Source organism: Sphingomonas insulae (assembly GCF_010450875.1).
In the GTDB taxonomy this organism is placed as follows: Bacteria; Pseudomonadota; Alphaproteobacteria; order Sphingomonadales; family Sphingomonadaceae; genus Sphingomonas; species Sphingomonas insulae.
In genome coordinates this window covers 1,566,712-1,792,597 of the sequence record NZ_CP048422.1, presented here as the reverse complement: position 1 = coordinate 1,792,597, position 225,886 = coordinate 1,566,712, and the positions used below count along the sequence as shown (strand labels likewise).

The 225,886-nt window shown below is 66.3% G+C and carries 221 protein-coding genes, 6 tRNA genes, 1 other RNA gene and 4 pseudogenes (2 of these 232 running past the window's edge); 99 read left to right on the top strand and 133 right to left on the bottom strand.

From position 1 onward, the window contains the following. Positions 1–347, top strand: partial view of a DUF6481 family protein gene (locus GTH33_RS10055; RefSeq protein ID WP_163959883.1) — the 3' portion only. The gene continues 4 nt to the left of window position 1, outside the view; 347 of the gene's 351 nt are visible here — the last part of the coding sequence; the start codon falls outside the window, past its left edge; it ends in the stop codon at positions 345–347. Between the two features lie 81 nt (positions 348–428). Here the strand turns inward: GTH33_RS10055 and GTH33_RS10050 are convergent, their stop codons facing one another. The 3 genes from GTH33_RS10050 to GTH33_RS10040 all read right to left on the bottom strand — a co-directional run bounded on the left by GTH33_RS10050 (position 429) and on the right by GTH33_RS10040 (position 6,912). Beyond that, positions 429–4,547 carry a translocation/assembly module TamB domain-containing protein gene (locus GTH33_RS10050; RefSeq protein ID WP_243848291.1) on the bottom strand — a complete coding sequence of 1,373 codons (4,119 nt, stop codon included), beginning with the start codon at positions 4,545–4,547 and terminating at the stop codon, positions 429–431. Then, the gene (locus tag GTH33_RS10045; protein WP_243848290.1) at positions 4,544–6,487 is read right to left on the bottom strand and encodes an autotransporter assembly complex protein TamA; all 1,944 of its coding nucleotides are present in this window, start codon (positions 6,485–6,487) and stop codon (positions 4,544–4,546) included. Before GTH33_RS10045 ends, GTH33_RS10050 begins: the two co-directional genes overlap by 4 nt. A 215-nt stretch (positions 6,488–6,702) precedes the next feature. Beyond that, on the bottom strand, positions 6,703–6,912 hold the full coding sequence (locus GTH33_RS10040) for a hypothetical protein (protein WP_163958282.1): 210 nt from the start codon (positions 6,910–6,912) through the stop codon (positions 6,703–6,705). A gap of 171 nt (positions 6,913–7,083) precedes the next feature. Between GTH33_RS10040 and GTH33_RS17880 the strand changes: the two genes are divergently transcribed. After that, on the top strand, positions 7,084–7,254 hold the full coding sequence (locus tag GTH33_RS17880) for a hypothetical protein (protein ID WP_166753126.1): 171 nt from the start codon (positions 7,084–7,086) through the stop codon (positions 7,252–7,254). A gap of 62 nt (positions 7,255–7,316) precedes the next feature. On the opposite strand, the gene GTH33_RS10035 is transcribed toward GTH33_RS17880, so the two are convergent. Further along, positions 7,317–7,934 carry a S24 family peptidase gene (locus GTH33_RS10035; protein ID WP_163958281.1) on the bottom strand — a complete coding sequence of 206 codons (618 nt, stop codon included), beginning with the start codon at positions 7,932–7,934 and terminating at the stop codon, positions 7,317–7,319. Between the two features lie 91 nt (positions 7,935–8,025). Between GTH33_RS10035 and GTH33_RS17875 the strand changes: the two genes are divergently transcribed. The 3 genes from GTH33_RS17875 to GTH33_RS10025 are packed head-to-tail and all read left to right on the top strand — an operon-like array spanning position 8,026 to position 9,260. Further along, positions 8,026–8,202 carry a hypothetical protein gene (locus GTH33_RS17875; protein ID WP_166753125.1) on the top strand — a complete coding sequence of 59 codons (177 nt, stop codon included), beginning with the start codon at positions 8,026–8,028 and terminating at the stop codon, positions 8,200–8,202. Further along, complete coding sequence (locus GTH33_RS10030) at positions 8,199–8,468, top strand: hypothetical protein (RefSeq protein ID WP_243848289.1); 270 nt, start codon at positions 8,199–8,201, stop codon at positions 8,466–8,468. Before GTH33_RS17875 ends, GTH33_RS10030 begins: the two co-directional genes overlap by 4 nt. A gap of 9 nt (positions 8,469–8,477) precedes the next feature. Continuing rightward, the gene (locus tag GTH33_RS10025; protein ID WP_163958280.1) at positions 8,478–9,260 is read left to right on the top strand and encodes a tryptophan 2,3-dioxygenase; all 783 of its coding nucleotides are present in this window, start codon (positions 8,478–8,480) and stop codon (positions 9,258–9,260) included. Between the two features lie 254 nt (positions 9,261–9,514). Here GTH33_RS10025 and GTH33_RS10020 read toward each other — a convergent pair whose 3' ends face one another. From GTH33_RS10020 to GTH33_RS10010, 3 genes are all read right to left on the bottom strand, one after another. Then, positions 9,515–10,396, bottom strand: coding sequence for an AraC family transcriptional regulator (locus GTH33_RS10020; protein ID WP_163958279.1), 882 nt, complete (start codon positions 10,394–10,396; stop codon positions 9,515–9,517). Between the two features lie 70 nt (positions 10,397–10,466). Further along, positions 10,467–10,922: a GNAT family N-acetyltransferase gene (locus GTH33_RS10015; RefSeq protein ID WP_249055082.1), complete on the bottom strand. Its 456-nt coding sequence runs from the start codon at positions 10,920–10,922 to the stop codon at positions 10,467–10,469. Positions 10,923–11,288: 366 nt separating this feature from the next. Further along, on the bottom strand, positions 11,289–11,618 hold the full coding sequence (locus GTH33_RS10010; protein WP_163958277.1) for a VOC family protein: 330 nt from the start codon (positions 11,616–11,618) through the stop codon (positions 11,289–11,291). Between the two features lie 322 nt (positions 11,619–11,940). Between GTH33_RS10010 and GTH33_RS10005 the strand changes: the two genes are divergently transcribed. The 4 genes from GTH33_RS10005 to GTH33_RS09990 all read left to right on the top strand — a co-directional run bounded on the left by GTH33_RS10005 (position 11,941) and on the right by GTH33_RS09990 (position 18,033). After that, a complete protein-coding gene (locus tag GTH33_RS10005; RefSeq protein WP_163958276.1) occupies positions 11,941–14,085 on the top strand; it encodes a TonB-dependent receptor in 2,145 nt (714 codons plus the stop codon). A 115-nt stretch (positions 14,086–14,200) separates the two neighbouring features. Further along, positions 14,201–15,385, top strand: coding sequence for an acyl-CoA dehydrogenase (locus GTH33_RS10000; protein ID WP_163958275.1), 1,185 nt, complete (start codon positions 14,201–14,203; stop codon positions 15,383–15,385). A gap of 133 nt (positions 15,386–15,518) precedes the next feature. Then, positions 15,519–16,631, top strand: coding sequence for a CaiB/BaiF CoA transferase family protein (locus GTH33_RS09995; RefSeq protein ID WP_163958274.1), 1,113 nt, complete (start codon positions 15,519–15,521; stop codon positions 16,629–16,631). Between the two features lie 283 nt (positions 16,632–16,914). Beyond that, complete coding sequence (locus GTH33_RS09990) at positions 16,915–18,033, top strand: CaiB/BaiF CoA transferase family protein (RefSeq protein WP_163958273.1); 1,119 nt, start codon at positions 16,915–16,917, stop codon at positions 18,031–18,033. A 5-nt stretch (positions 18,034–18,038) separates the two neighbouring features. Here GTH33_RS09990 and GTH33_RS09985 read toward each other — a convergent pair whose 3' ends face one another. Next, the gene (locus GTH33_RS09985; protein WP_163958272.1) at positions 18,039–19,343 is read right to left on the bottom strand and encodes a sugar MFS transporter; all 1,305 of its coding nucleotides are present in this window, start codon (positions 19,341–19,343) and stop codon (positions 18,039–18,041) included. 67 nt (positions 19,344–19,410) lie between these two features. Further along, positions 19,411–20,211, bottom strand: a complete 801-nt coding sequence (locus tag GTH33_RS09980; RefSeq protein WP_163958271.1) for a DODA-type extradiol aromatic ring-opening family dioxygenase — start codon at positions 20,209–20,211, stop codon at positions 19,411–19,413. A gap of 140 nt (positions 20,212–20,351) precedes the next feature. On the opposite strand from GTH33_RS09980, the gene GTH33_RS09975 reads away from it, so the two are divergent. The 3 genes from GTH33_RS09975 (at position 20,352) to GTH33_RS09965 (ending at position 22,670) form a co-directional block, all read left to right on the top strand. Beyond that, positions 20,352–20,918 (top strand): (2Fe-2S)-binding protein, encoded by a 567-nt coding sequence (locus GTH33_RS09975; RefSeq protein ID WP_163958270.1) that lies wholly within the window; start codon positions 20,352–20,354, stop codon positions 20,916–20,918. Positions 20,919–21,027: 109 nt separating this feature from the next. Then, positions 21,028–21,903, top strand: coding sequence for an RcnB family protein (locus GTH33_RS09970; protein WP_163958269.1), 876 nt, complete (start codon positions 21,028–21,030; stop codon positions 21,901–21,903). Positions 21,904–21,992: 89 nt separating this feature from the next. Then, positions 21,993–22,670, top strand: coding sequence for a 2OG-Fe(II) oxygenase (locus tag GTH33_RS09965; protein WP_163958268.1), 678 nt, complete (start codon positions 21,993–21,995; stop codon positions 22,668–22,670). Positions 22,671–22,775: 105 nt separating this feature from the next. Here the strand turns inward: GTH33_RS09965 and ffs are convergent. The 6 genes from ffs to GTH33_RS09935 all read right to left on the bottom strand — a co-directional run bounded on the left by ffs (position 22,776) and on the right by GTH33_RS09935 (position 25,991). Then, an RNA gene (gene ffs, locus GTH33_RS09960) (signal recognition particle sRNA small type) lies at positions 22,776–22,869 on the bottom strand. Between the two features lie 40 nt (positions 22,870–22,909). After that, entirely contained in the window at positions 22,910–23,158 is a 249-nt protein-coding gene (locus tag GTH33_RS09955; protein ID WP_163958267.1) for a hypothetical protein, read from the bottom strand. Between the two features lie 22 nt (positions 23,159–23,180). Continuing rightward, positions 23,181–23,486 carry a hypothetical protein gene (locus tag GTH33_RS09950; RefSeq protein ID WP_163958266.1) on the bottom strand — a complete coding sequence of 102 codons (306 nt, stop codon included), beginning with the start codon at positions 23,484–23,486 and terminating at the stop codon, positions 23,181–23,183. A gap of 107 nt (positions 23,487–23,593) precedes the next feature. After that, a complete protein-coding gene (locus tag GTH33_RS09945; protein WP_163958265.1) occupies positions 23,594–23,902 on the bottom strand; it encodes a 2Fe-2S iron-sulfur cluster-binding protein in 309 nt (102 codons plus the stop codon). Continuing rightward, positions 23,899–24,978 carry a cysteine desulfurase family protein gene (locus GTH33_RS09940; RefSeq protein ID WP_163959877.1) on the bottom strand — a complete coding sequence of 360 codons (1,080 nt, stop codon included), beginning with the start codon at positions 24,976–24,978 and terminating at the stop codon, positions 23,899–23,901. Before GTH33_RS09940 ends, GTH33_RS09945 begins: the two co-directional genes overlap by 4 nt. After that, positions 24,975–25,991 (bottom strand): cysteine desulfurase family protein, encoded by a 1,017-nt coding sequence (locus tag GTH33_RS09935; RefSeq protein ID WP_243848288.1) that lies wholly within the window; start codon positions 25,989–25,991, stop codon positions 24,975–24,977. The genes GTH33_RS09940 and GTH33_RS09935 overlap by 4 nt, the downstream gene beginning before the upstream one ends. Positions 25,992–26,125: 134 nt before the next feature. On the opposite strand from GTH33_RS09935, the gene GTH33_RS09930 reads away from it, so the two are divergent. After that, a complete protein-coding gene (locus GTH33_RS09930) occupies positions 26,126–26,782 on the top strand; it encodes an alpha/beta hydrolase (RefSeq protein WP_163958263.1) in 657 nt (218 codons plus the stop codon). Positions 26,783–27,065: 283 nt separating this feature from the next. Here GTH33_RS09930 and GTH33_RS09925 read toward each other — a convergent pair whose 3' ends face one another. Together GTH33_RS09925 and GTH33_RS09920 are read right to left on the bottom strand one after the other, a co-directional pair. After that, positions 27,066–27,245: a hypothetical protein gene (locus GTH33_RS09925; protein ID WP_163958262.1), complete on the bottom strand. Its 180-nt coding sequence runs from the start codon at positions 27,243–27,245 to the stop codon at positions 27,066–27,068. A gap of 224 nt (positions 27,246–27,469) precedes the next feature. Continuing rightward, positions 27,470–28,429 carry a threonine ammonia-lyase gene (locus GTH33_RS09920; protein ID WP_249054848.1) on the bottom strand — a complete coding sequence of 320 codons (960 nt, stop codon included), beginning with the start codon at positions 28,427–28,429 and terminating at the stop codon, positions 27,470–27,472. Positions 28,430–28,568: 139 nt separating this feature from the next. Between GTH33_RS09920 and GTH33_RS09915 the strand changes: the two genes are divergently transcribed. From GTH33_RS09915 to GTH33_RS09900, 4 genes are all read left to right on the top strand, one after another. After that, on the top strand, positions 28,569–29,810 hold the full coding sequence (locus tag GTH33_RS09915; protein WP_249054847.1) for a type III PLP-dependent enzyme: 1,242 nt from the start codon (positions 28,569–28,571) through the stop codon (positions 29,808–29,810). Positions 29,811–29,929: 119 nt separating this feature from the next. Further along, positions 29,930–31,012: a 1,9-bis(guanidino)-5-aza-nonane synthase gene (locus GTH33_RS09910; protein WP_163958260.1), complete on the top strand. Its 1,083-nt coding sequence runs from the start codon at positions 29,930–29,932 to the stop codon at positions 31,010–31,012. Between the two features lie 182 nt (positions 31,013–31,194). Continuing rightward, positions 31,195–31,620 (top strand): MAPEG family protein, encoded by a 426-nt coding sequence (locus GTH33_RS09905; protein WP_163958259.1) that lies wholly within the window; start codon positions 31,195–31,197, stop codon positions 31,618–31,620. Further along, positions 31,620–31,805 (top strand): hypothetical protein, encoded by a 186-nt coding sequence (locus GTH33_RS09900; RefSeq protein WP_163958258.1) that lies wholly within the window; start codon positions 31,620–31,622, stop codon positions 31,803–31,805. Before GTH33_RS09905 ends, GTH33_RS09900 begins: the two co-directional genes overlap by 1 nt. Before the next feature lie 7 nt (positions 31,806–31,812). Here GTH33_RS09900 and GTH33_RS09895 read toward each other — a convergent pair whose 3' ends face one another. The 12 genes from GTH33_RS09895 to GTH33_RS09845 all read right to left on the bottom strand — a co-directional run bounded on the left by GTH33_RS09895 (position 31,813) and on the right by GTH33_RS09845 (position 45,872). Further along, the gene (locus tag GTH33_RS09895) at positions 31,813–33,015 is read right to left on the bottom strand and encodes a methyl-accepting chemotaxis protein (RefSeq protein ID WP_249055081.1); all 1,203 of its coding nucleotides are present in this window, start codon (positions 33,013–33,015) and stop codon (positions 31,813–31,815) included. Then, complete coding sequence (locus tag GTH33_RS18180; protein ID WP_249054845.1) at positions 32,940–33,119, bottom strand: hypothetical protein; 180 nt, start codon at positions 33,117–33,119, stop codon at positions 32,940–32,942. The genes GTH33_RS09895 and GTH33_RS18180 overlap by 76 nt, the downstream gene beginning before the upstream one ends. Before the next feature lie 86 nt (positions 33,120–33,205). Further along, positions 33,206–35,092 carry an XrtA/PEP-CTERM system amidotransferase gene (locus tag GTH33_RS09890; protein ID WP_163958257.1) on the bottom strand — a complete coding sequence of 629 codons (1,887 nt, stop codon included), beginning with the start codon at positions 35,090–35,092 and terminating at the stop codon, positions 33,206–33,208. Continuing rightward, on the bottom strand, positions 35,092–36,597 hold the full coding sequence (gene xrtA / locus GTH33_RS09885) for an exosortase A (RefSeq protein ID WP_163958256.1): 1,506 nt from the start codon (positions 36,595–36,597) through the stop codon (positions 35,092–35,094). The genes GTH33_RS09890 and xrtA overlap by 1 nt, the downstream gene beginning before the upstream one ends. After that, positions 36,594–37,802, bottom strand: a complete 1,209-nt coding sequence (locus tag GTH33_RS09880) for a TIGR03087 family PEP-CTERM/XrtA system glycosyltransferase (RefSeq protein ID WP_163958255.1) — start codon at positions 37,800–37,802, stop codon at positions 36,594–36,596. Before GTH33_RS09880 ends, xrtA begins: the two co-directional genes overlap by 4 nt. Beyond that, positions 37,802–38,842, bottom strand: a complete 1,041-nt coding sequence (locus tag GTH33_RS09875) for a FemAB family XrtA/PEP-CTERM system-associated protein (RefSeq protein ID WP_243848325.1) — start codon at positions 38,840–38,842, stop codon at positions 37,802–37,804. Before GTH33_RS09875 ends, GTH33_RS09880 begins: the two co-directional genes overlap by 1 nt. A 2-nt stretch (positions 38,843–38,844) precedes the next feature. Beyond that, positions 38,845–39,696, bottom strand: a complete 852-nt coding sequence (locus tag GTH33_RS09870; RefSeq protein ID WP_163958254.1) for an XrtA system polysaccharide deacetylase — start codon at positions 39,694–39,696, stop codon at positions 38,845–38,847. Further along, positions 39,686–41,023 carry an ExeA family protein gene (locus tag GTH33_RS09865; protein WP_163958253.1) on the bottom strand — a complete coding sequence of 446 codons (1,338 nt, stop codon included), beginning with the start codon at positions 41,021–41,023 and terminating at the stop codon, positions 39,686–39,688. The genes GTH33_RS09870 and GTH33_RS09865 overlap by 11 nt, the downstream gene beginning before the upstream one ends. 10 nt (positions 41,024–41,033) lie before the next feature. Continuing rightward, positions 41,034–42,638, bottom strand: coding sequence for a hypothetical protein (locus GTH33_RS09860; protein ID WP_249054844.1), 1,605 nt, complete (start codon positions 42,636–42,638; stop codon positions 41,034–41,036). Then, positions 42,635–43,687, bottom strand: a complete 1,053-nt coding sequence (locus GTH33_RS09855) for an AAA family ATPase (RefSeq protein ID WP_163958252.1) — start codon at positions 43,685–43,687, stop codon at positions 42,635–42,637. The genes GTH33_RS09860 and GTH33_RS09855 overlap by 4 nt, the downstream gene beginning before the upstream one ends. A 17-nt stretch (positions 43,688–43,704) precedes the next feature. Beyond that, positions 43,705–45,216 carry an XrtA system polysaccharide chain length determinant gene (locus GTH33_RS09850; RefSeq protein WP_163958251.1) on the bottom strand — a complete coding sequence of 504 codons (1,512 nt, stop codon included), beginning with the start codon at positions 45,214–45,216 and terminating at the stop codon, positions 43,705–43,707. A gap of 11 nt (positions 45,217–45,227) precedes the next feature. Then, entirely contained in the window at positions 45,228–45,872 is a 645-nt protein-coding gene (locus GTH33_RS09845; protein WP_163958250.1) for an XrtA/PEP-CTERM system exopolysaccharide export protein, read from the bottom strand. A 154-nt stretch (positions 45,873–46,026) separates the two neighbouring features. Here GTH33_RS09845 and GTH33_RS09840 point away from each other — a divergent pair, with 154 nt between their 5' ends. Continuing rightward, entirely contained in the window at positions 46,027–46,482 is a 456-nt protein-coding gene (locus tag GTH33_RS09840; protein WP_163958249.1) for a DUF4879 domain-containing protein, read from the top strand. On the opposite strand, the gene GTH33_RS09835 is transcribed toward GTH33_RS09840, so the two are convergent. Then, complete coding sequence (locus tag GTH33_RS09835) at positions 46,483–47,697, bottom strand: pyridoxal-dependent decarboxylase, exosortase A system-associated (RefSeq protein ID WP_163958248.1); 1,215 nt, start codon at positions 47,695–47,697, stop codon at positions 46,483–46,485. It lies immediately after the preceding gene. Next, entirely contained in the window at positions 47,694–49,190 is a 1,497-nt protein-coding gene (locus GTH33_RS09830) for an AMP-binding protein (RefSeq protein ID WP_163958247.1), read from the bottom strand. The genes GTH33_RS09835 and GTH33_RS09830 overlap by 4 nt, the downstream gene beginning before the upstream one ends. Positions 49,191–49,274: 84 nt before the next feature. Between GTH33_RS09830 and GTH33_RS09825 the strand changes: the two genes are divergently transcribed. From GTH33_RS09825 to GTH33_RS09815, 3 genes are read left to right on the top strand one after another with little or no spacing between them, the layout of a single operon-like run. Next, entirely contained in the window at positions 49,275–49,547 is a 273-nt protein-coding gene (locus tag GTH33_RS09825) for an acyl carrier protein (RefSeq protein WP_163959870.1), read from the top strand. Positions 49,548–49,560: 13 nt separating this feature from the next. Next, the gene (locus GTH33_RS09820) at positions 49,561–50,253 is read left to right on the top strand and encodes a hypothetical protein (protein ID WP_163958246.1); all 693 of its coding nucleotides are present in this window, start codon (positions 49,561–49,563) and stop codon (positions 50,251–50,253) included. Next, complete coding sequence (locus GTH33_RS09815) at positions 50,241–51,014, top strand: hydrolase 1, exosortase A system-associated (protein ID WP_163958245.1); 774 nt, start codon at positions 50,241–50,243, stop codon at positions 51,012–51,014. Before GTH33_RS09820 ends, GTH33_RS09815 begins: the two co-directional genes overlap by 13 nt. A 347-nt stretch (positions 51,015–51,361) precedes the next feature. Here GTH33_RS09815 and trxB read toward each other — a convergent pair whose 3' ends face one another. Together trxB and GTH33_RS09805 are read right to left on the bottom strand one after the other, a co-directional pair. Continuing rightward, positions 51,362–52,330, bottom strand: a complete 969-nt coding sequence (gene trxB, locus GTH33_RS09810) for a thioredoxin-disulfide reductase (protein WP_163958244.1) — start codon at positions 52,328–52,330, stop codon at positions 51,362–51,364. 122 nt (positions 52,331–52,452) lie between these two features. Then, positions 52,453–55,518 carry a TonB-dependent receptor domain-containing protein gene (locus GTH33_RS09805; RefSeq protein WP_249054842.1) on the bottom strand — a complete coding sequence of 1,022 codons (3,066 nt, stop codon included), beginning with the start codon at positions 55,516–55,518 and terminating at the stop codon, positions 52,453–52,455. A 404-nt stretch (positions 55,519–55,922) separates the two neighbouring features. Here GTH33_RS09805 and GTH33_RS09800 point away from each other — a divergent pair, with 404 nt between their 5' ends. Genes GTH33_RS09800 through fdhD form a run of 3 tightly spaced genes read left to right on the top strand, consistent with a single transcriptional unit; the run spans position 55,923 to position 59,433 of the window. Beyond that, the gene (locus tag GTH33_RS09800; protein WP_208404076.1) at positions 55,923–58,148 is read left to right on the top strand and encodes an FdhF/YdeP family oxidoreductase; all 2,226 of its coding nucleotides are present in this window, start codon (positions 55,923–55,925) and stop codon (positions 58,146–58,148) included. Then, complete coding sequence (gene mobA, locus GTH33_RS09795; RefSeq protein ID WP_163958242.1) at positions 58,055–58,648, top strand: molybdenum cofactor guanylyltransferase; 594 nt, start codon at positions 58,055–58,057, stop codon at positions 58,646–58,648. The genes GTH33_RS09800 and mobA overlap by 94 nt, the downstream gene beginning before the upstream one ends. Next, complete coding sequence (gene fdhD / locus GTH33_RS09790; RefSeq protein WP_163958241.1) at positions 58,645–59,433, top strand: formate dehydrogenase accessory sulfurtransferase FdhD; 789 nt, start codon at positions 58,645–58,647, stop codon at positions 59,431–59,433. Before mobA ends, fdhD begins: the two co-directional genes overlap by 4 nt. A gap of 185 nt (positions 59,434–59,618) precedes the next feature. Here fdhD and GTH33_RS09785 read toward each other — a convergent pair whose 3' ends face one another. The 5 genes from GTH33_RS09785 to GTH33_RS09765 form a co-directional block, all read right to left on the bottom strand. Continuing rightward, entirely contained in the window at positions 59,619–59,924 is a 306-nt protein-coding gene (locus GTH33_RS09785; protein WP_243848285.1) for a hypothetical protein, read from the bottom strand. 93 nt (positions 59,925–60,017) lie between these two features. Beyond that, a tRNA-Met gene (locus GTH33_RS09780) sits at positions 60,018–60,094 on the bottom strand. A 44-nt stretch (positions 60,095–60,138) separates the two neighbouring features. Further along, entirely contained in the window at positions 60,139–60,657 is a 519-nt protein-coding gene (locus GTH33_RS09775) for a 2'-5' RNA ligase family protein (RefSeq protein ID WP_163958240.1), read from the bottom strand. Beyond that, a complete protein-coding gene (locus tag GTH33_RS09770; protein ID WP_163958239.1) occupies positions 60,654–62,576 on the bottom strand; it encodes a potassium transporter Kup in 1,923 nt (640 codons plus the stop codon). Before GTH33_RS09770 ends, GTH33_RS09775 begins: the two co-directional genes overlap by 4 nt. A 122-nt stretch (positions 62,577–62,698) precedes the next feature. Then, positions 62,699–63,145 carry an Lrp/AsnC family transcriptional regulator gene (locus GTH33_RS09765; RefSeq protein WP_425543044.1) on the bottom strand — a complete coding sequence of 149 codons (447 nt, stop codon included), beginning with the start codon at positions 63,143–63,145 and terminating at the stop codon, positions 62,699–62,701. A gap of 119 nt (positions 63,146–63,264) precedes the next feature. Here GTH33_RS09765 and ald point away from each other — a divergent pair, with 119 nt between their 5' ends. Next, positions 63,265–64,371, top strand: a complete 1,107-nt coding sequence (gene ald, locus GTH33_RS09760) for an alanine dehydrogenase (protein WP_163958238.1) — start codon at positions 63,265–63,267, stop codon at positions 64,369–64,371. A gap of 58 nt (positions 64,372–64,429) precedes the next feature. Then, positions 64,430–64,648 (top strand): DUF3072 domain-containing protein, encoded by a 219-nt coding sequence (locus GTH33_RS09755; protein ID WP_163958237.1) that lies wholly within the window; start codon positions 64,430–64,432, stop codon positions 64,646–64,648. A 107-nt stretch (positions 64,649–64,755) separates the two neighbouring features. On the opposite strand, the gene GTH33_RS09750 is transcribed toward GTH33_RS09755, so the two are convergent. From GTH33_RS09750 to GTH33_RS09655, 20 genes are all read right to left on the bottom strand, one after another. Further along, positions 64,756–65,382, bottom strand: a complete 627-nt coding sequence (locus GTH33_RS09750; RefSeq protein WP_163958236.1) for a tetratricopeptide repeat protein — start codon at positions 65,380–65,382, stop codon at positions 64,756–64,758. Then, positions 65,382–65,789 (bottom strand): cytochrome c-type biogenesis protein, encoded by a 408-nt coding sequence (locus tag GTH33_RS09745; RefSeq protein WP_163958235.1) that lies wholly within the window; start codon positions 65,787–65,789, stop codon positions 65,382–65,384. Before GTH33_RS09745 ends, GTH33_RS09750 begins: the two co-directional genes overlap by 1 nt. Next, on the bottom strand, positions 65,786–66,313 hold the full coding sequence (locus tag GTH33_RS09740; protein WP_163958234.1) for a redoxin family protein: 528 nt from the start codon (positions 66,311–66,313) through the stop codon (positions 65,786–65,788). The genes GTH33_RS09745 and GTH33_RS09740 overlap by 4 nt, the downstream gene beginning before the upstream one ends. Next, a complete protein-coding gene (locus GTH33_RS09735; RefSeq protein ID WP_163958233.1) occupies positions 66,310–68,226 on the bottom strand; it encodes a heme lyase CcmF/NrfE family subunit in 1,917 nt (638 codons plus the stop codon). Before GTH33_RS09735 ends, GTH33_RS09740 begins: the two co-directional genes overlap by 4 nt. Beyond that, the gene (gene ccmE / locus GTH33_RS09730; RefSeq protein ID WP_163958232.1) at positions 68,223–68,672 is read right to left on the bottom strand and encodes a cytochrome c maturation protein CcmE; all 450 of its coding nucleotides are present in this window, start codon (positions 68,670–68,672) and stop codon (positions 68,223–68,225) included. The genes GTH33_RS09735 and ccmE overlap by 4 nt, the downstream gene beginning before the upstream one ends. A 97-nt stretch (positions 68,673–68,769) precedes the next feature. After that, positions 68,770–69,510 carry a heme ABC transporter permease CcmC gene (gene ccmC / locus GTH33_RS09725; RefSeq protein ID WP_208404051.1) on the bottom strand — a complete coding sequence of 247 codons (741 nt, stop codon included), beginning with the start codon at positions 69,508–69,510 and terminating at the stop codon, positions 68,770–68,772. Positions 69,511–69,910: 400 nt separating this feature from the next. Beyond that, entirely contained in the window at positions 69,911–70,963 is a 1,053-nt protein-coding gene (locus GTH33_RS09720; protein WP_163958231.1) for a Glu/Leu/Phe/Val dehydrogenase family protein, read from the bottom strand. Between the two features lie 115 nt (positions 70,964–71,078). Beyond that, positions 71,079–71,155, bottom strand: a tRNA-His gene (locus GTH33_RS09715). A 354-nt stretch (positions 71,156–71,509) separates the two neighbouring features. Continuing rightward, a complete protein-coding gene (gene gspN / locus GTH33_RS09710; protein WP_163958230.1) occupies positions 71,510–72,223 on the bottom strand; it encodes a type II secretion system protein N in 714 nt (237 codons plus the stop codon). After that, positions 72,220–72,690, bottom strand: a complete 471-nt coding sequence (gene gspM / locus GTH33_RS09705) for a type II secretion system protein GspM (RefSeq protein ID WP_163958229.1) — start codon at positions 72,688–72,690, stop codon at positions 72,220–72,222. Before gspM ends, gspN begins: the two co-directional genes overlap by 4 nt. Further along, a complete protein-coding gene (gspL, locus tag GTH33_RS09700) occupies positions 72,687–73,763 on the bottom strand; it encodes a type II secretion system protein GspL (protein WP_163958228.1) in 1,077 nt (358 codons plus the stop codon). The genes gspM and gspL overlap by 4 nt, the downstream gene beginning before the upstream one ends. Then, positions 73,760–74,740 (bottom strand): type II secretion system minor pseudopilin GspK, encoded by a 981-nt coding sequence (gene gspK / locus GTH33_RS09695; protein ID WP_163958227.1) that lies wholly within the window; start codon positions 74,738–74,740, stop codon positions 73,760–73,762. The genes gspL and gspK overlap by 4 nt, the downstream gene beginning before the upstream one ends. Continuing rightward, complete coding sequence (gene gspJ, locus GTH33_RS09690) at positions 74,730–75,380, bottom strand: type II secretion system minor pseudopilin GspJ (protein ID WP_243848284.1); 651 nt, start codon at positions 75,378–75,380, stop codon at positions 74,730–74,732. The genes gspK and gspJ overlap by 11 nt, the downstream gene beginning before the upstream one ends. Before the next feature lie 173 nt (positions 75,381–75,553). Then, positions 75,554–75,955 (bottom strand): type II secretion system minor pseudopilin GspI, encoded by a 402-nt coding sequence (gene gspI, locus GTH33_RS09685; RefSeq protein ID WP_276508908.1) that lies wholly within the window; start codon positions 75,953–75,955, stop codon positions 75,554–75,556. An 83-nt stretch (positions 75,956–76,038) separates the two neighbouring features. Then, positions 76,039–76,626, bottom strand: a complete 588-nt coding sequence (locus GTH33_RS09680) for a GspH/FimT family pseudopilin (protein WP_249054839.1) — start codon at positions 76,624–76,626, stop codon at positions 76,039–76,041. Continuing rightward, the gene (gene gspG, locus GTH33_RS09675; protein WP_163958224.1) at positions 76,623–77,129 is read right to left on the bottom strand and encodes a type II secretion system major pseudopilin GspG; all 507 of its coding nucleotides are present in this window, start codon (positions 77,127–77,129) and stop codon (positions 76,623–76,625) included. Before gspG ends, GTH33_RS09680 begins: the two co-directional genes overlap by 4 nt. A gap of 8 nt (positions 77,130–77,137) precedes the next feature. Continuing rightward, on the bottom strand, positions 77,138–78,361 hold the full coding sequence (gene gspF, locus GTH33_RS09670) for a type II secretion system inner membrane protein GspF (RefSeq protein WP_163958223.1): 1,224 nt from the start codon (positions 78,359–78,361) through the stop codon (positions 77,138–77,140). A gap of 176 nt (positions 78,362–78,537) precedes the next feature. Next, the gene (locus GTH33_RS09665) at positions 78,538–80,118 is read right to left on the bottom strand and encodes a GspE/PulE family protein (RefSeq protein ID WP_166753123.1); all 1,581 of its coding nucleotides are present in this window, start codon (positions 80,116–80,118) and stop codon (positions 78,538–78,540) included. 331 nt (positions 80,119–80,449) lie between these two features. Next, complete coding sequence (gene gspD, locus GTH33_RS09660) at positions 80,450–82,663, bottom strand: type II secretion system secretin GspD (RefSeq protein WP_163958222.1); 2,214 nt, start codon at positions 82,661–82,663, stop codon at positions 80,450–80,452. After that, positions 82,660–83,493, bottom strand: coding sequence for a type II secretion system protein N (locus GTH33_RS09655; protein ID WP_163958221.1), 834 nt, complete (start codon positions 83,491–83,493; stop codon positions 82,660–82,662). The genes gspD and GTH33_RS09655 overlap by 4 nt, the downstream gene beginning before the upstream one ends. Positions 83,494–83,613: 120 nt before the next feature. Between GTH33_RS09655 and GTH33_RS09650 the strand changes: the two genes are divergently transcribed. Beyond that, the gene (locus tag GTH33_RS09650) at positions 83,614–84,279 is read left to right on the top strand and encodes a prolyl hydroxylase family protein (RefSeq protein WP_163958220.1); all 666 of its coding nucleotides are present in this window, start codon (positions 83,614–83,616) and stop codon (positions 84,277–84,279) included. 105 nt (positions 84,280–84,384) lie between these two features. Here GTH33_RS09650 and GTH33_RS09645 read toward each other — a convergent pair whose 3' ends face one another. The 6 genes from GTH33_RS09645 to lon all read right to left on the bottom strand — a co-directional run bounded on the left by GTH33_RS09645 (position 84,385) and on the right by lon (position 92,772). Beyond that, a complete protein-coding gene (locus tag GTH33_RS09645; protein WP_163958219.1) occupies positions 84,385–87,234 on the bottom strand; it encodes a TonB-dependent receptor domain-containing protein in 2,850 nt (949 codons plus the stop codon). Positions 87,235–87,335: 101 nt separating this feature from the next. Beyond that, a complete protein-coding gene (locus GTH33_RS09640; RefSeq protein WP_163958218.1) occupies positions 87,336–88,970 on the bottom strand; it encodes a hypothetical protein in 1,635 nt (544 codons plus the stop codon). A 268-nt stretch (positions 88,971–89,238) separates the two neighbouring features. Beyond that, complete coding sequence (locus GTH33_RS09635) at positions 89,239–89,571, bottom strand: hypothetical protein (protein WP_163958217.1); 333 nt, start codon at positions 89,569–89,571, stop codon at positions 89,239–89,241. A 228-nt stretch (positions 89,572–89,799) separates the two neighbouring features. Beyond that, positions 89,800–89,874: transfer RNA gene (locus GTH33_RS09630), tRNA-Val, on the bottom strand. 76 nt (positions 89,875–89,950) lie between these two features. After that, entirely contained in the window at positions 89,951–90,223 is a 273-nt protein-coding gene (locus GTH33_RS09625; protein ID WP_163958216.1) for an HU family DNA-binding protein, read from the bottom strand. 155 nt (positions 90,224–90,378) lie between these two features. Continuing rightward, complete coding sequence (lon, locus tag GTH33_RS09620; RefSeq protein WP_163958215.1) at positions 90,379–92,772, bottom strand: endopeptidase La; 2,394 nt, start codon at positions 92,770–92,772, stop codon at positions 90,379–90,381. A 150-nt stretch (positions 92,773–92,922) separates the two neighbouring features. Here lon and GTH33_RS09615 point away from each other — a divergent pair, with 150 nt between their 5' ends. The 3 genes from GTH33_RS09615 (at position 92,923) to GTH33_RS09605 (ending at position 95,544) form a co-directional block, all read left to right on the top strand. Next, positions 92,923–94,626, top strand: coding sequence for a M1 family metallopeptidase (locus tag GTH33_RS09615; RefSeq protein WP_163958214.1), 1,704 nt, complete (start codon positions 92,923–92,925; stop codon positions 94,624–94,626). A gap of 109 nt (positions 94,627–94,735) precedes the next feature. Then, positions 94,736–94,966, top strand: a complete 231-nt coding sequence (locus GTH33_RS09610) for a hypothetical protein (protein ID WP_163958213.1) — start codon at positions 94,736–94,738, stop codon at positions 94,964–94,966. Further along, on the top strand, positions 94,963–95,544 hold the full coding sequence (locus GTH33_RS09605) for a methyltransferase family protein (protein ID WP_163958212.1): 582 nt from the start codon (positions 94,963–94,965) through the stop codon (positions 95,542–95,544). The genes GTH33_RS09610 and GTH33_RS09605 overlap by 4 nt, the downstream gene beginning before the upstream one ends. A 67-nt stretch (positions 95,545–95,611) precedes the next feature. On the opposite strand, the gene GTH33_RS09600 is transcribed toward GTH33_RS09605, so the two are convergent. The 8 genes from GTH33_RS09600 to GTH33_RS09565 all read right to left on the bottom strand — a co-directional run bounded on the left by GTH33_RS09600 (position 95,612) and on the right by GTH33_RS09565 (position 103,490). Beyond that, positions 95,612–96,760: a calcium:cation antiporter gene (locus tag GTH33_RS09600; RefSeq protein WP_243848283.1), complete on the bottom strand. Its 1,149-nt coding sequence runs from the start codon at positions 96,758–96,760 to the stop codon at positions 95,612–95,614. 130 nt (positions 96,761–96,890) lie between these two features. Then, the gene (locus tag GTH33_RS09595) at positions 96,891–97,529 is read right to left on the bottom strand and encodes a LysE family translocator (RefSeq protein ID WP_163958210.1); all 639 of its coding nucleotides are present in this window, start codon (positions 97,527–97,529) and stop codon (positions 96,891–96,893) included. Between the two features lie 67 nt (positions 97,530–97,596). Beyond that, positions 97,597–98,133, bottom strand: coding sequence for a hypothetical protein (locus GTH33_RS09590; protein ID WP_163958209.1), 537 nt, complete (start codon positions 98,131–98,133; stop codon positions 97,597–97,599). Positions 98,134–98,395: 262 nt separating this feature from the next. Further along, positions 98,396–99,667, bottom strand: coding sequence for an ATP-dependent Clp protease ATP-binding subunit ClpX (gene clpX, locus GTH33_RS09585; protein ID WP_163958208.1), 1,272 nt, complete (start codon positions 99,665–99,667; stop codon positions 98,396–98,398). Positions 99,668–99,787: 120 nt separating this feature from the next. After that, on the bottom strand, positions 99,788–100,477 hold the full coding sequence (locus GTH33_RS09580; RefSeq protein WP_163958207.1) for an ATP-dependent Clp protease proteolytic subunit: 690 nt from the start codon (positions 100,475–100,477) through the stop codon (positions 99,788–99,790). A gap of 55 nt (positions 100,478–100,532) precedes the next feature. Beyond that, entirely contained in the window at positions 100,533–101,465 is a 933-nt protein-coding gene (locus GTH33_RS09575) for a glycosyltransferase family 2 protein (protein WP_212592666.1), read from the bottom strand. Positions 101,466–101,652: 187 nt separating this feature from the next. Then, a complete protein-coding gene (gene tig / locus GTH33_RS09570; RefSeq protein WP_163958206.1) occupies positions 101,653–103,332 on the bottom strand; it encodes a trigger factor in 1,680 nt (559 codons plus the stop codon). 73 nt (positions 103,333–103,405) lie between these two features. Beyond that, a tRNA-Leu gene (locus GTH33_RS09565) sits at positions 103,406–103,490 on the bottom strand. Positions 103,491–103,601: 111 nt separating this feature from the next. On the opposite strand from GTH33_RS09565, the gene GTH33_RS17870 reads away from it, so the two are divergent. Together GTH33_RS17870 and GTH33_RS09560 are read left to right on the top strand one after the other, a co-directional pair. Further along, complete coding sequence (locus GTH33_RS17870) at positions 103,602–103,763, top strand: hypothetical protein (protein WP_166753122.1); 162 nt, start codon at positions 103,602–103,604, stop codon at positions 103,761–103,763. Positions 103,764–103,765: 2 nt separating this feature from the next. Then, on the top strand, positions 103,766–104,002 hold the full coding sequence (locus GTH33_RS09560; RefSeq protein WP_163958205.1) for a hypothetical protein: 237 nt from the start codon (positions 103,766–103,768) through the stop codon (positions 104,000–104,002). A 137-nt stretch (positions 104,003–104,139) separates the two neighbouring features. Here GTH33_RS09560 and GTH33_RS09555 read toward each other — a convergent pair whose 3' ends face one another. From GTH33_RS09555 to gatC, 5 genes and pseudogenes are all read right to left on the bottom strand, one after another. After that, positions 104,140–104,721 (bottom strand): peptidylprolyl isomerase, encoded by a 582-nt coding sequence (locus tag GTH33_RS09555; protein ID WP_163959853.1) that lies wholly within the window; start codon positions 104,719–104,721, stop codon positions 104,140–104,142. A 190-nt stretch (positions 104,722–104,911) separates the two neighbouring features. After that, entirely contained in the window at positions 104,912–105,310 is a 399-nt protein-coding gene (locus tag GTH33_RS09550) for a GFA family protein (protein ID WP_163958204.1), read from the bottom strand. Then, on the bottom strand, positions 105,310–106,776 hold the full coding sequence (gene gatB / locus GTH33_RS09545) for an Asp-tRNA(Asn)/Glu-tRNA(Gln) amidotransferase subunit GatB (protein WP_163958203.1): 1,467 nt from the start codon (positions 106,774–106,776) through the stop codon (positions 105,310–105,312). The genes GTH33_RS09550 and gatB overlap by 1 nt, the downstream gene beginning before the upstream one ends. A gap of 1 nt (position 106,777) precedes the next feature. Further along, positions 106,778–108,273: pseudogene (gene gatA / locus GTH33_RS09540) on the bottom strand (Asp-tRNA(Asn)/Glu-tRNA(Gln) amidotransferase subunit GatA). Further along, a complete protein-coding gene (gene gatC, locus GTH33_RS09535) occupies positions 108,273–108,575 on the bottom strand; it encodes an Asp-tRNA(Asn)/Glu-tRNA(Gln) amidotransferase subunit GatC (protein WP_163958202.1) in 303 nt (100 codons plus the stop codon). Before gatC ends, gatA begins: the two are co-directional and overlap by 1 nt. 108 nt (positions 108,576–108,683) lie before the next feature. On the opposite strand from gatC, the gene GTH33_RS09530 reads away from it, so the two are divergent. Next, the gene (locus tag GTH33_RS09530) at positions 108,684–109,793 is read left to right on the top strand and encodes a DUF3089 domain-containing protein (protein WP_163958201.1); all 1,110 of its coding nucleotides are present in this window, start codon (positions 108,684–108,686) and stop codon (positions 109,791–109,793) included. Further along, positions 109,790–110,251 (top strand): Holliday junction resolvase RuvX, encoded by a 462-nt coding sequence (ruvX, locus tag GTH33_RS09525; RefSeq protein ID WP_163958200.1) that lies wholly within the window; start codon positions 109,790–109,792, stop codon positions 110,249–110,251. The genes GTH33_RS09530 and ruvX overlap by 4 nt, the downstream gene beginning before the upstream one ends. Positions 110,252–110,603: 352 nt before the next feature. Here ruvX and GTH33_RS09520 read toward each other — a convergent pair whose 3' ends face one another. Continuing rightward, positions 110,604–111,287 (bottom strand): hypothetical protein, encoded by a 684-nt coding sequence (locus GTH33_RS09520; RefSeq protein WP_163958199.1) that lies wholly within the window; start codon positions 111,285–111,287, stop codon positions 110,604–110,606. A gap of 354 nt (positions 111,288–111,641) precedes the next feature. Continuing rightward, positions 111,642–112,166 carry a hypothetical protein gene (locus GTH33_RS09515; RefSeq protein WP_163958198.1) on the bottom strand — a complete coding sequence of 175 codons (525 nt, stop codon included), beginning with the start codon at positions 112,164–112,166 and terminating at the stop codon, positions 111,642–111,644. Positions 112,167–112,989: 823 nt separating this feature from the next. Here GTH33_RS09515 and GTH33_RS09510 point away from each other — a divergent pair. Both GTH33_RS09510 and GTH33_RS09505 read left to right on the top strand, forming a co-directional pair. Beyond that, positions 112,990–113,973, top strand: a complete 984-nt coding sequence (locus GTH33_RS09510) for an aspartate carbamoyltransferase catalytic subunit (protein ID WP_163958197.1) — start codon at positions 112,990–112,992, stop codon at positions 113,971–113,973. Continuing rightward, the gene (locus GTH33_RS09505; protein WP_163958196.1) at positions 113,970–115,193 is read left to right on the top strand and encodes an amidohydrolase family protein; all 1,224 of its coding nucleotides are present in this window, start codon (positions 113,970–113,972) and stop codon (positions 115,191–115,193) included. Before GTH33_RS09510 ends, GTH33_RS09505 begins: the two co-directional genes overlap by 4 nt. Before the next feature lie 5 nt (positions 115,194–115,198). Here the strand turns inward: GTH33_RS09505 and GTH33_RS09500 are convergent, their stop codons facing one another. From GTH33_RS09500 to GTH33_RS09490, 3 genes are read right to left on the bottom strand one after another with little or no spacing between them, the layout of a single operon-like run. Next, the gene (locus tag GTH33_RS09500) at positions 115,199–116,533 is read right to left on the bottom strand and encodes a tetratricopeptide repeat protein (RefSeq protein WP_163958195.1); all 1,335 of its coding nucleotides are present in this window, start codon (positions 116,531–116,533) and stop codon (positions 115,199–115,201) included. A gap of 25 nt (positions 116,534–116,558) precedes the next feature. Further along, positions 116,559–117,083, bottom strand: coding sequence for a hypothetical protein (locus tag GTH33_RS09495; RefSeq protein ID WP_243848281.1), 525 nt, complete (start codon positions 117,081–117,083; stop codon positions 116,559–116,561). Between the two features lie 2 nt (positions 117,084–117,085). Next, positions 117,086–117,808, bottom strand: coding sequence for a ParA family protein (locus tag GTH33_RS09490; protein ID WP_163958194.1), 723 nt, complete (start codon positions 117,806–117,808; stop codon positions 117,086–117,088). A 150-nt stretch (positions 117,809–117,958) separates the two neighbouring features. Between GTH33_RS09490 and GTH33_RS09485 the strand changes: the two genes are divergently transcribed. Continuing rightward, positions 117,959–119,041: an SPOR domain-containing protein gene (locus tag GTH33_RS09485; protein ID WP_163958193.1), complete on the top strand. Its 1,083-nt coding sequence runs from the start codon at positions 117,959–117,961 to the stop codon at positions 119,039–119,041. Between the two features lie 110 nt (positions 119,042–119,151). Here GTH33_RS09485 and serB read toward each other — a convergent pair whose 3' ends face one another. After that, positions 119,152–120,027 (bottom strand): phosphoserine phosphatase SerB, encoded by an 876-nt coding sequence (gene serB / locus GTH33_RS09480; protein ID WP_163958192.1) that lies wholly within the window; start codon positions 120,025–120,027, stop codon positions 119,152–119,154. Between serB and miaA the strand changes: the two genes are divergently transcribed. The 5 genes from miaA (at position 120,008) to GTH33_RS09455 (ending at position 125,341) form a co-directional block, all read left to right on the top strand. After that, the gene (miaA, locus tag GTH33_RS09475; RefSeq protein WP_166753119.1) at positions 120,008–120,961 is read left to right on the top strand and encodes a tRNA (adenosine(37)-N6)-dimethylallyltransferase MiaA; all 954 of its coding nucleotides are present in this window, start codon (positions 120,008–120,010) and stop codon (positions 120,959–120,961) included. The genes serB and miaA overlap by 20 nt on opposite strands. A 66-nt stretch (positions 120,962–121,027) precedes the next feature. Further along, complete coding sequence (locus tag GTH33_RS09470; protein ID WP_163958191.1) at positions 121,028–122,773, top strand: acetolactate synthase 3 large subunit; 1,746 nt, start codon at positions 121,028–121,030, stop codon at positions 122,771–122,773. A gap of 148 nt (positions 122,774–122,921) precedes the next feature. After that, the gene (ilvN, locus tag GTH33_RS09465) at positions 122,922–123,437 is read left to right on the top strand and encodes an acetolactate synthase small subunit (protein WP_163958190.1); all 516 of its coding nucleotides are present in this window, start codon (positions 122,922–122,924) and stop codon (positions 123,435–123,437) included. A 107-nt stretch (positions 123,438–123,544) separates the two neighbouring features. Next, entirely contained in the window at positions 123,545–124,564 is a 1,020-nt protein-coding gene (gene ilvC, locus GTH33_RS09460; RefSeq protein WP_163958189.1) for a ketol-acid reductoisomerase, read from the top strand. 174 nt (positions 124,565–124,738) lie between these two features. Then, entirely contained in the window at positions 124,739–125,341 is a 603-nt protein-coding gene (locus GTH33_RS09455) for a YceI family protein (RefSeq protein ID WP_163958188.1), read from the top strand. Between the two features lie 22 nt (positions 125,342–125,363). Here the strand turns inward: GTH33_RS09455 and GTH33_RS09450 are convergent, their stop codons facing one another. Then, complete coding sequence (locus GTH33_RS09450; protein ID WP_163958187.1) at positions 125,364–125,759, bottom strand: BLUF domain-containing protein; 396 nt, start codon at positions 125,757–125,759, stop codon at positions 125,364–125,366. Positions 125,760–126,055: 296 nt separating this feature from the next. On the opposite strand from GTH33_RS09450, the gene leuA reads away from it, so the two are divergent. Then, positions 126,056–127,711 (top strand): 2-isopropylmalate synthase, encoded by a 1,656-nt coding sequence (gene leuA, locus GTH33_RS09445; protein WP_163958186.1) that lies wholly within the window; start codon positions 126,056–126,058, stop codon positions 127,709–127,711. A 106-nt stretch (positions 127,712–127,817) separates the two neighbouring features. Here the strand turns inward: leuA and GTH33_RS09440 are convergent, their stop codons facing one another. Then, the gene (locus GTH33_RS09440; RefSeq protein WP_163958185.1) at positions 127,818–128,219 is read right to left on the bottom strand and encodes a VOC family protein; all 402 of its coding nucleotides are present in this window, start codon (positions 128,217–128,219) and stop codon (positions 127,818–127,820) included. A gap of 88 nt (positions 128,220–128,307) precedes the next feature. Between GTH33_RS09440 and GTH33_RS09435 the strand changes: the two genes are divergently transcribed. The 3 genes and pseudogenes from GTH33_RS09435 to GTH33_RS09425 all read left to right on the top strand — a co-directional run bounded on the left by GTH33_RS09435 (position 128,308) and on the right by GTH33_RS09425 (position 129,598). Continuing rightward, positions 128,308–128,772 carry a VOC family protein gene (locus tag GTH33_RS09435; protein WP_163958184.1) on the top strand — a complete coding sequence of 155 codons (465 nt, stop codon included), beginning with the start codon at positions 128,308–128,310 and terminating at the stop codon, positions 128,770–128,772. 51 nt (positions 128,773–128,823) lie between these two features. Next, a pseudogene (locus tag GTH33_RS09430) lies at positions 128,824–128,970 on the top strand (alpha-isopropylmalate synthase regulatory domain-containing protein); the annotation flags it as partial. Positions 128,971–129,073: 103 nt separating this feature from the next. Further along, positions 129,074–129,598: a hypothetical protein gene (locus GTH33_RS09425; RefSeq protein ID WP_243848280.1), complete on the top strand. Its 525-nt coding sequence runs from the start codon at positions 129,074–129,076 to the stop codon at positions 129,596–129,598. Positions 129,599–129,684: 86 nt separating this feature from the next. Here GTH33_RS09425 and GTH33_RS09420 read toward each other — a convergent pair whose 3' ends face one another. From GTH33_RS09420 to folE, 3 genes are read right to left on the bottom strand one after another with little or no spacing between them, the layout of a single operon-like run. Beyond that, positions 129,685–130,047, bottom strand: a complete 363-nt coding sequence (locus GTH33_RS09420; protein WP_163958183.1) for a dihydroneopterin aldolase — start codon at positions 130,045–130,047, stop codon at positions 129,685–129,687. Next, a complete protein-coding gene (locus GTH33_RS09415) occupies positions 130,040–130,801 on the bottom strand; it encodes an SDR family oxidoreductase (RefSeq protein ID WP_163958182.1) in 762 nt (253 codons plus the stop codon). The genes GTH33_RS09420 and GTH33_RS09415 overlap by 8 nt, the downstream gene beginning before the upstream one ends. After that, positions 130,795–131,415, bottom strand: a complete 621-nt coding sequence (folE, locus tag GTH33_RS09410) for a GTP cyclohydrolase I FolE (RefSeq protein ID WP_163958181.1) — start codon at positions 131,413–131,415, stop codon at positions 130,795–130,797. The genes GTH33_RS09415 and folE overlap by 7 nt, the downstream gene beginning before the upstream one ends. 223 nt (positions 131,416–131,638) lie before the next feature. Between folE and GTH33_RS09405 the strand changes: the two genes are divergently transcribed. The 3 genes from GTH33_RS09405 (at position 131,639) to GTH33_RS09395 (ending at position 135,166) form a co-directional block, all read left to right on the top strand. After that, on the top strand, positions 131,639–134,575 hold the full coding sequence (locus GTH33_RS09405; protein ID WP_163958180.1) for a TonB-dependent receptor: 2,937 nt from the start codon (positions 131,639–131,641) through the stop codon (positions 134,573–134,575). 76 nt (positions 134,576–134,651) lie between these two features. After that, positions 134,652–134,855 (top strand): hypervirulence associated TUDOR domain-containing protein, encoded by a 204-nt coding sequence (locus GTH33_RS09400; RefSeq protein ID WP_163958179.1) that lies wholly within the window; start codon positions 134,652–134,654, stop codon positions 134,853–134,855. Positions 134,856–134,902: 47 nt separating this feature from the next. Further along, positions 134,903–135,166: an SWIB/MDM2 domain-containing protein gene (locus GTH33_RS09395; RefSeq protein ID WP_163958178.1), complete on the top strand. Its 264-nt coding sequence runs from the start codon at positions 134,903–134,905 to the stop codon at positions 135,164–135,166. Between the two features lie 138 nt (positions 135,167–135,304). Here the strand turns inward: GTH33_RS09395 and GTH33_RS09390 are convergent, their stop codons facing one another. From GTH33_RS09390 to GTH33_RS09365, 6 genes are all read right to left on the bottom strand, one after another. Then, positions 135,305–135,508: a hypothetical protein gene (locus tag GTH33_RS09390; RefSeq protein ID WP_163956798.1), complete on the bottom strand. Its 204-nt coding sequence runs from the start codon at positions 135,506–135,508 to the stop codon at positions 135,305–135,307. Between the two features lie 741 nt (positions 135,509–136,249). Then, a tRNA-Arg gene (locus GTH33_RS09385) sits at positions 136,250–136,326 on the bottom strand. Between the two features lie 55 nt (positions 136,327–136,381). Then, positions 136,382–136,813: a DUF1178 family protein gene (locus tag GTH33_RS09380; protein WP_163958177.1), complete on the bottom strand. Its 432-nt coding sequence runs from the start codon at positions 136,811–136,813 to the stop codon at positions 136,382–136,384. Continuing rightward, positions 136,810–137,631: a carbon-nitrogen hydrolase family protein gene (locus tag GTH33_RS09375; RefSeq protein WP_163958176.1), complete on the bottom strand. Its 822-nt coding sequence runs from the start codon at positions 137,629–137,631 to the stop codon at positions 136,810–136,812. Before GTH33_RS09375 ends, GTH33_RS09380 begins: the two co-directional genes overlap by 4 nt. Positions 137,632–137,638: 7 nt before the next feature. Continuing rightward, positions 137,639–137,896, bottom strand: a complete 258-nt coding sequence (gene grxC / locus GTH33_RS09370; protein ID WP_163958175.1) for a glutaredoxin 3 — start codon at positions 137,894–137,896, stop codon at positions 137,639–137,641. 31 nt (positions 137,897–137,927) lie between these two features. After that, positions 137,928–138,707: a ComF family protein gene (locus GTH33_RS09365; protein WP_420853539.1), complete on the bottom strand. Its 780-nt coding sequence runs from the start codon at positions 138,705–138,707 to the stop codon at positions 137,928–137,930. 59 nt (positions 138,708–138,766) lie between these two features. Between GTH33_RS09365 and GTH33_RS09360 the strand changes: the two genes are divergently transcribed. Then, positions 138,767–139,621 (top strand): class I SAM-dependent methyltransferase, encoded by an 855-nt coding sequence (locus tag GTH33_RS09360; protein WP_249055062.1) that lies wholly within the window; start codon positions 138,767–138,769, stop codon positions 139,619–139,621. 18 nt (positions 139,622–139,639) lie between these two features. Here the strand turns inward: GTH33_RS09360 and GTH33_RS09355 are convergent, their stop codons facing one another. The 10 genes from GTH33_RS09355 to GTH33_RS09310 form a co-directional block, all read right to left on the bottom strand. Further along, positions 139,640–140,029, bottom strand: coding sequence for a response regulator (locus GTH33_RS09355; RefSeq protein ID WP_163958173.1), 390 nt, complete (start codon positions 140,027–140,029; stop codon positions 139,640–139,642). Positions 140,030–140,087: 58 nt separating this feature from the next. Further along, positions 140,088–142,526: an ATP-binding protein gene (locus tag GTH33_RS09350; protein WP_166753118.1), complete on the bottom strand. Its 2,439-nt coding sequence runs from the start codon at positions 142,524–142,526 to the stop codon at positions 140,088–140,090. A 29-nt stretch (positions 142,527–142,555) separates the two neighbouring features. Beyond that, on the bottom strand, positions 142,556–143,869 hold the full coding sequence (locus GTH33_RS09345; RefSeq protein WP_208404049.1) for an EAL domain-containing protein: 1,314 nt from the start codon (positions 143,867–143,869) through the stop codon (positions 142,556–142,558). 400 nt (positions 143,870–144,269) lie between these two features. Continuing rightward, the gene (locus GTH33_RS09340) at positions 144,270–145,766 is read right to left on the bottom strand and encodes a flavin-containing monooxygenase (protein WP_163958172.1); all 1,497 of its coding nucleotides are present in this window, start codon (positions 145,764–145,766) and stop codon (positions 144,270–144,272) included. Positions 145,767–145,824: 58 nt separating this feature from the next. Next, positions 145,825–150,069 (bottom strand): translocation/assembly module TamB domain-containing protein, encoded by a 4,245-nt coding sequence (locus tag GTH33_RS09335; protein WP_163958171.1) that lies wholly within the window; start codon positions 150,067–150,069, stop codon positions 145,825–145,827. After that, complete coding sequence (locus GTH33_RS09330) at positions 150,069–152,138, bottom strand: autotransporter assembly complex protein TamA (protein WP_249055060.1); 2,070 nt, start codon at positions 152,136–152,138, stop codon at positions 150,069–150,071. Before GTH33_RS09330 ends, GTH33_RS09335 begins: the two co-directional genes overlap by 1 nt. A gap of 348 nt (positions 152,139–152,486) precedes the next feature. Further along, positions 152,487–153,914 carry a coniferyl aldehyde dehydrogenase gene (locus GTH33_RS09325; protein WP_163958169.1) on the bottom strand — a complete coding sequence of 476 codons (1,428 nt, stop codon included), beginning with the start codon at positions 153,912–153,914 and terminating at the stop codon, positions 152,487–152,489. Beyond that, the gene (locus tag GTH33_RS09320) at positions 153,911–154,339 is read right to left on the bottom strand and encodes a hypothetical protein (RefSeq protein WP_163958168.1); all 429 of its coding nucleotides are present in this window, start codon (positions 154,337–154,339) and stop codon (positions 153,911–153,913) included. The genes GTH33_RS09325 and GTH33_RS09320 overlap by 4 nt, the downstream gene beginning before the upstream one ends. After that, positions 154,336–155,091 carry a prepilin peptidase gene (locus GTH33_RS09315; protein WP_249055058.1) on the bottom strand — a complete coding sequence of 252 codons (756 nt, stop codon included), beginning with the start codon at positions 155,089–155,091 and terminating at the stop codon, positions 154,336–154,338. Before GTH33_RS09315 ends, GTH33_RS09320 begins: the two co-directional genes overlap by 4 nt. A 1-nt stretch (position 155,092) precedes the next feature. Further along, a complete protein-coding gene (locus GTH33_RS09310; protein WP_243848278.1) occupies positions 155,093–155,353 on the bottom strand; it encodes a hypothetical protein in 261 nt (86 codons plus the stop codon). 135 nt (positions 155,354–155,488) lie between these two features. Between GTH33_RS09310 and GTH33_RS09305 the strand changes: the two genes are divergently transcribed. After that, complete coding sequence (locus GTH33_RS09305; protein WP_163959833.1) at positions 155,489–156,673, top strand: acetyl-CoA C-acyltransferase; 1,185 nt, start codon at positions 155,489–155,491, stop codon at positions 156,671–156,673. Positions 156,674–156,677: 4 nt separating this feature from the next. On the opposite strand, the gene GTH33_RS09300 is transcribed toward GTH33_RS09305, so the two are convergent. After that, positions 156,678–157,142, bottom strand: a complete 465-nt coding sequence (locus GTH33_RS09300; RefSeq protein ID WP_163958167.1) for a hypothetical protein — start codon at positions 157,140–157,142, stop codon at positions 156,678–156,680. A gap of 73 nt (positions 157,143–157,215) precedes the next feature. Further along, complete coding sequence (locus GTH33_RS09295; protein WP_163958166.1) at positions 157,216–157,731, bottom strand: SH3 domain-containing protein; 516 nt, start codon at positions 157,729–157,731, stop codon at positions 157,216–157,218. A gap of 100 nt (positions 157,732–157,831) precedes the next feature. Here GTH33_RS09295 and GTH33_RS09290 point away from each other — a divergent pair, with 100 nt between their 5' ends. After that, the gene (locus tag GTH33_RS09290) at positions 157,832–158,824 is read left to right on the top strand and encodes a 2-hydroxyacid dehydrogenase (RefSeq protein ID WP_163958165.1); all 993 of its coding nucleotides are present in this window, start codon (positions 157,832–157,834) and stop codon (positions 158,822–158,824) included. Positions 158,825–158,940: 116 nt separating this feature from the next. Beyond that, a complete protein-coding gene (locus GTH33_RS09285) occupies positions 158,941–159,138 on the top strand; it encodes a hypothetical protein (RefSeq protein ID WP_163958164.1) in 198 nt (65 codons plus the stop codon). A gap of 43 nt (positions 159,139–159,181) precedes the next feature. Here GTH33_RS09285 and GTH33_RS09280 read toward each other — a convergent pair whose 3' ends face one another. From GTH33_RS09280 to GTH33_RS09270, 3 genes are read right to left on the bottom strand one after another with little or no spacing between them, the layout of a single operon-like run. Continuing rightward, on the bottom strand, positions 159,182–159,631 hold the full coding sequence (locus GTH33_RS09280; protein ID WP_243848277.1) for a hypothetical protein: 450 nt from the start codon (positions 159,629–159,631) through the stop codon (positions 159,182–159,184). Between the two features lie 52 nt (positions 159,632–159,683). After that, positions 159,684–159,926, bottom strand: coding sequence for a putative quinol monooxygenase (locus GTH33_RS09275; protein WP_249055056.1), 243 nt, complete (start codon positions 159,924–159,926; stop codon positions 159,684–159,686). Between the two features lies 1 nt (position 159,927). Next, positions 159,928–161,331 (bottom strand): NAD(P)H-dependent flavin oxidoreductase, encoded by a 1,404-nt coding sequence (locus GTH33_RS09270; protein ID WP_163959828.1) that lies wholly within the window; start codon positions 161,329–161,331, stop codon positions 159,928–159,930. A 194-nt stretch (positions 161,332–161,525) separates the two neighbouring features. On the opposite strand from GTH33_RS09270, the gene GTH33_RS09265 reads away from it, so the two are divergent. From GTH33_RS09265 to GTH33_RS09240, 6 genes are all read left to right on the top strand, one after another. Continuing rightward, on the top strand, positions 161,526–161,987 hold the full coding sequence (locus tag GTH33_RS09265) for a hypothetical protein (protein ID WP_243848276.1): 462 nt from the start codon (positions 161,526–161,528) through the stop codon (positions 161,985–161,987). 91 nt (positions 161,988–162,078) lie between these two features. Continuing rightward, positions 162,079–163,059 (top strand): cytochrome c oxidase subunit II, encoded by a 981-nt coding sequence (gene coxB, locus GTH33_RS09260; protein ID WP_163958163.1) that lies wholly within the window; start codon positions 162,079–162,081, stop codon positions 163,057–163,059. Beyond that, complete coding sequence (gene ctaD / locus GTH33_RS09255; RefSeq protein ID WP_163958162.1) at positions 163,056–165,566, top strand: cytochrome c oxidase subunit I; 2,511 nt, start codon at positions 163,056–163,058, stop codon at positions 165,564–165,566. The genes coxB and ctaD overlap by 4 nt, the downstream gene beginning before the upstream one ends. Beyond that, the gene (locus GTH33_RS09250) at positions 165,563–165,940 is read left to right on the top strand and encodes a hypothetical protein (protein ID WP_163958161.1); all 378 of its coding nucleotides are present in this window, start codon (positions 165,563–165,565) and stop codon (positions 165,938–165,940) included. The genes ctaD and GTH33_RS09250 overlap by 4 nt, the downstream gene beginning before the upstream one ends. Further along, on the top strand, positions 165,937–166,533 hold the full coding sequence (locus tag GTH33_RS09245) for a cytochrome c oxidase assembly protein (RefSeq protein ID WP_163958160.1): 597 nt from the start codon (positions 165,937–165,939) through the stop codon (positions 166,531–166,533). The genes GTH33_RS09250 and GTH33_RS09245 overlap by 4 nt, the downstream gene beginning before the upstream one ends. Further along, positions 166,530–167,567, top strand: a complete 1,038-nt coding sequence (locus tag GTH33_RS09240) for a c-type cytochrome (RefSeq protein WP_163958159.1) — start codon at positions 166,530–166,532, stop codon at positions 167,565–167,567. Before GTH33_RS09245 ends, GTH33_RS09240 begins: the two co-directional genes overlap by 4 nt. Positions 167,568–167,797: 230 nt before the next feature. Here GTH33_RS09240 and GTH33_RS09235 read toward each other — a convergent pair whose 3' ends face one another. The 4 genes from GTH33_RS09235 to GTH33_RS09220 all read right to left on the bottom strand — a co-directional run bounded on the left by GTH33_RS09235 (position 167,798) and on the right by GTH33_RS09220 (position 170,627). Beyond that, complete coding sequence (locus GTH33_RS09235) at positions 167,798–168,403, bottom strand: catalase family protein (protein WP_338054412.1); 606 nt, start codon at positions 168,401–168,403, stop codon at positions 167,798–167,800. A gap of 32 nt (positions 168,404–168,435) precedes the next feature. Continuing rightward, a protein-coding gene (locus GTH33_RS09230) for an IS3 family transposase (protein WP_163957038.1) occupies positions 168,436–169,601 on the bottom strand; the annotation gives its coding sequence in 2 pieces (ribosomal slippage) (positions 168,436–169,340 and positions 169,340–169,601; 1,167 coding nt in all). A 28-nt stretch (positions 169,602–169,629) separates the two neighbouring features. Then, on the bottom strand, positions 169,630–169,995 hold the full coding sequence (locus GTH33_RS09225; protein ID WP_163958158.1) for a hypothetical protein: 366 nt from the start codon (positions 169,993–169,995) through the stop codon (positions 169,630–169,632). Then, positions 169,992–170,627, bottom strand: a complete 636-nt coding sequence (locus GTH33_RS09220; RefSeq protein ID WP_163958157.1) for a hypothetical protein — start codon at positions 170,625–170,627, stop codon at positions 169,992–169,994. Before GTH33_RS09220 ends, GTH33_RS09225 begins: the two co-directional genes overlap by 4 nt. A gap of 982 nt (positions 170,628–171,609) precedes the next feature. Between GTH33_RS09220 and GTH33_RS09215 the strand changes: the two genes are divergently transcribed. Together GTH33_RS09215 and GTH33_RS09210 are read left to right on the top strand one after the other, a co-directional pair. Then, the gene (locus tag GTH33_RS09215) at positions 171,610–172,446 is read left to right on the top strand and encodes a HamA C-terminal domain-containing protein (RefSeq protein WP_163958156.1); all 837 of its coding nucleotides are present in this window, start codon (positions 171,610–171,612) and stop codon (positions 172,444–172,446) included. Continuing rightward, positions 172,443–175,013 (top strand): DEAD/DEAH box helicase, encoded by a 2,571-nt coding sequence (locus tag GTH33_RS09210; protein ID WP_163958155.1) that lies wholly within the window; start codon positions 172,443–172,445, stop codon positions 175,011–175,013. The genes GTH33_RS09215 and GTH33_RS09210 overlap by 4 nt, the downstream gene beginning before the upstream one ends. A 5-nt stretch (positions 175,014–175,018) precedes the next feature. Here the strand turns inward: GTH33_RS09210 and GTH33_RS09205 are convergent, their stop codons facing one another. Then, complete coding sequence (locus tag GTH33_RS09205) at positions 175,019–176,005, bottom strand: nucleotide kinase domain-containing protein (protein ID WP_163958154.1); 987 nt, start codon at positions 176,003–176,005, stop codon at positions 175,019–175,021. A gap of 200 nt (positions 176,006–176,205) precedes the next feature. On the opposite strand from GTH33_RS09205, the gene GTH33_RS09200 reads away from it, so the two are divergent. The 11 genes and pseudogenes from GTH33_RS09200 (at position 176,206) to GTH33_RS18005 (ending at position 187,613) form a co-directional block, all read left to right on the top strand. Continuing rightward, on the top strand, positions 176,206–176,976 hold the full coding sequence (locus GTH33_RS09200) for a dCTP deaminase domain-containing protein (protein ID WP_163958153.1): 771 nt from the start codon (positions 176,206–176,208) through the stop codon (positions 176,974–176,976). Continuing rightward, complete coding sequence (locus GTH33_RS09195; protein ID WP_163958152.1) at positions 176,973–177,560, top strand: hypothetical protein; 588 nt, start codon at positions 176,973–176,975, stop codon at positions 177,558–177,560. Before GTH33_RS09200 ends, GTH33_RS09195 begins: the two co-directional genes overlap by 4 nt. 43 nt (positions 177,561–177,603) lie before the next feature. Beyond that, entirely contained in the window at positions 177,604–178,749 is a 1,146-nt protein-coding gene (locus GTH33_RS09190) for a pyrophosphatase (protein ID WP_163958151.1), read from the top strand. A gap of 961 nt (positions 178,750–179,710) precedes the next feature. After that, complete coding sequence (locus GTH33_RS09185) at positions 179,711–180,304, top strand: RNA polymerase sigma factor (protein ID WP_163958150.1); 594 nt, start codon at positions 179,711–179,713, stop codon at positions 180,302–180,304. Next, positions 180,292–181,236 (top strand): FecR family protein, encoded by a 945-nt coding sequence (locus GTH33_RS09180; RefSeq protein ID WP_163958149.1) that lies wholly within the window; start codon positions 180,292–180,294, stop codon positions 181,234–181,236. Before GTH33_RS09185 ends, GTH33_RS09180 begins: the two co-directional genes overlap by 13 nt. An 87-nt stretch (positions 181,237–181,323) precedes the next feature. Next, positions 181,324–184,305: a TonB-dependent receptor gene (locus GTH33_RS09175; RefSeq protein WP_163958148.1), complete on the top strand. Its 2,982-nt coding sequence runs from the start codon at positions 181,324–181,326 to the stop codon at positions 184,303–184,305. Positions 184,306–184,374: 69 nt separating this feature from the next. Next, positions 184,375–185,340, top strand: a complete 966-nt coding sequence (locus GTH33_RS09170) for an alpha/beta hydrolase (RefSeq protein WP_163958147.1) — start codon at positions 184,375–184,377, stop codon at positions 185,338–185,340. Beyond that, positions 185,337–186,455, top strand: coding sequence for a pectinesterase family protein (locus GTH33_RS09165; RefSeq protein WP_243848430.1), 1,119 nt, complete (start codon positions 185,337–185,339; stop codon positions 186,453–186,455). Before GTH33_RS09170 ends, GTH33_RS09165 begins: the two co-directional genes overlap by 4 nt. After that, positions 186,455–186,640: pseudogene (locus GTH33_RS18420) on the top strand (LacI family DNA-binding transcriptional regulator); the annotation flags it as partial. The gene GTH33_RS09165 and the pseudogene GTH33_RS18420, both read left to right, overlap by 1 nt. A gap of 21 nt (positions 186,641–186,661) precedes the next feature. Further along, positions 186,662–187,012: a helix-turn-helix transcriptional regulator gene (locus GTH33_RS18010; RefSeq protein ID WP_249055054.1), complete on the top strand. Its 351-nt coding sequence runs from the start codon at positions 186,662–186,664 to the stop codon at positions 187,010–187,012. Further along, on the top strand, positions 186,957–187,613 hold the full coding sequence (locus GTH33_RS18005) for a substrate-binding domain-containing protein (protein ID WP_208404186.1): 657 nt from the start codon (positions 186,957–186,959) through the stop codon (positions 187,611–187,613). The genes GTH33_RS18010 and GTH33_RS18005 overlap by 56 nt, the downstream gene beginning before the upstream one ends. Before the next feature lie 580 nt (positions 187,614–188,193). Here GTH33_RS18005 and GTH33_RS09155 read toward each other — a convergent pair. Continuing rightward, complete coding sequence (locus GTH33_RS09155; RefSeq protein WP_208404187.1) at positions 188,194–188,427, bottom strand: YozE family protein; 234 nt, start codon at positions 188,425–188,427, stop codon at positions 188,194–188,196. 135 nt (positions 188,428–188,562) lie between these two features. On the opposite strand from GTH33_RS09155, the gene GTH33_RS09150 reads away from it, so the two are divergent. The 3 genes from GTH33_RS09150 (at position 188,563) to GTH33_RS09140 (ending at position 189,941) form a co-directional block, all read left to right on the top strand. Continuing rightward, positions 188,563–189,381: a putative antibiotic biosynthesis monooxygenase gene (locus GTH33_RS09150; protein ID WP_163956797.1), complete on the top strand. Its 819-nt coding sequence runs from the start codon at positions 188,563–188,565 to the stop codon at positions 189,379–189,381. A gap of 67 nt (positions 189,382–189,448) precedes the next feature. Then, positions 189,449–189,691, top strand: a complete 243-nt coding sequence (locus GTH33_RS09145) for a hypothetical protein (RefSeq protein ID WP_163958146.1) — start codon at positions 189,449–189,451, stop codon at positions 189,689–189,691. Positions 189,692–189,761: 70 nt separating this feature from the next. Further along, positions 189,762–189,941 (top strand): hypothetical protein, encoded by a 180-nt coding sequence (locus GTH33_RS09140; protein ID WP_163958145.1) that lies wholly within the window; start codon positions 189,762–189,764, stop codon positions 189,939–189,941. 12 nt (positions 189,942–189,953) lie between these two features. On the opposite strand, the gene GTH33_RS09135 is transcribed toward GTH33_RS09140, so the two are convergent. Further along, a complete protein-coding gene (locus GTH33_RS09135) occupies positions 189,954–190,733 on the bottom strand; it encodes an EAL domain-containing protein (RefSeq protein ID WP_476749624.1) in 780 nt (259 codons plus the stop codon). A 539-nt stretch (positions 190,734–191,272) separates the two neighbouring features. Between GTH33_RS09135 and GTH33_RS09130 the strand changes: the two genes are divergently transcribed. Together GTH33_RS09130 and GTH33_RS09125 are read left to right on the top strand one after the other, a co-directional pair. Next, positions 191,273–191,560: a hypothetical protein gene (locus tag GTH33_RS09130; protein WP_163958144.1), complete on the top strand. Its 288-nt coding sequence runs from the start codon at positions 191,273–191,275 to the stop codon at positions 191,558–191,560. Between the two features lie 260 nt (positions 191,561–191,820). After that, complete coding sequence (locus GTH33_RS09125; RefSeq protein ID WP_163958143.1) at positions 191,821–192,216, top strand: hypothetical protein; 396 nt, start codon at positions 191,821–191,823, stop codon at positions 192,214–192,216. A 1-nt stretch (position 192,217) separates the two neighbouring features. Here the strand turns inward: GTH33_RS09125 and GTH33_RS09120 are convergent, their stop codons facing one another. The 5 genes from GTH33_RS09120 to GTH33_RS09100 form a co-directional block, all read right to left on the bottom strand. Further along, entirely contained in the window at positions 192,218–192,844 is a 627-nt protein-coding gene (locus tag GTH33_RS09120) for an SOS response-associated peptidase family protein (RefSeq protein ID WP_163958142.1), read from the bottom strand. 109 nt (positions 192,845–192,953) lie between these two features. Continuing rightward, positions 192,954–193,535, bottom strand: coding sequence for a hypothetical protein (locus GTH33_RS09115; protein WP_163958141.1), 582 nt, complete (start codon positions 193,533–193,535; stop codon positions 192,954–192,956). 91 nt (positions 193,536–193,626) lie between these two features. Then, a complete protein-coding gene (locus GTH33_RS09110) occupies positions 193,627–195,699 on the bottom strand; it encodes a S8 family serine peptidase (protein WP_249055053.1) in 2,073 nt (690 codons plus the stop codon). A gap of 520 nt (positions 195,700–196,219) precedes the next feature. After that, positions 196,220–197,488 (bottom strand): Y-family DNA polymerase, encoded by a 1,269-nt coding sequence (locus GTH33_RS09105; protein ID WP_163958140.1) that lies wholly within the window; start codon positions 197,486–197,488, stop codon positions 196,220–196,222. Then, on the bottom strand, positions 197,485–197,910 hold the full coding sequence (locus tag GTH33_RS09100; RefSeq protein WP_163958139.1) for a LexA family protein: 426 nt from the start codon (positions 197,908–197,910) through the stop codon (positions 197,485–197,487). Before GTH33_RS09100 ends, GTH33_RS09105 begins: the two co-directional genes overlap by 4 nt. A 425-nt stretch (positions 197,911–198,335) precedes the next feature. Here GTH33_RS09100 and GTH33_RS09095 point away from each other — a divergent pair, with 425 nt between their 5' ends. After that, the gene (locus tag GTH33_RS09095) at positions 198,336–198,536 is read left to right on the top strand and encodes a hypothetical protein (RefSeq protein ID WP_338054411.1); all 201 of its coding nucleotides are present in this window, start codon (positions 198,336–198,338) and stop codon (positions 198,534–198,536) included. A gap of 55 nt (positions 198,537–198,591) precedes the next feature. On the opposite strand, the gene GTH33_RS09090 is transcribed toward GTH33_RS09095, so the two are convergent. Next, on the bottom strand, positions 198,592–198,837 hold the full coding sequence (locus GTH33_RS09090; protein WP_163958138.1) for a hypothetical protein: 246 nt from the start codon (positions 198,835–198,837) through the stop codon (positions 198,592–198,594). Between the two features lie 51 nt (positions 198,838–198,888). Between GTH33_RS09090 and GTH33_RS18370 the strand changes: the two are divergent. Beyond that, a pseudogene (locus GTH33_RS18370) lies at positions 198,889–199,029 on the top strand (HIRAN domain-containing protein); the annotation flags it as partial. Between the two features lie 319 nt (positions 199,030–199,348). Here the strand turns inward: GTH33_RS18370 and GTH33_RS09085 are convergent. Together GTH33_RS09085 and GTH33_RS09080 are read right to left on the bottom strand one after the other, a co-directional pair. Next, positions 199,349–199,540, bottom strand: a complete 192-nt coding sequence (locus GTH33_RS09085; RefSeq protein WP_163958137.1) for a DUF6961 family protein — start codon at positions 199,538–199,540, stop codon at positions 199,349–199,351. 19 nt (positions 199,541–199,559) lie between these two features. Beyond that, positions 199,560–199,778 carry a hypothetical protein gene (locus GTH33_RS09080; RefSeq protein ID WP_163958136.1) on the bottom strand — a complete coding sequence of 73 codons (219 nt, stop codon included), beginning with the start codon at positions 199,776–199,778 and terminating at the stop codon, positions 199,560–199,562. A gap of 419 nt (positions 199,779–200,197) precedes the next feature. Between GTH33_RS09080 and GTH33_RS09075 the strand changes: the two genes are divergently transcribed. The 4 genes from GTH33_RS09075 to GTH33_RS09060 all read left to right on the top strand — a co-directional run bounded on the left by GTH33_RS09075 (position 200,198) and on the right by GTH33_RS09060 (position 202,401). After that, positions 200,198–200,461, top strand: coding sequence for a hypothetical protein (locus GTH33_RS09075; protein WP_163958135.1), 264 nt, complete (start codon positions 200,198–200,200; stop codon positions 200,459–200,461). After that, positions 200,458–201,141, top strand: coding sequence for a hypothetical protein (locus GTH33_RS09070; RefSeq protein WP_163958134.1), 684 nt, complete (start codon positions 200,458–200,460; stop codon positions 201,139–201,141). Before GTH33_RS09075 ends, GTH33_RS09070 begins: the two co-directional genes overlap by 4 nt. Before the next feature lie 265 nt (positions 201,142–201,406). Continuing rightward, positions 201,407–201,985 carry a tyrosine-type recombinase/integrase gene (locus GTH33_RS09065; RefSeq protein WP_163958133.1) on the top strand — a complete coding sequence of 193 codons (579 nt, stop codon included), beginning with the start codon at positions 201,407–201,409 and terminating at the stop codon, positions 201,983–201,985. A 41-nt stretch (positions 201,986–202,026) separates the two neighbouring features. Continuing rightward, positions 202,027–202,401 carry a DUF3768 domain-containing protein gene (locus GTH33_RS09060; protein WP_163958132.1) on the top strand — a complete coding sequence of 125 codons (375 nt, stop codon included), beginning with the start codon at positions 202,027–202,029 and terminating at the stop codon, positions 202,399–202,401. Between the two features lie 167 nt (positions 202,402–202,568). Here GTH33_RS09060 and GTH33_RS09055 read toward each other — a convergent pair. Then, a tRNA-Ser gene (locus tag GTH33_RS09055) sits at positions 202,569–202,658 on the bottom strand. Positions 202,659–202,786: 128 nt separating this feature from the next. On the opposite strand from GTH33_RS09055, the gene hspQ reads away from it, so the two are divergent. The 5 genes from hspQ (at position 202,787) to GTH33_RS09030 (ending at position 204,911) form a co-directional block, all read left to right on the top strand. Then, positions 202,787–203,167, top strand: a complete 381-nt coding sequence (gene hspQ / locus GTH33_RS09050) for a heat shock protein HspQ (protein ID WP_163958131.1) — start codon at positions 202,787–202,789, stop codon at positions 203,165–203,167. A gap of 137 nt (positions 203,168–203,304) precedes the next feature. Then, positions 203,305–203,601 carry a 50S ribosomal protein L21 gene (rplU, locus tag GTH33_RS09045; RefSeq protein WP_017979337.1) on the top strand — a complete coding sequence of 99 codons (297 nt, stop codon included), beginning with the start codon at positions 203,305–203,307 and terminating at the stop codon, positions 203,599–203,601. Positions 203,602–203,631: 30 nt separating this feature from the next. Next, positions 203,632–203,901 carry a 50S ribosomal protein L27 gene (gene rpmA, locus GTH33_RS09040; protein ID WP_037534549.1) on the top strand — a complete coding sequence of 90 codons (270 nt, stop codon included), beginning with the start codon at positions 203,632–203,634 and terminating at the stop codon, positions 203,899–203,901. Positions 203,902–204,073: 172 nt separating this feature from the next. Beyond that, positions 204,074–204,622, top strand: a complete 549-nt coding sequence (locus GTH33_RS09035; RefSeq protein WP_243848432.1) for a GNAT family N-acetyltransferase — start codon at positions 204,074–204,076, stop codon at positions 204,620–204,622. Positions 204,623–204,722: 100 nt separating this feature from the next. Next, the gene (locus GTH33_RS09030) at positions 204,723–204,911 is read left to right on the top strand and encodes a hypothetical protein (RefSeq protein WP_163958130.1); all 189 of its coding nucleotides are present in this window, start codon (positions 204,723–204,725) and stop codon (positions 204,909–204,911) included. Between the two features lie 1,349 nt (positions 204,912–206,260). On the opposite strand, the gene GTH33_RS09025 is transcribed toward GTH33_RS09030, so the two are convergent. Next, positions 206,261–207,118, bottom strand: a complete 858-nt coding sequence (locus GTH33_RS09025) for a metal-dependent hydrolase (protein ID WP_163958129.1) — start codon at positions 207,116–207,118, stop codon at positions 206,261–206,263. Between the two features lie 62 nt (positions 207,119–207,180). Here GTH33_RS09025 and GTH33_RS09020 point away from each other — a divergent pair, with 62 nt between their 5' ends. Beyond that, entirely contained in the window at positions 207,181–207,798 is a 618-nt protein-coding gene (locus GTH33_RS09020) for a TetR/AcrR family transcriptional regulator (protein WP_163959809.1), read from the top strand. Positions 207,799–208,194: 396 nt separating this feature from the next. Here the strand turns inward: GTH33_RS09020 and GTH33_RS18365 are convergent, their stop codons facing one another. Continuing rightward, complete coding sequence (locus tag GTH33_RS18365; RefSeq protein ID WP_420853554.1) at positions 208,195–209,202, bottom strand: helix-turn-helix domain-containing protein; 1,008 nt, start codon at positions 209,200–209,202, stop codon at positions 208,195–208,197. A 113-nt stretch (positions 209,203–209,315) separates the two neighbouring features. On the opposite strand from GTH33_RS18365, the gene obgE reads away from it, so the two are divergent. The 9 genes from obgE to GTH33_RS08970 all read left to right on the top strand — a co-directional run bounded on the left by obgE (position 209,316) and on the right by GTH33_RS08970 (position 218,886). Continuing rightward, positions 209,316–210,362, top strand: coding sequence for a GTPase ObgE (obgE, locus tag GTH33_RS09010; protein WP_163958127.1), 1,047 nt, complete (start codon positions 209,316–209,318; stop codon positions 210,360–210,362). Continuing rightward, positions 210,362–211,465: a glutamate 5-kinase gene (gene proB, locus GTH33_RS09005; protein WP_163958126.1), complete on the top strand. Its 1,104-nt coding sequence runs from the start codon at positions 210,362–210,364 to the stop codon at positions 211,463–211,465. Before obgE ends, proB begins: the two co-directional genes overlap by 1 nt. Positions 211,466–211,505: 40 nt before the next feature. Further along, the gene (locus tag GTH33_RS09000; protein ID WP_163958125.1) at positions 211,506–212,408 is read left to right on the top strand and encodes an NAD-dependent epimerase/dehydratase family protein; all 903 of its coding nucleotides are present in this window, start codon (positions 211,506–211,508) and stop codon (positions 212,406–212,408) included. 43 nt (positions 212,409–212,451) lie between these two features. Continuing rightward, positions 212,452–212,694: an acyl carrier protein gene (locus GTH33_RS08995; protein WP_163958124.1), complete on the top strand. Its 243-nt coding sequence runs from the start codon at positions 212,452–212,454 to the stop codon at positions 212,692–212,694. A gap of 1 nt (position 212,695) precedes the next feature. Beyond that, on the top strand, positions 212,696–213,958 hold the full coding sequence (gene spt / locus GTH33_RS08990; RefSeq protein WP_163958123.1) for a serine palmitoyltransferase: 1,263 nt from the start codon (positions 212,696–212,698) through the stop codon (positions 213,956–213,958). A gap of 113 nt (positions 213,959–214,071) precedes the next feature. Beyond that, positions 214,072–215,970 (top strand): ATP-binding protein, encoded by a 1,899-nt coding sequence (locus tag GTH33_RS08985; RefSeq protein WP_163958122.1) that lies wholly within the window; start codon positions 214,072–214,074, stop codon positions 215,968–215,970. A 106-nt stretch (positions 215,971–216,076) separates the two neighbouring features. Then, a complete protein-coding gene (gene lptF / locus GTH33_RS08980; RefSeq protein ID WP_208404188.1) occupies positions 216,077–217,273 on the top strand; it encodes an LPS export ABC transporter permease LptF in 1,197 nt (398 codons plus the stop codon). After that, positions 217,270–218,361: an LPS export ABC transporter permease LptG gene (lptG, locus tag GTH33_RS08975; protein WP_163958121.1), complete on the top strand. Its 1,092-nt coding sequence runs from the start codon at positions 217,270–217,272 to the stop codon at positions 218,359–218,361. The genes lptF and lptG overlap by 4 nt, the downstream gene beginning before the upstream one ends. 93 nt (positions 218,362–218,454) lie before the next feature. Next, positions 218,455–218,886, top strand: a complete 432-nt coding sequence (locus GTH33_RS08970) for a hypothetical protein (RefSeq protein ID WP_163958120.1) — start codon at positions 218,455–218,457, stop codon at positions 218,884–218,886. 50 nt (positions 218,887–218,936) lie between these two features. Here the strand turns inward: GTH33_RS08970 and GTH33_RS08965 are convergent, their stop codons facing one another. Then, positions 218,937–220,028 (bottom strand): fatty acid desaturase family protein, encoded by a 1,092-nt coding sequence (locus GTH33_RS08965; protein ID WP_163959804.1) that lies wholly within the window; start codon positions 220,026–220,028, stop codon positions 218,937–218,939. Between the two features lie 142 nt (positions 220,029–220,170). On the opposite strand from GTH33_RS08965, the gene GTH33_RS08960 reads away from it, so the two are divergent. Then, positions 220,171–221,325 (top strand): N-acetyltransferase, encoded by a 1,155-nt coding sequence (locus GTH33_RS08960; RefSeq protein ID WP_163959802.1) that lies wholly within the window; start codon positions 220,171–220,173, stop codon positions 221,323–221,325. A 99-nt stretch (positions 221,326–221,424) separates the two neighbouring features. On the opposite strand, the gene GTH33_RS08955 is transcribed toward GTH33_RS08960, so the two are convergent. The 5 genes from GTH33_RS08955 to sufC all read right to left on the bottom strand — a co-directional run. Beyond that, positions 221,425–221,778, bottom strand: a complete 354-nt coding sequence (locus tag GTH33_RS08955; protein WP_163958119.1) for a HesB/IscA family protein — start codon at positions 221,776–221,778, stop codon at positions 221,425–221,427. After that, a complete protein-coding gene (locus GTH33_RS08950) occupies positions 221,778–222,335 on the bottom strand; it encodes an SUF system Fe-S cluster assembly protein (RefSeq protein WP_163958118.1) in 558 nt (185 codons plus the stop codon). Before GTH33_RS08950 ends, GTH33_RS08955 begins: the two co-directional genes overlap by 1 nt. After that, positions 222,332–223,540, bottom strand: a complete 1,209-nt coding sequence (locus GTH33_RS08945; RefSeq protein ID WP_163958117.1) for a cysteine desulfurase — start codon at positions 223,538–223,540, stop codon at positions 222,332–222,334. Before GTH33_RS08945 ends, GTH33_RS08950 begins: the two co-directional genes overlap by 4 nt. A 262-nt stretch (positions 223,541–223,802) precedes the next feature. Further along, complete coding sequence (locus tag GTH33_RS08940; RefSeq protein ID WP_163958116.1) at positions 223,803–224,861, bottom strand: SufD family Fe-S cluster assembly protein; 1,059 nt, start codon at positions 224,859–224,861, stop codon at positions 223,803–223,805. Between the two features lie 280 nt (positions 224,862–225,141). Beyond that, on the bottom strand, positions 225,142–225,886 hold the 3' portion of the coding sequence (sufC, locus tag GTH33_RS08935) for a Fe-S cluster assembly ATPase SufC (protein ID WP_163958115.1). It continues 14 nt past the right edge of the window; the window shows 745 of its 759 coding nt (coding positions 15–759); its start codon lies off the right edge, out of view — the gene reads right to left on this strand; its stop codon occupies positions 225,142–225,144.

Genomic DNA, 225,886 nt, shown 5'->3' with positions numbered 1-225,886 from the left:
CAGCCTACAAGCCCCAGACGTTCCAGGAGCGCGCCGCCCTTTCCGCCCAGGCCAAGCAGGCCGCGCTCGATAAACTGCGCGCCAAGCCGCCGCTCGACCCGGCGATCGTCGCCGAGCGCAAGGCCGCGGCGGAGGCCAAGGAAGCCGCGCTGGCCGAAAAGCGTGCCGAGAAACAGGCCGCGCGCGAGCGTGAGATCGCCGAAAAGAAGGCCGCTGCCGAAGCCGCAGCCCTCGCCGCTGCCGAAGCTGCCGCCAAGGCCAAGCCGAAGATCCCGACCGAGGCCGAGATGAAGGCCGCGCGCGACGCGCGCTATGCCGCTCGCAAGCAGCGCGTTGGCAAGCGCTGATCGGTACCGCACCCATGCAATGACCCGTCACCCGGCTCGCGCCGGCGTGACGGGGCTGGTGGCAGCACATCCCGTCGCCGTTCAATAATCTTTCGACACCCGCACGTTTGCGCTCTGCCGCCCCAACGTCGAGATGCTCGACAGCAGCGACAGCCAGCGCGTCACTTGGAACTCGACCTGCGTCGCGGAATAGCCCTGACCGTCGGTCACGATCTCGGCGTACAGGCGACGCGTCACATATTTGCCCGCCGCGATCGACGTCCCCTGCCCGGTCTGCGGATCGGCAGGCAGGATGCGCAACCGGTCAAGCCCCGCCGCCCGCCGGACTGCGTTGATCGGATTGAGCCCATTCCCGCCATTCTGCAACGCCGCCACCGCCGATGCCAGTTGTAGCGCCTCGGGCGCCGACAGGCTGGTGATGGACGTGCCGAACAACAGGCGCGACAGCAATTCGTCCTGCGGCAGCGCCGGTACGCTGGAAAAGCCGATCTCCGGCTTCAACGCGGTTCCGGTCACCCGGATCGCCGCACTCAGGCCGGTGCTGTCCGCATTCGCCTCGATATCCAGCGCCGGATTCGCCGGCACCTCGCCGGCGAAGCGGATGATCCCGCGGTTGAGCTCGAACTTGCGGCCGGCGAATTCATAGTCGCCGCGCACCAGCGTTGCGGCACCGGTGATCGCCGGATTGGCCGGTTCGCCCGCTATGGCGAGGTCCGCCGACCATTCGCTCGACAGGCCCAGCCCGCTGACGATCACCTTGTCTGCCGCCTTCGCCTTGATCGCCAGCGTCCATGGCGCGATCGGGGCCTCGTCTTCCTCGCCGCCGTCGGGCAGGTTGATCTCGCGGATGTTGAGGCGCGGCACCGCAGTGGCCGCCGTCGCCTGTCCCAGCCGATAGCGACTCCGGTTCAGCACCACATCGCCTGCGATCCGGCCGCCCGTGCCATCGGACGTGAAGGTCAGCGGCCCCGTCACCGTGGCTCCGATATCGTCGCGATTGATCATCACCGCATGATCCGCCGCCAGCCGGATATCGATGCCGATGCCACCGTTCGCGGCAAAGTCGAACCCGCCGCTGCCGGTCACCCGCCCGCCCTTGCCTGCATCCGCGGCGAAGCGGTCGATCTGCAACCGCGATCCGCCGAACCGGCCGGTCGCGGCGACGTTGGTCAGCACGGTGCCGGTGTTCGCACTCTCGATCCGCGCGCCCGACGCCTGCAACACGCCGCGGATCACCGGCGCATCGATCCGCCCACTGACATCCGCACCGATCGCCACCGGCCCCGACAGGTCGAACAGTTCGACGCCGGTCAACCGCCACAGCGTATCGGCCGGCCCCTGGTACCGCAATTGCGCGAACAGTGGCGCGGCGGCGATCCGGCTGGCGAGGTCACCCGTGCCCAGCGGCCGCAGCAGCGCCTGTCCGCGGCCGATCGTCTTGCCGCCCGACGCCATCACCGCGCGCACCCCCAGCCGGTCGACCGACAGCGCCGCCGCCAGCCCGACGTCGATCGGCCGAGACGACAGCACCAGCCCGGCACGGCTCAGGCCCCGGACGGTGACGTTGGCCTTGCCGGTCGGCGCCTGTCCGTCGACGGCATCGTAGCTGAACGTGCCAGAGGCGGTGCCGCTCAGCCCCAACCGCGGAAAACCGATGTCGAGGATCGCCAGCGGCATCCGCGTCAGCGATGCATCCACCGCAAGGCCTCCTGCCCCGAACCGCCCGCTCACCGCGCCTTCGCCTCCGGCAAAGGCGAGCCTGGTGGACGACAGCCGCCATCCATCGCCATCGCGCACGATCTCCGCCGGGGTCAGCAGCTTCAGCGACCGGCGATCCAGCGTACCCTCAGCCGCCACGACGTACCGGTCGGGCGACACCTGCGTCACCGTCTGGATATCGAACGCGCGCCCGCGCGATCCGGCGATCGACGCCCGAACCTCACCCACGCCGCCGCGCAGCCGGGCGTTGCCGGCAAAGCGGGCGAGGCTCAGCCGCCCCTGTCGCAGACCTAGCCCGGTCGCGGTGGCATCGATCGACGTGCCTGCCGGATCGAGCAGCATCGTTGCATCCAGCCGTCCGCGCCGCAGCAGCGCGGTCGATAGCCGCGCATTCGCCGCCGCCAGATGCATCTCGATCCGCTGCACGGTCCCCACCGGGCGGAGCAACAATTCCCCCGACAGCCCGCCGCCCGCCACGTTCAGCGTGCCGGTGAACCCGCCGCTGACAATCGCCAGCCGCCCGGAGGCGACCGTGCCGCTCACCGCCAGCCGGTCGACCTGGATGATGTCGTCCACCCCCGGTGGCAGCAGCAGGATCGACCCCGTCGCCGCGAACGGCCCCAGTCGCGATCCCCCCTCGGCGCGCCAGTCGAACCCCTGCGCCGTCGGATCCAGGTGCGCACGCACCTGCGACAGGCCCAGGGTGTCGTTCGGCCGCGCAAATATCAGGTCCAGCGTCGGCCGGTCGATCTTGCCGTCCAGCCTCATCGTCACCGGGCCATATTGGCCGTGCCGCCCGACCGCCTCGATATGGAACGTCTCGTCGCGCCGCCGCAGCCCGTTGCCGCGCAGGGTGAGCAGCGGCGACGTCAGCACCATGTCGGTGAAATGCAGCACGCCGTCCGGCGTCCGCTCCAGCCCGGTGACGATCCGCGGCAATCCGCCGGTCAATCCGCGCAGGAAGCCGTTGTCCAGCCGTATCACCTGCACCGCGCCGCGTCCGACGATCCGCGTGCCGCGTCCGCCCGCCCCCGGCACCACCCGCAGGTCGCTGCGCAGGTCGACGACCCCCAACCCCTTGATATACAGGCGATTGAGCGTGCCGTTCAGCCCCATTTCGTAGCGGCCGGTGGCGAAATCCACCGCCAGCATGATCCGTCCCGCCAGCTTGTCCGACCGCAGGCGCAGCGCGTCCCCGGTCAGCAGCGATCCCTTCAGCACCAGCGGCCCGTCCAGGCTCAGGTTGCGCAGGATACCGCCCGCGACATTGCCGACGCCGGTCACCTCGGCGGCGGCGAAGCGCACCGGCATCGTCGTCGCCCGCTGTCCCAGCCGTCCGCTGCCAGCCAGCCGTACCGCGCGCATCCCCGTCCGGTCGACACCCAGTCGATCGGCACGCAGCCGAAAATCGAACCGCGCGGCGTCGAACCCGCCGTCCAGTACCGCACGCAATTCGACCCCCCTGCCGCTCATCGTCGCGATCACCGCCGCCGGGCGAAGCAGCCGCGTCCTGACGCGCACGTTGCGGAAGGCACTCGCGCCCAGGTCGATCAGCCCGGTCACCTCGGTCGCGATCGCCGGGCTGCGCAACGACAGCGCGCCATCCAGCCGACGTTCGGCGAATGTGGCGCTGCCGTTGACCAGCATGCGCGGCCGCGCCAGCCGCTCTGCCAGTGCGCCGAACATCCCGCCGGGCGCGACATTGCCCGACAGCGTGTAGCGTCCCGCATCCGCCGCCAGCGCCAGATCGACGGCCCGAACCGTCCCCGCCCGACCGACCGCGCGGCCGCGCCAGCGCGACCAGCTGCCGTCACCGCCGATGTCGAGCGTCAGCGCGCGGCGGATACCGATACCGCGCGCCAGCACGCCGCCCGCCGCGCCCGATGCGCGCACGTCCACGTCGAACCGGTCGCGATCCGGTTCGGCATCGATCCGCAGCGCCAGCCGGTCCGATCCCGCCACGTCCGCATCCAGCCGCACCAGCGCACGTCCCCGGCGGATGTCGGCCCGCCCGACGACCCGCCCGATCCGCTCCGTCCCCAGCACGGGCTTCGCCAGCACCAGTCGATCGATCGCCAGCCGTCCGATACGAATGTCGAAATCCGGCAGGATCGGGCCGCGTTTGGCCGATTTGCGGGTATGCGGGGCATGGAACAGCGTCGCCTGCGGAATTGCCAGCGCCGCGATGTCCAGCCGGTTGCGAAACCACAGCCACGGTTTCCAGTCGAGCGTCACCACCGGCGCCTGTACCAGCAACCCGTCGAGGTCCTGGACCCGAACGTCCTTCAACCGTGCCTGTCCGTACAGCGACCCGTCGATCCGCCCGACGGTGAAACGCAGCCCGTTGGCGGTGCGGATCGCGCCGATCCGCTCGGCGACCCAGCGATGGCCCACATCCGTGTCGACGATGGCCAGCGCGGCGGCGAACACCGCCACCAGCGCGGCGACCGCCAGCGCGATGCGCCGCAGCCAGCAGTTCAAAACGCCTGCCCCAGCGACACGTATACGGCGACGCGGCTGTCGCCCGGCTGCGGGTTCAAGGGCGTGCCAACGTCGAGGCGGATCGGGCCAAAGTTCGAATAATAGCGCACGCCGACGCCCGCACCATATTGGAAATCGCTCAGTCGCGGCAGCGCGCTGGTATAGATCGTGCCGCCATCCAGGAACGGCACGATGCCGAAATTGCCGAACGTCTTCACCCGCGCCTCGATTGAGAATTCGGCCAGACTGCGGCCGCCAATCGGGTCGTTGTTGACGTCCCGCGGTCCGATCGCCTGATAGCCGTAACCGCGCACCGACGCACCGCCGCCGGCATAGAACCGCCGTGACGGCGCGATGCTGTCGCGCGACGCGCCGAGGATCGACCCCAGCCGCACCCGTTCCGCCAGCACCAGCCCGCGCTTCAGCGGTTGATAGGCGCTGCCGTCTACCTGCGTCCGCACATAGCCGAACGCCGCACCCTGCAACGAAAATTCGGGGCTGATCCGCCCGCCCAGCCGGAAACCGCGGGTCGGATCCAGCAGGTCGTCGGTGCCGTCATAATTGAGGCTGGTCGGCGCCGCCGCGATATAGAAGGTCCGTCGCCGCGGTGCGCCGGTCGCGGCGATCACGTCGCGCTCGTCCGACGTCACCAGCTCGCCGCCCAGCGACCAGGTCCAGGCTTTCTGAAAGAAGATCGTCGTTTGCCGTTCCAGCGTCGCCGACAGCGAAAAGGTCTTCGCCTCATATGCATCGCGCTGCACGTGTGCCGCGGCGACCTGCGCGGTCAGCACCCGGTCGCGCCCCTCGAAGTTGTTGCGCCGGAATACCAGGCTACCCAGCTGCTCGCGCGTGCCGGCGACGCCGCGAACGGTCACTGCTCCTTCGGGCGGGAACAGGTTGCGGTGCGTCCAGCTCAGCTCGGCCCGCGCGCCCTCGCCGGTGCCGTACCCGACTTCGCCGGCGATGGTGCGGGGCGGCGCCGGTTCCAGCTTCACGCCGATATCGACGGTGCCGGGCGTTGTCCCCTCGACGGGCTTCAGCGTGACCGCCGAGACGAGGCTGGTCTGGATCAAGGCCCGGCGCAGATCGTCGAGCGACGAGGCATCATAGGTCTCGCCCGGGGTGAAGCGCGCGATTTCCTGGACGTGATGCGCATCGAACACGCGGTTGCCGGGCAGCGCCACCACCTGTCCGAACCGCCGCTCCGCCCCCGGCGCCACCGCCAGGTCCAGCGTCGCCGTCTTCGTGGCGTGGTCGACGACGATCTGCGGTTCGCCGACGTCGGCGAACGGAAAGCCCTCCTGCCCGATCCGCGTCTTCAGCCGCGCCTCGCCCGCAACGATCGCGTCGGCGTTGACCGCATCCTGCGTCTTCACGCCAAAGGCATCGCGCAACGTCGTCGCCTTGCCCTCCGTCGCGGCGATCCCGCCCAACGTCACGCCGTTGAAGCGGTACAGCGTCCCCGCCTCCGCCTGCAGGACGACCAGTGGCTTCGGCCCCGGTTCGACCCGCGTCGTCACGCGTGCATCGTAATAGCCCTCGCCGCGCAGCAGCGTCTGGAGCAGGTCGGCGTCCTCGCGTGCCCGCCGGTCCAGCTGTGCGGCATTCGCGTCTCTGCCGTCGTTGGCGTTCAGCGTCGACAGATCGTCGAACCGCTGGCGCAGCAGCGGCGTCGCGGCGCTGTCCAGCCCGTCGATCCGCCATCCGTAGCGTGTCTCTGCGGCACCGTCGGTCGCCTGCGTCGCCGTGGTCGCCCCCGCGTCCGCGCCCAGGTCGGGCCAGGCGACGCCAATATCCGGCAGGGAAGCCAGCGGCGCATTGGGGTCGAGCGGGGCGCTTGGATCGAGCGGGACTTTGGGATCGAGCGAACGATCGGGGTCGAGCGGCATCGTCGCCGCGGGCATGGTCTGCGCCGCGGCCGGTCCGGAGAGAAGAAGCATGGCAGTCGCGCCAAGCCCGAACCACCCCACATGCGCCACCATCCGGCGGTCCTAGCGTGCGCCGACCCGCCGCGACAGTCCCATGTCAGGCCCTTTTCCGACCAACCGGGCGCGGTGACGGTCGGACGGCATGGATGCAGCCCCGCCTGAGCGCCGCGCCGGCAGGCATCGCCCGACCGTTCGGCCCCGCGCGCATGCCGCCGGTCGACGCCGGATCAATGCACCGTGCCGACCGCCTCGTCCGAAGACATCACCGCGATCAACCGCTCGGTCTGGCGCCAGCGGCAGAAGTGCACGTAATTCCCGATGTCGCGCATCCGTCCCGCGCGGATCGCCGCCTCGACCGGCGCCTCGTCGCCGAAGGTCGCGATGAGGTCCGCCGCCTCGATCACCTGCTGTGCGTCGGCGAGATAAAGGGCGGCCATGCGATACTCCTGGACGATACGGTTGGCCGCCCACCTACAATCGCCGTGCCAGTCCTATGGCATCGCCCCGGTCCGGCGGCTGGCGATGGTAAACACCGCCCCGCGCGCCTGTGCCACCTGTCCCGCTCCGGTACGCTGGCGTCCCGCAGCGGGACGTGGCAGGGGCATGCCATGGCCGACACTCCCCCTTCCGCCGCCGGCGGCATCCTGATCGCGATCTGCACCATCGGCGGCACTATCGTGGGCCTGACCCAGGGTCAGGTAACGATCGGCTTTGTGGCGGGACTGGTCATCGGCAGCCTGGGCGCGGTGGCGATCTGGCTGCGGGACCGCCGCCGCTAGGCCAGCGTGACGGGCGCCGGGCCGCCCGATGACGATCTGACTGCCGGCATTTCGACGCGCGGTCAGCGCGGCTCGCGCATCAGCCATACCACGCGGCCGATCACCTCCACCGCCCCCTCCGGCACCGCCGCCGCTGCAGGATTGTCACTCGTCACCATCGGTTTGCCCCGCCCGCGGCGGACGCGCTTGACCATCACCGCATCGTCGATCCGCACCACGAACACCGCACCGCGCGCATCGGGAGTCCGGCGGGCGCGGTCGACCACGATCAGGTCGCCATCGACCAGTCCCGGCTCCATCGAATCGCCGCGCACCCGCACGATCGCCGCCTGTCCGTCGCGCAACCCCAGCCGGCTTGCCAGCGCCGGGTCGATCGCCGCCGCGCCCAGCACGATTTCCCCGTCGACGAACGCGCCCGGTCCCGCCGACGCCGCGATATCGAGTCGCGGCAGCACGAATGGCCGGCGCCCCGGCTCCGCGCCCAGTTCGACCTCGTCGACCCCGAAATAATCGGCCAGCCGCCGGCGGTCGTCGTCCGCCAACCGCCGCGGCGACCCGCGCGTTACGAACTGCTGCAGATAGGCCGGGTTGCGCCCGATCATCGCCGACAATGCCGCCAGGCTGTCGCCACGCGCCGCCGCCAATGCCGTCAGCCGGCTTCTGGGATCAACCGTCTCCACCTTGGATGCGATAGCGTAGGAAATTTTCCTAGACAAGTTGGATCGATCGGAACAGATCGAGAACATAGCCAATGGACTCGTGAGGGAATCGATGTGCCTGCTGATCAAGATCGACCGCTATCTCCGCCGCACCGGCATGTCGCGCAGCCAGTTCGGGCGGCTCGCGATCAACGATCCGCGCCTCGTCACCGACATGATGCGCGGCCGGGTGATCGGGCCGGAGAATGCCGCCCGGATCGAACACTTCATGGCCGGGCGGCCGGCATGATCGCACGCGCCCTCGCCGCCAGCGCCGCACGCCATGGCGTGGCGATCGCCCTGCGCCACGTCGCGGAACGCCCATGGTCCAGCGCCACCTTCACCGGCGCCCGCCTGACCCTCGCGCTCGACCTCGACGGCGGCGATCCCGCCGGATGGCTCGCCGCGCTGCCCGAAGAGGACCTGCCCGTTCCCGGGCACCTGGTCGCCGATCTCGTCGTCGTCGCCGCGTCCGCCGATCGCGCGACGCTGGAGGTCCTGCTGCTCGATGGTTAAGGATGCGGCATGACGATCACCTATCGCAGCTACCTGCGCCTGCCCGAACTGCTCGCCGTCCAGACGCCGCTCAGCGATGTCCACGACGAACTGCTGTTCGTGACGATCCATCAGGCGTCGGAGCTGTGGATGAAGCTGTGCCTCCACGAACTGGGCGAGGCGCGTCGCCGGATCGCCGCCGACGATCTGCCTCCCGCGCTGAAGATGATGGCGCGGGTCAGCCGCATCCAGGCGCAACTGATCCAGTCGTGGGAGGTGCTGGCGACGATGACCCCCGCCGACTATGCCGCGATGCGCGGCAGTCTCGGCAAAAGCTCGGGGTTCCAGTCCGACCAGTATCGCCAGCTCGAATTCGTCATGGGCAATCGCAACCCCGCGATGATCGACGTCTTCGACGAACCGGATGTACGCGCCCGCCTGTCCGGCGAACTCGCGACGCCCAGCCTGTACGACCAGGCGTTGCGCCTGCTCGCCCGCCGCGGCCTGCCCGTCCCCGCCGACCGCCTCGATCGCGACTTCGCCACCATCGCGCCGCCCTCTCCCGCCGTCGAGGCGTGCTGGGCCACCGTCTACGGCAATCCCTCCGCTTATTGGGACCTGTACGAACTCGCCGAGAAACTGGTCGACCTCGAATATCACGTCCAGCTCTGGCGTTTCGGGCATCTCAAGACGGTCGAACGCGCCATCGGCTTCAAGACCGGCACCGGCGGCACCGCCGGCGTGCCGTATCTCGCCAAGGTCGTCGAACAGCGTTTCTTCCCCGAACTGCTCGACGTCCGCACCAGCCTGTGACCGCCTGCATCCGGTCCACCTGATCACCGCGCCATCCGCGGATGACAACCTCCGCCAAGTCGGCCGTCGACCTTTTGCACCGCTCGCTGATTCAACTCCATGTTTTGCAGGCCTTCGGCCTTCCGTCCCGTCGCATCGTCAATCCCGATCGTCGTCAAAGCGCGGGGATCGCCGAGCATGACGGACAAAAGTGCTCGGGTGGGGCGGCCCTTCGGTTCCAGGACTAGGGGATCCTCGAGCCGCCCTCGGGCAGATTATGCTAGCGGCAGGAACAGGTCTGCGACCGCCTCATGCTCCGGCACTTCGGGGAAGAAGGCGATGCGCTGGCAATAGAGGGGGAAATCGCGCGTATCCTCGCCACTGCCGGGCAGCCAATCGCGGTACAGGTACAGCGCAGCGGCCTCCAGATTGTCGGTGTTGCCGACGACGCGCAGCACCGCACACCGCCCGCCGGGGATGGTGCCGGCCTCGATCCGCTCGTCCCGGGCTTCGACCGGGCGATCGGTGCCGAAGCACAGGTCCATGCGGTATGCCGCCGAAGGCGTAGTGCGCGGATCGGTGTGGAAGATGTTGAAGGTCGGGCTGGCGCTCGGCGACAGCCCGATTGCCTTGCGCCAGGCGATGAACCGCTGGATCGTCGCGCCGATCGTCGCCGGGTCGCCGCGATGCTCCATGATCGCCACGGGCGTCGGGGTTACGTCTCGGATCGTCACGTCGTCGGGGGTGTAGATGGTCTGCATCAGCTTGCTCCTCGCATTGTCGAGAGGCCCGAAGGCCGCGAGCCACGGCTCCCAATCAGGCGCCTTCCGGAACGACGACGGCGATTGCCCGAACCGTTGCCGAAAGGCGCGAGCGAAGGCATCCGGGGCGTCGTAACCGGCATCCATCGCTATGTCGGTGACGCGGTGCGCGTCCCGATAGGCCAGCCGGTAGGATGCCCGCTTCATGCGGGCGAGCTGGACGTAGCGATGCACGGACAGCCCGAAGGTCGCCGTGAACTGCCGGTGGAAATGGTATTTCGAGAAGGCGGCGACGCCGCTCACCGCATCCAGGTCCAGATCGTCGTCCAGATGCCGGTCGATGTGATCCAGCACCCGCTGCATCCGGGCATGGTAGTTGTGGAGCGCCGCCTTCATCTCGTCCTATCCTTCGTGGCGACGCCAGCTAGGCGCTAGCGGATATGACGCGCTCGACCGATCTTGCGGTTCAACGATCGATCGCCGCCTGGGTCAGGGGGATGCCATAGACGCAGAATATGGTGTCCCGCGTCCAGCCGGCACGCTCGTACAGGGATTGGGCGTTCGTGTTGGTGACGGCGGTGGAGAGTGATAGCCGGGCGGCTCCCACGGCGCGGCCATAATCGCATGCCGCGTCCAGCAAGGCCCGGCCGGCACCCGTGCCGCGAGCGGCGGGCGCGACGAACAGGTCGTTGAGGATGAACGTCCGGGCAAGCCGCGCGGAGGAAAAGGTCGGAAAGAGCTGCACGAAACCGACCGGCTGGATGTCGTCACACGCGAGCAGGATGACCGATTGCTGATGCTCGAACCGATCCCCCAGGAAGCGTCGCGCCCCGATCGGGTCAGCCGGCTGCTCGTAGAACTGACGGTAGGCGTCGAACAACGGCACCAGCGTGTCCAGGTCGGCGATGGTCGCTTGGCGCACGATCAACGATCATAATCCCTGAGAAGCCCCCCCCCCCCCCGCTCCGCAGCGTCGAGGAGAGGTGTAACGGCCCCTGATAATCGCCATCGACCAGCCATGGCCAGCGTTCCCATGGCGGGAAGAACACGGTACGCGCCAAACCGGTCGCGTTGTTGGAGCGCGATCCCCGCTGCATCGCCTGTTCGCAGGGCGGGACGGACGAGTCTCGGCTATTCGTCAAAGCGATGGTGTTCGTCATGATCGCGATACCGTGCGAGATCCGCCAACGCCGGTCGCCGATCGCGCGATCGCCACGTCCATCCCGTGACCGCCGGCGCGCGCCCCGCTACCGACCCGGTCCGCCATCGCTGGCGCTACACGCGGCGGTCAGGGCTGGCGTGTGTCGGCAAGTCGTTCGCCGATATCGATCCGGTTGCCGTCGGGGTCGGCAAAGACGAAGGCGCGCTGGCCATAGTCCTTGTCCGTCAGCCGTTTGATGATCCGGACGCCTTGGGTTTGGCAGATCGCATAGAGAGCGGCGGCGTCGCTCACGAACATGTGCATCACGTTGACGCTCGAGGCCTTGTGGTCCGGCTTCCGGCTCAGATGGATCTCCGCCCGATCCTTCCTCAACACCATGAACCCGACCGGGTCGCCGTTCTCGAACACCGTCTCGAAGCCCAGGATACGGGTGTAGAATTCGTGTGCGACGTGCATGTCGCGTACGCATATGCCCGGCGCGGTGCGGCCGAAAGCGACTTCGGATAGGGATGACGACACGATCGTCTGGTCCTTGTCGAGCAGGGGCGGCGGTGCGCATGCCGGGTCTGGAACGGTGTCCGTCCTGCCGTTCGTGGAGAACCCGCGGTGGCTTGTCAACGCATGCGACGCCGCCGCTCCGACGGGCCGCCCCGATGGAAACCGCGGTGCCGGTCATGATCCGGCGGCCGGCTCACATGACGCAAAATTCATTTTGATATAACGTAACATCGCCGGTAAGGGCAGCGCGTTCGCACCATTGCCTGTTCCCGGAGTACCGATGCTCAAATCCACCCTGCTCGCCGGCGCCGCCCTGTTCGCCAGCCCCGCTGTCGCGCAAACCGTCGATCAGCCCGCAACCGCACCAGTCCCCGCGCCAGCCGCCGCCGCCGCTCCGCAGGGCAAGGACATCATCGTCACCGCCGCCCTCCCGCAGAGCGAACGCGATGTCCTGCAAGGCACCTCGGTCATCTCCGGTGAGGAACTCACCCGCAATCTGCGCCCGACGATCGGCGAAACCCTCGCGCGCCAGCCCGGCGTCTCCGCCACCTCGTTCGGCCCCAGCGCCTCGCGCCCGATCCTGCGCGGCTTTCAGGGCGACCGCATTCGCGTGCTGACCGATGGCATCGGCTCGATCGACGTCAGCAACACCAGCGTCGACCATGCGGTCATCATCGACCCGCTGCTCGCCGAACGGATCGAGGTGCTGCGCGGCCCGTCGGCACTGTTGTTCGGATCGTCCGCGGTCGGCGGCGTCGTCAACGTCATCGACACCCGCATCCCGCGCACCGTTCCTGAAAACGGCTATCGCCTCAACGGCATCGCCAACTACGGGTCCGCCGCCAGCGAACGCTCGGCCGGTGCGGCGGGTGATGTCGCCGTCGGCGAACACCTCGTCCTCCATGCCGACGGATCGTATCTGAAGGCGGACGACCTGCGCACCGGCAAGGGCTATCTGCTCTCCCCCGCCGCGCGTGCCGCCGCGCTCAGCCAGGTCGGCCAGCCCCAGCTCGGCACCGACGAACCGATCGACTTCGCCGCCTCCGCCGCGCTGCGCGACCGGCTGCCCAATTCCGCTGCGAAGACGTGGACGGCCGGCGCCGGCGCGTCGATCATCACCGACACCGGCAACCTCGGCGTGTCCTACAGCCATTACGACAGCCTCTACGGCGTCCCCATCCGCTACGCGACCGCGGTGGGACAGGAACAGGAAGCGCCCCGCCTGTCCGTCGTCCAGAACCGCGTCGACCTGCGCGGCGAGGTCAACACTGGCGGCGGCTTCCTCGACAAGATCCGTATCCGCGCCGGCCAGGCGACCTATCGCCACTTCGAACTGGAAGAGGACGGCAGCGTCGGCACTGCCTTCTACAACAACGGTCTCGAAGGGCGGCTTGAGGTCGTGCAGGCGAACCGCGGCGGCTGGCAGGGCGCGTCCGGCGTCCAGTATTTCAACCGCATCTTCAACGTCGTCGGCGACGAGGCCTTCCTGCCGAAGAACGAAACCAACCAGACCGGCTTCTTCACCCTCCAGCAATATAGCGCCGGGCCGTTCCGGGCCGAGGGCGGCCTGCGCTACGAACTGACCGACGTGTCGGGGCGCGTCCCCGACGGCAACGATCGCTTTTTCGGCGGGACGCGGCGTTTCGACGCCCTGTCGGGCTCGATCGGCGCCTCCTACGCGCTGGGCGATGGTATCCGCATCGGCCTCAACGGGTCGCGCACCGAACGGGCGCCATCCGCGGAGGAGCTACTGGCGAACGGCCCGCACGCCGGCACCCAGGCCTATGAACTCGGCAACCCCGACTTCGGCGTCGAGAAATCCTGGGGCCTAGAGGCGACGCTGCACGCGCATGGCGACGGCTACAGCTTCGATGCCTCGGCCTATTACAACTGGTTCTCCAACTACATCTCCGAAAACCGCGTCGACCAGGCGGTGTGCGAGGCGCGCTCGGACGAGGTCGACCTCCCGTGCTTCCAGTACCAGCAGGGCGACGCCCGCTACTACGGCTTCGAAGCGGACGCCTCCGTCCGCCTCGCGCGCATCGGCGGCTACACGATCAACGCCGACCTGCTCGGCGACTACGTCCGTGCCAACATCGTCGACGTCAGCCCGGTGCCGCGCATCCCGCCCGCGCGCGTCCTCGGCGGCATCGAGGCGCAGGGTGATAGCATCGGCGGCCGTGTCGAGGTGGAGCACGTCTTTCCGCAGAACCGCCTCGCCGCGTTCGAAACCCGCACCGACGATTATACGATGGTCAACGCCAGCGCCTCGTTCAGCCCGTTCGGCAAGGACAGCAAGACCAGCCTGCTGCTGTCGGCGAACAACCTGTTCGACGTCGTCGCCCGCCGCCACTCCAGCTTCCTCAAGGACTTCGCCCCCCTCGCCGGCCGCGACATCCGCGTGACGCTGCGCTTCGGCCTCTGACGTTTCGCCCACCGCATGCCATCAGCCCGGACCACCTCCGGGATGACGGCATGATGGCCAGGCCACTTGCCCACTGCCCATTCCTCCCGTACCGCATCTTCAAAAGGAGATGACGATGGCCGGCATGGGCAAGTTCGACTGGGCCGATCCCTTCCTGCTCGACGATCAGTTGACCGAGGACGAGCGGATGATCCGCGACACCGCGCAAAGCTATGCGCAGGACAAGCTCGCGCCGCGCATCGTCCATGCGTTCCAGCACGAACATACCGACCCCGACATCTTCCGCGAAATGGGGGAACTCGGCCTGCTCGGCCCGACGGTGCCGGAGGAATATGGCGGCGTCGGCGCGGGTTATGTCGCGTACGGGCTGGTGGCGCGGGAAGTCGAACGGATCGACAGCGGCTACCGCTCGATGATGAGCGTCCAGTCCAGCCTCGTCATGTATCCGATCCACGCCTACGGATCCGAAGAGCAGAAGCGCACCTTCCTGCCCCGGCTCGCGTCGGGGGAATATATCGGCTGCTTCGGCCTTACCGAACCTGATGCCGGCTCCGACCCCGGCGGCATGACCACCCGCGCGAGGCGGGTCGATGGCGGCTACGTCATCTCCGGCGCCAAGACCTGGATTTCGAACAGCCCGATCGCCGACGTTTTCGTCGTCTGGGCCAAGTCCGATGCGCACGGCGGTGCGATCCGTGGCTTCATCCTCACCAAGGGCATGAAGGGCCTCTCCGCCCCCAAGATCGAGGGCAAGCTCTCGCTGCGCGCGTCGATCACCGGCGGCATCGTCATGGAGGATGTCGAGGTCGGCGACGATGCGCTGCTGCCCGATGTCGAGGGGCTGAAGGGGCCGTTCGGCTGCCTCAACCGCGCCCGCTACGGCATCAGCTGGGGCGCGCTTGGCGCCGCCGAATTCTGCTTCCACGCCGCCCGCCAATACGGCCTCGATCGCAAGCAGTTCGGCACCCCGCTCGCCGGCCGCCAGCTCTACCAGAAGAAGCTCGCCGACATGGAGACGGAGATCGCGCTCGGCCTGCAAGCCTCCCTGCGCGTCGGGCGGTTGATGGACGATGGCCGGTTCGCGCCGGAAATGGTCTCGATCGTCAAGCGCAACAACGTCGGCAAGGCGCTCGACATCGCCCGGATGGCGCGCGACATGCACGGCGGCAACGGCATCTCCGGCGAATATCAGGTCATGCGCCACGCCATGAACCTCGAAACCGTCAACACCTATGAAGGCGCGCACGACGTCCACGCGCTGATCCTCGGTCGCGCCATCACCGGCATCGCCGCGTTTTGAGCAGGGGCGGTCCAACCATCCGTCATCCCCGCGCGGGCGGGAATCCAGACGCGCAACGCACCGCAAGAGGCGCAACGTCGGCGTTTATGGATTGCCGCCTGTGCGGGAATGACGGCTGTCGCGGGCATAGCGCTTGAACCACCCCCTCGCCGGCCTCAGGGTCCTCGAACTCGCCCGTATCCTCGCCGGCCCCTGGGCGGGACAGGTCCTCGCCGATCTCGGCGCGACCGTGACGAAGATCGAATCCCCCGCCGGCGACGACACCCGCACCTGGGGCCCTCCCTTCGTCACCTACGACGACGGCACGCAGGACGCGGCCTATTTCCACGCCTGCAACCGCGGCAAGACCAGCCACGTCATCGACTTCACCACCGCCGAAGGCCAGGCGACGGTCCGCGCCCTTGCCGCCGAATCCGACGTCCTGATCGAAAACTTCAAGGTCGGCGGCCTCGCCAAATATGGCCTCGACTACGGCACCTTGTCCGCGCTCAACCCTGCCCTCGTCTATTGCTCGATCACCGGTTTCGGTCAGGATGGTCCCTATGCGGCCCGCGCCGGCTACGATTTCATCGTCCAAGGCATGAGCGGGATGATGGACCTCACCGGCGAGCCCAACGGCGCGCCGCAGAAGATCGGCGTCGCGATGGCCGACATGACCACCGGCCTGTACGCGGTCATCGCCATCCAGGCCGCGCTGGCGATGCGGGCCCGTACCGGCCGCGGCCAGCATATCGACATGGCGCTGCTCGACACGATGACCGGCGTGCTCGCGAACCAGGCCGCCAATTATTTCGCCAGCGGCATAACCCCGCCACGGGTCGGCAACGCCCACCTCAACGTCTGCCCCTATGCGGTGTTCGAGACCGCCGACGGCTGGTTCATCCTGGCGGTAGGCAACGATAGCCAATTTCGCCGGTTCTGCGCGATCGTCGGCATGGACGCCGAGGACCCCCGCTACGCCACCAACGCGCTCCGGCTCGAACATCGCGCACCGCTGTTCGACGCCATCACCGTGGCGACGAAGCGCTTCGACCGCGACGACCTGCTTGCCCGGCTCGAAACCGCCGGCGTTCCCGCCGGCCCGATCAACACCGTCGAACAGGCGCTGACCGATCCCCAGATCGTCGCCCGCGGCATGGTGCTCGATACCGCTCCGATCAAAGGGCTGCGTACGCCCATCCGGTTCTCCGATGCGGATCTCGCGACGGGCAGGCCGGCGCCACGCTTGGGCTCCGCCGATCGATAGGCCCATCCGGCATCCCCGGACGTCCGCCGCCGACCGATAGGACGCCGGCCGGCGCATCCCCCTGAGATATCAGCGTAATCACGACACGCTGTCCTACATGGCCAGCGTGCGCTACGGTGCCGGCAATCTCCTTCGCTCCCAGATCATCGCAATTTTGGAAATGATCGATCGCACGTGTTTCCCCACGAGTGCCCCACTTGTTCATGTTGCCCCACTTCCCGCCATAACATTTGTTGTGCTGGCACACGGTCCGACCTAACCTTTCCGAAACAGGGAGAGAGATATGGCCCCGCCGCCCCTCGCCGGCCTGCGGATCGTCGAACTTGCCGGCATCGGCCCCGGCCCGTTCTGCGGCATGATGCTCGCCGACCATGGCGCAGAGGTGATCCGTATCGACCGCGGCGTACAGCCCGGCTTCAGCGATCCCGCGAAGGACCCGCTGCTCCGCTCCCGCCGCTCGGTGTCGCTCGACCTCAAGACGCCGCAGGGCATAGCCGCCGTCCGCCGCATCGCGGCGAGCGCCGATGGCCTGATCGAGGGCTTCCGACCCGGCGTGATGGAGCGGCTCGGCCTTGGTCCCGACGTGCTGCTCGCCGACAATCCGCGCCTCGTCTACGGCCGGATGACGGGCTGGGGGCAGGACGGGCCGATGGCGCAGCAGCCGGGCCACGACATCAATTATATCGCGCTGTCCGGCACCCTCCACGCGCTCGGCCAGGCCGGCGGCAAGCCGATGCCACCCATCAACATGGTCGGCGATTTCGGCGGTGGCGGCATGCTGCTCGCCTTCGGCATGCTCGCCGCCCTGCTCCACGCGCAACGCACCGGCAAGGGGCAGGTGGTGGATGCCGCGATGACCGATGGGTCGGCGCTGTTGATGAGCATGATCTGGGGCTTTCGCGCGATGGGCCGGTGGAGCGATGCGCGCGGCACCAACCTGCTCGACGGCGGCGCGCCCTTCTACGATACCTATGCGACCGGCGACGGCCGCTGGATCGCGGTCGGCGCGATCGAACCCGCCTTCTACGCCGCGCTTCGCCGCGTGCTGGGCCTCGACGGGCCGCTCTGGGATCGCCAGTTCGATGCCAGCGCCTGGCCCGCCATGCGCGCGGCATTGACCGCCTGCTTCCTCACCCGACCGCGGGACGCCTGGGTCGCGGCGTTCGACGGGACGGAGGCGTGCGTCACCCCCGTGCTGGACTATGACGAGGCTGCCGCGCACCCGCACAACGTCGACCGTGCGACGCTGGCCGGCACGGCGGGCGTCCTGCAACCGGCGCCCGCGCCGCGTTATTCCGCTAGCACGACCGTACCGCCGGCCATGGCGACGACGCGAACCGATGCGACGCTGTTGGCGGAACTGGGCTTTTCGGCCGGGGACATCGCTGCCCTCGGCCATTGACGCCGTCAGGCCGCGCGCTCGACCTCGACCACCGGCTTTCGCGCGTACAGGCCATAGGCCAGAATGATCGCATAGCAGACCGCCGGCAGCAGCAGCGAGAACTGCATCGATCCGGTGATGTCGGCCACCACGCCGGTCAACGGCGGCACGATCGCACCGCCGACGATCGCCGTCGCAATGACCCCCGATCCCTCCGCCGCACGCTTGCCCAGTCCTTCGCTCGCCAGCGTGAAGATTGTCGGGAACATGATCGAATTCATCAGGCCGATCGCCAGCAGCGCATAGCCCGACAGCGTACCGGTAGTGTTGGCGGAAATCAGGATGAGCGTGATCGCGCCGGTTGCCACCGTCGCCAGCACCTTGCCCGGCGCGATGCGGGTCAGCACGTACGATCCGATGAAGCGGCCGACCAGCGCACCGCCCCAGTAATAGGCGACGTAATTGCCCGCCGCCTGGTCGCTGATCCCGAATACCGACGATTGCATCAGGTAGAGGACGATGACCGATCCGATCGCCACCTCCGCACCGACGTACAGGAAGATGCAGGCGGCGCCCATCGCGAAGCGGGGCCGCTTCAGCAGGCTGAAGGCGTGGAAGATGCTGCCGGTCTGGTCCTGCTCCTCGTTCAGGCGGTTGCGGCGGGTCCACACGACCGCGGCGATCACCGCAAGGGCGACCGCAAGGCCCAGATAGGTGTGGACGATCGCCTGCGACGCCTCCTGGCGATAGCTGATCAATGCCGCACCGCTCAACGACGCCGCGCTGACGCTGGCGAGCCCGCCGAGGATCAGCGACGACCCGACCCGCGGGAAGATCGTCGTGCCGAGCGAGTTGAACGCCTGCGCGAAGGTCAGCCGGCTCGATGCCGTTTCGGGCTTGCCGAGCAGCGAGATCAGCGGGTTCGCCACCACCTGGACGATCGTGATCCCTGCGCCCAGCACGAACAGCGCGAGCAGGAACATGCCGAACGTCGCGCTCTGCGCCGCCGGGATGAACAGCAGGCAGCCGACCATCATCGTGACGAGGCCGATCGAGGCGGTGCGCATGTAGCCCGCCCGCCGCACGATCGCCGCCGCCGGCAGCGAGAACAGCGCATAGGCGAGGAAGAAGGCGGACTGGACCAGCATCGAGGCGGCATGACTGAGCGTGAACAGCTCCTTCAGCTTCGGGATGATGATGTCGTTCAGGCTCGTGATGCCGCCGAAGATGAAGAACAGCGCGATGACGAAGACGCGCAGGTCGGGGGCATCATAGCCGTGGCTCGCGTCCCCCGACGCGCCGGTGGAATTGGTGTCGATATGCATGGCCATGGAAGGGGCAGCCTCTCGGGATCGTTCGGCCCGGCATAGGCGGCACCGCCCGCGGCTGGCAAGACGTTCAGCCGAAACGGAAAGCGGACACCGCCCACCCCATCACCACGTCGCGGTAATCGCGGGTCGCTGCCCCGTCGCCGCCCGCGCCCAGCGCGACCATCAGCGGCAGCAGATGCTCCGCCTCGGGATGTGCGAAGCGCGCATGGGGCAGCAATTCCCAATCCGCCACCCGCGCCGCGCGCCGCGCCGGGTCGGCGTCGGTCACCGCCGCCGCCAGCGCCTCATCCCATTCGGCCGCGACCGGCGTCACCTGTGCACCGCGCGCGCGCAGATTGTGAAAGCTCATGCCCGAACCGACGATCAACACCCGCTCGTCGCGCAACGGCGCCAGCGCCCGGCCGATCGCGATATGCGCCGCCGGGTCCAGGTCGGCGCGCAGTGACATCTGCACCAGCGGGATAGCGGCATCGGGGTCGGCGACCATCATCGGGATGAAGACGCCGTGGTCCCAGCCGCGCGCATCCTCCTCGGCCACCACATGCCCCGCCGCCTGTAGCAATGCCGCGGCCCGCCGCGCAATCACCGGCGCCCCCGGCGCATCCCAGCGCAAGCGATAGGTGTGCTCGGGAAAGCCGTAATAATCGAACAGCAGCCGCGGCCGCGCGCCGACATGCACCGTCACCGCCGGCGCCTCCCAATGGCCCGACACCATCAGGATGGCGCGAGGCCGTTCGGGCAGCGATGCGATCAGTCCGGCCAGATAGGCCTGCATCGGTCGCCACATCGGGTCGGGCGGGCCGCCCATCGGGTCCATGAAGAAGCAGGGGCCGCCGCCATGCGGCACGAACATCGTGGGAAGGGTCATGCGGGCAAAGGTCGGCGCGATGCCCCGCCGCCGCAATCGTCCGGATCGAAACGCCGCGTTTCACGCCAGCGCATGGTTCGGCCCGCACCGCATCGCGATTGCCTCTTCCGTCAACGCGCCAACAGTCCCTAAGACGGGTCATGTCGCGTCTCACCGTCAACAACCAGCCGGTCGAATATCGTCTCGACCCTGCGACGCCGTTGCTGTGGGCGCTGCGCGACGCATCCAACCTCACCGGCACCAAATATGGTTGCGGCACCGGCCATTGCGGTGCCTGCACCGTCGATGTCGACGGCCGGGCGGTGCGATCCTGCCAGGTACCGATCGGCGGTATCGAGGGGACGTACGTCACCACGATCGAGGGGCTGTCGCGCGAACGCAATCACCCGCTGCAACTGGCCTTCATCGCCGCGGAGGTGCCGCAATGCGGCTTTTGCATCCCCGGCATCATCATGACGGCATCGGTACTGCTGAAGCACGACGCCGATCCGGGCGAGGCGGCGATCCGCGGCGCGATCCGCAACATCTGCCGCTGCGGTGTCTACCCGCGACTGATCGAGGCGATCCAGCGCGCCGCCCGCGCGGCGCGGGGCGAGGAGACGATCCCCGCCGGCGCCCGCCCCGGCATCGACCCCGCCGACGCTGCGCGCGTCGTGCCGGCGCTGGTCGCACCCATGCACGATTCCGGCTCGTCGCCAGCCGATTAGCTTTCGGAACGCTGACGAACCAATTCAGCTTCGGCACACCGCGACACGGCTACATCCCTGTCATCATCGGAGCCGGATCGTGCGCCGGCGGATTGAGGACGGGATCGTCATGAAACGCGTAATCAAGGCTTTGCTGGCGGCATCGATGCTGATGCCGATCGCCGCGCAGGCACAGGAACAGGACGGCCGCGGTTCTGGCCAGGGGCGCCGCGGCGAATGGGGCCAGCGCGGCGACCGTCCGGAACGGTCGGCCGAGGTTGGTATCGATGCGCAGGTGCGTGCCGAACGCCCACGCCGGGCCGACGTTCAGGCCGACCGCCGGCAGGCTCCGGCACCGCAGCCCGATCGCGGCGATCGCGACGCGCGCGGCTGGAACCGCCCGGACGGAAACCGCCAGAACGGCGACCGGCCCGATCGCCAGCGTGACGACCGCCAGCCGGGCGGTGATTGGAACCGCCGCGATCCTGCGCAGGCCGGCAACGGCTGGCGTCAGCCCGACCGCGGCGACCGACGCGACGACCGTCCAGACAACCGCGATGGCCGCGATTGGCGCGATGGCCGCGATGGCCGCCGTCCCGGCTTCGTCCGCAACGACGATCGCAGCGGTGGCGGCTGGCGCGGCGACGACGGGCGCGGCTGGAACGATGGTCGCCGCTACGACAATCGCGGCGGGGCCTGGAACCGCGGCTGGCGCAACGACACGCGCTACGACTGGAACCGCTATCGCCAGGCGAACCGCGGCGCCTATCGCCTGCCACGCTATTACGCGCCGTCGGGCTGGGGCCAGGGCTATCGCCGCTACTCGGTCGGCGTGTCGCTGTCCTCGATCCTGTTCAACCGCAACTATTGGATCGAGGATCCCTACAGCTATCGCCTGCCCGAGGCGTACGGCCCGTATCGCTGGGTACGTTACTACGACGATGCGCTGCTGGTCGACATCCGCAGCGGCCAGGTGGTCGATTCGGTCTACGGCATCTTCTATTGAGGCGAAGGGGAGGCCCGGCATCGCCGCCGGGCCTCCCCATCCCCAGCGCCCCCTTGTGTTCGGGGCGATGCGGCGGCATCTCTCGCGCCATGTTCTCCCGCAGGAAAGCGCCCGCCACCTCCACGCTTCGGCAGCAGATCGGCGCACGCGTCGCGGCCCGGCTCGATGCCGATCCCGCCGTCGTCCGGGCGGAGGTGACCGGGGCACAGGTCTATTACCGCCTCGACTTCCTCGATGCGGCGCAATGCGACACGCTGATCGCGATGATCGACGCGAACCGCCGGCCGTCCTCGCTGCTCTCCGACCGCAACGATCCCGGTTTTCGTACCAGCGACAGCTGCGACATGAACCGCTACGCGCCCGAAGTGCAGCCGATCGACGAGGCGATCGCCGCCCTGCTCGGCATGGCGCCCGACTATGGCGAGACGTTGCAGGGCCAGCGCTATGCCCCCGGCCAGCATTTTCGGGCGCATCACGATTATTTCCACGATACCGAAAGCTATTGGCAGCAGATGCAGGCGTCGGGCGGGCAGCGCACCTGGACGACGATGATCTACCTCAACGACGTCGCTGACGGCGGCGCGACCTGGTTCCCGCAGGCCGGCTTCAAGGTCGCGCCACGCCGCGGATTGCTGCTCGCCTGGAACAACATGAACCCTGACGGCAGCCCCAACGAACTGACGCTGCACGAAGGCACGGCGGTGGTCGAAGGGACGAAGTACATCGTCACCAAATGGTTTCGCGAGCGCTCCTGGCTCAAGCGATAACCTCGTCAGCCGGGAATGATCGTTCGCCGGCGGATCGCGTGATGGCGCCGCGACGACATAAGCCGGTGCCTCGCGGCGTGACCGCATCCGATCGTCGATGCTGCGCGGTGGGAGCCGGGACGACCCGCGGCGAAATCGTTGCGGCTGCTTCCTTCCGGACCTGACCGGGTTGGCGACGACCACGTCCGCCCGACTCCCGCGCGCCATATGGCGGGGTCGGGCGGCGGGATCAAGTCAGATCAGCGATACACCGTGCGGCACACGCGCACGCGGTGATGATTGCGATACTTCCAGGTGCAGACCTGCCGCGAATGGTGGGCGCGATGGCGATAATGATGCGCACGGTGGCGATAGCGCGGGCGGTCGTGGCGCACGACGGTACGCTCGTGCACGACGGTGCGGACATGGTGCTGCGCGGCGGCGGGCGCGATCGGCGCCAGGCCGGTCAGCGCTACGGCGCCGGCGGCCAGAATGGTCAGCATCTTCATCGAACGTCTCCCTCGGACTGGCTTAGCGATATACGCGGAAACAGCGGCGGACCGGCCCGTAATAGCCGCGCTGGACACGGCAGACCACGCGGCTGCGGCCATATCCGCGGCCATAGCCATAGCCGTAGCGCCGACCGCGATCGTAGCCGCGATAATGGCGCGACGGGCCGCGATGGTAACCACGGTCCCAGCCACGATCGTAGCCGCGATGATGGCCCCGGTCATAGCCGCCCCGGTCATAGCCATGGCGCTGCGCCTCGGCGGGGGTCGCGGCAACCAATGTTCCCGTGGCGAGCGCGACGGCGCCGAACAATGCAACGAGCTTCATGATGATACTCCTCTCACACGCCCGACCAGGCGGGCATGGCGTACCATCGCGCAACCGCCCTGCATCGTTCCTGAATTCGTCGTTGTGCTAACGTCAGGATTGCTGCCTCAGTCGGGAATGCGCACCGTCAGCCCGTCCAGCGCCGCGGTCAGCCGCACCTGGCAGGCAAGTCGGCTGGTGCGCGTCGCGGCAGCCACCAGGTCGAGCAGGTCCTCCTCTTCCTCCCGCGCCGGCGGCAGGCGGGCGAAATCCTCCGCCGCGATCACCACGTGGCAGGTCGCGCAGGCCATGTCACCGTCGCATGTCCCCTCCAGCGGCTGGCCGTCCGCCTGCGCCACGTCCAGCAGCCGCGCGCCCTCGTCCCCCGCCGCCTCGCGCACGGCGCCGTCCGTCCCGACGAACTGCACCCGGATCATAGACGCTGCCGATCCGCCGCCGCGACGATCGCCGCCAGCCCGTCGCGCAATTCAGCCTCCGTCGTGTAGCGCCCGTACCCCAGGCGAATGCTGGCGCGGGCCTGCGCCTCGGCAAGTCCGATTCCGCGCAGCACATGGCTCGACCGACCCGACCCGCTCGCGCATGCCGACCCGGCCGAAAAGGCGATGTCGCGGCACTCGGACATCAGCCGCGCGACATCCAGCCCGTCGCGACGCACGTTGAGATTGCCGCGGTAACGCTCGTCCACGCCGCCATTCACGTCCCACCCGGCCAGGGTCTCCACCGCCATCGCCCACAGGCGCGCGACGTGCGTGGCATCCGCATCGCGCCGCTCCGCCATCAGCCGCGCGGCCACGCCGAAGCCGGCGCACAAGGCCGGCGACAGCGTGCCCGACCGTCCGCCCTCCTGATCGCCGCCATGCAGCAGCGGCTGGAGCGTCACGCCGTCGCGTATCCACAAGGCCCCGATCCCCTTCGGCCCATGGATCTTGTGCGCGGACAGCGCGACCAGATCGACGCCGCCGGGAATATCGACCCGTCCGAACCCCTGCACGGCATCGCACAGGAACAGCGCGCCGGCGTCATGGGCGGCTTTCGCCAGTGCCGCGATCGGCTGGATGACGCCGATCTCGTTGTTTACCAGCATCGCCGCGACCAGTCCGGTACCGGGACACGCCGCGGCCGTCACTTGCTGCACGTCGGCCTGGCCTTGCGCATCGACCGGCAGGATGGTGACGCTGCGCCCGGTCGTGGAGACCTGTCGCACCGTGTCGAGCACCGCCGCATGTTCCGTCGCCAGCGTGACGATTGATCCGGCCGCCCCCTTGATCGCCCAGTTCAACGCTTCGGTCGCGCCGCTGGTGAAGATCACGCGGCCACCCGGCGGTAACAGTGCGGCGACCTGCTCGCGCGCCACCTCCACCGCCGCCCGTGCCGCCCGCCCCGGCCGATGTGCGGAATGCGGATTGGCATGCTGGGTCTCGAACCACGGCAGCATCGCCGCCAGCGCCTCGGGCGCGAGCGGCGTCGTCGCCTGGTAATCGAGGTAGATCATGCCGCCCGCCGCGTCGTCCGCGCCATCTGGCGCCACGCCGCCACGAACGCGTCGACCTCCGCCGCGCCGGTGGTGCGGCCGAAACTCACCCGGATCACCTCGCGTCCGGCGCCCTCGTCCCAGCCCATCGCGCCCAGTACGTGGCTCGGCTTCATGCTGCCGCTGGAACAGGCGCTTCCCGCCGATACCGCGAAACCGGCGCTGTCGAGCAGGATCAATTGCGCCGCAGCCGCAGACCCGCGCAACCGGTACGATCCGATGGCCGGATGACGCGGGCTGTCCGCCGCGACGATCTCGCCTCCCGACCGCTGGATTGCATCGTCCAGTCGCGCGCGCAACGCGGCATGGTCCGGCTCCGGCTCCGCCAGCGCCGCCGCATAGCCGAGCGCCCCCAGTAGATTCTCCGTCCCCGGGCGATAGCCGCGCTCCTGCCCGCCGCTGGGATGCAACAGCGCCAGGTCGCGCACCAGCAGCGCGCCGATCCCCGGCGGGCCGCCACGCTTGTGCGCCGACACCGCGACCATGTCGGCGATCCCGGCCAGCTCCGGCGTGGCCGGCATCTGCGCCGCATCGACCAGCAGCGTGCCGCCCGCGCCATGCACCACGTCGGCGATGGTCGCGATCGGCTGGCGTACGCCGGTCTCGCTGTTCGCCCATTGCACGCACACCATGGCCGGCCCGTCGCCCAGCATCGCCGCCAGCGCCTGCACGTCGACGATACCGTCCGCGGTCACCGGGATCACCCGCGCATCGCCCGCCGCCCGCATCACCGCGTCATGCTCGACGGCGGTGATCAGCCGCCGCGGCGCCGTCGTCCGGCCCAGCGCGATGGCGAGCGATTCGCTGGCGCCGCTGGTCAGGATCGTCTCGCCCCGCCAGCCATAGGCATCGGCGATGGCGCGCCGCGCGCCCTCCAGCGCCGCCCGCGCCGCGCGCCCCTCGGCATGCGGCGATGACGGATTGGCCCACAGCCCGTGGCCGCGCGCCACCGCGTCGATTGCGGCCGCCGTCATCGGCGTGGTCGCGGCATGATCCAGATAGACACGGTTGGGCAGGATTCGTTCCAATTGCGCAAAAGGGCTTCACGCCTATATAGCGCGCAACATTCTGCGCTCCACCGGCGCGCCCCTTTTACGTGGCGAGACCCATGCCCGAAGTCATCTTCCCCGGCCCTGAAGGCCGCCTCGAAGGGCGTTTCGCCCCCGCTCCCCGTCCGCGCGCACCCGTCGCGATGATCCTCCATCCGCATCCGTCCGCGGGCGGCACGATGAACAATCGGCTGGTGCAGGAACTGTACAAGACCTTCCAGCGCCGCGGTTTCGCCACGCTGCGCTTCAATTTCCGCGGCGTCGGCAAGAGCCAGGGGACGTTCGACAACGGCGTCGGCGAACTGTCCGACGCGGCGAGCGCGCTCGACTGGGTGCAAAGCTTCCATCCGGAGGCGTCGACCACCTGGATCGCCGGCGTCAGCTTCGGCGCATGGATCGGCATGCAGTTGCTGATGCGCCGCCCGGAAATTCGCGGCTTCATCTCGGTCGCGCCGCCTGCGAACATGTACGACTTCAGCTTCCTCGCCCCCTGCCCGTCGTCGGGCATCATCATCCAGGGCGAAGCCGACGAGGTCGCGACGCCGGGCGCGACGCAGAAGCTGGTCGACAAGCTGCGCACGCAAAAGCACATCACCATCCATCACGACACGATCCCGAAGGCGAACCACTTCTTCGAGAACGAGACGCCGGAGCTGATGCGCTCAGTCGACAAATACCTCGACATGCGCCTCGATCCGAATTCGTCCATTCGCTAGGCTGGCCATGCGGATCGGCCCAGCCGATCCGCATCACGGTACGAGCCCGGCAGCGGTACAAGCGCCGACTGACGGCATGGATGTCGCCCATGCCCGACGCTCGCCGAAGCCAGCGTCACACTCCCCACCTACGCCACTGCAGGCGTAGCGAAGCAATCGAGAGGCGGATCAGACGCCCCGGATTGCGCGGCTGCGCCCGCAATAACGAATCGGTGTCAGGCCATCTGCCTACACGGCCGCTCGGGCATCCGTCATACGAGACCGTCCTCGCCCCGGCACATGCCTACAGCTGCCAGATCACCACATTGCCCAGCAGCACCGCCGCCATCACCAGCAGCAACACGCCCTTGCGGCGGTCGCCGCCGCGCGCGATCAGCGCGCCACCACCGATCAGGCAGGCGAAACACCCCAGCATGGCGATGGCGGGTGCGGCATTGGCGATCGTTCCCAGCGGTCCGTTCATGCCGCCAGACTGCCGCGTCCGTAGCCGGAAGTCGAGGGTGCGTCAGCACCCGACCCGCGCGCAAATCGGCGCTGTCCTATTTGGAAAAGGTGTGAAACACCCGGTGTGGCCCCGATCCGGCGCCACGCTGTTTCTCAACCCCGACGGGGGCCTCCGACCCCTTCACGAGTGAGACTTTCGTGACTTTCGGCCTTCGGGTGCTGCCTTGGGGGGCTTGTCGCGAATCAGCCGATCGCCCTTGCATAGGCATGGATGTCGACGTTCCCTCCGGACAACACCACCAGCAAGCCCGGCTCCACGGCGACCTTGCCCGCAAGCACCGCGGCCAGCGCGACCGCGCCGCCCGGCTCCACCACCAGCCGCAGGTGCTCTGCGGCCCACCGCTGTGCCGCTGCCGTTTCCGCCTCGCTCACGGCGACGCCCATGGCATCGCGCCGCGACAGCACATCGAACGTCAGTGGCGATACTCGCATCGTCTGCAGCGCATCGCAGGCGGTCGGCGGCGGATTGTCACCCACCGGCTCGATCCACGACGCCTCCAGCGACCGGCGCATATCGTCCCAGCCCTCGGGCTCGACCACGGTGATCGCGGCATCCTTCAGCGCCAGTGCGATCCCAGCGGACAGGCCGCCGCCGCCACACGGCACCACCGCCCGTGCGACCGGCGCCAGCCCCAGCACCGCCATCTGCGCCTCCGCCTCGACACCGGCAGTGCCTTGCCCCTCGATGATCCACGGATCATCGAAGCTCGGCACCAGCGTCGCGCCCCTCGCCTCGGCCAGCCGCCCGGCGATCGCCTCGCGACTTTCGGTCGCCCGGTCGTAACGCACCACCTCGGCGCCCAGCGCCAGCGTGCCGTCCAGCTTGGCGCGCGGTGCATCGGCCGGCATCACGATCGTCGCGGCCATACCGAGTCGCTTCGCCGCCCAAGCGACACCCTGTGCGTGATTGCCCGATGAAAAGGCGACGACCCCGCGGCGGCGCGCCGCCTCGTCCAGCGCGGTTAGCCGATGCCACGCCCCGCGAATCTTGAACGCCCCGACCGGTTGCAGCGATTCTGCCTTGAAAGCGACATCTATCCCCTTGATTTCGCAAACATAAAGCGGGGTCGGCGGCAGGATGCGGGCGATCTTTTCGGCGGCATCCCGCACCCCTGCGCGTGTCGGCTGTCGCAAAATCGTCACTATCTGTCCTTTCGTGGTCCAAGCCACTTTACACGGGGGTCGGACGACCATAGATCGCGCTTCCGCTGCCCCATGGGACTTCCAACCGCAAGGCAGCTTTTGTCACCGTATGCCGAAAGGCAATTGGAGGTCCCTTGAATTGGCCAAGCACGATAGCGCGCTGGGGTTAGCGCCCCTCTCGACCGCCCGTACCGCATCTGTTCGCGGGGGCATCGACATCGCCAGAACGCGCCCGGTTGACCCGGTCACGCTCGTTCGTCCGCACGCCGCCGCGCGTGCGGCTCGGTTCTTCGTCGAGAAGTTCCCGGGCCGCTCGATGTATGCGGTGAAGGCGAACCCCAGCCCGGACCTGCTCCGCGTGCTCTGGGACAATGGCATCACGCATTACGACACCGCATCGATCGCCGAAGTCCGGCTGGTCAAGGCGACGCTGCCGGCGGCGACCTGCTGTTTCATGCACCCGGTCAAGTCGGAAGAGGCGATCGCCGAGGCGTATTTCCGCCACGGCGTGAAGACCTTCTCGCTCGACAGCATGGAAGAGCTGGACAAGATCGTGGCGGCCACCCGCGGCGCGACCGACCTGACGCTCTGCGTCCGGCTGCGCGTCTCGTCGGAATATGCCAAGCTCAGCCTCGGCTCGAAGTTCGGCGTCGGCCCCGGCGAGACGAAGGAACTGCTGATGGCGACCCGCCAGGTGGCGGACGCGCTCGGCATCTGCTTCCACGTCGGCAGCCAGACGATGTCGCCCGACGCCTATACCAACGCGATGGAGCGCGCCCGCGCGGCCATCGTGGAGGCAGCGGTGACGGTCGACGTCATCGACGTCGGCGGCGGCTTCCCTTCGGCCTATCCGGGCATGACCCCGCCGCCGCTTGAGCGTTTCTTCGAAACGATCCATCGCGCGTTCGAAAGCCTGCCGATCAGCTATTCGGCCGAATTGTGGGCGGAGCCGGGCCGGTCGCTGTGCGCCGAATATGCCTCGGTCGTGGTTCGCGTCGAACGTCGCCGCGGCACGGAACTGTACATCAACGACGGCGCCTATGGCACGCTGTTCGATGCCGCGCACATCGGCTGGAAGTATCCGGTGCAGTTGCTCCGCGAACCGGACAGCGAGGCGCGCGACATGGATTTCGCGTTCTGGGGTCCGACCTGCGACGACCTCGATTACATGGCCGGCCCGTTCCCGCTGCCCGCGGACACGAACACCGGCGATTATTTCGAGATCGGCATGCTCGGTGCCTATGGCTCGGCAATGCGCACGCAGTTCAACGGCTTCGGCGCCAGCGAGAATGTCGTCGTAGCCGACGAGCCGATGCTCTCGGTCTATATCGAGGACGACCGGCAGGTCGATCGCCGCGCGACGAACGTCGTCAAGCTGTAACGCCGGCGCTATAGCCGATCATCTTCTCCCCTCCCGCTTGCCGGCGGGAGGGGCGGTTTCTGGGTTTCCGCGTCCCCAACACTGAATGACGACGGGTTCTGGATAGCCAAAGGCGAACCATGACCGACACCCTCACCAAAACCGCCGGCGCCAACGCGCCGATCAACGACACCCGTAAGGCCGAACTGCTGTCGAAGCAGGTCAAGCATATCGACATCAAGAGCTTCGACGCGCGCCCGATCGTCGATGCGATGGCGGACATGAGCTTCACCAGCCGCGACCTCGGCCGCGCGACCAACATCTACAACCAGATGCTGGCCGACAAGGATTGCTCGATCTTCCTCGTCATCGCCGGGTCGACCTCGGCCGGCGGCTGCATGGACCTGTATGCCGAGCTGGTGCGCAACAACATGGTCGACGGTATCGTCGCGACCGGCGCGACCATCGTCGACATGGATTTCTTCGAAGGGCTCGGCCACAAGCATTATCAGGCGCTGGAGATCCCCGACGACGACACGCTGCGCTCGCTCTACATCGACCGCATCTACGACACGTACATCGACGAGGAAGCGCTCCAGAACGTCGACCACACGATCTTCGAGATCGCCGAATCGCTCGAGCCGCGCGCCTATTCGTCGCGCGCCTTCATCCGCGAGATGGGCAAGTACCTGGTCGAGCACGGCAAGAAGGACAACAGCCTCGTCAAGCTCGCCTATGAGCATGACGTGCCAATCTTCTGCCCGGCGTTCGTCGACTCGTCGGCAGGCTTCGGCCTCGTCAAGCATCAGGTCGATGCCGCCAAGGAAGGCCGCCCCTACCTGATGATCGACGCGGTCGCCGACTTCCGCGAACTCACGCAGATCAAGATCGAGGCCGGCGTCACCGGCCTGCTGATGATCGGCGGCGGCGTGCCGAAGAACTTCATCCAGGACACCGTGGTCTGCGCCGAGATCCTCGGCCACGATGACGTGCAGGTCCACAAATATGCGGTGCAGATCACCGTCGCCGACGTTCGCGACGGCGCCTGCTCGTCCTCGACGCTTCAAGAAGCGGCGAGCTGGGGCAAGGTCAACACCGGCATCGAACAGATGGTCTTCGCCGAGGCCGGCTCGGTGATGCCGCTGCTGGCGTCGGACGCCTATCACCGCGGCCTGTGGAAGGACCGCCCGGTCCATCGCTGGGGCAAGCTGTTCGACAAGTAAGCATATAACCTCCCCGGCGGGGGGAGCGATGATGGATGGGCAGCCAGCCTGGCCGACGCCCGAAGGCGCCCCTCCACCCTTCGCTACGCAATCGGTCCCCTTCCCCGTTCCAGGGGGAAGAATGATTTGCCTGCCGCGCGTTACTCGGGCAGCCTTTTGGAAAAGGCGGGGAGTCGACGATCATGCATAACGACATCCTGCGGCCGATGGTGGCGCTGATCGCCTGGACGCTGGTGATGCTGGTCTGGATGCTGGCCACCCGGCTGCCGGCGATGAAGGCTGCGGGCGCCAACCTCGGCACATTGGTCGGCAGCAAGGCCGCCGACGCCGACCGCGCCCTGCCGCCCCAGGTCCAGTGGAAGGCCCACAATTACAATCACCTGATGGAACAGCCGACGCTGTTCTACGCCATCTGCACCGTCATCGCGCTCTCGGGTACCGGTGACGGCATCAATGCTGCCATCGCCTGGGTATATGTCGGCCTGCGCGTCGCACATTCGCTGGTGCAAGCTACGGTGAACCGGGTAGGACCTCGCTTCATGTTATTCATGGCTTCCACCGTCGCGCTCGCCGCGCTCACCCTCCATGCCTCGATGGCGGTGTTCTAATGGCGAAAGGCGAGAATTTCGAACGCCATCGTCAGGCGTGGACGCAGGACGAGATTCAAAAGCTCCACACGCTGGCGAAGAAGGGCATGGCGCTGAAGGCAATCGCCAAGGCGCTGACCCGCAGCGAGGAATCGACCAAGGACCGGACGAAGGCCGACGGCCTGTCCATCGCCAAGCTGCGCTGACCCTCGATCAGGCGCTGCCGGCCAGCGTCACGAAAGCCTGCGCCCGCGTGCGCATGCGCGCGGTCGTGATGGCGAGCCCGCGCGACACCTCCGCCAGCGCCGCGGCGTCTGTGCCCAGCGCGGCGGCCTGCCCGCTGATCGCCTCGGTCCGCGTACCGATATCACCGCCCGCCTCGACCGACTGTTCGACGTTCACGGCGATCTGGCGCGTTGCACCGCTCTGGCGCGCCAGCGCGGCCTCGATCGATAGCCCCGTGTCCGAAATGGTCGCCATTGCCCGGTCCAGCACGCGATGGCCGCCCACCACCTCTTCCAGCAGATGATGCATCTCGGCGACCCGCGCCGCCACGTCCTTGGCGGCGGTACCGGTTTGGCTCGCCAGCGTCTTCACCTCGTTCGCCACCACGGCAAATCCGCGCCCGACCTCGCCCGCCCGCGCCGCCTCGATGCTGGCGTTCAGCGCGAGCAGGTTGGTCTGCGCCGCAATCCCCTGGATCAATCGCAGCATGTCGTCCGCTGCGGTCGCGCTTTCGACCAGCCGTGCCACCCTCTCGCCCGCCACCTGCATGGCACCGCGGGCGTTGCGCCGTACGCCGTCGGCCTCCGCCGTGTCCTCGGCGATCGCATCCAGCGTCGCCGCCAGCGATCGTCCCAGACCGGCGATCGCGTCGAGGGCGGTCACCATCTGGCCGCTCGCCCCGGCGACCGACGCGGCATCGTCGCGGGAGGCACCAGCGCGGTCGACCAGCAACAACGCCATCGATCCGATCCGTTCCGCCGCGTCCGCCAGTTCGCCTGCCAGTACCGCGACGTCGGCCGTGAAGGCCTGCCCCGCGGCATCGATCCGCGCTGCCCGGCCCTCGCGCTCGGCCGCCATCTGCGTCTGTCGTTCGGCCGCCAGCCGTTCGAATTCCATCGCATCCATCACCGAATGGAATGCGTCGCCCTGGGTCAGCACCAGGCCTTCGCTACGCGCCCGCAAATAGGCGGCGAGCAAGGCATCGGTCGACAGGCCGATGTCCGCCATGCCGCAGGGGCGGATCACGGCATCCAGCGATCCGCCGATGCTCGGGTTCTGCATCAGCGCATGGCCGTACGGATTGAACAGGATGCTACGAACGTCATTCTCACGGATCACACCGACCGGCCGCTGGTCATCGTCGACGATCGCCAGCAACCTGAGGTCGGGCGAGCCACGAAAGAGATCGATGGCCGCTGCCAGCGTTGCGTCGCGTGGCAGGCATCGGCCACCCCGCGCGGCCGCGCCGCTACCGATACAGAGCCTTCTCGCAGCAGGTCGAGATCGAAGAACATGGTTCGGCAGCTAGAGGTCGCTGGTAAACCTCAGGTTAGGGTTTGGTGACACCGCGATGACAGACGGAAATATTCACCACGCCGCCTCAGCCGAACAGCCGCTTCGCGCTGCGCTCCAGCATCAGCAATTGCCACAGGGTGCGGCCATGATCCATGCGTCCGGCCCGGTGATCCTCCGCCAGCCGAGCCACCGTCTTCATGTCGAACCACCCGCTCTCGACCAGCGTCCTGGATCGTGCGAGCCCCTCGGCCTCGGCGGCGAGCGGTCCCCGGAACCATGCGCTGATCGGGGTAACGAACCCCATCTTGGGCCGGTACAGGATGTCGCGGGGCAGATACCGTTCCAGACTGCGCTTCATCAGCCACTTGCCGATTCCCCGGTGCAACCGCATTCCGACCGGCAGGGTGGCGCAATATTCCACCAGCCGATGATCGAGCAGAGGCTCCCGTGCTTCCAGCCCCACCGCCATGCTGGTACGATCGACCTTGGTCAGAATATCGCCGGGCAGCCAGATCTTGACGTCCGCATATTGCGCCCGGTCGAGCGCATCGCGGGCCGGCGCCGCGCGCATCGCGGCGATGTAGCGATCCTCGGCGCGGTGGCCCTGCAATCCGGCTCGCGCTTCCGGGCTGAGCAGCCGGGCGCGCAGGTCGGGCGCAGTCACCCCCACGGCACGCGCATAGGCTTCGTCGCCGTCGGTTCCGAGTGCCAGCAGCGTTGCCTTGGCGCGGAGCGGGCGCGGCGCCCAGTCGGCCTTGGGATAATAGCGTCCCAGCGTCCCGAACGCCGCGGTCCGCCATCGGTCGGGCAGCAAACCACGCACCCGTTCCTCCGCTGCCTGGAAGCGATAGCGGCGATATCCCGCCAGCGCCTCGTCCGCGCCATCACCCGATAGCGCTACGGTAACGCTCTGCCGCGCCAGCGCCGCGACCTGATAGGTCGCGAGCGCGCTGCCGTCAGCGAACGGCTCGTCAAAATGATGCACCAGCGTGTCGATCAGGCCGAAGTCTTCCGACCGCACCACCCTCACGTGATGGTCGGTCGCGAACCGCTGCGCGACGACGGCGGCGTGCGCACGTTCGTCATGTCCCGCCTCATCGAAGCCGATCGTGCAGGTCTTGACCGCCGCCTTGCTCGCCTCCGCCATCAGGGCGACGACCGCGGAACTGTCGACGCCGCCCGACAGGAACGCGCCTAGCGGCACGTCCGCGACCATCCGACTGCGTACCCCATCGCGCATCCGCGACAGCAGTTCCTCGCCCAGCGCCTTCGCCGATCCCGCCGAACGGTCGGCGAAGCTGACGTCCCACCAGCGCCTGGGTCGCGGCACGCCCTGCCAGCGCTGGACGTGCAGGAACGTCCCCGCCGGCAGCTTCTTCACGCCTGCGACTATGCACGTATCGTCGGGGATGTAGGCGTAGGTGAGGTAGTCTTCGATTGCGGTCACGTCCGGCACGCGGCGGAGCAAGGGATGCGCGAGCAGGCCCTTCAGTTCGGAGGCGAACGCCAGGCTGCCGTCGGACAGTTCGACATAGTGCAGCGGCTTCACCCCCATGCGATCGCGCGCCAGGAACAGCGTCCCCGCGTCCGCATCGTGAAGGCCGAAGGCGAACATGCCGTTCAACCGGTCGAGCATCGCCGGACCCCAGGCGCGCCAGCCGTGCAGCAGCACCTCGGTATCGCCGCCGGTGACGAAGCGCGCGCCCTTCAATTCCAGTTCGGCGCGCAGTTCGGCGAAGTTGTAGATTTCGCCATTGTAGGTGACCGTGAGGGCGCCCGCCTGCATCGGCTGGGGCGAGCCGGCGAGGTCGATGATCGACAGGCGGCGATGGCCCAGCCCGACGCCCGGCGCGGTCCAGATGCCCTCGCCATCGGGGCCGCGATGCGCCTGCGCGGCGATCATCGCGGCGATACGGGCGGGATCCACGGGCTTGGGCGTTCCGGGATGGAATATACCCGCGATGCCGCACATCAGCGCAGCCCGGCGGCGCGGTCGCCCAGCGCGGGGATCGGACCGAGCGCGGCGGCGAAGGCGGCGATGTCCGCACGCGGATCGCGGCCGGGCGTCGCCTCCGCCGACAGATGCACCGCCACCGCGCGTTGCGGACCGCCGAGCAGCCTTGCCTTCATCGTCTCGATCTTCACCACGCGTTCGTCCGCCGTTACCGTATCGCCGACGACGTACCATGTCGCGACGATGCGCTCCACCGGATGTCCTGCAGGTCCCGGTGCGGTCATCCGCAGCGCCGATCCGCCGGCGATCGGCGCGGCATCCGCGATGCGGACCCAGCGATCCTCCTCGCGGATCACCCCGGTGCCGAATGCGCCGAGCTTGTGCCCCTCGCCCTGACTGCCGAACACCGCGATAGCGAGGTCGACCGCCGCGCCGCCGCGGACGTAGCGACCGAACAGGACATGGTCGGCGCCGGGATGATAGGGCTGCCACGGGGCGGCACGGCTGAGCGGCGCGCGATCCCAGCCGGCGACCTGAGGCAGGTCGATATGCGCGGGCAACGGGGTCGCGCGATGGGCGATGGCAATGCTCCACACCGGCCAGAGGCCCGCTACGCCGACGGCCAGCACCGCCGCGAGCGGCAAGGCCAGCAGGCCGCGGCGCGGCGGTGCCAGCGCCGCCGGATCGAACACCGGCGCATCCGGCGCCCGGTCGAACCAACGCCAGCCGATGCCGAGGACCGCGGCCATCACCAGTCCGAAGAACAGCCAGCCGTAGACGACGTGGTCGAAGCCGGTCGCCGATTCGACGCTGGTCAGGTGCGCGGCGTAGATCGTGCCGAACGCGCGCAGGCCGTTGGCGATCACCGGCACCACGATCGCCGCCACCATGAACCAGGCGCGCCGCCGCCACGAGACGAAACAGACGTTGGCCACCAGCACGCCGAACGCCAGCATCGCGATGACGAACTTGGCGCCCGAACACGCCTCCGCCACCTCGAAATAATAACGGCCGGCGTGGATCAGCACGCCGTTGGATTCGGCGGGCACGCCGACCAGATGCAGCAACGGCATGACGATGTGCACCGTCACCGCCTGTAGCGGCGCTTCCAGTTCCTCCCCGAACGGCACCAGGAACACGGCGTAGCACAAGGGGAACATCAGCCCGCGCGCGACCTGTGGTCCCAGCAGCGTCACCACCACGCCCTGCAGCATGACGATCACGCCGAACTGGCGCGCGAAGCTGACCGAGCCCGCATCGCCCATCAGCCAGCCGATACCGCCCGCCCCGACCAGCGCCAATCCCGGCCACCATGCGACCGGGGTCAGCGCGGCAAGCTCGCGCCGCCGCTGCCATACCAGCCAGCCGATCACCGGGCCGATGAACAGGCAATGCCCGAAGGTCGTGCTGGTCCACCAGATCGATACCAGCCGGACGACGTCGTCGCGGAACAGCAGCAGGACCGCGGCGACGACGATCGCCAGCGCGATACCATGCCGTCGCCACGCCTGTGCAGGGGTCATGCCTCCAGCCCCAGCAGCGCATCCAGTGGCGCCAACCGCGCATCCCAGTCGTAGCGCGCCAGCACGCGCGCACGCGCAGCCGCGCCGAGGGCCGCTGCCGCAATCGGATCGTCCAGCAGGGCGAGGATGTGCGCGGCGTGGTCGGCGGCATCGCGCGCGACCCGCAGGGTGCCGCCATGATCGATGCCCTCCGCCGCGGGGCCCGACGCCACCACCGGCCGCGCCATCGCCATCGCCTCCAGCACCTTGTTCTGGATGCCGCGCGCCAGCTGGAGCGGCGCGACGCACACGGCCGCGGCCGCGAGCCAGGGACGCACGTCGTCGACCTCACCGGTGACGATCACGCTGTCGCCGGCCAACGCTTGCACGGCCGGGGTCGGCGCGCGACCGACGATCGCAAAGCGCAGGTGCGGCCGGACCGCGTGGAGACGCGGCAACACGTCGGCGACAAACCGGGTCACCGCCTCGACATTCGGGCGATAATCCATCTGTCCGGTGAAGACGATGAGGGGGGACCCGCCCTTCCCGCCCGCCATCCCGGACCGGCGGTCGGACGCCTGCGACGGGAAGGACGTGACGGGCGCGACGGACGTGGGGTCGAATGCGGACGCGTCTATACCGTTCTCGACCGTCACCACCCTGCCGGTGCCACCACCGGCACGGAACAGCGCCGCCTCCGCATCGCTGACGAACACGCTTGCGCCGACCCTGGCCGATACGCGGCCCTCGAATGCGCCGAGCAGCCGCGCCTCGCGCCGCATCATCCAGCGTAGCGGCCATGACCCCTGGTCCGCAAAGCAGGCGAACTTGGCGGAATCGACGTCGACGAAATCCATGACCGTCGGTCCGTCAAAGGTCAGATATTGCGCCATCTGGCCGGAAAAGCAGTAGACCGCATCGGCGCGCACCGCCGCCACCGCAGCGCGCATCGCCGGCGATCCGAAGGCGGTCAGCGACACCGGCGATCCACGGGCGAGCGCTTCCAGTGCCGCCACAGGCTGAGGCTTGCCGCGCCTAACGATCGCAACGCTCGCCAGCCGTTCCGCGATGGCGGGCGGCACGTCGAAATCCGCCGCCCGTTCGCCGAACGCGACCAGATGCACCCGTGCCCGCGCGCTGAGATAACGCAGCACGTGATAGCTGCGGATCTTGTCGCCGCGGTCGGGCGGAAACGGGGCGCGGTGGGCGAGGAACAGGAGGTCCATCACCCCAGCCCGCGCGATATCCACGGCCCCAGCAGGTTTGCGACCGGTAGCGGCAGCCGCTGCCATGTCCGCACCATCAATGCGTATTTCGGGTTGAGCGGATTGACCTGCCGCGGTGCGCCGGCTGAGCGCGTCGCGTAGCTGCGCGGACATGGCGTAAAGCCCCAGTTCTTCTTGAACGCCGCCGCGCCGGTGCCCGTTTTCGACCGGCCGAAATCGAACCGCTTGCAGCCGCGGCCGCGCGCATGGTTCATCAGTGCGTAGTACATGCGGTCGTTGGCCCGCAGCGCCCGCGCGGCCGCGGTCCCGCCGCCCCAATAGGGATAGACAATGCCCTGGAAATACAGGCTGAGCACGCTCGCCACCGCGCGCCCCCGATGGCGGACGGTCAGCACGTCGGCGTCCATCGCGCCCGCGACGCTGCGGAACAGCGCCGCCGGGAATACCGGCGTGCCGAGGTTGCGCACCGATTCGGCATAGACGCGATAATGTTCGGCGAGCAGCGCCTCGCCCCCGGTAACCACTTCCAGATCGAAACCGAGGGATCGCCGCACCTCCGCGCGCTGTTTGCGCGGGATGGCCAGCAGCTCGCCCTCTTCGGTCGTGGCAAGATCGCGTACGAAGCCCAGATAGGCGGTATCGTCCGTTTCCCAACCCGACGGTGCCGGTCCACCCCGCAACTCGACGCCGGGGCATCCGATCCGCTGTGCCAATTCCCACGCGCCGGACGCCAGTGCGTCCACGCCATCGCCCAGCACACCGCCATCGACCCCGAAACCGGTCGACACCAGCGCCTTGCCGAACAGCGGCGATCGCATCTCGGTCAGCGGCAGCACGCCGACGATCCGCCCGTCGCCGCGCTCGGCGATCAGATACCGCGCGCGCTGGCCGCAACTACGCTGGATGGCGCGACTCCACGCCGTCAGGTGAAACGGCGTCGCACCGTCTTGCGCCCGGACGAAGGCGTCGACCGCGCCGCTTTCGGCAACGTCCGACAGCGTCGCTTCGCGAACGCCGAGCGGCATCGCCAGCAGCGGCATCGTCACGACAGCAGGGCCGCTTCGCGCGCCACTACCGCATCGACCCGGCCCCAGTCGTGCCGCGCGATGAGCCCGCGTAACTTGCCGGCCATCGCGCCCAGCCGCGAATAATGCCGCACCCGGGACCGCAATGGCGCGTCGGCGACGCGAGGCTGGTCGGGATCGACCTCCCACGGGTGGAAATAGAAGACGCCGCCATGGCCCTCGCTGTTCACCTGTCGCATCGCGAAGTCGGTCAGCGCCGAAGGTAGCAGCCGGAAGAAGCCGCCGCCCGTCGCCAGATGCCTGTCACCGATCTTCGCCACCGTCACGGGCAGTTCGATCAGCGCGGCATCCTTCAACGGGCGGAATGCGTAGCGCGGCGCATCCCGCCAGCCGTAATGATCGTGGCGCACCGGCGCGACGCTGGACGAATAGGCATAGCCTTCTTCGGCAAGCACCTCGAACGCCCACAGGTTGCGGGTGTCGATCGAAAAGCTCGGCGCGCGATAGCCGGTGACCGCCTGCCCGCCCGCATCCTCCAGCGCTGTCCGCGCGCGGCGCAGGTCGGCGCGGAACGCCGCCGGGTCCATCGTGAACACGCGCTGATGGTCATAGCCGTGGCTCGCCACCTCGTGCCCGGCGTCGGCGATCCGGCGCACCAGTTGCGGGTGGCGCTCCGCGACGCAGCCGAGGGTGAAGAACGTCGCCTTCACACCGGTTTCCGCAAACAGGTCGAGCACGACGCCGGTATTCGCCTGGACGCGGCTGGCATGAGTATCCCAGTCCGCCCTGGCGATCACGCGTTCGAAGGCGCCGACCTGAAACCATTCCTCGACATCGACCGACAGGCCGTTGAGCGGATTACGCGGCATGGTCCCACGCCGCCGGAGCGCGGATGGGAACGTGATCCGGGTTGATCTCGGCAGCGCCGGCCACCATCGCGGAGGCCGCCGCGGCAACTTCGCCGCGATCCGCCTCGACCCAGTCGACCAGCAGCGTCAGCACGCGGCGCAATGCCGCCTCCTGCTCCGCGATCCGCTCTTCCAGCGCTGCGATACGTTCCTCGGTCACCGACATCGACGCCGGTTCTGGTGCGGGATCGGCAGGCGCCGGGTCGGCGTCCCCTGTCTCGATCCCCTCTTCGGCCGCTTCCGGTTCGTCGATGGGCTCGAGCCACTGGACGGTGCGCGGCACGAAACGGCGGACCGTCGTTTCTTCCACGATCGGCCTGATTTCCCGTTCCGGCTCAGCCGCCGCAACGGATTGCGGCAGGGGTTCAGGCGCTGCTGCGGATTGCGGCAGGGGTTCAGGCGCCACAACGGGTTGCGGCAGGGGTTCCGCCGCCTCGGGCTCCGCGGCCGGCGGTGCATCGACGGCCAGCATCGGCAAATCGGCGTGGAGATCGCGCAGCACGCCGCGCACCACCCGCCCGTCGATCATCTCCAGCCCCTCGATCGCGGCATGCAGCATCACCCGCCCGGCGAGCTGATTAAGCCGCCGCGGTACCCCGCCCGACCCGTGATACATCGCCTCGAAGGCATCGTCGGCGAAATCCGGACGCCCCTGCCAGCCAACGACCGACAGTCGGTGGGCGATATAGTCGGACACCTCGTTCGGCTCCATCGCTTCCAGATGATGGATCGCGATGACGCGCTGACGCAGCTGTTCCAGCCGGTCGGAGCCATGCAGACGCTCACGGAATTCGGGCTGGCCGAGCAGCAGGATCTGCAACAAGGCATGGCCGCCCGCCTGGAAATTGGACAGCATGCGCAATTCTTCCAGCGCATCGACCGGCAATGCCTGCGCCTCATCGACGATCAGCAGCGTACGCCGCCCGGTGCGCGCCACCGCGTGCAGGCCGCGTTCGATCGCGGTCAGCAGCTGCGCCTTGGCGAGGCCGGACGGGTCGACGCCCAATCCGGTCGCGACGATGCGGAGCAGGTCGTCGGCGGGGATCGCGGTCGACACGATGGTGATGACGTTGAGCGCCGCGGGGTCGAGCATGCCGGTCAGATGCCCGACCAACGTCGTCTTGCCCGCGCCGATATCGCCGGTGACGACGACGAAGCCCTCGCCCTGTGCGAGGCCATAGCCAAGGTACGCCATCGCCTTGCGGTGCGTCGCGGTTTCGTACCAGAACCGCGCATCCGGCGTCAGCTGGAACGGCCGGCCGGTCAGGCCAAAATGCTCGTCGTACATCCTGAGACCCTTAGAACGAGTAGCGCGCGGCAAGCAAAGCCTGCGCCGACCATGTGGTATCCACGTCACCGGTATCGAAGGCGTAAACGCCTGCGCTCGCGGTCGTCGTCAGGCGACCGAAGCTGTGTCCGTAGCTGGCGGTGCCGCCATACGACCAGACGCCGAGCGACTGCGCCAGGCCCGATTCGTAGTAATTGACGAACAGGTTGGCATCGACCGTCGAGACGGGTGTCAGCGTGCGGTTGAAGAACAGCTGGCCGTAATAGCTTTCGTCCTCGATCCCGTAGAGCGTCACGCCGGCGACGCTCTGGCGGTTGAACAGCTTGCGATTGGCATAGCCGACGCCGCCGCCGTAGATCGAGCGGCCGCGCGTCACCGACAGCACCGCATCCGCGCCGCGGGCACGATAGCTGGCGGTGGAGATCGACTGGAACACGTCGTTCAGGCAGCCGCCGGGCGTCGATCCGCTGGTCGAGAAGACGCAGCCGTTGAACTGCTGCGTGAACGCATCGCGCGTCGAGATGAAATTGGTCGGCAGGTTGGACAGGCCGGTGCGCAGCTGACGGCCGAAGGTGGTGACGCTGTCGTACACGTCGGCGGCGAAACCGACATGCTCGGATGCCTGATACGTCAGCAGGCCGGTATAGCTGAGCGATCCGTAGCGCTTGCCGACATGCGCTTCCGCCGACGTGCGCCGGTTGGGACGCCATACCACGCCGGCATCGTAATAGACGCCATCGGTGCGATAGGCGATCTGGCGCGGCGAGGCATCGTTGGTGACGAAGCGGCCGTCGCGATCGACGACCGGTGCTCCGGCGGCGTCGGTCAGGGCAGAGCGGCTGCTCGTCTCGATCCGTTCGTAGCCAACGCCGCCGGTCAGCGCGACATAGGGAGAGATCGGCGCAAGGACGTCACCGCGCGCGCGCCAGCCCTCGTACCGGCCATCGAGCTGGCCCGAATCCTCGCGCTCCCAACCACCGCTGGCGGTCAGGCCGACGGGCAGGATCTGTCCCGGCTGCACGCCCGCGCTGATCCCGGCGACCTGCCCGAACGAATCGTCGTAATAGTCGAGGCGCGGCTGCCCTGGCGGGACGGCGGTGAAGCTGGGGCTCTCGACCTTGGTATAGCCGGCCTGATAGCTCGCGTTGACGGCCACCGGCCCGACACGCGTCGCGTAGCTCGGGCCGGCGTAGACCGCATAGACCTGGCTGATGTTGTCGACGTTGCCGACCAGCACGCCCGGCGCGGCGCCGCGGATGTCGGATCGGGTCCGCGTCGCGATGCCACCCGCCTCCAGCGTCAGCCCCCGCGCGACGTGCGCCGAGACGCGGGCGAGGCCGGTGTGGATGTCATCGTCGCCGATGTCGTCGTCCCACGATATCCGGCGCTCGTAGCGGTACGACAGCTGCCCGGTGACGCGCGCGGTGCTGGCAGCGACGTCGATGCCGGCCGCGATGGTCGAATAGGTGAGGACGTCGCCGTTGTTCAGATCGGCGTCGAGCACCTGCCCGACCTCGATATAGGGCGTCACCTGTACCCTGCGGCTCTGCGCCTGCGCGGTCGTGCCGGCGATCAGCGCGCCCAGCGCGACGCCGACGGATAGAAGCCGGATCACTTGCCTGTCTCCTGCCCGTAATAGGTGCCGTAGCGATGCCCCCCCGGCACGAACGATACGGCGTTCAACACCAACGCGATCTCGTCGCAGCCATCGAGGCGCTGCACCGCTTCGCGCAATTCGGTTTCCGGCGTGCGATCGGCGCGCACGACGAGGATCACCTGCCCCACCAGCATCGCGAGCACCGCCGCCGGCGATGCCGCCAGCGCCGGCGGCGAATCGAAGATCACGATGCGGCGCGGATTGGCTTCGAGCAGGCGAGCCAGCACGGTGCGGGTCCGCGCGGATGCGAGCAATTCCGTGTCGGTTGCCGTCTTGGTCCCCGCAGGCAGGATCGACAGACCGCCCACATCGGTACGGATCACCAGGCTTTCGACATCGATGCGGCTGTCCGCCAGCGCGTCGAGCAATCCGGGCTGTTCCGCCATGCCGAGTTGCGCCAGCACATCCGGCTTGGCAAAATCGGCATCGACCAGCAGGACTTCGGTGTCGCGTTCGGCCGCCATCGAGAGTGCCAGGTTGACGGCGCAGAACGTCTTGCCGTCGCCCGGCCGCGCCGAACACACCAATGCCGTGCGCGCCTTGTCCGCCTGCCCGGAACCGTTCGCGGCCTGCGCCACGCGTTCGCGGGTAATGAGCAGCTGCCGCTTGATAAGCCGGAATTCCTCCGCCAGCGGCCCGACCGGCGCGCCCGGCACGATCATCCCCGCCTCGGCCAGCATGCCGCGGTCGATCCCCGCGATATCGGTGAGTTCGGGGGTATCGTAGAAGGAGTCCGGAAGCTCGTGTCCGACCGGTGCGCGCAATTCCGGCGGGATCGCAAAAAAGGTGGCGTCCATCTCCGGCGCATCGGGCGTATCGACCGGTGGCGCCGCGGCGATTGGCACGACCGGCGCGATGACCGGGCGGGCTTCCGGCACGTCCGCCACGTCCGCCACGTCCGGCACCGGCGCATGCTGCGGCGCCCGGGCGCGCAGCTGTGCACCGAAATCATAGGTCCTGGCAGCGCGTTCGAGCAGCGAGTCACGGCGGATGGGTTCGTGCATCATGTCGTCTTTCCCCGCGGTCACGCCGCCATGCCGCGCTGAAGCACCTCGACGCCGAGCAACAGCACGTAAGCCGCCGCCAGCCCCGCGGCCCCGCCCATGAACAGCTTCAGCCGCCTGGCACGTTGATCTGCCTGCACCCGCGTCACCACTTCGCCGATCGACCCGATCACCGGCATGCCGGTGGCCTTTTCAAGGCGTGGCCCCGTCGCGAACGTCGCCCGCAACTGCCCCAGGGCAAAGGCGGCGCCGACACCCGCCGCCAGCCCCGCGATCAGCACGCCGGTCAGCAGCAGCATCCGGTTGGGCGCGGTCGGTGCCCGCGGCATCGTCGGCGGATCGATGACGGAAAACTTGACGTTGTCGGTCTGCGTCTGCGCCTGGCCGCGCAACGCGATCTGCTGGCGCTGGGTCAGCAGCTGGTCATACTGGTCTTTCAGCACCTGATAGTCGCGATCGATCTGGCCCTGTTCGGCAGCGACTTCCGGATCCCCCGACAGCTTGGCGTTGAGCTGATCGAGGTCGCCCTGCAACTGGGCCTTGCGCATGCGCAGCGCCGCAACCGCGGACTGCTTGTCCGCGAGCATCGATTGCAGCGACAGGTACAGCGGATTGGGCGTGCCCGCGGTGCCGCCGCCCAACGGCTCGCCCCTGGCCGCCGCCTGCGCCGCGGACAATTGCCGCTTCAGAGCGATGACGTCGGGGTGCTGATCCGTGTAGCCACGCGCCCGCGCATCGGCGAGCTGGCCCTGGATGGCGTTCAGGGCGGCGCGTGCCGGCCCGGCGGCAGCCCCGCCCATGCCGGGAATCGTCTGCGCCGTGCCGGCCATCTGGCCCTGCACCGCGGCGAGACTGGACTGTGCCGCGGCAAGGTCGCCGTCGACCTGCGCCATCTGGCTGCGCGAGGCGCCGATGCGATCGCTGACGCTGCCGGTACCCGGCAGCGATCCGAGATAGCGCGTCTGGAAATCGGACCTCTTGGCGTCCGCGTCCGACAATTGCTTCTGCAACTGGTCGAGTTGCTTGTTGAGGAAGTCGAGGCTCTGCGTGGTCTGGCTGCGGTCGCGGCCCAGATTCTGCTCCACGAAGATGTCGATCAGCTTCTGCGTGATCGCGCGGGCGAGCTTGGGGCTGCTTGCCGTCGTCGTGATCTGGAACAGATTGTCCTGCTGGCTCTCGACCTTGATCGCGGTGGCGAGGCCGGCGACGCGATCGGCGACGTCGCGATCGCTCGACACCGTCTGGGCGAGGTCGGTGCCGCGCACCACCTTCTCCAGATTGACCGCGCTGATCAGCGTCTGGCGGATCGTGTCGACATCCTTCTGCTGCGTCTGCGCCGGGGCATCCATCGACGCCGGCAGGATCGATTGCATCTGCACGAAGACGCGCGCGCGCGATTCGTAGCGGCTGGGCATCTGGCTGACGACGAACCAGCCGGCCACGCACACGCCCCAGGCGACCGCAAGCGCCAGCCAGCGCCGCGTCCAGATCGCATGCAGCGCCAGCCGCACTTCGTCGTAGATGCCGTTCATCCGCTACGCTCTCAGAACATGGATTCGGGGATGATGATGACGTCGCCCGGCTGAAGGCTGACGTTGGCGCTCGAATCACCCTTTTTCAGGAGGTCCGAGATCTTCAGCTGATACTCGCTCTGCTTGCCGGTATCGCGATCGTGGCGGACCAGCTTTGCCTTGTTGCCCGCGGCATATTGGTTCAGCCCGCCGACCGCGATCATCGCGTCGAGCAGCGTCATATTGGCGCGATACGGGATCGAAGCCGGCTTTTCGGTCGCGCCGATGATGCGGACCTGCTGGCTGTAGGTGCCGGAGAAATTCTCGACGATGACGGAGACGATCGGGTCCTTCACATATTGACCCAGTGCCTGCTTCATGTCGGCGGCCAGCATCGAGGGCGTCTTGCCGACCGCGGGCATGTCGTTGATCAGCGGCGTGGTGATGCGACCGTCGGGGCGCACCTGGATCTTCGCCGACAGTTCCGGATTGCGCCAGACGAACACGTTGAGCTGATCGAGCGGACCGATGACATATTCCTCGCCCGGCTGTTCCTTGCTCGCGACATAGGACGCCGGCGGCAGTTCCGGATGGCCGCTGCCGCTCGAACAGCCGGACAGCGCCGATGCGGCGGCACCGACGGCAAGCAGGACACGGACGGGAACACCGGAACGCATAGTCTTCTCCTGGCGGCCCACCACACCGGAGCGCAGCACGGGCTTCCAGAACGCTATGCGGTGGGAGAGGTGAATATAGCGTTAGGAACGCCTGGTCACCACGGGCTCCATACCGCCCCTTCCCCCGTCACCGCAATGGATTAGAACCAGAGGCATGATCCGCACCCTGCCCACCACCCTTGCCGCCCTCGCCACCCTCGTCGGCCTCGGCGTCGTTGCAGCTCCTGCCGTCGGCCAGTCGGCACCGCCGCTGACCGAATTGCAGATCGTCGCCGTGACCTCGGCCAGCCAGGCGGAGCGGATCGCCCCCGACCAGCGCGAAACGGCGCGGCATCATGCCGGGCCGGTCACCGTCGTCGTGCGCGGCAAGGGCATCGGCCGCGCCCGGCTGATCCGGCTGAACGGCGCCGTCGCGATGCCGCCGTCCACCACCCGCGCGCTGTGCGGACCGGCCGTCACCGCCGGGGCGTGCAAGCCCGGCGAGACGACGACGGGGGTGGAGACGACCTATCACCTGGGCGTGCTGCCACGCGGCACGTCGGTGATGGTCCAGGACACGTCGGCCAACCTGCCTGCGGTGACGCTGACCAGCGAGATCACGATCGACTGACTAGCCGGCGACGACCTCTCGCGCAGGCGGATGGCCGAGGAAGCCCGCCGGGCTGGCCGTGGCGCCATAGGCTCCCGCCAGGAACACCGCGATCAGATCGCCCGGGTCGGCATGCGGCAGGCCGATCCGATCGCCGAGCCGGTCGAGCGGCGTGCACAGCGGCCCGACCACCGACACCGCCTCAATCGGCGTACCACCAACGTCGCGGGCGAGTGCCAGCGGATAGTTGCGGCGTACGACGGTGCCGAAATTGCCCGATGCGGCCAGCTGATGGTTGAGGCCGCCATCGGTCACCAGGAAGGTTTCGCCCTGGCTCTCCTTCCGATCGACGATGCGGGTCAGGTAGACGCCCGCCTCCCCGACCAGCCAGCGGCCGAGTTCGATCGCATAACCCGTGCCCGCCGCGGTCAATGCGCTGTCCGCCACCGCCGCGGTCAGCGCGGTGCCGACCCGTTCGATGTCCAGCGGCACGTCGCCGGCGAAATAGGGGATGCCGAAGCCGCCGCCCAGATTGACCAGCGGCGGGCGGTGCCCCGCCTCGTCCGCCAGTCGCTCGGCCAGAGCGAGCGTCGCTGCCTGTGTGTCAATAATCGCGCCGGCATCCAACGCCTGGCTGCCGGCGTAGATGTGGAAGCCGCGCCAGTCCGCGCCGCCCGCGACGATCCGCCGCACCAGCGCGGCGGCGCGCACCGCGTCGACACCGAAGGGGGACGGCCGGCCGCCCATCTTCATCCCCGATCCGCGCAATTCCACGTCCGGATTGACGCGTACCGCCAGCCGCGGCGCGACGCCCAGTTCGTCGCCCAGCCGCAGCGCCCGCTCCGCCTCCCCTTCCGATTCGACGTTGAGCGTCGCCCCCGCCCGGATCGCGCCGATCAGTTCGCCATCGCGCTTGCCGGGGCCGGCGAAGCTGATCGCCGTCGCCGGCTTCACCGCCAGCGCCAGTTCCAGTTCGCCCCCCGATGCGACATCGAGGCCATCGACCAGCGGCGCGACCCGTTCCAGCAACGCCGGCAGCGGATTGGCCTTGATCGCATAATGCAGGTCGATGCCGGCGAAGGCGGCACGGAACCGGGCGACGCGCGCAGCGACGATGGCGGCGTCGTAGACGAAGACCGGCGTGTCCGCCGCCCAATCGGTTGCGGCCACGCCGGCGATGGTCAGCGGCCCCGACTGACCGGCGAATTCGGGCGGCAGCGGCCCCATCGGTTTCATGCGGTCACCGCCGCGCGGATCGCCGCACGGTCCAGCTTGCCGTTGGCGTTGCGCAGCAAGGCGTCGCGCCATTCGTAACGGGTCGGCTGCATGAAGCTGGGCAGCAGCGCCCGCAGGCGTGTGCGCAGCGCCGCTTCGTCGGCCGCGTCGCCTGCCACGACGACGACGATCGCCTGTCCCAGCCGCGGGTCGGCGACGCCCACCGCCACCGCCTCGCGCGCTTCCTCGCCTGCCAGCACCGCTTCCTCCACTTCGAGCGGGCTGATCCGGTTGCCCGCGCTCTTGATCATCTCATCGTCGCGGCCGACGAAGCGGAACAGGCCGTCATCCGCTTCGATGACGGTATCGCCCGACCAGACCGCGATGCCGCCGCTCCTTGCCCAGGCCGGCGCCGGCCGGAACCGTGCCGCGGTCCGTTCCGCATCGCGCCAATAGCCCTGTGCGACCAGCGGCCCGGCATGGACCAGTTCGCCCGGTTCGCCCAGCGCGCGCGATCCGTCGGCCTTGACCGCCATCACCTCGGCAAAGGGGATCGCCCGGCCCATCGCGTCGGGATGCGTATCGATCAGCGCCGGATCGAGCCAGGTCGACCGAAACGCTTCGGTCAGTCCGTACATCGCCACCACGTCCGCCTGCGGAAAGCGCGCGCGCAGGCCGTGCACCAATCGCCCGGTCAGCGCGCCGCCCGAATTGGTCAGCCGGCGGAGCCGCGCCGCCGTCGCCGCCGGCCATTCCGCATCGAGCAATTGCACCCATAGCGGCGGCACCCCGGCAAGGGTCGTCGCATCGACCCGCTCCACCGCCTTCACCACGTCGCGCGCGGTCAGATAATCGAGCGGGGCGACCGCGGCACCGGCATACCAGGACGACAGCAGCTGGTTCTGGCCATAATCGAACGACAGCGGCAGCACGCCGAGCACGCGATCCTCCCGAGACAATCGCAGGTAATGCGCGACCGACACGGCGCCCAGCCAGAGGTTGGCGTGGGACAGCATCACCCCCTTGGGACGACCGGTGGATCCGGAGGTGTACAGGATCGCCGCCAGCGCCTGCGGATCGCCCTGCGACGGGCCGGGGCCGCCGCCCGTCAGCGGCACGGCCGCGTCCTCGACCAGCCGGCATCCGTCGGGCCGGTCGCCAGGTTCCAGCGTCGTGGCGCGGGCGCCCTGCGTGACCAGCAGGGCCGCGCCGCTGTCGGCGAGGATATGCGCGACCTGGGCGCGGCGCAGCGCCGGGTTGACGGGTACGTGCACCAGCCCCGCCCGCGCCGCCGCCAGCGGCATGACACAGGCGAGTGCGGTCTTGGGCAACCATGTCGCGATACGGTCGCCGGCGCCTAGGCCCTGCGCCGCCAGCCATGCGGCCGCGCTTCCCACCGCGGCCTCCAGTTCCACGTAGCTCCACGTGCGCGCGCGTTCGATCAGCGCCGGGTCGTCCGCGCGGCCGCGCAGGACGTGATCGATCGGTCGGGGCATTGGGTCGAGCGGCACCATGCCCCCCTCATAGCGCCACCCCGTTGCCGAATGCAGCCCCAGCCTCTAACGGATCGCGACACGCAACCGATCAGGGCCGCCGCATTGCTCCCCGAAGGCTATCAGAACGTCGAAACGACCGTCCGTGCCGTGCTGGCCGACGTGCTGGGACTGAGCGCGGAGCGCGTCGCCGCCTTTGATGCGACGACGCCGCTGTTCGGCGCACTGCCCGAGCTCGATTCGATGGCGGTCGCGGGTGTCCTCACCGAGATCGAGGACCGGCTCGGCATCCTGATCGAGGACGACGAGGTGGATGGCGACATGCTCGAAACCTTTGGCGCACTGACCGCATTTGCCGCCGACAAGGCGCTCGTCTAGCCTGCCGCCCGGCATGGCTCCGCGCATCGATCATTACACATGGGCCGGCGGCCGCGAGGCGCTGTTGCGCTTCGGTCCCGATACCGGGCCTGCGGTCGTCGCCGCCTTGCCGCTGTTCGAGGAGGCGAACCGGACGCGGACCTTCGTCGTCGCGCTGCTGCGCGCGCTGGCGGCACGCGGGATCGCCGGCCTGCTGCCCGACGTGCCGGGCCAGAACGAGAGCGTGGCGCCGATCGAGCGCATGACGCTCGCCGACATGCAGGTGGCGCTGGCCGCGGTGGCGCCGGCGCGCCCAACCTATGCGATCGGGATCCGCAGCGGGGCGCTGCTCGACCGCCGCGCCGGGCATCGGGGCCGGTGGTATCTCAGCCCGCAGACCGGGGATGCGCTGCTCCGCGACCTGCACCGCACCTGGCGCGCCGCCGGCAACAGCGGCGGTATCGACGCCATGACGGCGGAGGACCCGGTGGAGATCGCCGGCAACCGCCTGTCCGGCCGGCTGCTGTCGTTCCTGTCCGCCGCCGCGCCCTGCGCTGCCACCGATCGGCCGGTCAGGGTCGTCCGCCTCGCCAGCGATCCTGCCGAGGCCGACCGCAAAGTGGATGCCGCGCCATTGTGGCGGCGGTCCGAGCCCGGCGACGATCCCGCCCTCGTGGCCATGCTCGCCGACGACATCGCCGCCTGGATCGCCGCATGCGAAGCCTGATCGCCTTTCCGTGCGCGGGCGAGACGCTGGTCGGGACGCTGGATGTAGCGCCCGGTACGACCGGCCTGCTGATCGTGTCGGGCGGCAACGAAATCCGGTGCGGCGCGCATCGCGGCATGGCGCTGCTGGCGGCGGACGTGGCGGCGGCGGGTCATCCGGTGTTCCGCTACGACCGTCGCGGCATCGGCGATTCGACCGGCACCAATGGCGGGTTCCTGTCTGCGCGCGACGACCTGCTCGCCGCAGCCGATGCCTTTCGCGCAGCCGTGCCCGGGGTCGAGCGGATCGTCGGTTTCGGCAATTGCGACGCGGCCAGCACGCTCGCGCTGTTCGGCCGCGAGGCGGGACTCGGTTCGTTGGTGCTCGCCAACCCGTGGACGGTCGAGGAGACCGACAACCTGCCCGCCGCCGCCGCCATTCGCGCGACCTATCGCCAGCGGCTGACCGATCCGCGCGCCTGGACGAGGCTGCTTACCGGCCGCATCGATCTTCCCAGGGCAATCCGGGGGTTGCGGAAGGCATCGACCACGCCGCCGCAGGCGCTCGCCGATCGGGTGGTGGCGGGAATCGAGGGCTGGGGTGACCGGGCGACGGTGATCCTCGCCACTGGCGACGCGACGGCGCAAGCCTATCGCGCCGTCGCCCGCCATCTGCCGGCGCTGCGGATGGACACCGCGTCGCACAGCTTCGCACGGGATGAGGATCAGCGCGCGCTGCGGGGCGTGGTGTTGGGCGCACTCGCCGATGGACTGAGCGATTGATCGAGGGCGGATCGACATTCCCTATTTCCGTCGTTTCCGCGCAGGCGGGAACCCCCAGACGCACCGCATTCAGCTGGATTTCGTGCGTTGGCGCGTATGGATCCCCGCCTGCGCGGGGATGACGAGGGTTGCGCGGGCCCATGAACCCGTTTGAGGCTTGCATGTCGACCGGGCGTAGCGAAGGCGTGAAGAATGATGTTCACGCGGAGGCGCGGAGGCGAGGAGTAGTTGCGCCTCGCGGCATGCCCGGTCCATTTCCGTCGACGTCGGGGAGTGGGCGATAGCCTGCGGCAGCGGGTCTCCGCGCCTCCGCGTGAATCGCTCTGCTTTATACCGCGCCAAGGCCCCTATTCGGCCGCCTCGGCCAGTTCCTCGAACTCGGCCGCCGCGAGGAAGCGTTCGGCGTCGAGCGCCGCCATGCAGCCGGTGCCGGCCGCCGTCACCGCCTGGCGATAGACCTTGTCGGCGACGTCGCCGCAGGCGAACACGCCCGGCACGCTCGTGCGGGTCGATCCCGTCTCCACCGCGATATAGCCGTCGTCGTCAAGCGCCAGATGACCGCGGAACAGTTCGGTCGCGGGATGGTGGCCGATCGCGACGAAGCCGCCCTCGACGTCCAGCCGCGACGTTTCGCCGGTCTGCGTGTCCTCCAGCGCCAGCGCGACCAGCCCGGCATTGCCGCCGCCGTCGACGAATTCGCGGACTTCCTTGTTCCACAACACCGTGATGTTGGGATGCGCATGGAGCCGCTCCTGCAGGATGCGTTCGGCCCGCAGGGTGTCGCGGCGATGGATCAGCGTCACGTCGTCGGAATGGTTGGTGAGGTACAGCGCCTCTTCGACCGCCGTATTGCCGCCACCGATCACCGCGACCTTCTTGCCGCGATAGAAAAAGCCGTCGCACGTCGCGCAGGCGCTGACGCCCTTGCCCTTCATCGCCTCTTCGCTCTCGATGCCGAGCCACTTGGCCTGTGCCCCCGTAGCGATGACCAGCACGTCGCCTTCGTAGACATCGCCGCCATCGCCGACCAGCCGGAAGGGCCGGCCGGACAGGTCGACCTCGACGATCGTGTCCCACATCAGCCGCGTGCCGACGTGTTCGGCCTGCTTCTGCATCTGCTCCATCAGCCAGGGGCCCTGGATGACGTCGGCGAAGCCCGGATAATTCTCGACGTCCGTGGTCGTCGTCAGCTGGCCACCCGGCTGGATGCCCTGCACGACGATCGGCGCCATCCCTGCGCGCGCGCCGTAGATCGCGGCCGACAGCCCGGCCGGTCCGGAACCGAGGATCAGCATGCGCGTGGTATGAGTCGTCATGAAACGGGTGCCTGTCGGAAAAAGATTCGAGCCCTGATCTAGGCGATCGGAGCCCGAATTTGAACCACAGCAATCATCCGTCATGCTCCGGCCTGCTTTCGAGCCGGCCGGAGCCGTCCTCGTCAGAAGCGAACGGATGCACCCGCCACGATCTGCCGACCTAACAGGTCGTAGTTGTACATCGTATTGTTCCGCAGCAATCCCAGCAGGTTGCGGGAATCCGGTATCACCGGCGGATCGCGATCGAACAGATTGTTGACCGAAATGCGGAGCGTGAAGCTCTTGGCGATATCGAAGCTCGTCGACAGATCGATGTAGTCATACGCATCGACGCCGGTGAAGAATCGGCGACGCTGCGGTGCGTCGATCGGTATGCCGGTGCTGGCATCGGCATTGTAGGCGATCGTCATCGGAGCGATGTGCCGCCAGTTGACCGAGAGGTTGATCACCTTGTCAGGCGAAGTCCAGGTGGTGCGCAGGCCATGCTTCCATTTCGGCAGGCTCTCCCCGCAACCGGGCCCGTAATAGCCGACACAGTTGCGCGGCACGGCGTCCGGTGAATCCTGACCGCCCGCCAGCGTCATCAGCGAACCGTTGAAGCTCAGATCCAGCGATCCCGCACCACCGAGCCCAAGGGTATATTGACCCTGGAAATCCCAACCGTGCGACTTCGATCGATAGCCGTTGCTGGTCCCTTGCGCGATATAGCCGGTCGTCGGATTGCCGGCCGGTGGACTGGATAGCGTGAAACTGCCCGGATTCCGCACGACGCCCCGGCAATAATAGTCCAGGCCCGTCGTCAGACATCCGTTCAGGAAGTCGTTGGCGCTGAAATAGCCGATGGAGTCGTTGAGGTTGATCAGGAAACGATCGACCGAGATGGTCAGCCCCTTCAGGAAACGCGGCCGCAGGACGACGCCGAACGTCGTGGTGTATGCGGTCTCCGGCGTCAGGCCGAAGCCACCGTTGCGGATCGTGCAGAGTTGGTCCGGGCAACTGATCGCGGCAGTGTTGTAGAAGCTGTCCGGCAGTCCGGTCAGACGACATTGCTGCAACGATGCCGTCGCCGGCAGCCGCACGTTAGGGTTGGCCGAGTTGGGATCGGGGCGCGAGGCGCACGGATCGTTGCGCGATCCGTTCGTCACATAGTTGATATTGCTCGCCTGCACCGCCTCGATCACCGTCGGTGCGCGCTGGGCCTTGTTGTAGGAACCGCGGAAGGTGACGTCGGCGATCGGCGCCCACAGCCCCTCGACCTTCCACGTGTTGAACGTTCCATCGAGCCGATTATACTTCGAGACGCGGTAGCCGCCGTTGACCTGGAGCAGTTCGGTAAATCGCCGCTTTTCGATCAGCGGCACCTGCACTTCGGCGTTCACTTCGAAAACGTTCTGGCGGTACGTCGCGTCGGTGCCGCCGTTGGTCTGGCGGAATTGTTGGTCCGCCGTGCTGGTGAAACGTTCGGCACGGAATTCGGAACCGAACGCCACCGCCACGCCCTGATCGGCCAAGGGGGAGGTGATGCCGTATTTGCCGAGGTTGCCGCTCAGCACCGCCAGCACCTGCCAGAGCTGGGATACATTGCCCTCCGTCCCGTCGACATCGGTGAACAGATAGTTGTTGACCGCGGCACTGTTGTTGTTGGGGATGAACGCGTTGAACGGAACACAGGCTGGATCGGTCGCGCGTGCGACACAAGCCGGCGTGCCGTTGACGTTCACCACGTTAAGCGAGCGGTTGACGCGAGCGAAATCCGGGAAGCCCGGATAATTGGTGGTGCCCTTGTTGCGCGAGAAGACGCCCGCGACGTCATAGCTCCACGCGTCGTCGAGCACGCGTCCCCGCAGGCCGCCGGAAATTCGCACACCCTGATTTTCGTAGCGGGTTTCGACCGGGGGCAAGCCGTCGAACCGGTACCGCACATCAAGCGGAACCGTCCCGGTCGTCTGCGCACCGCACAACGTCGTACGCTGGCTGCTGGAAAGGAATGGATTGTCGCAATTCACCTGAAACGGCGTCGATCCATAGGCGGTGAACGAGAACACCCGGTTCGGCAGCGTGTTGAACGACCTGTCGCGATAGAACAGCGCGGTCGAATATAGTTCGATATCATCCGACAGACGTGCGCTGAGGAAGCCGCCGGCGTTGATCCGCTTGAACGAGCGCTGGAACGGCAGGTTGTCGAAGGGATCGGTGGCCGTGCCGGGGCCGGAATTAAAGTTGACGAAGGTGCCTGAGCCATCCGGGTTGTTGACCAGCGTCCGCCCGGCATTGGCGCCCGATTGGGGCACGATCGTACCCGCCTGCGTATAGGTGCTTCTGGTGCAGTTCAGTACGCCGGTCGCGACGACCTGAGACACCTCGCATGCCGATGTCGTACGGTCGTCCAGCGACACCTGATCCGACTGGCGGTAGTTGACGAAGCCGCTGACGTTGACGTCGCCGTTGAACAGCGACTTGCCCGCGGTCAACGATACGTCGACACGCCCGCCGTCGTTCGCCATCCCGGTCCGCACCGGGAAGAAGGCGCGGCCGGCCGCCTCGGTCACCGCATTCTGCCGATTATCGTGGTTGAAAAAGCTGTAATTGCCGGTGAGGCTGATCCCGTCGTAATTCTTCTTGAGGATGAAATTGACGACGCCCGAGATCGCGTCCGAACCATAGACGGACGATGCGCCGCCGTTGAGCACGTCGATCCGCTCGATCAGCGCGGTCGGGATGACACCGACGTCGAGGCCGTTCTGGAGCCCGAGGCGCAGGCCGTCGAGCAGCGTCAGCGTCCGCTCATATCCCAGGTTGCGCAGCTTGATGCGCTGGCGCCCGTCGGATTCGGCGTAATTCTGTTCGGAATTGGCCTGCACCTGCGGCAACCGGTTCATCACGTCCTCGACCGTCACCGCACCCTGGGCGGCGATATCGGCGGTCGTGACCGTGGTGATCGGCGCGGCGGACTGGGTGTTCGGCCGGACGATGCGCGTTCCAGTGACGATGATCTCGTCGCGGTCGGCCGGGGCATCGATGCGAGCGCGGTCCGCCGCCAGCTTGGCCGACGCGACGGGGTCGCCGATCGCGGCCTCGTCCTGATCCTGCCCGGCCGCCGGTGTCGTGGTCCGCGCCTGTGCCGGCGCTGCCAGCAAAGCCGCCAGACAGCAGGTCGTCGCAAGTAATTCCTTGAAAGCCATCGTCATTTCCCCCGTTATCATTCGATGCGTCTAGACATCCCGGCACGATGGTGAAGCACCCATCGTTTATCCGGAACACAATGGACGCAGCATATCTTCCGATGAACCGACAGGTCATCGTCACATGTCAGCGTATCTAACCTTTTATCCCGCCGATTCGATCGTCGACTATGGTAATGTCGATAATGGTCTCATGAGGAAACGATCAAAACAATACCAATTTTGCACTGGTGGTATTTTAGTTGCGTTCCGCACCGATGGCGGTGACAGTTCGCCACATCGCCGGCATGAAATGCGTGCATCCAACCCGTCCTGCACGCGTTTCCATAACCGCAGCGGAAGGTAACCCAGTGAGCGAAGAGCCGATCGATACCAAGCCCTATACCGGTCCGTCAGGAGGCTGGGGATCGATGAAATCGGTCGCCGAGATCAACCTGCGTGAAAAGGTCCGCCCGGAAACCGCGCGCGAGTTGACGCGGCAGAACAAGCCCGGCGGTTTCATGTGCGTGTCCTGCGCATGGGGGAAGCCCGCGCATCCGCATATCGCCGAATTCTGCGAAAACGGTGCCAAGGCGACCGCGTGGGAACTGACGACCTATCGCACCACCCCGGAATTCTTTGCCTCGCACACCGTCAGCGAACTGCGCGGCTGGAAGGACTATGACCTCGAACAGGCCGGGCGGCTGACCCACCCGATGAAATACGACACGGCGACCGATCGATACGTCGCCGTCAGCTGGGCGGAGGCGTTCACGGACATCGGCAGCCGGCTGAAGGGGTTTGATCCGACCAAGGTCATCTTCTACGCATCGGGTCGTGCCAGCCTGGAAACCAGTTACATGTGGGCGCTGATGACGCGCATGTACGGCAGCCAGAACCTGCCGGATTCGTCGAACATGTGCCATGAGACGACGTCGGTCGGGCTGAAATCGGCGATCGGATCGCCGGTCGGCACCATCCACCTGTCCGATTACGACACCTGCGACGCCATCTTCTACTTCGGCCAGAACCCCGGGGTGAACAGTCCCCGCTTCCTCCACCCCTTGCGCGCCTGCGCCAAGCGCGGGGTGGAGATCGTCGTCTTCAACCCGTTGAAGGAACGTGGCCTCGAACGGTTCACCGATCCGCAGAACCCGATCGAGATGGTGACCGGCAAATCGACGCCGATCGCGAGCCAATACCATCAGGTGAAGGCGGGGGGTGACATCGCCGCGCTGATGGGCATCTGCAAATACGTCATCGAGGCCGACGACCAGTGCCGGCGCATCAATGCGCCCACGATCCTCGACCATGCCTTCATCGCCGAACATACGACGGGGTTCGAGGCATTCGCGGCAAAGGCCCGCGCCACCGACTGGGCGACGATCGAGCACGAGAGCGGGCTGACGCGTCAGGATCTGGAAGCCGCCGGTGCGGTCTATGCACGGTCCGAGCGGGTGATCTGCGTCTATGGCATGGGCCTGACGCAGCACGTCCACGGCATCGACAACCTGCACACGCTGGTGAACCTGATGCTGCTGCGCGGCAACGTCGGCAAGCCGGGTGCCGGTTTCGGCCCGGTCCGGGGGCATAGCAACGTGCAGGGCCAGCGCACGGTCGGCATCACGGAAAAGCCCGAACTGGCGCCGCTCGATCGACTGAAGGAATTGTACGACTTCGAACCGCCGCGGGAAAAGGGCTGGGATACCGTCGCGGCGTGCGAACATATCATCGACGGCACCGCGCAGGCTTTCCTGGGCCTCGGCGGCAATCTGGCGCGCGCGGTGCCCGATACCGCGACGATCGAGCCCGCGTGGCAACAGCTCGACCTCACGGTCAGCATCGCGACCAAGCTCAACCGGACTCACCTGCTGCCCGGCAAGACCTGTTACCTGCTCCCCTGCCTCGGCCGGATCGAGACGGACGAACAGGCGGGCGGCGCGCAGGCGGTGACGATGGAGGACAGCTTCAGCCGCATCTATGGATCGCGCGGCCGGGCGACCCCGGCGGCGGACACTTTGCTGTCGGAACCCGCGATCGTCGCGGGTATCGCCAAGGCGACGCTGGCGCCCAATCCGAAGGTCGACTGGGATGGCTGGGTCGGTGACTACGGGCTGGTGCGCGACGCGATCGAGGCGACCTATCCCGACAAGTTCGACCGGTTCAACGAACGGATGTGGACGCCGGGCGGCTTCTGGAAGGGGGTGCCAGCGGCGCATCGCCAATGGCTGACCGAAAGCGGTCGTGCCGAATTCAACGTGCCGACCGCCCTGAACGCCACGGGCTTCGACGAGGCGCCGGGGCGGTTCCGGCTGATGACCCTGCGATCGAACGATCAGTTCAACACCACGGTCTATGGCTATCACGACCGGTTCCGCGGGATCAAAGGCACGCGCGACGTCGTGCTGATGAACCGCGCCGACATGGCGGAGATGGGCGTCGCCGAGCATGATTATGTCGATATGGTCGGTGATGCGGGGTCGAACGGCGACCGGCGCGTCCCCCGGTTGCTGGTCGTCCCCTATGACATTCCGCGCGGCTGCATCGGCGGCTATTATCCGGAATGCAACGTGCTCATCCCGGTGACGCACAAGGCCGAGCAGAGCCACGTGCCGGCGGGCAAATCGGTACCGGTGCGGCTGGAGAAGGCAGCCTGATCCTCGGTGCGATCCTCGCGGGCGGGCGCTCCAGCCGCTTCGGCAGCGACAAGGCGGCCGCCCTCCTGAACGGGAGGGCGTTGCTGGCGCACGTGCGGGGCATGGTGAGCACCTATGTCGACGAGGTGGTCGTCGTCGGGCGGGCCGGCGGCATAGCCGACCTGCCCGCACCCGGCCTCGGCCCGCTGGGCGGCATCGCCGGCGCGCTCGACCATGCAGCCCGCACGGGTTACGCCAGCGTGCTCACCGTCGGATGCGACATGCCGCGCCTGCCCGACGACCTGCTGGCGGCATTGCTGAGGCGACCGCCGAGCTATTGCAACGATGCGCCGGTCCTTGGCCATTGGCCGGCGTCCCTGTCGTCGCAGTTGCTGGCGCACATCGCGGCGTGCGACCGGCGATCGGTGCAAGGCTGGGCGCGCCAGATCGGCGCGCTGCCCATCGCGGCTCCCGAGCCGCTGGCCAACGTCAACACGCCGGACGATCTGATGGCGTTATGACGGCGTCCCGCTGCGAGCCGACCCTCATCCTCCGCCCCGATGGCACCGCGGACGCCGGCACCCGTGCGATCGCCATCGAAGCGCCGGTCGCGATCGAGGTCGATGGCCTGGGCTATGCGGTGATGATGATGACCCCGGCGGATCTGGAGGTGTTCGCGCTGGGCTTCATGTTGACCGAACGGCTGGCGGACACGCCGGCCGACGTGGTCGACGTCGACGCCTTTGCGGCACCGGCGGGGTGGATCGTGCGCATCACGCTCGCCGACCATTGTCGCGGCCGTATCCAGGATCGCGTCCGTCATCGCACCAGCGACACGAGCTGCGGCCTGTGCGGTATCGCCAGCCTGGAGCAGCTGGTCCGGCCGGTCACCCGTCGCCCGCCCCGCCCCGCGGTCACTGCCGGCGCCATATTCGCAGCGCTCGGCAGCCTGCGCGATCACCAGCGGTTGAACGTGGCGACCGGGGCCGTCCACGCCGCCGCCGCCGCATCGGCTGCGGGCGGGATCGTCGCGGCGTTCGAAGACGTCGGCCGGCACAATGCGCTCGACAAGCTGATCGGGCATCAGGCGACGACCGCGCCGGCCGCGTTCACGCTGGTCACATCGCGGATCAGTTTCGAGATGGTCGACAAGGCGCTGGTATCGGGAACGCCGCTGCTGGTCGGTATTTCGGCGCCGACCAGCCTGGCGATCGAACATGCCCGCGATCATGGGCTGACGTTGATCGCGCTGGCGCGTGCGGATGCCATGCTGGTGCTGAACGATCCCTGGCAGCTGTTCGGCTAAAGCGGTTTTCGATCAGGCTGGATCACCGGCACGGCGGCGATTTCGGTCCGGGGCGAGGCGCGAGGAGGAAGCGATGCCAAAGCATCGCGACCGACGAGCAACGCTGCCCCGGATCGAAAGCGCCCCGCCGCGCCAGCGATCGCCCGCAGGGCGATGACGGTGGTTCAATCTGGTCGAAAACCGCTCTAGTGGCCCCAGTCCCACAGATGGGCCGACCATTCCCGTATCCCGGCGGCCCGATCGGCGAACCAGCCGATCAGCATGTGCCGGTATCCCCCGTCCAGAAACACGCTGTCGGCCAGAATGACCGTCATGACGACGGCGGTCCACAGCACGCCGCGGTGCATCGGTTCGGGTGGGCAGACCAGCTTCACCTCGGTCGCGCGCCGCTGCGCCAACCGCCGTTCCGGACCTGCATAGGCCGCCGACGACGGCGCAACGCGCCGCTCTATGCGCCGACGATCGTTGGGGAAGTGATACGGCACCATCATGCCTCGAGCGAAACGAGCGCGGCTTGTCGCACGGGAACGGTTTACAAATCGTTCGTTCGGGACGTTGCGATCACGACGGCGGCACTACCGGATTGGTAGCGGAGGAGGGACTTGAACCCCCGACCCCAGGATTATGATTCCCGTGCTCTAACCAGCTGAGCTACTCCGCCCCGCCGTGTGAGGGCGCGCCTATAAGTGGGCGATGGCGCGTCCGTCAAGCGAACATGTGCCGCGAAAGTGCCTCCCACGGTCCGCCGCGATACCACCATGTCGCGAGACCCACGATTTCCACGTCCTGCGGTTTGAATTCGCGGGTCAGCGCGGTGAGCAGCAGCTTGGCGATGTTCGGCTGCACCTTGTTCTGGATGGTCACGTGCGGGCGCCAGCCGCCGGCATCCTGCGGCGTCAGCAGACCGGTGAATGCCTCGGCAAGGTCGCGGCGGATCGCGACCAGTTCCGGCGATTCGATGCGATAGGCGACGCCGCGGCCAAGCGACATGAGGCCGCCCACCCGTGCCTGCGGCGCCCGCTGGCCACGGGTCTGTTCGGACAGGCGATGCTTTAGTTCGGCTTCCGCCGACGGGGGCAAATGGTGGAACAACGTCAGGTGTGCCGCCAGCTGGTTGCGTTCGGGCGGGAAGTGCGCGGCACGTTGCGCATCGAACCACCCCTGGTCGCGGCGGCCGAACAGCGCGGTGACGATGATCGGCGCGGGAGGCGAACCGGCGCTCAAATCTCGACCTGACTGCCGAGTTCGACGACGCGGTTGGTGGGCAGGCGAAAGAATTCCATCGCGCTTTCGGCGTTGCGCAGCATCCAGGCGAACAGCTTTTCGCGCCATAGCATCATGCCCGGCCGTTCGGAGGGGAGCAGCGTCTGCCGGGACAGGAAGAAGCTGGTGTCCATCATCTTGAAGTCGGCGCCGCATTCGTGGACCCGCTTCAACGCCGCCGGCACGTCGACCTCTTCCATAAAGCCGTAGCGCAGGACGAGGCGGTAGAAGCCCTCGCCCATCGCGTCGTTCATCGCCCGCTCCGCCTCCGGCCAATAGGGCTGTGCGACGATCTTGACGGTCAGCAGGATGACGCGCTCGTGCAGCACCTTATTGTGCTTGAGGTTGTGGAGCAGCGCGTGCGGCACGCCGTCGGCCGACGAGGTCATGAACACCGCCGTCCCCGGCACGCGGCTGGCGGAATTGGCGGCGGAGGTGATGAACACCTTGATCGGCATCGCCGCCTCGTGCAGCCGCTCCATCATCAGCTTGCGCCCCTTCGACCAAGTGGTCAGGAAGGTGAAGACGATGAAGCCGACCATCAGCGGGAACCAGCCGCCGTCCGGCACCTTGGTGAGGTTCGCGGAGAAATAGGCACCGTCCACGAGGAAGAACACCGCCAGCAGCGGCGCGGCGGCATAGAGCGGCCAGTTCCACAATCGGGTGAGCGCGACGCCGAGCAGGCAGGTGTCGATGAACATCGCCCCGGTCACCGCGATGCCGTACGCCGAGGTAAGGTTCGACGAGGTGCGGAAGAACAGCACCAGCAGGATCACCATCACCATCAGCATCCAGTTGACGAGCGGGATGTAGATCTGGCCGGCGGTCGCGGCACTGGTATGTTCGATGCGCAGGCGCGGCATGAACCCGAGCTGGATCGCCTGTTGCGTCACCGAAAACGCGCCGGAGATCACCGCCTGGCTGGCGATGATCGCGGCCATCGTCGCCAGGATCACCAGCGGCAACTGCAGGCTGTCCGGCGCCAGCATGTAGAACGGGCTGCGCAGCGCCTCCTGCCCCTCGCGGAACAGCAATGCGCCCTGCCCCAGATAGTTGCACATGAGCGCGGGGAGGACGAACACCAACCACGACAGGCCGATGGGCTTGCGGCCGAAATGCCCCATGTCGGCATACAGCGCCTCGGCCCCGGTCACCGCCAGCACCACCGACCCCAGCGCCAGAAAGGCGCGGACCGGATCGAGCAGGAAGAATTCGACGGCATGGTGCGGCGAGAAGGCCCAGAGCACCTCGGGCGTCTGGACGACGCTGATGAGGCCGAGCACGGCGATCACCGCAAAATAGACCAGCATGATCGGCCCGAATACCAGCCCGATCCGCGCGGTGCCGCTCTTCTGCACCCAGAACAGGGCGATCAGGATGGCGATCACGATCGGCAGGACCAATCCGCCGAACGCCGGTGCCGCGACGGCGAGGCCCTCGACGGCGCTGAGCACGGTGACAGCGGGGGTGATCATCGAATCGCCGTAGAACAGCGAGGTCGCGAACACGCCGAGCAGAATGATGCCGGTCGACCACCGCCTGCTCTTCGTCCGCCCGGACACCAGCGCCAGCAGTGCGAGGCTGCCGCCCTCGCCCTTGTTGTCGGCGCGCATGATGATGGCGACGTATTTGATCGTGACGACGATCATCATCGACCAGAACATCAGGCTGAGCACACCCATGATGTGCAACGGATCGAGCGCCAGCTGGTGATGGCCGGCGAAGGTTTCCCGAAAGGCGTAGAGCGGGCTGGTGCCGATATCGCCGAAGACGATGCCGATCGCCCCCACCGCCAGCTTGATCATGCCATCGGCGTGATGGCCGTGATCCTCGCCCTCGCTGCGTGCGGCGGGAAGCGCGGCCGGTACGGGAGCGCTCACGAGTGGCTCGACCGATCCGACATCATGCGAAGACCGGTGCTGTTCCCAACCTGTTCCATAACGTCGCGCCTTAGCATGGGCTGAACGAAGGGAGCAACGCCCCCGCCGTCGATCCGTACCCGCTAGGGACGGCGGAAGACCTCGCGAATCACGAAATGCGATGCGAGGCGGGTGACGCCGGGCAGGCGGGACAGCGTTTCGCGGTGGATCCGTTCGAACGTGTCGTCGCGGCGGACCTCGACGTGCAGCATATAATCCGCCTCGCCGCTCATCAGGAAACAGTCGCGTACCTCGGGTATCTCGACGATGTCGCGCTCGAACGCCGCCATGGTCTCCTCGCGCTGGTCGCGGAGCGTGACGTTGACCAGCACGACGCTGGGGTTGCCGCGCGCCGCCTTGCTGAGCACCGCGCGGAAGCCGGCGATGAGGCCGCGATCCTTGAGCGCACCGACGCGGCGATGCGCGGCACTGGGCGACAGGCCGACCGCCTCGCCCAGTTCGGCGCTGGTGAGGTCGGAATTGGCGAGCAGCTGGGCGAGGATCTTGCGGTCGAGACTGTCGAGCATCATGCAGCGTCATACCGAACAAACGTGCAAAAATATCCCGCCAAGGCGACCGCGACCGGATCAGATTGCGACCTTCTCCAGCGCATCCTCCTGTATTGCGGGCGTTGGAAGAGGAGAATGAGATGCGCATCGGCGTTCCCAAGGAAATCAAGAATCACGAATATCGCGTCGGCCTGACCCCGCCGTCGGTCGCCGAACTGGTCGCAGCTGGCCATGAGGTCGTCGTCGAGACCAAGGCCGGTAGCGGCATCGATTTCGAGGACCAGGACTATATCGACGCCGGTGCGACGATCCTGCCCGATCCCGCCGCGGTGTTCGCCGCCGCCGACATGATCGTGAAGGTCAAGGAGCCGCAGGCGAGCGAGATCGCCCTGCTGGAACCGCGCCACGTGCTGTTCACCTATCTCCACCTCGCCGCGGACAAGCCGCAGGCGGAGGGACTGATGAAGTCGGGCGCGACCTGCATCGCCTATGAGACGGTCACAGCGACGCGCGGCGGCCTGCCGCTGCTGAAGCCGATGAGCGAGGTCGCGGGCCGCATGTCGGTGCAGGTCGGCGCGCATTACCTGGAGAAGGAACAGGGTGGCCGCGGCGTGCTGCTGGGCGGCGTACCGGGCGTGGCGCCGGCGAAGGTCGCGATCCTCGGCGGCGGCGTGTCGGGCGTCAACGCGGCGCAGATGGCGGTCGGCATGCGCGCCGACGTCACCATCTACGACATCTCGAACGATCGGCTGGCGGAACTCGACATGTTCTTTTCCAGCCAGATCAAGACCGCCTATGCCAGCAAGGCGGCGATCGCCGCGGCGGTGAAGAACGCGCATCTGGTCATCGGCGCGGTGCTGGTGCCGGGAGCGGCGGCGCCGAAGCTGGTGACGCGCGAGATGGTCAAGACGATGAAGCGGGGCGCGGTGCTGGTCGATATTGCGATCGACCAGGGGGGCTGTTTCGAAACCAGCCACGCCACGACGCACGAGGACCCGGTGTTCGAGGTGGACGGCGTGATCCATTATTGCGTCGCCAACATGCCGGGTGCGGTCGCGCGCACGTCGGCATTCGCGCTGAACAACGCGACGCTGCCGTTCGCCCTGAAGCTCGCCAACCTGGGCGCGGAAGCGGCGATGCAGGCCGATCCGCACCTCGCCAACGGCCTCAACGTCTACAAGGGCAAGATCGCGTTCAAGGCGGTCGCCGACGATCTGTCGCTGCCCTATGAGGCGTGGCAGGGCTGATCCGGAACGGATACGGAACACGATGGTTGAAGCCTTCGAACCAAGGAAGGCTTCAACCATGTCCGAACCCGAAAACCCGAAGACCCACCCGACGTCCAACGCCGAGAAGAACCCGGACGACTGGACGACCGGCGACGAGGCGATGACCGGTGCGCAGGCGAGCTATCTGAAGACGCTGAGCGAGGAAGCCGGCGAGCCGTTCGACGATACCCTGACCAAGGCCGATGCGTCGAAGCGGATCGATGCCCTGCAGGAGAAGACCGGCAGGGGCCAGTGAGGTAGCGTTCCAGCCAGCCCTATTATTCTCTTCCCCCTCCTCTCTTCCCGCGGAAGAGGACGAGGGGGCAGTCACTCCCGATCCTGATGACGAGATCGAACCGCCCTTCAGCGGCCCTGTTCGGCGAGCAGGCGATCGATGAGCATCAGGCGAACCGCGATATCGCGGCGGTAGGATGCTCCCCTGGGCGACAGCGCCAGCGCCCTGGCCCATTCCGCCCGCGCGGCGGCATAATCGTTGGCCCGGACCCGAGCCAGACCCAGGAAGAAGTGCGGCGCCGGGTGCAGCGGCGCGACCCGGATCGCCTGATCGAAGGCGAACACCGCCGGCGGCGATGGCTGATTGCCGTCGTGCGCGGCGAGCGCGGTACCCAGCGCGGTCCACAACATGACGCTGCGCGGATAGCGGTTCAGACCGCCGAGGATCGCGCGGACGGCCGAACGCTGGTCACCGGCCCGCGCCATCGCATCCGAGGCAGTCAGATAGGCGGCGTCGGCCGTGAACCGCCCCAGCATCCGTTCGCGCAGATCGACCAGCGCGGGATCGTCCGCCAGGCGTATCGCATCGGGCCGCGCGCCACTTGCCGGCAACATCGGCGAGCCTTGCCAGGCATACCCCGCCGCGCCGAGCATCAGCGCCGCACCGACCATCGACCGCAGGACGCGGTTCACCCGCAGCAGGATCAAAGCGGCGGCGATTTCCACCGCGATCAGGATCAGGATCAACCAGCCCATCAGCGCGCCCGGCGCCGGAAGCTGGACCGGGCGATCAGCGCGCCGACCACCAGCAACGCGATCGGCGCGAGCCACAGCGGCCAGGTCGCAGCGCCGAACGGCGGATCGTAGGTGACGTAATCGCCATAGCGTTCGACCAGCCAGGCCCGGATCGCATCGGGCTTTTCGCCCGCGGCGATGCGGCTGCGGACCAGCGCGCGCATGTCGCCGGCCATGCTGGCGTCGCTATCGGCGATCGATTGGCCCTGGCAGACCACACAGCGCAGCGTTGCCATCAGATCGCGGGCCTGCGCCTCCTGCGCCGGGTCGCGCAATTGGGTATAGGCGAGCGCGGCCGGCGGCGTCGACGGATCGGCCGTCGCAGGGGCGGCGGCGACGAGCATGGCGAGGAACAGCGCCCGTTTCATCGCGCGTCCCGGATCGCGGCGGCAATGGTCGCCACGTCGTCGGCACGGATGTCGCCGACGTGCTGCAACACGATGCGTCCGCGGCCGTCGACGACGAAGCTTTCGGGCACGCCCGACGAACCGAGTGCGAGCTGCACCGCGCTTTGCCGGTCATCGCCGATCCGGTCGTAGGGGTCGCCGTTGCGGCGGAGGAAGTCGCGCAGGGCGGGTGCGGTGTCGCGGATGGCGATGGCGTCGATGGGAACGCCCATCGCCTTCAGCCGGAGCAGCTGCGGCGATTCGGCGGCACAGGGAATGCACCAGCTGGCAAAGATGTTGAGCAGGCGCGGCTGGCCGTTGCGAAACGCGGCGGCGGACAGGCCGGGCTTGTCCGCGGCGATGGCCGGCAGCGCGAAGTCGGGCAGCGGCTTGCCGACCAGCGCGGAGCGGACGACGCGGTCGGCGGGCTTGAACAGGCCGCCAGCGACGATCGCGAAGAGCAGGGCGAACGCCACGAACGGCGTCCAGATCAGCCAGCGCCTCATGCACAGCCCTCCCGCACCGCAGTGCGGCGTTCGCGGCGCCAGCGACCGACCAGCGACAGCGCGCCGCCGAGCGCGATCAGGACGCCGCCCAGCCAGATCAGCGTCACGAATGGCTTCCACCACAGTCGCAGCTGCCAGCGCCCCTGCCCGTCCGCCTGGCCGAGCACCGTATAGAGCTGGCCATCCCATTGGGTGGCGATGGCGCTTTCGCTGGTCGTGGTGACGGGATCGGAAAAATAGCGCGACTGCGGGCGCAGCACGATGGTGTCGCCGTCGCGCGTGGCGCTGAGCCGCGCCTCCAGCGCCGACCAGTTCTGGCCGACGACCGGCTTGATGCCGTCCAGCTTTACCACATAGGGGCCGACGCGGACGGGCTGGCCGACGGTGGCGGCGACCAGCGTCTCGGCGGTGTAGGCGCTGTCGCACGCCATGCCGGCGAGGCTGACCGCGATGCCGAGGTGCGCGACGACCATGCCCCAGGTGAACAGGGGCGTGCGCAGCAGGTTGCGGCCGACCAGCGGCAGCACGCTTGCCACCGCCAGCCCGGCGGCGAGGGCGATGCCGAACAGCGGCAGGATGCCGGGCGGTGCCAGCACGACCAGCGCCGCGCCAACGAACCCGGCCGCGGCGATCGGCCAGATCAGCCGGTCGAGCAATGCCGAGGCATCGTCGCGGCGCCAGCGCAGCAGCGGCCCGATCGCCATCGCCACCACCAGCGCCAGCGCGATCGGCCCCGCCGCCTTGTTGAAGAACGGCGGCCCGACCGACAGTTGCACGCCGAAGCTCGCCGCGATGAGCGGGTAGAGCGTGCCGATCAGGACGATGCCGAGGATGACGGACAGCAGCAGGTTGTTGATGACCAGCCCGCCCTCGCGGCTGACGAACGAGAAGGTCGTGCCGGCGCGGACGGTGCCGATGCGGGCGGCGAACAGCGCGAGCGCGCCGCCGATGTACAACGCAAGCAACACGAGGATGAAGGCGCCGCGTTCGGGATCGACGGCGAAGGCGTGCACGCTGGTGAGGATGCCGGAGCGGACGAGGAAGGTGCCGATCATCGACATCGAGAAGGCGACGACCGCCAACATCACCGTCCAGGCGCGCAGACCGTCCCGCGTGGCGAGCACGGTGACCGAATGCAGCAGCGCGGTCGCCGCCAGCCACGGCATCAGAGAGGCGTTCTCGACCGGGTCCCAGAACCACCAGCCGCCCCAGCCCAGTTCGTAATAGGCCCAATAGCTGCCGGCGGTGATGCCGAGCGTCAGGAATATCCACGCCCCCAGCACCCAGGGGCGCATGGCGCGGGCGAAGGCGGGGCCGACGTCGCGCGTCACCAGCGCGCCGACCGCGAAGGAAAAGGCCACCGAGATGCCGACGTAGCCGATGTAGAGCGTGGGCGGATGGAATGCCAGGCCGGGATCCTGCAGCAACGGGTTGAGACCGAGGCCGTTGGCGGGTGCCGGGTTCAACCGGGCAAACGGGTTCGATGCGAAGAGGAGGAAGGCGTAGAAGCCGAGCGCGATACCCGCCTGCGCGCCCAGGGTGGCGATCAGCGTGCGTTCGGGCAGCCGGCGTTCGCAGATCGCGACTGCCCCCCCGGCAAGGCCGAGGATCGTCACCCAGAGCAGCATCGACCCTTCGTGATTGCCCCAGGCGCCGGCGAACTTGTAGATCCACGGCTTGGCCGCATGGCTGTTCTCGACCACCAGCTTCACCGACATGTCGCTGGCGAGGAACAGCGCGATCAGCGCCGCCATCGCCGCGACCGCCAGCGCGCCCTGGACGATCGCCACCGGCCGCACCGCCGCGATCGGTTGCGGCTGGCCGCGGGCAAGGCCGAGTGCCGCCAACGCCAGTTGCAGCGCGGCGAGCGCGGCGGCGAACCACAAGGCGGCAAGGCCGGCTTCGGCGATCATGGTTCCAGCGTCTTGGTTTCGTGCATCTTGCCCGCCAGTTCGGGCGGCATGTACTTTTCGTCGTGCTTCGCGAGCAGGTTGGTCGCGGTGAAGCTGCCGTCGCGGTTGAATCGCCCTTCCGCGACCACGCCCGATCGTTCGCGGAACAGGTCGGGGGTGATCCCGGCGAAGGTGACCGGTGTGGTGGCGATGCCGTCGCCGACGACGAAGTGGACGGTGACGCCATCGGGGGCGCGGCGGATCGAGCCGGCCTGCACCATGCCGCCCAAGCGGACGGCGCGGTCGAGCGGCAGGCCCTGTTTCCGCACGTCGGAGGGGGCGTAGAAGAACGAGGCCTGATCCTTCAGCGCCGACATGGCGAGCAGCGCCGCGGCGACCAATGCGGCCACCCCGAGCAGCGCCAGCGTCAGCCGCTGGTGCTTGGCCTGCCACCCGGGCGCCGTCATTTCTCGGCGCGCCGCATCGCGACATAGCTGAGCGCGGTCAGCGCGGCGGCGGCGCCGATGGTGATCGCATAGGCGGCGCCGATGAACGGCCAGGCGTTCATACGCGCGCCATCCGGCGCATCCGCGCCTCCGCCTTGGTACGGGCGATCGCGGTGCGCATGCGCATCAGCACGATCGCGGCAAAGATCAGGGTGAAGCCGGCCATGGTGAAGCCCAGCGGCCACAGGATGCTGCCGGCGATGCTGGACCGGGTCAGGCCGATCGAAGGCCCCTGATGCAGCGTGTTCCACCAGATCACCGAATAGCGGATGATCGGCAGCAAAGCGGTACCGGCGATGCCGTAGAGCGCCGGGATACGACCGTCGCCACCGCGTTCCGCATCGGCCCGCGCGAGCGCCATATAGCCGCAATAGACGAAGAACAGCAGCAGCATCGAAGTCAGCCGGCCGTCCCATTGCCACCACGTCCCCCAGGTCGGCCGGCCCCAGATCGAGCCGGTGACGAGGCAGACCGCGGCGAATACCGCGCCGGGCAGCGCGATGGCGCGCGCGGCGAGGTGGCTGAGCGGATGCCGCCAGACGAGGAAGGCGATGCTGCTGATCGCCAGGCCGCTCCACCCGCCCATGCCCAGCCAGGCGGCGGGGACGTGGATGTAGAGGATGCGGACGCTTTCGCCCTGCAGATAGTCGGGCGGCGTCTGCGTCAGTCCGGCCCAGCAGCCGACCGCCAGCAGCAGCCACCCGGCGACCAGCAGCGCCGGCGTCAACGGACGGGCGAGCTTGAGGAAACGCGCAGGGTTGGCGAGGGCATGAAAGGTCGGCACGGCTGGTCCCGCCATACGAAGCTTTGCAGGCGACGTCACCCGTTAGTATCCGGCGGGCCATCGTATCGCGGGTCGCGCCCGGCGAAGCTGGACAACATGAACAACATGGGCACTCGTACGGAAACTCGCGGGGGTGACCGTTTCCGTTTCGGCGATGATCCGCGCCGGGACCGAGCGGTGGGTGATCCTTCGCCGGGCCTAGCGCGAGAACGGCATGTAGGACAGGGGGACCGGAATTACCTGTCGTTACAAAGCGTTTCCCGCGTTATCGTCCAACAGGTATCGCGAGCTTGCCCTGCGGCATCGCCGGATGCGCTGCGTCTCCCGCTCTTACGGTGCATTCCGGCACGAAGCGGGGCGCCGGAACGGGGCGGCGCAGAATGGGACCTGCCGCCCTGCCCCGCCCCCCTTTCGGTCAGCCGCGGCCGATGAGGCGTTGCGCGATCGTGTCGGCGACTTCGGCGGCGGGGCGACCGGTACGCTCGCTCTCGTCCCACACCTCGTCGAGGCGGGCGGGAATCTTGGCGATGCGCGCCATGACCTCGGCCTCGTCGCCCTGACCGAGATATTCGAGGCCGACGTTGATGATGCCACCGGCGTTGATAACGTAATCGGGCGCATAGAGGATGCCGCGATCGTGGAGACGATCGTAATCCTCGCGCGTCGCCAGCTGGTTGTTGGCACCACCCGCGACGACCCTGGCGACCAGCGTCGGGATCGTCGCCTCGGTCAGGATCGCGCCCAGGGCGTTGGGGCTGAAGATATCCGCCTCGACGCCGAGGATCGCGCCCGCGGCGACGGTGTCGGCGCCAAGCTCCGCGGCCAGCGCCCGGGCGCGGTCGGCATCGACGTCGGCGAGGGTGAGGCGGGCGCCGTCCCTGGCCAACAGCCGGGCAAGGCCGCCACCGACCGAGCCGACGCCCTGGATGGCGACGTGCACGCCCTGCATGTCGTCGGTACCAAGACCACGCTTCGCCGCCGCCTTGACGCCGAGATAGACGCCGTGCGCGGTGTACGGGCCGGGATCGCCGCCGGCGGCGCCGCTTTCGACCGGCAGGCCGCTGACGTATTTCGTCTCGCCCGCAATCACCTTCATCCGCGCTTCGGACATGCCGACATCCTCGGCGGTGACGTATTGGCCGCCGAGCGATTCGACGGCACGGCCGAATGCCTTCAGCCGATCCTCGCCGATCACCGCGCCGGGCTGGTCGGCAAGGATGACGCCCTTGCCGCCGCCAAGCGCCAGCCCGGCCATCGCGTTCTTGAAGCTCATGCCGCGCGACAGGCGCAGCGCGTCGGTCACCGCCTGATCGCCGGACGCATAATGCCAGAAGCGCGCGCCGCCGGCCGCCGGGCCGAGGTGGGTGGAATGGACCGCGATGATCGCGCGCAGGCCCGATTGCCGGTCGGTGAAGGTATGGACGCCTTCATGGCTGTCGAAATCGGGAAGATCCCACACCGAGGTCATGGCCTGCTCCGCTTGGCTGAATATTGCGAACGACGGCAATATTGTTTCGTGGATGCTTTGGCTAGCCCCGATGGCGCGCCGCGCTGCATCGGGCGAAAAAATGCGGGTGTGATAATGGGGCGACCGACGGGACTTGAACCCGCAACTTCCGGCATCACAAGCCGACGCTCTAACCAATTGAACTACGGTCGCCGCGAAGGCTGCGCCCCTAGCGGGGGTGGGTGCGGTGCGTCAAGACTGAAGGCGGGCTTTTTGCCGAAGGGGAGTTGCAGGGCGGGGGCACGCGGGAGTCATGAGACAGAATGCACCGGCATGGCCACCCTCATCCGCACTCACACCTTCCGCGGCTGTGCCGCTCCCCTCCCTCCCCCGATGGGAGAGGGAACAGGTGCCGAAGGCGGCGCCGCGTGAGGAAGGGGTGCGACGTCGCATCGAGAATCGAATGCTCGTCGTTGCGAGCAGAGCGAAGCAATCCAGAGACGGACCAGGACGCCCTGGATTACTTCGCTCCGCTCGCAATGACGGATCAGTTGATGTCAGCCCGCTCTAAAATCGCCCCTCGATCGACAGGCGGTAGCCGTTCTGGCTGGCGGTGAAGCCGGTCGCGGCAAGGCGTTGCGCGGCGGCGGGATCGGTGGGGGTGATGCGCAGCGCGGCGGTGTAGCGGCCCGCGCCGGTCAGCCGCAATTCGATGCTCTCGGTCCCGGCCTGGCTGGCGAGCGGGAGCAGCAGGGCGGCACCGTCGCAGCGAGCGATGCCGGACAGTTCGGACGGCAGCGCGACGCCGGCCGCTTCGCCGACCAGCCGGGCGCGGACCCGCCCCTCCGCCTTGTCGCATAGATCGTCGACGAAATGCACGGTGACGTTTTCGAGCGCCAATTGGGTCACCGGCAACGGCGCGAAGGCCCGGCCGGTGGGCAGCGTGGCGGTCATGTCGTCGACGCCCTGGCCATGCCGGCTGAGCGTGATCGCGCCGTGCACCACGCCGGGATCGCCATCCAGCGCGATACGGGCGCGGCCGATCAGCAACGCGAACGGCGAGACGCTGGCATCGAGCGACCCCAAGGCGAGGTCGCCGAACCGCGCCTCGTTCAGGCGGCCGTCCCAGATGCTGCCCGACACCGTGCGGGCGCTGAAGCCCTGATCGCCGAGCCCGGCCCAGCCGAGGACCAGTCGCATCGGCAGGAAGACGAGCAAGGCGACCAGCATCAACCCGCCGAACAGCGCGGCCGGGCCGGTGGCGAGCCGGATGCGCCTCATGATTCGCGCGCCCGGACGACGAAGTCGGCGGCGACGCTGCCGTCCGCATTGTCGCGCCATGCCGCCGATTCGACGAGGATGCCGTTCGCCTCCAGCCCGGCGAACCAGCGGCCGAGCGCGGCGGGCCGGCCGGCGGCGATGGTCGCATGGACACGGCCACCGGCGCTGTCCTCGACGCTGGCGAGGGCGAAGCCGGCGGCCTCTGCGCGCAGGCGCAGCGTGTCGGCGAGGCTGCCGGTCAGCGGCACGCGGCGGCCGGCGGCGCGGATCAGATCGACCTCGCTCTGCGTCGCGCCCAATCGGACGACCGCATCGGCATGGCGTTCGCGGGCGCTCGACAGACCGTCGCGGACGGGCAGGATGATGCCGCCCCAGACGATCGTCACGGCCAGCAACGCGAGCATGACGAGGATCAGGCGGCGTTCGCGCAAGGCGCGGCCGGCGAACCAGGCGCGGATGCCGCTCATGGCCGTTGCACCGTCATCTCGCCCGTCACCCTTCCGTTCGCCGATTGGAACGTCCCTGCGGTGACGGTGAAGCCCGCCGCCTCCAGCGTCCGCTTGAGATCCGTCGGCAGCGATTCACGCGCCGCACCGACGCCGATCCGCAAGGTCCCGTTCGACTGGAAATCCAGCGATGTCAGTTCCGTACCCGGCGTCGCTCGCACCGCGGCATAGACCGCGGCGACGGTGGTGCTGAAGCCGAGGCCGGGACCGCGCACGCCGGACAGGCGCTCGTCCAGCTGGCGGTCGACGTCGGTCACCGTTTCCCCCCGGGCAAGGCCGGTGCGGCCGAGCGCATCCGCCCGCACCTCCAGCGCGTCCGCGCCGAAGCTGTATTTGGCGATCCGGACGAGATCGATGGCGAGCGTCACCGCGAGGATGGCGGCGCCCAGCAGTGCGAGCCGCCGCACCAGCCCCCAGTCGATGCCGATACGGCGACGGCGCGCGAACGGTCCCTGCCGCAGGTCAAGCGGCGGCGTCGCGGTGGCATCGGCGATGGCATCGTCGAGCGTCGCGCGATCCAGCGTCTCGACCGGCGCATCGCCGACGATGACATCGGTCAGCCGCGCCTCGTCGGCGAAACCGGTCGTGCGGCTGCGCACCAGCGCCTGCCCGGCGACGATACCGCGGACATAGCCGTCGTCCGGGCGGGGCAGCAGTAGCGCGGCGGGCAGGATCGCGGCGGGATCGATCCCGTGCCCGGCGAGGTCGGTGAGCCATCCCGCCATCGCGCCCATGCCGACGACGGCGATCGGGCGTTCGCCCTCCCCCTCCGTGCCGACCGCGACGTGCAGTTCGGCGATCGGCGTCGCGCTCGCCTCTGCGACCAGCAGGCGGGCGGCGGCGACGGCTTGCGCCGGGGAGCGCGCGGGCAGGTCCGCCCAGTGGAGCGTCGCCGATTCGGCCGGGGCGACGGCGACGACGCGCTCGTCGGCGAGCGCGGGGACGCCCTCGCCTTCGGTCACGGCGCCGTCATCGCCGATGCGGCGCCATCGATAGCCCTGGGTCGCGGAGGGAAGGAACAGGAGCGTCGTCATGATTCATCGCCCCATTGCCGCGCCACGAGCCGCGCGGGAAGCCGGCTTGCGTCGATCAGCGCTCTTTCCTGCAATCTGGCGGTGCCGCTGGTGACATCGATTTCCAGCGCGAACCATGTCGAGGTCACCGCAAGGCCCGCGCCGCCCTCTGGCGTCGCACCGTTGCCGGCGGCGTTGAGGAAGGTGGTGGTGCTCTTGTAGCCCTGCGGCGGGCGACGCAGGATCAGCCCGCGCGCGGTGTCGACCGACAGCGTATCGGCGAATAGCATGGCGACCAGCGGCGCCTGTTCGGGCATCACCGTATTGATGTTGATCGACGACGTCGCGGCTACCGGCAGCGTGCAGATCCACGGGCGCAGCCGCGCGTAGATATCGGGCGTGACACCGTCGACCGCGCGCAGTTCGCTGGGATCGGCCATCAGCGTGCCGGCGGTGCGGTAGGGGATCGCTTTGGCGAGATAGGTCGGGTCTTCGGCGCCGCCCCCCTGCTGGTCCTGATCGGTGTCGATCCAGTCGGCGGTGGCGGGGGCGATACGCTCCGCGGCCTGCGCCGGGACGCCGACCAGGCGCATCAGGCGCACGAACTGCAGCCGCTGCGTAAAGCTTTGCGTCGACGTGTAGACATCGGGGCCCTGGCGGCTGACCAGGCTGTTGAGGTTGAAGCAATTGCCGCCATCGGTGACGCGCGCGACGGCGAGGCCGCCGCCGGGCAGCGGCAGGCCGTACGGCCGATTGCTCCAGCCGCTGGCCAGTGTGACCTGATCCCGGCTGGATCCCAGCATGTCGGAGACCTTGGATGTCGCCAGCGCCTCGGCCGCGCGGGCATAGCCGCGCGCCTGTTCGCCGCCCAGGGCGTTGGCGGCGAGCCGCGTGGTGAGCCGCAGGCGTTCGAGCGCGGTGCCGGCAAGGACGGCGATCATCGCGACCAGCAACAGGACGGTGAGCAGCGCGGCGCCGCGTTCGCGCTCAGGGACCATTGGGCGTCGGCGATGACGTGGGTTGCGGACCGGGCTGCTGGCCCGGCGCCGGCATGGCGCGATAGCCCGAGCCGACGAGCAGCATCAGGCGATAGGTGCTGCCATCGGTGCGGCGGAGGACGATCTCGGCCGCCTGCGGCAGCGCGGCGCCCTGCGTGCCGTCCCATCGATCGCTCCATGCACCCTTGTAGCGATAGCGGGCGGCGATGCCCGCGACCTTGTCGAGCAGCGTCACCGGCGGCAGCGGCGCGGCGCCGTCGATCATCGGATAGGCGATGCGAACCAGCGCGGCGTCCTGGATGGCATAGGCGACCTTCTGCGCGCTGGCACGCGGCGCCGCATCCACATTGGCCCAGCCGGTGCGGACGAAGCGGATCTGGCCATCGGGTTCGCCGACGAAGGCGGGCAGCCTGGTGCCGCCCTCGTCGCGTGTGGAGCGGTCGATCGCCTGGCCGAGGTCGCCGGACAGCAGCGCCGTGGTGCGGTTGAGCGCGGCGATATCGTCGAACCGCTTGCCCGTCGCGGTCTGCGCGCGGACACTGAAGGTGAGGATTGCGACCCCGGCGGCGGCGAGCATGCCGAAGATCATGAGCGCGATCATGACTTCGACGAGCGTGAAGCCGTGCTCGGCGGAACGCATTGAGTGCGTGAAGCCGCGTTCGGCGGAACGCGTTGCGGACGTGAAGCCGTGTCCGGCGGAACGCGATGAGGGCGTGAAGCCGTGTTCGGCGGAACGCGTTGAGTGCGCGAAGCCGCGTTCGGGCGCGTACCCGGGACCCGTGAAGCCGTGTGCGGCGGCGCACCCCTGCGTCATCACAGCGGGGTGTCTGCGGGGCGGATCGCGGTCGTCTGACCGACGACCTGACCGGTGCGGTTGGTCACCGCGACATCGATGCGGACAATGCTGGCGTTGCCGGTGCCGCGGACGTTGCGGACCCAGTTCCATGTCCGCCCGCCGTTGACCTCGGTGCCGGCGGTGCGGCCGGCAGTGGGGGGCTGGGCTTCGGTGACCGCGTCGTTGGCGACGTTGCGGGCAACGAGCCCGGCGATCAGGCTGTCATCGAGCGTGCCGGCGCCGCGGATGGTGGCGGTTTCGAGGCGGAGCAGCGCGAGCACCGCGAGGCTGAACACCGCGAGCGCGACCATGATCTCGATGAGGGTGAAGCCATGGTCGCGACGACGCCGGTCGTCCCTCGCCCGAAGGCGGGTATGCACAGACCCGATCGTCGTACCCGAAGGCACTGCGCCGGCGCGTCCGGTTCGTCCCCTCCACTGGGGCGAGGGTGAGGAGAAGGTCATCAGCTCGCCACCCGGACGGTCCCGTCGGCGGCCATGTCGATTACCGCGCGGGCGCCGCTGCGGGTCAAGGTCACTTGCGCCGGACGATCGGCGAGGCCGGTGGGATCGAAGACGATGCGCAGGCGACCGCTCGCCTCGCCGGTGGCGGCCTGCGTGCCGTCGGTCCAGCGTTCGACGCGCAGCGGCTTGTCCGCCATCGCCGTCCATTGGCCCGCCGCGCGTCGATCGAAGCCATAGCCACCGGCGGTCACCCAGATGCTCACCGGGCGCGCCTCGACGATCGCGGCATCGTGCGCGGCGCGGGCGCGCAGGGCGAAGCGGGCGGCCTCGTCCGCCACCCGCCCGCGCGGATCGGGCATGTTCCACACCGCCACCGCCGCCGCGAGGCCGATGATGGTCACGACCACCATCAGCTCGACCAGCGTGAAGCCGTGTTCGGCGTAACGCCGAACGGGCGTGAAGCCGTGTTCGGCGTAACGCCGAACGGGCGTGAAGCCGTCTTCGGCACAGCGCCGAACGGGCGTCGATCCGCGTCCGGCACAAGGCCGACCGGGCGACGATTTGCGTTCGGTGCGACGGCCCGTCACTGCCAGCTGGTGATATCGGCGTTGACGCCCTCGCCGCCGTCCTTGCCGTCGGCGCCGAGGCTCCAGACGTCGGCTTCGCCGTGTTGGCCGGGCGAGGCGTAGAGATACGGCCGGCCCCAGGGATCGGGCGGCAGCTTCTTGATGTAACCGCCACGCTGATATTCGGCGGCATTGACCCCGGCGGGCGCGGTGACCAGCGCCTGGAGCCCCTGCGACGTGGTCGGATAGCTGTTCATCTGGAGGCGGTACATCTCCAGCGCGCCTTCGATGGTGCTGATGTCCGATTTCGCCTTGGTGATCTTGCCCTTGTCGCCGGCGGGCAGGACGTTGAACGTGACGATCGCGGCGAGCAGGCCGATGATGACGATGACCACCATCAGTTCGACGAGCGTGAAGCCGTGCTCGGCGGAACGCCGCGGGAGCGTGAAGCCGTGTTCGGCGGAACGCGGTGGGGGCGTGAAGCCCTCCTCGTCGCGGCGGCGTGGTGTTTCCGGGTTACGCATGACATGCCTCATTGTCCGGCCAGCGTGTTGAGCTGGAGGATGGGGAGCAGGATCGATAGCACGATGGTGGCGACGATGCCGCCCATCACGACGATGATCGCGGGTTCGAGCAGCGACAGCGCCGTCGCGGTGAAACGGTCGAATTCGCGTTCGAGGTAATCGGCGGCGCGTTCGAGCATCTCGTCGAGCCGCCCGGCCGCCTCGCCCGATGCGGCGAGATAGGTGAGCAACGGCGGGAACACGCCGGTGCGACGCATTGCGGCGGACAGGCTGCCGCCGCCGCGGATCGCATCGACGATCTCGTCGGACGCGGCACGCAGGCGGCGGTTGTGGATCGTGCTGGCGGTGAGCGCGAGGCCTTCGAGCAGCGGCAGGCGGCTGGCGACCATCGTACCGAGCGTACGCGACATCCGCGCGGCGTGCAGGTCGCGCAGCAGGCGGCCGAGCAGCGGCAGGCGCAGCACCGCCGTGTCGAACGCCAGCCGCAACGCAGGATCGCGCAACGCGTACCATCCCGCCGTCGCCGCCACCGCGACGACCAGCGCCATCACCCACCAATAGCCGACGAGCAGGTCGGACAGGCCGATGACGACACGGGTGAGCAGCGGCAGTTCCTGCCCGACGGTATCGAATTGCTGCACGACCTGCGGCACGACGAACATCATGAGCGCGGTGACGACGCCCAGCGCGACGACCGCGAGGATCGTTGGATAGGCGAGCGCGGTGATGAGCTTGCCGCGGATTTCCGCCTGCCGTTCGAGCAGCGCGGCGAGGCGGTCGAGGATGGTCGGCAGGCTGCCCGAGCTTTCGCCGGCCGACACCATCGCGCGATAGAGCGGCGGGAAGCTCTTTTGTTCGCGCGCCATCGAATCGGCGAGGCGGCGGCCCTCGACGACGCCGGCGTGCACCTGCGCGACGATCGTGCGGACGCCCTCCTGCTCGGTCTGGCGGGTGATGGTGCGGAGCGATTCCTCGAGAGGCGAGACGCGGTTGAGCGTCGCCAGCTGGCGGGTGAAGAGGGTGAGCTGCTTGTTGCTCATCTTCGCGCGGCCGAGCTTGATGCCGAACAGCGGGCGGCTGGTCGCCGCGGGCGGTGCGCCGGGATCGATGCGGACGACGTAGAGCTTGCGCTTGTCCAGCGTCGCACGCGCGGCATCGATGGTCGCGGCGGCGACGTGGCCGCGCTGTTCCTGGCCGCGGGTGTCGATCGCGAGATAGTCGAAATCAGCCATGGGGGCTCCGGCGAACCACCACGGCGATTTGCATCGGAAAGGCTAATCTAATGCCCCCCGTCACCCCGGACGTGTTCCGGGGTCCACCCCGCGGCTGGATGCAGCGGCTGTAGGTTCTTGCTTTTCCTTCGCGGAAGGGTGGACCCCGGAACACGTCCGGGGTGACGGAATGGATTTCACGCATTCGCGACATCATCCACCACCGGATCGGTCGCATCGCGGCGGCTGACGCGGATCGCTTCCTCGGGCGTCGTCAGCCCCTTGCGGACCAGCGTTTCCGCCGCCTGGGCGAGGTTGGGGTTGCGGGCGAAGGCATGCGCGGCGATCGCCGTTTCATCGGCGCCGTCGTTGATGAAGCGGCGGATGGTGTCGTCCACCCGCACCGCCTCGAACACGCCGATCCGCCCCTTGAAACCGGTGTGGTTGCATTCGGCGCATCCGACCGCTTCATAGACCGCGACGCCGGGTTCGATGCCGAGCAACCCGGCGACGCCGCTTTCCGATGGCACCGCACGGCGGCAGGTCTGGCAGAGCCGCCGCACCAGCCGCTGCGCGATCACCGCCCGCAACGTCGAGGCGAGCAGGAACGGCTCCACCTTCATGTCGCGCATGCGGGTGATCGCGCCGATCGCGTCGTTGGTGTGGACCGTCGACAGCACGAGGTGGCCGGTCAGCGATGCCTGCACCGCGATCTCCGCCGTCTCGCGATCGCGGATCTCGCCGACCATGACGACGTCGGGGTCCTGGCGCAGGATCGCGCGCAGGCCGGCGGCGAAGGTGAGCCCGACCTTCGGATTGACTTGCGTCTGCCCCACCCCCTCCACGGCATATTCGACCGGGTCCTCGACGGTCAGGATGTTGCGGCTGCCGTCGTTGAGCAGGCGCAGCGCCCCGTAGAGCGAGGTGGTCTTGCCCGATCCGGTCGGGCCGGTGACGAGCAGGATGCCGTTCGGTTCGGCGAGCGCGCCGCGCAGCAGCGCGTACATGCCGGCATCCATGCCCAGCGCATCGAGATCGATGCCGGCATTGTCCTTGTCGAGGATGCGCAACACGACGCGTTCGCCGGCGCGGCTCGGCAGCGTCGAGACGCGCACGTCGAGCAGCTTGCCGCCCAGCGTCAGCCCCATGCGACCATCCTGCGGCACGCGCCGCTCGGCGATGTCGAGCCGCGCCATGACCTTGATGCGGCTGACGACGACCGGGGCGACGTGCGGCGGCATGCGCAGCGTTTCGCGGAGCACGCCGTCGATACGCATGCGGACGATCAGGCCGGTCTCGTACGGCTCGATATGGATGTCGGACACGCCGTTGCGCGCGGCATCGGCGATGATGCCGTTGATGAGGCGGATCGCGGGCGCATCGTCGGCGGTGTCGAGCAGGTCCTCGGCCGTCGGCAGCCCTTCGGCGAGGCTGTCGAGCTCGTCACCCATGCCGACCGCGGCGAGCGCGTTCGCCTGCCCGTCCATCGCGTAATTGTCGGACAGCAGGCGGTCGAATGCCGGTGCCTCGACCAACGTGATGTCGAACGGGCGGGCGAGATAGCGGCGGATCTCCAGCAACGCCTTGGGGTCCGCGCCGGCGCGTATCGCGACCGTCAGGTGGGTGTCGGTGTCGGTATGCTGCACCACCACGCCATATTTGCGCGCGAAGGCATAGGGGATGGCGAGCATCGGCAACGGTTCTGGGGCGACCGGGGTGACCGGCACGTCAACCAGTAGAGTTTCGGTGTCGTTGTCGGAACCTTGACGGATGATCATCGTCCTGCCCCTCCAATGCCCGTTATTGCCGTGGCCCGCCGTGGATGTGCCCGGCGATGATCCCACGAATGCGCGCCCTCACCTTCCGTCATTCCCGCGCAGGCGGGAATCCATACGCGCAGGTGTTGCGATGCAGCCGGGACGTTCGCTCGTCTGGATCCCCGCCTGCGCGGGGATGACGATGTTCGAGAAACGTGGACGCACACCGCCTTCGTCATCCCGGCGAACGCCGGGACCCATGGTTGCGGGACGCAGGGGAAACGCGCCGACGCCGACATCGCCGAGTCCATGGGTCCCGGCGTGCGCCGGGATGACGGGGCGAGGCGCGCTATCACCGGTCCCTCGGGCGAATGACCTTCGTCGTGTTGGTCTGGATCGGCACGCCGACGCGCGGGTCCTCGATGTTGCCGGGGATCGGTGCGGACGGGATCGGCGGGGCGGCGCCCATATAGTCGCGGACCAGCTGGTCGATCGACGGTTCCTCGTTGGGCGATTGCAGCCCCTGTTGCAGGCGGAGGTAGCCGTAGCGCTGCTCCGCCAGCTTGCGGCTGTCGTCGGCGCTGCGCAGGATCGTCGGCCGGATGAAGATCATCAGATTGGTCTTGTTACGCGATTTCGCCTTCGACTTGAACAGGTTGCCGAGCAACGGAATGTCGCCGAGCAGCGGGATCTTCTCGATCGTGCGGCGTTCCTCGTCGCTCAGCAGGCCGCCCATCACCGCGATCTGGCCTTCATCGACGGTCAACGTCGTCTCGATCTCGCGCTTGTTGAGGATGAGGTCGCTGTTGTCGCTCGACACCGGCCCGGCGATCGAGCTGACCTCGAGGCGCAGGTTGAGCTTCACGGTGCCGGACGAATTGACCTGCGGCCGTGCGGTCAGCTCGATGCCGACATTCTCGCGCTGGGTGGTGCGGAAGGTGTTGTTGAAGTCGTTCGACAGTGCCTGTCCGGTGGTGATCGGGATTTCCTGCCCGACCAGGCTGTGCGCCTCCTGATTGTCGAGCGTCACCAGATGCGGGACCTGGAGCAGGTTGGACGTCGTGTCGCTCTTCACCGCGTTGATGATCGCGCCGAAGATGACGTCGCCGATCTTGCCGCCGAACCCGCCGAACCCGCCCGACGAGCCGATGATCGAGCTGATTGCCGACTGGGTCAGCTGGTCGGAGGCATTGTTGGTGGTGACCGTGGTGGTGACGCCGTTGGCGATCGTCGTCGTGGTGTTGCGGCCGAGTTCGCGCGCACCGATGGCGCCGGCGATCTGCAGGATGTTGGGCGCACTGTTCGAGAAGGTCGACGCCGCAAAGGCGCCGCCCGACGGATTGGCGAGGATGAACTGCGCGCCGAGGCGGTTGACGGTCGCGTCGGAGACTTCGGCGACGATCCCCTCGATCAGCACCTGTTCGCGGCGGGTGTCGAGCTGGCGGACGACGTCGGACAATTGCCGCTGGATATCGGCGGGCGCGGCGATGACGATCGCGTTCGCGCCCTGGAAGCGGGTGACGACCGCGGCGGTGCGCCCGCCCTGCGTGGTGATCGCGGGCTGGCCGCTGCCGTTGCTGCCGGCGGCGCTCGCGACGGGCGCCTGCGTCACGGTGCGTTGCTGGACCGCGCTGTTGGTGTTGTTGCCGCTGCTGCCACCGAAACCGCTCTGCGAACGCGACAATTGCGTTTCCTGCACCGCGTCCGGCTGTTGCCCGACCAGCTGCTGGAGCACGGGCAGCAATTGCGCCGCGTCGGCGTTCTCGAGGAAGACGACGCGGATTTCGGTGCCGTTCTTCGCCTTCTGGTCGAGATCCTGCGCGACCGCGACGAGGCGTGCGACGCCGCTGGCATCGCCGCGGATGATGACCGAATTGCTGCTGTCCACCGCCGTGACGGTGGTGCCGACGCCGCCCGCGGCGCCGCCGCCCTGCCCGCCCGGCGCGCCGGTGGAGAGGCCTTGCAACGCCGCCGCGATCTCCTTGGCGCTGGCGTTCTTCAGCGCGACGACGCGGGTCGCGGCATTGTCGCTGTCGACGCGGCGCAGGACTTCGCGGATGCGGCGGATGTTGTCGGCGAAATCGACGATGACGAGCGCGTTGGAACCGCGATTGGCGCTGACCGACCCTTGCGCGCTGACCAGCGGGCGCACCGTCTCGATCGCCTGCGTCGCGTCGATCGCGCGCAGGCGGACGATTTCGGTGACGAAGCTGTTGCGGCTGGCGCCCGCCGCGCCGATGCGGCTCGGCTGCGAGGCGGCATTGTCGATCGGCTGGATGCGGAAGGCACCGTTGCCGGTGGGCACCGCGACCAGGCCGTTGGCGCGCATCGTCGACAGGAACGCCTCGAAATATTCGCTGCGGCTGAGCGGCCGGTCGGTGACCACGGTCACCTTCCCCTGCACGCGCGAATCGATGATGAAGGTGCGGCCCGTCACCCGCGCGGCATCGGCAATGAAGGCGCGGATGTCGGCGTCGCGGACGTTAAGCGTGGTCTGCGCGATGGCCTGCGCCGGCAGCAGGAGTGCCGCGGTCGAGAGCAGCAGGGCGGAGGCAAGCGTCTTCATGGTTGGGCTGCGATCGTGATGGCGAGCGCCAGCGTCTGCGTGCCGCGCTCTACGGTGATGGGAATGCTGCCGCCGCCGGCGAAATCGGCGGTGACGCGGTCGAGGTCCTGTGGGCCGGTGACGGGACGGCCACCGATCGCGGTGACGACGTCGCCTTCGCGCAGGCCGGCGGTGCGGAACAGGTTGCCGGACCCCTGCGGGCGGACGACGAGGCCGGAAACCCGGCCGCCGTCGATACGCGGGATGAAGCCGATTTCATTGCGGATCTGATTGGCGGCGATCGGTGCCGGCGCGGGCTGGCCAGCAACGGGCGGCGCGCCCGGGGCGGGTACCGGCGCCTGTCCCGCGGCCGGCGCGTCCGATTGTACGAGGAACAGGTCCTCGGCGGTGCCGCCGCGGTCGATGGTGATATGGTCGAAGGCGACCGCCTTCAGCCGGACGCCGGGCTGGATCTCTTCGCCGACCGCGACGCTTTTCTGCACATTGTCCGCGCCTGCGACGATGGCGGAACCGCGACCCGATGCCTCGTCGACGCGGATGCCGAACAGCGTCAGTTGCAGCGAGGTCACCGTCGCCGGCCCCTGTTGCACGCCGCCGAGGCGGAAGAACGGATCGAACCCGGCAAGCACGTCATAGGGCCGGCCCGGCACGCCGACCTCCGCCGGGCGCCAGTCGCCGAGCGGAGACACCGGGGTGACGAGCGTCCACAACAGGCGCGCCGATTGCGTCGCCAACCCTGCGATCAGGATCAGTTCGGCCAGCGAATAGACGTTCACGACGGGCAGGCGGCGCAGGATACGCCGCGTGCGCGCGTCGATGTTCAAGCGCATGTATCAGTCCCGTCCCGCACCTTCGCGCCTACGCATGCCATGTTACGCCTTTGCGTCAAAGTGCAGAGATGAACTTACTCATGGCGCACATCTTCCCTTCCCCGACACGGCGGCGGTAGGATGGCGGCCATGGATACACCCCCTTCCCCCGGCAGCGGCCTGGAGGCCGGACCGATCGTCGCCCATCTGCTGGCGCAACCCGGCGTACAGAAGGTGCCGAGCCCGAAGCTCGACCTGTTCCTGGCGCGCGGCTTCATCGGGCCGGAGCTGTGCGCGGCCCTGATCGAGCGGATCGATGCGGTGCGACGCCCCTCGACGATCGCCGATCCCAATGGCGATGCCGCGTTTCGGACCAGCGAGACGGGCGACCTGTTCGCGGGCGACCCGGTGGTGCAGGCGGTGGAGCGCCGCCTGGCGATGTTCACCGGCCTCGACCCCGTGCATGGCGAACCGTTGCAGGGCCAGCGTTACGCGGTCGGCCAGGAGTTCAAGGGCCACACCGACTATTTCGAACCGCAGGGGGCGGACTATGCGAAATATTGTTCTGTGGCGGGTAACCGGACGTGGACCGTCATGGTCTATCTCAACGAACCCCAGGCCGGCGGCGCGACGCGGTTCAAGGCGATCGACAAGATCGTCCAGCCCGAAACGGGCAAGATGGTCGCGTGGAACAACCGGCGTGCCGATGGATCGCCGAACCCGGCGACGCTGCATCAGGGGATGAAGGTGCGCGCCGGCACGAAGTACGTCATCACGAAATGGTACCGCGAGCTGCCCTGGGGCTGATCCTGCCCAACGTGAAAGGGGGTTTCCACCCGCGATACAGGCGTGCCCCCCCCTTTCGTTACCACTGACGCGGAGCCCCGCCCCGCACCGGGGGGGGCATGACGCCTAGAAGGTCGCGCTGACGCCCAGGCTGAAGACCCGGCCGAGGTTGTACTTGTTGATGAACACCTCGTTCCCGTTCGGGAAGGTTTGGCTCTCGCGATACTTCGTGCGCGTCAGGTTGCGCGCCTCGGCCTTGATCTCGAACTTGCCCCCCATCAGCTCGACGCCCTGCCGCGCGACGAAATCAACGCGGATGCCGGGATGTTCGATGATGTCCGGCTGGAAGCCGACGCCCGACAGGTTGGCAGGCCCGCGATTGGTGATGCGATCGCTGGCATAGTTGAACAGGAAGGTCATCTGCGACAGTGTTGCGCTGTCCTCCAGACCGACCTGCACGTTGACCAGATGATCCGACTGGCCGGTCAGCGGCGCGCCGTCACGGAACTGGAAGCTGGCCGGACCGAAGCCCGCGTCGCATCGGCCGAGCTTCTGGCCGAGGACGTTGGGTACGCACGACCCGTCCGCGGTGATCGAGGATTTGGTGTAGGTATAGTTGGTGATCAACACCGCCCGCCGCGTCGCGAAGAAGTCGCCGCCGAACACGTCCGCAAGCGGGAAATACTTCTGCAATTCGACTTCGCCGCCGTACAACGTCGCTTTGGGCAAATAGCTGAAACCGGTCTGCAACCGGTCGTCCGACCCGGTGTAGAAGCCGACCTGTTCGATCGGATGGTCGATCCGCTTGTAGAAGCCCGCCAGCGTAAAGCGCTGGTCCCGCTTGAAGAACCATTCGTACCGCGCCTCGAGATTGTACAGTTCGGAATCGCGGAGATTGGGGTTGCCGTAGAACAGGCGGTCCGAATCGGGATCGCGGAACAGCTGCGGCGCGAGCTCGCGAAACTGCGGGCGCGAGATCGTCTTGGCGGCGCTGGCGCGCAATTGCATGTCCGCCGCGAAATTCCAGGTCAGCGTCGCCGCCGGCAGGAAATAATCGTTCTTGAGGCGGGTCGTCGCGGTCAATGCCGGGGTGACGCGCTCGTCGCCGGTTTCGTAGCGGACGCCGATGACCGCGCGCAGGCCGTCGAACGCCTCCGCCTCGGCCTGGACGTAGCCCGCATGAACGTCGAGGGACGCATCATAGGCATAGGCGCCGAGCTGCGTGCTGAACTGCAGCTGCAACGTACAGGGGTTGAGGTTCGCCGTTTGCGGGCAGGCGTTGTTGATGACATCCGGGCTCAGCAGATAGTCCGGGCGATAGAGATTGTAGGGAAATTGCGGGGCGGTGCCGCCGCCGTTCGACGTCTGGTAATTGAACTGCAGACGCTGCGACGTGCGATCGGTGCCCTGGTAGAAATAGCCCGCCGACAGCGTGATCGGTCGATCGCCATCGATCCTGTACGAGGTATCGGCCTGTCCGGTCCACAGATCCTCGTTGAGCTCGCTGAAGATGATTGAGGCGAACGGCGAGAAGCGCTGCGTCACCTGATAGGCGCCATTGCACTGGAAGCCGTCAGCCTGGTTGCCGCCGTCGTTGACGATCGGAAGACCGTTGGTGGTCTGCGTCGCGCAAAGATAGTCGAACTGGCGTTCGTACGGGGCGTTGCGCTTGGAATTGGCGTAGGCTCCGCGCACGTCGAGCTTCAGGGCGTCGGTCACTTTGAACTCGCCGACCAGCTGGCTCTCGAACAGCTGACGTTCGAACCAGTTGGTGTTCTGCTGGAAGCGCAGGCCGCTGGCGTTGTTGTACAATGTCGCCGCGGACCCGCGGGCCTGCTTCAGCGTGTCGTGGATGTAGACGTTGGTCCAGCGGACGGTGTTCTCGCCGAACTCCAGCCCGAGGCCGATCAGCGCATTGGCGACGATGCGATTGTCGGTCAGCAGCGTGCGGAAGTCGTTGCGCAGCGTGCCGTCGGTCGACACCGTATCCTGTTGCGTCGACAAGCGGGTCCGGAACGTGTTGCTCACGCTGACCGAGGAGATCACTCCGAGCCGGGACGAACCGATGTCGTAGACCGAACCGCCGCTGATCTCGGCCGACCAGTTCGCCGGCAATTGATTGTTGCGCTGCATGAGCGTGGTCGAGGCGTTCGACAGCTGGGCGACCTGCGCCGCCGGGATGATGCCCGATCCCGTCACCGCGTTTTTGATGAACGCCGGCACCTTGCGCGTGCCGTCGTCGAAGCCGAGCCAGTCGGCATCGCCGCCATGATAGGTATAACCCAATTCGCTGGTCGTCGCATCGTCGGCCGCGATGCTGCCGCCGATCGAGACGAAATTCTTGTCGGGAATCGCCTTGGTCGTCAGGTTGATGACGCCGCCGCCGAATTCGCCGGGATAGTTCACCGAATAGGTCTTCTGGACCAGCGCCGATCCGACGATCGTGGTTGGGAAGATGTCGAGCGGCACCGAACGGCGCAGCGGTTCGGGCGACGGCAGCGGCGACCCGTTGAGCAGCGACGACGAATAGCGATCGCCGAGGCCGCGGACGTAGACGAAGCCGCCGCCGACCACCGACAGGCCGGTGACGCGGGTCAGCGCACCGGCGATGTCGCCCTCGCCGGTGCGGGCGATATCGGCGCTCGACAGCACCGAGACGATCTGTGCGGTGGCACGTACGGTGTTGGGGATGTTGCGGCCGACGACGACGATATCCTGTCCGGTGTCGGTCGCGCCGGGCGCGGACACTTCGACCGGCTCGTCGACGGGTGCCTGCTGGTCGGTCGCGGTCGGTACGCTCGCTTGCGGATCGGCGGTGCCGCTGGGGCTCGACGTCGCGGGAGTGGAGGTCTGCGCGGGCGGCGGCGTCGCCGCGCCCGGCGAACCAGTGCCGCCGGAGGTCTGGGCGAGCACGCCCGGCGCCACCAGCATGGAGGATATCAACAAGAGGGTAGCGAAGGCGGGCCGCTGCTGCATGACCGTGTTCCCGGATCAGAAGGCTTTATACAGGTGACCGGGGCGGCGCTGCCGCCGCCCCGGAACCGATGCTGTGAGAGGGGGCTGGCCGCCCCCCGTCATCAGCGGCCCTGGCAGGCGAAGTAGACCGAGTTGAACGACGGCGGTCCGAATTCCTGCGGACCGCCATTGATGGTCGGACCGGCGCCGGCAGGGCGGATGGTCGAGCGGCCACCGTCGTCGACGCCGGCGACGAGGTTGATGCAGGCGACGCCCGCCGGCGTCTTCACCACCCCGTTGACGAAGCGCATGTCGGAACCGCCGCGCTGGCGGATCGCCGCGGGGGCGTTCGCTGTCTGGATGAAGGTGAAGTTGGCGAAGGTCGAGAAGGTGCGCGGCAGCAGATCCTCGGCGTTGTTCGAGTCGATCTCGGTAGAGAAGGAGTCGTTGGTCGCCCCGCCGGCCTTTTGCGCGGCGATGATGAACTGCATGAAGCCGCGATAGCCGTTGTCGATGTCGAAGCCGTCGTCGTCTGCCCCGGTGACCGCGAAATACCTGATGTTGGTGGTGCCGCCAAAGATCTCGATGCCGTCGTCGGCCGAATTGTGGCTCTGGACGTGATCAATCGTCGTTCCCGACCCGGTGCCGCCCAGCGTCAGGCCCTGCAGTTCGTTGCCGTCGGCCAGCGCCACGCCGGTGTAGCGGATCTGGGCGTAGGACAAGGTGCCGCTGTTGTCGGCGGCGCTGGGGCCGCCATAGGGGCGCGCGTTGTTGGTCCCTTCGATGTTGAGCTGGCAGGTCGTGCTGGTGCCGCCGGCGTTGTTCGGGCCGGTGTTGGGCGCGCAGACCGCGGTGGGCGCGCGACCGAGGATGATAAGGCCGCCCCACTGGCCCTGCGTCGCGTCACCGACATTGCCGGAGGTGAGGTTCTGCTGCGAGGTGAAGATGATCGGCTCGTTCACGTTGCCGACTGCATTGATGCGCGAGCCGCGGTTGATGATGATGAGGTCGGTCGTCGCTTCCGAACTGTCGGCGGCAAGCGTGACACCGGCCGCGATCGTCAGGGTGACACCCGAATCCGCGCCGGTCGTGCCGACGTCGTTGCCGACCACGGTTTCGCCCCGGAAACGGTAGACGACACCCTGGATCCGCGGCAGCGTCAGGCTGGACGTGATGAGCTGCGGCAGGCGGCACACGCGGAAGGTCTGGACGAGGCCGTCGTCGGTCGTGCCGGTCGGGCAGGCCGCGGTCGCACCGCCGTTGCCGATCGCGGGCACCGCGGCGCAGGCGAGCGAGGCGCCGCCGAAGTTCGCCGAGGTGGAATTGCACGTCCAGCCCTGGAAGGCATTGTCGTTCGGCCCGTTCAGCGCACCGACGTAGTTCGTGGGGGTGAAAAAGGTATTGATCGACGCCGGATTGCTGGCCGTCGTCAGCGACGCGGCTGCGACCGGATAGACGCCGTTGAGCGTCGCGCCGGTGCCGCTGACATTGTTGTTGGTGCCGGCGTTGACAATCGCGAGCTGTTCGTCGGCGGTGATCGAGATGTTGTTGACGCTGGTGACGGCGGCGAACTGCGCGGCGGTGATCGCGCTCGGCGTCGGCGTCGGCGCGGTCGGCGTCGGGGTGGCGATCGGCTGCACGATGGTGACGCTGCCGGCGCCTGGCGAAGCGACGTTGTCGGCGCCGCCGCAACCGCTCAGCGCGAGGCAAGCCGTTGAGGCCATGAGGATTGTGCCGATGCGCATGTTGCTCGCCATGTCGAAAGCTCCCGGTCGAATAATCATTGTTGACGTCGGGCATCGCTACCCGCGACCGGCCAAGGCTCCCCCTCTGCCGATCCCTGACGTCGCCGTTAGGAGCGCCGCATGACTCCTGCGTGAGGATTTCGAGACGGTATCGTTACGTGCATGAGGCGATTTTGTGACACGCCCGCCGGATGCGCGGCATGCTGGGTGCGCCAGGCACGAAAAAGGGCGCCTCCCCGACGGGAAGCGCCCTCACCTGTGGCCAGCAAGCCTGCGGCGATTACTTTTCGCCGTTGTCCTTTACGCCAACGACCGGAACCGACACCGTTTCCTTTTCGGTCTTCACCTTGGGGACTTCCACGGTGGTGTCCTTGGTTCCGACGACGACCTTCTTGGAATCGAGATCGACCTTGGGCAGCTCGCCGCCCTTGGCGCTGATGTCCACGTCGGGCAGCGCGCCCTTCTTGACATCGGCGCTCCAGAAGCCGGTGAGGAACAGCAGCGCGACGATGACGACGGCGATGATCGCCACGATGCCGAGGATGCGGCCGGCACCGCCGCGGCGTTCGACGATCACGCGGTCGCCGTTCCGATCGGTCGTATATTCCACCATGTCACTCTCCCTGCATGCGTTTCGTGACAGGTTCAATTCCGCTGGCAACCGATTGTTCCCGTTGCGAAACGACCAATGCGGACATGAACACGGACCACCCGCGCCGGCGTCATCGTCGGCGACGGACTGTCCCGGGCGGGTGACGGGGTGGAACGCCATCCTGCCGCGGCAACAGCTAGGGTCCAAGAACCAGAAAGCCCGCCGGTCATGCGACCTGGCGGGCTGTCATGGTGGGCGCGACAGGGATTGAACCTGTGACCCCACCCGTGTGAAGGGTGTGCTCTACCGCTGAGCTACGCGCCCCCGAACCGTGGCCGAAACCGTCGGGAAGCGGGCCTTTACGGGGCCGCGCTTCGCCTGTCCAGCCCGGATGCGGGTGTTAGTTCACCGAATCCTTCAGGCCCTTGCCGGCCTTGAATTTCGGCTGGGACGATGCCTTGATCGTCATCGGCTCGCCGGTGCGCGGGTTGCGACCGGTCGATGCCTTGCGCTTCGATACCGAAAAGGTGCCGAACCCGACCAGGCGGACCTCGTCGCCCTTCTTCAGGCTGGCTGAGATCGCGTCGAACACCGCCTCCACCGCCTTGATCGCATCGCCCTTGGCGAGACCCGAGGTGTCTGCGACAGTCGCGATAAGCTCTTGCTTGTTCATGGAATTACTGCCCCCTTCGTATACTTTAGAAGAATCGTTACCAAGCCAGAACGGCGAGTAAGGCTGTCCTGACCGGCGGAGTCAATGGATACCGCCGCGCCATCGCAGGCACGGCGGTTCCAAATCGTTAACGGTGCGATCCTAAAGTCGGTCGATCAGTGATGCAACTCGCCACCGGCCGGGGCGACGCCCGCGGGCGGCAGGGCGGCGAGTTCGTCGGCATCGGTCCAGTCGATCGCCTCCAGCGGTTCGGTCAGCGCCAGCCTCAGCACCTCGTCGACATGAGAGACCGGGATGATCGCCAGCCCGTCCTTGATGTTCTGCGGGATGTCGGCGAGGTCCTTCTCGTTCTCCTGCGGGATCAGCACGGTGGTGATGCCGCCACGCAGCGCCGCCAGCAGCTTTTCCTTCAGGCCGCCGATCGGCAGCACGCGGCCGCGCAGCGTCACCTCGCCGGTCATCGCAACGTCCTTCTTCACCGACACGCCGGTCAGCGTCGACACGATCGAGACGACCAGGCCGATTCCCGCCGACGGACCATCCTTCGGCACCGCGCCCTCGGGCAGATGGATGTGGATGTCCTTACGGTGGAACAGCGACGGCTTGATGCCGTAGCTGGGCGAGCGCGCCTGCACGAAGCTGAAGGCGGCCTGCACCGATTCCTTCATCACGTCGCCCAGCTTGCCGGTGGTCTTCACCGCGCCCTTGCCCGGCACCGTCACGCTCTCGATCGTCAGCAATTCGCCGCCGACCTCGGTCCAGGCAAGGCCGGTGACCGCGCCGATCTGATGCTCGGTTTCGCCCAGGCCGTGGCGATACTTCTGCACGCCTGCGAATTCGTGGAGGTTGTCCGGCGTGATCGTCACGCTCGTCACCTTGCCCTCCAGGATCTGGCGCAGCGACTTGCGGGCCAGCTTGGCGATCTCGCGCTCCAGCGTGCGCACGCCCGCCTCGCGCGTGTACTTCTGGATCAGCGCGCGCAGGCCCTCGTCGGTCAGCGTGAACTCACCGGCCTTGAGGCCATGCGCCTCGATCTGCTTCTCGATCAGGTGGCCCTTGGCGATCTCGACCTTCTCGTCCTCGGTATAGCCCTCGAGCCGGATGATCTCCATCCGGTCGAGCAGCGGCTGCGGCAGGTTCAGCGTGTTGGCGGTGCAGACGAACATCACGTCGCTGAGGTCGATGTCGATCTCGAGGTAATGGTCGTTGAACTTGCCGTTCTGTTCGGGGTCGAGGACCTCGAGCAGCGCCGAGGCCGGGTCACCGCGGAAATCCTGGCCGAGCTTGTCGATCTCGTCGAGCAGGAACAGCGGGTTGCTGGTTCCCGCCTTCTTGAGGTTGGTGACGATCTTGCCCGGCAGCGAGCCGATATAGGTGCGGCGGTGGCCGCGGATCTCGGCCTCGTCGCGCACGCCGCCCAGCGACTGGCGGATGAATTCGCGCCCCGTCGCCTTGGCGATGCTCTTGCCCAGCGAGGTCTTGCCGACGCCGGGCGGGCCGACGAGGCACAGGATCGGGCCCTTGAGCTTGTTGGTGCGCGCCTGCACGCCGAGATATTCGACGATCCGGTCCTTCACCTTTTCCAGCGCGTAATGATCCTCGTCCAGCACCGCCTGCGCTGCGGCGATGTCCTTCTTGATTTTGGACTTCTTGCCCCATGGCAGGCCGAGCAGCACGTCGAGATAGTTGCGCACCACCGTCGCCTCGGCGCTCATCGGCGCCATCGTCTTCAGCTTCTTCAGCTCCGACGTCGCCTTGGTCCGCGCCTCCTTGCTGAGCTTCAGCGTGGCGATCTTCTGCGTCAGCTCGGCGATCTCGTCGCCATCGCTCTCGTCGTCGCTGTTGCCCAGCTCACGCTGGATCGCTTTCAGCTGCTCGTTGAGGTAATATTCGCGCTGCGTCTTCTCCATCTGGCGCTTGACGCGGCTCTTGATCTTCTTCTCGACGTGCAGGACGCCGAGTTCGCCCTCCATCAGCGCATAGGCCATCTCGAGCCGCTTGACGGGATCGGGCTCGACCAGCAGCGCCTGCTTGTCGGCGACCTTCACCTGGACGTTCGCCATGATCGCATCGGACAGCTTGGCGGCGTCGACCAGTTCGGACAGCTGCACCGCGGTTTCCGCCGGCAGCTTCTTGTTGAGCTTGGCATAGGCCTCGAACTGCTCGACGGTCGAACGCATCAGCGCCTCGACCTCGATCCCCTCGGCCTCGCGCTCCTCCATCATCTCGACGGTGGACTGCAGATAATCGCCGCCCTCGGTCAATTCACCCAGCCGGCCGCGCGCCTTGCCCTCGACCAGCACGCGCACGGTGCCGTCGGGCAGCTTGAGCAGCTGGAGCACGGCGGCGGTGACACCGACCTCGTAAAGGTCCTCGCGGCTGGGATCGTCCTCGGCAGGGTCGAGCTGCGCGACCAGGAATATCTCCTTGTCGGCGCCCATCGCCGCTTCCAGCGCGGCGACCGATTTGTCGCGTCCGACGAACAGCGGCACGATCATGTGCGGGAAGACGACGATATCGCGCAGCGGCAGAACGGGGAAAATGGTCATGGATACTCCGGTGCCGCTTCGAACGGGGCGGCTTTGGTACACTATATGGGGATCGGCCGGCATCCATCAATCGTCACGGCTGCGGTACGGCGGGTCTTGTCATCGGCGGGGCGAGCGTCGAAACCCCCTTCGTCCAACCGGGAGTACAGAATGTCGCTTCGCCTGCCGTTCGCCGCCTTGCTGCTGCTGTCGACGAGCGCCATCGCCGCCGAACCGGGCAAGCCGCCGCTCAGCGCGCAGACCGCGGCATCGGGCGGCCCGCTCGACCCGGCGCAGAAGCGGCTGACGTTCGACACCGCCGACCTGCAGATCGAGGTGGATGCCGAGCGGGAGGTCATCAACGCCACCGCCACGCTTGCCTTCACGGTGCTGGAAAAGACCGACAGGATCGTCGTCGATCTCGACAGGAACTATACCGTGACCGCGGTGACGGTCGATGGCGTCGATCCGGCGAGCTTCGCCAACCCGGAAGGCCGGATGACGATCAAACTGCTGAAAAAGCTGCCGAAGGACGCCAAGCCCGTCGTCAAGATCACCTATGGCGGGCGCCCGCACACCGCGGTGCGAGCGCCATGGGACGGCGGCTTCGTCTGGGCGAAGACGCCGGAGGGCCAGCCCTGGATCGCGACCGCGGTACAGAATGAGGGTTGCGACCTGTTCTGGCCGTGCATCGACTATCCGACCTACGAACCGCAGAAGGTGACGCTGCACATCACCGTGCCGAAGGGGCTGAAGGCGCCGTCGAACGGCAAGCTGCTGGGCGTCGACCAGATCGACGACGGCCGGACGACGTGGAACTGGGAAGTCGCGCATCCCAACCCTTATTCGATCGCCCTCAACGTCGGGCCGTACGAAGAGCTGAACGGCAGCTACAAGAGCAAGTACGGCAACGACATACCGATGTTCTATTGGTACCTGCCCGGCGAGAAACCCAAGGCGGAAAAGCTGTTCGCCGAATTCGCCCCGGTACTCGACTTCTACGAAAGCACCGTCGGCCCCTACCCCTTCGCCAGCGAGAAGGTCGGCGTGGTCGAGACCCCGCACCTGGGCATGGAGCACCAGACGATCAACGCCTATGGCAACAAATACGCCAAGGCGCCGGAGGGGTTCGACTGGCTGTTCCAGCACGAATTCGGCCACGAATGGTTCGCCAACCAGATGACCGCGCCCAATTGGGACGATTTCTGGCTGCACGAGGGATTCACCGAATATATGCAGCCGCTCTACGGCCGCTGGCGTGAGGGCGATGCCCGCTACGCGGCGATGATGCTGGATATGCGGACCAAGATCGTCGCCCAGTCGGCGCTGGTCACCGGCAAGCCGCAGACCGCCGACGAGGTGTACAAGAAGTCGCCGGGGCGCGGCGGCGATATCTATTACAAGGGCGCCTGGGTCCTCCACACGCTGCGCAACGCGATCGGCGATGCAGCCTTTCGCGACATCCTGCGGCTGACCGTCTACGGCCGTACCGATCCCGCACCGGGTAATTTCCAGCCGCTGTTCCGCACCACGCCCGAATTCATCGCCTATGTGAAGCAGGTGACGGGGCAGGACTGGCAGTGGTTCTTCGACGTCTATCTCTACCAGGCGGCGCTGCCCAGGCTGGTGGTCAACCGCAACGCGACCCAGCTGACGCTGAAATGGGTGACGCCGACGCCAAAGCCCTTTCCGCTGCCGGTCGAGGTGGCGGTGGACGATGTCGTGCAGAAGGTCGCGATGACCGGCGGCATCGCCACGATCACCGTGCCGGAGGGCGCGCATATCGTGGTCGATCCGATGGCGCGCATCTTGAAGCAGGACGACGCGGTTGATGCCTTCCAGGCGTGGAAGGCCGAACAGAAGCCGGCGAAATGACGGGCGGGCATAGCCACAACGCCACCCCAGCCGCCCCCGTCACCCCGGAACCAGTCCGGGGTGACGAACGCATCGGAATGACGACACCACTCTGGAGGAGCGTGACCGCATGACCCCCTGGTTCGCCCGCGGCGCCGAGATGGCGGCGATCTTCATGGTCGGCGATGGGCTGATCGGCCTCGCCCAGCCACGCCGGCACGTCGACCTGTGGAAACGCGATGCGCTCGGCACCGAGGCGGTGGTGGCGCCGTTCGTGGATCGGCCGGGACGGCGGCGGCTATATGCGGTGGCGCAGATCGCCGCCGGACTGTGGCTCGCCAGCCGGCAGCGGGCGCGATGAGCGGGGCCGCCGGCCTGCCGGGCATCGCGGCACTCGCCACCGGTCTGCTGCTGTTCGCCATCGCCCTGGTCGCGGCACGCTGGCGCCGCCCGCGTGAGGTCGCCGCCAGGCGCGATGCGATGTCGACGAACGGGATCGCGCTGCAAGGAGCGGCGGTCTTCACGGTGATGTGGGGACAGGTCCGGGTGACGCTCGATCCGCTCGGCACCGCGGCGATCGGCGCAGCGATCGTCACCGCCCTGCTGTTTGCCGTCGCGCTGGCGCTGTTCCTCTGGTCTACCGCAGCGATGGGGCACAACTGGAGCCTCGTCGCACGGGTCCGCAGCGACCATCAGCTGGTGACGCGCGGACCGTTCGCGCACATCCGGCACCCGATCTACACCGCACTGGCGCTGGTGGTCGTCGCCGCCGCCGTGGCGACCGGGCGGCTGCCGCGGCTGCTGATCGCGCTGCCCCTCTACGGGCTGGGAACGTGGCTGCGCGTGCGCATCGAAGAGCGACTGCTGCACGCGGCGTTCGGCGTGGCGTACGAGGATTATGCCGGACGGGTGAAACGCTTTCTGCCCAGCGTGTTTTGACCGGTCGTCACGATCCCGACCGCTGACGTCCTTCCCCGAAGGATGCGCCGACGAACCGGCCGCACGCTCACGGAATGACCGTGGTGAACAGATATGCGGCGAATATCACCAGGTGGACGACACCTTGCAGCACCGTCGTCCGCCCGGTGCCGAGCGAGATCGTCGTGACGAACAACGACAGCGCGAGCAGGGTCATGCCCTTCGCCCCGATCCCCAGCGCCAGCGGCAGGCCGAGCATCAGGCTGACGATCGCCACCGCCGGAATGGTCAGTCCGATCGTCGCCAGTGCCGATCCGAGCGCGAGGTTGAGGCTGGTCTGCAATCGGTCGCGCCGCGCCGCGTTATAGGCCGCGAGGCTTTCGGGTGCGAGCACGAGCGCGGCGATCACCACACCGACGATCGCCAGCGGCAGGCCGGCGGCGAGGATCGCCTCCTCGACCCGGACCGACAGGCCCTTGGCGAGCATCACGACGACGACCAGCGCGACGAGCAGGATGCCGAACGATGTCCACGCGGTCCGGTCGCTCGGCGGGGCGGCATGCGCTTCCGGCTCGACGTCGCCCGCCGGCAGGAAGTAATCGCGGTGACGCACCGTCTGCACCAGCACGAACGTGCCGTAGAGGACGAGGCTGACGACCGCGACGAAGATCAGCTGTGATGGCGCATAGGTCGACCCCGCCCCGCTGGTCGTGTAATTGGGCAGGATCAGCGCCAGCACGACCAGCGCCGCCAACGTCGCCAGCGCGGCGCTGATCCCGCGCAACGTGAAACGCTGTTCGCCGTGCTTCAGCCCGCCGGTCAGCAGGCACACGCCGATGATAAAGTTGAGGATGATCATGATCGCGGCGAACACGGTGTCGCGCGCCAGCGCCGCGACGTCGCCCGATCCGGACAGCATCAGCGAGACGATCAGCGACACCTCGATCACCGTCACCGCGACGGCCAGCACCAGCGTCCCGAACGGTTCGCCGACACGGTGCGCGACGACCTCCGCGTGATGGACGGCGGCGACGACCGATCCAATCAGGATCAGCGCGGCGACGATCGTCCCGATCGTCCCCATCGCATAGACCGACAGCAACACCGCAGGGATCCCCAGCGCCGGGAACAGAATCGTCCACGGCGGCAGGCCGAACCAGCCCTTTGCCGGTCGATCGGCGGTCATGTCGTCGTGCGCGGCTGCGGCCATGTCGGTCCCCCGGATGTCGTTACGCAAGGCCAATGCTTGCGTCGGCGGAAAGGTCCGCGGCGGGCGGGACCTGGCCCCCGCGGTTTACCTTTCGTCACATAGCGGCGCGTGATCGCAACGGCTCGCAAGGCCCGATCGATCGCGATGAAAGGCCGGCTCAGGCCGGCTTTATCCGCAGCAACGCCAGACCGAACACGATGAAGATGCCGCCCGTGATGCGATCGAACGTACGCCGCAGCGTCGGCCGGACGAGATATCGGGACAGCGACCGGCCGCCGATGGCGTAGATCGCATACCAGATGCTCTCGACGACCGCGAACGTCGCGACCAGGATCGCGAACTGCGGGGCCTGCGGCATGTCGCGATCGACGAATTGCGGCAGGAACGCCGCGGCGAACAGGATCAGCTTGGGGTTGCTGACGCTGATCAGGAAACCGCTGCGGAACAATTGCGCCGGCGTCAGTGCGGCAAAGCGGCTCGGCGCCGGCATCTCGCCGCCATCGACCGCGGCGCCGCCATGGCGCCAGGCCTTGATCCCGAGGTACAGCAGGTACGCCACCCCGCCATAGCGCAGGACGTCGAAGGCGCCGGGCACCGCCAGCAGCACGGTGGTCAGCCCCGCGGCGGATGCGGTCAGCACCAGGACCAGCGCCGACAGGCATCCCGCCATCGCCGCCACGCTCCGCCGCACGCCGAAATCGACGCTGCGCGACAGGACGTGGAGCATGTTCGGCCCCGGCGTGCCGCACAGCAGGAAGATCGCGGCGACGAACAGCCACCAGCTATGCATGGACATCACGACACTCCCGGCGCGAACGACGACGGCACCATGCCGCGGCAATGTGGCGGTGACATGGTGCGGCTCAGCCGCGCAGGACGATCAGCAGCGCCGGGAACAGGTTCTGCAGCACGTGGACGGCGATGACGATACCGACCGCCTTCCAGAAGCCATGCGGCCGCCAGGTGACGTACAGGGTCGAGAAGATCAGGAACGGCCACCAGATCACCGCGCCCCACCACGGCGAGGCGAGGCTGTGCAATACGCCCCAGATCGCCGCGCTGGCAATCACCGCCTGCCATCCGGCGAGCAGGCGCAGCAGGATCGCGAGGATGGCGGCCATGATGAGCGTCTCGACCACCGGGCTGAAGCCTGCGATCAGGAACAGCTTCACCGGCGCCGAGGTATCGCCCAGCTCGGGACCGGCGTTGTCGGGCGCCAGCCACGCGATGACATAGCTGAGCATGGTGCTCCCGACGATCGTCAACACCCAGCCGAGCAGGATCGCCAACCAGGGTCGCGTGTCGCGGAACAGCGGGAGCGGCAGGATGGCGAGCGGTCCCCTGCCCCCTTGCCATCCCGAACTAATTACCGGTGCCGGTTCGATCCTCGTCGCTGCCATCGTCGTCCTGTCGGTTGTCGGCCGGTCCTGGCCCGGCCGGTATTAACGTCGGGTGAGACAAACGGGTGGCCGCTTCGATACCGCCGCATCCCGTCATCTTCCGCGACCCTCGCGACCCGGGGACATGCGCGGGGCGGGATGACCGCGTCCCGGCGATCGATCCCTTGCCTCGTCGCTGCGACGGAACGGAGGGGCAGCAGCGCACACCAAAAAGGGCGCCGCTCGCGCGACGCCCCCTGGTGTTTCATATCGACCCGGCCGGTCAGGCGGCAGCGCCCGCGCCGTCCTTCTTCTTCTCGGCATAGACGCGGATCGGTTCCTTCCGGCCTTCGATCACATCCTTGTCGATCATCACCTCGTCGACGCCGTCCATGCCCGGCAGGTCGAACATGGTGTCGAGCAGGATCGCCTCCAGAATCGAGCGGAGGCCGCGCGCGCCCGTCTTGCGCTCGATGCCCTTCTTGGCGACCGCGACCAACGCCTCGTCGGTGAAGCCAAGGTCGACCGATTCCATCTCGAACAGCTTCTGGTATTGCTTCACCAGCGCGTTCTTCGGCTCCTTCAAGATCTTCACCAGCGCATCGATGTCGAGGTCTTCGAGCGTCGCGATCACCGGCAGACGTCCGACGAATTCGGGGATCAGGCCGAACTTCAACAGATCTTCCGGCTCGGTCTGGCGCAGCATCTCGCCGGTCCGACGCTCTTCGGGCGCCGCCACATAGGCGCCGAAGCCGATCGACTTGCCCTGCAAGCGGTCGCCGATGATCTTTTCGAGACCCGAGAACGCACCGCCGCAGATGAACAGGATGTTCGTCGTGTCGACCTGCAGGAATTCCTGCTGCGGATGCTTGCGCCCGCCCTGCGGCGGCACGCTGGCGGTGGTGCCTTCCATCAGCTTGAGCAGCGCCTGCTGCACGCCCTCGCCCGACACGTCGCGGGTGATCGACGGGTTTTCGGCCTTGCGGCTGATCTTGTCGATCTCGTCGATGTAGACGATGCCGCGCTGCGCTCGCTCGACATTATAATCGGACGCCTGAAGCAGCTTCAGGATGATGTTCTCGACATCCTCGCCGACATAGCCCGCTTCAGTCAGCGTCGTCGCATCGGCCATGGTGAACGGCACGTCGAGGATACGCGCCAGCGTCTGCGCCAACAGCGTCTTGCCGCAGCCCGTCGGACCGACGAGCAGGATGTTCGACTTGGCAAGCTCGACGTCGGCACCCTTGGCGCCATGGTTCAACCGCTTGTAATGGTTGTGCACCGCCACCGACAGCACGCGCTTGGCCTGCTTCTGGCCGATGACGTAATCGTCGAGCACGTCGCAGATTTCCTGCGGGGTCGGCACGCCGCCGTCCTTCTTGCTGACCAGCGCCGACTTCGTCTCCTCGCGGATGATGTCGTTGCACAGCTCGACGCACTCGTCGCAGATGAACACGGTCGGTCCTGCGATGAGCTTGCGCACCTCGTGCTGCGACTTGCCGCAGAACGAGCAGTAGAGGGTGCTCTTCGAGTCGCCACCGCTCAATTTCGTCATTCACACTTCCTTGTCGCGGGATCGGACCCGCTGGTGAGGCCGGGTATGGTAGCCCGGCCATTACGCAAACCACAACGCCCAAACGTCCCTAATGGAACGATCCGGCGCGTCTCCGCGCCCTTACGCCGCCCTGGCGACGTCCTCGGTCGGTGCGGGACGCTTGTCGAACACCTCGTCGACCAGGCCGAAGTCCTTGGCCTCGTTGGCTTCCAGGAACGTATCGCGGTCCATGCGACGCTCGATCTCCTCGATCGGCTGTCCGGTGTACTGCGCATACAGCTGGTTCATCCGCGCCCGGATGCGCAGGATTTCCTTCGCCTGGATCTCGATGTCGGACGCCATGCCCTGCGCGCCGCCCGACGGCTGGTGGATCATGATCCGTGCGTTGGTCAGCGCCACGCGCATGCCCGGCTCGCCCGATGCCAGCAGAAAGCTGCCCATCGATGCCGCCTGGCCGATGCACACCGTGCCGACGCGCGGCCGGATGTACTGCATGGTGTCGTGGATCGCCATGCCCGCCGTGACGACGCCGCCCGGCGAGTTGATGTACATGAAGATGTCCTTCTTCGGGTTCTCGGACTCGAGGAAGAGCAGCTGCGCGGTGATGAGGCTGGCCATGCCGTCCTCCACCCCGCCGGTGACGAAGATGATGCGCTCGCGCAGCAGGCGGCTGAAGATGTCGAAGGAACGCTCGCCGCGGTTCGACTGTTCGATGACGATCGGCACCAGACCCGCTTGCGTCTGCTGCAAGCCAAGGCCGGCGTGGGCGATCGGGCTCATGAAGTCGCCGGTCTCGAACGGATTGTGCATGGAAATCTCTCTTATGCCCTCAGAGCCGCCAACATCGGCGCTCTCGTGAGCGACTTCAAGCCCCGCTGGCCGGTGCCGGATGCGCCAGATAGGCCAGCCGCCGCACTTCGCGCCGCCCCCGCACCACGGTATCGAGGATCAGCCCGGCAAAGACGCACAGCGCGGCGATGATCATCAGGCCGGTGATGAGGATGGCGGTGGGGAAGCGCGGCACCAGATGCGTCTGCATATAGGTGAGCGCCAGCGGCACGCCGAGCACGACCCCCAGCGCGGCGAACAGCACGCCGATCGCGCCGAAGAACAGCAGCGGCCGTTCGATCCGATACAGCGTCAGGATCGTGCCGAGGATGCGAAAGCCGTCGCCATAAGTGCTGAGCTTCGATGCGGACCCCTCCGGCCGCGCATAATAGGGCGTTTCCACCTCGGCGCAGGGCATCTTCAGTTCGAGCGCGTGGACGCTGATCTCGGTCTCGATCTCGAACCCCGACGACAGCGACGGGAAGCTCTTGACGAAGCGGCGGGAAAAGACGCGATAGCCGGACAGGATATCGGTGAAGCTGCGCCCGAACAGCCGCGCCAGCATGCCGGTCAGTACCGCATTGCCGAACCGGTGGCCGCGGCGATAGCTTTCCTGCACCTGGCTGACCCGGCTGCCGACGATCATGTCGCATTGCTCGCCCAGCAGCCGCGCGACCAGGGCGGGGGCGGATGCGGCATCATAGGTCGCATCGCCGTCCGCCATCACATAAACGTCGGCATCGATGTCCGCGAACATCCGGCGCACGACATTGCCCTTGCCCTGGATGCGCTCGCTGCGGACCACGGCGCCGGCGTCGCGCGCGACGGCGATCGTCGCATCGGTCGAATTGTTGTCGTAGACATAGATGGTCGCATCCGGCAGCGCGGCGCGAAAGCCCGCCACGGTCTGCGCGATCGCCGCGGCTTCGTTGTAGCAGGGTAGCAGGACGGCGATGGTCGGCTGCGTCACTGTCTCTAGCGCCTTCCCTTGGCTGCGACAGACACGCCGCCCTATCCCGGATACGTCATCCCCGCGCAGGCGGGGATCCATAAACGCTACCGTCCCGATACTTCGGGAAACCCGCGCGTCTGGATCCCCGCCTGCGCGGGGATGACGGCTATGGGGGAAGGGTATCGAACCCCTCCCCCGATCACATTCAGCCTTCGGTCTTCGCCGCCGCCTTCTTCGCGCGCGGCTTCTTCGCGGGCGCGTCGGCGGCTTCGGTGCCCTCGGCCGCCTCGGCCGCGACCGGCGACGATTCGGTCACCTGCGTCTCTGCCTCGACCGGCGCAGCGGCCTTCTTGGCGCGCGGCTTCTTGGCGGGCGCCTCGTCGGCCGGAGCTTCCGCCGGCTCGACCTCGGCACCGGCATTGTCGTCCTGCGCGACCGGCTTCTTGGCCGCAGCCTTCTTGGGCTTGGCCTCGCCAGCGGCACCCTCGGCCTTCGCCTTCTTGGCGCGCGGCTTGTGGTTGTCGTGGTCGTGGCTGTGCGTGCCGGTCGCGAAACCGTCCTCGCTCTCGATCGCGGCTTCCAGCTCCTCGCGGGTCGCGTCGCGATCGGTCACGTCGGCCTTCTCGAACAGGAAGTCGACGACCTTGTCCTCGTACAGCGGCGCGCGCAGCTGGGCGGCCGCCATCGGCTCCTGCTGGACGTACTGGATGAAGCGCTGCTGGTCCTCGCCGCGATACTGCTGCGCGGCCTGCGCGATCAGGCGGTTCATTTCCTGCTGGCTGACCTCGACGCCGTTGGCCTGACCGATCTCGGACAGCAGGAGGCCCAGGCGCACGCGGCGCTCGGCGATCTTGCGGTAATCGTCGCGCTCCGATTCCATCTCGGCCAGCGCCGCGGCGGGATCTTCCTCGTGGGTCGCCTCATGCTCCAGCTGCTGCCAGATCTGCGCGAATTCCGCCTCCACCATCGACGGCGGCACTTCGAAATCATGCCCCTCGGCCAGCTGGTCGAGCAGCTTGCGCTTCATATGGGTGCGCGTCAGGCCGTTATGCTCCTGCTCGATCTGCCCCTTGATGAGGCCGCGCAGCTGCTCCAGGCTTTCGAGGCCCAGGTTCTTGGCCAGATCCTCGTCGATCGCGCTTTCGCCGGCGACCTGGATCTTCTTGACGGTGATGTCGAACGTCGCGGGCTGCCCGGCGAGGTCCTTGGCGCCGTAATCCTCGGGGAAGGTGACGTTCAGCGTCTTCTCCTCGCCGGTCTTCACGCCGACGAGCTGGTCTTCGAACCCCGGGATCAGCCGGCCCGAGCCGAGCTCGACGCCCATATCGGTCCCGGTGCCGCCATCGAAGGCGACGCCATCGCTGGTCTTGCCGACGAAATCGACGGTGACGAGGTCGCCCATCTCGGCGGCCTTGTCGTCGGCGTCGTTCCACTTCTTCGACTGGTCGGCGAACTTCTGCAGCTGCTCGTCGACCAGCGCGTCGGCGACCGGCACCGTCAGGCGCTCCAGCTTCAGCGCGTCGATCGCCGGGGCTGGCACGGTCGGCAGCACTTCCAGCTCGACGGTGACGACCGCATCCTTGCCCGGTGCGTAATCATCGTTCAGCGCGACCGAAGGCTGCATCGCGGGACGCAGGGCATGGTCGGCGAGCAGCTGCTGGACGCCCTGCTGGATCGCGGTGTTGAGCGCGTCGGCGGCAAGCGATTCACCGTGCATCTTGCGCACCAGGTTCGCCGGCACCTTGCCGGGGCGGAAGCCGGGCATCTTCACCTGCGGCGCGACGCGCTTCACTTCGGCATCGACCTTGGCATCGACATCCTTGGCGGTGATGGTCAGCGTGTAGGCGCGCTTCAGGCCCTCGTTCAACGTCTCGACAGTCTGCATATCCGGCCTTCAATCTTGAGAAATCTGACGTAAATTCTTTAAGGCTGCCGCCCCGCCATGGAACCGGCGGGACTGGTGCGGGCGAAGGGACTCGAACCCCCACATCTTGCGATGGCAGGACCTAAACCTGCTGCGTCTACCAATTCCGCCACGCCCGCACGAAGGACCCGCCGTTGGGCGCGCGTCTATACCAGCGTGGCGCCGTCTAGCAAGCAAAGAGGCAACCGCGGTGGATTCGAGGCGTTGAGCGCCATGAAGGAGAGTCCATCATGGCCACGCAACCCCCGCCCGAAACACCCGCCCCCACGCCCCAGCCGGTGCAGCCCGACAGCCCGCCGCCCGAGGTGACGACGCCGGCCCCCGACATCGACGTGCCCTCGCCCGGCATGCCCGCCGGCGACCCCGGCACCGCGCAGCCGGCGGAGATCTGACGATGGCCGACACCGATCCCAACGTCGATGCGATCCCGGACGACGCGCCGGACGCCGCTCCCGACGCGGTGCGTGACGACGAACGCCCCGACATCCAGCAGGCCGTAGAGGCCCGTGCCGACGCCGTCGCCCGCGGCGAAGGCGGCAGCGAACCGGTACGCTTCACCGATACCGGCGAATTCGACGGCAACAGCGGCACCGGCGGCGAGGTGAAGAACCAGGACCTGACCCAGCAATAGGGCAGCGATGATTCGTGTAATGAGGGCGGTCCCGCAAGGGGCCGCCCTTGTCATTGCGGAACGATTGCCAGCCGGAATCTGCCCCCGACACGGCGATGCGCTTCCCCGCTACGATCGCAGACGTCGCGCGCGCGGCGCTATTGCACGACCACCCGCCGCGCCGTCAGCACCTTCACCGCCGTCACCGGCACCTCGCCCTTGAACGATCCCCGCACCGTCGCCGTCGGCGATACCGGCGCATCGAGGATGGTGACGATCGCATCCATCCCCTCCACCACGCGCCCGAACGCTGCATAGCCCGCATTGTCGCCCGGCTTCGCAGGATCGGCGTCAAGCGCCGGGCTCTGATCGCCGACGCTGATCGTAAAATCGCCGGTCGCCGTTCCCGGCGCAAACCGCGCCACCGAAATGACGCCATCGGTATGGTGCAGGCCCGTCTGCGTCGTCGGCTCGTGCCGGATCGGCGGCAGCGCCCGCTTCGGATCGCCATTGGTCCCGAATTGCACGAAGCCGAACCGGTCCGCGACCTTCACCGCGCGATAGAAGACGACGCCGTCCAGCCGCTTGCCATCGACATATTTCAGGAAATTGCCCGCGGTGATCGGGGCGTGCAGCGTATCCGCCTCGATCACGATCCGCCCGGCGGTCGTGTCCAGCGCCACGCGGGGAAGCGGGGCCGTGGGCGCGACCTGCGCCGCCGCCGGACCCGCCGTCAACATCAACGCAAAAAACCAGGCCGCCTTCATCGTGAGTCTCTCCACGCCAAACCCATGCGCTTCGTCACCCCGGACTTGTTCCGGGGTCCACGGAGCCGCGAACTCACCGGCGACAGGGTATGCGCCGCGGTGGACCCCGGAACAAGTCCGGGGTGACGACGAGATCGGGCGTGCGCATCGGCAAGAACCCGGGTCAATCGATATGGCCGATCCCGTCGCCTACAATCGCTAGCCACGGCTGCTTTCGGCCCTCGAAGATCGAAGCGGTAGGACGTGGAAGGTCATCGTCGGCAAAGGCACCTATCGGAATAGCGATGAAATCGTCCGCGCCCTCGTTCGCGTAGGCCACCGTCGCGCCGCACTCTGGACACCAGCGATACCAGGCACACCGTCCGCTGTCGGCGATACGCTCCCATACGCGATACTCGCCGCTTACGACGACATCGCCGGCAGGAAACCGCGCCTGTGCCGAGAAGGGGCCGCCGGTACGCCGCTGGCACGATCGGCAGTGGCACACCGATACGCGCACCGGATCGCCCTTGCAGGTGGCGGACAATTGCCCGCACCGGCACCGGGCGATCCGTTCGCGCATCAGTCGGCCAGCGCCTTCTTCAGCAGTTCGTTGACCACCGCCGGATTCGCCTTGCCGCCCATCGCCTTCATCGTCTGGCCGACGAAGAAGCCGAACAGCGTTTCCTTGCCGCCGCGATATTGCGCCAGCTGGTTGGGGTTCTTGTCCAGCACCTCTGCGATCACCGCCTCGATCGCACCGGTATCGCTGGTCTGCTTCAGCCCGCGATCCTCGACGATCTTCGCCGGCGCATCGCCCGTTTCCAGCATCACCTCGAACACCTGCTTGGCGAGGCTGCCCGACAGCGTGCCGTCCGCGACCAGCGCCAGCAATTCCGCCGCCTGCGTCGGCGACACCGGCGATGTGGCGATGTCGCGACCGGTGCGGTTGAGCGCCCCGAACAGCTCCGACGTCGTCCAGTTCGCCGCCGCGACCGGCTTCGCGCCCGCCTCCAGCAGGGTATCGAACCAGCGCGCCGCCTCGACCTCCGCGGTCAGCACGTCCGCCTGATAGGCGGAAATGCCGAGACTCTCGTAGCGCTTGCGCTTGGCGTCCGGCAATTCGGGCAGGCTCGCACGGCAATCCTCGAGGAAGGCATCCTCCAGCTCCAGCGGCAGCAGGTCGGGGTCCGGGAAGTAGCGGTAATCGTGCGCGTCTTCCTTCGACCGCATCGATCGCGTCGTGCCGCTCTCGACGTTGAACAGCCGCGTTTCCTGGACGATGCGGCCACCGTCCTCCAGCACCTCGACCTGTCGCTTCGCCTCATATTCGATCGCCGCCATCACGAAACGGACGGAATTGACGTTCTTCGTCTCGGTCCGGGTGCCCAGCTCGTCGCCGGGCTTGCGCACGCTGACGTTGACGTCGGCACGCATCGATCCCTCTTCCATGTTGCCGTCGCACGACCCGACATAGCGCAGGATCGCGCGCAGCTTGCGCAGATAGGCCCCTGCCTCCGCGGGCGAGCGCATGTCCGGCCGGCTGACGATCTCCATCAGCGCGACGCCCGACCGGTTGAGGTCGACATAGGAGCGCGTCGGATGCTGGTCGTGCATCAGCTTGCCCGCATCCTGCTCGACATGGATGCGCTCGACCCCGATCGTCTTGGTCGCGTCGGGGTTCTTGTCGTCGGGGCTGATCTCGATCGCCCCTTCACCGACCAGCGGATGGTACAGCTGGCTGATCTGATAGCCCTGCGGCAGATCGGCATAGAAATAATTCTTGCGGTCGAACCGCGACCAGCGGTTGATCTGCGCGTCGATCGCCATGCCGGTGCGCACCGCCTGGCGGATGCATTCCATGTTCGGCACCGGCAGCATCCCCGGCATCGCCGCATCGACCAGGCTGACCTGCGTGTTCGGCTCCGCCCCGAATGCGGTCGCCGCGCCGGAGAAGAGCTTGGCGTTCGACGTCACCTGGGCATGCACTTCGAGGCCGATCACGACCTCCCACTCGCCGGTGGCACCCTGGATACGATAGTCGCTCATATTACCACCACGCCTGCGGACGGGCGACGAAGCCCGCGCGTTCTTCGATCGCCAGGCCCGCGTTCAGCACGCCCTGTTCGTCCAGCGCCTTGCCGATGATCTGCAACCCCAGCGGCAGCCCGTCCTTGTCGAGCCCGCCCGGCACGCTCATCGCCGGCAGGCCCGCGAGGCTCGATGGCACGGTGAACACGTCGTTGAGGTACATCGCCAGCGGATCGGCCGACTTGCTGCCCAGCGCGAACGCCGCCGACGGAGCCGTCGGGGTCAGCAGCACGTCGCACGCCCGGAACGCCAGCTCGAAATCGCGCGCGATCAGCGCCCGGACTTTCTGCGCCTGCGTATAATAAGCGTCGTAGAAGCCCGCCGACAGCACATAGGTGCCGATCATGATCCGGCGCTTCACCTCCGCCCCGAAACCGTCGGCACGGGTCGCGGCATACATCTCCTGCAACCCCGCGCCCCCCCGGATTCCTTGGCGGGCAGGTCGCGCAGGCCGTAGCGCACGCCGTCATACCGCGCGAGGTTGGACGACGCTTCCGCCGGCGCGATAATGTAATAGGCCGGCAGCGCGTATCGCGTGTGCGGCAGCGACACCTCGACGATCTCGGCGCCCGCATCCTTCATCCAGTCGATGCCGGCCTGCCACAGCGCCTCGATCTCCTCGGGCATGCCGTCGACGCGATATTCCCGGGGTATGCCGACGCGCTTGCCCGCAAGGCTCGGCGACAGCCCATGCTCCCAGCGCGGCACGTCGAGCTTCAGCGACGTCGCGTCCTTCGCATCGAAGCCCGCCATCGCCTCCAGCATGATCGCGCAGTCGCGCACGTCGCGCGCCATCGGCCCCGCCTGGTCCAGCGACGAGGCGAAGGCGATCGTCCCCCAGCGCGAACAGCGGCCATAGGTCGGCTTGATCCCGCTGATCCCGGTAAAGGCGGCCGGCTGGCGGATCGAACCGCCGGTATCGGTGCCGGTCGCGCCTGGGCACAGCCCCGCGGCGACCGCAGACGAGCTGCCGCCCGACGATCCACCGGGGGCCAGCGGCGCGTCGCTGCCCGGCTTGCGCCATGGCGACACGACGTTGCCGAACGCGCTCGTCTCGTTCGACGATCCCATCGCGAACTGGTCCATGTTGAGCTTGCCCAGCATGCCCGCGCCGGCGTTCCACAGGTTCTGCGACACGCTCGATTCGTACGTCGGCACGAACCCTTCCAGGATGTGGCTCGCGGCGGTCGTCGCCACCCCCTTGGTGCAGAACAGGTCCTTCATCCCGATCGGCACGCCGGCGAGCGGCTTCAGCGTCTCGCCCGCCGCGCGTGCGGCATCGGCGGCGCGCGCCGCGGCCAGCGCATGATCGGGCGTCTCCACCAGAAAGGCGTTGAGCGGCTTGGCCTTGGCCACCTTCACCACGAAGGCGTCGGCGACCTCGACCGCGGAAAAGGACCCGGCGCGCACGCCGTCGCGGATGCCGGCGATGCCCAGATCGGTCAGGTCGGCCATTATTCGATCACCTTGGGAACGGTAAAGAAGCCATGTTCGGCCTCGGGTGCATTGGCCATCAGCGCGTCGCGGATGCCGCCGCCGGTCAGCGGATCGGCGTTCACCACGTCGTCGCGCAGCCGCAACTGGTTGGGGATGACCGCGGTCATCGGCTCGACACCGGCGGTGTCCACCTCGCCCAGTTGCTCGATCCAGCCGAGGATGTTGCTGAGTTCGGGGGCGAGGCGCGCGGCGTCCTCGTCGGTGATCGCGATGCGGGCGAGCGCGGCGACCTTCTTCACGGTGGCGGTGTCTACGGACATGATGCCGCGGCTAGCAGAGGCGGCTCCCCCAGTGCAACCGCGTGTTGCCAGTTCGACGCCCCTCGTCCATCAGGGCCGCTCTCCTGCCCGCTTCGGAAACTGGACGCCTTGGCCCGCAAATTCCTCTACGTGTTCGCGTTCCTGATCGCGCTCGTGATCGCCGGCGCCCTCGCCTATCGGTTGTACGGCGTCGAAATCCTGCGCATGGCGCTGGTCCCGTCGGAAACGTTCCGGGCACAGGCCCGCGTCGATCCCCGGATCTATGCCGACAAGGCGATGTGGATCGCCCGTCCCGACATTCCCGCCAACCCCGCGCTCTGGACCCCCGCCGGCTATGCGCCGGAGGCTAAGCCGAAAGCCGCCGTCTTCTTCATCCACCCGACCTCGTACATCGGCCGCGATCACTGGAACGCGGCGCTGGACGATGCCGAGACCAACGCCCGCGCCGCCATCTTCCTGCGCGGCCAGGCGAGCGCGTTCAACGCCGCGGGCGACGTCTGGGCGCCGCGCTATCGCCAGGCGACCTTCGGTGCGTTCCTGACCAGCGTCGCCGACGCCAACCGCGCGCTCGATCTGGCCTATGGCGACGTCGCCGCCGCCTTCGCCGCCTTCGTGCAACAGGTCGATCCCCGGCGTCCGATCATCCTTGCGGGGCACAGCCAGGGCGCGCTCCATCTCACCCGCCTGCTGCGCGAACAGGTCGCCGGCAAGCCGATCGCCCGGCGCGTCGTCGCCGCCTATGTCGTCGGCTGGCCGGTATCGGCGACCACCGACCTTGCCGCACTCGGCCTGCCGCAATGCGCGCGCCCCGATCAGCCACGCTGCCTGCTGTCGTGGGAAAGCTTCGCCGAGCCTGCCGACACCAGCATGATCACCGACCTCTACGACCGGACGCAGGGGTTCGACGGCCGCAGCCGCCGGGACACCCCGATGGTCTGCACCAATCCGCTGACCGGCACGCCGGGCGCCGCCGCCCCCGCCAGCGCCAACCAGGGTACGCTCTATCCGTCCGCGGACCTGTCCACCGCCACCATCGCACCGGGCAAGGTACCGGCCCGCTGCGGCGATCGCGGCTTCCTGCTAATCGGCGAAGCGCCCGACGTCGGCAGCTACGTGCTGCCGGGCAACAATTACCACGTCTACGATTACAGCCTGTTCTGGGCCAACGTCCGCGCTGACGCGCTCCGCCGGCTGGCAGCCTATGGGGCGGCCAGGTGATCACCCTCGACCGCGCCGTCTTCCGCGACGCCCTGCCCGCCGGCGGCCGCCTGCTCGGCCTCGATCTCGGCAGCAAGACGATCGGCACCGCATTGTGCGACGCCGGGTGGAGCTTCGCCAGCCCGGCCGCCTTGATCCGCCGCAGCAAGTTCACACAGGACAAGGCGGCACTGGTCGCCCTGACGACCGCGCAACACGTCCGCGGCTGGGTCCTCGGCCTGCCGCTCAACCTCGACGGCAGCGAAAGCCCGCGCAGCCAGTCCACCCGCGCCTTCGCCAGGAACTGTCAGGACATCGGCCTCCCCATCCTGCTGTGGGACGAACGCTGGTCCACCGTCGCGGTCGAACGCACGATGATCGAACAGGACATGAGCCGCGCCAAACGCGCGGAACGGATCGACAATCTCGCCGCGGCGCACATCCTGCAGGCCGCGATCGACGCACTGGTGATGGTGTAGGGCGCATCGTATATCGAAGCGCCTGGCTTCGAACTGTTTACCCGCCCCCACGATCTTGGCGTCCAGCACCTCGTGCGTTCGCGCCGGCAACATCGGAATTCGACCGGGCCGATGCGATGCAGACCCTCACACTCCCGGCAACTGACGCGCCCTGATCGCGACATCGTAGCAGGCCATGAGGCCGGATCGACATTCAACAGCGAGATGGCATTTGAATGAGCTTGCTTCCCCGGCGAAGGCCGGGGCCCAGCTGGGATGGCCGCTGTGACGCCGGGATGCGCCTCATCACCAGACCGCCCCAACTGCGCCCCGCCCTCCGCCGGAGAGGTAGAAGGCTGAATGTCGATCCGCGCTAGTTTTTCTCGTTCGAAGGCGACCGCCCCACCTCGGCCTTTGTAGGGGTCTCTCGCTGGTAATATGTGACGAAGGCCTCGTTCCCGTCACGACCTTTGGCATAGCCTTCGCCCATGTTGCGATAGCCTTTCGCCCACATATCGGCGGCCAGCTCCGGTTTCGAAAGATTGCTACGAAACGCGTCGCCCTCGCCGCGCTTACCATCTATGGCGCCTGAAACTTCGCACAACGTGGTGCCGCAGCTGACGGAGGCAATTCTACCGGCCTTTCCATTAAGCGACACATCGTCATAGACCTTGCCTATCATGTCTTCCGACGGCTTGGCCCATGCATCGTCGCGACCCTGACCTATCAACTTCGCGTGCAGACTTCTCAGATTAGGCGAATTTCTGAGAATCGGCTCGATGTCGTCAGCGACCAGATCGCGGTCGCTTTTCGGTTGCGAGCCCATCGCACCGGCTTCGGAAGAATGAGTTGCGGCGGGCAACCCCGACAGCATCTGCTGCGATCCAACGCTCCTCGCCATAGACCCGCTAACGACCGGTATCGCCGTCCCGGACGACGAGGAGTTCGTTTCTCGCACCAGAAGGATCGCTCCAATAGCGATGGCACCTAAAATACATATGACGGCAATTTGGAAAGCAGGACTTTTCAAGATCGATACTCCCGCATTATACGCCATACGCCTTGCTCTGAGCTATCCGAAGTGCATTCTTGCAAGAATTTGACATATTTACATAAATATAATTGGATTTCATGTTTTTGCTGTAGCGCATTCCACAGCTAATAAACCCAATACAGTCTCTACTGATGTAGCCATACCGATCCTGCGTCACGGGCCCATTTTCACAATATTTGTAAGGACCGGAACGCTGATACGATCTGCTCTGCCGCCACTGCTCACACCCAAAATAATATCCAGATGTAGGCTGTCGCGCGCAATATTTACAGTCGTCGTCATATATCTGGGCGTGAGCGCCAGCCGATGACATGATCAGCAGGAAATACATTACCGCCTTCATACAGAATATCCTTTTCAGATAAATCCGGAATCCATTGGTATTAAATAGCCTAACGTTGACAATCTTCCTTTCGATCCATTGCCACCGACAATTGCTGCAGCTTGACAGCGACTTGTCGGACACGAAGCTTGCACACCTTTATTGATCGCATCCAAAGCCTGATTGCGCTGATTACCGGATAAACGAGCGCTGAATATCATGACATATTCGCAAAGTTCCATGCGGCATGATATGCGAAGGTGATCTAATGTAATCCGATCTAGTCCCGACACCATGAACGCGCGACGGATCGAGCGCTCTTTTGCGAGGTCCGACGGTTTGGACTTCCTCGCGCCGATCGCCTGATGAAGTTCGCTGAACACCGGGATACGCCACTGTCCCACTTTTCGCCGCTCGGAAAACGGTGAAATTTTCTCCGCCCATAATTCCTGGTAATGCGCTTCCTGATCCTTCGCATTGCTCCCCGCTGGATAAGGCGCTCCCGGGACAGCAAACAAAATTGCTAACGCTATCATGGCTGGCATGCGCTCAATCTCCATATTTGCCTCACACTATCATATCAAGTTATAACTTGAGTCAATATTGGTTTTATTATTTCTTGTAGGCTCGATACGCGCGCGATTTGCTCCAGGTTGTTGGATTCATTATTTATCTTATCACGCTCAACAAATTCGTATCCGATTCTGCGCAATTGAGGTCTAGTACAAACTTTGAGCGCACCATTATCCGCCAGATTTTGAAATCGGCGCCTGACCGAAATCGATTCAGACCTTGCGCCGGATAACGATCCTGGCTTTTCAAATTTGAAGCAAATTTTGTGATTTACTAAATTCCCCCTGATTCCAGAGATATGGATTGGAGGGATGCACAGATAGATTGTTTGTCACTTCAGTGTTCGACTACCCTCCTGATCCTGCCGACGGGCGTTCGGGGTATCCGTGTCCCGAAAGCCGTTGCTGATCGCCCCTTCGCGAAATGCCCCCGAAACTGGAGACAGCGAGATGATCGCACTCGGCGAATGGCTGCCCTCGAGTCCGCAGGGCGTCTAGCCGAGCATCCGGCAACAGGCGCGACCAGCCGAGCCGGCCCAACCGCCGCCCCGTCGGGACCACGGGTTAAGGCTCGTCCGGCAAAGATCCGCTGTCCTACACGCCCAGCATCTGCCATCGCCGCCGCATGCGCATCCACGCCGCCCGCTCGCTCCCCGCCCGCGACGGTTCGGTGCGGAAGGGGATTCCGGACGGGACGTACCGTCAACTTCGGCAACTTCCGCCCCCCCGACTCGGGTCCCGACTCGCCCCCTGCCCCACACGGCGCCGCCAGCTTGCCCCGGTTCCCCCGCGGCGCTACTCCCCGCGCCTGATGCAGCCTTCAGATCACCGCCCCGCCACCCTGATCCAGGGTGGCGCCGTCTTCCCGCACCGGCACCTCACCGGGATCGACGGGCTCCAGCCGCACGAGATCGCGTTCCTGCTCGACGAGGCGGAGGCGTGGGTCGACGCCAATCGCAGCCACGCCGCGCCCGACAAGCGCCTCGCCGGCCTGACACAGATCAACGCCTTCTTCGAAAACAGCACGCGCACGCTGCTGAGCTTCGAGATCGCGGGAAAACGGCTCGGCGCCGACGTCGTCAACATGCATGCCGCCACGTCCAGCGTGAAGAAGGGCGAGACGCTGATCGACACCGCGCAGACGTTGAACGCGATGCGCGCCGACGTGATCGTCATCCGCCACATGGCCAGCGGCGCGGTGCGGCTGATCGCCGACAAGGTCGACTGCCCGGTGCTGAACGCGGGCGATGGTCGCCACGAACATCCGACGCAGGCGCTGCTCGACGCGCTGACCATCCGCCGGCGCAAGGGGTCGATCGCGGGGCAACGCGTGGTGATCTGCGGCGACGTGCTGCACAGCCGCGTCGCCCGGTCGAACATCCTCGCGCTCACCGCCCTTGCCGCAGAGGTGCGGGTGTGCGCCCCCGGCACGCTGATGCCCGCCGCGATCGAGCGGATGGGGGTGACCCCGTTCAGCGATTTCGACCAGGCGTTGGTCGGCGCCGACGTGGTAATGATGCTGCGCGTGCAGAACGAACGGATGGCGGGCGGCTATATCCCCTCCAGCCGCGAATACCGGATGCGCTACGGCCTGACGCCGGAACGCCTCGCCAAGCTGCCGGATGCGCTGGTGATGCACCCCGGCCCGATGAACCGCGGGGTCGAAATCGATTCGAGCGTCGCCGACGGGCCGCAGTCGGCGATCACCGAACAGGTGGAGATGGGCGTGGCGGTGCGCATGGCGTGCCTGGACGTGCTGACCCGGCGGGCGCGCGGCGTGGAGGGCTGGGCATGAGCGTCGTCGCCTTCCGCAACGCCCGCCTCGCCTGCCCGGCCGGCGGCGTGACGTCCGGCGATCTGCTCGTCCGCGACGGCGTGATCGTCGCGTCCGGCATCGTCGATATCCCGCCCGACGCCGCGACGATCGATTGCGCCGGCAGGACGCTGGCACCGGCGATCGTCGATCTCGGCGTGTTCAGGATCGATCGTGCCGCCTTCCGCGCCGGCGGCATCGTCCGCGTCGCACTGATGCCCGATGGCGCGCGCGTGCTCGACGACCCCGGCATGGTCCAGCGCGCCGCGCTGATCGGCAAGCCCGACCTGTGGATCCATCCGATCGCCGCCGCCACCCGCGGGCTGGCGGGGCAGGACATGGCCGAAATGGCGATCTGCGCGTCCGCCGGGGCAAAGGCGGTCGGCACCGGGCGGCACTGGATCGCCGACAGCGGCGTCATGCTGCGCGTGCTCGCCTACGCCCGCGACCTCGACATCGCCGTCATCGCCCATGCCGAGGATGGCGGGCTCACCGCCGGCGCAGTGACCACGGATGGCGAGACGGCGACCCGCCTCGGCCTTCCCGGTGCGCCCGCCGTCGCCGAGGCTCTCGCGGTGGCGCGCGACCTGATGCTGGCCGAGGAAACCGGCGCGCGGCTGCATATCCGCCAGGCAACCACCGCCGCCGCCTTCGACCTGATCCGGGCCGCCAGGCGCCGCGGCGTCCGCGTCACCTGCGGCATCACGCCCGCGCACCTGCACCTGTCCGATATCGCGATGAGCGATTTTCGCACCTATGCCCACCTCTCGCCGCCGCTACGCGGCGAAGGCGACCGGCAGGCGGCATTGGCGGCGGTGAAGGACGGCACGATCGACGTGTTGCATTCCGGCCACGACCCGCATGGCCCCGAGGAAAAGCGCCTGCCGTTCGTCGATTCGGCGGCGGGTATGGCGGGCGCGGAAACGCTGCTGCCGCTCGGCCTGATGCTGGTCCGCGACGGCGTGCTGCCGCTGGAGCGGCTGCTCGCCATGCTGTCCGTCAACCCGGCGCGGGTGCTCGGCCTCGACACCGGCACGCTGGAACCCGGCCGGCCGGCGGACCTGATGCTGTTCGATGCCGATACGCCATGGCAGATCGACGGCACGGCATTCGTCGGGTCGGAAGGTAACACCCCCTTCGACGGCCTGCCCGTTCAGGGCCGCGTTCTGCGGCTATGGAAGGGGGGGCGCGAAGTCGTGTGAACCGCTCAGCGCGACGCCATCTGCACCGGCGTGCGCAGCCATTGCGCCATCCGGTCACCCGCCTCGCGGCGCACGAAACACGCGCCGCCCTTGGCGCGGTAGGCCCGGCACATCTGGTCCGCCTGGTCGCGGCTGAAGCCCCCGACCGACAGGCGATACAGCGACTTCTGCGCGACGGCGACCATGGTGCCCGTCGGCTGGTGGCCGGACAAAGCGGCGAAACGCCGCGTCGCGCTGTTCCACCCCGATTTGGCGACCGCGACGTTGCTGAACGCGCCGATCTGGACGTACCAGTCGCCGCCGGTGGTCCGCACGAACGGCTTGGCGGCAGGCACCGCCTGCACGACATGCCCTGCCGCAGGCCGGGCGAGGGCGAGCTTGGTCGGCGTCGCGTCGGCACGGATCAATACCGCCGGCAGCGGCTGCACCACCGCGTTGCGCGGTCCGAACGTCACCTTGGACAGTTCCGCCTTGGCCAGTTCCACCTTGGCGAACTGCGCCTCCGGTGTCTCGACCGGGGTCGGCGCCGCGACCGCCTCGGCGGCGGCCGTCCGGACGGGGGCCTCCTGCACCGGCGTCACCGGCACCGCGGCGTTGAGCGCCAGCGCCACCGGGCGTCCGCCATCGGCGACCGGCGTCACGCCGAGCAGCGAGGCGACCTGATCGGACGCCGCCTTGGGCTGCGCGAACGCCGCCCATTGCTCCAGCCGCGCGTCGAGGTCGGCGGCCGACATGTCCGCCGCCGCCGCGACCCGCGCCATGCTCCACTGCCCCGCCAGCGCATAGCTCAGCGCCAGGTTCTGCCGCACCTTGGCGGTCGCACCGGGCGCCCGCGCCGCGGCGTTGAGCATGTCGATCGCCTTGGCGGGATTGCCGGCAAGCGCGGTGGCGAGCCCCAGGTCGCCGACCGGGATCGCCGCCGCATTGGCGTTCAGCGTCGTCTGCGCGGCCGACCAGTCGCCGGTGGCGATCTGGGTCAGCGCCAGGTTCAGCGCGGCCTTGCCGTTGGCGGGGTACAATTGCAGCACGTCGGCGAACGTGTCGCGCGCCGAGGTGAAGCGCCCCGCCTGCAGATAGCTCTGCCCCAGCAGCATGCGATAGCCCGCATCGCGCGGCGCCAGCGCCACGGCGCCCTCCGCCATGCGCACCGCCGTGGGCAGGTCGCGCTTGGCGAGCGCCCGCGCCGCCTTGTCGGCATCGCGGGCGGCGGCCTTGTCGGATTGCGCCGCGCTGCGATCGCTTGCCGAGGCGATGCGGTCGGCAGTCCCGGTGCAGCCCACAACGGTGCCGCCAAGCACCAGCGCGGACATGCCGAAGGTCAGGATCAAGCGTGGTGTCATCGGGTCGTCCCCCAGGTTCGGTCGGTCACCGGCCGGCCTTGGCGGGCGGCAGTTGCGCGACGAGCGCCTCCACCTCCGGCACGGCGCCGAGCAGCGCATCGAGCGCTTCGGTGACGAGGTCCTGTGCGGACCGGTTGGTGATGGCGGATGCCAGGCGCAACCGCAGGTGACGGTCGGCATCGACCCGCAAGGTAAAGGCTGCCTTGCCGGCATGCTGCGTCTCGCGACGAATGCGCGTCGCGGTGGCGACCGACACGGATTTTGTCGCCTCGGGCGATTCGATCTGCGCGGCGAGCAATTCGCGCTGCACCAGCACGGTCGGCACCGGACCGCTGTGGACGACCGGTTCCGCCGGCGCGACCGGCGCGGCGGCGGCCGGCTCGGCCGGTGCCGCGCTCGTCCCCATGTCGTTCCAGCCGAGGTCGTCGGCGCCTTGCGTGCCATGGCCGAAGCCACCGAATCCCTGGCTGCGCATCGCCGGCCGCGCCTGTCCCTTGCGGGCGAGCAGGCCCGACGACAGCGACGCCATCGGCTTGGACGATCCGAACATGTTCACCCCCCCACCACGCGGCGGCCGAAGCCGCTCGCCGCCGGCCGCTGGCCGAAGCCGGGCCCGCCGGAGACAGTCGGCACGCTGAAGACGGTGCGTCGAAAGTTCTTTTCGAGCCGGTCGGCGATATACGTCCACAATTGCGCGACCTCGCCGGCCGACTTGCTGTTGGGGTCGACCTCCATCACCGTCCGCCCGTCGATCATCGACGCGGCGAAATCGGTGCGCTGGTGGATGGTGATCGGCGCGACCGTGCCATGCTGCGATAGCGCGACGGCCGCATCGCTGGTGATCCGCGCCTTTGGCGTCGCCGCGTTGACGACGAAGATCAGCGGCTTGCCGGCGCGATCGCACAGGTCGACGGTGGCGCCGACCGCGCGCAGATCGTGCGGCGACGGCCGCGTCGGCACGACGACGAGCTCGGAGACGTTGATGACGCTCTGGATCGCCATGGTGATGGCGGGGGGCGTATCGATCATCGCCAGCTTGAAGCCCTGCTGGCGCAGCACCTCCAGGTCCGCCTGCAACCGCGCGACGGTGGTCTGGGCGAAGGCGGGATATTCCGCCGTGCGCTCGTTCCACCATTCCGACAGCGACCCTTGCGGATCGATGTCGATCAGCACCACCGGCCCATGCCCCGCCAGTTGTGCCTGCACGGCCAGATGCCCGGACAAGGTCGTCTTGCCCGATCCACCCTTTTGCGATGCCATCGCGAGAACGCGCATAGGCCCCCTTAAAAAATTGCCGCTATTCCTGCAGCAGACCTGCCAGACCTGCGCTAAGAAGCGGTTAATGGTGCCGCACATGCGATGGAGCTTTGCCTCGGTCGCGCTCCGGGGCATGATGCGGCCGGAACGGTTAAGAGGGTGACAGGCATGCGTAACACCGGTTGGATCGCGGGCGCGATGCTCGCGGCGAGCCTTGCGGGGGCCGCGCCGGCGGCGGCGCAGAACGTCAAGGCGGGCGTCGATGCCTGGGGTCGCGGCGACTTCAATGCAGCGGTCGCGCAATGGCGCGGTCCGGCGGTCGCGGGCGACGCCGATGCGCAATTCAACCTGGGTCAGGCGTACAAGCTCGGCCGCGGCGTGCCGCTCGATCCGGCGCTGGCGGAAAGCTGGTTTCGCAAGGCGGCACTGCAGGGCCATCAACAGGCCGTGGACAATTACGGCCTCGCGCTGTTCCAGGCCGGTCGCAAGGCCGAAGCCGCCCCCTGGCTGGAAAAATCGGTGCAGCACGGCGAACCGCGCGGCCAGTTGGTCCTCGGCACGATGCTGTTCAACGGCGATGGCGTGCCGCGCGATTATCCCCGCGCCTATGCGCTGATGACGCTGGCATCGCAGGCCGGCCTGAAGTCGGCGTCCGAAACGCTGGCGCAGATGGACCAGTACATCACCCCTGCGGATCGGGAGCGCGGCACGGCATTGGCGCAGCGTTACGCGACCGACCTGCGCAGCAGCCCCGCCCAGGGCAGCCGCGGCGGCATGATGGCGATCGATTCCGGCGGTCCGCGTCGGGCGGGGACGAGCGAGGGCGCAGTCCCACCGTCGCGCACCCCTGCCGAGCAACAGCGACCGACCCGGCTGCCCCCGGCCACCGGGTCCGCGACGAAGCCGCCGCGTGGCGGCCCGGAGCGCGTACCGGCGCCCTCGCCCGATCGCCCGGTCAACGATCGTATCGCAGCGCATGACTCGCGGCCGACACCGCCCCGCCCCGCCCCGGCCGGCCCGACCCCCGTCGTTGCGGGCGGGACGTGGAAGATCCAGCTTGGCGCCTTCAGCACGCAGGCGAATGCCCAGACCCAATGGTCGCGGGTGCGTGCCAAACTCGGGAATGCTCAGCCGGTCTACGCAAAGGCCGGCAACGTCATTCGCTTGCAGGCGGGCGGTTTCGCCAGCAAGGTGGCGGCGCAAAAGGCGTGCAGCGCCTCGGGCGTATCCTGCGTGGTGGTGGCGCCCTGAACTCACGCGCCGCCGCTCGATCGCTTCGCCGACCGCACCCTTCTCCCCCGTCGTTCGACGAGGGGGGGAGGATGCGGCAGCGTGAGGTCAGCCGATGGTCATCGTTGCGCTCAGTCCGCCCACTCGCCGCGCCGGTATCCCTGGGCATACAGCAACACCGACAGATCGCCATGATCCACCCGCGCACCCGCAGCCGCGGCGACGATCGGCTTGGCGTGATACGCCACGCCCAGTCCCGCCCGCTCGATCATCGCGAGATCGTTTGCGCCGTCACCGACCGCCAGCGACAGCGCCGGATCGATTCCGCGCGTTGCGATCGCCGCCAGCAGCGTTTCCTGCTTGGTCGCCGATCCGACGATCGGCTTGGCGACCTTTCCCGTCAGCCGGCCGTCCGCGATCAGCAGTACATTGGCGATCGCGCGATCGAAGCCGATGTCCGCCGCCACCGGCTCGGCGAAGCGCGTGAAGCCGCCCGACACCAGTACCGCTTCCGCGCCATGCGCCCGCATCGTGCGCACCAGCGACTTTGCCCCCGGCATGATCCGCACCCGCTCGGCAAGGCATTGCGCGATAACGCTGGCGCTCAGCCCGGCGAGCAGCGCCACGCGCGCATCCAGCGCCCCTTCGAAATCCAGTTCGCCGCGCATCGCCGCTTCTGTCACCGCCGCAACCTCCGCCTTGATCCCGGCGTAATCCGCCAACTCGTCGATGCACTCGACGGTAATCATCGTCGAATCCATATCGGCGACGATCAGCGCCTTGCGCCGCGTCGCGGTCGGCTGCACGACGACGTCGACGCCGGCAAGGCTGTGCTCCAGCGCCTGCCGCGCCGCCGCCGGATCGGTAGCGAACGGCAGGTCGGCGGCAATGCCCTCCTCCAGCCAGACGCTCTCACCCGGCCGACAGCCGGCGGCGGCCAGCCGGTCGATGGCGGCCGTCATGTCGCCTGCGGCCAGTAAATCGCCTATGAGCGTCGCCGTGAACATCGATGCCTCCCACCCGAAACCAAGGGTCGCGCTCATCGCAGGGCCGACCGCCAGCGGCAAGTCCGCCGCCGCGGTCGCCTTGGCACAGACGCATGACGGCGTGATCGTCAACGCCGACGCCAGCCAGGTCTATGCCGACCTGCGCATCCTCACCGCCCGTCCCGACGACGCGGAAGAGGCGCTGGCGCCGCACCGCCTGTTCGGTCACGTCGATGCGGCCGATGCCGGCTATTCCGCGGCACGCTGGGCCGAAGAGGCCCGCGCGGTCATCGCAGCGATTCACGCCGACGGACGTCTGCCCATCCTGGTCGGCGGTACCGGACTGTATATGCGCACCTTGCTGAACGGCATCGCTCCGGTACCCGCCATCGATCCTGAGGTACGCGCCGCCGTCCGCGCCCTGCCCGTGGCGGCGGCGCATCTGGCGCTGGCGGGCGAAGACCCCGCCGCCGCCGCCCGACTCGCACCGGCGGACACGACCCGTGTCGCACGCGCGCTGGAGGTGGTGCGATCGACTGGCCGCCCGCTCGCGCAATGGCAGCAGAGGTCGGTCGGCGGGATCGGCGACCGGATCACGCTCTCCGCCGCGGTCCTGCTGCCGGATCGCGACCAGCTCTTCGCGCGGATCGACAGGCGCTGCGAAACCATGTTCGCCACCGGTGCGATTGACGAAGTGGCGGCCCTGCTTGTGCGCCAGGACGTTCCCGATGATGCCCCGATCCGTCGGGCGATCGGCGTAGCGCCGCTCACGGCGTATCTGACGGCCGGCATCAGCCGGGACGAGGCGCTGGCGCAGGTGCAGCGCGACACCCGGCAATATGCCAAGCGCCAGTACACATGGTTCCGCAACCAACCTCCGGATGACTGGGGCGTTGCGACAGAATCAATCTCAATGATCGACCATATAGCATCTTTGTTGCGCGATCAGGGTTGACCCCCCGCTTTACCGCGTCTAACCGCCGCTGCCATCAACCCCGTGACATATGAGTGGAGACGAACCGTGGGCGAAAAGAGCGGAGCAGACATCCTGGTCGAGGCGCTGTGCGATCTCGGCGTGGAGGTCGTGTTCGGCTACCCCGGTGGGGCGGTCTTGCCGATCTACGACGCCATGTTTCGATCCGGGCGTCTGAAGCATATCCTCGTCCGCCACGAACAGGCGGCGACGCATGCGGCGGAGGGCTATGCCCGCTCGACCGGCAAGCCCGGCGTCGTGCTCGTCACCTCCGGCCCCGGCGCGACCAATGCGGTCACCGGCATCACCGACGCGCTGATGGATTCGATCCCGATGGTCGTCATCACCGGGCAGGTCCCGACCGCGCTGATCGGCACCGACGCATTTCAGGAAGCCGATACGGTCGGCATCACGCGCCACTGTTCCAAGCACAATTATCTGGTGAAGGACCCGGCGAAGCTGGGTGCGACGATCCACGAGGCGTTCCATATTGCCACGTCCGGCCGCCCCGGGCCTGTCGTCGTCGATATCCCCAAGGACGTGCAGGTCGCCACCGCGCGCTACGTCAAGCCCGGCCCGATCGTGCACAAGACCTATCGTCCGCAGGTCAAGGCGATCCAGTCGGAGATCGAGCAGGTCGTCGACATGCTCGCCGCGGCCGAACGCCCCATCCTGTACACCGGCGGCGGCATCATCAATGCCGGTCCCGCGGCGTCGCAATTGCTGCGCGAACTGGCGCGGATCACCGGTGCGCCGGTGACCTCGACGCTGATGGGCCTCGGCTGCTTCCCCGCCTCGTCCGACCAGTTCCTCGGCATGCTCGGCATGCACGGGACGTATGAGGCGAACATGGCGATGAACCAGGCCGATCTGGTGGTCGCGATTGGCAGCCGCTTCGACGACCGCGTCACCGGGCGCCTCGACGCATTCAGCCCGAACAGCCGCAAGGTCCATATCGATATCGACCGGTCGAGCGTGAACAAGAACGTCCGCGTCGATCTCGCGATCATCGCCGATGCGGGCCACGCGATGGAGGACATGGTCCGCATCTGGAAATCACGCCAGCATCCAAAGCCCGACACCCGCGAGTGGTGGAACCGGATCGCGGAATGGCGCGCCCGCAAAAGCCTCGACTTCCCCGAGGCGGGCGAGGCGATCATGCCGCAGCGCGCCGTCCGCGCGCTGTGGGAGGCGACCCGCGCCCGCGATCCGATTATCACGACCGAGGTCGGCCAGCACCAGATGTGGGCCGCGCAGCATTTCGGCTTCGAAAAGCCGAACAAGTGGCTGACCAGCGGCGGCCTCGGCACGATGGGCTATGGCCTGCCCGCCGCGATCGGTGCGCAGCTCGGCAATCCGAAGGCCCTGGTCATCGACATTGCCGGCGAAGCCAGCATCCAGATGAACATCCAGGAACTGGCGACCGCGACGCAATACCGGTTGCCGGTCAAGATCTTCATCCTCAACAACGAATACATGGGGATGGTCCGCCAGTGGCAGGAACTGACCTACGAAAGCCGCTACGCCGAAAGCTATTCGGACTCGCTGCCCGACTTCGTGAAGCTCGGCGAAGCCTATGGCTGGAAGGGTATCCGCATCGATACCCGCGGCGAACTGGACGACGGCATCCAGGCGATGCTCGATCATGATGGCCCGGCGATCGTCGACTGCCGCGTCGCCAAGCTGGCGAACTGCTTCCCGATGATCCCGAGCGGGGCGGCCCACACCGACATGATCCTCCAGGCCAACGAAGTGTCCGGCACGATGGACGACGAGGCCAAGGCGCTGGTTTGAACCAATCTGCTCCCCTCCCTGCATGGGAGGGGCTGGGGGTGGGTGGAGTGCTCGCGATACGGCGCAACGTCGCGCCCCGCTCTCCGTACACCGCCAGGACGCCACCCACCCCGACCCCTCCTGCAAGGGAGGGGAGCGAGAGACGAAAATGCACATCAAGACGGAAACCACCGAACGCCACACGCTGGCGGTCATCGTCGACAACGAACCGGGCATCCTCGCCCGGATCGCCGGCCTGTTCACCGCGCGCGGCTACAATATCGAAAGCCTGACCGTGTCGGAAATCACCGCCGACAAATCGGTCAGCCGGATCACCATCGTCACCAGCGCATCGCCGGCGACGATGGAACAGATCATGGCGCAGCTCGATCGCCTCGTGCCGGTGCACAAGGTCACCGATCTCACCGCGCAGGGCGCGCACGTCGAGCGCGAGCTGGCACTCATCAAGGTGCGCGGCACCGGCGATCACAGGATCGAGGCGCTGCGCCTCGCCGACGTCTATCGCGCCCGCGTGGTCGACGCGACGACCAGCAGCTTCGTGTTCGAGGTGACCGGGTCGATCGAAAAGATCGACAAGTTCGTCGAACTGATGGGCGAGGTCGGCCTGATCGAGGTCGCCCGTACCGGCATCGTCGCCATCAGCCGCGGCAAAGAGGCGGCTTAGCCCCATCACTGTCTTCGTCATCCCCGCGGAGGCGGGGATCCATAATCACTGACCGCAGCGGGTATGGATCCCCGCCTCCGCGGGGATGACAAAAGGGAATTTGAACCATGAAAGTCTATTACGATCGCGACGCCGATCTGAACCTCATCACCGACAAGAAGATCGCCATCGTCGGCTATGGTTCGCAGGGCCATGCCCATGCGCAGAACCTGCGCGACAGCGGCGTCAAGGACGTCGCGATCGCGCTGCGCGAAGGCTCGGCGACCGCGAAGAAGGCGATCGACGCCGGCTTCAAGGTGCTGTCGAACAAGGAAGCGGCGCAATGGGCGGACATCGTCATGATCCTCGCCCCCGACGAACATCAGGCGGCGATCTGGGACGCGGATCTCAAGGGTAACATGAAGCCCGGCGCGGCGCTCGCCTTCGCGCACGGCCTCAACGTGCACTTCGGCCTGATCGAGCCGCCGCAGGACATCGACGTCATCATGATCGCGCCCAAGGGCCCGGGCCACACCGTGCGCAGCGAATACGTTCGCGGCGGCGGCGTCCCCTGCCTGATCGCGATCCATCAGGATGCCAGCGGCAACGCGCATGACGTCGCGCTCGCTTATGCATCGGGCGTCGGCGGCGGCCGTTCTGGGATCATCGAAACGAACTTCCGCGAGGAATGCGAAACCGACCTGTTCGGCGAACAGGCCGTGCTCTGCGGCGGCATCACCCATCTGATCCAGGCGGGGTTCGAAACGCTGACCGAGGCGGGCTACGCGCCGGAAATGGCCTATTTCGAATGCCTGCATGAAACTAAGCTGATCGTCGACCTGCTGTACGAGGGCGGCATCGCCAACATGCGCTACTCGATCAGCAACACCGCGGAATATGGTGACATCGTCACCGGCCCGCGGATCATCACCGACGAGACCAAGGCCGAGATGAAGCGCGTGCTTGCCGACATCCAGTCCGGCCGTTTCGTCAAGAACTTCGTCCTCGACAACCGCGCCGGCCAGCCCGAGCTGAAGGCCAGCCGCAAGCAGGCCGCCGCGCATCCGATCGAAAAGGTCGGTACCGAGCTGCGCGCCATGATGCCCTGGATCGGCGCGAACAAGCTGGTCGACAAGGACAAGAACTAAACCGTCCGCGTGTCGCCTCCCCACGGGGGGCGACACCGCGCGCCCGATCCCGCCGGGCGCCTGCCCGTCCGGGCGCGTCCGGCCGCCGCCACGAACGCTCCGTTTCGGCATTGGCGCTTCCGCAAACCGCAAAGCCATGATTAAACCTCCGAAACAATCTACGGAGCTTCCATCATGCGTCTCATCCTCGCCGCCCTCATCGCCACCGCAACGATGCCGGCCGTCGCCCAGACCGGCCTGCCCGGCACCGCCAGCAAGGCGCCGATCACCGCCGGCACCTATAACGTTGATCCCGCCCATACGCAGGTGACTTGGACGCTCAACCACATGGGCTTCAGCATGCTGTCGGGCCAGTTCGGCGCGCAGGGCGGTACGCTCACCATCGATCCCGCCAAGCCTGCCGCTGCAAAGCTCGACGTCACCTTCGCGATCGACCAGCTTTCGGTCACCGCCGCGCCGTTCGCCAACCACCTGAAGACGAAGGACTTCTTCGACGCCGCCACCTACCCGACGGCGCGCTTCGTCTCGACCGGCGTCGTGGCCAGCGGCAACACCGCCAAAATCACCGGCAACCTGACGATCAAGGATCAGACCCGGCCGGTGACGATCGACGCCACCTTCGTCGGCGCTGGCACCAACCCGATGAGCAAGAAGGTGAACTTCGGTTTCCGCGGCACCACCACGATCAAGCGCAGCGATTTCGGCCTGGGCTATGCCACGCCCGTGGTCGCCGATGCGGTGAAGCTCGACATCAACGCCGCCTTTACCGCGCAATAACAATCCGGTCGGCGCGTGGCGGTCACGCCGCGCGCCGCACCCTGGCGAAGCTTTCGAACGTCGCGCGGACGGTCGCGTCCGCCCCTGCCACCAGCCGTTCGATCCGCTCCAGCGCCGCCGCATGGTCGTCGCCCGGCGCATGATAGGCCATCGCCCATTCGCCGAACTCGCGCGCGCCGATGGTCCGGTCCGACAGGATCACGAGGGCATGATGACGCGCATCCTGCTGGATCCGCGCGAAGGTCGCATCCACCTGCGCATCGTCGCCCTCCAGCGCCTGCAGGAAGCGCTTGCCATCGAAGAACAGCAGTCCGGTGATGCGCGCCCGCGCATTGTTGCGGCGCGATTGCGCGAGCACGGTCGCGGGATCAATCGTCGCATCGCGCTTGATACTGGAGATATAGACGAGCTGCCGCATCGTAAGTCGTTCCCAAAACATGTTAAAGGGGTCGAACGCCCATCCCTCCGTCGATACCCCGCGGTGGTTAACGGGTTGTCACCATTCCCCAACGGGACGACGTCGGCGTGGGTGGACAAGCGCGTCCCGCTCGGCCATGACCATCGCCAGCATGCACCGCAGCCAGAACCTTCTTCGACTTATCCGCCCTTAGGGCGGCGATTGCTCGTGCACGCTCCCCTAAGGGCAGGATAACGCTTCAGCGCCACCCCCGCCGCGTGCGACCCGATGGTCCGCGGCCAAGACGGGACCGACCCATGCTCCGCGATCCTTCGACCAAATACCGCCCCTTCCCCACCATCGATTTGCCCGACCGGCAATGGCCCTCGAACGTCATCACCCGCGCGCCACGCTGGCTGTCGACCGATCTGCGCGACGGTAACCAGGCGCTGATCGATCCGATGGATGCCGAAAAGAAGACCCGCTTCTTCGACCTGCTCGTCCGCACCGGGCTGAAGGAGATCGAAGTCGGCTTCCCATCCGCCGGCGCGACCGAATTCGATTTCATCAGCGGCCTGGTGAAGACCGGCCGCATCCCGGACGACGTCTTCGTCCAAGTGCTCACCCAGTCGCGCCGCGACCTGATCGAAACCACCTTCGCATCGCTGGACGGCGCGAAGCAGGGCATCGTCCACCTCTACAATGCCGTCTCGCCGGCATGGCGCAAGATCGTGTTCGGCATGACCCGCGACGAGGTGAAGCGCATCGCGGTGGAAGGCGCCAAGGTCCTGCGCGACGAGGCCGCCAGGCGCCCCGACACCGAATGGCATTTCGAATACAGCCCGGAAACCTTTTCCACCGCCGAACTCGATTTCTCGGTGGAAGTATGCGCCGCGGTGATGGACGTCCTGCGACCGACGCCGGACAAGCCGATCATCTTCAACCTGCCCGCCACGGTCGAATGCGCGACGCCCAACGTCTATGCCGACCAGATCGAATGGTTCGGCCGCAACATCCCCAACCGCGACAGCGTCGTCATCTCGCTGCACACCCATAACGACCGCGGCACCGGGGTCGCCGCCGCGGAACTCGGCCTGATGGCGGGCGCCGACCGGGTCGAGGGATGCTTGCTCGGCAATGGCGAACGGACCGGCAATTGCGATCTCGTGACGGTCGCGCTCAACATGTACACGCAAGGCGTGTCGCCGAACCTCGACCTGTCGGACATCGACGCGATCGTGAAGACCGTCGACTATTGCACGAACATCCCCGTCCATCCGCGCACGCCCTATGCGGGCGACCTGGTGTTCACCGCCTTTTCCGGCAGCCATCAGGATGCGATCAAGAAGGGCTTCGCCGCACAGGCGGCGCGCAACGATGCGCTGTGGGAGGTACCGTATCTCCCGATCGACCCGGCCGATCTCGGCCGCAGTTACGAAGCGGTGATCCGCGTCAATTCGCAGTCCGGCAAGGGCGGCGTCGCCTGGGTGATCGAACAGGACAAGGGCCTGAAGCTGCCCAAGCGCCTCCAGGCCGATTTCAGCCGCCACGTCCAGGCACTCGCCGACGAAACCAGCCGCGAACTCGGCGCCGCCGACATCTGGGGCCGGTTCGAAGCGACCTATCTGCCCCAGTCCGCCGACCGTTTCGTCCTGCGCGATTACGAGGAGACCGGCAGCGCCGGTGCCCGCCTGTTCGTCGGCCGGGTCGCGGTGGACGGCGTCGAACGCTCGATCTCGGGCCGCGGCAACGGCCTGATCTCGGGCGTCATCGCCGCGCTGGGCGAAACCGGTCCCGACCTCGACGTGGTCGATTACAGCGAACATGCGATCGGCCACGGCGCCGACGCGCAGGCCGCCGCCTATGTCGAATGCCGCACCGCGGACGGCCGCACGGTGTTCGGCGTCGGCCTCGACACCGACATCGCCACGGCGAGCGTGCGTGCGGTGCTGAGCGCGGCGAACCGGACGTGATGCCCGGGGGACGAGGGTAGCCGCCGGGGCTGCCCTCGTCCCCCCACCCAAGACGCCCGGTGCGCAATTCGCACGTCAGCAGAAGGGCTTTCGCTCCGGAACGCCCTTACGTGTAGGAAGACACCTCGATCAGATTGCCATCGGGGTCGCGGACATACACCGAGCAGATGGGGCCGCGAGCGCCCTTCTTCGTGACGGGCCCTGCCTCGATGTCCACGTCACAATTCCTGAAATGCGCCGCGACCGCATCTGGTGAAAGGCTGGTTAGAAAGCAGAGGTCTTGCCCCCCGGCGGACGGCGCCCGACCTGTGAACCAACGCTCCTGTGAGGCGTCGATCGGGCGCAGGTTGATCTTGTTTTGCCCGAAAGTCATGCTGGTGCGCGGCTCCCCCCGATCCGATCGGACATCGGTGCGGTTCATGCCGAGAACAGCTTCGTACCATCGCGCCGAGGTTTCGACGTCACGAACGTTGAAGACGATGTGATCGATAGCGTTGATGGTCAGCATGTGATCCTCTGCCGATGACGTCACCGCTGCCGCTTGTCGCCGGGGCGCGGCTTCCTACGTCCCGTGGCCGTCGAAAGGCAAAGCAGCAGTGACTGATGACGCAACCGTAACCGCCGTGGATCACATCGGTTTCGCCGTCTCCTCGTTAGGCGAATCTATCCTGTTCTGGACGGAGGCGCTCGGCTTCATGCTCCAACGGCAGTCGGAAATGGGCGGCGACTTTTTGTACCGGGTTACGGGTGTCGATGATCCGAACGTACGGACAGCGATCGTCAAATCTCCGGACGGGTTCGTCGTCGAACTGCTCGAATACTCCCGAGGGCGCCAGAATGGCGCCACGCCGGACAGTGCGGGTGCGATCGGCGCCGCGCATCTGGCGCTTGTGGTAAAGGATATCCATGCCGCTATCATCCGTGTCGAGGCCGCCGGATGGAAGGCTAAAGGAAGCCCGCAACCGATCCCGGCTGGCCCGCGACAGGGAACGCTGACCGCTTACGTCTCGGGACCCGACAACATCACGATAGAGTTCATGCAACCGCCAGTTCATCGGTGAACGACGAATCGGCTATCCCTCTTTGCACCGGGGAATATCGCCGCCTCACCATACAGCGAACATGCGATCGGTCACGGCGCCGACGCGCAGGCCGCCGCCTGTGTCGAATGCCGGACTGCGGACGGCCGCACGGTGTTCGGCATCAGCCTCGCCACCGACATCGCGACGGCGAGCGTGCGTGCGGGGCTGACGCGGTGAACCGGACGTGATGCCCGCGGGACGAGGGTAGCCGGAGCGATACGGGAATGCTTCCGTCTATGTAGAAAGGACGCGTTTACGCCTTCAGCCGTAATGTCCGTACATGATGCATGGCCCAACCGACCTGTGGAACGACGATAATGCCATTTACGACGATGGCGAATGGATCACGTGGGACGAGATTAACTCGCACCTCGAACGTCTTGAATTCGAAGCCTGCTTTCCCAATCTAGACGCCGATCTCGTACCGATTTTCAAATCCCTCCTCGCGGTTGCGATGGACTATCATGACCTGACGGGCAGTCACCTACAGGTCTATGGCGATCTCGGCGAGCTCTATGGCGCGATCACGCACGGGATCAAACTTCATCGCAATTATGCGCAGGGCTCCGATGGCAAGTTGGGGAATCATTTTGTAGAAGTGAAGACGATAACCCCGTTCAAAAATTCCGATCAGGTCACACTCAATCTCAAGCGTAATTTCAGCAAGGTCTTGATCGTGAAGATCGATGCCGGCTTTGAGGTGCGGAGCCAGTTGATTGATCGAAAGACCCTGCCCAAGGTAAAAGGCGACAAACTCACGCTGCGCTGGTCGGATATCCAACCGAAAGATTCGAAAGCGCCCTGAAACTGACATGAAGCGTGTCAGGTCGTTGGCGCCCACATCTCATTGACGCGTTTCGCCAGATACAGGCGTTTCAACCGCAATGCCCGTCACCGCATCGCCTGTCGCTGCCGCACGATCTCGCATCCGACGCTCGCGTCCGGATAGATGTCGGGCTTGACCGAACGTACCCGCACCACGCGTACACGAGGGTCGGCGAGGCAAAGGGCAGCGACCGCCTCGACCAGCGTTTCCTGCAGCGCAAAGCCCGGACCATCCGCCAGCGCATGCACGCCGGCACGCACGAAGTCGTAATCGAGCACCTCCTCGATCGCATCGGCGCTCGGCGGTATCGCATAGTCGACCGTCATCCACACCGACAGGCGCACGCGTTGCGGTGCCTCCTCATGGGGATGGATACCCAGCCGCATCGCAACCTCCAGCCCTTCCAGGATGGTCGTGAATTCAGCCATCGCGCCCCTCGAACATCACGTCCCCGTCTCGCCGGACGAACCGCTGCCCGCAATCGACGTACACGGTCTGGCCGGTGACGCTGCGGGCGCCAAGCAGGTATGCGACCGCCTCTGCGACATTCTCCGCGCCGACCGGACGGCGAAGCAGGTTGTCGGCGGCGACCCGGGCGAACTCCGCCTCGCTCTGATCGCCGCTCGGCAGTGTGATGCCGGGCGCGACGGCGTTCACGCGCACTTTCGGACCGAGCGCCTGCGCCAGCATCTCGGTCGCCCCGGCGAGTGCATATTTGCTCAGCGAATAACTGAAGAAATCCGGATTGGGATTGGCCAGCTTCTGGTCGAGCAGGTTGACGACCGCGCCATCGTCGATGTCGTCCTGCGCCGCCAGCGCCGCCGCCAGCATCGCTGGCGTGACGGCATTCACGATATGCAGCCTGGCGGCGAGCGCGCCGTCGATCGCCTCGGGCCGATCATACTCGAAACTCGAAGCGCTGTTGACCAGTGCCGCGATCGGCCCGCCGGCCGCCGCACGCGCCCGCGCGAACAGGGCGGTCGCGCCGGCGGCATCGGCCAGATCGCCCTGTATCGCCACCCCGTCCAGTGCCGCAGCGAGGGTCCGCGCCTCGTCCGCCGAACGGCCGTAATGAATGACGACGCGCCAGCCGTCGGCCGCCAGCGCGCGGGCGATCGACGCGCCCAGCCGCCTGGCGCCGCCGGTCACCAGCACGTGTCGGCGTGTGGACGGCGTCAACATCCCATCAAGGCCAGCACTTCCTTGCGGCTGCGCTCGTCGTCGCGGAACACGCCCATCATCCGGCTGGTGACCATGCCGACCCCCGGCGTGCGGACTCCGCGCGCGGTCATGCAGGCGTGGCTCGCCTCGATCACCACGGCGACGCCCTGGGGTTTCAGGTTGTCCCAGATGCAATCGGCGACCTCGGCCGTCAGCCGCTCCTGCACCTGCAACCGGCGTGCGAAGCCGTGCAATACGCGCGCCAGCTTGCTGATCCCGACGACATGATCCTTGGGCAGGTAGGCGATATGCGCCTTGCCGATGATCGGCGCCATGTGATGTTCGCAATGCGACTGGAAGGGGATGTCCTTCAACAGCACGATCTCGTCATAGCCGCCGACTTCCTCGAACACCCGCTCCAGATGGCGCGCAGGGTCGTCCTCGTAACCGGCGCAATATTCCTTCCAGGCCTTGGCGACGCGGCGCGGCGTGTCGACCAGCCCCTCGCGCATCGGATCATCGCCGGCCCAGCGGATCAGCGTGCGGATCGCATCCGTCACGTCCTGCGGCACTGCGGCCGGGGCCATTGGCTCGATCAGGTCGCCATCGTCGGGCGAGCCGTGCTGATCCGTCATCTATCTAACCCTTTCCGAACACTCATCGATGCGCATCCCACCCAACCATAGGTTCGATTCTGCAACTGGTCCAATGTCGTCGACTTCGCAAAACACCGCAATTTTCCGGCAGAAATCGATTGACGCGGGAAATTTCCGGTCGTTAATTTCGCCATACCTGAAACAGGAACTTTTCGTATCGTCGACATCAGATCGCGCGGACGGACAGGGAGAGGATGCCACCATGAAGAAGTTCGAACTGCTCGCGGCATCGGCGATCGTCATGCTGGCAGCGATTCCCGCCGCTGCGCAGACCGCCGATACCACGTCGTCCCAGACGACGGCACCCACCAACGGTCCCGGCCAGGAGGCGCCGTCGGCGACGGACAGCAACGTCGGCGACATCGTCATCACCGCACAGCGCCAGTCGCAGCGGTTGCAGGACGTGCCGATCGCGGTCAGCGCCTTTACCGCGCAGAATCTGGAAAAGCAGCAGATCGTCAATCCGATCGCGTTGCAGCAGACCCTGCCCAACGTCACCTTCACCAAGACCGGGTTCACCTCGTCCAGTTTCACCATCCGCGGTATCGGCGACCTGTGCGTCGGCGCGACGTGCGACCAGGCGACGGCGATCCACGTCAACGACATGCCGCTCACCAGCACCCGCCTGTTCGAAAGCGAATTCTTCGACCTGGAACGCGTCGAGGTTCTGCGCGGTCCGCAAGGGACCCTGTTCGGCCGCAACGCCACGTCTGGCGTGGTCAACTTCATCAGCGCCAAGCCGGATCTCAGCGGCGTCCATGCCGCCGGGGAATTCGAATATGGCAATTTCGATTCGAAGCGCGCGCGCGGCATGTTCAACCTGCCGATCGGCGACACGCTGGGCATCCGCGTCGCCGGCACGTACCTGAAACGCGACGGCTATACCTTCAACACCTATGACAACAGCCGCATCGACGGCCGCGACCTGTATTCGCTCCGCGGCACGCTGTCGTGGGAGCCGAACGCCGACACGCGCATCGACCTGATCGGTTACTATTTCCATGAAAAGGACAATCGCAGCCGTATCCAGAAGCAATTGTGCCACCGCGATCCCACCGGCGTGCTCGGCTGTCTGCCTGACACCAAGGGGTTCGAGACGACCAACGGCCTCTCGACGCTCGCCGCGGTCCTGACCTCGACCGAATTCTTCCGCGTCAACAACGCCGCGCTCGCGCCCTTCGCCCTGCAAAGCCTGTACGGCACCGATCCCTACGCGGGCGTGGTCAACCCGACCGACGTGCGTACCGTCCGCATCGACTACAACCCGACCTATTTCGCCGACGAAGAGCAATATACCGCCAAGATCTTCCATGATTTCGGTCCGGTCAGCTTCAACTTCACCGGCGGCTATGCGCGCAACTCGGTCGACAGCACGGTCGACTATAATCTGGCGGTCGAAGGCTCGCTGGCCACCAACGCTGGACTGGCCGCCCTCAACGCATTCGGGCGAACCGGTGGTGCGGCACCGTTCCTCAACGGGGTTCGCCAGACGCTGATCCCCAATGGTCCGGCCGGCGGCGTGTGCCAATCGGCGGCGGATCCGGCCAACGTCGGCGTCTATGGCGGCAACAGCATCGGGTGCTTCGGCCAGAGCCTGGATTTCGATCGATCGCGGATCCAGAATCGCCAGTTCTCGGCGGAAGCGCACATCGACAGCAGCTTCGATGGCCCCTTCAACTTCCTGCTCGGCGGCATCTATCTGGACAGCCTCAGCCGTAACAACGATTATTTCGTCAACGCCTTCGGTCTGGACTATGCCTCCGGCATCCTCGGCGCCGCCTCGTCCGCCGCGATCCCCGGTGTCGGCGGCAACGCATTTCTCGGGTCGCCCTTCTATCGAAACGACACCAAACGCTTCCGTTTGAAATCCTACGGCCTCTTCGGCGAAACTTACTTCACCCTCAACAACCGCACCAAATTAACGCTTGGCCTGCGCTACAATCACGATCAAAAGACCGTGCAGGCCCGCAACCTGACCCTGAACGTCCTGACTCCCTATGCTGCCGGCGGGATCGAGAACGGCCTGAATTACAGCGCGATCGATTTCGATCCGACTACCCCAGGCGTACAGGACTATGCCCGGCGCGCGGTGTCGTTCGGCCGCCTGACCGGCCGTGCGGTGTTCGATTACAAGATCGACGACGACAAGTTGCTCTACGCATCCTATTCGCGCGGTTACAAGTCGGGCGGCATCAATCCGCCGGTCGCCGCCAGCTTCTCGGTCCCGACGACGTTCGCGCCGGAAAAAGTGGATGCCTTCGAAATCGGATCGAAGAACACGTTCGGCAACGGCACATTGCGCCTCAACCTCACCGGGTTCTATTACAAGTACAAAGGGCTGCAACTGAGCCGCATCGTCGCGAGGACGGCGGTGAACGACAATGTCGATGCCAACATCTACGGCGTCGAGGCGGAGGCGGTAATTTCGCCCGTCGCGCGCTTCGTCGTCAACATGAACGCCAGCTACCTGAAGACGGAAATTACCGGCAACCGAGCCCTCATCAACCCGCGCCTGCCATCGGGCGGACGCAGCGATACCGTCATCATCAAGGATATCACCAACGCCTCTAACTGCGTCGTCGCGCCCACCACGGGCGGCAGCGCGGCGCTCGCGAACGGCTTCGTCTCCACCGTCAACACTGCGATCGGATTGCGCGGCCCGACTGCGATCGCGGGTACCGGCACGACGGGCGCCTACGGCATCTGCTCGGTGTTGCAGTCCAGCGCCGCGGCGGCCGCGCTGCCCCTGACCGTCACCGATGGCATACCGGTCGGCCTGGACGGCAACAAGCTGCCCCAGGCGCCGACCTACAAATGGGCGATCGGCGCGCAATACACCATCGACTTCGCCGACGGCTGGTCGGTCGTGCCGCGCGCCGACCTCAACTATACCGGTAATTTCTCGGCAAGCGTCTTCAACCTCAACATCGATCGCGTGCCGGGGTACGAAGTGGTCAATGCGCAGATCCAGGTCAACGCGCCCGACGACCGTTTCTACCTGCGCGCATTCGTCCAGAACCTGACGGACAATGACGCGATCACGGGTCAGGCGGTCGCCGACCAATCGTCCGGCCTCTACACCAACATCTTCACCATCGAACCGCGCCGTTATGGCGCGGCGGTCGGGTTCAAGTTCTGAGCCGATGCCGCCCCCGGCTGCAACCCTTTGCCAACCCCGTGCGATTCCGTCGTGCGGGGGTAGCAGGAGACGGACGATGGCAAACGTGAAGACCGGCGATGAAGTGACATGGAAAAGCCATGGTGGCACCGCCCACGGGACAGTCGAAAAGAAGCAGACGAGCGATACGACGATCAAGGGTCACACCGTGCGTGCGTCCAAGGACGACCCGCAATATATCGTAAAGAGTGACAACGGTGGAAAGGCGGCGCACAAGGCGAGCGCGCTCAAGAAGGCGTAACTCTCAGCGCACCCGGGCTGGACCGGGTGCAAACAGGAAGGAATGCGATGGCTACGACACCACCCAAGACCGGCGGCATCCACGCTCCCGTGCAGCCCTCGCCCGAACTCGGGGCGATCGTCGGCAACGAGAAGCTGCCACGTAGCCAGGTGATCAGCAAGGTGTGGGAATATATCAAGTCCAACGACCTGCAGAACCCTGAGAACAAGCGCGAGATTCTGGCAGACGACAAGCTGCAGAAGGTGTTCGGCAGGGACAAGGTGACCATGTTCGAGATGAATAAGTACATCTCGCAGCACGTGAAAGCCTGATCCGCCCCCCTTTCATCGGGAGCATCGCGCCGCAACCGGCCGTCGGTGCTCCCGAGTGGAAGACTGCATCGTATCGTTTGAACACAGCGTCTGACCGGACGCACGAATGTGCTGTCTGGCGGCCGCGCTGATGCGCCATCAGCGGGATCTCGACACAATGAACGGCAATGCGATGGCCGAAACGATGATCATCGCCACGCCGGCGGCGACATAGAGCCAGAAGCTGATAGGCCTGACGGTCATGCGAGGACGTCCGGTATCGTACGATGCGATACACACGAGTTGGAGACCCGATCGGACCGGATCCTCATCGATAGCGTCGATATCGGCAAAGCGCCGCATGTCATGGCGATCATCCCGTCAATGCCAGTCGATCGTAACAGCCAAATGTTGCGGCGATTTTGCAGTGGCACGGCGGGAACAGCGGGGGAAGCCCGGACCGCCGTGCTGCATTGGATATGGACCGCACGTCTCGGCTCGGCAAGTTGCAATATTGCCGTAATGTTAACCGGTTGTGCCGCAACGGGACCGCGCACTCGCACGAGATCATAGATCCGAGCACGCCACCCCCGCCATCCGCCGATCGCGGGTCGGTGGGTAGATGCGCGTGCCGATACACGGAACGAATGATCCCGCGACGGCGCGAAGAGCGATGTTCACGCGGAGGCGCGGAGCGATTGCGCCTCGCCAACGGGAGCGGCCGTTTCACTTCGATCTTAAGGGGAGCGATAGCCTGCGACGCCACATACCCGCCTCCGCGTGCATTCACTCTTCTTTCATTGCTCCACGGCTCAGCGCGATCTGCTGTTGAGCCGCCTCAGCCAATTATCGGAATTGCGCCGTAGCCAAGAAGCGTTCGGCGTCGAGCGACGGCTATTCAGCCAATGCCGGCCGTCGTCACCACCTAGCGATAGACTTGGTCGGCGCCGTCGCCGCAGGCGAACGCCTTGGCACTACCTTCACGCTCGAGCCCGTCTCCAGCGCGATAACACTGTCGTCGTCCAATCGCGCGGTGCGCCCGCAGTGCGTATCCGCCAGCGGCAGCACAACCAGACAACGACGCACCCGGTGCGTGCGTCTCAATGGTGACCCCGGCGCGATTCGAACGCGCGACCTACAGATTAGGAATCTGGCGCTCTATCCTGCTGAGCTACGGGGCCATCGGCGTCATGATACCGGCGGCTGCTGAGCGGGTCTAGCCACGTCGCGCGCGCCCTAGTTGATCTTTTCCGGCGGCACGACCGGCAGCGGCAACGGTGCGACGGCTACTCCATCGTCGACCAGCGACTTGACGTCGGCAAGGCTCGCGAGCCCGTGGATCGGCTTATGATCTTCCTCGCCCTGATGCATCGCGCGTGCGCGGGTGGCGAAGGTGTCGCCGACCCATTGCGATCCAGCCAGCGCCTTGGTCTGCGCCGCAGCCAGTTGCTGCAGCGCGTGCTTGACGAGCGCCGGCAACGGGGTTTCGCCGCGCCGGTTGCCCTTGGCGGCAATGCTAGGCGCCATCACCGCCTTCGCAACCGCGGTGTCGCCGCAGAACGGACAGGGCACCTGCCCCGCCCCGACCTGATCGGCATAGGCGGTGCTGGAGGCGAACCATGCTTCGAACACATGGCCCGCCCTACAGCGCAGGTCGAACAGGATCATGACCGGGTAATCGGCGGAATAAGACGACGATGCGCCAGGACCGGGATGCGGCCACGTACGGCGGCGACCTGCACCGCATCGATCTCTGCGAAGCCGAGCCCGCGCGCCTCGCCCATGTCGAGCAGCACAGCACCCCATGGGTCGACGACCAGCGAATGACCGTAGGTGCTCCGACCATCCTCATGCGCGCTGGTCTGTGCGGCTGCGACTACGTAGGAGTTGTTTTCGATTGCCCGTGCCCGCACCAGCGTATGCCAGTGCGCCGCCCCGGTTGGACGGGTAAAAGCGGCAGGGATGGCCAGCAGGTCTGCCCCCGCCTCGGCCAGTGCCGCGTAGAGCGCCGGAAAGCGCAGGTCGTAGCAGATCGACAGGCCGAGCGGGCCAGCGGGCGTATCCGCCACCACCGCATGATCGCCGGGAGCATAGGCGGCGGATTCGCGCCAGCTTTCCCCGTTGGGCAGGTCGACGTCGAACAGGTGCAGCTTGTCGTAGCGCGCCCGGATCGCGCCTGCGGCGTCGATGACGAACCCGCGATTGGCCAGCCGCCCGTCGTCGCGCCGCACCGCCAGGGAGCCGAGGTGTACCCAGATTCCCGCCGACGCCGCCGCATCGCGCACCGCCGCCAGCACCGGATCGTCGGCCTCCGCGTGGATCGACGTCGCCGCGCGTGCGCGATCGCGGTCGATCAGGCCCGCCATCTCCGGCGCGAACAGCATGCCTGCCCCGTTGGCGGCCGCCGCGGCGATGCCATGCCGCAGGTCGGCGGCATTGACGGCGGGATCGATCCCGCTCGTCATCTGGAGCAGTGCGATCCTCATGCCGGCGTCACGCCGCGAGCAGCGGGTCGAGTCCCCCACGGGCATCCAGCGCGGCGAGGTCGTCGGAACCACCGATATGCCGGCCGTCGATGAAGACCTGCGGCACGGTCGTGCGGCCGTCGGCGCGCTGGATCATCTCCTGCCGCCGGGGCCCGCCCATCGTGATGTCATGTTCCTGCGGCGTCACGCCCTTGGCGGTCAGCAGCCGCATCGCGCGCGTGCAATAAGGGCAGAATGCCTTAGTGTAGATTTCGACGTTTGCCATGGAGACGAGGTGTGGTGTGCAGGGTGTCTTGTCAATCGGCGTAGTCCGGCCGATCGTCGTCGTCGATCACCCGCGCCCAGCACAGGATGGTGACCGATGCCGCCCCCGCCGCCAGCAGCGTCCGGGTACAGGCGGTGGCCGTCGCGCCGCTGGTGAAGACGTCGTCCACCAGCCCGACCGCTTTGCCCCGCACCCGCTGCCGGTCGACGACGGCAAATGCGCCCGCCACCGCCTTGCGGCGATCACCCCGGCCCATTCCCTTCAGCGCGACGGTCTGACGACGCCGGATCAGTACGAACGGATCGTGGACGACGCCGCTGCGCCGGTGCAGCGCCGCGGCGATCAGCGCCGCCTGATTGTAGCCGCGCGACCACAGCCGCCACCGGTGCAGCGGCACCGGGACCAGCAGGTCGAGCCCACCGGGCACGCCCGGCATCATCCGCTCCGCCATCGTGGCCGCAATGCCGATACGGCGGCCGTATTTCAGTTTCAGCGCCAACTGGCGCGCGACGGGACCGTAAGCGACGGCGGCCCGCACCCCCTGATGACGCGGCGGATCGGCAAGGCACTGCCCGCAGCGCGCGCCGTCGCCGCGGTCGAATGCGAAGGGCCGGTTGCATCCGGCGCACCACGGCGGGGCGAGCAGTCGCAATCCGCTCCAGCACGCAGCGCAGAAACGGTGATCGGCGGCCACCGGCGTGGCGCAGCCGGGGCAGCGCGGCGGCAACGCCCAGGCGACGACATTGCCGACAACGCCGGTGGTGGCGCGGGCCACGGCCCGTCCCGCATCGATCGTCGTTCGTCGGATCACGCCGCCCCCATCCTCATGCCCGCTTGTCGCGTACGGTCGCAGCAGGCACAAGCCGTCCCGTGAACGCTCTTCCGACACCGACCGACATCTTCGACCGGGCGACCCGCCGCCTGCGCCGCGATCGCGCCGCCGCCGCCGGCTATCCCGCCCACGCCTTCCTGCGCGACGTCATGGTCGAAGGCCTGCTGGAACGGCTCGACGCGGTGAAGCGCGGGTTCGACGACGTGCTCGATATCGGTACGCCCGATGCCGCCATCACCGTGCCCGGCGCGCGGATTGCGCGGATCGATCCGGGCTATCGCTTCGCCCGCTCCGTCGACGGCGTTCAGGGCGACGAGGATCGGCTACCGTTCGCCGATGCCAGCTTCGATGGCGTGCTGAGCGCCGGCGTCCTCGATCAGGTCAACGACCTGCCGGGTGCGCTGACGCTGATCCGGCGCGTGTTACGGCCGGACGGCGTGTTTCTGGGCGCCTTCCTGGGCGGTGGCAGTCTGCCGGCGTTGCGGGCCGCGCTGCGCATCGCGGAGGGCGATCGCCCCGCCGCGCGATTGCATCCCCAGATCGACGTGCGGTCCGCCGGCGACCTCCTCATGCGCGCCGGCTTCGCCCTGCCGGTCGCCGATGTCGAGACGTTCGATGTGCGCTACGCGCATCTCGGCCGGCTGCTGGACGATCTGCGCGGGATGGCGGCGAGCAACATCCTCGTCGGGCGATCCGGCATGAGCCGCGGAACGCTGGCTCGTACCGCCGCCGCCTTTGCGGACGCGGCCGGACCCGATGGGCGTACCACCGAACGATTCTCGATCGTGTTCGTGACCGGCTGGGCACCCGATAGTTCCCAGCCCAAGCCCGCCCGCCGTGGCAGCGCCACCGCCTCGCTCGCAGCTGCGTTGCAAGTGCCGCCGCCGCAATAGAGCCGGCGACGTTGCGGATCAGACGATCATGCCGTCCTGCGCGTCGCGCGCCAGGATGCGTCCCATCGCCTCGAACAGGGCGTCCATCGCCACGGGCTTGAACAACACCTCGTCCGCCCCCGCCGCGATGCACCGTTCGCGCAGGTCCAGCGCCGTGTCGGCGGTGATGACGATGATCGGAACCGTCGCCTTAGCATCGTTTCGCGCCCTGATGTGTTCGATCGCGGTGATACCGTCCATGCCCGGCATGCGCAGGTCGATCAGCAGCATGTCGAACGTCTGCGCATCCAGGGCGGCCAGGCCCTCTTCCGCGCTTTCCGCCTCCATCATGCTCGCACCGGCGACGTCGAGCATGTCCCGAACGACGCGCCGGTTCATCCGGTCGTCTTCGATAAACAGGACGTTCATCGTCCAGACAGCTGCATGAAGGGCAATCGCGTCGGAAGCATGGTCTTGCGTCTACGCTTCATGCCGCCCGCGACACAAGGGCGAGATCATCTGGCGGATACACCGATGCGACGAGTGAAGCCCCGCTGACCGGCTTGATAACATTCGTAAAACAGGGCTTCATTGCGATACCGTCACGATCGGGGTCGCTGTCGGCGGGCCACAGGACGACGATCCGCGCGGCCCCCGCCGCCTGCACCAGCCTGTTTGCCGCGGTCGCGACATCGCCGGTGGCGGACAGCACGGCGGCATCGACCAGCAGCCGTTCGACACCGCCACGCTCCAGGATCGGCAACGCCTCGTCCAGCGACGCCGCCACTGCGACCTCCCCCGCATGCGGCAGGAGCAGCGTTTTCAGCATGCTGCGCGTGATCGGACTGCGCTCCACGATCAGCAGGCCGGGCGCCGCGCCCGCGCCCGCGCCCGCTCCCGCGGCGTCGATGGAGGGCGCGCGCACCAGCGGCAGGTCGACGGTGAAGCGCGATCCCGCGCCGGGCGTGCTCGCCACGGTCACGTCGCCGCCCATCGCACGGGCGAGGTTGCGACAGATCGACAGCCCCAGGCCGGTACCGCCGAACTGGCGTGTCGTACTGGTGTCGGCCTGGCGGAACGATTCGAAAATCTCGTCGCACTTGTCGGGTGCGATGCCGACGCCTGTGTCCTCGATCATGATTTGCAGCCGGTCGTCGCCGGCCGTTGCCACGCGCAACGATACGCCGCCGGTGGCCGTGAATTTCAGCGCGTTCGACATCAGGTTGAAGACGATCTGGCGCAGGCGGACTGCATCGCCGACGATCATGCCCGGACATGTCGCCAGGTCCCGCGTGAAGGTCAGGCCCTTGGCGCGCGCCTGATCGTCCCACAGGCGTGTCGAATCGCGCAGCATCGCATCGAGGTCGAACGGCGCCGCCTCGATCACCAGATTGCCGGTTTCCATCTTGGCGACGTCGAGGATGTCGTCCACCAGCGCGCGCATCGTGATGCCAGCGCTGTGCACGACGGTAAGCCGGTCGCGCGTCGCCCCCGCAACGCCGCGGTCGGCGAGCATCACCTGCGTCATGCCCAGGATACCGTTGAGCGGCGTGCGGATTTCGTGGCTGGTGGTTGCGAGGAATTCGGTCTTGGCGGCCAGCGCCTTGCCCAGCGCGGTGTTGGTGACCGCAAGGTCGGCGTTGGCGGCGCGAACCTTGTTGCGGCTGCGACGCAGGGCGACGATGCCGAAGGCCAGCAATGCCACGATCAGCGCCGCCGCCGCCGCGACGCCCAGGAAGATGTTGCGCTGTGTGCGGGTACGCGCCTGTTCGAACGCCACGTTCCGGCGCGCTTCGTCGCGTTGCAGGTTGGCGATCTTCAATTCCTGATTGGCGAAATCGAAGCGGGCGGCCATCAGCGCCGCGCCCGTCGACCGCGCCAGCGTCGTCGCCTCGTCGTCCAGTCGCTTCAGCGTCACCAGGTGCTGCAACGCCAGGTCGTGCGCGCCGGTGCGACTATAGATCATATAGGCCGTGCGATGCGCCTCGCGATCGTTGAGCGTGGACTTGGCGAAATCCTCGCCCGCAAATCGCTGGTCGATCAGCTGCGTCGCCGCGGGCAGGTCGCCGCGCTGGAATGCCGCCTGCGCCGCCAGTGCGACCAGCATGTGCCGATATTCGACCGCCTCGCCGCCGCTCGACAGGCGCAGGCCCTCGTCGATCGCGCGCTGCGCCCCGGCCACATCGTGATCCAGCAACCGCGCTTCGGCGATGTTGCCCAGCACCAGCACGCGCAGCATCGGGCTACCGATCGTCTCCGTCAGCGCCAGCGCCTGGCGAAACTGCGCTTCGGCCTCGTGGAAACGATCCAGGCCATTCAACGCGTTGCCCCGATTGTTGTACAGGGTCAGCGCGAGCATCGGATCGGATTTGTATACCGACAGCGCCTGATCGAAATAGCGCAACGCGTTCGTGTTGTCGTTCGCGTCGACATAGAGCGAACCGATCGCCTGCAACGCCTTTGCCTGGCTGCGCGTCTCGCCGAGTGCCTGGAATATCGCGTGGGCGCGCTGATAATCGCCCAGTGCCGCAGCGACCCGGGCCTGGACCGTATTGATCCATCCCCTGGACAGCAGCGCATCGCCGTTCAGCTTCGATCCCGGCGCCTGCGATGCCGCGACCCGCACGGCGCCGTCGATCAGCGGTTTCGCATTCCGCGCGTCGCCCAGCCGCATCAACGCCTCGCCGTGCAGCCACATCGCGGTCGCCCCCATCAGCGATCGCGCCGTCGACGGCGGTTGCCTGGCGGCGAACGCCTCCGCCTCGCGCGCCTTGTCCACGGAGCGGTGCGGATCGACCAGCATGGTCGCCTTCGCATCCGCGACCAGCGCGTCGAAACGGTCCGGGCCGACGCCCTGTGCCACGGCCGGCACCGCCAGCGATGCGGCGGCGAACGCCAGCATCGGCATCGTCATGCGGGTCGCCATGGGTCTGCGCCCCGTCACCGGCGCACGCCTCAAGCGAGCCGGCGGTGCGCGGCGAAACCGCCGAACGCGGCAAGCGGATCGGGCGCCGGTGCCCGATGTCGTCCATCCTCGAGATATTGCACGAGCGAATCGAATACGACCGGACGGCTGATCAGGAATCCCTGCACCATGTCGCAGCCCATCACCGTCAACAGCGCGAGTGCCGCATGGGTTTCGACGCCCTCGGCAACGACTTCCATCTCCAGCGCGTGGGCCAGGTCGATGGTGGATCGCACGATCAGCGGATCGCGGTTGGAACTGGTCAATTGCGTGACGAACAGCTTGTCGATCTTCAGTTCGCGCGCGGGCAGTTGCTTCAGATAGGCCAGTGACGACAGACCGGCACCATAATCGTCGATGGCGATGGTTATGCCGAAATCCGCGAAAATCTGAAGGTTCGCGATGGCACTGGCGGGGTCGCGAATGACCGAGGTTTCGGTGATCTCGAAACCCAGTTTGGCGTCGCTGCCGCCGACCAGATCGCAAGCCTCCCGCACGAACGCCGTGTCGGCGAGCAATTGACCGGCGATGTTGATGAACAGCCGCAGATCATGTCCGCGAGTCGCGAGCGCACGCTGGTCGGCGATGGCGCGACGGATGGTCCACAGCGTCATGCGATCGATCAGCTGGCATTCCTCTGCGACGGGAATGAAGTCGTTGGGCATGACCAGACCGCGCGTGGGATGCCGCCAGCGCACCAGCGCCTCGGCGCTCGTGATCTCCTGTCGCCGCACATGCACCTTCGGCTGATAGTGCAGGACGAGTTCTTCCCGATCGATCGCCGCATCCAGTTCGCGCGCCAACTGGATGGTATCCAATCGCGTGCGGGGTGGAACCGTGTGGGTCACGACCCGATATTCGACGCGCGCCTCAGCCAGGGCGGATTCGGCCTGCTCGATGATCTCGACGTCGTCGACATGGGCGGCGGGCGCGCTGGCGCCGCCGTAGGTCAATTCGATCGTGACCAGTTGATCGTCCAGCGCGAACGGCTGCCCGATCGCCTTGTCGATCGCCGCGATGCGTCGATCGATGGCCTGAACGCCGACATCCCGGAACGAACAGGCGATCTGCGTTCTGCCGATGATGGCGACGCTGCCGTTGGCGATGACCCGCCCGACTCGCTCGCTGACGAGCCCTGCAAGAAGCTCCGACCGCTCGCAGCCGATCGCGCGGCGCAGGTGCTGGAAATTCGCAATCTCGATCAGCAGATGGAATCGGTAGATCTCGCCGGAGATGTGCTCGACCGGGTCGCCTGCCGCAGCGGACGACGCTTCCGATGAATCTGTGCGAGCCGCAGCGGTCATGACCCCAACGGCCTAGGGCACAGACCTGAAGATATCTTTAACCGCAGCGCCCCCGGCGGACGCCCCGTAATCCGCGTTGAAACGTGCTTAATTTTACGTTAAGATTAACGTGCATCTAACGATGCCACGATAAGGGAGATTAGCATGTACGCATTTTTTGCAGAGCTGCTGGCGGCCATTCACGTTAACATTCCGCCCTGGTAAAGACGTTGCGGCTCGAGTGACCGGTTGACGGGCGATCCGTCCGATGAACGGGCCCTCGAGCCGCTTTTGATGGCGCATATTTATGGCTGCGAACCAGGGCATCCTGGTCCGCGCTGCGCAGTAAGCTAGACATGTCACGATAGCCGCGAGCGCACGTGACCATCTGCTTCTGAAAAACGAGCCTGTTCAGGCGTCTTCACATGGCGCCGACGGACCGTAGCGCGGCATTGTGTCCACGCCCGTTGGCGGGATTGCCGAACTCCATATCGTCGTCGACGGAACCCAGACGTAGCGCGAGGATGTCGAGCGCGTAGTTCTGGTTGAGCTTCCACGGCTTGCGTGCGCCCTGCTTTGGCAGTTTGTGCTCGGCGCGCTGGATGTAGCCTGAACTGAAATCGACGAACGGTTCCGTCGCCATGCTCGCATCGCTGTTATGCGGGGTCGCCTGGCGCAGCCCGCGCTTCTTCATCGTGTTCAGCAGGCGACAGACATAGGTCGCCACCAGATCCGCCTTCAACGTCCACGAGGCATTGGTATACCCGAACGTATAGGCGAGATTCGGGACGTCCGAGAACATCATCCCTTTATATTGGAGTGCTTTCGACAGATCGATCGGCGCACCGTCCTTGCTGAAGCGGACGTCGCTGAGCAACTGGAGTTCCAGTCCGGTTGCCGTGACGACGATATCGGCGGGCAGGTCTTCGCCCGAAGACAGGTGGATGCCGGTTTCCGTGAACCCGTCGATCGTGCCGGTCATCACGGCGGCATCGCCGCGCTTGATGCTTTCGAACAGATCGGCATCGGGAACCAGGCATAACCGCTGGTCCCAGGGATTGTAGCGGGGCGTGAAGTGGGTATCGACGTCATAGTCGGGACCCAGATGGTCGCGCACCATATTGATCAGGCGCTGCTTGAACTTCTCGGGCTGTTTCTTGGCGATGCGATAGAAGACCATGCTGGTCAGCACGTTCTTCCAGCGGGTCACGCCATAGGCGGCCTTGGCGGGAAGCTTGCCGCGTAGCCAGTTGGCGACTTTGTCCTCCGCCGGCCGGGAGACGACGTAGGTGGGCGACCGCTGCAACATCGTGACATGCGCCGCCGTCCTGGCCATTTCGGGCACCAGCGTCACCGCCGTCGCGCCACTGCCGATCACGACCACGCGCTTGCCGGCGTAATCGAGGTCTTCCGGCCACAATTGCGGATGGACGATCCGCCCGCCGAAGCGTTCGGCTCCGGCGAATTCGGGCGTGTAGCCCTTGGCGTAATTGTAATAGCCTGAACACATGCACAGGAAGTTGCATGTGAACACCAGTGGCTGCCCTTCGGGGCCGGTGACCGCAACGGTCCAGCGCGCATCCTCGGTCGACCATGCGGCACTGGTGACGTGGTGGCGGAAGCGGATATGCCGATCAATGCCGTAGCAGCGGGCAGTTTCCTCAACATAGCTGCGGATCGACGGGCCGTCCGCGATCGACTTGGCGTTCGTCCACGGGTGGAACGAGAAGCCCAGTGTGTGCATGTCGCTGTCGGAACGGATACCCGGATAGCGAAACAGGTCCCAGGTGCCACCGATCGCGGACCGCCCTTCGAGGATCACATAGCTGCGATCCGGGCAGCGCGTCTGCAAGTGATAGCCCTGCCCGATCCCGGATATACCGGCACCCACCACGACTACGTCGACATGCTCGACCATCAACCTCTCCACCATACCCGTTATTCGGTTTTCGTGGAGAGGCCTATCGCAATCGGCCTCAATAGTCTTTCGAATATTTCAGTCGGGCATCCGATCCGCCGGCCGATCCGGTGGAGGTGAGCAGGCTCAAAGCCCGCGTCAGTGCGATCTCCAGCTGCGTGGCGGTGAAGCCGCGGGCATCGGTCACGATCTCGACGTAGATGTCGTCGGTCAGGTACTTGCCCGCCGCCAGGCTGGTGCCGCGACCGCTCGCCTCGTCGGCGCCCAGCACACGCAGGCGATCGAATCCCGTCGCCGAGCGTAGCTTGCCGAGCGGGTTGAGCCCGCCCCCGCCCGACCCGCGCAGCGAGTTGAGCGCACTGGCCAGCTGGATCGCCTCGGTCGCCGACAGGTTTTCGGGGTTGGTACCGAACAACAGGCGGCTGAGCACCTCGTCCTGCGGCAGCGCCGGGGTGGAGGTGAAGGCGATCTGTGGACGCTGGCCGGTGCCGGTGATCGCGATGACCGCGGTGATCCCGTTGACGGTGGTCGACGCCTGGATGTTGATGTCCGGGTCGGTCAGCTGACCACCCCGGAAGCGGATGGTGCCGCGCGTCACCTCGAAGCGCTTGCCCGCGAACGAATAGGTCCCGCGCACCAGATCGAGGCCGCCGGCAATCACCGGCGCCGCGGAGGTGCCGCCCACCTTCAGGTTCATCTCCCACTCGGATTCGAGGCCCATGCCGGACACGAACAGCTGGTTGGCAGCACGTACCGTCAGATCGAGTTTGATGACGCTGATCGGCGCCGGTTTCGGCCGGTCGGTGGGCCGCACGGTGACCAATTGGCTCTTGCGCCGAATGCCCGTGAGTTCAGGGACCTCTGCCGAACCCTGCCGGATGATCTGATAGCGGGCCTCGGGAATGTTCAGGTTGCCCTGCAACAGCCCGCCGTCACGGCCATAGGTGAACAGGATATCACCCGACGTCGTCGCCGCCAGCGCGTCACTCTTGGCAAGCTGCGCATTGTCCAGCTTGGCGCGCAGGTCGATCGGGAAGCCGCTATCCGCCGCCAGGCCAACGCTGCCCTGGGCCTGCACGGTGCCGCTGCCGGCGCGCGCGGACAGGTTGGTCAGTTCGAGCCGATCGTTGGAGAACCGGGCCGCGATCTTCATCTGCGACAAGCGGGTACCGAAGGTCTCGTTGTCGTAGGTGAGGTTGTCGGCACGGATCAGGCCGTTCAGCTGCGGTGCGGATACCCGGCCCGAAAAGTCAGCAGCGACCGCGATCGGCCCGGACAATTGCTGCTGCGGCAGTGCGGCGAGGCTGAACAGCACTGCCGACGGGCCGTTGTAGCGGATACCGCCGGACAGCGGCGCCTGCATCAGGCGCATCGTCCAGGATCCGGCACCCGGCGGCAACGGACGAAGCGTCGCGAGCAGGCGACCGATGGTATTCGGCCCGCGTTTGATCAGCGCCCGCGCTTCGCCGCCATCGGGGACGAGACGGCCGACGAACTGCACATCGACCGGCTCGGACACCGCGGCGAGCCCGGTGCGCTGGAACCCGCTGATCGCCAATCGTGCGTCGGCGGCCGGTATCGCGCTGCCCTGCTGGCGATAGTCCAGGCTGCCGGTAACGGCACCGGACAAGCCCAGATCGGGCACGAATGCCGACAGCATCGACAGGTTGAGCCGATCGAGGCGGGCCTGCGCCGCGGTGATGCCGCCGCCGAACGAACCGGCGATACGCGCCGATCCGGCCGTCGGCCCCTGGCCGAAGTCGATCCGCGTCGCCGCAAGGCGATAGGCGCTTGCCACCGACGTGATGCGCGCCGGATTGACCGTATGGAACGGGATGTTGTTCGCCTGACCCTGCGCGGCGACTAGATAATTGCCCGGCGACAATTGCGCGTTGACGGCGACCCGCAACGGCACACCGCTCGACCCGGTGAGCAGCGCCTGCGCGGTGCCGCGACCGCCGACATAGTTCACCTTGGCGCGCATCGCCTGGATGACGAAGGCATTGTAGCGGGTGTCAGCGACCTGGACGTCGGCGATCACCTGCGGCGCCTTGGGGAACATCACGACGTTGCCGGTGACGATCGCACGGCCGATGGTGAAGTCCGCGACGCCGGGAATGCTGGCGTTATAGGCACGTGCGGCGACATCGGCGCGCTGATAACCGCCCTGGTTGCCCAGCTTCACGCTACCACTCACACCGCGCCCCGCGAACTGCAGCGATCCGGCGAACGGCCCCGCTGCGGTCGCGGCGATGCGTCCATGCGCGGCGATGCCGCCCAGCACGACGCGGTTGACGTCGACGGTGAGCTGCGGGCTCGGCCGGACCAGCACGTCGGCGGTGAACGGGCCATAATCGGTCCCACCGCTGGCGGTGACGGCATACGCCCCGTTACGCCCGACAACGCGCGCATTGAGGTTGACCAGCCCGATGCCGACGCCCGGTCGGGCCGCGCGCAGCACCACGACGGGCGCGGTGGCGCTGCCGGTGACGCGGGCGGACAATGGCCCGTATTGCGCCGAATAGGCTTCGGCGTTGACCAGCACGCTGCCGTTCGCCGGATCGAACCGGCCCTCGCCGCGGGTGATCCGGAATCCTGGCGCGCTCATCCGCAGGTTGCGGAAGGTGACGATACCTTCCGGGCTGTAGCCGATGTCGCTGCGTACGATCGCATTGCCGCCGAGGAAGTCGCGCACGCCACTGTTGAACAGCTGCTTGGTCTGCGCGACGACGCGGCCGGTGATCCCGAACCCGCCATTGGCGCCCGGCACCAGTTTGGCGTCGGTCGACAGGTTGAGAATGCCGATGCTGTCGAGCCGGTAGTTGTTGACCCGCCCCTTCAGCGCGCCGGTGTAGCGGCCCGTTTGGGTGTTGGCGACGATCACTGCGGTCGCGTCGATATTGTCCGACCGGATACGCAGATTGTCCGACAGGATGTTCGGCATCGCGATCGCAAAGTCGCCCTGGATGCGGACGTTGTTCGCCAGCCCGCCAATGGCGGCATTCAATCCGGTGACCCGGCGCGCACGGGCGTTGACCGGCACCAGAATGCGGTCCGCGTTCACCCGCGCCAGGCCTTCGGCATAGACATTCTCGACCGTGGTCGTGCCGAAGCCGATCGCGGCGGCCTTCACCTTATAGTCGACCGTCGGCGTCGCGAATGCACCGTCGAGGACGACACGCGCGGTCACGTCGCGCCCGCGCAGGTTGGGGGCGATCGCGCCCGGCGTCAGCAGCTTGGCATCCACCGCGAAATTGCCGAAGCGGCTGTTGGCGAGGTCGAGCAGACCGCCCGCATCGACCGCCAGCGCGTCCGACTTCAGCGTCAGCCGCGTATCCGCCTTGCGGTCATTGAGCGTAGTGTCCAGCGCCAGGTCCAGCCGCGGCACGGTCAGACGTTCGACCGGCCCCTGCAGGTACAGACCGGGCGTGGTGAAGCCGCGGACCTGGATGTGGCCATCGCGCGCACTGACGTCGAGGTTCGCGAGCTGCCCGCCGCCCAGCGTGGCGAGTGCCTTGCCCTGCCACGCCTTCCAGCTGCCACGCCCATCGACCGTCGCGGTCAACGGCGCTTTCAGCGAACCCATGGTCGCGACGACGCCGCCGACCGGGGCGTTCAGTTTCATGTCGATGTCGAGCTTGTTCTGCTCGGGCACCGCATCCAGCTTGAGGTGCAACGTATCGCCGCCGGCGACGCCAGCGCCCTTCAGGGCGGCCGCATCGGTGACGAGTTGCGCACGACGGTCGGCGATGTGCACCGCGCCGTCGATGCGGACCATGTGCGTCTGGCCGGTCACCGGCTTTGCCAGCACCAGCCGGCCGACGTGCAGCCGGTTCACGTCGATGTCGAGATCGGGCAGCAGCGGCGCATTCGGGTCGCTGGGCGTCTGCTTCAGTTCCGGACGGCGCGCGAGCGTCACCAGATCGGTCGACAGCGTGCGCACGTCGACATGGTTGTCGACGAACGCGAACGGCCGCCAGTCGACGCTCAGCCGGGGGCTGGTCAGGAACACGCCCTTGGGGTCGGCGACCCGCACGTCGGACAGGACCATCTGGCCGTACAGCGACCCGTCGATGCGCCCGACCTTGATGTTGAGCCCCGACGCCGTGGTATAGCCGCCGATGCGGTTGGCGACGAAGCGGCGACCGGGATCGGTGTTGATGCCCAGCACCACCGCCCCGACCAATATGACGAGGCCGAGCACGACGAACAGGATCCATTTGAGGATACGCTGCCACAGCGGACGCTTGGTCGCGACGACCGTATCGCCGGTCGGTTCGGTCACGGGACTATCCTGCGCCATCAGAATGCCTGCCCGATCGAGATGTAGAGGGCGACCTTGCCGTCGCCCGGACGCGGATTGAGCGGGGTCGCCACGTCGATCCGCATCGGCCCGAAGTTGGTGTAGAAGCGGCCACCGATACCGGCGCCGAATTTCAGCTCGGAGCCCTTGGGCAAGCTCGATTCATAGCTGTTGCCGGCATCGACGAACGGGACGATGCCGAAATTGCCGAACCGGTAGCGCGCCTCCAGCGCGAATTCGTTCAGCGACCGGCCGCCGACCGGATCGCCGTTGGGATCGAACGGCCCAAGCCGTTGATAGCCATAGCCGCGGACAGAGCCGCCGCCGCCGCCATAATAGCGCCGCGATGGGGCGAGATCGTCGCGGGCGATACCCTGGATCGATGCCGCGCGTGCACGGCCGGCGATCACCAGGCTGGTCGACACCGGATAATAATAGGTCGCCTCGATCTGCGTGCGGACATAGGGTTTGAACCCGCCGCTCACCGATCCTTCGGGGCTGACGTTCAGGCGCAAGCGATAGCCCCGCGTCGGATTGAGCAGGCTGTCCGACGTGTCCCATTCCACCTGGCCGGGCAAAGCCGCGATGCCATAGGTGCGGCGGACGTTGCGGCCTTGGGTGAAGTCGTAGACGCTCTCGTTCGTCCCGACCAGTTCGCCGCCATAGTAATAGGTGAATCTCTTCTGCCAGATGGGGGTCGAGACATAGCTCCACCGTGCCGACAGGGTGCCGGTAAAGGCATCGAACGCATCGTAATTCTGGTGCACGGCGCTGGCGATGGCGGTGAACGTCTTGTCGCGTTTGCCGGCATTGGATCGGCGGAACGTGCCCGACGCACCCTGTTCCTGGGTACCGGCGACGATCGTGCCGATCAGCGCGCCCTCTGGCGGGAACAGGTTGCGGTGCGTCCAGCTGCCCTCGGCCTTGATGCCCTGCCCTGTCGAGTAACCGGCGCTGCCCGCCAGGGTTCGCGCGGGCCCCTTGGTCTGGCGCACGAGCAGGTCCACCGCTTCGGTGCCGTCCGGATTGGTCCGCGCCGTTCGCTGCGGTTCGACCGCGACGCTGGAAAACAGGCCTGTCGCGACCAGCGCATCGCGCAGGTCGTCGGTCTTGCGACTGTCGTACAGATCGCCGTCCTTGAAACGCGGAAAAACGTTGAGATGCTTCAGGTCGAATACCGGATCGCCGGCGGGGACCAGATTGCCGAAGCTCGACCGCGGGCCGGTATCGACCGGCAGGGTATAGGCGCCGGTCGCCTTTTCCGACTGATCGTCGAGCAGGATGTCGCGATCGCCGACCTTGACGAAGGGATAGCCCTGTTGCGGCAGCGTCAGACTGACGTTCGCCTCCGCGCCCTGGATGCGCGCCGCCTCGATCGGGTCGCCGACCTTGAGCGGCAGGTTGCGACGCAGCAGGTCCGGCGGGGTCACCGGTTGCGCCTCGATGTCCACGGACGACAGAGTATAGAGCCGCCCCGGGGTCGCCGTGACGATGGCCCGCAGCCGGGCGGGCTTGGTGGCATCGGTGGCATCGGGCACCGTCTCGACCAGAGATGTCGCGGTGCCGTCGTAATAACCCAGCGACTTCATCAGCCGCACGGCCAGCGCCTCGTCCTCGCGCGCGCGGGCTGCGACCTGCGTCGCGTTGGCGGCCTTTCCGCCGCCTTCGCGCAATGCCGACAGTGCCTTGAACTGTCCGGCAAGGTCGAGCTTCTCCAAGCCCTTCAGCTCCGTATCGTAACGGATCTGCGGTGCATCGGCGTCCTTGGTGTCGGCCGCGGTCTGCAACGGCGCGGTGTTGAACGTGGATAGCGGCTGCAGCGGCTGCGCCAGTTCGGGGTTCTCCGCCGCGGCGGCCGGCAGCGATCCGTCCGGGTTCACCAGCGGCGGCTGCACGACCGGCGTATTGGCGGGAGCGGCTGCCGTACCCGCTTTAGCCGGCTGCTGTACCGCGGGCATCGGCTCGAGCGGCGCGTTGATGTCGCCGCTGAGCGGCGGCAGGGCGGCATTGAACTCGCTATCGGGGACGATCGGCGCATTGCCATTCGGGTCGGTGACGCCGGTTTGCACGCTATCTGCGGACGTAGCCGTGTCGGCCTTGGGGGCATCGGGGCCGCGCGCAGGGGCAACGCCCTGCTGCCGATTGATCTGTCCATAAGCAGGGGCCGCGGCGGCCAAGGCAATGGCAAGCCAGTAATGTCGTCCGGTCGATACTCGCACGCGTGTTCGTTCCCCTTTGCGAGAGCGTTCGCGTTCGAATCCACCCCCAAGCCATCCGACAACGCCATACCGTCATGTTGGTTGCATCGCAGCGAAGGCTTTTTCCGGGTTGCGACGAGATTACAGTTTCATCGCAACGGCTTAGCCCGCGCTTTTGCCGCAATGAAGATGGCACCCCCGACATGCCCGCCGCGCCGGCTAAACCTTCATCTGCCGTTTGACCGACCGGGCGAGCGCCGTGCCATAGGGAGGCTTCAGACCGGCAAGTTTTGCGACATCGAAGCGCGTCTGCCGGAATACGGCCTTGGCATGGCTGAAGGTGCGAAACCCGTCGACGCCATGGTAACTGCCCATCCCTGACGGGCCGACGCCGCCGAATGGCAGATCCTCCATCGAAACGTGCAGCACGACATCGTCCAGCGTCACGCCGCCCGAGATCGTCCGGTCGAGTACGGTACGACGCTCGGCGGCATTCCGGCCGAAATGATAGAGGCCGAGGGGGCGTGGTCCGCGGTTCACCCGCGCGATGGCATCGTCGATGGCATCGTCGATGGCATCGTAACGGACGACCGGCAGGATCGGCCCGAAGATTTCCTCCTGCATCAGCACCATATCGTCGGTGACGTCGGTGACGATATGCAACGGCATCTTGCGGCTGTTCGATGCGGCGAAATCCTCGTTCGCCGGATTGACCGTCTCGACGCGGGCGCCCTTGGCGCGGGCGTCGTCCAGCCAGTCGGTCAGCCGCTGATGATGCGCATCGTTGATGATCGCCGTGTAGTCCGGGTTCGCGAGCAGCGTCGGGTACATCGCCGTCGCCGCCGTCTTCAGCCCGTCGACCACCGCCCGCTCCTGCGCCGCGGGTGCCAGTACGTAATCGGGGGCGAGGCAGATCTGGCCGGCGTTCAGCATCTTGCCCATCGCGATCCGTTCGGTCGCGCGGGCCAGGTCGGCGTCGGCGCCGATGATCGCCGGGCTCTTGCCGCCCAGTTCCAGCGTCACCGGCGTCAGATTGTCCGCCGCGGCATGCAGAATATGGCGGCCGATCCCGGTCGCGCCGGTGAACAGCAGATGGTCGAAGGGTAACGCGGCGAACGCCTTGCCGACGTCGGGCCCGCCCGACACGAAGGCGAGTTCGTCCGGGGCGAAATAGCTGCCCACCACCTCTTCGAACAACGCGGCGGTGGCAGGCGTGAACTCGCTCGTCTTGACCATCACGCGATTGCCCGCGGCGAATGCACCGGCGACCGGTCCCATCACCAGGTTGACCGGGAAATTCCATGGCGCGATCACGCCGACGACGCCTTTCGGCTGATATTCCACCCAGGCACGGGCGCCGAGCAGGCCAAGCGGAAATTGCACGGCGCGCCTTTCCGGTTTGGCCCAGCCGTCCAGCTTCCGTAGCGCATGCGCGATCGGCGCGATCGATCCGCCGATGTCGGTCAGCATCGACTGATCGCGGCTGCGATGACCGAAATCCTCGCTCAAAGCGTCGCAGAAGCGGGCGGCGTGGTCGCGGATCATCGCGGCCGCCCGACGCAGCCGATCCTTGCGCGTCGCCAGCGTCACCGGCAGTTCGGTCGTGAAGGCGGCGCGCTGCCCCGCCAGCAGCGCGTCCAGCTTCATGCGCGACAGCCGATCAGGCCGGCGACGGGAACGACGATGCCGTCTTGTCCCGTCCGGTCGATCTGCAGCGATCCCGTGGGCACTTTCGCACCGGCGGTCAGGCCGTCCTGCTGGACGACTTCCATCGTCAGGCGTGCGGTGATGTCGTCGCGACGGTATTCGATGGCGTCCGAAAAGCCGAGCTTCCCCGGTCCCGCGCCGCCGCTGCGCGACAGGTCCACCGTCTTGCCGCCGATGGCGATGCGGATCGTCGCCGGATCGGCCGTCGCCATCGCGACCAACTGGCGGTCGGCGGCGCTCCACAGATATGCCGCACACCCTTTTTCCGGCAATTGCTGTCGGCCGATCGGCCCCAGCGCCGGCGCGGCGGACGGCGGGTTGGCGGGAGCGGCTTGAGCCGCGACGGCGAGCAACAGCGCGATCATGGCCCAACGACTATCATGGCCATCCACGCGGGGTAAGCCGCCACGGCGAGCAGCGCACCGAACGGCAGCGCGGTGTCGCGCGTCATGTCGCGGCGCGTCAGGTGCGCGAACAGCGCGACACCCAGCCCGATCAGGCTTGCGACCACCAACACCGCCGGCAACATGCGCCACCCCAGCCATAGGCCGATCGCGCCGAACAGCTTCGGATCGCCGCCGCCCATACCGTCGCGATGGCGCAGCGCCTTGTATGCCCATGCGATCGCGGCAAGGCTCGCGTAGCCGCCGATGCCGCCGATCACGCGGTCGGCAAGCAACGGGTCCAGCCCTGCCGCGCCGGCGATCAGGCCACACGCCGCCAGCGCGCCCGTCAGCCGGTCCGGCAACCAGAATGCGGTCATGTCGAGCGCTGCGAGCGCCAGCAGGAGCAAGCCGAAGATAGCGCCGGCAACGCCATCCGCGCCGGGCGCAACCACGCCGGCCACCACCCCGATCGCCAGCCCCGCCAATTCGGTCCGGACATGCCGCCGGTCGATGGCGGTGCCGCAGCCCCGGCATCGACCACGCTGCACGACATGGCTCAACAGCGGAACCAGTTCTGCCGCCCGAAGGGGCCGCTCGCACGTATCGCAGGCGGAACGGCCGTGCATCACCGATCGACCCTGGGGCCACCGGATGACCAGCGCCGCGATGAAGCTGCCGAAGATCGTCCCGAGTGCCCCCAAAAGGATCGGCCACAACAGGGCCGTACTCACGTCAGGCCTCGCCGGGCTCCGGGTCGCGGATCAGGTAGCGATAGACGCCGAGCAGATCGATGCCGAGCAACACGATGTTCTGCGATCCCAGCGCCCAGTCGCGCATCAGCACCGCACCGGTGATCCACGCCAATGCCGACAAACAAAACAGGGCCATCGCCCAGCCGGTGTCCCGCCGCCCCCAGTCCAGTGCGACGACGGTGGCGGCGATCATCCCGCTGATCGACGCAAACCACCGTACCGGCTCGATAAAATCGTTCATCCTCGCCCAGCGCTTGGCACGCCGAATTGATCCGGCCGGATTTAGCGTGTGCAGGACAGGCGGGGGTGGACACGCTCATTGCCCCGCCCTGCCCCGCATCCTAGATGGCTGGCAACTCAAAACACCGGAGAGCCCATGTCCACCGATCCCGTCGTCATCCTCGGCTATGCCCGCACGCCGATGGGCTCGTTCCAGGGCACGCTGTCGGGTGCCTCCGCGACCGAACTCGGCGCGGCGGCGGTGAAGGGCGCGGTGGAGCGCTCAAGTGCGTCGGCCGCGGCGATCGAGCGCATCTATATGGGCTGCGTGTTGCCCGCCGGCCTGGGCCAGGCGCCGGCACGCCAGGCCGCGATCGGCGCCGGCCTCGGCACGCATGTCGAGGCGACGACGGTCAACAAGATGTGCGGTTCGGGCATGCAGGCGGCGATCATGGCCGCGGATGCGCTCGCCGCGGGATCGGTGGATATGCTGGTCGCGGGCGGCATGGAGAGCATGACCAACGCGCCGTATCTCTCGAAAAAGCATCGCGCCGGCGCCCGCATCGGCCACGACACGATGTACGACCACATGTATCTCGATGGGCTCGAGGATGCGTACGAACCCGGAAAACTGATGGGGAATTTCGCCGAGGACACCGCAGCCGAATACCAGTTCACGCGGAAGGCGATGGACGATTATGCGATTGAATCGCTCAATCGCGCGCAAAAGGCGCAAAATACGGGCGCGTTCGACCGCGAGATCGTCGCCGCTGAGGTGAAGGGCCGCAAGGGTATTTCGACAGTCAGCCTCGACGAACAGCCTGCCAAGGGAGACGTCGCCAAGATCCCGACGCTGAAGCCCGCGTTCTCGCGTGACGGCACGATCACCGCCGCCAACGCCTCCTCGATCTCCGACGGCGCCGCCGCACTGGTGATGACCCGCGCCAGTGTCGCCGAACGGCTCGGTCTGAACCCGATCGCCCGTATCGTCTCGCATGCGGCACACGCGCACGATCCTGCGAAATTCACCACCGCACCCGTTTTTGCGATGCGCAAGGCGATGGAGCGCGCCGGCTGGACTCGCGACGACGTCGACCTGTTCGAGGTGAACGAAGCCTTTGCCGTGGTGGCGATGATTGCGATCCACGATCTTGGCCTCGATCCGGCACGGCTCAACATCCATGGCGGTGCCTGTGCCCTTGGTCATCCGATCGGTGCGAGCGGTGCCCGCATTCTTGCGACACTGCTGTCGGCGTTGCAGACCAACGGGCAAAAGCGCGGGCTGGCTTCGCTCTGCATCGGCGGGGGCGAGGCGACGGCAATGGCCGTGGAACTGATGTGAGAGCTCAGCGGCCGTAAAGGTGCGTCACGTCCGACTTGCAGCCATGCAGGCGGACGACCCGCCCACCGTCGCACACGGGTGCGGCGATCAACCGCAGCCAGCGCAATGGTGCTGCGTCATGGGGAAAGATCGCGACGTCCAGCGTGAAACCACGGCGATGGCGGATGGCGTGCGCTCGCAGCCGCTCCATCGCGGCGCGAGACGCCTCGGCGTATAGCGATACCGTCGCGATGCGCGCCGGAACGGCTGTGTCGTCCATGCCGAACAGGCGAAACACTTCCCGCGACCAGTGCAGCCGATTGTCGGCCAGATCGCACGCCCAAAGGCCGGGCGTCGTTTCCATCGGCCGTGCTGACGAGGTATCGCCAGCCCCCCTTGGATCATCCAGCAGCCGCCCCAGGTCGAACCGCTCGTCGGCATCCATCAACGGCCAGCTATGATGCAGCGGCAATGGTTCGGTAGGCGTCATGATCGGGCCTTTTGCCGGCGAAGCATGATCGCTACCGCGGCGGCCCTAACATACGGTTATGCCGGTCGGTCTGTCAGGGTAGCCGTTCGCCGCCTTCGACTCCCCACAGGGTGTCGACGCTAACGAAACCCGCCTGTCCCCTGACGTCGAGCCGGCACCAGCCGCCGCCGCACTCCGACAGTCGCCCGACCACACCGGGCGCCGCCCGCCAGGACAGTTTCGCTCCGGCCGAGGGGCGCTCCAGCATGTCGGCGGGCTGCACCCCCCGGACGATCGCCGTGCGGCGCTCGCTCAGCAGCGCCGCAAGCATCCAGCCCTGCGTACCGTCCGGGTCCTCGACCTTGCGCCATTGCTTGAACGTCGCGATCACCCGCACCGGCAGATCGGCACGCTGATACAGCCAACTCGCCGGATAGGTCTTATCCGGGCCGGTCCGCATCCGCGCGCGCCCCGCGCTGATCGAGGCGTAATATGGCAGCGTCTTCTTGGCCTCCGCCGCCCGGGCGCTGCCATCCACCGCCAGCATCGCCAGCCCGGCGATGGCACATGTACCCAGAGCCCCAAGCCGCCCCAAAGGCCAAAGCCGCATCGTTCCCGTCCTTTTCCCTGTGCCCCCTCTCTAGCGCGCCCGTCGCCAACGGCAACGATCCGTTGACGCCCGCCCCGCGGTTCGCCAAGTCGATCCGGCCATGCCAGATTCTCGCCGCACCCCCAAGGTCGTCGTGACCCGCGAACTCGCCGATACGGTCATGGGCCGGCTGGAGGCGCTGTTCGATACGGTCAACAATCGCGGCGATGCACCAATGAGCCGAGACCAACTGTCAGCGGCGATGGCGGACTGCGACGTGCTGGTGCCCACGGTGACCGACGATATCGATGCCGACCTGATCGCCGGGGCCGGCGACCGGCTCCGCCTGATCGCCAATTACGGTGCGGGCGTGAACCATATCGCGCTGAAAGCCGCACGCGCGCGCGGTATCATCGTCACCAACACGCCCGGCGTGCTCACCGAAGACACCGCCGACATGGCGATGGCGCTGATTGTCTCGGTGCCACGCCGGCTGGCCGAGGGCGAAAAGCTTGTCCGCTCCGGCGAATGGCACGGCTGGAGCCCCGGCGGCATGCTCGGCCACCGTATCGGCGGCAAGTCGTTGGGGATCGTCGGCATGGGACGCATCGGTCAGGCCGTCGCCCGCCGCGCCCGCGCCTTCGGCCTGTCGATCCACTACCATAATCGCCATCGCTTGCCCGCGGTGATCGAGGCCGAACTGGGCGCCACCTACCACGCCGACCTCGATGCGATGCTGGCCGCGTCGGACATCGTCAGCATCCACACGCCGCTGAATGCCGACAGCCGCGACCTGATCGACCGGCGGCGCATCGGCTTGTTGCGCAGCCACGTCTACCTGATCAACACGTCGCGCGGGGGCATCGTCGATGAGAGTGCGCTGGTCGATGCGCTGGAGGATGGCCGCCTGGCCGGGGCAGGCCTGGACGTCTGGGAACACGAACCCCGGATCGATCCGCGCCTGCTTGCACTGCACAATGTGGTGATGACGCCGCACATGGGGAGCGCCACTTTCGAGGGGCGGCAGGCGTCCGGCGAGCGTGTCATCCAGAACATCCGCATGTGGGCGGATGGCCATCGCCCCCCCGATCAGGTGCTGGAAGGTTGGGCGTGACCTGCCGCTTCCTCTTTCCTCACCCCGGCGGTCCGACCTTGTAAAATTTGATTGCCGACAGAAACCTTTGCTGCGCCGCGACATTATTCGCCCATCCCCAGCAAAGGACGTTCATAATGAAGATCAAGTCGCTCGCCGTCTCCGCCTTCCTCATCGGGTCTGCCGTCAGCATGTCGGCATGCTCGACGCTCAAGGGCGCAGGCATCGGTGCGGCTGGCGGGGCGGGTGTCGCGGCCGCGACCGGCGGTAGCGTCGAAAAGGGCGCTGCGATCGGCGGAACCGGTGGTGCGGTCGTCGGCACCGTCGCCGACTGACGAGGTTCGGGAGCGCCGAGCCTCAACCCGGCGCTCCCGCACATTACAACGCGGCGAGCAAACGCCTGCGTTCTAGGTCCTTGGCCCGGCCGAACCGGGACAGGATTTGCATCAGGTCTGCGCGGTCTGGGACGTACACACCACCAAGGATGACACGGGTGGTCGGAATGACGGTTTGCCAGATACCGCGCTCGTCGATCGCGAGGCCCCCCATGATCTCGACGATGCGATCGGCCCGCGGCCATTGCGCGAAAATCCGGGATCGGAACAGCGGATGGGGATCGCGCTGATCCACTGCCAAGCCCAGTCGCGTCACCACATCCATCGCATCGGCCGCGCTAGCGAGCAGGTCAATATCGGCAACGTCGGTGACGACTCCATGCAGAGCGACCGCAGCGCTGCCGATCACCCACCACGGATCACGCGCACCACGCATGACGGTAGCAACGGCGGACAACGCCGTGGTCACCCGGTCATCAGCAATGGCCATCATATCGGCTCGTCGTGTACCACCTCGAACAGCGTCAATCGCCGCTCGCCAACCCCTAACGTCGTCCAGCAGGCACGCCACGCCGCCAGATGAGGCATCGCGAAAGCCGCTCCAGCGCCGCCCGGTCCTGCCAGCGCTCGATCACATGGATCAGCCCCGGCTCGATCACATCCTCAGCGTAGCTATATTCCATGCACCCGGCTTCGGCCCGGCTGGCCTCGACCATCGCCCGCATCGCGGGACGCGCCGCCGCCGCCCGTTCGACTGGCAGTCGGATCGCCCCAGCGATCAGCAGCACCTCAATCGCCCGTCAGGATGCGGTCGACCAGTTGCTTCACGCTCGGCACGAAGCCGTTGGAATAAAACGGGTCGCGCTTGAAGTTATAGGCGGCGTGACCGGCGAACATGAGGTTCTGATCGACGTCGCCACCGTGCGCGATGTCCTGCAACGTCTTCTGGATGCAGAAGCTGCGCGGATCGGCGAGCCGGCCGGTCGAATTCGTCTCCGTATCCGCCCAGCTCGAGAACGAGCATTGCGACAGGCACCCCATGCAATCGGCCTGGTCCTTGCGGATGATGCCCTTCTCGGTCGGCGACACGAACACCAACGTATTGTCCGGCGTCTTCAGCGCGTCGGTATAACCCTCGCCGAACCATTGGCGCGCGCGCAGCAGGTCGTTGCGGGTCACCCAGAAGTTCTTGCCCTTCACACCGACATCGAGCTGGAAGACGTGATCGCCGGCCTCCTGCGTCGAAAACGCGATCTGACGTTCGCTGCGCGCCTCCAGGTTGCGCAGGAACGGGTTGCGCACTGCCGACGAATAGAAACCGGTCGGGGAAAAGCGATGCAGCAGAACCTCGCCTTCCTCGATATGGGTCAGCCGGTCCTTCCAGTCCTGCGGGATCGGGCTTTCCTGCGTCAGCAGCGGACGCGTACCGTATTGAAAGGCGATCGTGCCGAGTTCCGGATTGTCGATCCAGTCGTTCCAGTCGCGTAGAAACCAGACGCCGCCCGCCATCACGATCGGCGTGCTGTCGGGAATGCCACCCTCGCGCATCACAGCGCGCAGTTCGGCGACGCGTGGAAACGGGTCCTGCGGCTTCAAGGGATCCTCGGCATTGGACAGGCCATTGTGCCCGCCGGCCAGCCACGGGTCCTCGTAGACGACTGCCGCGAGCCATTCCGCCGCCTTCGAATAGGCGCGCTTCCACAAGGCGCGGAACGCCCGACCCGACGAGACGATCGGCAGGTAGGACACGCCGTAGGATGCGGTGATCTCGGACAGCTTGTACGGCATGCCAGCGCCGCAGGTGACGCCGGCGACCATGCCGCGGGTGCGGTCGAGCACGCCGTGCAGAATGCGCTGCGCCCCGCCCATTTCCCACAGCACGTTGATGTTGATCGCACCCTTGCCACCGGCGATGTCATAGGCGCGCTTCACCTGCTGGACGGCGCCCTCGATGGCGTATTCGACCAGTTCCTCATGACGTTCACGGCGAGTCAGTGCCGTGTAGACCTGGGGTATGATCTTGCCGTCCGGATCGTAGCTGTCGGCATTGACGGCGGACACGGTACCGATTCCCCCCGCGGCGGCCCAGGCACCGGCGGACGCGTGATTGGTCGCGGCGACGCCCTTGCCCCCTTCGACCAGCGGCCAGACCTCACGGCCATTGTACACGATCGGCTTCAGGCCCTTGAACACGGAAAACGTCACCTCATCCCGGGGGTAAATACGGCCGGCTATACAAGAAGGACGCAGCGATGCGAAGGAATTGCGATGCGGCGCCATCCTGGACCATGGCCGGCGCCGTCCGACACCGATCGGCAGGACGCTTAGGCGTCGGTTAACCCTGATCGTGCACAGCAAGCGCCAACCACTGCTAGGGAATCTGACCGATGGGAGTCCTCAACCATCTGATCGCGCCCAAGCGGCCGAAGCGCAAGACGCTCGCCGCAACGCTGCGTTCTCCACTTGGCGCACTGTTGCTGCCGCAATTCGAGCGGCTCGGCCTGCCGGCGGGCGAATTGCCGCATCGCGGCCCCACCGGATCGGCATGGTCCCGCGGCTACGTACTGGGGGCCGCCTGCGCCTCTTTGCAGCATCAGGATTCGGCGCCGGCTACCGATCAGGAATGTTTTACCATCGCCCGCACCGCCTTTGCGATGACCTACGGCGAGGCGGACGCACACGACCTGCTCGCCGCGACGGTCCTTGCCGCCGAGGCACATGAGCCGGAGGTCGAGGACGGCATGATGCAGGGCGCCAGCGATCTGGCGCTGATGGCGACCGGTAATACCGATGTCTCTGCATTGCAGTTCGTCATCCGCAACACCGAGGAACTCGTCGCCGGCGATTGAGCAGCGACCAAAGCCTCTGAAGCAACAATTCGTCACACGAAAAGCAGCTCGCCGGTCGAACCGAAACGGACCCGCCGCGTTGTCGGGATGAATGCGGGGGCTCAGGACATCGTTGATCGGCGGCACGGCTGTGCTGCTTGCCGGCTGTAACGCGCATCAATCGACGCTTGCGCCATTCGGGGCGGATGCCGCCGATATCCGCCATCTGTTCTTGATCATGCTCGCCGGCGCTCTGGTGATCGCCACAGCGGTCGCATTGCTGATGCGGCACGCGGTTCGGGCGCCCGAAGGCGACCTGACCCACCGCGGCGGCATGCGGCTGGTCCTGTGGCTCGGCGGCATCGTTCCTACGATCGTACTGCTCGGCCTGCTCGTCTATTCGCTGCCTTACATGAAGCCGCGGCCGGTTGGTCCGGCCGACCTCACCATCGCGGTGGAGGGCGAACAATTCTGGTGGCGTGTCACCTATCGTCCAACCGATGGCGCGACGGTGGAGAGCGCCAACGAGGTGCGTATTCCCGTCGGCCGAACGGTCGCCGTTCGCCTGACCGCCACCGATGTCGTCCACAGTTTCTGGATACCGGGCCTCGGCGGCAAGATGGACATGATCCCCGGCCGTACCAACACATTGGTGGTGCGCGCCGACAAGGCGGGACGCTATCGCGGACAATGCGCGGAATTCTGCGGACTGAGCCACGCGCTGATGGCGCTCGACGTCGTCGCAATGCCACCCGCCGCATTCGACGCCTGGCTCGCCGCCCAGCGCGGGGCCGCTCTCCGGAACGGGGCACGCGCCACCGGCGATGGCGCGAGCTTGTTCGCCAGCAACGGCTGCAATGCCTGCCATGCAATCCGCGGCACGGTGGCCGCCGGACGTATCGGCCCCGATCTCACGCATTTCGGCGCACGGGCGACGTTGGCTGCGGGCATTCTGCCGATGACGACGACCAATGTCGCCCGCTTCGTGCGCCATCCGCAAGCGATCAAACCCGGCGTCCGGATGCCCGCCTTCCCTCACCTGACCGAGGCAGAGGCCACCGCCATCGCCCGCTATCTGCAAGGGCTGACATGAGCCTTCACGCGCAAGACGATCCGCAACTTCGCAAGGATCAGGAAGCGCGGTTGCGCGCGGTATGGAAACCGCCATCGGGCTGGTTCTTTCGCTGGACCGACGTCAACAACAACCGGATCGGCGTGTGGTATACGCTGACCGCCTTTGGTTTCATGCTGTTCGCCGGCGTGCTGGCGCTCATCATGCGCACGCAGCTGGCAGTGCCCGACAACGATCTGGTCAGCGCCAACACCTTCAACCAGCTGTTCACGCTGCACGGCTCGATGATGATGTTCCTGTTCGCGGTGCCGATGTTCGAGGCGGTGTCCATTATCCTGCTGCCACAGTTGCTCGGTGCCCGCGACCTGCCCTTCCCGCGCCTTTCGGCATTCGGCTATTGGAGCTTTTTGCTGGGCGGCGTCTTCGTCGGTGGGTCGATCTTCTTCAACGCCGCGCCCGACGGCGGCTGGTTCATGTATCCGCCGCTGACGACGCGCACCGACCTGTCGGGGATCGGTGCCGACATCTGGATGCTGGGCCTCAGCTTCATCGAGGTATCGTCGGTCGCCGCCGCGGTGGAGCTGATCGTCGGCGTATTGAAATGCCGCCCGCCGGGCATGCGCCTCAACCTGATGCCGCTCTACGCTTGGTACATCCTGGTCGTGGCGGTGATGATCCTGTTCGCCTTCCCACCGCTGATCGCGGGCGATTTGTTGTTCGAGATGGAGCGCCTGCTCGGCTGGCCGTTCTTCGATGCGAGCAAGGGCGGCGATCCGCTGCTGTGGCAGCACCTGTTCTGGATCTTCGGCCACCCGGAGGTCTATATCGTCTTCCTGCCATCGATCGCGCTGTTCGCGATGCTGATCCCTACCTTCGCGCAACGCCATTTGCTGGGTTATCCATGGATCGTACTTGCGGCAGTCGGCACCGCCTTTCTGTCATTCGGCCTGTGGGTCCACCACATGTTCACGACCGGCCTGCCGAAGATCAGCCTCGCCTTCTTCTCCGCCGCATCGGAAGCGGTCGCGATACCGACGGGTGTACAGATCTTTGCATTCATCGCGACCTTGTGGGCGGGCAAGGTCAAATGGTCCGTGCCGCTGCTGTACGCGTCCGGTAGCCTTGCGATCTTCGTCATCGGCGGCCTCACCGGCGTGATGGTCGCGATCGCGCCATTCGATTGGCAGGCGCACGATACCTATTTCATCGTCGCGCATCTGCATTACGTCTTGATCGGCGGCACGCTGCTGCCCCTGTTCGGCGGACTTTATTATTATTGGCCGCTCATCACCGGCAAGACGCTCAGCGACCGACTGGGACGGATTGCGTTCTGGATCATGTTCGTCGGCGTCAATCTCACCTTCTTCCCAATGCATCTGTCGGGGCTGGAAGGAATGCCGCGTCGCGTCTTTACCTATCCCGCCGACCTTAACATCGGCTGGCTCAACCTCGCCTCGACCTTGGGATCCTACCTGTTCGCCAGCGGCGTGCTGGTATTGGTGATCGACCTCATGCTGTCGCCGACCCGCAAGAAAGCGCCGCGCAATCCGTGGAATGCCGGTACGCTCGAATGGCTGGCACATCCCGATGACGAAGATTGGGGCATTCGCTCCGTGCCGCTCATCGAAAGCCGTTACCCGATTTGGGACCAGAAGGACTTTGTCGCCAAGGTCGACGAGGGGCGCTTTTTTCTGCCCGACGCCGAGGAAGGCCGGCGTGAGACGATCATCACCTCCGTCCTCGATGCCAAGCCGGTGTCGGTGATCCGGCTCGGCACGCCGAGCGTCAAACCGATGATGACCGCAGTCGCGTTGGGCGCAGTATTCATCCTCACCACCTACCACCTCTACCTCCTTGCGGCATTCGGCGGCGTGGCGACGCTTGGCTGCGTATTGTGGTGGCTCTGGGATACCGCGGCGATCCCGGAGAAGCACGAAAAGCCCATCGGCCATGGCATCGACTTGCCGCTCTATATCGCCGGACCGGCCGCGCCCGGCTGGTGGGCGATGTTCATCACGATGATGGCCGATGCCACCGCCTTTTCGGGCCTCGTGTTCGGCTATTATTTCTACTGGACGATCCATCCGAATTTCGGCGCCGACTTCGCCGGTCCCGGGACGTATTGGCCAATGGTCGCGCTGCTCCTGTCGCTCGCCAGCTGGGTCGCCACCGTCGCCGCGCGCGAAGTCCATTCCCGCGGCGCCGTGTCTCCCGCCCGCGCCTTGCTGGTCGTCGGCGCATTGGCTGCGATCGCCAGCCTCGGCGCCGGCCTGCGCAGCCTCGATGGACTCGATCCGCAGGCGAACGTCTATCCGGCAATCGTCTGGGTGCTGGTGATCTGGACGGTCATTCACGCGGCAATCGGCGCGATCATGCAATCGTACACGGTCGCGCGCAGCCTGGCTGGTCGGATGACGCCCGCCTATGATGCCGATTTGCGTAACATCACAGTGTACCAACACTTTTTTGCGCTGACGGCATTGATCGCCTATCTGACCGCCGGCCTGTTTCCGGAGGCGGGTCTGTGAGGCGCTGGCTACGTCGCGCCCGTGATCTGCGCGTGACGCTGTGGACGTTGATCGTGCCGCCGACGACCTGGGCGGCGCATTTCCTGTTCTCCTATCTGTGGGCGGCAATTTCTTGCGCGAAGCTGGGGGCGTGGGCGCGTTTCCCCACCGCGTTCGCGATCGGCACGGTGGCCGCGCTGCTGGTGATCGTCATCGCCGGCCTGATCGCTTGGCACCAGGCCCGCACACCGGGTGCGCCTGCTCCCCACGATGAAGGCACCGAGGTCGATCGCCTGCGGTTCCTGGCCTATTCGACCCTGTTGCTGTCTGGCCTCAGCTTCATCGCTGTGGTGTTCACCGCCGCCCCGGTCATCATATTGAGCGATTGCCGGTGAACACGCGCCCGTACCGAAAGATCGCACTTGCCGGGGGCCTCGTCCTGCTGCCGATCGGCTGGACGCTCAGCCACCACGGCATGTCCGGTCACATGGCCGCGCATATGATCGCAGTCGCCATCGCAGCCCCCTTGCTTGCCCTGGCGCTGCAGGGTGGGCGCTACGATCCTGCAACGCGATGGCCCCGCCTCGCCGCGCCCCTACCTGCCGCCATGATCGAGGCGGTGATCGTCTGGGGATGGCATGTTCCCGCCCTTCGCGGCCTTGCCATGCATCGGCCGATCGCATCAATCGCGGAACAGGCGAGCTTCCTTGCCGCCGGTCTTATGCTTTGGTCGGCGGTGCTCGCGCCCCGCCATCGCGCCGCGGGCGTCGGCGCCCTGCTCGTCACCTCCATGCACATGACGCTGCTCGGTGCGCTGATCGGCCTCGCCCCCCGCCCCCTGTACATGCACCAGGGCCCCGAAGCCCTCGCCGACCAACAGGTTGCAGGCGTCATCATGTTGCTGGTCGGCGGCATCGCCTATCTGGTCGGCGGGCTGGCGATGCTCGGCCGATTGCTGCACACCCGCCCGGAGGCGCGACCCGCATGACGATCCGCATCACCTGGACGCGCGCCATCGCAACGCTCGTGGGTCTAGGCCTCGCCGGCCTGCTGTTCGCCTGGTCGGGACTGTTCAATATCGCCGCGTCGAGCGGCCATTGGCCGATCACCGACTGGTTCCTGCACTGGACGATGCGCAATTCGGTGCGCACGCATGCCGCCTTCTCCAGCCCTGACGATCCAGCCGACGCCGCCGGAATGGTCAGCGCCGCCGGCCATTTCGCCAACGCCTGCGCGGTCTGTCACGGCGCACCCGGCGTGAAGCCCGCACCGGTCATGCAGTCCGCCACGCCGCCCGCCCCGAACCTGGCGATCAATGCGCGGGAATGGAGCGATGGTCAGCTGTTCTGGATCCTCCAGCATGGCGTCAAATATACCGGCATGCCCGGATGGGCGGTGCAGGATCGTCCTGACGAAGTACGCCGCATGGTTGCCTTCGTCCGCCGCCTGCCCGCCATGACGCCGACGCAATACCGCGCGCTGGTGAACGCGGGACGCCACGGCGCCGATCTTGCCGGCTGCACCGGGTGCCATGGCGGCGACGGCAAGGGGCGTGGGTCGGCCGACATTCCCGTGCTCGGCGGGCAGGACCCGGCCCATCTGCTCGCCGCGTTGCGCGGCTACGCGAACGGCACGCGGTCCAGCGCCGTCATGCAGCAGGTCGCGATGCGAATGGCGCCGGCAGAGATGGACGATGCCGCCCGTCGTTTTGCCGCGATGCCGGGTCTCGGCACCGCGCCGGCGGGCGATGCCGCTGCTGCGAAGATCGTCGCAAAGGGTTTGCCGAATATCCAGCTACCCGCCTGCTCCGCGTGCCATGCCCCCGGCAAGGCCTATCCGGTGCTCGCCGGCCAGCGTGCCAGCTATATTGCGCAGCGACTGCGCCATTGGCGGGGCGAGGACAATGTCGTGGACGCCCGAAAAAGCCATGCGACCATGCCCGTCATCGCGCGTCGCATCCCCAAGGACATGATCGATCCCGTCGCGCGATACCTTTCAGGCCAATCACCGCAGCCACGCTGACCACATCATTGCTGTGCCCAAAGGCCATTGCGCCGAACGGTTCGCGGCGGATCGCTAGACATCAAACGTTTGGTTGACCAGTCAGACCTGCGAGCAAGCGCTCGGGCTACTTACCGTTTGAACGTCATGGACAACGCTTGGCGTGACGCGAGCGTCGAAGCTGATGCACGACCAGCCGGACTTCGCCGCCCCCCCCCCCTTTCAGGGTGGTGGCGAGCTGCCGTGTCTGATCAATTATCTCTCGGCATTTCGGTACCGACCGGCTCCTGATACGGACAGCCGTTGGCCCGCGCACGGAAGTCTGCCGAGTGACGATAGGTGGCATTACGCGCGCGGTTGATGTTGCCCAGCGGGCGATGTGCCGAAAGCCCGGTCCAGATGCTGAAGCGCGTCTCTTCATTGATCTGCTGAACGTGCGCATCGCTCCAACTGTCCTGTGCCGCGGCACGGATCGTGGCGACGCGCTGGAAGGGCGCCTCCTGCTCATCCCATTCGACCGTGGGATCCTCGATCGGTTGGCGCTCCAGATCGCGGCACAATTGTACCTGAAACTCCCATTCCGCGTCCAGTTTTGCCATCTCGGCCCGCACATCCTCGCGGATCGCATCGTCACGGCCCCGCACTTCGATAATGCGGCCGGTCAGCGCGGTCAGCGCGGGGGCGACCGGAACGATCCGGAACTTGGCGATATGGTCGCCAAAGCGAAACGGCGTCACCGAATAATAGGTCTCTCCCAGCGGGTCGACATTGGGCGCTCCACCCAGCGTATCAACCTTCGAACTCGCCGTGCCCACTGCCTCCAGTGCAGTATGAACACCGCGCAGCACCGCCGACACCACCTTTTTCGTACTGACGTGACCCCAGTCTTTCATCCAGCTGCGACCAGAGACCGACCGGTGTTGTTGCGCATGAGCGCAGTTGAAGCAATGGGCGGGGTTAACCCCGCCCATTGCTGTTCGAGCCCGGCAGCGAACGCAGCCGGGGTAGCGTAGCCTAGCGACGAGTGCGGCCGCTCGGTGTTGTAGTCGTCGACCCAGCGCGCCAGGATCGAGCGGGCCTGGCGAACCGTGAAGAATAGCGTCTCGTTGAGCAGCTCGTCGCGCATGCGACCGTTGAAGCTCTCGACGAACCCGTTCTGCGTCGGCTTGCCCGGCGCGATGTAATGCCACTCGACGCCCGCGTCGCTGGACCAGGCAAGCACCGCGTTCGACGTCAGTTCGGTCCCGTTGTCGCTGACGATCATCTTTGGCCTGCCACGTTCCGCGATCAGATCGGTCAACTCGCGCACGACCCGCCGGCCCGAAATCGACGTGTCCACCACTGCCCGAAGGCACTCGCGCGTCACGTCGTCGACGATGTTGAGCACGCGGAACCGTCGGCCAGTGACGAGCTGGTCGTGCACGAAGTCCAGGCTCCAGCGCTGGTTGGGGAGCGCCAGCACCGGCGCAGGTGCCCGCGCGCCACCGGCGCGCCTTCGTCCCTTCCGGCGCCTGACCGTCAGCCCTTCCTCACGGTAGAGCCGCTGGGTCTTCTTGCGGTTGATCGTGATGCCGTCCCGGCGCAGCAGGATGTGCAGCCGTCGATAGCCGAACCGTCGGCGCTGCTGCGCCAGCTCGCGCAGACGCGACCGAAGGTCGCCATCATCTGCCCGGCACGAGCGATACCGCATGCTCGTGCGGTCCGCCCCGACGACAGCACACGCCCGCCGCTCGCTCATCCCCAACGTCGCCTGGAGATGCGCAACCGCTTGTCGCTTCGCGGCGGGCGTCACCACTTTTTTGACAGCAGGTCTTTCAACCCCGCGTTGTCCAGCATCGTGTCCGCAAGCAGCCGCTTGAGCCGCGCGTTCTCCTCTTCAAGCGACCTCAGACGCTTCGCGTCAGATACCTCCAGGCCGCCGAACTTCGCCTTCCATGCATAGTAGGTCGCGCTCGACATGCCGTGCTTGCGGCACAGTTCCGTCACCACCGCACCCGCCTCGGCCTCCTTCAGGATGCCGATGATCTGCTCTTCCGAAAACTGCTTCCGCTTCATTCCGTCCGTCCCTTCGAGGGGCCGGTCTCTAGGTCCAGGTGGATGAAGAAACGGGGGTCACGTCAAAAATCACTAAGTTGCTAGGCAACGGCCGCTTAACGGGCCTCCGCCACCAATTGCCCCTAAAATAGCGGACGTTCCTGATATAGGCAGGGGTGCTGCCCATGTTCTGAACGACTAGGAAGGGAACCTCATTCTGCCGCATGTTGTGCCGCATCGTCCAATCCCATGCGATTACCGCAGCGAGCTTTTCCCTCTCCTGCCATCGGAACGTCACAATGCCGATTATTGCGGCGACACCAGCAGCAGCGACTTTGCTATCGAGGATAGGTTGAACCTCGCGCATCAAATCGCGAACGACGGTGAGGTCGAGTTGCCAAGGCCAGCCGCTCACAGTCCTAGCCTTTGCCGAACAAAGGGAGCGAACGACCCGAACTCAACATATACGTCTGCAGCCGCCTGATTGAGCTCCTCGATTTCCTCAAGGGCTTGTGGTGGCTGCGCATTTCGGGGAATGCCAACGTGCCATGCTGTCATGCGATTAACGTCGTTCTCGCTGTTAGTGAGATTATTCCCATAAACGTCGGTGAGCCGCCGTATCTTGTCGTATAGGATCACCCATCTGGCCTGAATAACCTCGTCGCCGAAAACATAATTCGGGCCATGCCAATAGGAAATCGTGGTTGTCGGTTCGAGCTGCGACACGTGGGCATCTACCCGCCAATCGTGATCAGCCAGGAAGGTCAAAGCCCCATCATTGAGGACGTTATTGATGCGCCGGAAAAGCTGGATGTCGTGGGCGCTTGCTGGCGCCGCTACCGGCTCTGGCCTCTTTGCAAAAACGCCAAAATAAATTGCTCGGATCGCCGCCAGCAAGAACAGCGAGACGAGGATAACGTAGATGACCGACTGCCAAGATCCTAGCTTCGTCCACACTTCGCTCGGCTTAAACTGAGCAGCGACCGGGAATAGAGCTAAGCCTAGCGCCAGCAAGAGCGGCCACGGCAATAAATTCTTCCAACTCATGCAGCCCCCATTTTTCACTGTGCCTCCTAAGTAATTGTACGGCCAACAAAACCAAGCAATTCAAGTCCATCCGATCAGTCGCAATCGCTGAGTGAGCCGCAATGGTGCCCGTCTTCACGAACGCAATTGGTGAGTTGGCCCGCCGCCCGTCCCGGCCAACCCAAAAGCCGCAGCCCTGAGATCGTTGAGGAAAGCTGAGGCTGTTCTCACGAGGACGCAAGCGCGGCGATTGCCTTTGCCTCACCGTTAACGGCAATCCGATCCAAGGTTGAACGGCCGGCCGCTGTCGGCGAGTGCTTGGCGCACGCTGATCGTTCGCTCTGTCGGAGGACCTCGACTGCAGGGCTCAATGATCTTCGAATGACCGGTGTCGGCGCAAGCTGACGCTCTCATCACAACACCGGAACGACGTACGCTGGTCGAGAGGTGCCGCGGCAGTCCTGATCCACTTTCGGTCACTCAGGGCCGCTCACAGGCGCTCCAAGAGCGGACGTTGGTCCAGGTATAGCCCTTTAGCCGAAACTAGGCCGATAGCGGACAATTACCTTTTCGTGTGACAAGCGGGTGAGAGCAGCCTGGCGGCCAACTGCTCCATACGCGGACATACGATTAGCGCGGCATTTAACCGTGAAAGCCATAAGCGATCGGCCCCGAAAGCAGATCGCAGAGGTGGCCAACTAGTTCTTACCGTTGCACATTAGGCAGAACCGCTTCATCACCGATCATCGCAAGATCGCGTAATCCGACCCAGGAGGTGCAGACGATGAATGCGCGTGGCGGCTTTGGCGGTTCGAGCTGCTCGACAGGGAATGAGGCGAGGCCCATTGATTGATCCTGCCTCTTCTACCGATGGCCTTCTCGATCCATCGTTGCTTTCCGTGGCGTTGGAGGCGATGTGTGGAAATCACAAGTTGTTCGCACATCACTTCAAGACGATCAACCACGACTGGCAGCCAAAATCCCCCTGCTTGACGGCACGTTCATGTATCCGTTGTTCGGGGCCGCAGGCACAGACATAGATGCTCTAGTCGAGTACATCTACCAATCGCTCGTGCCCTACTGCCTCCCACGCGAGGAGGTCAGGAGGGTCACCGAGAAGGCTTACGAAGACAAGGACATGAACGCCTTCATCTCGCTCGGAGACCGGGCGAGGGAATTGTTCGTCAGGACCAGCGGGGCGGCCAAATCCGGCGGGGAGGCCGGCGAACTCGTCCTTTACCTGATCCTCGAGGCTCTGGTGAAGGCTCCGTTGCTGGTTTCCAAGATGAGCTTGAAGACCAACAGCAACATGAACGTGCACGGTCGGGACGGCGTGCACGTGCGCTTCTGTTCCAAACTGAAGGCGCTGGTCCTCCACCTTGGAGAAGCCAAGTTCCACAAGGAGCTATCGAAGGGGGTCGACGAGGCGATCGACTCCATCACCCAATACCTCGCCGACCGCGCGCTACGCGCCCGCGAGGTCTCGATCATCCATACGCACATGGACCTGGATGGGCTCGATACGGACGCAAAGGAGCATCTCAAGCAGATGCTGAACCCCTACGTCGTCCCCAGACCACCAAGGAACGAGATCCACACCTGCCTGATCGGGTTCGATTACCCGGCGTATGGCAAACTGGCAGGACCCTCGAGTGCGGAGGTGGAGGCGGCTTTCCGGGAGCAATACGCTAAGCGAGCATCGCAGATCGCCGACCAGATCCGCGAGAAGGCGTGCAAGAGGCTTCCTCCGCCGAACAACATCCAGTTCTTCGTAATGGCGTTTCCCAACGTCGAACTGTTCCGAAAGACCTTCGCGCAGAAGATCGGAGGGGGAAAATGATCGAGCAACTAATCGCCGATATTCGCGGGGAGCAGCGGTTCCACGATGACTATGCCGCCTTGGTGACCACCAGGATGAGCCAGACGTTGAACCGCAGTGGGCGTTTCGCAGCACCGGAAAGCGGACTGGTCGACAGGCTTGTCCAGAGCGCGGGTCTCCTGAGCTTGAGCGAAAACCCGCAGGCTCGTCGCGAAGCCTTCACGATCGCCACGGCAGCCTTCGAACTATATGGCGAGGCCCTTGGCGGACTTGCCGACGTACTTCGCCTGGTGCTGAGCCGACTAGGCAACTTCCCGTCGCTCGACTTTCGAGGCGAGCTCAGGGACCGGGATAGCAGCCTGCCAATGCCGGCGCTTCTGGAGACCGAAGGCCGCCGTCTTATCAACACCGTGGCCACTGGCGGCGGCGACCTCTCGCTGACGAACTATCAACGAATTGTCTGGGAGGATCTCAAGGATCGCAGGTCCGTAATCTCCTCCGCCCCAACATCGGCCGGCAAATCCTTCATGTTCCTGACCTATCTGGCGGAGCAGCTTAAAGCCGGTAAGATTCGCGCCGCCGCCTTCATCGTTCCAACGCGGGCGCTCATCACGCAGGTCTCCATCGCGCTTTCGCGCCAACTCGACCTCGTGAAGGACGACGAGACCAAGGTGGCGACCGTTCCGGTGGCCCAAGACCCTACCAACAAAATCGTCTACGTGATGACCCAGGAACGCCTGCAAGTGCTCCTTGGCGACCCCTTGTTCTCGCTCGAGACGGTGGTCGTCGACGAGGCTCATACCATCGGAGACGGTGACCGCGGCGTCCTGCTGCAATCCGTCGTCGATGAGCTCCTGATCCGAAACGGCGCGACGCAGCTGCTGTTCACCCTGCCCAGGGTGTCGAATCCCTCAGAGCTGGCAAGGGTGTTCCGCGTGGCGGATCCACGGGTCAGAAAGACCGAGGACAGCCCAGTCGGACAAAACATAATCCTCACCGACGTCAGCGACGCGACGCCCGATCAGGTCCACGCGCAGATCTGGGACGTCAGCAATCCCTCCGGGTCAGTGGCGTTCGACGTGGCCATTCCGCTCGTGCACCCCGACCAGAAGCTCGTCTATCTCGCGTGGCACTTCGGTCGAGGCTCCCAGAACATCATCTACGGGGACTCGCGCTCACGTTGCGAACGTCTCTCTAGGCTCCTGTGCGACGTGATCGACGGCGCCGACGACCAACCGCATGTCGACGAAGCGCTCCAGAAACGGCGCGTAGAGCTGGCGAAATTCGTCAAAGAGCACGTCCATTCCGAGTTCGTGCTTGCCGACGCAGTGCTGAAGGGTGTTGGTTTCCATTACGGGCACATCCCGACATTGGTCAGGCAGGCGGTTGAGGTGGCCTTCGAAGAGGGCACATTGGACTTCATCGTCTGCACAAGCACCCTCCTTCAGGGAGTGAATCTACCAGCCCGCAACATCTTTATGAGCAATCCCGAAAAGGGAGAGAAGCCGCTCAACGCCGTGGACTTCTGGAACCTCGCAGGTCGCGCTGGGCGTCTGGGTAAAGAGTTCGAGGGTAACGTCTTCCTGGTCGACTACAGCGAGTGGAAGAACCAGCCCCTCGGGCTCGGCCAGGAAGGGAAAATTCAATCATCCATGCAGCGCCAGGTCGTCGAGCAGACCGACGCCCTGATGGCATACATAGCGGACCCAGGCATCCCGTCCGGGAAGGACACGCTGCTCGAAAACGTCTTCTCGCGGCTGTTGCACGATCTCCGGGTCGGCAAGCTCCCCGACACGTTGGACAGGCTCGAGATGCCTGCTGCGGATCAGGTCGCGCTCACCGAGCGCCTCGAGGCCGCGGCCGAAACCGTGTCGGTGCCGACCGATACCCTGACCGCCAGTCCCTCCATCTCCCCGCACCGGCAACAGAAGCTGTACGCCAAGCTCCTGGCCGACGTCGCCAAGAAGGGCGTCGCCTATTACATGCCACCGCATCCGGCCGGCGAGTTTGCGACGGTCCAGTCCAAGCTCATCAACGTATACCGGCGGTTGCAGGTCGAGTTCGACGCGGTGCCCAGCAAGAACAGATCGTACATACGCTGGGCGACGCTTTCCCTGACCTGGATGCGTGGAAGCGGCCTACCAGACCTGATCCAATACGAAATCGATCGCGACATCGCACGGGTAGAGGAAGGTCTGGCAGCCGGGCGCAAGGTGCGCAGGAGCGACAGCGCCGTCATCATCCGGAAGATGCTGAAGGAGGTTGAGCAGGACCTGCGCTTCAAGTTTGTAAAGCAGATGGGCTGCTACAACGCGGTGCTCCGCCAGGTGCTCCTCGAGCTCGGACACACCCGCGCGGCCGCGCATATTCCGCCCATCCCGCTGTTCCTCGAGGTCGGCGCATCCTCCGAAACAATGCTCAGCTTCATCGACCTGGGGCTTTCCCGCATCTCCGCGCGCTTGCTCCAGACACGCGCAGCGAACTTCACGATGGACCGCGCGACGGCCGAGCGATGGATCAAGCGTCAGCGCTTCGATCTCAACGTGCCCGAGGTCGTCCGGCGGGAAGTTGCCGCCCTGGTCCGATGAGGCGCCTAGAGCAGCATCGGCGAAGCGACGCTTCCTCCCAAGCCCGTGGGCACGACCAGTCCCCAGCGCGGGGGGAAGCAAGGCGAGGGCAGCGGCAACGAATGCTCGGCGAATATCTGCTTAATCCGGGTGCGGCCGGACTTCCCGGCAACATCGGGGTGGGCCACACGCGCATACTTAGAAATCTCGCAGAAGAGGTTCTGGCAGTCGATCGGCTGAAGCCGACGACCGAAGAGACCGGGAAAAACTATGCCGCGGTCGGCGAACTCGACCTCCTGCCGATCACACACCCAGTGGATCACTTCTTCCGCGGTTCGCCCGCCGACGTCCGCGAAGCACTTGGAAATTCCGTCAAGGGCTCCGGGGCCGGCGACCACGAAGTCCGCCTCATCGTAAGGCAGCAGGGTCGAGTAGTTGAGGTCAATCGCGAACTGGAAGGCGAGGAAGGGCCCCAGGCCCGGCCGGGCGAGCAGCAGCTCGTACGCCTCCTGGAGAGACCTCGTCGCCCTCAAGCTCGCCGGCAAACTGTCAGCCATCATCTGCCACAGAAGCGCGACGTGGTTCCGATGCTTCCGGGAATGACCGAAGGCGGGCGAAGGCATGATGTACGCGGCCGAGTAGACACGGTCTCCACGGGCGATAAATCTGTCGAGCACCTCGCAGATCGCATCGGGATCCGCGGACTGCCACGACAACGGGCCCAAGACAGCCTCCAGGGTCTGCCATGTCTGGATCCGGTTGAAGAGCTTGAAGAGCATGGTCCTGAAGAAGACCTCGTCTGGCGCGTCCGAACGATGCGCCCCGTACTGGACCTCGGAAATCAGGAACTGGCTGACCCGGTCCGTAGCCCGGTAGCAATTCGTGAAACGGTGTCGTTGAAGGATTGGATCATCAGTCCATGGGCCCCCTGCGCCGGCAAGGCGGCGAAAATAGATGGCCTGCCGCTCAGCGGCAAAGCGCCAGTAAGTGTTGTAAACTTCGGTGACCTGCAACTGAACGCTCCGGAACAATGCGCGCCCGCTATTCCAATCGGGTCCCGAGCGCCAGCGGCACGCATCGGGCGCTTTCGAACGAAAAGCCCCCTTGCGGCTGGCGGACGATCGCCGTTCTTTCCGACGTCGACATGGGATAGGCGTCGATCCGGAGCCGCCACTTCGCGGCAAGACGGATCGCCAGCAGTTGGGGGGGCGGATTGACGGACATATCTGGGGCAAGCGGGTTCTGGACCTTCGAGCACCTGCAGGCACGAAGCGACGGGCAACAGGCCGGCGTTCGTGGCAAGCACATCATCGAGCCCTTCAAGCCGACCGAGGACGGACGGCGGGAACGCGCCTCATACAACATGGCGGTCGGTGAGGAGATCTACATCACACCTACGTCCGCCGACGATGGGAACTCGCGTGAGCTGCTGAAGGAACGCGAGAGCCGGGCGATTCCACCCGGGCAGTTCGCGCTAATGCATAGCGAGGAGGAGGTCTGGATCCCGGACGACGCCATCGCCTTCATCACTCTTCGTTCGAAGGCGACCAAATTCAGGGGCCTCGTCAACGTTTCGGGGTTCTACGTCGAACCGGGCTACCACGGGAACCTCGTCTTCGCCGTTTTCAACGCTGGGCCCGCGCCAATCCACGTGAGTCGCGGAGATAAGTGGTTCGAAATCTTTTTCGCCGACTTATCGGCGAAGGTGACCAAGGATCGCGAAAAAAGCACGTTCAGGGGCATTCCGACGGAGCTTATCACCCCACTCTCGGATCGCTTCCACTCTCTGCCCGGACTCAATCAGAAAATCGACGACACGCGCGACGAACTGGACGAACGCCTGCTGAAGGTGGAGCGCGACCACTCCATCCTTCGATGGTCACAGGGCCTCATCCTCGGAGCACTTATCGCCCTCGGTGTCCGGGCATGCGGCGAGCTTACGCCCCATGCAAAGGCTCAGCCCGTGCTGACCAGGGGCCAATGAACGGCATGGCGGAAAACCTCAGCAGGGCGAAGGAATCGCTCGCGGAGCAAGCGCGGACGCTCGGTGGATCAGCAAAGCGCTTCGGGAAGGGCGCATGGGATTGGAAGAGGGAAGCGATGCAAGCATTCCGCGGCTGGACAAGAACCCTCCCGCAGGGCGTCGGAGCAGCAGTCTGGCGCACCCTCTTCGCGATCATCGTGGTGGGCATCGGCCTGAGGTTCGTCGACCGCATGCTCTTTCCAAAGGGGGCGGGGCAGCCGGCCGCGACCTACGAACTCGTCGCTGTAGCGGCGGTCGTCAGCACCGTGGCCACCGCAGTGATCGTGCTCATCGACCAGCCTGACCGGGCTCGCCAGAGCCGAGATAGGAGAGCGTCGCGCGACGCCGGGCGCTTCTGGTTGATGTGCTTCGCACTCGTCGTCGGAACGGTGCTGAGCGGCGACATCATCCGCAGACTTCCCCCGACGATCGCGCCCGCCTGGCTCACTGCGGAACGCCCGAGCAACGAATGCAAGTCGGAGATACAGGATAAGGCGAGGGGGACTGCCCGCGAACGACGCGGTGGCACAGGGATATCTTGCTGATGGCCTTGGATCTATTGGCTTCCGGTCACCCCTCGGACTAGACATGTACCAGAGGTTCGCCGTCTCGGCGGATCGGAGCGGCTTCGTCGGCGAGCGACGGCTCAGGTTTCTGCTCCTCGGCCTATTCGGCGAGGTCGGCAGCCTGCTCAGCGAGCTGAAGAAGAAGCAGCGGGACCAGAATTCGTACCTCGCCTACGAGCGATCCTCGCTCGAGGAGACGGGCGATGTCCTTTGGTATTTGGCGAACGTCGCGAACGCCTTGGGCCTGACACTAAGTGAATTAGCCGCCGTCGCCAGCGACTTGCAGGTAAAGCCCCAACTGGCGACATTTCCCACCAAGTTCCAGGACCTCCAAGGCCAGCACGCGCTGCTGTTGGATTCACCAGCGTCGGGGGATTACGTCGAGCGAACGCTTCTGCTCGTCGCCGCCCGCGCCGGCCGGTTAGTGAGACGCGCGACCGAAATCACCCAGTCGACCGCTGCGGACATGAAAGACGACGTGGCTAGGCTGTTCGCTGCCCTCGTCGATGCTGCAAGCGACGCGCACGTCAATCTCGAGGCTGCCGCCAAGGCGAATATCGAGAAGGTTGATGGGCGTTGGCCGGCCGTGCGGGAACACACGCCGCTCTTCGACGAGGCGTTCGACGACGACGAGCGCCTGCCGCGCCGGCTAGTCGTGGACTTCCGCGAGAAGAAGGTGCTGGGCACGAAGTTCGTCTTCCAGTCCGTCAAGGGTATCAACCTCGGCGACCGGCTGACCGACAACAGCGTCGATGGTGACGACTACAGGTTTCACGACGTCTTCCACCTTGCCTTCGCGGCGGTTCTCGGCTGGTCGCCCGTCCTCCGCGCCCTGCTCAAGCTAAAGCGGAAGAGCGACCGATCGATCGACGAGAATGAGGACGGAGCGCGGGCCATCATAACCGAAGAGGGCATCTCCAATTGGGTCTTCAGCCATGGATTGCGTCACCAGGCGTTCGCTGACGTGAAGAGCTTGGACTTTGACCTCCTGAGGACGATCCGTCACATGGTGAAGGGGTACGAAGTGCAAGTGTGCCCCATGTGGATGTGGGAGGAAGCGATCATGCAAGGCTTCAACGCGTTCCGCTTCCTGCAGCGGCACCGTAGCGGATCGGTAGTTGCCGACCTCAGGACGCGGACGCTCATTGTAGCGGGCGAAAACACGTGAACGCCTGGGCGTCGGGCCAGCAGTTCACCGACATGCTCGCGGACATCTCGCTGGCGAACGTCTTTAACCCATACAGCGATGTGTGCAGCGTTCACGATCTTGCAAATGCACCTGCCATCCGTCGCGCGAACCTCACAGCAGTTCTCGAGGCAGCGCTTGCGCAAGGGGCGGCTGAACTGTGGGTCGGACTCGAACTTGGAGCCCGAGGCGGTCGGCGCACCGGGCTAGCACTGACCGACGAGGCGCAACTCGAGACGTGCGGCGACTATTGGGCCACCTCGGGCCTCAACCGCGCGACGTCCGGGTCACCCGTGAAAGAACAGACTGCGACTTACATTTGGCAGGCCCTGCCAAACGCGAAGGGTCGGGTGTTTCTCTGGAACGCGTTCCCCCTACATTGCCACCAGCCTGGTTGCCTCACGAACAGAGGCCACACGCGGAGCGAAGTGGACAAAATTCCAGCGATCCTACCTTGGCTCGCGCGGGCCCTGAACGTTCAGCGGGTAGTCGCGCTAGGTCGGGGTGCAGAACTGGCGGCGCGTCGCGCCGGTCTCGACCCTAAGTATGTGCGTCACCCAGGCCGTGGCGGCGGACCTCAGTTTTTGACTAGCGTGCACAAAAGCTGAGGTGATATTTCGGCCGCCGTCGTGTCGCCAATCTGATACCTAGTCTCCCTGCACGGCGCTTTGCAGGATCGCACTGGACATAGGTCGCCGCGTCGTTGGCACGCGTAGCGGCCGTGAGGAAGACCATGAACCAATGGCCGCTTACGCCATCTGCGAGCCCGAAAGCGGTCAGGCTGTAATCCACCAGAAGCGGCCAGCGTTACCATCGCCCAAGCCTTAAGATTTTCTCAGCTCATTCGACGTCGATGATAAATCATTCGGCGAGAAGGTTTTGCATCAGCCGCGTATCTAAAGGGTTTGGCCAACCCACCGTTCAACCGCTTACCTAGGATGTGATGAAGCAACTGTCAGCAGCAGGTCGGAGGCACGAGCGGGCGCTCTGGGTAGCTGGCGAGGTGCTACCTCACGAGCAGAAGGTGCGCGCGTGGCTCCGTCGCGCGCGCGTTTCGCCTGAAGATATCGACGAGATCCTGCAGGAAGCCTATTGCCGGATAGCGACGCTCGAGAGCGTTGCGCATATTACGTCACCTTACAGCTATTTCCTCTCGACCGCACGCAACCTGCTGGCCCGGCGATTGCGGCGTCAGCGCATCGTGCCGATGGAGGCCTTGGTCCAGGTCGACAGCTATCAGGATGACGCGCCGTCGCCGGAGGAACTGGCCGTCTCCAAGGTGAGTCATCGGGCGATGCTGGCGTTGATCGACCGCCTCCCCGAACGCTGCGGCAGCATCGTGCGCCTGCGCAAGCTGGAGGGATGGTCGCAAAAGAAGATCGCCGACCACCTCGGCACAACGGAAAAGGCGGTGGAGAAACAGGTCTGGCTCGGTGTTCGCCTGCTACGCGAAGCATGGAGCCGCGCAGAGGGGGATGCCGACGAGCGGCTTGTTCGATCCTCTTCCGTTATGGGAGTCCGACAGTGGTGGAAGTGACCCGGGAAGACATTGCCGATCAGGCGGCAGCCTGGGTGGCACGAATGGATGTGGGCGAATGGTCGGACTCACAGGAAGCCGAACTCGAACGGTGGCTGTCACAGGACAAGAGATGTTCGGGAGCCCTGCTGCAAGCTCAGGCGCTGTGGCTGTCGATCGACCCGCAGGTGAATGCTGTGGCGCTGGCTGGCGAGCCAGCGCTTATTAAGCGGCGCGCGTTTGTGCTGGGTGGTACCGGTCTGGTGGCAGCATCGCTCGCAGGCCTTCTGTTCTGGAACCGCTCCTCGACCGTGTTCAGAACGGACCTTGGAGAGATCAGGCAGGTGCCGCTCGCCGACGGATCCTCGACCGCGATTAACACCGCGAGCGAGATAGAGATCACGCTTTCAAAGGGGCGACGAGACGTCCGTTTGGCGAAGGGAGAGGCCTGGTTCAAGGTCGCCAAGGACCCTGCCCGTCCCTTCGTCGTCGAAGCAGGCGGTGTTTGGGTGCGCGCGATCGGTACGGCCTTTTCGGTCAGACGACGCGAGGAGGGCGTGGACGTGCTGGTAACGGAAGGCGTCGTGGAGGCGTGGGCTGGCGAGAACCGGCGCCCGCTCCTGCGCCTGACTGCGGGGCAGCGCGCATATATCGGCGAGGACGCCGAAGTGAGGCTGGAGGCGGAGACGCCGTCGGTCGTGGATCGCACGCTGGCCTGGCGCCAAGGGTCGATCGATCTGGACGGCGACACGCTGGCCGGCGCGGTCAACGAGTTCAACCGCTACAACCGGCGCAAGATCGTGCTGATCGACACGCGCCTTGCGAGCCGGCAATTCGACGGCACGTTCCGCACCGACGAACCCGAGGCCTTTGCCCAGGCGGTCGGCACGATCTTCAACGTGCCGATCGATCTGACCGACGAACGCGACATCAGGATCGGCCGCCCGCAATAAACTTTTTGGAGGGCGGTGGAAGGATTGGCGCCGGCCCGGTCTCTAGGTCATCAGCAGCAACAAAGCTGCACGAATGGAGAGGCCAACATGGGGATGGGGCGGGCTAGCATCTGGCTGGCATCAGCAGCAGTGTATCTGGCGGCAGCAGCGCCGGCATATGCCGAGACGAAGAAGTTCGACGTTCCACGACAGCCCCTGCAAAGCGCGGTCACCGTGTTCGGCCACCAGGCCGACATCCAGATCATCGGTTCCCGCGAGTTCACGCAAAACAGATACTCGAATCCCGTCCGCGGCGTCATGACGGTCGATCAGGCTTTGGTGCAGTTGCTTGCCGGCACGGGACTGACCGCACGCCGGACGGGAAGCCAGACCTACGTCATTACCATCGACAACCCCGCCGAACCGGTAGCCGGCCCGCAAGCCGCCACGACGATGGCCTCGCCCGAACAGGATGCCGACACTGCCGTAGGCGCCGACGCGAACGACATTGTCGTCACCGGCTTTCGCTCCAGCCTTCGAAAGGCGCTCGACCTAAAGCGGGCAGCGCCGAACCTGACCGAGTCGATCCTCGCCGAGGACATGGCGAAGATGCCGGACTTGAACCTGTCCGAGTCGATCCAGCGCGTGCCCGGCGTCGCGATCAGTCGCGAAGGCGGCGAGGGCCGCAACATAACCCTGCGCGGCTTCGCACCCGACTTCACCCGCACGACGCTGAACGGCATGGAGGTGCCCGCAAGCACCGACGGTCTTGATTCTGGCGGCTTCACCGTCAACTCCAGCCGCGGGTTCGACTTCAACGTCTTCGCCTCCGAGCTCTTCAACCGCATCGACGTGCAGAAGACGCAACGCGCCTCGACCGAGGAAGGCGGCATCGCCGGGACGATCGATCTCTATTCCGGGCGGCCGTTCGATCGTCCCGGCGCCCATGTCGTCGTCTCCGCGCAAGGCAGCTACAATACGGTGACGCGCAAGGTCGATCCGCGCATCGCCACCGTCTTCAGCGACACTTTTCTCGACGGAAAGATCGGCGTCCTGCTGTCGGCCGCCTACTCGAAGCGGACGGTCTACCAGGAAGGCCGCTCGAGCGTCCTGTGGACTAGTCCACAGGTTAACGGAGATTCATGGGCCGACACCAACCCCAAGGTCACTGGCACGCCCAAGCCCTGCGGCGCCGCCGACCCGCTCGATTGCCTTTATGCGCCACGCCTGCCGCGTGCCGACTTCTTCGGCAACGATCAGTCGCGCTTGGGCCTCGCCGGGTCGCTCCAGCTTCAGCCGATCGAGCGGATGACGATCACGGCCAGCGTGCTCTATTCGCGGCTGAAGAACGACCGCTACAATTACAATTCGATGGAATGGCTGCTGACTCATGGTCCGGCCGGCAATCAGGTCGGGCAGACACCGGTCGCCTTCACCGTGTCGCCCAACGGCAAAGAGCTGATCGCGGCAAGCTTCAACGACGTGACGTCTTGGTATGAGAATCGACACCAGACATCGCGCTCGACGTTCCAGCAATATGTCGGCGATCTCGACTACAAGATCACCGACGACCTGTCGTTCAAGGCGTTGGTCGGCACCGCCCGAAACACTGCGGATCGCGACGAGCTACGGTTCTACCTGCACTCGATCCCACACCCCTATTCCTACGACTACGGCGGTAGCATCGATGTTCCGACCGTGTCGTTCGGTACCTACGATCCCAACAACGCCAGCAATTACACCGATGCCCTGACCGCCGCGAACCGGTTGAACGCGATCGTGAAGGACAATTTCACGACGCGCGAGGACCTGACCTTCAGCCGCGGCGACCTGCTGCTCAAGGCCGGCTTTTCTTATAATCGCCGTCTCGTCCGCTATGGCGAAGCCAATGGGGCGAGCCCCACGATCAGGCCGATCTCGCAATATCTAAAGGCGTTTCCGATCCCGCACTTCGGATCCGGCGTCATCAAGGGCGGGCTTCCGACCTTCGCCGTGATCGATTTCGCCGCGATCGGTCAATCCGGGCTGCTGTCGGGGCAATATGTCGACAACGTCGGCGCCGATTGGCAGGTCATCGAAAAGACGACGGGCGGCTATGTCGAGGCCAACGACCGCTTCGATCTCGGGTCGACGGCCCTGCGGCTGAACGCGGGCGTGCGCTACGTCCGCACCGGCGTCGATTCCCGCGCGACGCTCGCAGGCTCGGGCGTGCGAGTCGATCACGATTACGGCAATTGGCTGCCCTCGGCGAACGCCGTGGTGGAGTTCACGCCGTCGTTCCTCGCCCGCGCCGCTTACGCCCGGTCGATGACCCGGCCCTCGCTCAGCGCGTTGAACATTGCGGGCCCGCAGTTCGGCTACGACACGCGCACGGTCAGCGGCCTCGGCAATCCCTATCTCAAGCCCTATCTGTCGAACGACTATGATCTCGGCCTCGAATGGTATTTCGCCAAAGGCGGCTTGCTGAGTGCTGCGGTGTTCTACAAGGATATCATCAGCTCGCTGACGACCGCAGTGGTCACACAGTCGGTGCCGCAGCAATATTGGGCGGCGATCTACGCCGATCCTCGCTACAGCCCCTCATACCAGGCGGATCCCGCCAAGGTACCGTACACCTTCTCGACCGTCGTCAACACGCCGGACGGCAACCGCGTGAAGGGGATCGAGCTTACCGCCAACGTGCCCTTCACAATCATCAGCCAGGACCTGGCTGATTTCGGCATCGCGTCCAACTACACCTATGTCGATGGGCGCGACCTCACCGGCTTGTCGCCCAATTCGTGGAACGTGACGGCCTATCATGACACCGGCACCCGCGGCATCCGCGCATCGCTGAACCATCGCGACGATTATCTGCTGACGTCGCCTGCCGGCAACGGCAACCTCGAAGCGCGCAAGTCGGGATCGACCCAGCTCGACGTATCGGCCTATTGGAACATCACCAAACGCTGGGCGATCAACGTTCAGGGCGTGAACGTCAACAACCAGCGCGAGCGCTATTACGATACCGGTGACGGTACGCAGTATCTCACCCGCGAATATACCGGAACGGGACGCACGATCCTGGCGGGTGCGCGCTATCAATTCTGAACGCGAGCGGGTCGCCATCCAGATGGCGACCCTTTCCCCAGAGGCATGGGAAAGGAGGGATCGTATCGTATGAAGACCCCGGCATTGCTCGCGGCGCTGGTGGTGAGCATCGCCTGTCCAGCGCACGCGGATCATGTCGTCGACGACAGCTACACGGTCGCACGGCGGTTCGAGGGGTATCGAACCCAATATCCCGGCATCGCGATGCCTGTGATCGCACCGCGGACGGGCCAGACCATAGCGTACGACCTCATCTACAAGTCGCTTGGCTCACGAGACCTGCACATCGACGTCTTCGCTCCGCCGTTGAAGCACCGGGCGCGGCAGGGTCTCGTGCTCGTCCATGGCGGTGCCTGGCGATCGGGCAGCAAGGCGCATTTCTACGCGCTAGCCAACCTGCTCGCGCAGCGCGGCTTCACCATCTTTTTGCCGGAGTACCGCCTGACGCCCGAAGAGCCTTATCCTGCGGGCATGGACGACATCGCGGACGCACTGGCCTGGGCGCAGCGTCAGGCCAAGCGCTACGGGCTAGATGCCGACAGTATCGCGATCGGTGGCGCGTCGTCGGGCGGTCAGATGGCATCGCTGCTGGCGTACCACCGGACAGCCACCGCAGGTCGGCCGTTCGTGCCCCCAAATGCCCTGATCGACCTCGACGGCGTACTCGACGCGACGACGCCGCTGGCGCTGCAATATGAGAATGCCGCAGGACCGCAATCCCCGTTGGCGCAATGGCTCGGCGGATCGTTCGAGCAGATCCCTGGCCGGTGGCGCGATGCGAGCGCCGCGAGCCATGTAGGTCCGGCATCGCCCCCGACGCTGATCGTCAGCAGCGGAGCGCCCCGCTTTACCGCGGGTCGCGACCGGGTCGTCGCGGTACTACAACGCCATGGCATCAAGACGACGACCTACTCCTACCCCCGGGCGCCGCACGACTTTTGGCTGTTCGAACCCTATCTCGATGAAGCGGTCGCGCAGATCACGACGTTTCTCCACACGGTCGATGTCGGCCGAAGGCACGGGAAGCCCCAATGAAGATGATGCTCCGAAGCGCGCTTGCGCTCCCGCTCGCGCTGGGGTTGCCGTCACTAGCCGCAGCCGCACCGAGGGATATTCGGGTAAGCCATGCGTGCGCGGCTGCGGCGCGCTGCTTCGACACCATCGGTGCAGCGCTGGCGAGTGCGCAAGGCGCATCGGGCCGGGATTGGGTGACGATCCGCATCGGACCGGGCGACTTCCGCGAGAAAGTGACGGTCGCGCGTGACAAGGTGCGGTTGATCGGCAGTGGTTCGGCGCGCACGCGACTGCACTTCGACGCCGTCGCCCAAACGGCGGGGCATTATCACCGCAATGGCTGGGGAACACCCGGCTCGGCGACGCTCACCGTCGATGCCAGCGATGTCGTCGTGACAGGAATGACCATCGCGAACGACTACGATTACTGGACGAACGACGCTCTACCCGAGGGCGACAAGAATAAAATCGGCAATCCGCAAGCCGTTGCGTTTCTGGCCGACATCCACAGTGACCGCATAGCCGTACGAGACAGCGCGCTGCTGGGCTATCAGGACACGTTGTTCGCGAACGGCAAGCGATTGCATATCGAAGACAGCCTAGTCGCGGGCAATATCGATTTCATTTTCGGCAACGGCATGGTGCTGATCGAACGATCCGAAATCCGCACGCGCCGGCGCTCGGCGGACACACGGGAGGAGCCGTTTCAATCCTTCATCGCGGCCCCATCGACGCTGCTCGATCAATTGATGGGGATCGTCATCCATCGATCGCGCCTGACACGGGAGCCGGGTGTGCCCGACGGGTCCGTAGCCCTGGCCAGACCGTGGCACCCGACCACGCGATTTGCAGACGGCCGCTACGCCAACCCGCAAGCTGTCGGCCAGACGTCCTTCATCGACTGCTACATGGACGCCCATATCGCACCCGATCATTGGACCAGCATGAAGGGCACGGCGCGCGACGGCACCATGACCGATGTTTTCCGCCCGCAGGATTCGCGCTTCTTCGAACAAGGCTCGACGGGACCCGGCGCGAAGCGGCGAGACATCGGCATGCCTCGGCAAGGTCTGGGCGACATCCGCGCGATCAAGGGCATTTTCTTCGACGGCTGGCGAGAGAGCGATAGCCGTTAATGGCTCCGTCGTCTCTTTCGCTCGATGAGAGGCGACGCTCGTCCTTGGCGGAGCCAATCGGGCTGAAGCATGAAGTTAGGCCCGGGTCCCCACCTCATAGACGAGCGACGATTACCGATGTTGCGAAACGGGCAGGAGTTTCCAAAAAGACGGTTTCGCGAGTGATCAATCGAGAGCCGCGGGTCACCCAATCAACGATCGAGCGCGTGAACACCGCCATTCGTGAACTCCGGTTCAGCCCAAACCCGCAGGCTCGCAGTCTGGCGCTTGGTCGATCCTTTCTCGTCGCACTCATCTACGAGAATCCGAGTTCGACCTATGTCATGAACATCCAGCTAGGCATTCTCGACATACTGCGTCCGGCGGGCATGGAACTGCTAGTCCATCCCTGCCAGGGGGATAGCGCCACCTTCGTGAAGGATGTGCAAACCCTTATCGAACGGCAGCGCTTAGCCGGTGTCATTCTTCCCCCCCCTATCAGAGAACGAACGGCTGATAGCCATGCTTCGGGATGCCGGATGCCCTTATATCCGCATCGCCTGTACGGCGTTGGATGATGCTTCGGTCATGGTGGTAAGCGAAGATCATATTGGCGCGCGCCAGGCGGCAGAAAGGTTCCTCGCACTACGACATCGCGTGATCGCACTGGTACGAGGACCCGCAAGCTTCCGTTCGTCTCGCGAACGGGGCGACGCCTTCGTGGCCGCGCTGGCTCAACGCGGGATCGACGTCGCGGGGGCATATGACATTGAAGGAGCCTATACGTTCGAGAGCGGAGTCTCTGCTGGTCATCGCCTTCTTGAGCTTGCCGCCGCGCCAACAGCCGTCTTTGCCCTGAATGACGATATGGCTTTGGGCGTGATGCAGGCGGCAAGAGAGCGCGGATTGAGCCTACCCCGCGATCTTTCGGTCATAGGCTTCGACGATCTCCCGATGGCGGCAAGGGTTTGGCCCAATCTTACGTCGGTGCGTCTGCCTGTCGCGGCAATGGGACGTGTTGCGACAAGTAAATTACTGGCCTGCATCGGCAACGAGGTTAGCGCGGCTGATAGCCTAGAACCACCGACTTTAATTTTACGCCAGTCTGACACTTATCCTGGCATGGTTTTTCAAAAAGAATCTATTTTTTCATCTAATCGCAACAGAGAAATAAGGTAAGCCAGCCCTTAGTTTGCGGGCGGCAACTCAGATCGTCTATGAGCCAATGGCGGGGCACCGAGATGCCCACCCGAAAGCGGACGGGCCGCTTTCCCCCAAAAACAACCAGATCCAACTCATGACATTTGTGCATTTATGTCATGAGTCAAATGCCCAGGTTCGTATCGCTCGATCGGCGGCACTGCCCCATCCGATACTCCCGTCAATACCGAACCCATCTGACAGCGGCACCTGCGGGACTGGCCGAATAGGATAACTACCGTCCATCCGGCAAGGTGCAACGTGCCACAAGCCGGCTGTAGCTCTTGTCAGTCGGCTGGCAGGCTAGGCGTACACCTTGGACCTGCGAAGAGACGATCTGCTGGCTCCGGCCGGCGGCGAGATCGTCAAAAGTATATCTGACCAGTCGTGCTGGTCGACGGCACGGTTCGACGCTCTCGGAGTCAGGCGCCTGAATGCCGGCGACACGCACCCCCTCGCACGATCGGCACCATAAGGGGCCATCGCCATCATGAACGCACACGACTTCGCAGTTGAATGCCGGTAGCGCGGAGGCGGCCAACATCAAGCCGATCATCGATCAGACCGCCATCCAGTCGCTCTCCGCATCGTCGATTGCGGCGAAGGCGTCGCCATCGGCCTGTTGCTTGCGGAGGTGAGCCCGAACAGCCTCGGGGTCGCCCTCGCGCGGAAAGGTGCGATCGGCGCGAGCGGCTTCGGCGATGCCGTCCACCCAGTCGCCGCGGTTCCGTTGCGTCAGCAGCCATCGGCCGAACGCAACCTGCAGCCGATCATCGTCATTCTGCTCGATCATATGCATGTCTCCATCGCGGCCGCCGCCTGCCACTGATTGTTTGTTCATTCAATGTTCTTGCGAATAGATCCGGGATCGGCGTAGCCTTGGCCATCGCCGGGCGCCCGGCGCATCGAGAGCAACAGAAGCCCCAGCATGGAGCACGATTTCCAGCTCCGTGGAGCCGCACGTGCGATTTACGACGCCTGCTATCCGACTGAGGAATGGGCACCGTGTGGATTCGAAGAGGCTGAACGGTTCGGAACGGTTCATTACTGGCAGGCCGTCGGCGCGGCACAGGAGGCACGGTTGGCACTGACGGCCAAGCAGGAACGGCAACTGCTCCTGTCGGTAGTGCTCCGAGAGATGCATCGCCTGCGGGAACTCGCCAGGCGTTCAAGGGTCAGGCTGCGTATGCCTAGCTCGCCTCCCTCGCCAGCCGCCTTCGTCATCAGCCGCGTGATGCGGCCAGGACATGAGGAGGCATACGACCCGTGGGCAGCGTGCGTGATCGCTGCGGGTCAGGTCGATGAGCACTTCGTGTCCGCTGTGCGTCTCGATCAGGCTGGCGCGCTTCATCACCTTGTCTTGCAGTTCGCCGACGCGGCTGCGTTGAAGCATTGGTCCGAGCAGGAACCCTATGCCGGTCTGGCGTCGGAGGCGGATGCGTTCTCGGTCGGGCTGGATCAGAACGACAGCGGTGCGATCATGTGCTTCGACCTGCCAAGCGAGGTGGCGGCGAAGAAGTGGAAGACGGCGCTGGTGACGTGGCTGGGCGTCGTGCCGACCTTGCTGATCGTCAGCAGCGTCATTGGATGGGTATTGCCCAACGTCCCGCGCGTCGTTCAGCAGGTCATATCATCGGTCTTGCTGACATCGGCGCTGACGTGGCTGATCCTGCCCCGCGTGCGCGGCTGGTCAAGGTTCTGGATGATGCAGAACGAGCGCGGAGATCTGCGAAAGGAACCAGGCTGACGCGCGAGGCGGCGCTCCAGCCAGCCCCAGATTCGAATCTCCAGGACGGCAGGCGGATGCTTTCGTCATGGCGAATCACATCCACAGGCCCGAAGAACTTGGCGATCTGCTGGCGACGCTGCTGACCGGTGCCGCGGGCGGCACGAAAGAGGTCTGGGCGACGAAGGTCGGCGTGGTCGAGAAGCTGCCGATCGCGACGAACGTCCGTTCGAACTGGCAGGTCACACCATCGGGAAGAGCCGATGACAAGAAGGCCATCAGCCAGGCGGTCGACATTGTCCGGGCGCAGCACCCTTACGTGGCGGGATAGCCAGCCCGGCCGGGTCCGATGTGGCTGCCAGACCGTTGAGCCTCCACAACGGGAGGAAGCGATATGGCCGATGATCAACAGCACGCGCGAGACGCCGCAGGGGGCTCGGACGAGGCGCGCGGAATGCATCCGCTTGACGATGGAGAAGTCGGGTGATGCTGACGGCGACAACAAGGATGTCGGCAATCCCCAGGAGGATCTGAATGCGAAGGACTTGAAGGGCGTCGTCAAAGATCCGCTTGAGCAATAACCTTGTGAGTTGCTAGGCGACGGCGGCAATACTCTCGGAAGGCATGATAACTGCCGGAAGGCAGCGGAAGCCCGGCCGGGCAAGAAGATAGCCTTGGATATACCGCACGCCAAGTGCGCGAAGGATGTCGTACTCGGCGAGAGTTTCTATGCCTTCGGCGATGACGGTGATGTTGAGTGCCTCCGCGATGCGGATTACTCCCTCGACGATCATCCGGCGAGGCATGCTCTGCTCGATTCCGCGGATCAGATCCATGTCGAGCTTGATGTAATCGGTCTGGAACTTCGCGAGCAGGCCAAGGCCAGCATGACCAGCGCCGAAGTCGTCGATCGCGGTTCCGAAACCCATCTTCGCATAAGTCTCGACGATCCTCTTTACGTGATCGGTGTCTGCCATCTCCTCGTTCTCCGTGAACTCGAAGATCAGGCGATCCGTAGGAAAGCCGCTCGATCGAGCAGTCTTGAGGGTCAACTGGATGCACGCCATGGGCGAATATACGGCATTGGGTAGGAAGTTGATCGACAGCCGAGCGTCGGTCTTGAGAATCCCGGCGGCCACCGCGCCTTCGATGGCAGCGACACGACACTGCTGATCAAACGCATAGCGGTTCTCAGGCGTGACCGAAGTCAAGACTTCCGCAGCGCCAGTGCCATCGGCTCCCCGCACGAGCGCCTCGAACGCGAACGGTCGGCCAGTTTCGACATCGGCAATCGGCTGGAACGCCATGGCGATGTCGAACACCTGATGGTCCGACCGACAGCCCTGACAGCCTGTTTCCGTTTCTTTCATCATGGCTAAAAAGCTAATCGGACGATGCTAAGGCTTTGTGAATCAAGCAGCCTTCTGTAATTCCGTTGCTGTGCTTGCCTTGCGCCGGCGTACGTGTTCCCATGCTCATATGCCCCAGCGCATTCTAAGCCAGCGTCAAAGACTGCAGGAGCATCTAGAGGACGCCTTAGTTGAGGCGGACTCGTTGCAGGCACATGCGGTAGCTGCACTCGTCAGCGAAGCGTTGGACGCGCTGACTGACCTACCGGACATCAAGTCATTGGATCAGTGAATGGTCGATCAGCAGAGTGCGTGGTCGCGTATGTCAGCGACAGGCTGCTCCAGCACGATGGGCATGCAAATGATCGAACGTTCGAGCAACGAAACAACACATGATGGCAGTTGACGGAGTTGAGAAGCGGGTTCCAACCTCCGGAAAAAAGGCGGGAGCGTGAATGCCTGGGGACCTAAGTGTGCAAGACGCCGCCAGAAGAGGCGATCCAGTCGGTCTGATCCAGACCGCCAGGCGCGCAATTTTCGAAGCATCAGCTATCGCTTCACACATGCCGCCGGGCTTCGCCCCATCTACGTCGGCCTACCTGTTGTTCAGCCTTTTCGTGGCTGAAGAAGCATCCCGGTGCGTCGAGGCTGATGGTCTTGATCCGCTCGGTAACATGTCCAGCAAGGTTAGGAAGCGGTGGGTCAACGCCCTGTCTGCAGCTGGGCTGATCGAGCAGCGAGGTTGTTTCTTGGAACTGACGGCCGACGGATATGCCAAGGTGACGGACATCCTTAGCGCCATGCTTCACGGTGGCGAAATGCTCGACGAGGCGCCTGCTTTCGGCGGGTGACACCTACGAAGCGAGCCTTGAGGGACAAGACGGCCCCGATCACCAGATACGCGTGCGATCGGGACCGTCCTGCTGTCCGTGTGGCCGGATGGCTCACCTGAGTGTCATAAGGCAGCTTGGTTAGCACTTGGTAACCACCCAAGGCCCAGCCGGCCGGTCGTTAAGAGACTGCCTAATTGTGGCAATGGCGGGAACTGCGGATCGTCCCGTCCGCTTGAGCCTTCCCAGTGCGATCATGCGCGCGGACACGGAGCCTGGATATGTCACTCAAAGATGTCGTTGATGGTGCTGCCAGCGCTGTCGGTTCTGTTGCTGCGGTTGCCGCTGATCCGATCAACTCGAATACGGAGCGGTCGGCATTGCTCGACAAGCTGCGTCAGGCCCGAACTGCGTTCGACAGGAACCAGTCGACGCAGACTGGCGGCCAGTGGCTCGCAGCTGATGACGCCGGGCGCGTGGCATTTACACCTACCCGTCCGGATGGCCAGCAGATGGTGATTGGCGGACAGGCCGTCACGTTTTGGCAGGTGGGAGAGATTCCGGCGATGCTCGACGCCTTCGAAGCGGCAATCAACGCCGGTGAACTCGACCCGCAGCTTACAGGCTCGACCCCCGCGGGGCATTCGCTGTCGTTGGAGCGTCTTGCGCAGCGGTGACCTAGGTCTTGCTGCGGGTCGGGAACACCGGTCCCCGCACCGTCATCTTGTCAGCCGGGCACGGTTGTTGAAGCGATACCACATCGTCGTAGCTGTCACGTAGCCATCGGCTCCAATCCGCCTCATGCAGGATCGTGATCATAGCCTTTGGGTGGATCGGCTCGACGAGTTCATTCGGATCGCAGGTCACTATCGTGAACCCCTGCCCCTTCGCCGTCTGCTGCCAGAAGCCGGCGACCGCAAATACGGGCAGGTCAGGCACTGAGAACCACATCTCGCCCTTGATCGGCTTGCCCTTTCCGACCTGGTGGCGGTCAGGTGTCCATTCGCAGAATTCAGTCAGCGGCACGAGGCACCGGTTCTCCGGCTTTTCAGCAAGTCGGCGCCACTGCGGCAGCCCGAGGTTGCGGACGTTGGTCATTAACCAGTTGCCAGCGCCGCCCAGCACGTCCCACAGCATGACGTCGACGACGCGCCGGTCGCGTTCCTCGCGGACGACGAACGCCTTCTCGTCAGGGTATAGCTCGTGCGGATCCTTGTTCGGCCGGACGACGTTCTGCGCCCAGCTCGCGCCGAAGCGCTCGAACAGGGTTTCCGGTTCGCTGCATAGGCGGGCGCGGTTGCACATCAGACCATTCTATCCAGCTGATAGCCGACCACAAGTTGGACGCTACGCTGACTGTCGCCGCGATGACACCGATCATCAATGCGGCGACAGAGGCCCAGCGCCAAGCTACTTACATGAACGCATCGCCAATAGAACGGACGAGCCACTCACCACCATCGTCCTTTATAAGTGCAAAGTTCTGATGCACGGCTTCGTCGCTCTGCGCTGAAATTAGGTAAACCGTGAAGTTCAGTGCGTTCTTAGCCGGCTTCTCCCACTTCGAGACGCGCAATACGTCAACGCAACGGTTTTTTGAATGATACTTCATGCTGCCCACTGCGGAGGCGCCCTTGAAGTCAGCCGACCACGTTGAAGGCTTTTCTGCTTGACGGTTAATACTATTCCAAGCGCTGTTGTCGGTGGAGCAGGCGCTTGTCATCACGAGTTTGTCTATTAAAGGCTTCGCTTCTGCTCTATCCGCTGCAATTTGCGCCTGCAACGGTAATGCCAAAGCTTGGGCTTGAGCGGCTTTCTGTTCTGGGCTCTGCTGATTGATAGACATCGGCGACATCTTGGCTACCTGCCCATTCGCGGCACCACGCATAGTGCCGTTCACGCGACCCAAGAAGTCGTTCGCTTTAGACAAGAAGCTTTGAGCTGACGCGCCGCTTGCAGCCGACAGAAGCAAGGCCATCGCAACGAACTTTTCCATAATGACTCCTCGTGGGATGTAAGACCATTGAGTTCTAGATCATCGCTTTTGGTTGATCGTGAAACTCGGATTGGCAATTGGACAGTGGTGATCAGAAGTGCGCGTTCCAGCCGGCGAGCGCGCTAGTGGAACCGTTTGCGATGTCCTGCATCATTCCGATGCGGAAGGACGACCGTACGCCACCGGTCGAGTAGCCGGTGGTCAGCTGCAGGCGGCGCTCGCCTGCAAGGCTTGCCTTGGTGGTACGGTAGACCAGCGACTGGTTGGTCAGGTCATATCCTGTCCCGTACGTCAGCTTCGCCGAACCAGATTCGATCGAGAGCGGCTGAGCGACGCCGAAAGACAGCAGGCCGCCGAGCATCTGGCCGGTCGCCTGGAAGCCCAAACGCGAGCCGAGGATGCCGGTCGAGCCGGTCACCAGCGACGCCGCATCGATCTTGAGGCGGGTGATGCCGAGCGAGCCGTAGCTCTCTAGGTTCCAGCCCTCGGCGATGCCGAAGCTGTGGTGCGCCTCGATCATCATTGTGCGGGCACCGCGACCAAGACGCAGCGCGCCTTTGCCCGTGGGCATGCCCATGATGGAGCCGCTCTCGTCAATATACGAAATGCGCATGTCAGTGTGCGACGTCGACCAACCGACCGTCACCGCGTTGGCCGCACTGCCGAAGCTACGGCCTGACGACATCATCAGGCCGAGCTTGCCGCCCGCCATGTAGCGATCGTAGCCGAAGCTGGTGTCTGCCTGGGGCACGTACGCCAGCACGCCGTCGGCGAAAGGCGCGAGGCCCATTACGTCCGATTGGAGCGAATCCGACGAGTTCCAGGCGGCGTGGAAGCCGTCCTGTCCGTGCACGAAGGCCATGCTGCCGGCCATCGCCTCGGTGCGCACCTGATCGGCACCCGGGCCGAAGCGGTTGGTGGCGTAGCCGAAGCTGCCAGAGAACCCGCCGAACGAGACGTCGGCGTGGCTGTTCATTTGGCGCACGCGGCGCTCGATGCGGCGGTCGGCGGCCAGCTGCGGCTTAATCACCATTCCGGCGACCGAACCCGTGTAGTCGCGGCCGAAGTCGTCAAGGACGGTGACGTTGGAAAGCGCCGTCTGCAGCGAGCCCGCGCCCATCGCGGTTGGCACGCTCATGACCGAGGTCTGGACGCTGCTCTGGGTGGTGCCGTTCGATAGTTTAGGATTAATCGGAGCCAGCGCCGCCTTGAAGTCGACGAGGCCCATGCCGTAAATCTCGTCAGAACCGGGCGCGCCCAGATCCTTGGCGGTGCTGAGGATGACGTCGCCAGCCTGCTGACCGGTCAACTGCGGCCACTTGGACAGGATGTCGGCTGCGAGCGCCGCCACGCTCGGCGTTGCCGAGCTGGTGCCGGAGAAGACCCCGATGGAGCCGTCGACCTTCGTCGTTACGTTCGAGCCGATCGCCGCCACGGTCCGGTCCTTCATGGTGCCGGCCTTGTTCGAGTAGCTCTCGATCTGATAGGAGTTGAGGGCTGGCGAGAGCGCGACCACGAACAGGACCGCCTTACGGTTCTCGTCGTTCACCCACTCGGCGTTGTACGGATTGGCGGCCCCGAAGTTACCCGCCGAGTTGACCAGCAGGCCGCCCGTCGCGCCTAAGCGGGTTGTCGCCGCGGTCCAGTTCGCGCTGCCGCCGACCAGCGAGCTGCTGACGATCTTGATGCCGTTGTTGGCGGCGTAGAGGATCGCCTCGTCGGTGTGCCAGAGCTGCTCGGCCTGCGTCTTCTCGTCCCAGTCGGCGACGCGCAGCGCAACGATGGTCGCATTGGGCGCATAGCCGATCGTGCCCCTGCCGTTCGCCGCGGCCGCGAGGACGTTCGCGACCGCCGTGCCGTGGTCGGAGGTGGAGCTGCCGAGCTCATTGCGCTTGGTGCGTGTGCCGTCGGCCGCGATCAAGTAGCCGAAGTCCTTGGACAGGTTCATGTCGATGCGGCCGTCGAGCTCGCCGTTGACGTTGACCACGCCGTCGTCGATGACGGCGACCTTCACGTTCTGGCCGGTGAACTTGGAATCGAGCGCGTAGAGCGCGCCCATGAACTCGTTCGCACCGTAGTTGCGGCGGAACTCGGCGGTGTCGTTTACCGAACGGATCGGCTGCTTGTCTGACGGCGTGATCACGTAGCCCGGCGGCGGCGCCACCGGCGCGGAGTATACCGGCTCCGTGGGGTGGGGGTGGGGGTCGGGGTCGGAGTAGGCGTCGGAGTCGGGGTGGGCGCAGGCGCCGGAGTTGGCGTTGGAGTCGGGGTGGGCGCAGGCGCCGGAGTTGGCGTTGGAGTCGGGGTGGGCGCAGGCGCCGGAGTTGGCGTTGGAGTCGGTGCAGGCGTCGGTGTCGGTGCAGGTGTCGGCAAAGGAGTCGGCGTCACAACCGGAGTAGGAGTAGGTGTAGGTGTAGCATTTGGAGAGCCGCTGATCGGGCCATTAGGAGCTACCGATCCCGACGAGTTCACGCCGCCACCGCCGCCACATGCGCTAAGCGCAAGCACAGCAGCGCCGCACAGCAACCGCCCACCAGTCTTCATTGTTTAAGCCCCCGATATTCGACCTGCGGGATACACGCAGGAAAATTGGGGCAGCGTTACGAACTTCGGTTTACGCATCCTTACTTCTGGCATGGCGCAGCGGTCATTTTCTGCGTCGACTATCCTTCGCGAATTGCCGGCTATGCCTTCACGGTAGGCAACTCGGCGATGCTAGTCGTCCATGCTGGCGACCGCATCTCTGACCGGAGCTTCCATTCGCGCCTGAACCCCTGCGATGCCGTCACAGCGGTCCACTTGCCGAACCTGCCGTTGATCTCGTCGAGCGCGCTCATCAACCGATCGCGCTTGCCAGTGTCCTCGTCGAACAACGTTCGCGGTCGCATGTCCGCGGCGATTAGGTCGTCGAGCATGATGCCCGCCTTCGTGTAGGCGTAACCGTCTCGCCACGCCCGTTCAGCACCGCGACGCGCCGCGGCGATCAGTTCAAGCCTGTCATTCGTCATCGGGTGCAAGGTCACCGTGCGCGACCCGGCATATTGCGGCCGGTCGGGCTTGTGGCGGTTGGTATGGAAGAAGGCGGTCAGCCTGGCGGCGACGAGGCCGTGGTGTCGCAACTTCTCGCCAGCGCGCAGGGCATATTGGCTGAGCGCGCCCATCAGCCCGTCGAACGTGGTCACCGGCGTCCCGAAGGACCGCGTCACGGCCATGCCCTTACGCTGGGGCGCGACCATCTCGACGGCGGCCGACGGGACACCGCGCAGCTCGGCGACAAGACGTTCGAGCACGACCGTGCCGACCGCACGCGCTTGCTTCATCGGCATATCGCGCAACGTCCCAGCCGTCGTGATGCCAAGATCGGTCAGCTTGCGGGCCGTGGCACCGCCAACGCCCCAGACATCCCCGACCGGGAAGGCATGCATTACCTCATGCCGGACGCCCTCGTCACGAAGATCAGCCACCCCGTTGAAGCCTGGGTTCTTCTTGGCTGCGGCGTTGGCGAGTTTCGCCAGCGTCTTGGTCTCGGCGATGCCCACGCAGGTCGGAATCGTCGTCCATTGGCGTACCTGATCCCGCATCTCGTGTGCGTGGGCGACCAGATCGCGATCCTCGAAGCCGGCGAGGTCGAGGAAGGTCTCGTCGATCGAATAGATCTCGAAGTCGCGGGCGAACGCCTCGCATGCCGCGATCACCCGGCGCTGCATGTCGCCGTAGAGCGTGTAGTTCGATGACAGGACACGGATGCGATGCTGCCGCACCTTGTCGCGCAGATGGTGGATAGGATCGCCCATCTTGATGCCCAGCGCCTTCGCTTCGGCCGAGCGCGCGATGGCGCAGCCGTCATTGTTCGACAGGACAATCACCGGCACACCAACGAGGCTGGCGTCGAATGCCCGCTCGCACGAGACGTAGTAGTTGTTGCAATCGATCAGCGCGATCGGCGTGGTCATGCCATCTTGCGGGCGACACCCACCACGACGCCCCAGATCTCGACATGCTCATCGACCAAGATGTGCGAATAGCCCTCTGCCTCGGGGATCAGCCAGTACCGACCGTCCATGTGGCGCAGACGCTTTAACGTCCGGTCGCCATGCACCAGCGCCACAACGATGGCGCCAGATCGCGGCGTCTTTGCGCGGTTCACGACGATGAGATCACCATCGTTGATGTCGGCGCCCGCCATAGACTGACCGTCCACCCGCATGATGTAGCTGGCGGCAGGATGCTCGACGAGCCAGGCGCCAAGGTCGATCGGCTCTTCCATGTCGTCTTGTGCGGGTGACGGGAAGCCAGCGGGTGTGCGGCACAGGAAGAATGGCACCTCGCGCTGCACCAGTTCGTACGGTATTTCGTGCAGCCGCAGCGTGGTCATCTCGATTCCCTCGGTTGAGCGCATTGTAACGCCCGTCGGAACGAAAGAGGAACAGGGAATCCGATGCGCTTCGCCGCAGGACGCTGAACATGGTCAGGCGATCAGCGTTAAACCGGCCATGCACCTCGAGGAACACGCCGCCCCTGCCCGCCATCATCAGCATCGTGCCCGCATCAGGCTCAAAGTCGGCCGACGGTCCGCGCTCCAGGCGGACGTTGCGATCAATTCATCCGGCCTCCTGGCAATCGGCGGGTTGGTATCGTCGGTCCTGCTCTTACGGCAGTGATCGTCCGCGTCGCTAGGAAAGGCGATAATCATGCGAAGGACTGGCCACGCGAGCTACCATCCCGGTCATGACATGATCGTCATTTGACGGGGCGTTGGCGCGGACGCAGCATTGATTTGCCCGATCAACGAGCGGGAGGATGTTGATGCGCAAACTTCTATTCACGGCGGCCAGCGTGAGTCTGCTGGTAACCGCCACCCCGTCGATCGCCGCACCTTGCAAGGACGCGAAGGGCAAGTTCACGAAATGCCCACCGAAGGGGCCGGTCAAGGCAACGCGCTGCAAGGCCGCTAACGGTAAGTTCGCCAAGTGCGGCACACCGGGCGCGAAGCCGATCTAGGCGATAATCGGGCTGGCCTGGCGGTACCTGACCAGCCCACAACTTGAGCTAGGTTTCAGCCTTTTGCAGTGAGCGGAACGGAAGCACGCAACGTTGTCCGCGGCGCGTCGGTAGACTGGTGATCGGCGCGCTCAACGTGTCGCGTGGCGTAAAGACGTCGAAGGATCAGCGCCAGATCGCGCTCGGTCAGTTTCGAGGCTGCGTCCACTGTGGCGCCTTCCGGCAACGGTTCAACGAAGGCCGCGAGCCGATTGCAAGCGGCGCCCAGCTCGGGATCGAAGGTATCATCGAAGTCTGCCATTGATGGAACGTATGTCTTCCGCGAAGACTCGCAAGATCATAGACCGCGCCGATGCAGGAACTCACCCTTGCCGTAGTCGGCATCGACTTTCCGAATGCGGACGGTAGCAACCGTCGGTCCGAGGCGATGATGACGTTGCCTGGAGAATCCGTCGAACTGATCCCGGAGCCTAAGAACAAGCATGACAGCAACGCCATTGCGGCGATTAGCCCACGCGGCGTGCAACTTGGCTACATCACGCAGAGCGGGCACCGTACATCGGCGGGCGCATGGCTTGCGAAGATGCAGAGGCGTTCTTCCAGGGGCTGGATGGTGGATCAGCTTCATTCGGGTCCGGTTGGTGGTGGCGCGCCGACGCTGCCGCCGCAATCGGACAAGCCACCTTTACCGCAACGGCCACCACAACCGCCGCGGCGGTCGGAGCCGTATGACCCGCACGCCTTTCACCCGGATGAAGAAGGGCCGGATTGGGGAGCATTGATCTCGAAGAGCGGCTGCAGATGGGGAAACTTCAGGGACGCGCGCCGACGTCCTGACGAAGAAGATCATATTTCGCCGCGACCGCCTTCCACAACGCGACCGCCTCCCATTCGCCAGCGAGGGCTGCGCCGCCGATTCGCTCGGCGATGTGTCTCGCGCCTTCACTCCCGTAATTCTGTTCGACATTCAGTGCGATGGCCCATAGCTCGTGATCTGAAGCCATCGCGTCCAACTGTGGCCGGTCACCGCCGCCCGAAACCCGCAGTGCTGTTCTCGCCATTGTCTGTCCGGTCGCGGCCGGCCAGCACGTTCTCCAGCTCGTCCAGCGTGTGCGGCACGTCGAGATGCTGCGCTCCAAAGAACAGGCGCGATCCATCGGCCTCGGGAACTGCGTGGGTCAGCTTGTCGATGTCCACCAGTGCCTTGCCCGACGGCAGCATCTCGATTTGTATGAACCGCATTATCTTCTCCCAGCAATAGCTTTTGGCGCGAAGTCAGGCTTACCGCACCTGTGACCGACAGCGCTGCCCAATCAAGTAGTGGAACGGCGTCATTACAAGTGTGAAATGGCGCCTCCTTGCTCCTTTGGTACGCTTGCCCTACGATAACGGGGCACTGCGTGAAAGCCGCAGTGCGGGGCGTGGAAACCTCTTTAGGCTGCTCGGTCGCGTTTTACGGGGCCGGGTGGCATGCGCGCATGTCCAGCCGGCAACGGTAAAGGCGCATGCGCCTGTGCCTAACAGGTTTCCAACATCCGGCTTCGGCCGCCGCCCCGAGTGGACATACGGGTGGCGCAACGAGCCTGAGGCCAGCGCTGCCCCAACCGGGGAACCTCTGCATGCGCTTTGTTGTCGACCTCTTTAGATTTATCATATTGGCTATGTGTGCCATCGCCCTTGTCGGCGCGGCACTGCTCGTCTTCGCTGCCATCGATCATTCCAGCCCCTTGGGGAGCGGCCTGACGACTACCATCGTGTTATTTGCGATCGCCGCTTTGGCGCTGCTGGTGCTCAACATCGGTGGCGTCGCAATCCTAATCTCGATCCACGACCGTCACGTCGAAATCGCCGACAATACCGGGTCGATCGCATCGTCACTGGCATCGCTAGCCGATCGCGCACTGGTCCAGGAGGCGCGGCGATGAACGGATCGTCAAAGCATACTCTCTATGGAGTGATCTTCATCGCGGTCTGCGTGCTCGTTGCCGGTGTCCTGTATGCCGTCGTTCGATCACCGGCACCGACCGAGATCATAGAGAACACGAGCGTCGACGATATGCGGGTCGATCTACCCGAGGCCAATGGGATGCCCGAAGCCAACGGCAATGTCAGCACCGTCAGCACACCAACCTCACAAGAAGACAGCACCGACGGCAGCGTTCAGCCGGGACGGTGTGGTATGGAGGAATGCAGTTGGTCGAAGGCGCTATCGCGTGACTTGGTCCAGACTGACCAGCGGGGCCGGTTGATCAAGGTAACGCTGCTCGGCGGCTCATCGCGCAGCGAGAAGGCACGAATCACCTGGAACGACCGCCCGCACGACGTCTACGTCTTTTGCTCGACTGCGCTTCCCGCTGTCATGATGGAGGCGGATGGGCAATGGCAGGTCGACGTACTCGACTTCATCGACGGCGTACCGGGTGTATTGCAAAGCTCCGAAGCGATCTATGGCGAAACCTGCCATGGAGGCGACAGTCGCTTTCCAAGTGACGCTGAGGCGCTTGGCTATGCTCACATCGATGATGAGCGCGAGGACATCCAAGTTGACCGGCCAACCGACATCTTCGCAGCCGCAAGCCCGCCGCAGGGGTCCAGCGGCCTCTAGCGTCGCGCCGCCATCTCGCACGCCTCCCCAGTGGTCCCGCCGCAACCTTAAGGCCAGACCTCGCTGGCTTTGTTGAGTGGCCGACGGTCGCCCTCTGACACCATGACTAACGACATGCGGGGGACGTGAGACAGGGGTCACACGTCCCGCTGCACCGGCGCCGCGATACGACTGAATAACCGCAATATCGTTGCCTTACACGATAGCGGACGCGACTCGCCCCCTCTCGCAAGCTGCCAACCCACCTCACTATCCGGAGTTCTATATGCCGCAGCCTGCTAAGGTGCTGGGGGCCGCTGACGTGCGCCTGCTGTTACGCCACGTCATCGGTCACCGCCATTCGTGTCGCAATCAGACGATGATCCTGTTGAGCTTCAAAGCCGGGATGCGCGCCTGTGAGATCGCCGGTCTCGATTGGCCCATGCTGCTGTCAGCAACTGGCCGGCTTGGCGAGCACATCTACTTACACGCCCATATCTCGAAGAACGGGACTGCGCGGCGCATCCCCCTGCATCCCGACCTCGCGGCATCCCTACGCCGCCTTCACGCTGTGTACGGTAAACCACGCGATGGCCCTGTGATCCGCTCGGAGCGCGGCCGGCATATGACAGCCCACAGCGTCGTGAACTGGTTCGGCAGCGTCTATGCAGAGCTAGGCTTCGCCGGCTGTTCGTCGCATTCGGGCAGACGCACCTTCATCACCCGGTCGGCACGACTCCTGCCTCGCAGCGGCGGATCGCTTCGCGACATCCAGGAACTCGTCGGACACCGCGACCTAAGTACCACGCAACGGTACATTGAGGGCGACCGCGACGCCCAGCGCAAGCTGATCCGCCTGATTTAACCGGCGTCCAACTTCATCATCAACGAACAGGAGTAGCAACCATGATTGGAAGCGAACGGAATAAGTGCGTCCACGCCACATGCAGTCACAATGATCGCCGGAGGCGCATACGTGATCTCAACGATGGTCTTAGGCGCTATGCCCGCGCCGGGATCATATGCGTCACGGCAGGTGTACAGGCGCTCGGTGCTGAGGGCGTTGAAGCTGCCTTGCTCGGTGTTCGCGACTTCGACGCCTTCACCCCAGACAACGATCCGTACGACGAACATGACTTCGGGTCGTTCAAAGCTGCCGGTGAGCGGATGCTATGGAAGATCGACTACTACGACCGTGAGCGGCGCTTCGGGTCGCCTGATCCTGCCGACCCCGCCGTCACCACACGCGTCCTGACGATCATGCTCTCGTCGGAATACTAATCAATGAAAGCCGTGAGTCGCATGCTGCCGCCAGGATATGAGGAGCCGACAAGGCTGTTATCCCTGGAGATGTCCGCGGGTGTTCGCCCCGAGCCAAACCGAAAGTGGGCAAAGAAGTGGGCAAAAGCCGCTACTTCACTAAAAAAGCCAATGGAAACAGGGAGATCTGGCGGAGAGGGAGGGATTCGAACCCTCGGTGCCCGCAAAGGCACGCCGCATTTCGAGTGCGGTACAATCGACCACTCTGCCACCTCTCCGCAGAAGACGTTTCCAAGCCGCAAATGGGCGAGGTCGGTCGGTCGAGGGCGCGCCTCTAACGGGTTCGTTTTGCGGTGGCAAGCGCCGTTCCGCTTGTGCAGCGCAGAAAGGCCACTAAATTGCTGGTATGCCCCGCCATGATCCCATCGGCACGTCCTCCCTGGTCGAGATCGACCCGCCGGCCGTCGCACACGCACGTTTCTCGATCGGCGAGGTCGTGCGGCATCGGGTGTTTGATTTTCGGGGAGTCATTTTCGATGTCGACCCGGTGTTTGCGAATACCGACGAATGGTACGAGGCAATTCCGGAATCGGTGCGGCCCGCGAAGGACCAGCCTTTTTACCATCTGCTCGCCGAAAACATGGAGTCGAGCTACGTCGCCTATGTCAGCCAGCAGAACCTGGTGCCGGACGACAGCGACGAACCGATCGACCATCCGGCGATTCCCGGGCTGTTCAACGATTTCGCGGACGGGCGTTATGCGCTGCGCCGGGAGCACCGCCACTAGGGCGGCGCAATTCGGCCTTTCCCGCAGAATCACGGCGGCGAGAGGTTGACAGGCAGACGGCTTTTCCTTAGCTGCCACCCCTCATCCCGCCGGGGCTACCCGAGCGGGTACATGTTTTTTGGGAAGTGACTAGAGCCATGTTCGCAGTCGTGCGCACGGGCGGCAAGCAGTATCGCGTCGCCGCCGGAGACAAAATCGTCGTCGAAAAGCTGGACGGCGAAGCCGGCGCATCGATCACGCTGGGTGACGTCCTGCTTGCAGGCGAAGGCTCGGAACTGAAGAGCGTCGAGGGTCTCACCGTTGCCGCCGAAATCGTCGCGCAGGCGAAGGGCGAGAAGGTCATCGTCTTCAAGAAGCGTCGCCGTCACAATTATCGCCGCAAGAACGGTCATCGCCAGAACCACACGATCCTCAAGATCGTTTCGGTCGGCTGAGCCCAGCGCAGCGAACAGGAGTAGAGCAGCATGGCACATAAGAAAGCAGGCGGTTCGTCGCGCAACGGTCGCGATTCGGCCGGTCGTCGCCTCGGCGTGAAGAAGTTCGGTGGTCAGGAAGCGATCGCCGGCAACATCCTCGTGCGTCAGCGCGGCACCAAATTCTATCCGGGCGCCAACGTCGGCATCGGCAAGGATCACACCTTGTTCGCGCTCGTCGACGGTCGCGTGGCGTTCCACGAGGGCAAGCTCGGCCGTAAATTCTGCTCGGTGCAGATTATGGCGGAAGCCGCCGAATAATCGGGTAACCGGACGGGTTGCCCACCAGGGTGACCCGGGTCCCTCCGCAGCGGGGGACCAGCCAACAAGGGAGACGGGTCCGCCCCGGCTCCCTTTTTTCTTGCTCCCCCAACCGATTGTCCCTGCCGCGTCACAGGCGCGTGGCAGCGGCGTGGCCAAGGAGAGAGCAAGGATGTTCGCGCGCACCAACAGACTGACCTTGCGGCCCGCGTGGCCGGAGGATGCGCCCACGCTGGCGCAGGCGATCGGCCACGAAGTGGTCACGCGCATGCTGATGCGCGTGCCATTCCCCTATGACGTCGCCGATGCCGAGGCGTTCTGCACCCTGCCGCGGGGACCGCATGAGCCCCGATTCCTGATCGAAGCGCACGATGGTCGCGCACCCACGCTGATCGGCGGCATCGCGATCGACGATCTGGGCGGTGGCGACATGCTGTTCGGCTATTGGCTGACACCGTCTGCCTGGGGACGCGGCTATGCGACCGAGGCGGGGCATGCCGTCGTCGCGATGGCGCGCCACGCGCTGCCGATCGATCGCCTGACCGCATGGCACTTCACCGACAACCCCGCATCCGGCGCCGTCCTGCGCAAGCTCGGCTTCCGCGCGACGGGGGGGACGATGATGAAGACGTCCGTCGCCCGGCGCGAGCCCGCAGCGGCCACCGGCTACGCGCTCGATCTGGCGGAGGAGGATCGACCGACCATGCGGATCGCAGCGTAACCCTCCCAGCGGCGGCGCCATGCCGGCCAGCGTTGGGACCTTGCGAACCGGCCGACGGGGAGCGTGAACCGATCACGGCGGACGCCGCCACCACAAGTCCTTGCGTTCTTCGGCATGGCGGTTCGCCAGCAATTCCACGTCGGGCGCGGCGCTGCGCGAACCTGGCTCTGGCGCGACCGAGGGGACGATGATGGAGACGTCCGTCGCCCGGCGCGAGCCCGCGGCGGCGACGGGCTATGCGCTCGATCTGACGGAGGAGGACCGACCGCCCATGCAGATCGCGGCGTGATCCTCCCAGCGGCGGCGCCATACCGGCCAGCGTCGGGACCCTGCGAACCGGCCGACGGGGATCGTGAACCGATCACGGCGGACGCCGCCACCACGGGTCCTTGCGTTCTTCGGCATGGCGGTCCGCCAGCAATTCCGCGTCGGGCGCGGCGCTGCACAAACCCGGCTCCCGCGCGACCGGGGCGATGATGATGAAGACGTTCGTCGTCCGGCGCGAGCCCGGCAGCGACGGGCTATGCGCTCGATCTGGCCGAGGAGGACCGACCGACCGTGCGGATCGCGGCGTGATCCTTCCAGCGGTGGCGTCATGCCTTCAAGCGTCGGCACCCTGAGGGTCGGCCGACGGGAATCGTGAACCGATCACGACGGACGCCGCCACCACGGGTCCCAGCGTTCTTCGGCATGGCAGTTCGCCAGCAATTCCGCGTCGGGCGCGGCGCTGCGCGAACCCGGCTCCCGCGCGACCGGGGGGATGATGATAAAGACGTTCGTCGCCCGGCGCGAGCCCGGCGGCGACGGGCTATGCGCTCGATCTGGCGGACGAGGACCGACCGACCGTGCGGATCGCGGCGTGATCCTTCCAGCGGTGGCGTCATGCCTTCCAACGGTGGCACCCTGCGGATCGGCCGACGGTGGTCGCGAACCGATCACGACGGACGCCGCCGCCACGGATTCCAGCGTTCGTCGGCATGGCAGTTCGCCAACAATCCCGCATCCGGCGCGGCGCGGCGCAAGCTCGGCTTTTGCGCGAGCGGGGGACGATGATGAAGACGTTCGTCGCCCGGCGCGAGTCCGTGGCGGTTCGCGCGCGATGCCGACGCCGAGGCGGGTCGAATCGCTGCGCATGGACGAGACTAACAGTCCGCCGAGCTTGAGGCAGTCGATCGCGTCGACATAGCCGGCGAGCACCGACAGGCCGGCGGCGCGGGTCCAGACGCGACTGGGGTGGTGGCGCAGGGGTGGAATTTCGGGACGGTCGCGGGGTGGGGTTGAGGGAGGATGATGGTGGGGCGCTTCCCGCGCCTTACTCCTATCCTTACGCAGGCGGGATTCATGCTAGCTGGCCGTGATGAGACCCACGCCGTTCGGCGGCTATGGATTCCCGCCTCCGCGGGAATGACGAGGGAGGTGGCGAGGGATTTCGGTCTTCGCGACAATGACGAGGGAGGTGGCGAGGCGACAGTCCTTTCCCTACCGCGCCTTCGGCCCCGCCCCGGCCCGTCATTCTGGCGAACGTCTGGTCCCATGAATGCGAGCGACGGTGGAGTTGCGCGCCCTCGCCATGTCATTCCCGCCATGGGTCCCGGCGTTCGCCGGGATGACGAAGCAGGCGGGAAAGCAACCGCTTCGCTACGCCACCGCCGCTTTGGGGAGCACGGCGGCCTCGTAGTCGCTTTCGGCCAGTCCGATCAGCGCGCGGTCGTCATGCTTCCACGGGTGGAAGCCAGGCAGGAAATAGGCGGCCCAGACGCCCGCGATCTTGCGGGCCATGCCGGGGTTGCCGAACGCATACCAGAACAGCCGCGCCCATATCTTCGGCCCCGACAGGCCGTCCTGGCGCAGCAGTTCGAGCATCCCGCGCGTCCGGCCGCTGAAGAACCGCCATGTCGTGATCAGCATCACCAGCGATTTGATCCGCCACCGCGTGAAGCGCGACCATTCCTGCGTCGCGTGCAGCCAGGTGTCGTAGGCGACGCCCTTGTGCTCGATCTCCTCGGCGGCATGCCACAGCCAGAGGGCCTTGGCCTGCTGCTCGCCGCCGGCCAGATGCCGGGGATCGGCGATCAGTTCGTGCGCGAGCATCGCGGTGAAATGCTCCAGCGCCGTGGTCGCGGCGAGGCTGGCGATCGGCGGACGCCCTTTCGTCAGCGCCAGTGCCGCATCGACATCCCGATCCAGCAATCCGACATCATAGCCCTGGTCGACGACATGACGGTTGAAGGCGACATGTTCGCGGGTGTGCAGCACCTCCTGCTTGATGAAGGCGTTGATCTCGGCCGTCAGGCGCGGCGACGTGCCGTCGCGGAATTTGCGGACGCTGTCGACGAAATAGCCCTCTCCCTTCGGAAAGGTGACCGACAAGGCGTTGTAGAAGGCGGTCGCGATCGGATCGTTGTTCAGCCACCAGCGGCCCATCCGCGTGCCGCGGCCGAAGCGGCGATCGCGCGGCGTGATGATCAGATCATGCGGGGTGGTTGCTTTCGCCATGGAATCCTCCGAACACACACAATGACGTTATATACTGACATCAATGTAAATAGGCCCCTGCCCTGACCACCGCAACCCCCGATGCTCCGCCACGCCGCCGCCTGTCCCCCGCCGAGAGCCGGGAGGCGGCCCTGACGGCTGCGCAGCTGCTGCTGATCGAAAGCGGTCCCCAGGCGGTGACATTGAAAGCGGTGGGCGGGCGGATCGGCCGGACGCACGCCAACCTTCTGCATCATTTCGGGTCGGCCGAGGGGCTGCAGCGGGCATTGATCGCGCGCATGGCGACCTACATCACCTCGACCATCCGCGATGCCGTGCTCAGCAACCGCGAAGGCGACGGCGATCCCGATCCGCGCCGGATCGTCGACCTGGTGTTCGACGCCTTCGACAGTGGCGGGGCGGGTGCGCTGGCCAGCTGGATGATCCTGTCCGGCAATCGCGATGCGCTGGACCCGATCCTGTCGGCGGTGCACGATCTGGTCGACGAACTCGCCGTGGGCATGCAACCCGCCGGGCGGCCGATCCAGGACGAAACGCTGCACCTCGTCTTGCTGGCGCTGGGCGATACGCTGCTCGGGGCGCCGATGGCACGCGCGCTGGACCTGCCGCGCAGCAAGGCGCGCGACCTCGCCGTGGCCATGCTCACCGTCGATCCGGATCGGCGCGGGCATTGCGATTGACCCGATCGCAATAGCGGGTGGCACCGCGGCAATGCCCGGACCCCTGCTTTCCCATCCCCGGTCAGGCTATAGGCGGCGGTTCGGGACAGAGGGGCCAGCATTGTCGTTTCAAGGTCTTGTCTGCAATGTGGTCGGTCACAAGCGTATACGGCGCCGCGTCTGGTCGGACGGGTCGCGGTGGCGTTGCAAATGTGATCGATGCGGGGTCGCCCTGGCGAAGCCGCAGCAGCATGGACAGTGGATGACCCTCGATCGAGCCGAACGCGACGTCAGCAACGGTTGAACGCGGGGGAGGATGTTCGGAGTGGTGGACGCCTTGCGCGTCCACCAGAGATGCCGTCGGCCGGTGTCGCGATGGGGGTCGCGGTGCGGGTCGGCGGCTTTTCCGTTCGTCCGCTACGGACGCGGGATGCCGTGCAAGGCGCGATAGTCGCCGGGCGTGAGGCCATAGACCTCGCGAAAGGCGCGCCCCAGATAGGCGGCGTCGCAAAAGCCCCAGCGTTCGGCCAGTGCGGCAATCGTGTCGCGATCGCCGTCCCGCAACGCGGTGGCGACCCGGGCGAGCCGGCGGGTGCGGATATACGCCTGCACGCCCCCTTCGTCCTGCAACAGGCGGTATAGCGTCGAGCGCGATACGCCGATCATCCGGCTGAGCCTGACGGTGTTGAGCGAGGGCGATCCCAGATGCTGCTCGATCGCGGCGCATAGCTGGTGGCGAAGCCCACGTTCGTGCTGCCCGCCATCGGCCGGCACGCCGCCGACGCTGGCGCAGACCGCCATCGTCAGCAGATCGACGATGGTGCGGGCCAGCAACGGCCCGCTGCTGGCGGGCAATCGATCGGCATGCTGGCGGATCATCGCCATGTGCGACACCAGCAGCGCAGCCTGTTCGGGCGCGACGACATGCCCGTGCAGGCTGCGCACCGACGGCAGCATCTGTTCCGCCACGGCGCGGGGCAGCGCGAAGCCCGAAGTGACCGAAGCCTCCGACGCATGCCGGCCGATTTGTGCCATGTCGGCGAGCACGATCGATCCGGCGGGCGCGGCCACAATGCGCCCGGCCATGTCCCCCCGTGCGGCACCACGATGGCGAACGTTCACGACGATGTGGTCGCAACCGTCCGCGACGATGTTGCTGCGTTCGCGGCTCCATTCCTGCGCGGAGAATTGCGATCCGCCGACGCTGAGGGGGCCAAGGTCGATCCGGTCCATGGTGACCGCGAAGGGCTCGACGGGCCGCGTGTCGAAGCGCTTGGCATAACCGGCGATATCCGCGTCCCGCCAGCAGCGATAGCGTTCCCCCTCCGGCAGCGCATCGCTTGCGAAGATACGGGTCCAGGCGAGCGTCGGCGGCGATCCCGCCGGGGGCGGCGCGTGCGCGATCGATTCATGCGCGTGTTTCACCAACCGGCCATAGCGGCACCATCCCGACGCTCCAATGCCCCAGTGCAACCGCACCGCCCTGCCGCGGGACAGGCAGGGGTGGCCGTTCGCGCCCATCGCGCTAAAGAGGCGTCATGCATTTTCTCGATCAGGCCAAGATTTTCGTCCGCTCCGGCGCGGGCGGCCCCGGCGCCGTCAGCTTCCGGCGCGAAAAGTTCATCGAATATGGTGGCCCCGATGGCGGCAACGGCGGCAAGGGCGGCGACATCATCTTCGAATCGGTCGCCGGGCTCAACACCCTGATCGACTTTCGCTACACTCAGCATTTCCGCGCGCCCCGCGGATCGGGCGGTTCGGGCAGCAACCGCACGGGCGGCGGCGGCGACGACCTCGTCATCAAGGTACCGGTCGGCACGCAGATCCTGTCCGAGGACAAGGACGAGGTGTTGCTCGACTTCACCAGGGTCGGCCAGCGCGAGATGTTCCTGCGCGGCGGTGACGGCGGCCGCGGCAATGCGAGCTACAAGACATCGACCAACCGCACGCCGCGCCAGCACGGCACCGGCTGGCCCTACCAGGAAGCCTGGGTCTGGCTGCGGCTGAAGCTGCTCGCCGATGCCGGCCTCGTCGGCCTGCCCAACGCCGGCAAGTCGACCTTCATCAACGCGGTCACCAACGCCCAGGCCAAGGTCGGCGCCTATGCCTTCACCACCACCCGCCCGCAGCTGGGCGTCGTGCGTCACAAGCAACGCGAATTCGTCGTTGCCGACATCCCCGGCCTGATCGAGGGGGCGGCGGACGGCGCGGGCATCGGCGACCGCTTCCTCGGCCACATCGAACGCTGCCGCGTGCTGCTCCACCTGGTCGATGCGAACGACGACGATGTCGCCGAAAGCTATCGCATCGTGCGGGAGGAACTTGCCGCCTATGGCGGGGGGCTGACCGACAAGCCGCACGTGATCGCGCTCAACAAGATCGATACGCTCGATGACGAGCTGGTCGAGGCGCTGTCGGCCGAGCTGGCGGAGGAAAGCGGCGCGGACGTGATCCCGCTGTCCGGCGCGGCCGGCACCGGCGTCGACTGGGTCCTCGACCGCCTGCTCGAGGCGATCGGACCGGGGCCGGAAACGGTGCCGGACAATGACGAGGGCGAAGACGAGCTGACCTGGTCGCCGGTCTAGTGACCCTCTTTCCGCCCTCCGCCTGTCCCCGCCTGATCGTCAAGGTCGGATCGGCGCTGCTCGTGACGCCGGATGGCGCGGTGCGGCGGGCGTGGCTGGCGACCCTGGTGGCGGATATCGCCGCGCGGGTCGCGGCGGGGCAGCAGGTCGCGATCGTGTCGTCCGGGGCGATTGCGCTGGGTGCGCGCCGGCTCGGCCTTGCCAGGGGAGGACGCGCCAGCCTGGAGGATGCGCAGGCCGCCGCCGCGACCGGGCAGATCGCGCTCAGCCAGACCTGGGCCGAGCTGCTCGGCGACCATGGCCTGACCGCAGCGCAGATGCTGGTGACCCTCGACGATCTGGAGGACCGGCGCCGCTACCTGAACGCGGCGGCGACGCTGGGGCGACTGCTCGGGCTGGGCGTGGTGCCGGTCATCAACGAGAACGACAGCGTGGCGACGGAAGAGATCCGGTTCGGCGACAACGACCGGCTCGCGGCACGCGTCGCACAGGCCGCAGGCGCGCAGGGCGTGGTGCTGCTGTCGGACGTCGATGGCCTGTACGATGCCAATCCGCATACCCATGCGGACGCACGGCACGTCGCGATGGTCGAGCGGATCGATGCCGTGGCCGACATGGCGGACGGCGGATCCGCATCGGGCATGGGATCCGGCGGCATGGTGTCGAAGATCGCGGCGGCGCGGATCGCGACGGCGGCAGGCGCGCACCTCGCCATCGCCAGCGGCCGGCTCGACCATCCGCTCGCCGGCGAACAGCTACACACGTTGTTCGTGGCGGAACGCGCCGCCACCGCGCGCAAGGCCTGGCTGGCCGGCGGACTGACCGCGCGCGGCGCACTGCACGTCGATGCCGGCGCGGCCCGGGCACTGACCGCCGGCAGCAGCCTGCTCGCGGCGGGAGTGACGCGGATCGAGGGTGCGTTCGCACGCGGCGACCTGGTGACGATCAACGGCCCGGACGGCCCGCTGGCGCGCGGACTGTCGGAATATGACGCGGGCGACGCGATACGGCTGGTGGGGACGCGTTCGGACGAGCAGGCGGCGATCCTCGGCTATGCCCCGCGGAGCGCGCTGGTGCATCGCAACCACATGGCGCTGGTGTGACGATAGCCCCGCCCCCGCGCCGGGGAAGCGGGCCGGCGATATGACGACGCTCGCGATCACGGGTGCGACCGGCTTCGTCGGCCGCGCGCTCGTCGACCAGGTGATCGCGGCGGGCCACCGGGTGCGGGCGCTGACGCGGCGATCACAAGCGCCGCGCGACGGCGTCGACTGGATCGAGGGTGCACTGGATCGGCCGGGCAGCCTCGCCGCGCTCGTCGACGGGGCCGATGCGGTCGTGCATGTCGCCGGCGTGGTCAGCGCGCCCGATCGCGCGGCGTTCGTCGCCGGCAATGTCGATGGTACGCGGGCGATGCTTGCCGCCGCGGCGGGGGCGGGCGTGCGCCGATTCGTCCATGTCTCGTCCCTTTCCGCGCGCGAACCGCAGCTGTCGACCTACGGCTGGTCGAAGGCGCAGGGGGAAACGCTGGTCGAGCGCAGCGGGCTCGACTGGAGCATCGTCCGGCCGAGCGGCGTCTACGGGCCCGGCGACATGGAGATGCGCGACCTGTTCCGCGCCGCCCGCTGGGGCATCGCGCTGCTGCCGCCGCGCGGGCTGGTGTCGCTGGTGGCGGTGGACGACCTGGCGACGCTGCTGCTGACGCTGGCGACACGCGCAGTGCCGCCGACACTGTACGAGGTCGACGATGGCCATGCGCTGAGCCACGCCGCGCTGGCGCAGGCCATCGGCCGCGCGGTCGGCCGCGACCGCGTGCTGGCGCTGCACCTGCCCCGCCAAGCACTGATGCTGGGCGCGACGCTGGATCGCGCGCTGCGCGGCGACGAAGCGAAGCTCACCGCCGACCGGGTCGGCTATCTCGTCCACCCCGACTGGACCGCCCGGCCGTCGCACCGCCCGCCGCCCGCGCTCTGGACACCGTCCGTCCCGCTGGCGGAGGGCCTTGCCGCAACCGCGCGATGGTATCGCGCCAACGGGCTGCTATAGCGCCGCAACCCTGCCGTATTTGGCCGCCATTCGGATGACCATCATGACCGACCGCACCCAGATCCTCGACACGATCAACGCCCAGATCGAACCGTTCAACAAAAAGGGCGTCGCGCTGACCGAAGCCACCACCTTCCAGGGCGATCTGGAGTGGGACAGTCTGACCGTGATGGATTTCGTCGCGGCTATCGAGGACGAATTCGACATCATCATCACGATGAACATGCAGGCGGAGATCGAGAATATCGGCCAGCTTGCAGACGCCGTCGCCAAGCTGAAGGGCTGACATGACCGAGACCGGCCTGCAGCCCGAGGCGCTCGACATGAACCCGGCGCCGGTCGCGCCGGAACGCGACCTGATGAGCAAGTTCGACGGCCTGATCGCCGAACGCCAGGCGCTGATCGACACCGGCGTCACCGACCCGTTCGCGATCGTGATGGACGAGGTCCGGTCGCCGACCGAGGCGGTGATCGCCGGTCGCGACACGATCCTGCTCGGCACCTACAATTACATGGGCATGACGTTCGACCCCGACGTCATCGCCGCCGGCCATGCCGCGCTGGAACGATTCGGTTCGGGCACCAACGGCAGCCGCATGCTGAACGGCACCTTCCGCGACCATATGGAAGCCGAGGCGGCGCTGCGCGACTTCTACGGCACCACCGGCGCGATCGTGTTCTCGACCGGCTACATGGCCAATCTCGGCATGATCTCGACGCTGGTCGGCAAGGGGGAATACGTCATCCTCGATGCCGACAGCCATGCCTCGATCTACGACGGGTGCAAACAGGGCGTCGCCGAGATCGTCCGCTTCCGCCACAACAGCGTCGAGGACCTCGACAAGCGCCTCGGCCGCCTGCCCGCCGAGGCGGGCAAGCTGGTGGTGCTCGAAGGCGTCTATTCGATGCTGGGCGATATCGCGCCGCTCAAGGACATGGTCGCCGTCGCCAAGAAGCATGGGGCGATGGTCCTGTCCGACGAGGCGCATTCGATGGGCTTCTATGGTCCCAACGGTCGCGGCGTCTACGAAGCGCAGGGCCTGGAGGCGGATGTGGATTTCGTCGTCGGCACCTTTTCGAAATCGGTCGGTACGGTCGGCGGGTTCTGCGTTTCGAACCACCCGAAGTTCGAGGCGATCCGCCTCGCCTGCCGCCCGTATATCTTTACCGCCAGCCTGCCGCCGTCGGTGGTCGCTACCGCTGCGGCGTCGATCCGCAAGTTGAAGACCGCGCATGCCAAGCGCGACCAATTGTGGGCGAATGCGCGCCAGCTGCACGGCGGGCTGAAGGCGATGGGCTTCCGCCTCGGCACTGATGCCCCGGACAGCGCGATCGTCGCCGTGATCCTGGACGACCAGGAACAGGCGGTCGCGATGTGGCAGGGGCTGCTGGAAGCGGGTGTCTACGTCAACATGGCGCGCCCGCCCGCGACGCCCGCCGGCACGTTCCTGTTGCGATGTTCCCTGTGCGCCGAACACAGCGCGGCACAACTCGACACCGTATTGGCCAAGTTCCAAGCCGCGGGACAGGCCGTGGGCGCGATCGGCTGACGCCCCCGCGGGCGCTTTTCAGGCGCCACGAAACGCGTTAGCATCGTTGCCGTGACGCGGGATGACGCCGAGACGGTCCCGGGGGGGCCCTGGGAGGCGACGCAGCCTGGCGGATGATCACGCTGGTCGTGATGGGTCTGCTCGGCGCGGCGGTGCTGGTCGCGCTTATCCTGACGCTGGGAGAGGCCAACCGCCAGCGCGACCGGGCGCTGCAGGCGCAGGCCCATAGTTACGACGTGATGATCCTCGCCCGCACGGTGTCGGGCACGATCGCGCGGTCGGAGGCGTCGCTGGGCCGCTACGTCATCAGCGGCAAGGCGGAGCAGGAACTCGGCCAGATCTATTTCGACCAGTGGCGGCTGGCCGGCACGCAGCTGGGCCGGCTGGAGCGGCTGACGCAGGCGACCGGCGAACAGAGTGCCCGCGTCGCCCAGCTGCGCACCGCCTATATGCAGCGGGGCGCCGAGCTGTCGCTGACGGCGCTCAGCACCACGTATGGCAAGAACAGCCAGGCACTCGCCCGCTATTACAAGGCGCGCCAGTCGCCGACGCTGGCGGCGATCGACCGGACGCTGGATGAGATCATTTCCGGCGAGCGGGCGCTGCTGGATGCCCGCACGGCCGATGCGATGCGCACCGTCGACCGGTCGAGCCGCATCGCCGGGGTGCTCGCGATCTTCGGCGTGCTGATCGTGCTCGGCGCGCTGGTGCTCGGGTGGTTCACGCTTCAGGCGGTCGGCGAACGGGCGCTGGCGCAGGCCGAGGCCGATGCGGAGCGCGAACGTGCCGAAGAGCTGTCGGCGGCGGTAGGCCAGGCGACCGACGAATTGCGGGTGCAGGAAGCCAAGCTGCGCCAGGTGCAGAAGATGGAGGCGGTCGGCCAGTTGACCGGTGGTATCGCGCACGATTTCAACAATATGCTCGCGGTCGTTCTCGGCGGGCTGGAACTGGCGAAGCGTGCCGTCGCCAGCGATCCCGCCGCCGTTGCGCGCCATCTGGACAATGCCGCCGATGGCGCCAATCGCGCGGCGGCGCTGACCCGGCGACTGCTGGCGTTCAGCCGCGAGGAATCGTTGAAACCCGAACCGATCGCGGCGGCACAGCTGGTATCCGGCATGTCGGAACTGCTCGACCGGACGCTGGGCGATGCGATCACCGTCGTCACCCGCAACGAGGCGTGCGGATGGCGGGTGCGGGCCGATCGGGTGCAGCTGGAAAATGCGGTGCTGAACCTGGCGGTCAACGCGCGCGACGCGATGAACGGGCGCGGCCGGATGGTGATCGCGACCGGCATGGCGACGCTGGCCGAACATCAGGTCGATCATTGCGCGGCGGGCGATTATGTCACGCTGGCGGTCACCGACGATGGAACCGGCATGACGCCCGACGTCGTCGAGCGCGTCTACGAACCGTTCTTTACCACTAAGGAGGCGGGCAAGGGCACCGGGCTGGGGCTCAGCCAGATCTTTGCGCTGGTCCGTCAGCTGGCGGGCGCGATCACGATCGATACCGCGCCGGGCAAAGGTACCACCGTCACCCTCTATCTGCCGCGCGACACCGCAACGACCGCGCCGGACCATGCGGCCGTCATCGATATCGCGCCGGCAGAACCGGTCCCGGAGGGCTTGCAGGTGCTGGTGGTCGAGGACGACCCGCGCGTGCTGGCGGCGACGATGGGGGCGCTGGAGGAACTCGGCCACCATGGTATCGCCTGCGATGCGCCCGGCAAGGCAATGGGATTGCTCGCCGCGCATGATGGCATCGACCTCATCATTTCCGACGTCCTCATGCCCGGGCAGACCGGACCGGAAATGATCGCCGGCATCGGCCCGCACTACCCGCACATCGCAATATTGTTCGTCACCGGGTTCGCCGGCGAGGCGAACGCCAGCGAGTTCGGCATGCACCAGCTGCTGCGCAAGCCCTTCACCCTCGTCGGGCTGGAGCGGGCGATCGGCCGGGCGATGGCGAGCGAACGCCCTGCCCCGCCGCAGCAGATCGCGGCCGAGTGACCGGAGGGTATGACCCGGCCGGGTCCAGCAAGGCTTTTCTAGCTGACGCCCGCCTGCCCTGCGCCTATACCGCACGCTTCCCGTCCCGGCCCGAGCCCCTTCCCGCATGACATCCCTCGACCGCTACATGGCCCGGCTGATCGCGCTGCCGTTGTTTTCGACGCTGACGATCGCCGCCATGCTGCTGGTGCTCGACCGCATCCGCCGCCTGTTCGACTTCGTCGCCACGGAAGGCGGCCCGATCAGCGTCGTCTGGCGGATGCTCGCCAACCTGCTGCCTGAATATCTCGGCCTGGGCATTCCGATCGGGCTGCTGCTGGGTATCCTGCTGGCGTTTCGGCGGCTGGCGGCGAATTCCGAACTCGACGTGCTGCGCGCGGTCGGCGTCAGCTATACGCGGATGTTGCGCGTGCCGTTCATGTACGCGCTGATCCTGGCGGCTCTGAACATCGCCATCGTCGGCTTCGTCCAGCCCAAGGCCCGCTATTATTACGAGCAGCTGCGGTTCGAACTGCGCACCGGCGCGCTGGGCGCATCGATCAAGGTGGGCGAATTCACCCATTTTGGCGACCGCATGACGCTGCGCATCGAGCAGAGCCATGACAAGGGCCGCAAGCTGGACGGCATCTTCGTCTATTACAACGACAAGGGCACCAGCTATTCGGTCACCGCGCAATCCGGCCAGTTCCTGGCGACCGACGACCCCAACACGATCATCTTTCGCCTGACCAAGGGCACGCTGGTGCACAAGGCACCCAATTTCACCGTCCCGCGCGTGCTGACGTTCACCAGCCACGACCTGCCGATCCCGCTGCCCCGCTACGAGAATTTCCGCCAGCGCGGCGGCCGCAACCTAGAATTCACGCTGCCGGAACTGGCCAAGCTGGGTCACGCATCGGCAAGCGAGGAACAGCGCGCCAGCAGCCGGTCGGAATTCCATTTCCGGCTGGTCGAGGTGGCGACGATGTTCCTGCTGCCCCTGCTCGCCATCGCCCTCGGCGTACCGCCGAAGCGGTCCAATTCCGGCTTCGGCGTGTTCCTGGCGATCGTGATGATCGTCGCCTATCACAAGGTGAACGAATATGCCGCGTCGATCGGCGAGCTGGGCCGGATAGACCCGCTGGTCGCCCTCTGGGTGCCGTTCTGCATCTTTGCCGGGATCATCCTCTGGATGTATTATCAGATCGCCTACGTTCCCGGCGGCCAGCCGATCGGCGCGCTGGAGCGCGGCTTCTCGAAGGTCTTCAAGCTGCTGACCCGTTACCTGCCCGGCCGGGGTCGCAAGAAGGGAGCCGCGGCATGACCAGCTTCTTTCCGTCGCGGACCGTCGCGATCTACATGGGCCGCATGTTCCTGGTGCGGACGTTCGGCCTGCTCGCCGCGCTGCTGCTGATCCTGCAGACGCTTGACCTGCTCAGCGAATCCGGCGCGATCCTGGCGCATCCCGGCAATACGCAGGCGCAGGTGTGGCAATATGTCGGGCTGCGCGCGCCGCAGATCGTCGCGTTCCTCCTGCCCTTCTCGGTGCTGCTCGGCACGATCCTGACGCTCATCACGATGAACCAGAACAGCGAGGTCATCGCGCTGAAGGCGGCGGGTCTGTCGGCGCATCAGGTGCTCGCGCCGCTGCTCGTCGCCAGCCTGGGTGTCGCCGCGGTCAGCTTCGCGTTCAACGAGCGGATCGTCACGCGCGCCACCGCGACGCTGGACCAGTGGAAGGACGTCGACTACGGCCCGCTGCCGATCGACCGGGGCGAGCGGACCAACGTGTGGGTCCGCGACGGCGACGATCTGATCGCGGTGCAGCAGGTGCGCGGCCGCGGCGAGCGGACGCAGCTCGGCACCGTCACGGTCTACGACCGCACGGGCGGCGAGCTGGTCGCGATCATCCGCGCGCCGCAGGGCCGCCATGCGGGCGATGGATGGGCGATCAGCCCGGCGACCCGCTTCGACGTGGCGACCGGCAAGCTCGCCAACCTCGGCACGGTCAAGGTCGCGCCGGGCGTCCGGCCCGATCAGTTCACGCTTGGCAAGGTCAATCCCGAGGGGCTCGATTTCGCGCAGCTCGCCTCGGCGATCGGCGACCTGCGCGATGCCGGCCGGCCGACCAAGTCGCTGGAAGGCACGCTGTGGCACAAGTTCTCGGGCCCGCTATCGGCGGTGCTGATGCCGCTGCTTGGCGCCGTCGCCGCCTTCGGCATCGCCCGTTCGGGGCAGCTGTTCGTGCGCGCGGTGATCGGCATGGCGCTGGGCTTCGCCTATTTCGTCGCGGACAATTTCGCGCTGGCGATGGGCAATCTGGGGGCCTATCCGCCGTTCCTCGCCGCCTGGGCGCCGTTCCTGCTGTTCCTGCTGATCGGCGAAGCGGTGCTGATCCGGACCGAGGAATAGAATTCCATTTCGGACCTAACGCGTCGTTAATCCCCATCCACTAGGGCTGTCGTAGCGTCGCGGCGACGGATGCCGGGCGGGGGAGACCGTGGGATGATCGTGCCGATTGCCGCAGCGACTGTGGCGAATGCCGTCGAGGCGGTGAAGCGCCGTGGCAGCAATGCCGCCTTCCAACGGATGGTCGAAGCGCAGCGCGCCACGACCCCGCCGGCCGGTCCGCAGGCGCCGTCGGGCGCGGGCGCGACGACATCCGCCGTCACCCCCGGGCAGAAGCTGGATGCGGCGATGGCCGCGTACAAGCGGGAGGCGCAGATGACGCCCGTCGAGCGCGCGCGGCGGGACGTGCTCAAGGACAAGAAGCTGACCGAAGAGCAGATCGCGGCGATGTCGGCAGCCGATCACGAAGCGACTGAAAAGATGATCGCCGAAGAGGTCGCCAAGCGATTGAAGCGGCCCCAGCCGATCCGGACCGACCAGCAAGTGACGGTCGATGCGTTCATCAAGAGACATACGCCAGCGACCTGATCCGATCCGGTCATCCGGTGAAACAGGATGACCGTGATGGCCAAGGTCGCCTAGCGCGGGGTGAAGGTGCTCCGGACGATCTTGTTCACCAGCCCCGGCAAGCCGGTGTAGCTCGCCTTGTGGTAGGGCGAACCCTGGTCCAGCGCCGCGGTGATGCGGCGATGCGCTTCGCCCAGCGCATGATACGGCAGGCTCGGCAGCAGATGGTGGAGCGCATGATAGCGCAGGCCGACCGGTGCCCATAACGCAGGCAGCATCGATGGCGGCGGCACGTTGACCGAATCGAGATATTGCGCGGTCACCGACATCGGCTCGCCATCGTTTTCCCATAGATGCGCGACCAGCGTGCGGACCTGGTTCACCACGGCGACGCCCGACCCGATCGCCAGCCCGATCAGCACCGAACGCAGCGGGAAGACGTCCGTCGAGGTCAGCACGACGACGGCGATCGCCCACAGGCTGGCGGCCGTTTCGACCCGGTTCCACATCGATCGCGCGTCGCCTTCCGGTGCACGCCGGCGGAACGAGGGATTGATGGCGAGCGCGGAATAGCGTTCCATGACGATCGTGCGCAGCTTCGGCGACAGCAGCGATACCGGCGACAGGATCGCGTAGCGGATCAGCAGGCCCACCGGCGCCAATGCCGAGATCACGACGAATACCGGCAGCGTCCACGGCTTCATCAGCGCGAGCGGCAGGTATTCGGGGTCTTCCGACGTGCCATAGCGCGTCTTGGCGTGGTGCAGATTGTGCACCCCTTCGTACATGAAGCTCGGCACGAGCATCGGCACGCCGACCAGCGCGTTCCACAGACCGCGGAAGCGGGGCAAGGCGCTGTGCTTCATATGGCTGACTTCGTGGATGAAGCTCAACGCGCGGTACAGCGCCAATGCCGATACGATGGCGGCCAGCACGACCCAGCCGGTGCCGCTGACGGTCACCGCAACGGCGAGCGCGCCATAGCCGATCGCGGCCGACGCGATCAGATCCGCCCAGTAGATACGCGGACGCGGCGCGATCAGGTCGCGGGTCAGTTCGGCGGCGGTACGCAGCATCGCCTTGTCGTCCGCGATCCGCTGGCGCACCGGGCGCGTGGCGGCATCGGCGACGGGCGCGCGCGAAAGGGTCAGCGAGCTATCCATGGCGTGTTCCATTGCCCCAAGATAGTGGCGACAGCGTGGCATTTACAGGCGGCGGCCATGCAACGTTGCGATCACTGATGACGGAATCGTCACTCGCATCATGCGCCCGACCTGCTAGATCGCGTCGCCAAAAGGGAGGCCTATCTTGAGCGACCTGACGATCACGCCCGTCACCACCAAGCGCGAACGCAAGGCGTTCGTCGATCTGCCGTTCCGCCTCTACAAGGACGATCCGCACTGGGTGCCGCCGCTGAAGGGCGAGGCGCTGGGGCTGATCACCCCGGAGAAGAACGGCTGGTACAGCCATGCCAAGGTGCAGCTGTTCCTGGCCCATGAAGGCGGGCGCGTCGTCGGTCGCATCTCTGCGCACATCGATACGCTGGCGCTGACGATGCCGGCTGCGCAGGGCTTCGGACCGGGCGTCGGCCAATGGGGGCTGATGGATGCGGAGCGCGAGGACGTGTTCGTGGCGCTGCTGGCGAAGGCGGAGGAGTGGCTGCGCGGTCAGGGCATGACGCGGGCGTTGGGGCCGATCTCGCAGTCGATCTGGGAAGAACCCGGGCTGCTGGTGCAGGGCTTCGACCATCCCCCCACGATCATGATGGGCCATGCCAAGCCGGACTATCAGGGATGGATCGAGCGGGCCGGCTACACCGAGGTCAAGCAGCTGTTCACGTACGAACTGGACATCACGCAGGAATTCCCGCCGATCGTGAAGCGGATCATCAAGTCCGGCGAGAAGAACGAGCGGATCGTCGTCCGCGAGGTCGACAAGCGCAGGTTCGAGGAGGAGGCGGCGATCATCCTGTCGATCCTGAACGATGCGTGGAGCGACAATTGGGGATTCGTGCCGCTCACCCCGCCGGAGATCAAGGATGTCGGCGTCAAGCTGAAGCCGATCGTCTTCAACGACCTGATCCGCATCGCCGAGCTGGACGGCAAGCCGGTGGCGTTCATGATCACGCTGCCCGACCTCAACGAGCCGATCAAGCCGCTGAACGGATCGCTGCTGCCGTTCGGCTGGGCCAAGCTGTTGCTGTGGCTGCGCCGCCCGAAGGTGCGGACGATGCGGGTGCCGTTGATGGGCGTCGTCAAGGAACTGCAATCGTCGCGGATGGCGAGCCAGCTCGCCTTCATGATGATCGAGTATATCCGCCGTGCGTCGGTGGAGCGGTACGGCGCCAGCCGCGGCGAGATCGGCTGGATCCTCGATGACAATCAGGGGATGCGATCGATCGCCGAGACGATCGACAGCCGGGTGAACAAGGTCTACAATGTGTACGGCAAGTCACTGTAAAAGGCGGCTTTTTATCCGTCACCGCAAGCGTGGCGACGCAATCCGGAGCGTCCTAGTCCGTGACTGGATCGCTTCGCTACGCCCGCAATGACGACGAGATCACACCGTGAAGCTTTCGCCGCAGCCGCAGGCGCCCTTGGCGTTCGGATTGGCGAAGACGAAACCGGCGGTGAAATCATCCTCGACCCAGTCCATCGTCGATCCGACGAGGTAGAGGATCGATCCGCCATCGACGAACAGGGTGCCGCCCGGCGTTTCGATCCGTTCGTCGAACGGCTTGGCTTCGGTGACATAGTCGACCGAATAGGCGAGGCCCGAACAGCCGCGCCGCGGGGTCGACAGCTTGACGCCGATCGCCCCGTCGGGTGCGCGCGCCATCAGGTCGGCGATACGCGCGTCGGCGTTCGCAGTGAGGATCAGGGGCGCGGGGCGCTGGCGTAACGTGGTGGCCATCAAAGCATTCCCAACTCTAGTTTCGCATCGTCGGACATCTTCTGCGGGTCCCATGGCGGGTCCCAGATCAGGTTGACGTCGGCAAAGGCAATGCCCGGCACCGCGGCGACGCGCATCTCGACCTCGGCCGGCATCGATTCGGCCACCGGGCAATGCGGGGTGGTGAGGGTCATCATCACCGTCGCCTGTCCGCCATCGGTGATCTCGACGCCGTAGATGAGGCCGAGATCGTAGATATTGACCGGAATTTCGGGGTCGTAGATCTCCTTCAGTGCGTCGATGACGGCTTCGTAGAGCGCGCCGCCGGGTTCGCCAGGCGCCTCGCCCTGCGGCTTCTGCTGGAGGAAGCCCGACAGATAGTCGCGCTCGCGGCCTTCCGCTTTGGGGGTATCCGCCCCCGCGCCATCCGCCCCGGTGCCATCCGACCCGGCCCCTTCCGACCCGGCCCCTTCCGACCCGGCGTGGTCCACCCCGGCGTTGTCGACGACATCCTCGACCCGCGCCCTGGGCGGCGGGGTGACCGCGTCGACTTCCTCGATACGGAATGTATCGCTCATCCGAATATCCTCGTTACCCGTTCGACGCCGCGTACCAGCGCCTCGATATCCTGCGGCCCGTTATAAACCGCGAAGCTGGCGCGTGCGGTGGCGTCGACGCCGAGCGCCTCCATCAACGGCTGTGCGCAGTGATGGCCGGCGCGGATCGCCACGCGTCCTTCGTCCAAGATGGTGCCGACGTCGTGCGGATGCACCCCCTCCACCGCGAAACTGACGATGCCGGCGCTGTCATCCGGCCCGAACAGGCGGACCGAATTGAGCGAGGACAGCGCCGCGCGGGCATCGCGGACCAATGCGGTTTCGTGGGCGTGGATGCGATCGATGCCGATCCCCTCGACATAGTCGATCGCCGCGGCGAGGCCGAGGCCGCCGACGATGTGCGGCGTCCCCGCCTCGAACCGCCCCGGTGGCGGGGCATAGGTGGTGCGCGCGAAGCTGACGCGGTCGATCATCGATCCGCCGCCCTGATACGGCGGCATCCGGTCCAGCAATGCCCCCCTGCCCCACAGCACGCCGATCCCGGTCGGGCCATACAGCTTGTGCCCGGAGAAGACGTAGAAATCGCAGCCGATCGCGGCGACGTCGACGGCGATGCGCGGCACCGCCTGGCACCCGTCGAGCAGGATCTTCGCGCCGACCCCGTGCGCGAGGTCGGTCGCGCGCTTGGCATCGAGCACCGAACCGAGGACGTTGGAGACATGGGCGAGCGCGACCAGCTTGTGCCGATCGGTCAGCATGCTTTCCATCGCGTCGAGGTCGATGCGATGGTCGGGCGTGAGCGGCACCACGTCGATGGCGGCGCCGACGCGTTCCGCCGCCATCTGCCACGGCACGATATTGCTGTGATGCTCCAGCATCGACAGCAGGATGCGGTCGCCCGCCTTGAGCTGCGTCGCCGCCCAGCTGTGCGCGACGAGGTTGATCCCCTCCGTCGCGCCGCGGACGAACACGATCTCGTCCGGGGTGGTCGCTCCGATGAAGCGCGCGACCTTCTGGCGGGCCGCCTCATAGGCGAGCGTCATGTCGGCGCTGCGCTGGTACACGCCGCGGTGGACGGTGGCGTAGGTCTCGGCATAGCCGCGGGTGATCGCATCGATCACCGCCTGCGGCTTTTGCGCGGTGGCGGCGGTGTCGAGATAGGCCCAACCATCCGGGATGGCGGGGAAATCGGCGACGCGGTCGAGCGCGGTTTCCGGGGCGATCATGCGGCGGGTTCCATCGCGCGGAAGTTGCCGAAGTTGACACTACGTCCGCGTGGGAATCCTCCCTCGCCCAATGCCGCCGGGATGAGCGCGGCGTGCGGGACGGCCGATGGCATTGCACCGGTACAGGCGGGCTGCGTGCGGCACAGCCGGGCTTTCGGCGTTGCCCGGCGGCGGCCGGGGTCCGGTCGTGAAAGCATCGGCTGGCGGCCGATCATGGCTGGCTCGCCACCGGACACCGGACCCCGTCGGGGACCACGATCGGTCACAACGTTTGCTCCAGCCATGCATCCGCGTCCGCCGCGAACGTGTCTCGCACGGTGTCGTCGGCGATGCGGTCGAGCGCGTCGGCGACGAAGGCGCGGGTCAGGAGGGCTTTCGCGCGGGGTTCGGGGATGCCGCGGCTCTGCATGTAGAACAGGGCGCGATCGTCGAGTTCGCCGATCGTCGCACCATGCGCGCATTTCACGTCGTCGGCGAAAATCTCCAGCTCGGGCTTGAGGTTCACCGTCGCGGTGCGCTTCAGCAACAGACCGCGGAGCGACTGTTCGCCGTCGGTCTTCTGCGCGTCGCGCGCGACCTCGACCGCGGCGGCGAGGCTGACGGTGGAGCGATCGGCGGCGACGGCGCGCCAGAGCTGGTGCGACTGGCCATTGGGCGCGGCATGGCGCACGCGCACCGCGCATTCCTGGCGCTGGTCGTCGCGGGTCAGCAGCGCACCGCCGAGTTCGGCATAGGCGCCATCGCCATTGAGGGTAAGCGCCGCGTCGAGCCGGGTACCGGCCCCCGTCGCGCCCAGCGCCACCGAGACGAAGCTGGCGGCTTCGGCGATGCTCACTTCGTCGCGGGTCGAGACGAAGCCGGCCGACTGGACGACGCGGACGGCCCGCATGACGCGGGCGCCCTTGCCGAGGTCGAAGCGGGTCAGCGTATTGGTCCAGCCGGCGCCGGTGAAGCTCTCGACCAGCGTCAGCACCGCGTCTTCGCCGAGGGTGATGACGAGCGGGGTATGGCTATCTTCGCCGGCGTTGACGCGGGTGATCTCGATCGCCGTGACGGTGCGGGGGGCGAGCGTGATGCGATGGCCCCGGCCCGAGGCGAAGCGGGCGAGCGCATGGTCGCTGGCGACGGTGTCGTCGGCGATCGCCAGGTCACCGGTCCGCTCGATCAGCGCGCCGCCGACGAACACGAGGCGTGCGGCATCGGCGAGGATCGGGTCGGGCGTTGCGATCGCCGCGGCCGGGAGGGCGCGTGCGGCCTCGATCGCGGGCATGTCCGCCCAGCGGAAGGCTTCCTCGCGGGTGGTGGGGAGGTCGAGGGTCATGCTGCGGCTCTGGTCGGAGAGAGATTATCACGCGAAGACGCGAAGACGCGAAGAGAAGACGATGTTTCACGCGGAGGCGCGGAGGCGCGGAGAAGAAGGGGAGGAGAAGAAGAGAGGATGATTGCGCCTGCGGCGCGTGGCTTCTTCTCGCCCGTCAGGGCTATGTCATGATCGTTAGCGATGATCCGCGGGACCGCACCGCGTGCGACGCACCCTCCGCGCCTCCGCGCCTCCGCGTGAACCACCCTCTTCGCAACTTCGCGGTTGCGCGTGAACATCATCACGCAGCCACCCCCGCATAGCCCTCGCGCTCCAGTTCGTGCGCGAGGTCGGCGCCGCCCGAACGGACGATGCGGCCATCGGCGAGGACGTGGACGAAATCGGGCTGCACGTAATCGAGCAGGCGCTGGTAGTGGGTGATGAGCAGCACCGCCTTGTCGGGCGCGCGCATGATGCGGTTGATGCCGTCGCCGACGATGCGCAGCGCGTCGATGTCGAGGCCGCTGTCGGTTTCATCGAGGATCGCGAACTTCGGGTTGACGATGCCCATCTGAACCATCTCATTGCGCTTCTTCTCGCCGCCGGAGAAGCCGACGTTGACGGGACGCTTGAGCATCTCGGCATCCATTTCGAGGCTTGCCGCCTGCGCGCGGGCGAGCTTCAGGAATTCGGCGCCCGACAGCGGCTTCTCATCGCGCGTCGCACGCTGCGCGTTCAGCGCCTCGCGCAGGAACTGGACGTTGCTGACGCCGGGGATTTCGACCGGATACTGGAAGCCGAGGAACACGCCCGCCGCGGCGCGCTCGTTGGGGGCGAGTTCGAGCAGGTCCTGGGGTTGTCCGTTTTCAGGGGCAAAGGTGATCGAGCCTTCGGTCACCTCGTAACCGGGACGACCGCCGAGGACATAGCCGAGCGTCGACTTGCCCGCGCCATTCGGGCCCATGATCGCGTGGATCTCGCCCGCGTTCACTTCGAGCGAGAGTCCCTTGAGGATCGGCTTGCCGTCGATTTCGGCGTGGAGGTTT

Excerpts from the sequence above, each read along its gene's own strand:
- GTH33_RS10045 (WP_243848290.1), bottom strand. The coding sequence starts at position 6,487 with ATGCTTCTTCTCTCCGGACCGGCCGCGGCGCAGACCATGCCCGCGGCG.
- GTH33_RS10040 (WP_163958282.1), bottom strand. The coding sequence starts at position 6,912 with ATGGCCGCCCTTTATCTCGCCGACGCACAGCAGGTGATCGAGGCGGCG.
- GTH33_RS17880 (WP_166753126.1), top strand. The coding sequence starts at position 7,084 with ATGGCCGACACTCCCCCTTCCGCCGCCGGCGGCATCCTGATCGCGATC.
- GTH33_RS17875 (WP_166753125.1), top strand. The coding sequence starts at position 8,026 with ATGTGCCTGCTGATCAAGATCGACCGCTATCTCCGCCGCACCGGCATG.
- GTH33_RS10030 (WP_243848289.1), top strand. The coding sequence starts at position 8,199 with ATGATCGCACGCGCCCTCGCCGCCAGCGCCGCACGCCATGGCGTGGCG.
- GTH33_RS10025 (WP_163958280.1), top strand. The coding sequence starts at position 8,478 with ATGACGATCACCTATCGCAGCTACCTGCGCCTGCCCGAACTGCTCGCC.
- GTH33_RS10020 (WP_163958279.1), bottom strand. The coding sequence starts at position 10,396 with ATGAAGGCGGCGCTCCACAACTACCATGCCCGGATGCAGCGGGTGCTG.
- GTH33_RS10010 (WP_163958277.1), bottom strand. The coding sequence starts at position 11,618 with ATGCACGTCGCACACGAATTCTACACCCGTATCCTGGGCTTCGAGACG.
- GTH33_RS10005 (WP_163958276.1), top strand. The coding sequence starts at position 11,941 with ATGCTCAAATCCACCCTGCTCGCCGGCGCCGCCCTGTTCGCCAGCCCC.
- GTH33_RS10000 (WP_163958275.1), top strand. The coding sequence starts at position 14,201 with ATGGCCGGCATGGGCAAGTTCGACTGGGCCGATCCCTTCCTGCTCGAC.
- GTH33_RS09990 (WP_163958273.1), top strand. The coding sequence starts at position 16,915 with ATGGCCCCGCCGCCCCTCGCCGGCCTGCGGATCGTCGAACTTGCCGGC.
- GTH33_RS09985 (WP_163958272.1), bottom strand. The coding sequence starts at position 19,343 with ATGGCCATGCATATCGACACCAATTCCACCGGCGCGTCGGGGGACGCG.
- GTH33_RS09980 (WP_163958271.1), bottom strand. The coding sequence starts at position 20,211 with ATGACCCTTCCCACGATGTTCGTGCCGCATGGCGGCGGCCCCTGCTTC.
- GTH33_RS09975 (WP_163958270.1), top strand. The coding sequence starts at position 20,352 with ATGTCGCGTCTCACCGTCAACAACCAGCCGGTCGAATATCGTCTCGAC.
- GTH33_RS09970 (WP_163958269.1), top strand. The coding sequence starts at position 21,028 with ATGAAACGCGTAATCAAGGCTTTGCTGGCGGCATCGATGCTGATGCCG.
- GTH33_RS09965 (WP_163958268.1), top strand. The coding sequence starts at position 21,993 with ATGTTCTCCCGCAGGAAAGCGCCCGCCACCTCCACGCTTCGGCAGCAG.
- GTH33_RS09955 (WP_163958267.1), bottom strand. The coding sequence starts at position 23,158 with ATGAAGATGCTGACCATTCTGGCCGCCGGCGCCGTAGCGCTGACCGGC.
- GTH33_RS09950 (WP_163958266.1), bottom strand. The coding sequence starts at position 23,486 with ATGAAGCTCGTTGCATTGTTCGGCGCCGTCGCGCTCGCCACGGGAACA.
- GTH33_RS09945 (WP_163958265.1), bottom strand. The coding sequence starts at position 23,902 with ATGATCCGGGTGCAGTTCGTCGGGACGGACGGCGCCGTGCGCGAGGCG.
- GTH33_RS09940 (WP_163959877.1), bottom strand. The coding sequence starts at position 24,978 with ATGATCTACCTCGATTACCAGGCGACGACGCCGCTCGCGCCCGAGGCG.
- GTH33_RS09935 (WP_243848288.1), bottom strand. The coding sequence starts at position 25,991 with ATGACGGCGGCCGCAATCGACGCGGTGGCGCGCGGCCACGGGCTGTGG.
- GTH33_RS09930 (WP_163958263.1), top strand. The coding sequence starts at position 26,126 with ATGCCCGAAGTCATCTTCCCCGGCCCTGAAGGCCGCCTCGAAGGGCGT.
- GTH33_RS09925 (WP_163958262.1), bottom strand. The coding sequence starts at position 27,245 with ATGAACGGACCGCTGGGAACGATCGCCAATGCCGCACCCGCCATCGCC.
- GTH33_RS09910 (WP_163958260.1), top strand. The coding sequence starts at position 29,930 with ATGACCGACACCCTCACCAAAACCGCCGGCGCCAACGCGCCGATCAAC.
- GTH33_RS09905 (WP_163958259.1), top strand. The coding sequence starts at position 31,195 with ATGCATAACGACATCCTGCGGCCGATGGTGGCGCTGATCGCCTGGACG.
- GTH33_RS09900 (WP_163958258.1), top strand. The coding sequence starts at position 31,620 with ATGGCGAAAGGCGAGAATTTCGAACGCCATCGTCAGGCGTGGACGCAG.
- GTH33_RS18180 (WP_249054845.1), bottom strand. The coding sequence starts at position 33,119 with ATGTTCTTCGATCTCGACCTGCTGCGAGAAGGCTCTGTATCGGTAGCG.
- GTH33_RS09890 (WP_163958257.1), bottom strand. The coding sequence starts at position 35,092 with ATGTGCGGCATCGCGGGTATATTCCATCCCGGAACGCCCAAGCCCGTG.
- xrtA (WP_163958256.1), bottom strand. The coding sequence starts at position 36,597 with ATGACCCCTGCACAGGCGTGGCGACGGCATGGTATCGCGCTGGCGATC.
- GTH33_RS09880 (WP_163958255.1), bottom strand. The coding sequence starts at position 37,802 with ATGGACCTCCTGTTCCTCGCCCACCGCGCCCCGTTTCCGCCCGACCGC.
- GTH33_RS09875 (WP_243848325.1), bottom strand. The coding sequence starts at position 38,842 with ATGCCGCTGCTGGCGATGCCGCTCGGCGTTCGCGAAGCGACGCTGTCG.
- GTH33_RS09870 (WP_163958254.1), bottom strand. The coding sequence starts at position 39,696 with ATGCCGCGTAATCCGCTCAACGGCCTGTCGGTCGATGTCGAGGAATGG.
- GTH33_RS09865 (WP_163958253.1), bottom strand. The coding sequence starts at position 41,023 with ATGTACGACGAGCATTTTGGCCTGACCGGCCGGCCGTTCCAGCTGACG.
- GTH33_RS09855 (WP_163958252.1), bottom strand. The coding sequence starts at position 43,687 with ATGATGCACGAACCCATCCGCCGTGACTCGCTGCTCGAACGCGCTGCC.
- GTH33_RS09850 (WP_163958251.1), bottom strand. The coding sequence starts at position 45,216 with ATGAACGGCATCTACGACGAAGTGCGGCTGGCGCTGCATGCGATCTGG.
- GTH33_RS09845 (WP_163958250.1), bottom strand. The coding sequence starts at position 45,872 with ATGCGTTCCGGTGTTCCCGTCCGTGTCCTGCTTGCCGTCGGTGCCGCC.
- GTH33_RS09840 (WP_163958249.1), top strand. The coding sequence starts at position 46,027 with ATGATCCGCACCCTGCCCACCACCCTTGCCGCCCTCGCCACCCTCGTC.
- GTH33_RS09835 (WP_163958248.1), bottom strand. The coding sequence starts at position 47,697 with ATGAAACCGATGGGGCCGCTGCCGCCCGAATTCGCCGGTCAGTCGGGG.
- GTH33_RS09830 (WP_163958247.1), bottom strand. The coding sequence starts at position 49,190 with ATGGTGCCGCTCGACCCAATGCCCCGACCGATCGATCACGTCCTGCGC.
- GTH33_RS09820 (WP_163958246.1), top strand. The coding sequence starts at position 49,561 with ATGGCTCCGCGCATCGATCATTACACATGGGCCGGCGGCCGCGAGGCG.
- GTH33_RS09815 (WP_163958245.1), top strand. The coding sequence starts at position 50,241 with ATGCGAAGCCTGATCGCCTTTCCGTGCGCGGGCGAGACGCTGGTCGGG.
- trxB (WP_163958244.1), bottom strand. The coding sequence starts at position 52,330 with ATGACGACTCATACCACGCGCATGCTGATCCTCGGTTCCGGACCGGCC.
- GTH33_RS09805 (WP_249054842.1), bottom strand. The coding sequence starts at position 55,518 with ATGACGATGGCTTTCAAGGAATTACTTGCGACGACCTGCTGTCTGGCG.
- GTH33_RS09800 (WP_208404076.1), top strand. The coding sequence starts at position 55,923 with ATGAAATCGGTCGCCGAGATCAACCTGCGTGAAAAGGTCCGCCCGGAA.
- mobA (WP_163958242.1), top strand. The coding sequence starts at position 58,055 with ATGCAACGTGCTCATCCCGGTGACGCACAAGGCCGAGCAGAGCCACGT.
- fdhD (WP_163958241.1), top strand. The coding sequence starts at position 58,645 with ATGACGGCGTCCCGCTGCGAGCCGACCCTCATCCTCCGCCCCGATGGC.
- GTH33_RS09785 (WP_243848285.1), bottom strand. The coding sequence starts at position 59,924 with ATGATGGTGCCGTATCACTTCCCCAACGATCGTCGGCGCATAGAGCGG.
- GTH33_RS09765 (WP_425543044.1), bottom strand. The coding sequence starts at position 63,145 with ATGATGCTCGACAGTCTCGACCGCAAGATCCTCGCCCAGCTGCTCGCC.
- ald (WP_163958238.1), top strand. The coding sequence starts at position 63,265 with ATGCGCATCGGCGTTCCCAAGGAAATCAAGAATCACGAATATCGCGTC.
- GTH33_RS09755 (WP_163958237.1), top strand. The coding sequence starts at position 64,430 with ATGTCCGAACCCGAAAACCCGAAGACCCACCCGACGTCCAACGCCGAG.
- GTH33_RS09750 (WP_163958236.1), bottom strand. The coding sequence starts at position 65,382 with ATGGGCTGGTTGATCCTGATCCTGATCGCGGTGGAAATCGCCGCCGCT.
- GTH33_RS09745 (WP_163958235.1), bottom strand. The coding sequence starts at position 65,789 with ATGAAACGGGCGCTGTTCCTCGCCATGCTCGTCGCCGCCGCCCCTGCG.
- GTH33_RS09740 (WP_163958234.1), bottom strand. The coding sequence starts at position 66,313 with ATGAGGCGCTGGCTGATCTGGACGCCGTTCGTGGCGTTCGCCCTGCTC.
- GTH33_RS09735 (WP_163958233.1), bottom strand. The coding sequence starts at position 68,226 with ATGATCGCCGAAGCCGGCCTTGCCGCCTTGTGGTTCGCCGCCGCGCTC.
- ccmE (WP_163958232.1), bottom strand. The coding sequence starts at position 68,672 with ATGACGGCGCCCGGGTGGCAGGCCAAGCACCAGCGGCTGACGCTGGCG.
- ccmC (WP_208404051.1), bottom strand. The coding sequence starts at position 69,510 with ATGGCGGGACCAGCCGTGCCGACCTTTCATGCCCTCGCCAACCCTGCG.
- GTH33_RS09720 (WP_163958231.1), bottom strand. The coding sequence starts at position 70,963 with ATGACCTCGGTGTGGGATCTTCCCGATTTCGACAGCCATGAAGGCGTC.
- gspN (WP_163958230.1), bottom strand. The coding sequence starts at position 72,223 with ATGAGGCGCATCCGGCTCGCCACCGGCCCGGCCGCGCTGTTCGGCGGG.
- gspM (WP_163958229.1), bottom strand. The coding sequence starts at position 72,690 with ATGAGCGGCATCCGCGCCTGGTTCGCCGGCCGCGCCTTGCGCGAACGC.
- gspL (WP_163958228.1), bottom strand. The coding sequence starts at position 73,763 with ATGACGACGCTCCTGTTCCTTCCCTCCGCGACCCAGGGCTATCGATGG.
- gspK (WP_163958227.1), bottom strand. The coding sequence starts at position 74,740 with ATGGTCCCTGAGCGCGAACGCGGCGCCGCGCTGCTCACCGTCCTGTTG.
- gspJ (WP_243848284.1), bottom strand. The coding sequence starts at position 75,380 with ATGCGTTCCGCCGAGCACGGCTTCACGCTCGTCGAAGTCATGATCGCG.
- gspG (WP_163958224.1), bottom strand. The coding sequence starts at position 77,129 with ATGCGTAACCCGGAAACACCACGCCGCCGCGACGAGGAGGGCTTCACG.
- gspF (WP_163958223.1), bottom strand. The coding sequence starts at position 78,361 with ATGGCTGATTTCGACTATCTCGCGATCGACACCCGCGGCCAGGAACAG.
- GTH33_RS09665 (WP_166753123.1), bottom strand. The coding sequence starts at position 80,118 with ATGATCATCCGTCAAGGTTCCGACAACGACACCGAAACTCTACTGGTT.
- gspD (WP_163958222.1), bottom strand. The coding sequence starts at position 82,663 with ATGAAGACGCTTGCCTCCGCCCTGCTGCTCTCGACCGCGGCACTCCTG.
- GTH33_RS09655 (WP_163958221.1), bottom strand. The coding sequence starts at position 83,493 with ATGCGCTTGAACATCGACGCGCGCACGCGGCGTATCCTGCGCCGCCTG.
- GTH33_RS09650 (WP_163958220.1), top strand. The coding sequence starts at position 83,614 with ATGGCGGCCATGGATACACCCCCTTCCCCCGGCAGCGGCCTGGAGGCC.
- GTH33_RS09645 (WP_163958219.1), bottom strand. The coding sequence starts at position 87,234 with ATGCAGCAGCGGCCCGCCTTCGCTACCCTCTTGTTGATATCCTCCATG.
- GTH33_RS09640 (WP_163958218.1), bottom strand. The coding sequence starts at position 88,970 with ATGGCGAGCAACATGCGCATCGGCACAATCCTCATGGCCTCAACGGCT.
- GTH33_RS09635 (WP_163958217.1), bottom strand. The coding sequence starts at position 89,571 with ATGGTGGAATATACGACCGATCGGAACGGCGACCGCGTGATCGTCGAA.
- GTH33_RS09625 (WP_163958216.1), bottom strand. The coding sequence starts at position 90,223 with ATGAACAAGCAAGAGCTTATCGCGACTGTCGCAGACACCTCGGGTCTC.
- lon (WP_163958215.1), bottom strand. The coding sequence starts at position 92,772 with ATGACCATTTTCCCCGTTCTGCCGCTGCGCGATATCGTCGTCTTCCCG.
- GTH33_RS09615 (WP_163958214.1), top strand. The coding sequence starts at position 92,923 with ATGTCGCTTCGCCTGCCGTTCGCCGCCTTGCTGCTGCTGTCGACGAGC.
- GTH33_RS09610 (WP_163958213.1), top strand. The coding sequence starts at position 94,736 with ATGACCCCCTGGTTCGCCCGCGGCGCCGAGATGGCGGCGATCTTCATG.
- GTH33_RS09605 (WP_163958212.1), top strand. The coding sequence starts at position 94,963 with ATGAGCGGGGCCGCCGGCCTGCCGGGCATCGCGGCACTCGCCACCGGT.
- GTH33_RS09595 (WP_163958210.1), bottom strand. The coding sequence starts at position 97,529 with ATGTCCATGCATAGCTGGTGGCTGTTCGTCGCCGCGATCTTCCTGCTG.
- GTH33_RS09590 (WP_163958209.1), bottom strand. The coding sequence starts at position 98,133 with ATGGCAGCGACGAGGATCGAACCGGCACCGGTAATTAGTTCGGGATGG.
- clpX (WP_163958208.1), bottom strand. The coding sequence starts at position 99,667 with ATGACGAAATTGAGCGGTGGCGACTCGAAGAGCACCCTCTACTGCTCG.
- GTH33_RS09580 (WP_163958207.1), bottom strand. The coding sequence starts at position 100,477 with ATGCACAATCCGTTCGAGACCGGCGACTTCATGAGCCCGATCGCCCAC.
- tig (WP_163958206.1), bottom strand. The coding sequence starts at position 103,332 with ATGCAGACTGTCGAGACGTTGAACGAGGGCCTGAAGCGCGCCTACACG.
- GTH33_RS17870 (WP_166753122.1), top strand. The coding sequence starts at position 103,602 with ATGGCCACGCAACCCCCGCCCGAAACACCCGCCCCCACGCCCCAGCCG.
- GTH33_RS09560 (WP_163958205.1), top strand. The coding sequence starts at position 103,766 with ATGGCCGACACCGATCCCAACGTCGATGCGATCCCGGACGACGCGCCG.
- GTH33_RS09555 (WP_163959853.1), bottom strand. The coding sequence starts at position 104,721 with ATGTTGACGGCGGGTCCGGCGGCGGCGCAGGTCGCGCCCACGGCCCCG.
- GTH33_RS09550 (WP_163958204.1), bottom strand. The coding sequence starts at position 105,310 with ATGCGCGAACGGATCGCCCGGTGCCGGTGCGGGCAATTGTCCGCCACC.
- gatB (WP_163958203.1), bottom strand. The coding sequence starts at position 106,776 with ATGAGCGACTATCGTATCCAGGGTGCCACCGGCGAGTGGGAGGTCGTG.
- gatC (WP_163958202.1), bottom strand. The coding sequence starts at position 108,575 with ATGTCCGTAGACACCGCCACCGTGAAGAAGGTCGCCGCGCTCGCCCGC.
- GTH33_RS09520 (WP_163958199.1), bottom strand. The coding sequence starts at position 111,287 with ATGGCGTATAATGCGGGAGTATCGATCTTGAAAAGTCCTGCTTTCCAA.
- GTH33_RS09515 (WP_163958198.1), bottom strand. The coding sequence starts at position 112,166 with ATGGAGATTGAGCGCATGCCAGCCATGATAGCGTTAGCAATTTTGTTT.
- GTH33_RS09510 (WP_163958197.1), top strand. The coding sequence starts at position 112,990 with ATGCAGCCTTCAGATCACCGCCCCGCCACCCTGATCCAGGGTGGCGCC.
- GTH33_RS09505 (WP_163958196.1), top strand. The coding sequence starts at position 113,970 with ATGAGCGTCGTCGCCTTCCGCAACGCCCGCCTCGCCTGCCCGGCCGGC.
- GTH33_RS09500 (WP_163958195.1), bottom strand. The coding sequence starts at position 116,533 with ATGACACCACGCTTGATCCTGACCTTCGGCATGTCCGCGCTGGTGCTT.
- GTH33_RS09495 (WP_243848281.1), bottom strand. The coding sequence starts at position 117,083 with ATGTTCGGATCGTCCAAGCCGATGGCGTCGCTGTCGTCGGGCCTGCTC.
- GTH33_RS09490 (WP_163958194.1), bottom strand. The coding sequence starts at position 117,808 with ATGCGCGTTCTCGCGATGGCATCGCAAAAGGGTGGATCGGGCAAGACG.
- GTH33_RS09485 (WP_163958193.1), top strand. The coding sequence starts at position 117,959 with ATGCGTAACACCGGTTGGATCGCGGGCGCGATGCTCGCGGCGAGCCTT.
- miaA (WP_166753119.1), top strand. The coding sequence starts at position 120,008 with ATGAGCGTCGCCGTGAACATCGATGCCTCCCACCCGAAACCAAGGGTC.
- serB (WP_163958192.1), bottom strand. The coding sequence starts at position 120,027 with ATGTTCACGGCGACGCTCATAGGCGATTTACTGGCCGCAGGCGACATG.
- ilvN (WP_163958190.1), top strand. The coding sequence starts at position 122,922 with ATGCACATCAAGACGGAAACCACCGAACGCCACACGCTGGCGGTCATC.
- ilvC (WP_163958189.1), top strand. The coding sequence starts at position 123,545 with ATGAAAGTCTATTACGATCGCGACGCCGATCTGAACCTCATCACCGAC.
- GTH33_RS09455 (WP_163958188.1), top strand. The coding sequence starts at position 124,739 with ATGCGTCTCATCCTCGCCGCCCTCATCGCCACCGCAACGATGCCGGCC.
- GTH33_RS09450 (WP_163958187.1), bottom strand. The coding sequence starts at position 125,759 with ATGCGGCAGCTCGTCTATATCTCCAGTATCAAGCGCGATGCGACGATT.
- leuA (WP_163958186.1), top strand. The coding sequence starts at position 126,056 with ATGCTCCGCGATCCTTCGACCAAATACCGCCCCTTCCCCACCATCGAT.
- GTH33_RS09440 (WP_163958185.1), bottom strand. The coding sequence starts at position 128,219 with ATGCTGACCATCAACGCTATCGATCACATCGTCTTCAACGTTCGTGAC.
- GTH33_RS09425 (WP_243848280.1), top strand. The coding sequence starts at position 129,074 with ATGATGCATGGCCCAACCGACCTGTGGAACGACGATAATGCCATTTAC.
- GTH33_RS09420 (WP_163958183.1), bottom strand. The coding sequence starts at position 130,047 with ATGGCTGAATTCACGACCATCCTGGAAGGGCTGGAGGTTGCGATGCGG.
- GTH33_RS09415 (WP_163958182.1), bottom strand. The coding sequence starts at position 130,801 with ATGTTGACGCCGTCCACACGCCGACACGTGCTGGTGACCGGCGGCGCC.
- folE (WP_163958181.1), bottom strand. The coding sequence starts at position 131,415 with ATGACGGATCAGCACGGCTCGCCCGACGATGGCGACCTGATCGAGCCA.
- GTH33_RS09405 (WP_163958180.1), top strand. The coding sequence starts at position 131,639 with ATGAAGAAGTTCGAACTGCTCGCGGCATCGGCGATCGTCATGCTGGCA.
- GTH33_RS09400 (WP_163958179.1), top strand. The coding sequence starts at position 134,652 with ATGGCAAACGTGAAGACCGGCGATGAAGTGACATGGAAAAGCCATGGT.
- GTH33_RS09395 (WP_163958178.1), top strand. The coding sequence starts at position 134,903 with ATGGCTACGACACCACCCAAGACCGGCGGCATCCACGCTCCCGTGCAG.
- GTH33_RS09390 (WP_163956798.1), bottom strand. The coding sequence starts at position 135,508 with ATGCGGCGCTTTGCCGATATCGACGCTATCGATGAGGATCCGGTCCGA.
- GTH33_RS09380 (WP_163958177.1), bottom strand. The coding sequence starts at position 136,813 with ATGATCCTGTTCGACCTGCGCTGTAGGGCGGGCCATGTGTTCGAAGCA.
- GTH33_RS09375 (WP_163958176.1), bottom strand. The coding sequence starts at position 137,631 with ATGAGGATCGCACTGCTCCAGATGACGAGCGGGATCGATCCCGCCGTC.
- grxC (WP_163958175.1), bottom strand. The coding sequence starts at position 137,896 with ATGGCAAACGTCGAAATCTACACTAAGGCATTCTGCCCTTATTGCACG.
- GTH33_RS09355 (WP_163958173.1), bottom strand. The coding sequence starts at position 140,029 with ATGAACGTCCTGTTTATCGAAGACGACCGGATGAACCGGCGCGTCGTT.
- GTH33_RS09350 (WP_166753118.1), bottom strand. The coding sequence starts at position 142,526 with ATGGCGACCCGCATGACGATGCCGATGCTGGCGTTCGCCGCCGCATCG.
- GTH33_RS09345 (WP_208404049.1), bottom strand. The coding sequence starts at position 143,869 with ATGACCGCTGCGGCTCGCACAGATTCATCGGAAGCGTCGTCCGCTGCG.
- GTH33_RS09340 (WP_163958172.1), bottom strand. The coding sequence starts at position 145,766 with ATGGTCGAGCATGTCGACGTAGTCGTGGTGGGTGCCGGTATATCCGGG.
- GTH33_RS09335 (WP_163958171.1), bottom strand. The coding sequence starts at position 150,069 with ATGGCGCAGGATAGTCCCGTGACCGAACCGACCGGCGATACGGTCGTC.
- GTH33_RS09325 (WP_163958169.1), bottom strand. The coding sequence starts at position 153,914 with ATGAAGCTGGACGCGCTGCTGGCGGGGCAGCGCGCCGCCTTCACGACC.
- GTH33_RS09320 (WP_163958168.1), bottom strand. The coding sequence starts at position 154,339 with ATGATCGCGCTGTTGCTCGCCGTCGCGGCTCAAGCCGCTCCCGCCAAC.
- GTH33_RS09310 (WP_243848278.1), bottom strand. The coding sequence starts at position 155,353 with ATGAACGATTTTATCGAGCCGGTACGGTGGTTTGCGTCGATCAGCGGG.
- GTH33_RS09305 (WP_163959833.1), top strand. The coding sequence starts at position 155,489 with ATGTCCACCGATCCCGTCGTCATCCTCGGCTATGCCCGCACGCCGATG.
- GTH33_RS09300 (WP_163958167.1), bottom strand. The coding sequence starts at position 157,142 with ATGACGCCTACCGAACCATTGCCGCTGCATCATAGCTGGCCGTTGATG.
- GTH33_RS09295 (WP_163958166.1), bottom strand. The coding sequence starts at position 157,731 with ATGCGGCTTTGGCCTTTGGGGCGGCTTGGGGCTCTGGGTACATGTGCC.
- GTH33_RS09290 (WP_163958165.1), top strand. The coding sequence starts at position 157,832 with ATGCCAGATTCTCGCCGCACCCCCAAGGTCGTCGTGACCCGCGAACTC.
- GTH33_RS09285 (WP_163958164.1), top strand. The coding sequence starts at position 158,941 with ATGAAGATCAAGTCGCTCGCCGTCTCCGCCTTCCTCATCGGGTCTGCC.
- GTH33_RS09280 (WP_243848277.1), bottom strand. The coding sequence starts at position 159,631 with ATGATGGCCATTGCTGATGACCGGGTGACCACGGCGTTGTCCGCCGTT.
- GTH33_RS09265 (WP_243848276.1), top strand. The coding sequence starts at position 161,526 with ATGGGAGTCCTCAACCATCTGATCGCGCCCAAGCGGCCGAAGCGCAAG.
- coxB (WP_163958163.1), top strand. The coding sequence starts at position 162,079 with ATGCGGGGGCTCAGGACATCGTTGATCGGCGGCACGGCTGTGCTGCTT.
- ctaD (WP_163958162.1), top strand. The coding sequence starts at position 163,056 with ATGAGCCTTCACGCGCAAGACGATCCGCAACTTCGCAAGGATCAGGAA.
- GTH33_RS09240 (WP_163958159.1), top strand. The coding sequence starts at position 166,530 with ATGACGATCCGCATCACCTGGACGCGCGCCATCGCAACGCTCGTGGGT.
- GTH33_RS09220 (WP_163958157.1), bottom strand. The coding sequence starts at position 170,627 with ATGAGTTGGAAGAATTTATTGCCGTGGCCGCTCTTGCTGGCGCTAGGC.
- GTH33_RS09215 (WP_163958156.1), top strand. The coding sequence starts at position 171,610 with ATGTATCCGTTGTTCGGGGCCGCAGGCACAGACATAGATGCTCTAGTC.
- GTH33_RS09210 (WP_163958155.1), top strand. The coding sequence starts at position 172,443 with ATGATCGAGCAACTAATCGCCGATATTCGCGGGGAGCAGCGGTTCCAC.
- GTH33_RS09195 (WP_163958152.1), top strand. The coding sequence starts at position 176,973 with ATGAACGGCATGGCGGAAAACCTCAGCAGGGCGAAGGAATCGCTCGCG.
- GTH33_RS09190 (WP_163958151.1), top strand. The coding sequence starts at position 177,604 with ATGTACCAGAGGTTCGCCGTCTCGGCGGATCGGAGCGGCTTCGTCGGC.
- GTH33_RS09185 (WP_163958150.1), top strand. The coding sequence starts at position 179,711 with ATGAAGCAACTGTCAGCAGCAGGTCGGAGGCACGAGCGGGCGCTCTGG.
- GTH33_RS09175 (WP_163958148.1), top strand. The coding sequence starts at position 181,324 with ATGGGGATGGGGCGGGCTAGCATCTGGCTGGCATCAGCAGCAGTGTAT.
- GTH33_RS09170 (WP_163958147.1), top strand. The coding sequence starts at position 184,375 with ATGAAGACCCCGGCATTGCTCGCGGCGCTGGTGGTGAGCATCGCCTGT.
- GTH33_RS09165 (WP_243848430.1), top strand. The coding sequence starts at position 185,337 with ATGAAGATGATGCTCCGAAGCGCGCTTGCGCTCCCGCTCGCGCTGGGG.
- GTH33_RS18005 (WP_208404186.1), top strand. The coding sequence starts at position 186,957 with ATGCTTCGGGATGCCGGATGCCCTTATATCCGCATCGCCTGTACGGCG.
- GTH33_RS09155 (WP_208404187.1), bottom strand. The coding sequence starts at position 188,427 with ATGATCGAGCAGAATGACGATGATCGGCTGCAGGTTGCGTTCGGCCGA.
- GTH33_RS09150 (WP_163956797.1), top strand. The coding sequence starts at position 188,563 with ATGGAGCACGATTTCCAGCTCCGTGGAGCCGCACGTGCGATTTACGAC.
- GTH33_RS09145 (WP_163958146.1), top strand. The coding sequence starts at position 189,449 with ATGGCGAATCACATCCACAGGCCCGAAGAACTTGGCGATCTGCTGGCG.
- GTH33_RS09140 (WP_163958145.1), top strand. The coding sequence starts at position 189,762 with ATGATCAACAGCACGCGCGAGACGCCGCAGGGGGCTCGGACGAGGCGC.
- GTH33_RS09135 (WP_476749624.1), bottom strand. The coding sequence starts at position 190,733 with ATGATGAAAGAAACGGAAACAGGCTGTCAGGGCTGTCGGTCGGACCAT.
- GTH33_RS09130 (WP_163958144.1), top strand. The coding sequence starts at position 191,273 with ATGCCGCCGGGCTTCGCCCCATCTACGTCGGCCTACCTGTTGTTCAGC.
- GTH33_RS09125 (WP_163958143.1), top strand. The coding sequence starts at position 191,821 with ATGTCACTCAAAGATGTCGTTGATGGTGCTGCCAGCGCTGTCGGTTCT.
- GTH33_RS09120 (WP_163958142.1), bottom strand. The coding sequence starts at position 192,844 with ATGTGCAACCGCGCCCGCCTATGCAGCGAACCGGAAACCCTGTTCGAG.
- GTH33_RS09115 (WP_163958141.1), bottom strand. The coding sequence starts at position 193,535 with ATGGAAAAGTTCGTTGCGATGGCCTTGCTTCTGTCGGCTGCAAGCGGC.
- GTH33_RS09105 (WP_163958140.1), bottom strand. The coding sequence starts at position 197,488 with ATGACCACGCCGATCGCGCTGATCGATTGCAACAACTACTACGTCTCG.
- GTH33_RS09100 (WP_163958139.1), bottom strand. The coding sequence starts at position 197,910 with ATGACCACGCTGCGGCTGCACGAAATACCGTACGAACTGGTGCAGCGC.
- GTH33_RS09095 (WP_338054411.1), top strand. The coding sequence starts at position 198,336 with ATGTTGATGCGCAAACTTCTATTCACGGCGGCCAGCGTGAGTCTGCTG.
- GTH33_RS09090 (WP_163958138.1), bottom strand. The coding sequence starts at position 198,837 with ATGGCAGACTTCGATGATACCTTCGATCCCGAGCTGGGCGCCGCTTGC.
- GTH33_RS09085 (WP_163958137.1), bottom strand. The coding sequence starts at position 199,540 with ATGGCTTCAGATCACGAGCTATGGGCCATCGCACTGAATGTCGAACAG.
- GTH33_RS09080 (WP_163958136.1), bottom strand. The coding sequence starts at position 199,778 with ATGCGGTTCATACAAATCGAGATGCTGCCGTCGGGCAAGGCACTGGTG.
- GTH33_RS09075 (WP_163958135.1), top strand. The coding sequence starts at position 200,198 with ATGTGTGCCATCGCCCTTGTCGGCGCGGCACTGCTCGTCTTCGCTGCC.
- GTH33_RS09070 (WP_163958134.1), top strand. The coding sequence starts at position 200,458 with ATGAACGGATCGTCAAAGCATACTCTCTATGGAGTGATCTTCATCGCG.
- GTH33_RS09065 (WP_163958133.1), top strand. The coding sequence starts at position 201,407 with ATGCCGCAGCCTGCTAAGGTGCTGGGGGCCGCTGACGTGCGCCTGCTG.
- GTH33_RS09060 (WP_163958132.1), top strand. The coding sequence starts at position 202,027 with ATGATTGGAAGCGAACGGAATAAGTGCGTCCACGCCACATGCAGTCAC.
- hspQ (WP_163958131.1), top strand. The coding sequence starts at position 202,787 with ATGCCCCGCCATGATCCCATCGGCACGTCCTCCCTGGTCGAGATCGAC.
- rplU (WP_017979337.1), top strand. The coding sequence starts at position 203,305 with ATGTTCGCAGTCGTGCGCACGGGCGGCAAGCAGTATCGCGTCGCCGCC.
- rpmA (WP_037534549.1), top strand. The coding sequence starts at position 203,632 with ATGGCACATAAGAAAGCAGGCGGTTCGTCGCGCAACGGTCGCGATTCG.
- GTH33_RS09035 (WP_243848432.1), top strand. The coding sequence starts at position 204,074 with ATGTTCGCGCGCACCAACAGACTGACCTTGCGGCCCGCGTGGCCGGAG.
- GTH33_RS09025 (WP_163958129.1), bottom strand. The coding sequence starts at position 207,118 with ATGGCGAAAGCAACCACCCCGCATGATCTGATCATCACGCCGCGCGAT.
- obgE (WP_163958127.1), top strand. The coding sequence starts at position 209,316 with ATGCATTTTCTCGATCAGGCCAAGATTTTCGTCCGCTCCGGCGCGGGC.
- GTH33_RS09000 (WP_163958125.1), top strand. The coding sequence starts at position 211,506 with ATGACGACGCTCGCGATCACGGGTGCGACCGGCTTCGTCGGCCGCGCG.
- GTH33_RS08995 (WP_163958124.1), top strand. The coding sequence starts at position 212,452 with ATGACCGACCGCACCCAGATCCTCGACACGATCAACGCCCAGATCGAA.
- spt (WP_163958123.1), top strand. The coding sequence starts at position 212,696 with ATGACCGAGACCGGCCTGCAGCCCGAGGCGCTCGACATGAACCCGGCG.
- GTH33_RS08985 (WP_163958122.1), top strand. The coding sequence starts at position 214,072 with ATGATCACGCTGGTCGTGATGGGTCTGCTCGGCGCGGCGGTGCTGGTC.
- lptF (WP_208404188.1), top strand. The coding sequence starts at position 216,077 with ATGACATCCCTCGACCGCTACATGGCCCGGCTGATCGCGCTGCCGTTG.
- lptG (WP_163958121.1), top strand. The coding sequence starts at position 217,270 with ATGACCAGCTTCTTTCCGTCGCGGACCGTCGCGATCTACATGGGCCGC.
- GTH33_RS08970 (WP_163958120.1), top strand. The coding sequence starts at position 218,455 with ATGATCGTGCCGATTGCCGCAGCGACTGTGGCGAATGCCGTCGAGGCG.
- GTH33_RS08965 (WP_163959804.1), bottom strand. The coding sequence starts at position 220,028 with ATGGATAGCTCGCTGACCCTTTCGCGCGCGCCCGTCGCCGATGCCGCC.
- GTH33_RS08955 (WP_163958119.1), bottom strand. The coding sequence starts at position 221,778 with ATGGCCACCACGTTACGCCAGCGCCCCGCGCCCCTGATCCTCACTGCG.
- GTH33_RS08950 (WP_163958118.1), bottom strand. The coding sequence starts at position 222,335 with ATGAGCGATACATTCCGTATCGAGGAAGTCGACGCGGTCACCCCGCCG.
- GTH33_RS08945 (WP_163958117.1), bottom strand. The coding sequence starts at position 223,540 with ATGATCGCCCCGGAAACCGCGCTCGACCGCGTCGCCGATTTCCCCGCC.
- GTH33_RS08940 (WP_163958116.1), bottom strand. The coding sequence starts at position 224,861 with ATGACCCTCGACCTCCCCACCACCCGCGAGGAAGCCTTCCGCTGGGCG.